Genomic DNA, 230686 nt, shown 5'->3' on the forward strand with positions numbered 1-230686 from the left:
TGTGGCCTGCGCGGTTTTGTTTGATTACATCGATTTTACCAGTTTCAGCAAGTTGCATACCGATGTGAAAACCAACAACTGTCAGATTTATTATGCCCGGTGGGTGGAGAAAGACCAGCAGCTGACGTTTACTATTAAAGCTGACCGGTTTTTGCGTAACATGGTTCGGGCTATTGTGGGAACCATGGTGGAAGTGGGACAGGGAAAGCTTGATATTCCCGGATTCCGACAGGTCATTGAAGCCAAAGATCGTGCTCTTGCCGGGGCATCTGCGCCGCCTCAGGGCTTGTTTTTAGCCAATATTGCTTATCCCGAAGATGTCTTTCAGCGTATGGAAGATTAATTGGTGCCGTTGGACCTGGAGGTGAGCAACAATTGATTTTATTTAAAATGCCTGTGTGTAGTTTCAATTTTCAAGTTGAAGTGTCGATTTTTGAAAATTTAGCAGCAAAATCTGTTTGTTGAGCGTCAGTTTTTATTTAAAACCTGACAATTTATATTGTTTCTTTGGTCTGTGCTGCTAATTTTGGACTTCGAAAAAAAGAACTAATAAATCGATACCATGCAGAAGCATTTGTTATTAGGAGTTGAAGCTGTCGGACAGGGAGCGATTGACGGTGGAATGTCAGGCGTTTATGCTTATCCGGGTACCCCTTCAACCGAAATTACTGAATATATCCAAGACAATGAGTTAGCCATTGAGCGTAAGCTCCATAGTAAATGGTCGGCGAACGAAAAAACAGCTTACGAAACCGCTTTAGGAATGAGCTATGCCGGTAAGCGAACGATGGCTTGTATGAAGCATGTAGGCTTGAATGTGGCTGCCGATGCCTTTATCAATTCGGCCATTACCGGTGTAAATGGCGGTTTTGTGTTGACTGTGGCCGATGACCCATCCATGCACTCTTCGCAAAACGAGCAGGATTCACGGTATTATGCCAAATTTGCCATGATTCCGGTTCTGGAGCCAAGCAATCAGCAGGAAGCTTACGATATGGCACGCGAAGGATTTGCACTTTCTGAAGAAGCAGGTGTTCCGGTGATGTTAAGGATTACAACCCGTTTGGCACACTCCAGAGCAGGAGTAGCCATGAAACCGGTTTTGGATGAAAACCAGCTGAGCATGCCTCAGGACTCCAAGCAATTTGTGTTGTTGCCGGCTATTGCCCGTCGTCGGTACAAATCGCTGCTTGAAAAACAGGCGGCTTTTGTTAAACTATCTGAAGAGTCAGTTTACAATCAATACATTGATGGCGACGAAAAAAGCCTGGGAATTATTTGCTGCGGGATTACCTACAACTACCTGATGGAGAATTACCAAGACGAGGCTTGTCCTTACCCGGTATTGAAAGTGTCACAATATCCGCTTCCTGAAAAACAGCTGAGAAAGCTGGAAGCCGAGTGTGATGAGATTTTGGTATTGGAAGAAGGTTATCCGTTGGTTGAAGAAGACCTGAAAGGTTACTTTGCGAATGGCACTCAAATAAAAGGACGTTTGGATGGTAGTTTGCCGCGTGATGGTGAGCTGAATCCGGATTTAGTTGGAAAAGCACTTGGTAAAGAAATCTACCAGGGAATTCCTGTTCCCCCGGTAGTGGCGAATCGTCCTCCGGCTTTGTGTCAGGGATGTGGTCACCAGGATGCCTATGAAGCGATGAACGAAGTGCTGGCCGACTATGGCAAAGGGCGTGTTTTTTCGGACATTGGCTGTTATACGTTAGGTGCTTTGCCTCCTTACGAAACCATCAATTCCTGTGTGGATATGGGCGCATCCATCACCATGGCGAAGGGCGCCGCTGATGCCGGTTTGGTTCCTGCTGTTGCGGTTATTGGAGACTCCACGTTTGCCCACTCTGGCATCACCGGTTTGTTGGATGCGGTGAATGAAAAATCGAACATTACGGTTGTCATTTCCGACAATGAGTCGGTTTCAATGACTGGTGGACAGGATTCATCAGCCCAGGGGAAAATTGAAAGTATTTGTGAAGGCCTCGGCGTTGATCCGGCACATATTCGTGTGATTGTGCCATTGAAAAAGAACCATGCCGAGTTGGTTAAGTTATTCCGCGAAGAGCTTGAATATGATGGTGTGTCGGTTATTATCCCACGTCGTGAATGTATCCAGCGTGCCAGCCGTCGCAAAAGAAATCAAAGTCGTCATGCCAACCATTAAAAATTGAAAACATGAAATCAAACATTATATTAGCCGGGGTAGGCGGACAGGGAATTTTATCGATTGCCGCTGCTTTGGGAACAGCTGCCCTTGAAAATAATTTACACATTAAACAGGCCGAAACGCACGGCATGAGCCAGCGTGGTGGTGCGGTAGTTTCGCACATGCGCATTTCAGATAAACCCATTGCATCGGACTTAATTCAGATGGGAACAGCCGATCTGATTCTTTCTGTTGAGCCGATGGAGGCTTTGCGGTATTTGCCGTTTTTATCTGAGCGGGGTTACCTGGTAACCAATACGACTCCTTTCATCAATATTCCCAACTATCCGGAGTATGAAAAGGTGATGGAAGAAATTCATCGCTTGCCGCGTTTTGTGGCCATCGATGCTGACGGAATTGCCAAAGAAGCCGGTAATGCCCGGGCTTCGAACATGGTGATGTTGGGAGCTGCCAGCCCGTTTATCGATATTGATTTTAGCAAGTTGGAAGACGGAATCCGGGAAGTTTTTGCCCGCAAAGGAGAGCAAATTGTTGAAGTTAATTTAAAAGCAATTCGTGCCGGACGTCAGTTTGCACAGGAAAACAAGTAACTCAAGCTTGAGCTTTAAGGTTATAAATGGAGGTTCAATCTTACCGATTGGGCCTTTGTTTTTAGTGGCTTTATGTGTTACCTTGGTCGCTTCATACGAACAAATACTACTCAAAATAATACAGTTATGAACCAATTCGTTTTAAGTGGTTTAGCAGCGCTTTCTGCGCTTACTGCCTGTCAGTCTGCGAAGCAAGGCAATGAAGAAAACAAGCCTGCAAAACCAAACATCGTTTACATTTTGGCAGATGATTTGGGCTACGGAGATTTAAGCTGTTACGGACAGCAGAAATTTCAGACTCCCAACATCGACCGATTGGCCAGCCAGGGGATGCTTTTTACCCAGCACTATTCGGGAACCACCGTGTGTGCGCCATCTCGTTCCTCTTTGCTTACCGGAATGGACACCGGGCATGCGCCTGTTCGAGGAAATCGGGAAGTCAATCCGGAAGGACAGTATCCCATTCCTGAAACCACCTTCACCTTGGCTAAAATGTTGCAGGAAGAAGGATACACCACAGGTGCTTTTGGTAAGTGGGGCTTAGGTTTTCCGGGATCAGAAGGCGATCCGAATAAGCAAGGATTTGATGTTTTTTATGGATACAACTGCCAACGATTGGGGCATCACTATTATCCGGATCATTTGTGGAGCAACCAGGAAAAAGTGGTGTTGGAGGAAAATGCCGGACAAGCCAGAGGCGTTTATGCGCCTAACTTGATTCATCAGGAAGCACTTCGCTTTTTAGAGGATAATAAAGAGCAACCTTTCTTTATGTATTATCCTTCGATCATTCCACATGCTGAGCTATTTGCTCCAGAAGAATACATGGCCAAATTCAGAGGTAAATTTGATCCGGAACGCAATTACAAAGGGGTTGATGGAGGCAAAGGCTTTCGGAAAGGACCTTATGGTTCTCAGCCCGAGTCGCATGCTGCTTTCGCCGCTATGGTAACTTTGCTTGATGATCAGGTGGGCGAAATCATGGCTAAGCTGGAAGAACTGGGGCTGGCAGATAACACGCTGGTTATTTTCACTTCAGACAATGGTCCGCATAAAGAAGGTGGAGCTGATCCGGATTATTTTAAAAGCAATGGCCCGTTAAAAGGGTACAAACGCGATTTATACGAAGGGGGTATTCGGGTGCCGATGATTGCCAGCTGGCCCGGAAAAATTCAGGCAGGCAGTCAGTCTGATCATGTTTCGGCATTTTGGGATATGCTGCCTACTTTTGCCGATATGGTAGGCCAAAAGGCTCCGGAAAACATTCAGGGAATTTCTCTTCTTCCAACCCTGCTGGGTGAAGATAGTCAGAAAGAGCACGATCATCTTTACTGGGAATTTCATGAAATGGGCGGACGACAAGCCATTCGCAAAGGCAACTGGAAGTATGTGACTTATCATGTATTTAATGCTGAAAAGCAGACGACTGAATTGTATGATCTGTCAACAGACCTTGGTGAAGAGGACAATGTTGCGGATCAGCACCCCGACATTGTTGCCGAAATGCAAGCTATTCTGGAGGAAGCACGCGTTCCTTCTGAAGCTTTTCCTTTCGGGCAAAACGAATAGTAAACAAAAGGGACCGTAGCCTTTCAAACATGTTTTTATCTTGAAAGTAGATGCTCCCAAAAATGATACAGTAAAGAGCGGTACTTTATAAAGCCGCTCTTTGCTTTCTTTGTTCCAAATAACAATAACGGTTTAAGCTAAAAAGGATGTTAAACAAGAAACAGCGCAAAACACTTCGAAATATGTTAATGGGTTTGTTGGTGGTTATTTTTCTGGCCTTGGTCATTGCTTTAACTAACCTGATTCCGGGCAACCCGCTTACGGAATACCGCCTGGTTTTAGGACTTAGCTTTATTGTTGTTGCAGCCTTGGCGCGCACCATATGTGTCAGTTGCAGAGAGGAATCAGCCCCGGAGCAATAGCCGGTTATTTTCCTTCATTTTGTGCTCCGATAAGCTGCTGTTCGAAGCATAATGGGCTTTAAATTCGCCCACCATTTGATCTTTCCCTTTTTTCTTCGCTTTGGCATAAAGCGCTCCGAAATTCATATTCCGGATTCTTCTAAAACAAATTGCCGTTAAATGCGGTATAAAGAAGTTGAATGAAGACATGCAACCTTTAATACGCGTCATATGCCAATTTTCATGGATCGCCACGATGTATCGGACGAGGTAACCGCTGAAGTTGTTGCCCGCTTACACCAGCAAGATTTAGCTATTCAGAAACAATATGGTTGCCGGGGGTTAACCTATTGGTTTGATGAGCATCGGAAAATGGCCTTTTGCCTGATTGAAGCTCCTTCTGAACAACACATCATTGATATGCATACCGAGGCGCATGGCGATGTCCCCAATCAGATTATAGAAGTAGATGCCGAAGTGGTAGAATCCTTTCTCGGGCGCATTAAAGATCCGGAGAAACCAAAGGATGCGGATTTAAACATTATTGCCGACCCGGCATTCCGGACGATCATGATCACCGGATTTGATGAAACGTTTATGGACGACAGCCTTTGGATTCATGAAGGGGGAAACCCCATAAACTGCCTGCATTCGTTTAAGGACATTTTTAGCCGTTTTGAAGGGAACATTGCCCGACAGGAGAGTAATCGGTTCATTGTTTCTTTTAAGTCGGTAGCGCAAGCTGTTTGGTGTGCCATTGAAGTGCAGAGCCAATTTGAAGCCTGGAGCGATACCGCGAATTGTCCGAAGGCCATGCTAAAAACAGGAATGAGCGTTGGTGTGCCACTAACTGAGGATAAACCCTTTTTTGAAAAAGCAGTTAAAGCTGCGGAACGGATGTTTTATATTTCCAATGGCCGGATTGTCGTGTCGCACGAGGTAAAGAAGCTGTACCGAAGCGAAAAGCTGAATGTCCCGGTTGATGTCACTTTATTTGAAGTGTTAAGCACGGCTGATGAAAAGTTCTTAACCCGGCTAATGAATTACATCGAGGAAACCTGGCAGAACCCGGATTTGCATGTGGATGACTTGGGACGACATTTGGGTTATAGTCGTTCACAACTGTATCGCCGAATGATCTCGCTGTCGGGCATGTCGCCCAATAATTTTGTTCGGGATTACCGGTTAAATAAGGCGCTGGGGCTCATCAACCAGCAGAGCGGAAACATCTCTGAAATTGCTTACGAAACCGGTTTCAACAGCCCTTCTTACTTTGCCAAGTGCTTCCACAAAAAGTATGGCCTTTCGCCATCCGACTACCAGCAACAGGTAGCAGATTAAAGCCCTTTTTTTATAAGAAAATAAAAAGACCTAAATGTATTTATATTTGGGTCAAATGTGATAGCCTCGTGGTACTAACCCGTTGTACCTTTGAATAAACAGGCCTGTCTGGTTAATGATATTCATTGCGCATGAGGCTGTTTTATACTGGTTTTGCTTTCGGAAAAGTTCTCCTGTGCAAGCCTAAATAGTAACGCAAATCAAAATAAGTTATGAGTAAAAGTTTGTTTGACCGATTGGGTGGAACCGAAGGAATCACCCGAATTGTTGATGATGCCGTGGAAGCACACATGCACAACCCGGCCATTGCTGCTCGTTTTCGCCCTTATCTGGAAACGCCCGGGAAACTGGCCGAGATTAAGAAACACAGTGTTCATTTTTTCAGCGAAGGGAGTGGGGGACCCGCTAAATACACGGGTCGCGATATGCCCACCGCGCACAAGGGTATGAATATTAGCCCGGCAGAATACATGCACACGGTGGATGATATTATGGATACGCTTAAAAAACACACCATTGATGAAGAAACTCAAAAAGATGTGTTAGCTGTACTTTGGTCATTGAAAGGCATGATCATAGCTCAATAGTTCTTCAGAAGGGCTATCGTTCGGGGTAATCAACTTCGGAATATAGGCAGAGCAGAAAGCAATTCTGGTTCGCTGCCACCCAGTAAGTAATTTATAAAAATGAATACATCATGGTACGTCATGTCAAAGATTTGGACCCGACCTTAATGGATGAATTTTCCGCCGGAATCAGAGGCGAAATTATTCATCCGGAAGATGAAGCCTACGATGAAACACGCAAGGTTTATAATGGAATGATTGATAAACGCCCGGCCCTTTTTGTAAAATGTGTAGATGTTGCTGATGTAATTTACACCGTTAACTTCTGCCGGGAAAACAACTTGTTGCTAGCCGTTCGGGGCGGAGGGCATAACGCCGGAGGCTTGGGGCTTTGCGACGATGGTGTTGTTCTGGATCTGTCGGGCATCAAATATGTTCGTGTAAATGTTGAAGACAACACCGTTCGTGTAGGCGGTGGCAACCTGTGGGGAGAAGTCGATCATGGGACCCATCCTTTTGGTTTGGCTGTTCCTGCCGGCATTATTTCCACCACGGGTGTTGGAGGATTGACACTGGGTGGTGGCGTTGGCCATTTATCCCGTAAATACGGACTTACGATTGATAACCTGCTGGAAGCTGATATGGTGTTGGCTGATGGCTCGTTTGTGACGGTGAATGAGAAGCAGCACGAAGACCTGTTTTGGGCCATTCGTGGAGGTGGCGGCAACTTCGGAATTGTTACCTCGTTCAAATTTCAGGGGCATCCGGTAAAAACAGTTTTTGGCGGCCCCACCTTGTGGCCTATTGAAAAGACCGATGAAATTATGACCTGGTATCACGAGTTTATTCACCAGGCTCCGGATGAGCTGAATGGGTTTGCAGCCACCATGATTATTCCGGGACCACCGTTTCCTGAGCATCTGCATGGAAAACAGTTTTGCGCGGTGGTTTGGTGCTATGTGGGCGATATGAGCAAGGCCAAAGCCGTATTTGAACCCGTATTAGCCCTAAATCCGCTTTTTGAGCATCTGGGTGAAATGCCTTATCCGGCCATTCAAACCATGTTTGACGGACTGCTGACGCCTGGCATGCAATGGTATTGGCGGGCTGATTTCTTTGACGAACTCGGACCTGAAGCACGAAGTCAGCACCTGAAATTTGGTTCGTCCATTCCCACACCGCTATCGCAAATGCACCTGTACCCCATTAGTGGTGCGGCTGGCCGGGTAGGCAAGGAGGCCACACCCTGGGCCTACCGAAATGCCAAGTATGCCGGCGTTATTGTGGGTATTGAAACCAATCCGGCCAATAACAATACCATCATCAAATGGTGCAAAGACTATTGGGAAGCCTTGCACCCGTATTCCCTGGGAGGCGCTTATTCCAACTTTATGATGGATGAAGGGCAGGAGCGAGTAAAAGCCAGCTACCGGTACAATTACGACAAGCTGACGAAGATTAAAAAGAAATACGACCCGACGAATTTCTTCCGGGTGAATCAGAACATACAGCCGGCCAGTTAAGGCAGGCACCCTAAGCTTGGTAAAAAGCCTTTCTTGGCTGGCTTGGGCTGGCGGGGAAAGGTTTTTTACGGGCTGTCTGCCTACCTACTTCCCAATCAGAACATGGTATGGCTGCGGAATTTCAACGCCATGCAAGCCGTTGGTCAATCCGTAAAGAATAATCATTGTGAGAATTATGCCACTTGCCAAAATAAATCCGGATTGTTGTTTTACGGAGAAGCCCAGGACCTCACGTTTCATCTTCTGGTAATGAATGGCAGCCAGGTGTCCAAAGAAGGATATGATTGCCAGTGCATAATAGGGGACGAAAAACAAGTTTGACGGAAAAGAATTCAGGCCGGCCACGCCAAAATAAAAGTTGGTATCAAGATTCAGGAGCGTGCGGCCGCTTAAAACGGCGCCAACATGAATCACCAGGAATAGGGCCAAATAAAGTCCGGTGCGGATTTGCAATTTCTCATAGAATCCGGCAACCGTTTTTCGTTTTGAAAAGAACAATTTCAGCCCTGAAATGATTTGAACGACAACGGCTGTCAGTAGCAGCGTTTCTCCCAAGGTGCTTCGGTAAATCAACCTGAATTTATCCATAAAAGCAATGTAGGTATCTATTCCAAAAACACTCAGGGAATGGTTGAGCAAGTGAATCCCGATAAAGCTGGTTATGATCAGACCGGAGATGTAATGTACCTGTTTCATCTTTTTTCCTGCAAAAGTCGGCTCATTTTCCGACCTGTCATTTGATCCAGATCAAATTCAGCTCTTCGGATTTCTGATTCTGCTCAAGGTTTCGAGGGTTATTCCTAAATAAGACGCGATGTGGGTTAAGGGGATTCGACGAGTAATATTCGGATATCTGGTTAAAATATGCGCATACCGCTGACTGGCCGTGTGAAAGAGGATCGATGAAATCCGCTCCCGTTGACGCAGCATGGTTTGCGTAACCACCACCCGAATCAGTCGTTCAAAGTCGTGGTATTGGTTCGATAAGCCATCAATGGTGTCTTTTGAAAGCGCGACCAATGTTGAATCTTCAAGCAGCTCAATATAATGCGGGCTGGGAGTGTCGGTGAAAAAGCTGATGATGGAGCTTATGAATTCATTTTCAAAAGCAAACCAATCCGAAATATCTTTCCCGTCTTTTAAGTAATAAGCGCGGGCGCATCCATCAATGAGGTAGAAGGTCTTGTCAGAATACTGTCCCTCTAGCACAAGGCAGGTGTGTTTGGGCAGCGACAAAATGGTCATTTTATCCATCAGTTCCTTCCGGCACTCAGCAGACAGGGGAGAATAAGTTTGGCTTAGTGTATGAACGATCTCGTTTTGGGTCATAGCGAATTGGGGGTCAGGTGTGGCTGTTGGTGTTTGGAGCAGCGATAATCGCGGTTTAGGTCAACACCGCACTTAAGTAATTCGCTAAGTGCGGCTTGAACGTTTAATTAGCGGCAGTTGTTTTTTAATTTTTTTATCTTAGCTTTAAGTTGTTCATTCTCCTGACGAAGCTTATTTGATTCCATTTGAATATCAAATTCGATCCAATTATTGTATTTGGCAATAGAATGGAAAAGATCAATTGATTGAATAATAAGTCCAATGTCGAGAGTATCAAAATGTCCAAATTTTCGATTTTGAATGAAATTTTCTTTCATCCTTCTTATCTTATTTTGTGGATCTGAAATAACAATATCGAAATCAATCCTACTACTGCTGACATAACTGATGTCTATCTCTTCAATAAGCCATTTATTGAATTCATATTTAAATTCCTTTTTGTCTGGTGTCAAGAAAATGTAGTTTGATATTCGCCAATTAAATCCGTTTCCAGGATTTTTAAAAAATCTGAATTCGTCTCGAATTAGAAACCATATGTCATTTTGAGACATTCTAGGACTATCGAAATTAATATACTCTACAATGTTTCGATCTTTAAAAATTGCGAAATATCTAATCTTCTTTATCGTTTCCATATTCATATTAAAATAACCGCTTGCGGTCACTTGCAAGTTGTCTTTGCGGATTTCGGAGAGCGTTCCTGTCCGAAGGACACGGAACTGCGATGCGAGAATCCGCAGTTGGCGTACCACCGAACCCCGCCTTGCAATATGTACATTGTTACCGCCATGTTGTTTTTAAAATTCAAATCTCCAATTGTTCTTTTCTGCTTTTTCTACCGCTTTGTTCAAGTCATGTTTTGCTAAATCCAATGCAGTCAGCATATTTATATTGGGTTCTTTATTTCTTTCTGTCATCTCAGAAATTCCAATTCTCAGATTATTCAAGTCACCACCTGCATGAAAATGACTCACTAGTTTGTCAAGTTGAACGGGATAAATTTTCCAAATCTCATGTGTTTCAATTAGAAATTCTTTTTTTACACAATGATTTTTGACTAAAAATTTTCCTTGTTTGAAATTAAGATTTAGTCCATTGCTACGACCTCTCAAAAGCGTTATGAAAATTGGGAAGAAGTAAACGCTTCCGAAAATCAGTCCGAAAAATAGAATCAATGCAAGTATTAAAAATATGTGGTCAATGGTCATTTTAATTATTTCATTTTAGCTTGCCAAGTTGCCTTTTCACAATTGGCGGTAACTATTTTTTCTGTAAGGTAAAACCTGATTATATACGCCAAATTGGTTTTTATTGTAAGGTTTTACCTGTTTATATTTTAAAGTCATCAAACGGCTTTTTAAGCCCCGGTCTCCCCCTTGTTTGAGCGTAGCGGTCACTAGGACGAGACATAGCAACCGTTGTTTCTCTTCTGTTTTGTACTTCGCATGAATGCCAACGTTCCAGTAATTTATCATCGTCATAGCGTGCTGTTAAATTAGTAATAATAATTGATATTACTAATCAGGTGTTTGGTCGAAAAACAAACGATGGATAGGATGGTATTGGAGGCTTGCGCGTGATGCGACTGATCAGATGACTTGGAGTCATCCGATCAGTAAGCTTTGCCCAAGCTTTGACTTGGCTAAGCCACAGCGGAACTTCGCTGGAATCAGTGACTTTCAGCACGTAATAGAATTGCGGGTCGCTGTAACTAGCTGATATTTGGGTCCCTGCAGCCGTGCAATAAGCCAGAAAATCTGTTGGCTCGCTTGTCGCAGTACTGCAGCAAGCAAAAAAATGTTCTGGCTCGCTTGCTGCAGCGCTGCAACAGGCTCGCAAACTTCTTGGCTCGCTTCCCGCACGGCTGCGGCAAGCAAAAAATAAATTGGCTCACGTCTCGCACAGCTGCGGCAAGGCAGCAAACTTATTTGCTTGGCTCCTGCAGCGCTGCAACAGGCCAAAAATTTTGGTGGCTGGGCTGCCGCAGGCTTGCGGCAAACACTCTGAACATCTGGCGATCACCTTTTAACCGCTAAGAACGCAAAGAAGTGAAAAGGTTAAAGAATCAAGTAGAAAGGTTAAAGGAGGAAGCCAATAAAACTTATTCTCATTGAACCATGCGCTGGTGGTTGGATTTCCTTCCATTCTCGAAGGGAAGGTGGCCCGGGAACCGGGACGGATGGGTTAGGAGAAAAGAGAGCAGATAAACCAGGCAGAAGGGAGAAGGCAGTAGGCACGAAGTCATGAACGCACGAACTCACGCACAATCTGATAACTGAAAACCGATAACTGAAGACTGACCATAGCCTACAGATTGTTTTGCTGCTCTCGCAATGTCGGAATTGGAATTTGAAGCTCTAAACAGATAACTGAGATCTCCATGCGCTTTGCGCCAAGATACTGATGAACTCAGGCACTGATAACTAAGAACTCCAAATAGAAGCAGGCCGGTGATTGAACCGTTTGATTAACGGATTCGATCCAGCACAAACACGCCACAAACAGCTTCGCTGTCGAAGGTCGATCCGACCATTTGGTTTTCGCTCATGCGCTGGATTTCGAAGGTATTGGGTAAATAGCTAATCGGAACGCCGTTTTGCAGGGCGGTAACCGCTACACTTTCCAGCAACAGGCTGCCATCAGTCATGGTGCCTTTTACTGTTTCCGTGACTTCAATGCGGTAGTTGTTTTCCACTTCTTCGGTAAACGAAAACAGGCCGCTAACCTCATTGCCGGTTTGGGTAAATTCCACCTGTCCTGTTGATTGGCCGTATTCAAAATCTTCGCGATAGGTCCAGTTTCCGCTAATATTCATGTTTCTTTATTTTTGACGGCAAACTTAGCAATTATTTTGGCACAACGGCTCAAGGGCTTGCCGGGCTAATTGTGCTCAGGGGATTCGAATTAAAAAATGGAGAGCTGCGATTTGGTGGTAAATTCCTCGAGAAACTTCATGCCTTTGTACGAGTTTCCTTTGCTGTTCAGCCGGGGGCTCCAAACGGCAATCACATAGTGTTTCGGATGAATGGCGACAATGCCTCCGCCAACGCCGCTTTTCCCTGGCAGGCCAACTTTAAATGAAAATTCTCCCGACTCGTCGTAGAACCCACAGGTTTGCATCAAGGCTTTTACCCTTTTGGATTGGCTTTGGCTGAGTACCCTGCTGCCCGATAAGGTGCAACCGTCATTGGCCAGAAACAAAAATAAGCCGGAAAGCTCCTGGCAATTGACTTCCAGCGAGCAGAGGTTGAAGTAAAAGTCGAGCACATCGGCCGGTTCGTTTTCAATGTTTCCAAACGATTTGATGAGGTTACACAAAGCCACATTCCGGTAGCCCACTTGCTTTTCCGAAGTGGCTATCCGGGACGAATAGTCAATCTTGCGGTTGTTGCTTAGTGAACGGATAAACGCCAGAAAATTTTCCTTGGGATGCTCCAAATGACTCAGCAGGATGTCGGAAATAACCAAGGCCCCGGCATTAATAAACGGGTTGCGCGGAATGCCATTTTCCACTTCAAGCTGAATCAATGAATTGAAAGCTGTTCCGGAGGGCTCTACGCCCAGACGTTCCCAGATTTTTTCGCCAAGAATACGATAGGCCAGGCTTAACGAAAGGACTTTGGCAATACTTTGAATCGAGAATGTTTCGTAGCAGTTGCCAATGCCAAAACCGGTGTTGTCGATGGTTGAAAGATAAACGCCAAACTTCTCCGGCTCAACTTTCTTGAGCTCCGGAATGTAAGAGGCAACCTGTCCTTTGGCTTCCAGTGAATTTACTTCATGAAAGACCTCTTGAATGATTTCGTTTAAATACACCTTTTTCAGTTTTTAATGAACGTTTGAACCTGAGCCTGTTTCGTAACTCGCAACAGCTTTCTAAAAATAGAAAAACCGGGATTACGATCGCAGCTTTCAACAGCACTTTAAAGATGATTTTTGCACATGTTTTCCCGCTACTTCCTGCAGGGGGGCTTGATAGCAGAGGGCAGAGGGCAGAGAGCAGAGAGCAGAGAGCATGGGGCAAAGGGGGAGGGAAGGAGAACACGAAGTCACGAACGTACGAAGGCACGCATCTCCGAAAAGCTGACCATTTGAGCACCAAGAAAATAGCTGCGACTAACAACCAATGACCACCATTGACAACGGAAAACTGACATCAATCTTTTTAACCACAGAGCGACACCGAACAAAAAAAAACCACCTTCCCGAAGGAAGATGGTCTTTTGATGTATAGTAAAACGGTTTTTTGCGTATTACTTTTCTTCAGCTGATTCCGGAGCGAAATCCATCGCAGCCAAACGCTTGTAAGAAGCGTGACGCCACTTGGCATTCTCTTCAGAAGCTTTAAACAGCTCAGCAGCTTGTTCCGGGAATGACTTTTTCAGTGAAGTATAACGAACTTCTCCGTTCAAGAAATCCTGGAATTTGCTCCAATCCGGTTCTTTTGAATCCAGCACGAATGGGTTTTTGCCTTCAGCTTCGTGCAGCGGGTTGTAGCGGTACAGTGACCAGTAACCTGCTTCAACTGCTTTTTTCTCTTCAGCCTGAGAAGCGCCCATGCTGGCACGCAATCCGTGGTTGATACATGGAGAATAAGCAATGATTAAGGATGGTCCTGGGTAAGCTTCCGCTTCGCGAAGTGCTTTCAGGTATTGAGCCTGGTTAGCGCCCATTGCAACTTGTGCCACGTAAACGTAACCGTATGACATGGCCATTACACCCAAGTCTTTTTTGCGGATTTTCTTACCTGAAGAAGCGAATTTAGCAACGGCACCAACCGGAGTTGATTTTGAAGCCTGACCACCAGTGTTTGAGTAAACTTCGGTATCCATTACCAATACGTTTACATCTTCACCTGAAGCCAATACGTGGTCTAAACCACCGTAACCGATGTCATAAGCCCATCCGTCACCACCAAATACCCAAACGGATTTTTTCACCAGGTATTTTTTCAGGCTAACGATGTCTTTGGCGTAATCGGCATCTTTACCTTCCAGTACAGCCAACACTTTTGCTGATGCTTCTTTTGAAGCTTCGGCATCGTTTTTACCTTCAATCCAGGCAGTGAAAGCTGCTTTTTCGTCTTCACTAATTCCGTTTTGAAGCGCCTCGCTCATGATGCTTTCAATGCGGTCGCGTTGAGCTGAAACACCTTCAGCCATACCGAAACCGTACTCGGCATTGTCTTCGAACAATGAGTTGGCCCAAGCTGGCCCTTGTTCGCTTTCTTTGTGTTTGCAGTATGGCGTGGCAGGAGCCGAACCACCGTAGATTGAAGAACATCCGGTAGCATTGGCAACCATCATACGCTCGCCATAAAGTTGCGTAATCAGTTTGATGTATGGTGTTTCACCACAACCAGCACAAGCTCCGGAGAACTCAAACAATGGTTGAGCAAACTGTGAGTTTTTAACTGATTTGTATTTGTCGACAACTTTTTCTTTGTAAGTGACTTTTTTGTCCATGTACTCCCAGCGGGCAACTTGGTCTTCTTGAGTTCCAAGAGGCTTCATTACCAGTGCTTTTTCTTTTGAAGGACAAACATCGGCACAGTTTCCACAACCCGTACAGTCAAGAACTGAAACCTGAATACGGAAGTTCAAGCCAGGGAATTGTTTGGTTGGAGTAGCTGTTTTTGTTGTTGTTCCTTCGGGAGCGTTGGCCATTTCCTCTTCAGTCATCAGGAATGGACGAATAGCAGCGTGAGGACAAACGTAAGCACATTGGTTACACTGAATACAGTTGTCATCTTGCCACTCAGGAACGTTAACAGCGATACCGCGTTTTTCGAATGCTGATGTTCCTTGCTCAAACGTACCGTCTTCATACCCTTTGAAGGTAGAAACAGGCAGGTCGTTTCCTTTTTGAGCGTTGATTACATCCACAAATTTGCTGATGTATTCCGGACGGTCAGTAGCAGCAGCTTCTTCTTCCAGTTTAATGTCAGCCCATTCAGTAGGAACTTCAACTTTGGTTACGTTTTGACCACCAGCTTCAACAGCGGCAAAGTTCATGTTAACGATTTTCTCACCTTTGGCACCGTATGATTTTACAATGGCTTTTTTCATTTCTTCAACCGCTTGGTCGTAAGGAATTACGCCAGTGATTTTGAAGAAAGCCGATTGCATGATGGTGTTGGTACGAGTTCCTAATCCCAATTCTTCACCCAGTTTAGTACCGTTGATGATGTAGAATTTGATTTCGTTTTCAGCCAGGTAACGCTTCATCGCGTTTGGCAAACGTTTTTTGGTTTCTTCCTCATCCCAAATAGAGTTCAATAGGAATGAACCACCTTTTTTCAAGCCTTTCAGTACATCGTACAAGTTGACATAGGCAGGAACGTGGCAGGCAACAAAGTCAGGCGTTGTTACCAGGTAAGTTGAACGGATTGGGCTATCCCCAAAGCGCAGGTGAGAACAAGTGAAACCACCTGATTTTTTTGAGTCATACTCAAAATATCCCTGGCAGAATTTGTCGGTTGCACTACCGATAATTTTGATGGAGTTTTTGTTGGCTCCAACCGTACCATCCGAACCTAAACCGTAGAATTTAGCTTCGTAGATTCCTTCAGGAGAAACTTTTACTTCTTCTTTTAAAGGAAGTGATTTGAAGGTAACATCATCTACGATACCCAAGGTAAAGCCGTTTTTAGGCTCTGCCATTTCCAGGTTTTCGTAAACAGCGATGATTTGTGAAGGAGTGGTATCTTTTGATCCCAATCCGTAACGTCCACCAACAATAACAGGCGCATTTTCTTTTCCGTAGAACAAGTCTTTAATATCCAGGTACAATGGCTCGCCATTTGCTCCCGGCTCTTTGCTGCGGTCAAGTACGGCAATACGCTTAACGCTTGCAGGCAATACGTTCATGAAATATTTTGCACTGAACGGACGGTACAGGTGAACAGACAACAAACCAACTTTTTTGCCTTGAGCAGCCAAGTGGTCGATTGTTTCTTTGATAGTCTCAGTAACTGATCCCATCGCAATGATGATATCTTCAGCATCTTCAGCACCGTAGTAAGTGAATGGGTGATACTGACGTCCGGTCAGTTTTGAAATTTCTTGCATGTACTCATTTACGATATCAGGAACGGCATCGTAGAATGGGTTTGAAGCTTCTTTAGCCTGGAAGAAAATATCCGGGTTTTGAGCTGTACCACGAGTCAATGGAGACTCAGGATTCAACGCACGGTCGCGGAATGCTTGCAGGGCATCGTAATCAATCAATGGGCGGATGTCTTCCTGATCGATCACTTCAATTTTTTGAATTTCGTGTGAAGTACGGAATCCGTCAAAGAATGACAGGAATGGAACGCGTGATTTTAGTGTTGCCAGGTGAGAGACACCAGCCAGGTCCATTTCTTCCTGAACAGAACCGGCAGCCAACATGGCAAATCCAGTTTGACGGGCAGCGTAAACGTCAGAGTGGTCTCCGAAGATTGACAACGCATGTCCGGCCAGGGCACGGGCACTAACATGGAAAACAGTCGGTAACAATTCACCAGCAATTTTATACATGTTAGGGATCATTAGCAACAATCCTTGAGAAGCCGTGTAAGTTGAAGTCAATGCACCTGATTGAAGTGCTCCGTGAACAGCACCAGCGGCACCACCTTCACTTTGCATTTCAGCCAAACGCACCGGACGGCCAAACAGGTTTTTCTTTCCTTTTGCAGCCCATTCATCCACATATTCAGCCATGGTTGATGATGGCGTAATGGGATAGATACAGGCAACTTCGCTAAACATGTAACTCATATGCGCTGCCGCATAGTTTCCGTCACATGTAATGAATTTTTTTTCTTTTGCCATTTTATTCAAGTTAAATTTCAGATGTATATTCTAATTCTAATTTCAAATTCCATGTTTCAAAACCCAATCAGAAACAAGCAACTCGCGGCTAGTATAAAAATCCGAACAGCCATAAGGGGATTTTATTCCCGCTGCCTTCTTCAATCATGTCGGCAGCTGCATAAGTTTCTTTTTCTGGTTCTGTATATTTCCCTCCCACGATAAAGTGGTAGTTGTCGTTGACTTTAAAATCGGCTTTGTCCGAGCTTTTTATGTCGTGCCGATAGCCCACCTGGTTGTAAAAAAAGGTGGTGCGCAGGTTTCGGTTTGTAATGTTATTGGGTTCTACGGCAAATAAAATGTTGGTGTTATGCGCGTAGACCAAATCCGGCTTTTTTAGTTGATCATCGCCCCCGTTGGAGAAAAGCATGTTGATTAGACGTGCATTCTTCAGGTAGCGCAAATAGTTCATCACCGTGGCGCGTGAGGTTTCCACATCGTTGCTGATTTTACTGATGTTGGGCGAAAATGGTACTTCGCTTACAATAATCTGCAACAACTTGCGAAGCTTGGGCAAGTACTTTAACTCAATTTGGTTGAGGTAAGTCACATCCAGCTCCAGTGCCAGGTTAACGTGCTTGAGCAGCGTTTCATTGTAAAACGGTTTGTTGTTCAGGAAATACGGATAAAAACCGATTTGAAGGTACTCTTCAAAATACGCCAGGGGTTTTACCTGGTTGGTTATTTCCTGGGCAATTTGCTGGTGGTTGGTGATGATCTCATCCAACGTATATTGTGGGAACTCAAATTTCCCGCGATAATTCAGGTATTCTCTGAAAGACAAACCTTCCAGATGATATACTTTAATAATGTTTTTAAGGTGAGTGTTGCCTTCAATAACCCGTAAAACAGGTGATGCCGAGAAAACAATTTTCAACTCGGGCATGTCGTCATAACAGGCGCGTAGTTCTTTTGACCACTCCGGGTATTTGTGAATTTGATCGAGGATAAGCACTTTGCCACCCTTCTTGTAGAATTCATCGGCAAAGTTGTAAATCTTTCTGCGGGTAAAATAGAAGTTGTTCAGGCTTACATACAGGCAGGATTTGTCCTCCAGGTATTTTTCCCTTACCAGGTTGTGCAAAAAGGTTGTTTTGCCCACACCACGGAATCCTTTAATACAAATAAGGCGGTGAGACCAGTCAATTTCATCGAGTAATTCACGTCGGATGGTCTTACGCGGTTGTTCAAATAGTGTCTGATGAATTTGTATGAGGTTTTCCACGGCTAAATCTTAATTTCTGCAAACAAAAGTAAGCAGTAAGTTTTATTTTTTGCAATCTGGAGATAACAATTTCATGTGGATTGTGTAATTTATAATTGGTAAAAATAAGCGCCTGAATAAGCTTCTGGACCATAAATTCTAGGGCTAGTAAAGATTATCCCTATTTTTGCACAAATTTGAAATTATCATGCATCAACCAAAACCTGAATTACTTTTACCGGCCGGAAACACGGAGGCTTTTTACGCTGCTTTAGAAGCTGGCGCTGATGCCATTTATCTTGGCATGCGGAATTTTAATGCACGAGGTCGTGCCACCAACTTCAGCGAAAGTCATTTGCTTGCTGCTTTGCAGGAGGCTAAAAAGCGAAAGGTGAAAATTTACGTGACGCTCAATACTGTTATCAAAAACAAGGAAATTGATGATTTGCTGGATGTGCTGACTTTTCTGGAGCGTGCCGGTGTTGATGCTATTATTATTCAGGATTGGGGTTTGTATTATATTGCGCGCTTGCGCTTCCCAAAGCTGGTGATTCATGCCAGTACGCAAATGGGGAATCACAACTCGCTGGGCGTTGATTTTTCGGAGCAAAAGAAAATTGCCCGGGTGATTTTGGCCCGTGAGCTGACAATGACCGAACTGACAAACATTGCCGGACGCTCGAAAACCGAGCTGGAACTGTTTGTGCACGGTGCTTTGTGCTATTCGTTTTCCGGACTCTGCTTTTTTAGCAGTTACCTGGGGGGGCGTGGCGCTAACCGGGGGCTGTGCGCCCAGCCATGTCGCCGCATTTACCAGGACAACCAGCAAAGTAAATTCTTATTCAACCTGAAAGATAACCAGCAGTTGCCCAACCTGGAAAAACTAAAAGAGCTGGGCATCCGTTCATTAAAGGTGGAAGGCCGTATGAAGTCGGCGGATTACGTTTTTCGGGTAGCCAAAGCCTATCGCATGGCGATTGATCATCCGGAAAAGAAGGCGGAAGCCGAAGAGCTGTTGAAGTTGGATTTTGGTCGTGAAAAGATAGCCTATTTCCTGGGGAAAGATGTGAAGGATGGCATTACCGATACTTCAAATACCGGAATTTCCATCGGATTTATCAAGGCATTAAGCAAGGACAAGGTGATGTTTGAATCGACAACCGAAATGAAGGAAGGCGACCGCATTCGTATTCGGAATGTGAAGGATGACAGCACAGTCAACGTCAAGTTACGCGACTTGAACCTTGATGATGATTGCTATTCATTTACCTTTACCGGTCAGGAAAAGCTTCATGTGGGAGATGAGTTGTTTTGGGTGGGGCGTCGCGAACAGCGTTTTCCCGGCAAATTTGCCAATCTGCCACATGCACGTATGAAAGCGCTTCCGTATGGCGAGAAAAAGAAGTTTCGTCAGCAGTTGCTCATCAAATCCCGGCCTTCGAAATCCCGCTTATTTATTCGGGTTGACCAGCCGGACTGGTTACGCAAGCTACGGATGGAAGAAGCTGATGGTGTGATTTTGTCTTTCACGCGTAAAGATCTGGAAAGCTTTGATTTTTCGCTCCGGTTCATTCAGCAAAACAAGCATAAATTGTACATTGAGTTGCCGAAATTTATTTCGGAAGAACACCTGGATATTTATCGAAAGTTGGTTCAACGGATTGAATCGCAAGGGATTCGTCAATTCTTTATCAGTCACCTGTCGCAAAAACTATTGTTGTCAAAGGACAGCCAGGTGAGCAGCAACGAAAATGTGTATGTGTATAATGATGCCGCAGCCAAAATGCTGAACGAAACCCGTATCCGTAACTTTTGTTATCCCATTGAAAATGACTTTGACAACCTGAAAACCATGCAAAATAAGCAGGGAATTGTGCTGCTTCATGCTTATCCGGAGTTGTTTTATTCGCGCATGCCAGTGCAGGTTGCCAATGATGACAACCAATTTGTGGATGATACCAACAAAACCTTTCAGAAAACAAACAAAGACGGGATTACGGTGGTAACACCCGATTTTCCTGTGAGTCTTTTGCAATACAAAAGTCAGTTGGTGAAGGAAGGATTTTCCAACTTTATGATTGATTTAAGCCACGAAAAACCGTCGAAACATATCATTAAAAAGATTTTGACAAAATACCGGTTTTCAGAGCAGTATCAGCCATCAACAACCTTCAATTTTAAAAAGGGTTTGCAGTAGGCAGTATTTATCGGTTTTTCATGTTTTGTAAAATATTGGGGCTGAAACTGGCTTTGCCATTAGGCAATTTTATATCTTAGTCAGCCAATTTACTGAGAGCACTAACTAAGACGATGAACTAAACATGAATAAATCGAAATTTTTAAGCCTGCTAATTGTTGGTCTTTTGTTGGGTTGCCCGGTTTTTGCTCAAATCAGCATGGAGCGGGTAGATGAGGGGATTCTATTTACCGATGGGAAAAAGAAAATTGCCTTTTACGTGAAAGAAGCTCCGGCGATGAATCTGGACAAAGGGCGTACCAACTATTTCCACCCTGTTTATTTGCCGGATGGGACGGTGCTGACGGAGAATTCTCCGAAAGACCATATTCATCATCGCGGAATTTTTTGGGCCTGGCATCAGATTTTGATCGAAGGCGAGTCCATTGCAGATCAATGGGAGTTGAAGGATTTTATTCATGATGTAAGATCGGTCGAATTTGTTCGTCCTTCGCCGGACTTGGGAACACTGAAAACCCGAGTGGAATGGAAATCTCCGAATTACAAGGAAGGAGCAACGGCTTTTGTGGAAGAAAGTACCAAAGTGCATTTTCATCAGCAGTCCAAAAACTACCGGATCATTCAGTTTGAAATTCAGTTAAAAGCCTTGACCGATGGGGTTGCGTTGGGGGGATCGGATGATGTGAAAGGCTATGGCGGATTTTCAACTCGTATCAAGCTTCCGGAAGATGTTACTTTTTCTTCGGAAAATGGAGCAGTGCAACCCCAAAAAGAAGCGGTTGAAGCCGGAAAACTGATGCATATAAAAGGTTCAATGGCTAAAAATGGCGGCCAGGGAGGAATGCTGATTTATTCTGAAAACGATTTTGAAACAGCCCAAAGCTGGATTTTACGTAGTCAAAGCAGCATGCAAAATGCCGTATGGCCGGGACGAATACCTGTCTCGATTTCAACGATTAATCCCACCGTGTTGCGTTATGCAGTTGTTCTTTATTCCGGAAAAATCAATGAAGGGCGTGTATTGAAAGCGCTTCAGAAATTACAATGGAACTAAGAGCTTACAGGAAGATTGTTCGTTTCTCTTCGTGGCTTTGCAGGCAATAATCCAGCAGTTGAATCACATCACGGCTTTCCTCTGGTTTTACAGCCAATTCTGCTCCGTTGGTTAACACATCGTATATGTTTTCATAGTAGGAGTTATAGTTGCCTGGCAGGGTTTCAATGGTACCTTTAATGTTTAGTCCGTTCCACTCCGTATTTAGTTGTCCCCAGTATGCTTTGGGCTCAGTGCCCCAATGTGCTTCATTGGGCAAATGCCCGGCTTTTAGCAGTTCTTCCTGCGGATCAATTCCCCATTTATGAAAGGAGCCAAGCATGCCGTGCAGACTGAAACGTGGCCCCGGCTCGCGAACCAAGTACGATGATTTGAGTATGGCTGCAAAATCGGGGTATTGCATGCGAATATCAAAATAGTCATTCACCTCTCCGCTGGTACGTAGGATGTCCAGATGAGCAGTAAGGGATTTAGGAAGGCCAAAAAGCTGAACAACCTGGTCAAGGAGGTGTGAGCCCAGGTTGAACAAGACGCCGTGGCGTTTATCGCCGGCCTCTTTCCAAGTTCCTTCCTGAATAAAATTGCGGTAGCGGTCAAAATGCGACTCGAATTCCACCAGGCGTCCAAGCATACCTTCGTTCAGTATTTTTTTCACTGTCAGAAAATCATTGTCCCAACGCCGGTTTTGATAAACTGACAGTAGGCGGTTGTGCTTTTGGGCCAGTTGAATCAATTCATTTGCCTGCTCAACGGTTTGGGTAAATGGTTTTTCAACAATGACATGCTTGCCCGCTTCCAGTGCCTGCTTGCACATTGGGTAATGAAACCGATCGGGTGTATTGATAATGACCAAATCAACTTCGGACTGATGGATTAACTCCTCAAAGCTTCTGACAATGCGAGCCTGGGGGTAATCTTTGATGGATTGATTCTTGGTTCGTTCTAAAATTGAATGAACGTTAAAGTTTGGATTTGCTTTCAGGCTTGGCCCGTGAAACACCATGCCTGACATCCCAAAAGAGGCGAGCGCTGTCTGGATTGTTTTTCCCATTCGAATAAGTTTTAGGCGAAAATACTAAAATGTTTCATGTTGTGTAGAGTAGTTGTAAAACATGAGCGAAATCAACTATTGTAGAGCAGGTTTTGAAACTTTTTTGAATTTCAGGTTGTAGCTTTAATTGTGTTTAAGGGCCACTTTAAAATTTTTGACTATGAAAAACTTTCTAAGTAACTATTTGGCAGCATCAACGGCTCAGGAAAAGAAAACGAAGTATCCCGGACCAGTGATTATGATCTCGCGCGAGTGTGGTTGCTCGGCCAAGCCAATTGCAATCAAGTTGGCCAAAATTCTCTCGGGGTACAGTTACCGGGCCGAAAACAGTACCAATGTGGAGTGGAAGTGGGTGAGCAAAGAGATTATTGAGGAAGCTGCAATGGAGCTGGAAATGGATCCGGGGCAGATAAAAAATGTCTTTTTATCGGAGGTGAAAACGCAATTACACGAAGTAACCACGGCGTTTTCGGTGGAGAAAATTTACGAGGCCGACGACCAGGCGGTTATTGATACGGTAAGAGATGTTATTTTGCGCATTGCCGAGGTTGGCAATTTTATTATTGTAGGAAGAGCTGCAAGTTCTATCGCTCGTGATGTTTCTCAGAAGTTGAGTATTCGGTTGCAGGCACCCCTGGATTGGCGGATCAACCGGATTATGCAGGTAAGTAACATGACCAAAAGCGATGCTCAGGAGTATGTGCTGGAAATTGACCGGCAGCGGGATTTATTTGTTGAACATGTGAATGGGCGAAAAATGAATAACTGCGATTTTGATTTGATTTTCAATTATGCCACCATGCAGGACGATTATATTGTGGACGCGGTTATTAATATCATGAAAAACAAACGGATGATTGTTAGTCACGAAAATGAGTGAGGTTTATAAGAAAAGGTTAGGTTTAAAAGAGAAAAGCCATCTTGCGACTGCAAGATGGCTTTTTATCTGTCTGTTTGAAAAAATGTGTCTGATGTGTGTGTAAAACTAGATTACTCTTCAGTAATTACTTCAAAGTCAAAATCAACAACAACTTCTTTGTGCAGTTTGATTTTGGCCGTGTATTTACCGATTTCTTTGATGCTGTCTTCAGCAATTTTGATTTGCTTCCGGTCAATTTCGAATCCTTTTTTGTTAATCGCTTCAGCTAACTGAATGGTATTAACAGAACCGAAGATTTTACCGGTTGCACTTGTTTTAGTTGCAATAACAACTTGCTTACCTTGCAGTTTTTCAGCAATAGCCAAAGCTTCATCTTTCAATTTAGCTTCTTTGTGAGCGCGTTGTTTGATGTTTTCAGCCAATACTTTTTTAGCTGATTCAGTGGCGACAATCGCCATTTTTTTAGGGATCAGGAAATTGCGACCGTAGCCATCTTTTACAGTTACTAAATCGTCTTTGCTCCCTAAATTCTGAATATCTTGTAATAAAATGATTTCCATTATCTTCAATCTTTAAATTATTTCAACATATCTGTTAAGTAGGGCAGCATTGCTAAATGACGAGCTCTTTTTACGGCTCTGGCCACTTTGCGTTGGTATTTCAACGAAGTACCAGTGATACGACGTGGAAGAATACGACCTTGCTCATTCAAGAATTTTTTCAAAAACTCAGGATCTTTGTAATCCACGTATTTGATTTTGTTCTTTTTAAAGCGGCAATACTTTTTCTTTTTAATTTCAACTGACGGGGGAGTCAGGTACCTGATTTCACTTTGATTGTTAGCCATAGCTTATTTCTCCTTTTCAGTTTTAGCTTTCAAGTTATTTCTTCTCTTCTCACTGTACTCAGCAGCATATTTATCCTGTCTGAAAGTCAGGAAACGAATGATACGCTCGTCGCGTCTGTACTGGGTTTCTAACTTCTCAATCAAAGAAGGCTCAGCCTTGAATTCGATCAAGTGATAAAAACCGGTGCTCTTTTTCTGAATGGGATAAGCTAATTTGCGTAATCCCCAGTCCTCTTCATTGACAATCTCGCCACCGTCTTGGGTGATGATGTCTCTGAACTTACTTACCGCTTCCTTTATCTGTACGTCAGATAAAACGGGAGTTGCAATGAAAACGGTTTCATACTGGTTTTTCATAAAACATCTAATTTATTAAACATTAAAATTCTATAATCCATAAAATATGGACGCGCAAAATTAGAAATTATTTGTGAGTATACAAAGCATTTTTGCGATTGATTTAATGGGGCTAGTTTCTTGTTGGCGAGCTGGTTTTAGATTGTTCGGACATCCTGAAAACTACCACTTTCCATTTTTCTTATTTTTTCAATCGCATCCGCAATTTTTTGAGCGGCTTTTTTGCCATCAGGCATTTGGTCGGTACCCTTGGCTTTTTTCAGTCGTTTTACAACCGGAAACGCCTCCTCATCGGGCAAGTTGTAGATGTAATCTTGCATGCCGGTATCAATTAAACCGGGAGCCAAAGCACAAAAGTGTGTGTCCGGAAACTCCTTGGAATAAAGGCTAATCAACATATTCAATGTTGCTTTTGACAGGGAGTAGGCATTCCAGCCACGTGCTCCGCTTACCGAAGCCCCAGAAGAAATGGCTACTACCTGCCTGACCTCAGCAACCTGGTCGGCTAATACATCAATTAAAACTTTGTTGGCCCACACGTTAACATCCATTACATGTTTAATTTCGTCCAGCCGGGTGTTGTGCAAGTCTTTGATTTCATTTAAGATTCCGGCATTTAGGATGACCAAGTCAAAGGTGTCGATCAATTCAATGAAGCCGGCTAATCGGTCTGGGGTTTCTTCCAGTTTTGATAAGTCATGGGCGAGAAAGTGAAACTGAGGATGAGCCTCCAGTTCGGGGTTGCCCTTACGGCTGATGCCATAGACTTGCCATCCTGCATTGAGGTAGTGTTTGGCTAAACCATCTCCCAATCCAGAACTTGTTCCGGTAATCAATACATTCATGTGCATTTATTTTTTTAGTTAAAAGAATTAACCGCCATCAAAGATAGTTGTTGCGGTGAAAACTGAAGACCTATTTAAACGAGGATTTTTGCTGCCAGGTCGATTGCCAGTAGCGACGTGCGTATAAAGTGAAATGAAGAGCTCGTGCCAGGGCGAATCCTTTCGATGTGCTTTCATGGTTTAATAATTGATTGTCTTACTGGAAGGAATCCGCAATTCCTATTCCTGAAAAGCCATTGACTTATTCGGTAGCGCTGAAACAGGCATAATCCCACGTTACCGATTAGAAGATAGAGATGAAGGACAGTCTGAAAATCTAGCCAGCCATGTGGAAGTTATCGGAAAACTGTGGAATAACGTCACACTTGAAGCAGAATGATTTTTTGAAATACGAATTAAAATACGACCTATGCGTAACATCAAGAGAGACCTTAAAGAAGCACTGAATAAGCCGAAGCAAATTGATGAGATTCTGAAAGAGCAGATTGAAATGGCTATGCATGAGCATAATCGATCCAGCCAGGATTTGTTTCTTTCGGCTATTTCTGCAGGATTAGACGTTGGTTTTAGTGTTTTTCTGATGGCTGTGGTTTACAGCTTGTTTCAGGGAGTTGTCCATCCATCGGTGTTGCATGTACTTTTGGCTTTTGCTTATCCGCTGGGGTTTATTTTTGTGGTGGTCGGCAAGTCTGAGTTGTTCACAGAGCATACTACGCTGGCCGTTATTCCTGTGTTGAATAACGACGTTTCCATAAAAAGCTTGATGCTTTTGTGGACGATTGTTTACGTTGGTAACCTTTTGGGCGGCTACGCTTTTAGTTCGATTTTATCGGTTTTGCCATCCGCTTTTGAGGTAATCAGTTTAAATGCCTTTGAAGCCTTGGCGCAAAAGCTCATTGACTTTCCTTGGTACATCATTTTGCTGAGTGGATTGTTAGCGGGCTGGCTTATGGGCTTATTGTCGTGGCTTGTTACATCATCGCAGGAAACCATTTCCAGAATAATGATTATCGTATTAATTACTTCCGTTATTGGAATGGGAGGTTTACATCACTCCATTGTTGGGTCGATTGAGGTTTTTACTGCCGTATTGACTAGTGAGTCAATCAGCCTGGCCGATTACGGCTGGGTTCAGCTATGGTCTACCTTGGGCAATATCGTCGGTGGGGTGGTGTTTGTTGCTTTCGTAAAATTTAGTCACGTCAACCCACGCAACAAGCATTTGGGCAGTAGCTGATTGTGTTTATCCCTACAGTTGAGTTTTACCTTAGTATATTTAGCGTTGTTATAAATAATAATGCTTGATTGGTTTTAAGTTCTCATCCAATTCATAAACCAAGGGTCTCCCGGTAGGAATTTCAAGGGAGGGGATCTCGTTATCCATGATGTTGTCCAAATGTTTGATGAGTGCCCTTAAACTGTTACCGTGAGCAGCAATTAATACGTTTTTGCCACTTTTTATTGCCGGGGCAATTTCGCGGTGCCAGTAGGGTAAAAAGCGGAGGTAAGTATCTTCCAGACTTTCACCCAGAGGCAGCTCGTTTTTAGGTACATTGCGGTAACGCCGGTGGTTGCAGGGCGAAATCGGGTCATTGCCATCAAGCAGCGGTGGCTTAGTTTTGTAACTGCGTCGCCACTGGTGGACTTGTTCGTCGCCATGTTTTAGGGCCATTTGTTTTTTATTGAGGCCTTGTAAAGCCCCATAGTGGCGCTCATTCAGCCGCCAGGATTTCTCCCATGGTATCCAAAGTTGATCCAGGGCTTCCAAAGTGTACCACAATGTTTGAATGGCTCTTTTTAAAAGGGAGGTGTAGGCCATGTCGAATTGAAAATGATTTACACTGAGTGTTATGCCTGCATTTTGAGCTTCGTAGATACCATGTTCAGACAACGAAACGTCTACCCACCCAGTAAATAAATTCTGTCTGCTCCACTCGCTTTCTCCGTGCCGTAATAAAACTAGTTTGTGCATGATTGATCTGATTTAGTATTCATTTTTCCTATTTATTGTTTTTGCAAGTCAGCAAAAATATTTGTGCTGGCGTTTTTTTACGTAGTCGGATCGCGTAACTCTGCAGGAATGAATTAGAAGTATTATGGCCACGATGAAAAAGCGAAGCGCCAGCAAGTTGCGTCTCTTTCAAATATACTGCATTTGATGGCTTAAAGTTTCCAAGCGCACGATAACACAGCATGCTCTGTTTTAATATTTGCTTGGGGCAGAATCGAAGCTTTCCTCTGTTTTGGGGGTATTGTCTGCATAGCGCTTGGATTCTTCATCGTCTTTGTCTCTTATTTTTCGTTCATGGCTTCAATCATCTCTTTGCTTACCAAGTCTTTTTTCTTGCTTGAGGGGCGTAATATCAATCGTATACCGCGGTCGTAGGTTAAGTAATTCCACGACCAGTTGGCAAACACAACGGCCTTACTTCTAAAGCCAATCAGGAACAGTAGGTGTACCAGCATCCAGATCATCCAGCCGATAATACCACTTAGTTTGATGTTCCCCGGAAGATCGGCTACTGCTTTGTTACGGCCAATGGTTGCCAGAGCCCCTTTGTTGGTGTATTGAAAGGCCTTAAATGGTTTGTTGTCTGAAAGGCGGTTTAAGTTTTCGGCAAGCTGTTCGCCTTGCTGAATGGCAACCTGAGCCAATCCGGGTAAGCCGGTGGGGTAATCCTCATGAAGCATGTGCATGACATCGCCAATAGCAAACAAATGGTTGTATGCTTCATTAGTGTCCTTGTCTTTTATGATATGGTTGGTCTCGTTTACCAGTAGCTGACCTTTGTGAATACTTTTTTCGTCAAAGCCGTCCACTAGGTTGCCTTTTACACCGGCAGCCCAGATGAGCGTTCCGGTTCGAATTTCTTGCCCATTGCTGAGTTTTACGACAATGCGGTCATAGTCATCGGTGAGTGTGTTTAAGCTGATGTTGACGCCCATTTTTTTCAGGTAGTTGTAAGCCCGCTTGCCCGACTGCTCCGACATGGCGGGAAGCACCCGATCCTGCCCCTCAATTAAGTGAATTTGCATGCTGCCCACATTGAGTTGAGGATAATCTTTGGGTAAAACATTGTTTTTTAGCTCGGCAAGAGCTCCGCACACTTCAACACCTGTGGGACCGGCACCTACAACCACAAAAGTCATCAGGCGCTCTTTGTCTTTGGGATTGGTTAGAATCTCGGACTTTTCAAATTGTTGAAAAATATGGCTTCGTAAATCCAGCGCATGAGTCACTTGCTTGAGCGGAAAGGCGTGCTTGGCAATGTTCTTATTGCCAAAATAGTTGATTTGTGCACCCGTTGCTACTACCAGGTAGTCAAAACTCAAATTTCCGGCAACGGTTTCTAAAACTTTATTTTCCGGGTCAATACGATTAACCTTCAGCATCCTAAAATAGGTGTCGGGTTTTTGCTTGATAACTTTTCGCAGCGGACCCGCGATCGAATCCGGCTCCAGTCCGGCAGTGGCAACCTGGTAAAGCAGCGGCTGAAAGGTATGGTAGTTATAGCGGTCAAGCAAAACCACCTGAAATTTGTCGGAGTTCAGCTTGCGCAATAGTCGAATACCTCCAAACCCGCCTCCAATGATGACTAAACGTGGTTTATTGCTATCCGGAATATTCACCGAGAATATATCATTCGTGTTTTTCATTGTTGTCTATTTACTATTAAGGAGAAGAGAAAAAATTGTTCCATTCTCAAACAACAAAATTTTCTCGTGTGGGTTTTAAAAGAAATAATAATTCAGATTGTTTTACACGGCCTCATTTTGGGCATCGTCAGAGAACGCTTAGGAGCAATCCCCTGAAAGTGCGGGTTTAAATAATTAAATAGTAGTGGATTGCTAGATATTGATTGGTATAACTTTCCCTATAGTTGACGAAAATTGAGGCTGCGTAATAATTGCCGGTTAGATGGATGTCGCTCTGAAAAGTTGCCTGGCAGCTGGCTTCTGTGTAGATTAGTTACACGCTTATCCCGGAAATCTCGCAATCATTTCTTTGCTTTAAAAAGACAATTTAATATTTTCTTATTCGTAGCTATCTGTCAGTAATCCCGGTAACGAATTGAGGGGTTGGTGGAGGTGGGAAGCAAAATTTTATTGTCTGAACAATCAAATAGTAATTTTTACAAATTATATTTGAGGCTTACTTTCTTCTTTGGAGATAGGAGAAGTTGAATTCAGTAAGAGAAATTAGAGATGGTTAGCAGCAACAGGATTCGGTTAAAGGGTGGTGAACGACTGGACGTTCAGGATTTCTTTTACGACACGTACGCTGGGTTTACTTCATTCGCATCAAAGTATATTGCAGATGTGGCTATTTGTGAAGACATTGTTCAGGATGTCTTTTTAGCTTTTTATGAGAAACCCCGAAGCTTTGAGAATTTATTTCAGGTTAAATCCTTTTTCTACACTTCCATACGCAATCATTGTTTGGATCACCTTAAGCATCAAAAAGTAAAAGACAAGTATAAAGAGTTTCAGCTCAAAGAGGACGTTGAGGTTGATTTCTTTTTTGCCGAAATTTTACGCGTTGAGGCTTTTAACTTAGTCTATAAGGAGGTTAATAAACTGCCCGATGCGATGAAACAAGTTCTGCTTTTGGCCCTGAAGGATTATTCGAACAGTGAGATTGCCGAACAGGTGGGAATTGCCGTTAGCACTGTCAAAACGCATAAAGCCCGGGCGTATAAAATACTTCGAAAAAATCTGGATAGCTTAATGCTGTTTTTTATCTCCTGGCTAAGAGGTAAATAGCCAATTCCGGAACTTCACACTTAATTTTTTTTACTTCTCTTGTAGTCCTTTTATTTTCCGATGTCGTTGTAGGTAGCGTAATCAGAATATTGAAGTTTAGTTTTATTCAGGTGTAAAAGCATGAAATTAAAGGACGCGATAAAAAAAGGCATTTTTCTGGGTAAATATATCACCGGAAAAGAGAGCAGGGAGGAAGAACTTGACCTGAAGAATTGGGTAGGAGAGGATCCTGCAAACAAACAGCTGTTTGATCAGCTAACCAGTCGGTCAGGTATTGCCAGTCAAGTTGAGGCATACGACAATGTTAATACGCCAAGAGCATGGAATAAGTATGCCGAAAGACTGCGACGCTATCAACTCGAGAAGAGCCTGGGTCGTTGGCGTATTGCTGCCATCCTGTTTTTCGTTATTGGGATTGGAGGACTGGTTGGTAATTCAATGGTTGATTTTATTTTTAAACAAACGCCTGAAAACTACACAACAATTACGGCCAGCAATGGTCAAAGCTCCATGATTACCTTGCCCGACCAATCTACGGTTTGGCTAAACGGAGGTACAACATTAACCTACAACACCGCATTTTTCTCTCAAAACCGGGAAGTCCGGCTGGATGGAGAAGCTTTCTTCCAGGTTACCAAACAGACTGCACATCCTTTTGTGGTGCAATGCAACGAGTTGAATGTTCGGGTCTTAGGAACTTCTTTTAATGTCCGAAGTTATGCTGAAGACGAAATGATAAGTGTAGTGCTGGAAGAAGGGGCGGTTGAACTTAATACGAAAAAGGGAAACTCGCGGAATTACCATCTAAAGCCCGGAGAAAAAGCTGATTACAGCAGAATAAAGAAGGAGTTGAGCATTCACGAAGTAGAAACTTCTCAGTATACATCGTGGAAAAAAGGATTACTCATTTTCAGCGATGCCACCATGAGTGAGGTGGTCAAAAAGCTGGAGCGTTGGTATAATGTCACCATTGAAGTCAAAAATCCACAAATCAACAACCTGTTATTCAATGCAACGATTCTGCATGAAGACATTGAGGATATCATGGAACTGATCAAATTCAGCTGCGCCATCAATTACGATATTGTTTTAAGTAACGACCCCGATACCCCAATTCAAATAACAATGTACTAATACTTAAATTAATTTGCTTATGTGAAAAAGAAGAGACAACAAAAAGGAGATGCGCCAACACCTCCTCTTGATTTCGTAGTGCCTTTAGCTTTTGAACGAACAAAAGGCATCACTCAATTTGAATTATTATTCCAAATCGTAACAAATTTATGAAAAAAAAAGAATTTTTACCGATCCCGGAAAGACGAAGTTTCTGGGCATCTAAACCGTGCAAGGTAATGAGAACAATGCTGATATTGCTTTTCATTTTTATTGGTCAAACATTTGCCATCGATTCGTTTTCACAAAACAATCGGTTAAGCCTCAAGATGGCTGATGTGTCCATTAGAAATGTGTTGAATGAAATTGAAAATCAAACGGACTACTACTTCATGTATGAAGCTAGTAAGGTGGATGTTAACAAGAAAACTCAGATTGCTGTCAATAACAGAACAATTGAAGAAGTCCTGGATGAGTTGTTTCTTGATTCAGACATTATTTACATCATCAATAACCGCCAAATAGCCCTAAGTACAGAAAAGGCCTGGTTATCTACTCAACAATCCAAAGAGATTTCAGGGGTTGTTACTGATGGAGCAGGCTTACCTTTACCCGGTGTAACGGTTATGGTGAAAGGAACGACTACCGGAACAATTACCAATGATGCCGGAGAGTATACGCTAAAAGAAGTAAGCCCTGGAGTAACTTTGATGTTTTCCTTTGTTGGGATGCGGAGTTACGAAACCATTGTTGGGTCAAACGCTGTTGTTAATGTCATTCTGGAAGAAGAAACCTTTGGAATTGAAGAGGTTATTGCCGTTGGTTATGGCGTGCAAAAGAAGGTAAATCTGACAGGTGCGGTGGAACAGGTTACCTCCGAAATATTGGAAGATCGTCCGGTGGCCAACGTTCAGCAAGCCATTCAAGGGGTTTTACCGAGTATGAACTTTTCAGTTGGTAGTACAGGAGGAGAGCCTGGCTCATCCATGGCTATGAATATTCGGGGAGTAGGTTCATTGGATGGAACCGATGCTCCTTATATTCTTGTTGATGGTGTTCCTGTTAACAGTATTAACGATATCAACCCCAATGATATTGAGAGTATTTCAGTACTTAAAGATGCTGCTTCGGCTGCTATTTATGGAGCACGTGCAGCGTACGGTGTGGTGTTGATTACTACCAAAGGAGGTAAGGAGGGAGTGCATGTAAGTTATTCAAATGTATTTACTTACTCTGCACCGCTCAAATTGCCTGAAATGATGAATTCGCTGGAATTTGCCAATTACTTTAATCAGGCCGGCTTGAATGACGGTGATTCTGCTCCTGTTTTTTCTGATGAAATTATGGGGCGTATTGAGCAATACATGAAAGATCCTACCAGTATTGATGGGACATTTCCTGAGCCAGGAAATCCGGACAGATGGGGGGCTTATATGACTGCCAATGCCAACACCAACTGGTTTGATGTATTTTATAAAGACTGGACACCGCGTCAGACACATACCGTTAGTGTTTCAGGAAAAAAAGACAAAGTTGACTATTACGTTTCAGGCGGTTTTTACGATGAGAAAGGCCTGTTGAAATACGGAGATGATGAGTATAAGCGTTACACGATGAACTCGAAAGTTTCAAGCGAGGTAAACAGTTACTTGTCGCTTCGGGCTAATGTTAAGTATACTCGCGGCGTTACAGATCGTCCTAGTTATGACCGATATTTATTCTATCATAATATTGCTCGCCGGTGGCCTACTAACCCTTTGTACACGCCTGATGGAGATTATCATCAAAGTTCGGAGATTCCTTACCTGTTGTCCGGAAGAAGCAACAGCACGTCGGACAACTTCCTGATTTCAACGGGAGCCATTCTGGAGCCGATCAAAGATTGGAAAATTAATTTTGACTATAACTGGACTGTTCAAAGCAATATTGGTAACAACCACTATGGATCTGTTATTTTGCATGGACCGGAAGGAGTTACTTATACGGAACGCCCTAATACCAGTTATTCTGCCAGCGCCAGTAAGAAAACGTATTCCTCTCCGAATATTTACAGTTCTTATGAAAAGGAATTTGACTCAGGACATACATTTAAAGTGTTGACTGGTTTTCAGCAGGAATTGGAACAGTACGAATGGTTGTATGCTTCAAAACAAGGGTTGATCACAGATGAAGTTCCTTCAATCAGCACAGCAACAAGCGAGCAGGATGATGTAGGTGACAGCAAATGGCATTGGGCAACCCGTGGATTTTTTGGCCGTTTGAATTATAACTTTGAAGAGAAATACCTGCTAGAGGTGAATGCGCGTTACGATGGTTCTTCAAAATTTCCGGGAGATGAGCGTTGGGGACTATTCCCATCGGTATCGGTAGGGTATAATCTGGCCCGTGAGGACTTCTTCAATGTTGAGCAAATTGATATATTAAAAATCCGCGGATCGTGGGGAGCTTTGGGTAATCAGCTTGGAAATAAGAATGAATACCTTTACCTGTATGTTCCCACAATTCCGGTTAGTACCAATAACTGGTGGATTATGGGAGATAGCAGACCAAACTATGCTTCTTTACCTGGATTGATCAGTCCGACACTTACTTGGGCAAAAGTGAAAACCAAAAACGTTGGAGTTGATTGGGGAATCTTTAACAACCAACTTACCGGTTCATTGGATGTTTTTGAGCGCTATACCAGCGACCTGCCTGGACCAGCAGAAGCCTTGCCTGGAGTTCTGGGAACAAGTGTTCCAAAAATTAATAATACTGAGTTGCAAACCAATGGATTTGAGTTGGTGATTGGCTGGGAAGATAAAATCAATGACTTCTCTTACCACGCTAAAGCCACACTTTCAAATGCCAAAACCAAAGTAGCGAAGTACCGCAATCCAACCGGAATTTTAACAACCTATTATGAAGGGCAGGAACTAGGCGAAATTTGGGGATATGTTACGGAAGGCATTGCTCAGGATGATGCCGCTTTTGATGATTGGTATGATCAGTCGAAGATTAGCGGACAGGAGTGGAGAGCTGGTGATATTATGTACCAGGATCTGAATGATGACGGAGTGATTGACTGGGGAGACAACACTGTCGAAAATCCGGGAGACAAGAAGATTATTGGAAACAGTACGCCTCAGTATCAGTTTGCTCTTTCAGCAGGAGGAAAATGGAAAGGAATTGATTTCTCCATGCTTTGGACAGGTGTTGCTAAACGTGACCTGGCGATTGGCGGTTCTTATTTCTGGGGCGGTACCGGAGGTGTCTGGCAATCGGCTGGGTTTAAGGCTCACCTGGATTACTGGTCTGAAGACAATCCTGATGCATATTATCCGCGTCCTTATTTGACCAATGGTGGTAAAAACCAGCAAGTTCAAACGCGTTACCTGCAAAATGGCGCTTATTTAAGATTGAAGAATGTTCAACTGGGCTATACATTGCCGGAAATGTTTGTGAAAAAGTTGCAGTTATCCAAAGTACGCTTCTATGTTACCGGAGAAAACCTGTTCGTTCTAACGGACTTGATTGATATTTTCGATCCGGAAACGACTGGTGGTTCCTGGGGAGCTGGTAAAATTTATCCGTTACAGAAAAGTTTTGCCTTTGGAATGAATGTATCCTTTTAATTTTGAAAAATCAGATTATTATGAGAAGAATTAGAATATATATATGTTTGGCTGTAGCGGTTATGGCACTCATGTCATCATGTAACGAAAATTATTTAGATCGTTATCCGCTGGATGAGATTGCCCCGCAAACATTCTGGAAAACACCCAACGATTTGAAATTGTATGCCAATAGCTTTTATGGTGCTTTTCCGGTTCACAGTGGTTGGAGTGGTGGAATCTTTTGGTTCGATAATAATAGTGACAACATGATTCCCGGAACTTATAACAGCCGTTTGGCTGGTAACTGGACCATCCCTTCATCAGGTGGTGGCTGGAGTTGGGGGAGCATTCGTTCGGTAAATTATTTCCTGAATAATTTGTCTACCGTTGAAGGCGATCAGACTTTAATTGACAACTACGCAGGTGAAGGATATTTTTTCAGAGCACTGCATTATTTTAACATGGTACAGACATTTGGAGATGTGCCTTTTTACAGCAAACCCTTATCGACTGATTCAGAGGAGCTTTATATGGCCCGCACTCCTCGTAAGGCTGTTGTTGATTCTATTATCAAGGATTTGGATGTTGCCATTACTAAACTTCCGGCTGTGGATAAAGCAGAAGCTTTCCGTGTTAACAAAGATGTTGCGCTGGCTCTGAAAGCACGTATTTGCCTTTTCGAAGGAACATGGGAAAAATACCATGCCGGAACAGCTTTCGAAGTGGCGGGATTTGATGGCAGTGAATACCTGGAGTTAGCTGCTCAGACTGCAAAACGGATTATCGATGAAGGCCATTATGCATTGTACAACAGTGGCGATGTGAACGATACGTACTACTCTCTGTTTAACCAGGTTGATTTGTCGGCCAATAGTGAGGTAATCTTCTGGAAAAAGTATGACGTTGATTTGGGCGTAACTCACAATGTTCATCGTTACATCCCCCGCATTGGTGGAAATACCGGCTTGTCAAAATCATTGATCGATAGCTACCTGGCTACTGACGGATTACCAATCTCACAAAGTGACTTATATGCTGGCGAAGGAAGTTTGGAAGATGTTGCTGCCAATCGTGACCCACGCCTGGCACAAACGCTTTACTTGCCCGGAGCTGCCAAAGAAATCAAAAATGGCGAGTTGACTGTTGTTTTTGAAAAACCTGACCTGGATTTAACCGGAAGTGCACGAAATACCAGTGGTTTTCAGTTGAGAAAAGGCGGGAGTCCAGACTTCGAACAGCAAAAGGCCGGAGGAATTGGAACCACAGCAGCAATCATCTATCGCTATGCTGAAATCCTTTTGATTTATGCGGAAGCCAAAGCTGAGCTGGGAACAATTACTCAGGCTGACCTGGATCTGACCGTGAATCAACTGCGTGATCGTGTAAACATGCCACACCTGCAATTGGCTAATATTGCTAATGATCCAAACTGGCAATTCCCGGCATTGAGTCCGATTATCAATGAAATCAGAAGAGAGCGGAGAGTTGAATTGGCCTGCGAAGGTTTCCGTTTTGACGACTTGATGCGTTGGCGTGCACACGAGCTTTTTGTTGGAAAACGCCTGAAAGGGTTCAAATTTATTGGAAGCGACTTGGAGAATGAATATAATATTGTGATTGGTGAAACCTTGCTGGTTGATGGCGATGGCTACATTGATCCTTATCTGAAAGTAATTCCTTCAGGTTATCAGTTTAAACCTGAGCGCGATTATCTTAACCCAATTCCTACTAACGAATTGACGCTTAATCCTGCACTGGAGCAAAACCCGGGCTGGGATAAGTAAATCTTCAAAGCTAAGGAGGGCTTTTAAGTCCTCTTTAGTTTATAGGTATTATTGCTTGATAGTAATTTAACCTGTATTGATGATTAGATAGGGGTGGAGTCAGTATTGTTTGGTTGAGCAAACGATACCGGAATTAAGGAGGAGCTCTTTAGACTCATCCTTTTGCTATGTTTAATAATCTATATTGAAATGGTTGATTAATTCTAAATAGATAAACAAATGTATCCTAAACAAAACAGGTCGATTATAGATTGCTTCTTGAAATTGCGAAAGCAGGCAATCAAAGGGATATTCTTGATTGGAAGTCTCTTTTTTAGCTCCTTCGCAATTCAGGGCCAGACTATTCTGCCCACCCCTTTTAAAGTTGAAAAAACGGCTGGTTCCTTTCGCATTGGAAATAAGCTAACAATAGCCTGTGCCAGCCAGCAGCAAGAGGAGGCCAATTATTTAATCCAACGGCTCCAAAACAATGTCCGGATAGAAAAAGCGAATGAAAGAAAAGCCGATATTCATTTGCAGGTTGCTGCGCTTCCCAACAACTTGGGTGATGAAGCTTACCAACTCTTGGTGTCCGGAAAACAAATTAAAGTAACTGCCAACACTTCCACCGGCCTTTTTTATGGCATTCAAAGCTTACTGCAACTTCTTCCGAAGGAAATACAGGCCGGAAAATCGATTACGTTGGCCGGCTATCGTATTCCCGGAATAAAAGTTACCGACTCACCCAAATATGCCTGGCGCAGTTTCATGCTCGACTCAGGCCGGCAGTACCAAAGGCCAGAATTTATCAAGCGTTACCTGGATCACATGGCCATGCTGAAAATGAATGTTTTTCATTGGCACCTGACTGAGGGACAAGGCTGGCGTGTTGAAATTAAGAAATATCCCAAGCTAACCGTGATTGGATCGAAGGTGGCTGAAGGAAAAGAACAGCAAGGGTTTTATACTCAGGAAGAAATTAAAGATATTGTTGCTTATGCCCGCAAGTTGCACATAACCGTTGTTCCTGAAATCGATGTTCCCGGGCACTCGGAGGCTGCCTTAACAGCCTACCCGGAACTGAGCTGCTTCGGTGAGGCTCCCAAAACAGTGATGGGTTTTTCAGACGTACTATATTGTGGGGGAAGGGAAGAAACCTACACTTTCCTTAAAAATGTGTTGGATGAAGTTTGTGAGTTGTTTCCATCGTCCTATATTCATTTGGGAGGGGACGAGGCTCCTAAGGGAAAGTGGAACAAATGTCCGGATTGTCAGGGGAAAATAGAAGAGGAAGGACTAAAGAACTCGCATGAACTACAAATGTATTTTTCATCCCGCCTGGCCAATTATATGAAAACAAAAAATAAAAAGGTTATCTTTTGGGGCGATGTAATTTACCAGGATGATTTTAAGTTACCGGACAACGTAATTGTTCATTGGTGGAACTGGCGGGGACATAAAGATTTGGCTTTAAAGAACGCTATTCGAAATGGACATCAGGTTATCGCCAATACCAATTATTACAGTTATTTAAATTTTCCGGTAAGCCCATGGTCAAACTACTTCGCTGACCGGACATTTGACATGCGCACGGTTTACGAAAATAATCCATCAGACATAAAAGAGCCTGATTCCTTGGTTTTAGGTATGGGATGTGCTTTATGGACGGACTGGTATGTGTGCGAACACATGGTTGATCGGCGGGTTTTCCCAAGGATATTTGCCTTGGCTGAACAAATGTGGAGCAGGGGAGAACGCATGCCATTTGATGCGTTCTATCGCGTTGTGAAAGAAAAGTATCCCGTGTTGAGGGAGAAGGGAATTGATATTGGTCCTGGCATGAAAGACGAAATTGAAGCTGATTTTAGCTGGGAATAACCAATAAAAAAGTTTTCCGGGGAAAGGCGCTGCTTTTTAGCGGTGATTTTCCTCGAACCATATAAAACAAAAAAAAAGTGAAATTAGGAAAAGCAAGTTCATACGGTTTATTGATGGTGCCTTTGGCCTTGGCTACAAGCTCTTGTGCTGAGCAGGAAAAGGTGCAGACTAAACCCAATATCATATTTATTTTAGCTGATGATTTAGGTTATGCCGAACTAGGGGCTTACGGTCAGCAAAAAATTAAAACACCCAATATTGACCAGCTGGCTTCTCAGGGAATTCGTTTCACTGACTTTTACTGCGGAAGCCCGGTTTGTGCACCATCACGAGGCGTTTTGCTTACCGGAAAACATACGGGGCATGCTTACGTGAGGAACAACGATGAGATGGGAGCCACAAAGAAGAACTGGGATTTCCGGGAAGTGATCAAGGATCCGGGGCTGGAAGGACAACGCCCAATTCCAGATACGATTGTGACGGTGGGAGAGTTAATGCAACAAGCTGGCTACCGCACGGCCTGCGTTGGAAAATGGGGATTGGGAGGCCCGCTAACTGAAGGACATCCGAATAAGCAGGGTTTTGACTTCTTCTATGGAGATATGTGTCAGCGGCAAGGGCATAATTATTACAACCTGCACTTATGGAAAAATGATCAACAAGTATTGTTAGATAATGAGTACACCCCGGTTTGGACTTCTTTAGACAAAGGGAGTGATCCGAATGATCCGGCCAGCTATAAAAAGTATACTTCCAAAGAATATGCTCCTGACCTGATGCTGGACGAATCACTACGGTTTATTGAGCAGAACAAAGCCAATCCGTTTTTCCTGTATTTTGCTCCAATCTTGCCACATGCACCACTGCAAGTGCCAGCTGATTCTGAATTCCTGAGCTACTACCAGGAGCAGTTTGATGACGAAGAACCTTACTTGGGGCAGAGAGGATACTTCCCGAACCGTACGCCGCACGCAACTTATGCAGCCATGGTTAGCTATTTGGATATGCAGGTTGGAAAACTGATTGACAAACTGAAGGAAGAGGGACTTTATGAAAATACAGTAATCATGTTTACCAGCGACAATGGCCCAACCTTCAACGGCGGAACAGACTCTCCGTTTTTCGATAGTGCTAAACCTTTTAAAAGCGAATGGGGTTGGGGAAAAGGCTTTCTGCGGGAAGGTGGAATCCGGGTTCCTTTAATTGTTTCATGGCCCGGAGTTGTTGCTCCCGGAACTCAAACAAAGCAGCCATTTGCCTTTTGGGATGTGATGCCCACATTAAATGAAATTGCCGGTCTCGAAACAACTGTGGAGACTGATGGTATCAGCTTTTTGCCTACACTAAAAGGAGAGGCACAAAGCGAAAAAGAATTTCTTTATTGGGAATTTCCGATGAAAGCCTATGGCGGACAACAAGCGGTACGAATGGGAGACTGGAAAGGCTATCGATCTCAAATGAATGATGGTAACTTAACGATTCAACTATTCAATCTGAAAGCAGATCCGCAGGAACAGCAGGACCTTGCTTCAGAGCACCCGGAAATTGTCGCACAGATTGAGAAGATTATGAAGCAGGAGCATGAGCGTTCTGAAGTTCATCCGTTTCCGGCAATTGACTAAGAATTGGTAATGCGATGAAACGAACCTAATAAAAAGCCCTTTCATACACAAAATTCTAACGATACGAGTTACATGAATTACCATCGAAACAAACAATTCTAAACGAATGAAAAAGAATTTTTTACTACTCATATTCTTCCTATTTCTGTTTTGCTTAAAAGGCAATACGCAGGATGTTGTCTCTTTGATAGATAAAAAGGATGCTGAGGTGGAATTTGAAGCCCGGTATTCTTCATCAGATCTTGAGGAAGCACAGGTTAAGCTCATTCCATATCCTGAAAAGGTTCGTTGGGGAGAAGGGGAAGCCCATCCTAAATCGTGGTATCCGGTTTTTCCAAAGGACTTCCCCAAAAATATTGTAGATGAGTTTTATGAGCTTTCCAATTTGCATTGGCTTGAAATCGACTGGACAAGTAATTTTTCGGTCCAGTTTGCTTATGATGAAAGCTTACAAAAGGAAGCCTATAAACTTGACGTTACTGATAATTTGGTACAAGTTGTAGCTTCAACAGAATCCGGGTTTTTTTATGCGCTGCAAACCTTGAGGCAGCTGATTCGGGAGAGTACGGATGAAGATGGGAAACTACTTCCATACTGCTCAATTGATGATCGCCCGGCGCACGCTGTGCGCGGTTTTATGCTTGATGTAGGACGTAATTTTCAAAGTTTATCCTCCTTGAAGGAGCTGATTGATGTCATGGCCTGGTACAAGTACAATACCTTTCATTGGCACTTGACGGATTATCCGGCCTGGCGTATTGAGAGTAAGCTTTATCCACAACTGACAGCAGCCGAAAATCATCGTCCAACGCGTGATCCGGGAATGTTTTATTCTTATGAGCAAATCCGCGAGTTAATCTGGTATGCCCGTAAAAAACAAATTCAGGTTATTCCCGAAATTGATATGCCCGGACATAGCACTTCTTTTACCAAGGCAATGGGTTTTAAAATGGAATCAGCAGAGGGAATGACTGCTTTGGAAGCGATTCTTCTTGAGTTTTTTGAAGAAATTCCTCAGGATATGGCTCCGGTCATTCATATTGGCTCTGATGAAATTCATATAAACAATCCCGAAGAGTTTATTAATCGCATGGTTGAGGTGGTTGAATCCAATAATCGACAGGCGATTGTTTGGAGCCCGGGCTTGGAAGGACCCAGAAGCGTGATTCGCCAAACCTGGGGGGGAGCTGTTCCGCCCAAAGGAGCCAACTTAAAAGAAATCGATTCCCGAAAGAGCTACATGAATGCAGGAGAGCCAATGTCGTTCATCCCAACTTTGTTTTTTCGGCCTTTGGGCAGAGGATCAGATAATGATATTTTAGGCGGAATTATTTGTCTTTGGCCCGATGTCAATTTACGATTCGAAAAAGACGCATTCTCCCAAAACCCGTTTTTTAGTGGCCTGCTAACTTACTCCTGGGCTTGCTGGACGGCTGATGTGAAAACAGCTCCGGAGAAATATATGCTTGTTTTGCCTCAGAAAGACACTGAAGCTTTCAAGTACTTTAAAGCTTTTGAGCGTTATTTACTCGATCATAAACAGCGCTATTTTCAGCATAAACCTTTCCCGTATTTGAAACAAACGGATAAATTCTGGAAGTTAGCTGGCCCCTTTGATGGCGATGAAGCTGACAAGGCATTTGCCGGAACAACGCAAAAGCTGGATAAATTTTTGAAACAAAAGCAGCTCAATTGGAAATTAGCCACAGGCAATACGCTTGTTCTGAAACAGCGGTGGTTGAAAGATGGTTATTTCCCTGAAGCGGAAGCCGGACAAACAGTGTATGCCCAAACTTACCTATACAGTGATCGCAATCAGGAAGTAGATACCTGGATCAATTTCGAAACACCTTTGCGGGCTAATCGTGTTTACTCTGGAATACCCCAAAATGGCTCATGGGATAATTGCGGTGGAAGCTTGTGGGTAAATGGAGTCGAGCTAAAGGGGCCGGAATGGGAGAATCCCGGGTGGCGTTCAAGTAAGCAAACGGGGTGGGGAACTCCTGATGAGCAAGAGATCCCGTGGGCTGATGAAGAGCTTTACTGGCTGCGTAAACCTGCAAAAGTGAACCTGAAACAAGGTTGGAATCGAATTGTGGTTAAGATTCCTTATAAAACGGATTTTCAGAACTGGATGTTTACATTTATTCCTTTGGATATGAAAGGGCTTAAGTTTTCTCCAGATCAATTGAAAGAATTTGAAAATTGAATGGAAGGAGTGGCTTTTCAAGATACTCATCCAAAAAGTACTTAATACTGAGGAAAAATAATAAGATAAGAATGACTAATTTAAAATCGATACAATAATGAAGAATCTATCTTTAATTGCCTTATTTTTTGTTTTGATTCTGGGGTGTTCAGCTCCCGGAAAAGTAGAGGCCCCCAAAACCTATGCGGAGGCGCCTGACCCTTCGGCCGATACCCTGACCGACTGGAGTGTGATTAAGCCGGGCTTGCATGCTACAATTGGTTCGATCGACAACCGGTACAATAAAAGTTTGATTCCGGACTTGGAGCCGAAAACCACTTGGAATGGATTTGCCTGGCGCAATGAAGTAATTTCGGCACAACTGGTTTTGTGGAATAATGAACCGGCAGGAATTGTGGAGTGCCAATTTTCTGATTTCAAATCAGCAGATGGGAAAACGTTGCCAGCAGAAATTGCTCAGGCCCGTTTTGTTCGTTACGTACTAACTGACGAGTTTGGCCCTGGATGTGGGTATCGCAAACCCGAAGATTTTATTGCCCTGACCAGGGCGGATGTACTTGACCCGCTTCCTGCTTTCGAAATGGAAGGCCAATCAACCCGGCCAGTTTGGCTTACGTTTGATGTTCCTGCCGATGCTACCCCCGGAACTTACACTTCCACCCTGCAAGTAAAGCTGGATGGTAAAAAACACAGTAAGTTCACATTTAAGCTTGAAGTGGGGGACCGCATTCTGCCAGAAGCGTCGGAATGGAAATTCCACCTGGATTTATGGCAAAACCCTTATGCTGTGGCTCGTGTGCATAATGTGGAACTGTGGTCTGCTGAGCACTGGGCTTTGCTAAAGCCACTGATGAAGATGCTGGCTGACGCCGGGCAGAAAGTGATTACAGCAACCTTAAATAACCGTCCGTGGGGAGGACAGACCGAAGACGCTTTTGGCTCCATGATTGCCTGGAATAAGCAGGCTGACGGAAGCTGGACTTACGACTACACCATCTTTGACCAGTGGGTACAATTCATGTTGGATCTGGGAATTGATAAGCAAATTAGCTGCTATTCAATGGTACCCTGGGGAAATGAGCTTTACTATTTTGATGTTGCCAGTGGGGAAGAAGTGAAAATTGTGGCTAAAGCCGGAACCAAAGAGTTTGAAGAAATATGGACTCCTTTCCTGAAAGATTTTCTCAATCACCTGGAACAAAAAGGATGGAAGGAAATTGCTTGTATGGCGATGGATGAACGGTCACCAGCCGAAATGAGCGCTACCATGAAGTTACTTAAAGAGCAAGCACCGGAGCTTGGTGTTGGCTTTGCAGACAATCATCATAATTACAAGAAATTCCCGGATCAACTGACCGATCTCAGCATTGCTTTTGGTGCCGAAATTGAACCAGAAATCAGGCAATACCGCAAAGATCAAGGGCATATTTCAACCTGGTATGTATGCTGTTCGGATGTTTTTCCAAATGTTTTTACTTTCTCAGAGCCTGCCGAAGCTGCATTTATTGGTTGGTACACCCTGGCTGCTGATTTCGATGGGTTCTTGCGTTGGGCCTATAACAGCTGGGTAAAAGACCCGTTGATTGACTCGCGTTTCCGGACCTGGCCTGCTGGCGATACTTACATTGTTTATCCTGATGCCCGTAGTTCAATCCGGTTCGAGCGTTTGCGTGAAGGTATTCAGGATGCTGAAAAAATCCGCTTGTTGCGCGAAGAATTTCAGAACAATTCATCGGCGGAGTCTCAAGACAAATTACGACGGTTGAATGAGCTGCTTTCACGCTGCAATGTTACCGCACGGCCTGCTGATTTTAACGAGTTGATGAAGGACGGTAAAGAAACATTGGAGAGCCTTTCTAAGTAGTTAGCTTTAGATAAACAGATGCTTGGATTGCCTGTTTTAAAATTGTTTCAAACTGACAATCTGAGCATCTGAATATGCCAGGTCTAATAACCAATAATCAGATCATGAAGAAACTTTCAGCAATAATTCTAACACTTTTATCGATCCTTTTGAGTGTATTCGTATCGAGGGCACAACTCAATGGGCGTGTGTTTGTCGATACGAATAACAATGGAAAAATGGATGCTGGTGAGCGTGGCGCAAAAGACTGTGTCGTGTCTGACGGACTCCATGTAGTAAAGACGGACAAGAAAGGGAATTTTAGTTTGCCCGGGTGGGAAAAACAACGTTTTGTGACCCTTTATCCCGCGGCCGATTTTACTTGTTTGCAGACCTATTTACCCGTAAAATCAGGTGTGCAGGACTATGTGTTTGCCATTAGCCCCCGCCAACGAAAGCAAGAAGCAAGTTTCGTCCATATTTCCGATACCGAAACCTTTGAATATCGGGATTGGGTGGATCAACTGAAGCAATATGCCCAGGTGCACCAGCCTGATTTTATCATTCATACTGGCGATATTTGCTACCAAAGTGGGATGGCCTGGCATGCAGAACATGTCAATCAGAAATCCTTTGGAGTGCCTGTTTATTATTGTTTGGGAAACCACGACATGATCAAAGGCGATTATGGTGAGCAATTTTTCGAACAGTGTTTTGGGCCGGCATGGTATGCTTTTGAAGAAGCAAACACCCTGTTCGTTGTCACACCGATGATGGGAGGAGACTACAAACCTTCCTTCAACCGGGAAGAAATTGGTACCTGGTTGAAAAACCTGCTGAAAGCTTATCCAGCAGAACAGTCCAAAATATTCTTCAACCACGATTTATTGACTAATGGTGAAACGTTTGACTTTAAAGTAAATGATCAGGAAGTAATCAGCCTGAATGAATCCAACCTGAAAGCTTGGCTGTATGGGCATTGGCATACCAACATGGCCAAAGAACACGGCACGTCAGGTGTGATGTCATATGGCACATCAACCTTGGCTGCCGGAGGTATCGATCATTCTCCATCAGGATTCCGGGTGGTTGATGTGGATGAGCAAGGAAACACCTCTTCGCATTTTAAGTGGACAAGCCTTAACCGGGAGATCAAAATAATCAGTCCACAAAAAGAAATTGCGGTTTTAACTGCTAATGGGCAGCTTCAGCTGGCTGCCAATATTTATCATACGGGTGTTGCGGTGGATAGTGTCCGCTATGCTATTTATGGTGATGAAGGTTTTAACTGGAACACATCGTTGGATGGAAGTCGGTGGAAACCAATGGCCCAAAAATCGGACTGGACCTGGGCGACAACATTAAAACCCGAAGAAAGCGACAACTATACCTTGGTGGTGAATGCTTTTTTGCATAGTGGCGAGATTCTCAATGCCAAGCATTCTTTTTCCGTATCAGATAAAAATGAGGAGGCCCGTGTGAATGGCCAATGGTTTAACCTGGCCGGAAATCCGGCTCACAGCCCAGTGGTTGATGAAGTGCATGGAATGCCTTACCAATTAAAGTGGACAACTAATATTGGAAGTAATATTTTCATGAGCTCTCCGGTTTTGTTTGAGGACGTTCTGGTTACTGCCAGCTTTGATGATGGCGATGCTCAAAATTGTTACCTGGTCGGAATGGATGCAACAACCGGAGTTGAGCGGTGGCGCTACCAGACTCAAAATAGTGTAAAAAATCAGCTAGTGGTGGCACAGGGAATTGCCATTGCTGTAGATATGTTGGGAGTAACTTACGCGGTTGATGTTTTAACCGGAAAACTTCGTTGGAAGCGTGATCTGAACCATAATCGCTTGCCGGGGATTGTCAACGGTATCGTGACCGATGGACAACTGGTTTATTCCGGTTTTGGGAAATCACTTTCTGCCTTAAACGTGTTGACGGGTAAGCCTCAATGGACAAATGAAGCATGGGGTGGTGGTAACGGAACAACGCCAACCATGACCATTGCTGACGATGTGTTGATTGCATCGAGCCAATGGGGGGCTATTTATGCCCACAACCGACACACGGGCGAATTACTTTGGAAACGAGGCGATGCAGGCTTGCGCTTTCGCGATGGCGTTTTGAGCTATAAAGATGGTTCGCTTTGGGTAAGCGGAAAGGGAACGGAGAAAGCGGTTCCTGGCATTTTGCACCAGTTGGAACTGAAAACCGGCAAAACAATTCAGACCTATGAAACAGGCATGCAACAAAGTGGAACATCAGCACCAATTATTTTGAAGGATCGTTTTATTATTGCTGGTTCTCATCCGGGAATTGCTGCTGTTAGCCGCGAAACAGGAGAACAGCTTTGGCGGTTCGAAGTCGAGTCGGCTTTGCTTTACACGCCTTCATATTATGCCGATCGTCAGCAGAGTATCGAATCGACGCCCTTGTTGATTGGCGATAAATTGGTTTTTGGCGCGATGGATGGTCGGGTTTATGCCTTGGATGCAACTAGCGGAAAACTATTGTGGAAAACGGAACTGGGAGCACCGGTGGTAACATCGGTAGCCGTGGATGGAAAAAGGTTTTATATCTGCGATTTTGCCGGAAATGTATATTGCTTCCAGGCAAACTAAAAAAGATAGAATGAGCTAACTAAAGTATATGTTTTTAATCTCTAGGATCTAATACCTTGATCTTCAAATCTAACTTAGAATGAAAAAGCTACTTTTTACAACGATTCTGTTTGCGGTAGGCTTATATTGTTCGGCTCAAACACGTTTTTACACTGGTTTTGAAGGCGATGCCGAAAAGTACTATCCTAAAGTTGAAAAGGAAGCGGCTGTATATGTCACCGAGTTGCAGCGACCAGCATGGGTTGCTGGTGTATCGGGCCGTGCACTCGATTTGTCAAAAAATGCAGTGCTCCGTCAGCCATTGGTTGTCGACAGTTTGGAGACACCGGACTATAGTACATCGGCCGATTTGTCTGTTTGTGTGTGGGTAAAGACTTTGCCCGGAGCTAAGCAGGGAGCAACGATTATCGGTAACAAGACAGATGGAGATTTGAAAGGAGTGGGGTGGAGCATTTTTACCCAGCCGACGGGAGCATGGGGTGCTGTAATTTCTGATGGAAAGAACAGCTACACTTATCAGCCCAATATTCCTCGCCAGGCTGTTAACGATGGCGAATGGCACCAACTGGCATTCAGCCTAAACCGGGAAAAAGGGGAGCTTTGGTTTTTTCTGGATGGGCAAAATGTGGCTATCTACAATACTCCGGAAATTGGAAGCCTGGAAAATACGAACAGAACTGTGGTTGGAGGAACCGATGAGCATTGGGAAGCTGGTTCCTTTGGCCAATGGACGGCTTTTAACGGACACTTGGATGAGGTGGTGATCGACAATGAATCGATGACTGTTGAAACAATTCAGACTGATTATAGTCGCTTTAAAACTTTAGAATGTCCAGAAAAAATCATCGCTCCAATTCGGGTGATGGTTTGGAATATTTGGCATGGCGGACGACGCTATGGTAAGCATGTTGGCTTGGAGCGGGTCATTGAAACAATAAAAGAGGCTCAACCCGATGTGGTTGGCTTGATTGAGACTTACGGGTCTGGGGAGGCGATTGCCGATTCGCTGGGGTATTATTTTTACCTGATTAGTTCTAACCTGAGCATCATGAGCCGGTTTCCGATCAAAGAAACGGTGAAAGCTTTTCGTCCATTTAATTTCGGGGGTGCCATCCTTCATCTTGGCGGTAACCGAGAGTTAGCTGTTCTGGATACCTGGCTGCATTATCTTCCCGATTATTGTGCCGATGTAGCTAAAATGGAGCTGTCTTCTCAAGCGTTAATTCAGGCTGAGGGGAAAACGCGGCATGCTGAAGTAAAAAGTATTCTGAAGGAAATTAAGCCAATATACGCTGAAGCATCAAAGCGGCCGGTGATCATGTTGGGCGATTTTAATAGTGGCTCTCATCTCGATTGGACTGAAGCCACTAAAAAGCTGCACTACGATTATACGGTTGAATGGCCGGTTAGTCAGGAAATGTTGAAAGCCGGATTTAAAGACAGTTACCGTGAACTTCACATTAACCCTTTGTTGGATCCTGGCTTTACGTGGACGCCACGTGCTGCCACATCCTCTGATCGATATGGTTTACGTGATCGTATCGACTACATCTATTATCAAGGTAATTTAAGCCCAGTTGAATCCAAAGTGATCGACTACCACCCAATCATGTTCCCTTCCGATCATGCAGCGGTGTTGACTGTCTTTGAGTTGGACTAGTTGGATGAATACTAATAAAAATTTGGGGTTGATTGATTGATGTACTAGTTATCAGATCTTTAAAATCCCAAAATCTAATGACTTATGAAAAGGAGAGAATTTATACGATATGGTTTTGGAGGAGCGGGTATTCTCATGCTGCCTCTTGGAGTAAATGCATTGACAAGTGGCTCTAAAAAGCGTGTTCGATTTGGTGTGTGTGCCGATGTTCACAAAGACATCATGCATGACGCAGCTGAGCGCTTGCAAACTTTTATTGATGAGGCATCCAACCAAAACCTGGATTTTATTATTCAGTTGGGTGATTTTTGCCGTCCTTATGAGCAAAACAAGGAGTTCCTTGGTATTTTTAATGAATACGATGGAGCAAAGTACCATGTAATTGGCAACCACGATATGGATGGCGGCTTTTCGCGTGAGCAGGTACTGGATTTTTGGGGTGCTGACTCCAAATATTATTCGTTTGATCAGAATGGTTATCATTTTATTGTACTGGATGGAAATGATCAAAATCCATCTCCTGATAAGGCGAAGGGCTATGCCCGTTTTGTGGGGAAAGAGCAACTTCAGTGGCTGGGAAATGATTTGAAAGCAACCAATTTGCCCTGTATCGTTTTATCTCATCAGAGTCTTGAGAACGAGGACTTGGGCATTGAAAATCAAGAGCAGGTTCGGGCTATTCTGGAAAAAGCTGATAAAGTGATTGCTTGCTTCAGTGGGCACCACCATACCGACTATGTATGCACCATCAATGGAATTTATTATATCCAGATAAACAGCATGTCATACAGCTGGTTGGGAGGCGATTATCAAACGATTCGCTACAGTCAGGAAATTGATGCAAAATATCCTTGGATAAAATATACGGCCCCATACGAGAAACCGTTGTTTGCTTTTGTTGAGCTTGACAAAAGGAAGATCCAAATTGAAGGTATTCAAAGCCAGTTTGTTGGTCCGACTCCTGAGGAACTTGGATTTCCCAAGCAGCCCCAAAACAGTCCGGTTGTACCGGTAATTTCTGATCGAAAAATCAAGTACTAAAACAATAAACTATTAATCAAATGCGCACGAAAACTTTTTTACTACTATTTGTCGGTATAGCAATACTGACTTCTTGCACGAAGCAGCCCGCAGCAAAGCGGGTGGTGATGATTGCGTTGGATGGTATTAGCATTGAGGGCTATCAAACAGCTAAACATCCGAATATTGACCGCTTAGCCAAAGAGGGGGTGTTGTCTCTATCAACACGTGCTGTTATGCCGTCGGTTACGCTTCCAAACTGGACCAGTCATTTAACGGGCAGTGGCCCTGAACAACATGGTGTTGTTGGAAACGACTGGACGCTGGATAATATTAAGCTTCCAGCAGTTGAGAAAGATAATTCCGGGTATTATCCTTCAATTTTTGAAGTTTTGAAAAAGCAACTTCCTGAAGCAAAAACTGCTTTCTACTATAACTGGGGGCCGCTGGTATTTCCCTATAATCAAGATTATATTGATGAAGTTAGCTTTTTAGAAAACGATGGTTATGTGGAGAACTATCAGAAAGCGTTGGATTTCATTGATGCCAATAAGGAGTTGCCAACCTGCGTGTTTTTATACTCAGTCCATACTGACCATGCCGGACATCGACATGGCTGGATGTCGCCTAAATACATTCAATCTATTGAAGAGGCAGATGTACATATTGGGGAATTTCTGGACGAGCTCAAAGCCAAAGGCTTGTATGAGGATACTCACTTCCTGTTTGTTTCTGATCACGGTGGTAGAGGAAATGGGCATGGTGGCGTAAGCCCGACAGAGATGGAAGTCCCTTGGTGTATTGCTGGTCCGGGAATCAAGCGAGGAGTAAAAATGACAGCTCCCAACAATACCGTGAATACTGCTGCAACAATCGCAAACTTGTTTCAATGTGAACTGCCAGCTGCCTGGATTGGGAAAGTTCCTTCTTTCATCTTTGAAAATTAAAAATAGAACAATAGTTTTATAGGCTAAATAAATTTTAACTACTCAATTAAAAAACTACTCAATGAAAAGAACCATTTCTCTTTTTCTATTAGCTGCGGTTTTGGGCTGTACAAAGCCCTCGGGGCTGATGATGAAGACAGCCAACACAATTGCAGTTGATGCTGATGATACCAAGGATTCAATTATCCTTAAAGCTGCTCATGTTGTCCCAACACCCAATCAAATGGATGCCTTAAGTGATGAATTCATTGCGTTTATCCATTTTGGTCCCAATACGTTTACCCGAATGGAGTGGGGGAATGGCATGGAAGATCCTAAGGTTTTTGACCTTCGGGAACTGGATACCGACCAGTGGTGCCAAGCGATGAAAGCAGCCGGAATGACCAAGGTGATTTTTACGGCCAAACACCATGACGGCTTTTGTTTGTGGCAAAGCCGCTATACCGAACATGGTATCATGTCTTCTCCGTTTAAAGATGGCAAAGGCGATGTGTTAAAAGATTTGGCCGAGTCATGCGAAAAATATGGTTTGAAGTTAGGTGTTTACCTTTCTCCGGCCGATTTATTTCAGATTGAAAACCCGGAAGGTTTGTATGGAAACCTGAGTAAAAAGACGGAGCGTGTCATTCCTCGTCCGGTTGAAGGACGTCCGTTCGACAACAAAACCACCTTTAAATTCACGGTCGACGATTACAATGAATATTTTCTGAACCAACTGTTTGAGCTGCTGACAGAGTATGGTCCGGTACATGAGGTTTGGTTTGACGGGGCACACCCAAAGCGCAAAGGCGGTCAAACCTACGATTATATGGCCTGGAAAGAGTTAATTCATAAACTGGCTCCTGATGCCGTTATTTTTGGTCGCGAAGATATTCGATGGTGTGGTAACGAAGCCGGACAAACACGTGATACCGAATGGAACGTAATTCCTTATGACGAAGATCCAAACGCGATGAGTCGTTTTGGTGATCTCACGGCAAAGTCATTGGGAAGTCGTGATGATTTACTTAAAGGTAAATTTTTACATTATCAACCAGCCGAAACCAATACGTCTATTCGCGAAGGTTGGTTCTATCGCGATGACACCAAGCAAAAAGTGCGTAGTGCCGATGATGTGTTTGACATGTACGAACGCTCGGTTGGTGGAAACTCCATTTTCCTACTCAATATTCCGCCGAATCGTCAAGGTCGTTTTTCAGACGAAGATGTTCAGGTTTTGGAAGAAGTTGGGAAACGCATCGAGCAAACTTATGGTGCTGATCTACTAAAAGGAGCGAAAGGTCCTGCCGAGGTGTTGGATAATGATCCAAACACATACGAATTGCTTGCCGGCGAAGAGCAGGTAATTGAAATTATCATGGCTTCGGAAGTGGAAGCCAACCGCTTTGTAATTCAGGAAGCCATTGCCAGCCATAGCGAGCGTATTGAGAAACACGCCTTGGATGCCTGGATTGATAACCAATGGCAAGAAGTTGCAGCAGCAACCAATGTGGGCTACAAACGTATTTTACGTTTCCCAACAGTGACTACGACCAAATGGCGCTTACGAATCTTGGAGTCGCGCGTGGCCCCAGCTATTGCCAAGGTTTCGGCTCATTATTATGAAAATCGCCCACCGCAACTTGCATTTTCTCGCAGCATTGATGGCCTGTTGACCATTGAACCTCAAAAACATGATTTTGGCTGGAAGCCTCACGGAGAGGATATTTCAAAAAATATCAATAACGATTTGGAGATTCGCTATACCCTGGATGGAAGTGAGCCAACCCCTGATTCAAAGTTGTATCATGTGCCATTCCTACATGAGGCCGGTCAGGTAAAGGCTCGTTCGTTTACTAAAGATCAAGCGGGAAGTGTTGCCGAAAAAACCTTCGGTATTATCAAGAAAGACTGGAAATTGGTTGGTACTGATCAGGAAGCTGACGGACATGTTGGAACAATGGCTTTCGATGAAAATAGCCAAACCTACTGGACTTCGACACGAAATGGAGCTCACTTTTTAGCCATTGACTTGGGACAGGAACAAACCCTGACAGGTTTCGTTTATACGCCTCAAACAGCGAATGCCGATGGCATGATTGAAGAGGGGATGATCAAAACAAGCGCGAATGGCAAAAGCTGGAAAACGCTTGAAACCTTTAAGTTTGGGAACTTGATTAACGACCCGACTCCCCGGACTCATTATTTTAATGCGCCGGTATCTGCCCGTTTTTTCCGGATTGAATCACGAGTTATCGCCGGAGGAAAATCAGGTGCTGCGATTGCTGAAATTGACTTCCTTACAAAGGAATAGTTGCAGCCATGTTTGAAAAATAGTTTTCTAATGAGAAGAGCAAATTTTACTTTTCATAGAACAATTCTTTTATTCCTGCTTGTTTTTGGCTTTGGATGTAGCCAAAGCAAGCAGGCTAGAGAACTGAAAGTCCTGCAATTCAATATTTGGCAGGAAGGAACGGTGGTCGAAAATGGTTACCCTGCCATTTTGGATGAAGTGATTCGACTGGATGCTGATCTGATTGCACTAAGTGAGGTGCGGAATTATGACGATATTAGTTTGGCAGGGCGGTTAGTCAAGGACTTGAAAGATCGTGGCTATATCTTTTATTCTCAGAGAAGCCAGGATACGGGTATTTTATCGCGCTATCCAATTGTTAAGCAAGAGGCTTTGTTTCCGGTTAAAAATGATCAAGGATCAGTAACCAAGGCAATCATTGATGTGGAAGGTACCGAAATTGCTTTTTACAGTGCCCATCTCGATTACAGGCATTGTAGCCTTTACCTTCCCCGTGGATATGATGGATCAACCTGGAAAAAGTTGGATTCAATTGTTACCGATACGGCGGTGATTGCTGAATACAACCTGAAATCAATGCGTGATGAAGCGATCCGGGCGGTCATTGAAGATGCTGAAAAGGAACAAAGAAATGGACGCCTGGCCATGTTGGGAGGCGATTTTAATGAACCTTCTCATCTCGACTGGACAGAAGCTACCAAAAACTTGTTTGACCATCATGGGGTGGTCATGGAATGGCACAATACCAAAGCTCTGGAACGGGCAGGATTTAAGGATGCCTATCGGGAAGTGTACCCCAATCCGGTGACGCATCCTGGATTTACCTTTCCGGCAGATAATCCGTTGGTGGACATTCGCAAATTGGCTTGGAGTCCGGATGCGGACGACCGGGATCGGATTGATTTTATCTTTTACAAACCGGATGCTAAGATTAGTTTGAAGGCGGTGACCATTGTGGGGCCGAAGGGATCAATTGAACGGAATCAACGGGTTCCTGAAAAAACAGAAGACCCAATATTGGAGCCAAAAGGCATTTGGCCAACGGATCATAAAGCAGTTTTAGCTACCTTTGAACTGAATTAAAACTCAAATAACTACTACTACAAGATGAAACTACTTAAAGCTTACTCGGGAGCGTGTTTGGCGGCAGTCTCTTTGCTGTCAGGCTGTTCCGAACCGGAAGTTCAACAGCCCAATATCATTTTATTCTTAGTTGACGACATGGGGTGGCAAGATACCTCAGTGCCTTTTTGGAAAGAAAAAACAGCGTTTAATGAACGTTATCATACGCCGGGAATGGAGCGTTTGGCATCGGAAGGAATGCTTTTCACACAAGCTTATGCTTCATCGGTGTGTTCGCCCACGCGCGTAAGTCTGATGAGTGGAATGAACGCTGCAAGGCACCGGGTAACCAATTGGACATTGCGCCGAAATGCCTCTGTTGATGCGCAACACAAGCTATTGGACTATCCCGAATGGAATGTCAACGGGGTGCAACCGGTTGATAGTATCGAAAATTCGGTTCAGGCAACCATGCTACCACAACTATTGCAGGATAATGGGTACTTTACCATTCATTGTGGGAAGGCACATTTTGGAGCTATGACAACACCATCAGCCAATCCGCTAACCTGTGGGTTTGATGTAAATATTGCCGGACATGCAGCTGGTGGCTTGGGAAGTTATTTAGGTGAGCAGAACTTTGGCAATAGAGAAAAAGGTGCACATACCGAGCCATGGGGAGTTCCCGGCTTGGAGAAATACCATGGCGATTCGATTTTTATAACCGAAGCTTTGACGATTGAAGCGAAGAAGGCAATGGATCAAGCTTTGGCTGCAGAAAAGCCCTTCTACCTTTATATGGCTCATTATGCAGTGCATATTCCGTTGAATGCTGATCAACGTTTTTATCAGAAATACCTGGATATGGGCTTGCCGGAGTCTGAGGCAAAGTACGCTTCCATGGTTGAAGCGATGGACAAGAGCTTGGTTGATTTAATGGACTATCTGGATGAAAAAGGGATTACCGATAATACGATCGTACTGTTTATGTCCGATAATGGCGGTTTTAGTCTTCGTCCACGAGCGGGAGAGTTGCACACGCACAACAGCCCTTTGCAAAGCGGTAAAGGCTCAGCTTACGAAGGTGGTATTCGGGAGCCAATGATTGTTAAATGGCCCGGAAAAGTGCAGCCAAAATCAAGGTGTAATGACTACCTGCTGATTGAAGATTTTTTCCCCTCTATTTTAGAAATGGCTGGAGTAAACGATTACCAAACAGTACAAACTGTTGATGGAAAAAGTTTTGTGCCCATGCTACTGAATGAGGGAACTACGGCAGATGGCCGCGATCTTTTCTGGCACTTCCCAAACAATTGGGGCCCAACTGGTCCGGGAATTGGAGCAACAAGTACCATTCGAAGTGGCGATTGGAAGTTGATTTATTACTATCGCGATCAGCATTTTGAACTGTTTAATATTCCTCAGGATATTGGTGAAAAGCAAAATCTAGCGGAATCAAAGCCTGAAAAAGTCAATGAACTGGCTCAAAAGTTGAGCGATTACCTAAGAAGTGTAGATGCTCAGCGTCCGACTCTGAGAGCTACCGGAAAATTAGTGCCATGGCCCGATGAGGCCAGAGCTCTTTAAGGTTTCGGGAGTACTGTTTTTTGATGTTGCCCGGCACTATTTGTCTGGCCAGCAATTCTATTTCAGAAAAGAATAAACACCATGCTAATCTTCAAAAACCTAAGTGTTTTATGCTTTGTGCTAAGTTTAATAGCTTACTCATCTTCAGGACTGGCACAGGAAAATACCATTGTTGACCCTTATCATCGAGATGCGGGTGGCTATGGATATTTAATTGAAAACAACGAGCAGTGTGCCGTTTGGTGGGCCGAAGGAGCTTATAAGGTAATGCGGGATACGCCTGTTCCGGAGCGAGAAGGGGACACCATTAAGATTTGGTCCGCTCAAAATGAGTATGAATCATTTTTAGTGGTTATTAAGCCTAATCAACGTTTAGAAAACTTTCGCTTGACCGTTTCTTCCTTAACAAATGAAGATGGAAGTCGGGTCGAGGCTGAGCAGGCTAGTATTCGAAAGGTGGACTATGTGAAGGTGACTAAGCCTACGGATGCTTACGGTTTCAAAGGATGGTGGCCCGACCCCTTACCTTTGGTTGATGGATCGGTAACTCTTTTTGGTGCCGAGAATCAGCCATTTTGGGTGACCGTCAAAACGCCGGCAGGAACCCCGGCAGGAACTTACCATGGAAATTTGAATCTAAGTGCTGAAGGTTGGAATCTGAGTATTCCTATTCAATTGAATGTATGGGATTTTGCACTGCCCAAAATAACAAGCATGCGTTCGGGCTTTGGCTTAAATATGAATACGGTTAACGAATATCATCAGTTGACTGACCCGGAGGATTCGAAAAAAGTATTTGATCTTTACATGCAGGAGTTTAAGAATTATAAAGTGGCTCCGTACAACCCCTTCGAATTTTCGCCAATTAAAGAAACCGTATCAGGAATTTTCTGGCAAGGTGGCTTTTTCGACAGTAAGGAAAAGCATGCCGGTAAGTATGCGCTAAAAGTTGAAGATGAAAGTCGCAGCGAAGATCCGGTTGCTGAATCGGACTTTATTGAAGTTAACCATGCAAAATATGAATTATCCTGGTGGGCAAAAACACAGGAAAAAGAGCAGCAGTTTTGCGTCAAGGTGGCGTGCTACAATGCCGAAAAGGAACTATTGGTTTACGAAAACCGGATGGAAGAATTTACCGGTGAGGATACCTGGAAAGCGTATTCGCTCAACTTGGGCAAAATGGCTGATGAAACACGGTCTTTGAAGGTTTTTCTGTACCCGGTTTTTCATTCCTATACGGGCGAATACATGGGCACATGCTGGTTTGATGATGTAAAATTGAATGACGGCAATGAGAAGAATCATTTGTTGGCCGGAAATTTTGAAGTTGATTTGGAAAAAATAAACATCGACCTGGACTTTACGGATTTTGATCAGGCAGGAGAACGCTACCTGGATGAATTGGGGTTTAATGGTTTTCGTTTAGCACTAAAAGGCATGGGGCGGGGGACTTATTACGACCGGACGCCGGGTGTTTTTGAAGGCTTTGAACAGGGAACTGTGGAATATGAAAAGCTTATGCAGCGTTACCTGGTTCAAATAGAGCAGCATCTCGAAGAAAAAGGTTGGTTGGGCAAAGAATACATTTATTGGTTTGATGAGCCCGATGTCAAAGATTACCCTTTTGTGAGGGAAGGCAACGAAATGATCAAAAAATATGCGCCCAAACTAACGACTTTTCTGACGGAACATGTGGCCGGACAGGACCTGTCGGATGTAACCGATATTAGCTGTACAATCTGGCATAAACTGGATCATGAAAAGGCTCGGAAGCTGAATGAACGTGGGTTAGAATATTGGACTTACCTGTGTTGCTGGCCCAAGTCGCCCTGGATTTCGGAATTTATTGACCATGACGCTGTCAACCTCAGAATGTGGGTTTGGGCTTCGTGGAAATTTCAATTTAAAGGAATCCTGATTTGGTCAACGAACTTTTGGAACTCCCTGTCGGCTTCGCCTAAAGGTTATTTGCAGAATCCATGGGAAGAACCGATGTCTTTTGTGACTGGTTACGGCTGGCCACAAGGAAAACAAACGATTTGGGGAAATGGTGACGGCCGCTTTTTTTATCCGCCAAACAAAGAACCAAATGTAAAAAGTAAAGACTGGATTGAAGGACCGGTTCCGTCTTTGCGTCTGGAAATCCTGCGGGATGGCCTGGAAGATTACGATTACCTGATTTTGTTGAAAAAGGCAATTGAACAGGCATCCGGAAAAAAGAAGAAGCTGGCTAATGAAGCAAAGCAACTGTTGGAACTTCCTGCCGGAATCATTTCCGACGAGAAGACGTATTCTAAAAATCCGCAAGATTTGTTGGAATACCGCAGGAAGTTGGCCCGGTACATTGAGCTGCTTCAGGAGGATTGAAGAGGCACTAAATGAGAAGGAGGACCTGAAAGCTGAAAAAGAACATTTTGTCAACCTAACACGATAAAACTACATGACTACTACACGACAATTTACGAAAGCGACACTAAGCGTTTTTACGCTTACCGCTATGGGTTTTTCGGCCGCGGCACAAACGCCGCCCAAGCCGAATATCATTCATATTGTAGCCGACGATGTCGGTTATGATGATCTGAGCTGCTTCGGCTCAAAAGACATCCACACGCCTAACCTGGATGCGTTGGCTGAAAGTGGCATTAAATTTACCAGTTTTTATGCACCGCATGGAACTTGTACGCCTTCGCGTGCTGCACTCCTAACAGGACGTTATGCGCCGCGCGTTAACAACAACACCGGCTTGTATGTACTTTTCCCTCATTCAAAACATGGTTTGGAAGATGAGTTGGAAGTTTCGATTACAGAGCTGTTGAAGGAGCAGGGCTACCGGACTGGCCTGTATGGAAAGTGGCACTTGGGGCATTTGCCTCAATACCTGCCTTGTGTGCATGGCTTTGATGAATTCCTTGGAATTCCTTACCCGAATGACCACGGGCCAGAACGTATTGGTAATTCCGGTTGGCGGCCAAATGGCATCAGCGATCCGGCGATTCCATTAATTGAACAGGCGCAGGTAATCAAACGATGCGATAACAATGATTTAGCTGAGCTACCGGCACTTTTTACGCGCGAAGCCTGTAAGTTTATCTACCGCTCGGTGAAGGAAGACCAACCGTTTTATCTGCAGTATGCAAATATTGAAACGCACACGCCTTGGTTTGTACCCAAAGGATTTGAAGGCAGGAGCAAGGCGGCTGCTTATGGCGATGCGGTTGAATACCTGGATACCTCCGTGGGGATCATTCTGAATACTTTGAAACGCTTGAAAATAGAGGACAATACCATTATTGTTTTTACTTCGGATAATGGCCCGTTGATCCATAAAGACGAAGAGCTGGAAAACTGCTACGGTCGCTTTGGATTTACGGATCCTGATCGGGAGCATGTGCTTCGTGAAGGAAAGTACCAAGAACGATTTGAGGGAGGGATTAAAGTTTCGTGTATCATGAAATGGCCGGGGCATATTCCGGCAGCCAGCGAGTCGGATGAGCCGATTACCGGAATGGACTTATTCACGACGTTTGCACACATTGCCGGGGCCGAAATCCCAACCGATCGGGTAATCGATGGAAAAGACATCCGGGATTTAATGTTTGGAGAAAAGGGAGCGAAATCGCCTCACAAAGCGGTATATGGTTTCACGGCAACAGGCCGATTGATGAGCGTCCGGTATGAAAACTGGAAATTAATTTTGGGCGGAAAACATTGGACAGGTAACTTTGATGCACCGCAACTGTATGATCTGAATACAGACATGGGAGAAAGCACCAATGTGGCTCCGGAACATCCGGATGTGGTGAAACAAATTTTAAAACTGGCAGAAGAAGCCAAAACAGCAATCGCAAATAATCAACCATTAATATAGAGATAATGAGCAATAACAGAAGAGAATTTTTAAAGAATATTGCCTTGGGTTCAGGGGCAGTAGCAGCTACGTCGCTGATGTCGGCAACGTCTCCTGCAGCGAAAGAAGAAGTAAAATACATTCGGAAATCAGCAGAGCGCGTGCCTGCCATGAAATTCAATATGTGTGGGTATGCAGCTCCAAAATTGGATAAAGTTCGCGTTGGCTTTGTTGGTATTGGAGACCGTGGTATCGGCGCTGTGGAGCGCATGACTTATATCGAAGGCGTTGAGATTACAGCTATCTGCGATACTCGTCAAGCTGCTTTGGATGGAGCTCAGGCCAAATTAGTAAAAGCAGGTTTGCCTAAAGCAAAGGAATTTACTGGTAGTGATACGGCTTTCAAAGACTTGTGTGAAAGTGGTTTGGTGGACTTAGTGTACACGGCGACTCCTTGGGAATGGCACGTACCTGTTGGATTGGCAGCCATGAATGGTGGAGCTCATACGGCCATTGAAGTGTCTACAGCTAAAACGATGGATGAATGCTGGGAGATGGTGGAAACTTCGGAACGTACACGTAAGCACTGTGTTATTTTGGAGAACTGCTGCTACGACTTTTTCGAACTGTTGACTTTGAACATGGTTCGTCAAGGGGCTTTTGGTGACTTGATTCATGGTGAAGGAGCCTACATTCACGATCTGGATTATTGGCATTTCAATAAGCCGAAAGATGATAAGCCAGGTGGTGATGGTGCTTACGATAAATTGTGGCGTTTGCACGAAAACACCCGTAAAGCCAACGTATATCCAACACACGGTTTAGGACCGATTTGTCAGGCAATGGACATCAACCGTGGTGACCGTTTGGACTACCTGACCGCTATGATGTCGGATGATTTCACTTTGGAAAGACGGATTAAAGAATTGGCTCCGGATCGTCCCGATTTAAAACAATTCCTTGGTAAGGAGATGCGTGGAAATATGGATATGCAGATGATTCGCACCGTGAAAGGGCGGACTATAATGATTCAGCACGACATTAGCTCTCCTCGTCCTTATTCGCGTATTCACATGCTAAGCGGAACCAAGTGTTTTGCTCAAAAATGGCCTTTACAACACATTGCATTCGGTCACAATGTAGCTGATGAAGCTAAAATGAAAGAACTTCAGGAAAAATACCAACCAGAAATCGTGCGTAGAGTAGGCGAAATGGCCAAACAAGTTGGTGGGCACGGTGGAATGGACTTTATGATGGACTGGCGTTTGATCGACTGTTTGCGTAATGGTCTGCCAATGGATATGGATGTATACGACGCTGCGGCTTGGAGCTGTATTACTCCATTGAGTGAATGGTCAATTGCCAATGGTTCGAAACCAATTGATATTCCTGACTTTACTCGCGGCGCTTGGAAAACGAACAAACCAATTGATATTACCTTGAATGGAGGTGGCACAACGGGAGTTCGCAACCTGAAAGACGCTGATTCAAAAGGACAGTTAAACGTTCATTAATGAATTTTCAGAAATCGTGAAATAACGATTAAGCCTTTTGTTCCGAAGAAGTCTCTGCTGGTTGCAATACCAGGGAAACTTCTTCGGAACATTTTTTTACTGAAGTACTACACTTCTTCCTATCTTGTACTACCTTATTATTAAAACAACTACTTCAATGCGACTAAACTTTCGTTTTCTCTCTTTTCTTTTTTTGATTGGTCTGGTGGCTTGCCAACCAAAAACACGAGACATTTACGTTTCTCCTCAAGGGAATGATGATCAGAATGGCTCAGCAGAACAGCCAATAAAGACCTTACAAAAAGCTAAAGACCTTGCGGCAAGCTATGCCGGGAAACAAGAAGTTAACATCATTTTGGAAGATGGGACTTACTACTTGAATGAAACATTGGTATTTAATTTCAAGGATTCCGGGACTGAGGAATTTCCCATAAACATTCGCGCGGCTCATGAAGGTGGTGCTGTTATAAGCGGAGGAAAAGAGCTAAGTCTGAACTGGAAACCCTATCAGAATGGAATATATCGAGCATCAGTTGATGGAGACGTCAATATCGACCAGCTTTACATCAATGGACAGCGTCAGCGGATGGCTCGTTTTCCCAATGCCATTGAGGGGAAGAATGTTTTTGATACCTGGGAATTGATTCACACCAAAGAACCTGATCCTGAAAACGATCCTTTAAATCCGGACCGTATTGCTTTGTGGAGCAATCCAGAGAGAGCTTATGTCCATGCGATGCATAGTGCTTTGTGGGGCGACATGCATTGGTTGGTCAACGGAAAGAATGAAGATGGTTCGCTTGACCTGGAAGGTGGCTGGCAAAACAACCGTCCCTCGCCAATGCATCCACGCTACCGGATGGTTGAAAATGTATTTGAGGAGCTGGATGTTCCGGGCGAGTGGTTTTTCAATCAAGCAGAAGGAACGCTTTATTACTATCCTTTAAAAGAAATAAATCTTGCTTCAGCAAAGGTTGAAATTGTTCGGCTAAAGCACTTGATTGAATTTCGTGGGACTAAAGAAAAGCCTGTACGCTTTATTAATCTGCAGGGGTTGGTATTTAAGCATGCTGCCCGTAGTTTCATGGAGAATAAAGAGCAGCTGCTACGAAGCGATTGGACTGTTTATCGTGGAGGAGCCATTGTCTATGATGGTGCTGAGGACTGTTCTGTGACGGATTGCGAGTTTGATCAATTGGGTGGGAACAGCATTTTCGTGAATAACTACAACCGCCGGCTTTCGTTTAAGTCTTGCTACATTCATCATGGAGGTGCTAACGGAATTGCATTTGTTGGAGATCCGGCTATGGTACGCAGTCCGTTGTTCCGCTATGGAAAGCAGGATTTTGAAAAGATTGATCGTACACCTGGACCAAAAGGTGACAACTATCCAGAAGATTGTCTGGTGGAAGATTGCCTGATAACCATGACCGGACGCGATGAAAAGCAAACATCACCCGTGCAAATTTCGATGGCACATAAAATTACCGTTCGCCATTGCTCTATTTATGATGTTCCGCGTGCCGGAATAAACATCAGCGAAGGTACTTTTGGTGGGCATGTTATTGAATACTGTGACGTGTTCAATACGGTGTTGGAAACCGGAGATCATGGAAGCTTTAACTCATGGGGGCGCGACCGTTTTTGGACACCGGATATCCGGGAAACTGATGCAGAAATGAAAAAGGATCCGAATCTTTTTAAGCTCGATATGCTTGCTCCAAATACGATCCGAAACAGTCGCTGGCGTTGTGATCATGGCTGGGATATTGACTTGGATGATGGCTCATCATGGTACACCATTTACAATAACTTGTTGTTGAATGGCGGCTTGAAAATGCGAGAAGGTTATCATCGCACAGCTACCAATAACATCATTATAAATAACAGTTTGCATCCTCATGTTTGGTATCCTGAAAGTGGCGATGTGTTTAAGCACAACATTGTTTTTGGCGCATACCGACCAGCAGTTATGCAGCGGGCAATTGCCGCTGATGGCAAATGGGGACAGGAATTGGATTACAACCTGTTTGCAACCAACCAGGAAGATCGGGAGAAGTTCCAGGTGAATGGATGTGATCAAAACTCCATGGTGGGCGATCCGATGTTTATTAACCCGAAAGAAGGAAACTTTACTGTGAAAGAGGATTCTCCGGCCTTGAAGATTGGATTTAAAAACTTCGATATGGACCAATTTGGGGTTGTTTCTGAAAAGCTGAGAAAAATTGCTAAAACGCCGAATATCCCAAAGGAAATCGTATCAGGGAATACCGTTACCGGCAAAGTTTACACTTGGTTAGGAGCTAAAGTGAAAAATGTTGAGACTCTTGGCGAGCAGTCGGCCAATGGACTTTCATCCATGAGTGGTGTCTTGTTGCTGGATGTTCCTGCCAATTCTGAGTTAGGCCAAAGAGGGTTTAATACCAGCGATGTGATTGTTGGGTTGAACAAACAGGAAGTGAAGACTTTCGAGCAATTGATGCAGTTACTTCAAGGACTACAATCCAAAAAGAACTGCACCATCAACATGATGCGTAATCAGCAAGCAAAAAATCTGATTACTGATTTTTAGCATAAATCATTGGTTCTAATTTCTCATGCCTTTGCCCTTAATCATATTTGAGGGAAGGCATGAGATTGAAAACGACACTTTTATTCCCTGTTTTTTCGAAAGGCCATGGGCGTGTATGAGGTCCATTGCTTAAATATGCGGCAAAAATAGGCCGATGTTTTGAATCCCGTTTGCGTGATGATTTCATCAAGAGGGTAGTCGGTTGTCAATAATAATAACTTAGCCTTCTCAATCCGTTTAAGAATGATAAATTCACTGGGGGGTAATCCCGTAATCGATTTGAATAAACGGGTAAAGTGATCTTTTGACAAGCAAGCTATTTCTGCCAATTTAATTACGGGGATCTCATTGGCTATATTTTCCTGTATGTACTTAAGAATAACCTGCATGTTGTGGTTTGTCAACTGACTGATGTCGGTATTTAGTTCGTCGCAGATAAAGCGGGAAAAGAGCTGCCTGATGATTCCGGTTGTCTCCAGGTAGTGTCCCATCGAATTAAAACGCATTTGCTTGTTTACCCACGGTTTACTTTGGTAAACATTTGGGTCGTGATGCGGTAACTCAGACCCCGGATTCAACTCAACGCAACGTTGAAATAACACTTCATCTAAAGCAGTTGCTTCAACCTGTTTCGATATCGAATACAAATTGTAAGGCGTAAGTCCGGAAGGCATTTCCATGCTAAAATGAATGTAGTAATGAGCAAGGTCTTTATGAAAGAAATAGGAGCAAGGGGCAAAGCTCGGAACCAAGTACATGTGCCCTGCTGTTAGTTCATATTTTTTACTATCCAAAACCAGCAGCCCTGTCCCCTTGGTAATAAGATACAACCGAGTAAACGGACTCACAATATTGTTATAGCGCGAATCTGCACTAAACTTCAATAATGCAATATTTCTTAGTTGAAAATTTATCGATCGCCCAATCTTTTCTATGTGCATTTCTTTTTAAAATAAAATAGTTATAGCCTCGAGTTTCAAAATTACAGAATTTACGTGGGATTGTGAAAGTCGTATTTGTGCAATAAAGCGACGGGTTAATGCAGTAATATCATTGTTTGCGTTCTTAATTTTATGAACTAAAGTCAAAAACCTTAGTTCCATGGAGCTGACTTCTTGCGAAAGTGTTCTTCTCGAAGCTTTTAATCACCCGTTTCGAAAGGAAACTAGCAATAGAATGAAGGAGTTCAAACCATGGAGCGAAGAAAAAACTTTAGTCAACTAACTAATTAAAACCAAACTTGATGAATATTAGCGTGGTATTTGGAATTTTGCTGATTGCTATCGGCGCTTTTTCATCTGGAAGCTTTGCCGTTCCGTTTAGCAAAATAAAAAGCTGGAACTGGGAAACTTATTGGATGATCTTCAGCTTCGGAGGGTATATTATCTTCCCTTGGATTGCCTGTTGCATTTTTGCACCGGGAATGTTTTCGGTATTTGCTAAAACCGGATCCGGAGTCTTACTTTCAGTCTTTCTATTAGGTGCTATTTACGGAGTTGGAAACCTGTCTTTTGGGTTGGCTTTGCGCTATCTGGGGCTTTCATTGGGTTATGCGCTTTCGCTCGGATTAATGCTGGCTATTGGAACCTTAATTCCTCCTCTTTTAGATGGCCGCTTACAGTTAATGCTTCAATCTTCGGGAGGCACTTTGCTTATCGCTGGTGTGGTGGTTGCTGTAGTGGGGATTATTTTTTCGGCCTGGGCCGGAATATTAAAAGACAGAACGGTGTCTGCCGAAAAGAAGCAGGAAACAATTGGAGAGTTTAACCTTGTAAAAGGAATCTTGTCAGCTTTGCTGGTTGGCTTTGCCGGTTCGGCTATGGCTCTTGGGTTTGAAGAAGGTATGCCAATCGCTATCATTGCTGAAGAATCTGGGGTTGATCCACTTTTTTCGATGATGCCCGTTTACGTTGTTTTTCTTGTTGGCACATTGATTACGACCCTTATTTGGTGTGTTTTTCTTGGCGTGAAAAATAAATCGCTCCAAAACTATGTAAGGCCTAAAAACAAACGAGTATTAACGCTAAACTATGCTTTTGGCCTACTCGCAGGATTTTTATGGTTCAGTCAATTCATATTTTTCAGTATGGGAAAGAGCAAGATGGGGCCGTTTACCTTCACCTCGTGGGGAATTTTAATGGCGCTTACAATTGCCTTTGCTACCGTTTGGGGGCTTATCCGAAAAGAATGGAAGGGAGCTTCAGTAAAAGTATATGTATTGATGGCCTGTTCGCTGCTAATCCTTATAGCAGCCTCATTTATGATCGGAATTAGTGGTTCAGAATAATAAAGCAAATAATATATGAACAATAAAAAATCAATGACATCAAGGGAAAGAGTGTTGGCAGCAATCAACCACCAAACTCCCGACAGGATTCCGGTGGACTTGGGGGCTACTCCCAGTTCTGGTATTTCTGCGATTGCGTACAGTAATCTGGTAAACCATATCGGAAATGCTGAACTGCCCGTACAGATATACGACGTAGTGCAACAGCTGGCGCAACCGGATAGGACGATTCTTGATCGGTTTGGTGTTGATGTTCTGGATATTGGCCGAACATTTAATGAAAAACAGACGGATTGGGAACCAACGATTTTGGCTAACGGAGCGCCTGCTTTTTACCCCAAATGGTTTAAGCCCGTAAAAAGGGAAGATGGTTCGTACGTAACGTTTGATGATGACGGTAAAACAATGCTTTCAAGAATGCCTGTGGGAGCTACCTTTTTTGATCAAACTTATTTTCCGTATGTCGACGGTTATCCGGATAGCTATGAGAACCTCGATGCTGAAATGGGACGGATCATGTGGGCGCGTGATGCTCATAGCCCCTGGGATCATGCAGGTGAAGATCGTTTTTGGGAACAACTGCGAGAGCGAACCTTGCGTTTACGCGAAACAACGGATAAAGCTTTGTTGGTGGTTTGCGGCTGCAACCTTTTTGAATGGGGAACTTTTCTTCGGCGTATGGATAACTTCCTGATGGATTTGCTGTGCGACCCGGCAAATGTTGAAAGATTGTTGGATGAATTATTGAAACGTCATTTAGCAACCTTAGAGAAAGTATGCAATGCCGTAGGAGATCTAGTGGATATCATCCGTTTTGGCGATGATTTGGGAATGACTTCCGGTCCGTTTATGGATGCTGATACTTATCGGTTGCTTTTTAAACCACGTCATAAAATATTGTGCGATTATGTGAAAGAACACAGCCAGATGCACACCTTCATTCATTCATGTGGTTCCATCTCATCGTTAATGCCGGATCTGATTGAGGCGGGAATCGAGATTTTTAACCCCGTACAAACCAATGCTTGGCAAATGGAGCCTGAATTTCTGAAAAAGGAATTTGGTAAAGACTGTACGTTTTGGGGTGGTGGAATTGAAACGGCTGGCGTGTTGAATGTTGGAGCACCGGAGAAAGTCAGGGAGCAGGTTCTTGAGCGATTGGAAACCTTCTCCAACGGAGGGGGCTTCGTATTTAATACGGTGCACAATATTTTACCCGATGTTCCACCGCAGAACATTGTTGCTATGTTTGATGCTATTCAAGAGTTTAACAACCGATAGCACGGAGAATAATTTTAGCATTGACAGTAGGATAAGTAGGACTTGCACAATGAAAATTTCGGAGAGTCGGTGATTGATAAATTTATAAATATTTAGAGATGAAACGTTTTGGACAAGTAATAGGAATAAAGCCCGAGCACTTCAAAAAATATTGTGAATACCATGCAGAGGTATGGCCCGAAGTGCTTGAAAAAATCAAAGAGTGTAATATTTCAAACTATTCTATTTTCTACAAGGATAATCAGCTGTTTGCCTACTTCGAATATACGGGCGATGATTTTGAAGCGGACATGAAGAAAATGGCTGCAGATGCAAAAACACAAGAATGGTGGGCCATCATGGAACCGATGCAGCAACCGGTAAAAAATCGCTCGGAGGGTGAATGGTGGGCCAATATGGAAGAGGTTTTTCATTTAGACTAATCGTTTACAGGCGATATCGTCTTTTTGAAAATCCAGATCATCTAAAATTTAACATCTAAATTGAATACCTAATGAAAGATGAACTATTGAAGAAACTATCGGCTTGTGTTGAGTTTGGAAAGACGAACAAGGCCGCGCTTTATCCACCGCAAATGAAAGGCGAGGATGGAGCGGATGAAATTACCAGCCAATTGCTTGATGAAGGCGTTGGCGCACAAGAGATATTAACGGGAGGCTTGATGCCAGGAATGGAGAAAGTTGGAATTAAGTTTCGGGAGAACAAAATTTTTGTACCTCAGGTATTGATGTCGGCAAAGGCCATGGGCATGTCGATGGTTCATTTAAAACCATTCTTCATATCAGGGGCAGCCAAGCAAAAAGGAACGTTTATTATTGGAACTGTTCAAGGCGATTTGCACGATATTGGCAAAAACCTGGTGGCCATGATGGTTGAAGGAAGTGGGTACAAAGTCATTGACCTGGGGACTGATTGTCTGGCCGAGAAATACATTGCTGCGATAAAGGAAAATCCGGGTGCTGCAGTTGGCCTATCAGCTTTGTTAACGACAACGATGGTAAACATGGAGCAGATAACAAAGGATATTAAGGCTGTCTTTCCGGAAACACTGGTAACCATTGGAGGAGCTCCTGTTAATGATGATTTCTGCTTGAAAATAGGAGCTGATAATTACTCGGCTGATCCTCAGGGAGTGGTCGATTTCTTGAACACTAAAATAGCATAGTTATCATGGAAGGATTTAAGTTGCTTGAGAAGGCATTTCATTTAGAAGAACTTGAGAGAGCGCCTTGGGTTCCTTTTGTGGGAGTTCACGGAGGCAAATTAATTGGGGTTGATGCAGAAAGCTATTTGAAGGATGCTGAAAAGCTTGTTGCTGGTATCAGTAAGGCCGTGGAATTGTATCATCCTGATGGCATTCCTGTTGCTTTCGACCTGCAAATTGAGGCAGAAGTATTGGGCTGCAAGTTAGTGTGGAGTAAAGATAACCCTCCAGCTGTGGTTTCTCATCCGTTAAGCGAAGGGGTGGAGCTTAGTTCACTTCAGCTGCCCAAAGAAACCGACGGACGCATTCCTGTTGTTTTGGATGCTGCTGTGACTTTGCGTAAAAAATTTCCGGATCTGGCATTATATGGCTTGATAACAGGCCCTTTTACCTTGGCTTTGCACTTGTTGGGGACCGACATATTCATGAAACTGTTTGAGGATCCGGAATACGTAAATGAGCTGATGGAATTTTGCAGCCAGGTTGGAATTAAACACGCTGAAATGTTGATGAATGCTGGTTGCGATGTAATTGCAGTTGTTGATCCGATGACCAGCCAAATCGATCCGTTATCATTTGAAACATTTGTAAGCCCGTTTGCAACGAAGATTTTTGAATTTGTTCGCTCTCAAAATAAGTACAGTTCTTTTTTCGTGTGTGGCCATGCTCAGCAGAACATCGAGGTGATGTGTGATTGCAAGCCAGATAATGTGTCGATCGATGAAAACATTCCTTTGGACTATGTCAAGAATGTGGCACTTGCTAAAGGCATCAGCTTTGGAGGCAATATGAAACTAACCAGTGTCCTTTTGCTGGGTAATGAAATGGATGCAAAAAAAGAAACGGTAGCCTGTCTTGAACAAGGGGGAAATAAAGGATTTGTACTGGCTCCGGGATGTGACCTGCCGATGGACACTCCGGTTGCAAACTTACAGGCGGTAGCCGAAATTGTTTATGATGACTATGCCCGTCAGGTGGCTAAAGAGGTGGATCATCAATCGACTTTAGAGCCAGCTGATTTGAATGGCCATTTTGAAACAGGCAAAGTGGTGATTGATATCATTACCCTGGATTCTGCCTCCTGTGCTCCTTGCCAGTACATGGTGGAGGCCGTAAAAAAGGCTTCGCAGAGTTTTGGCGATAGGGTGATGGTGAACGAACACAAAATAAAAGACGTAGATGGTATCAGGATGATGTTAGCCTTAGGCGTTCAAAATGTACCGACGACCTGTATCAATGGCAAAGTAAAGTTTATCAGCCAAATTCCGCCTAAAGTAGAAATTGAGGAGGCCATTAAGAACGAATTGACCGAATGAGTATTCCATTGCACCTGGTAACTGGTTTCCTAGGAAGTGGAAAAACGTCCTTTCTCAAGCATTTTCTTAAAAGCTTTGAAGGCAAAGGGAAAATTGCAGTGATTCAGAATGAATTTTCTGAAGTTAATGTGGATGGGGCGGAGCTCAGGGAAACAGCGTCTTACGATCTGTTGGAGATTAATAATGGTTCGGTGTTTTGTGTTTGCCTGCTGGGGGCATTTATCGATTCACTGGCTGATTTTATAAAGGAGAAACAGCCGGATCTTATCCTCATGGAGGCATCAGGACTCTCTGACCCTATTGGTGTAGGACAAATTTTTCAGGCGCAAAAGTTGAAAGGAACGGTTTTTCTGGAGCATGTTTGGTGTTTAGTTGATGCTTGTAACTATAACAGAATACCGGCCTTGAAACTCCGAATGAACCATCAGTTACGAACGGCCGATACGATCATTATTAATAAGGTTGATTTGGCTGAGCTTAAATTAGATGAGGTGATTGCTCAGGTACAAGAAATAAACCCTTTTGCTCGCCTATTACAGGGGGAATACGGTAAGGTAAGCTTAGACGGATTAAAAAAAGCCTTAAGCTTTTACCCTGCCGAGAATAAGGGTTTAGGACGTCCGGATATTGCTTCGGGCATTATCCGCAGTAGTCGGGAAATTAGCTTGGTTCGACTCAAACAGTTTTTACAGGAAATGAAAAACGATTGTATTCGAATAAAGGGCTTTGTAAAAATTGAGGGTGGAAAAATGGTATTTGTGCAGGGCGTTTTTGATGAATTAAGAATTGAAGAACATCGTCATTTTGCAGGTCCGGCGGAACTGGTGATGATCGGTAATTTTGACAGAACGAAAAATCTTCAAATTGTGTTTGATGAATATACTGGAATATGAAAGTTGAATTTACTTATCAGTTTGAGGAACTTGCCATTGACATGGATCGACTTCGGAAAGGCTTAGGGTATTCCGAAGAACCAATTCCAGAGCTTTTTATCGACTATTTGAAAAAAGTAAAGGAAGATTGCCGAGAGCTAACTGACATTTGTGGTGCTTTTCGCATTTGCGAAGAGCTTCAGTTTGCAGACAATAAACGTTCGTTTTTCGCAGACGGTGCAGAGTTTAAGGTTGGAAGAACAATAGCTCAGAAACTTCGGAAGGCTGATAAAATGGCTTTCTTTGTTTGCACGGCAGGAAAAACAATCAGTGAAAAAGCTTCCTCATTGCTAAAAGGCGAGGATCCGGTGTTTGGTTACGTTTATGATATTATGGGAAGCGCCATTGCTGAAGCGGTTGCTGACGAAGTTCAGCACCATATTGAACAACAAATGTTACCCCTGGGAGCGAAAATAACGAACCGATATAGCCCGGGATATTGTCATTGGAATGTAAGTGATCAGCATAAATTATTTTCACTGTTCGACGAGAACCCATGTGGTGTTTCGTTGACAGAGTCCGCCTTGATGAATCCGGTGAAATCGGTTAGTGGAGTAATTGGGATTGGTCAGGATGTTGAGTTTCAGGATTACCAATGTTCGTTATGTGCAATGAAAGACTGCGTTTACAGGTCAGATGAATGAAACAGAAAGTTCGTTGATTGACCTTTTTTAGGATAAAAATCCATTAGTTTGGTCGGTACCGGAGGTATCGTGAAGTAAATACGAATAGCTACAAAAATCTTTAAAAAATGAGAAAACGAAATATTTATACTTTGGCAATCGGTGCTTTAGCTGTTGCATGTAACACTGAAAAGGCACCAGATGCAGTTCAGGACCCCAATATTGTTATCATCCTGGCTGATGATCTCGGATATGGTGATGTTCAACATTACAATACGGAACGTGGAAAAATTCCAACACCGAATCTTGATCGGCTGGCAGCACAGGGAATGAGTTTTACAGATGCGCATTCGTCTTCGGCTGTTTGCTCTCCCTCACGTTACTCATTACTCACTGGTCGTTATCATTGGCGCTCACGGCTCCAGAAAGGAATTGTCGGGCTTTTTGATGATCCTCTGATTACGCCTGATCGACTTACGGTGGCCGGTTTAGTCAAGCAGCAGGGGTACCAAACGGCATGCATTGGAAAATGGCATCTTGGCTGGGACTGGCCAATTGATGAAGCGATGCGTCCGCTTTGGAAAGTGAATAAAACAGTCGAAGGCGAAGATGATGAGTCCTTTGTAGCCACAGACGAACAAAAAAAAGCTTGGCAGAGTGTATACGCTAACCCGATTGATGGTGGCCCTACAACCGTTGGGTTTGATCACTATTTTGGAACGGATGTTCCTAACTGGCCTCCTTACTGCTTTATCGAGGATGATCGAACCATTGGAATTCCGAGTGAGTTTCTTCCTAAAAAACTACTGGGAAATAATATGGCAAGCATGGCTGGACCCGCGGTTAGCGATTGGAAACTAGAAAATATTTTACCTGAATTATGTTCTCGTGCGGCGAAGTATATTACCGAATCCGCTCAAAAAGACGAGCCATTTTTGCTTTATCTACCCTTGACTTCTCCACATACGCCTTTGGCTGTAAATGAAGCTTGGGATGGTAAAAGCAAGCTGAACCGCTATGCTGATTTTGTAATGGAAACGGATGCTCATATTGGGCGAGTGTTGGATGCAATTGAGAAAAGCGGCGAAAGTAACAATACCCTGATTATTTTTACTAGCGACAACGGTTGCGCCCATTATATTGGAGCAAACGAATTGGAAGCTAAAGGCCATTTCCCCAGTGGCCCTTGGCGTGGATATAAGTCGGATGTGTGGGAAGGCGGACACCGCGTGCCATTTATTGTGAAATGGCCGGGCGTGGTGGAAGCAGGAAGCACTTGTGAACAGCTTGTGCAACAGGTCGACATTATGGCTACGCTGGCGGAGGTTATTGGTGCGAAATTACCGGATAATGCAGGCGAAGATAGTTTCAGTTTGATGTCTTTATTGAAAGGGAATGATCAGCCTGTAAGAGATAATGCAGTAAATAGCTCTATTCGTGGAGTGCCGTCAGTACGTCAGGGAGAATGGAAACTGATTCTGGATTCAGGCTCGGGTGGTTGGACCAAAGGTGAGAGTGATCAGGAAATCCAGCTTTATAATCTTACAACCGACCCCGGTGAAACAACCAACCTGGTATTGGAGTATCCAGAAAAGGCAGAGGAGATGAAAACGTTGTTGGAAGAGTTGATTGTACGCGGACGAAGTACACCCGGGGAAGTGCAGGATAACGATGTAGAAGTTGTGCGGTATCTTTAAAGGTCGGGAGTCATTAATTCGCTTGGATGCTACACAATACTGAAAAATAAGTTTAGGATAATAAAGAAAGATAATGATAAGAAAAATGTTTAACCCCTCGCTCTTTGCAGGTTTGATGCTAGTAATCGGAACGATGATCTTTAGTGATGCTAAATGTCAATCCGTCGAAGAGAAAACAAGTTTTGCAGATCGGCTGGAGTTTATCGGAACTGCGGTAGAAGAGCCAGGATATACCATTTGGGGCACTTCGCCTATTTGGGGTGATGACGGGAAAGTGCACCTTTTTGTAGCTCGCTGGCCCGGAGAACTAAAAGTAGACCCGGGATGGCGCACACACAGCGAAATTGCCCATTATGTTGGCGATTCGCCCGAAGGACCGTTTGTCTTTTCAGAAGTAGCGGTAAAAGGAGATATCAACGACAAGGCTCCTTGTAATCCCGCCATTCATAAAGTTTATGCACCGCATAATCCTGCCATTCATAAAGTCGACAGCTTGTATGCTTTGCTTTATATTGTTAACGATGGTATTGAAAAACATCCTTCGAACCAATACATATGCATGGCGACCTCAGAAAGTTTATTTGGCCCCTGGAAAAAAGCCGGTGATGACGGGGTGATTCTTAGGGCTTCAAAGAATCCTGATTACTGGACTTACAAGGCCAGCAATGGCGTTAATAATCCGGCATTTTTACAGCATCCCGATGGGGGATATTTTCTCTATTTCAAGTCAGAAAAAGCTCGTATGGGATTGGCAGTTTCCGAAAGCCTGGAGGGCCCTTATGTCCAACTTCCTTTTCCGGTAACCGCCAATGATCGGAATATTGAGGATGGCTATGCTTTTATGTATGAGGGAAAGTTTGCGCTGCTTACCACTGACAACCATGGAATGATTGAAGAAGGAGGGGGTATTTTGTGGACTTCGGAAAATGGTATTCGTTTTACGGAGTTTGAAAAAGGCTTTCATCACATCAATGATTATACAACGGTGGAGATGTCAAAAGTAAATCGAATCTATGGACCTGGGGGGCGGAACTATGCCAAGTTTGAACGGCCGCAAGTGCTGCTGAAAGACGGGAAGCCAGCTTATGTGTATCTGCCGTCAGGAACCAACATTTATGGCGATGATTGCACGGTTAGCTACGTCTTGAAGTATGTAGAATAGATTATTAAAGCATGAATTGGAAAAAGAACTATGAATAAATTACTCGCACTACTTCCTTTTGTTTTCTTTTGGCAGCCTGCCAGTAGTAAGAACAAACAGGAAAAGCCCAATATCATCTTCTTTTTAGTGGATGATATGGGATGGCAGGAAACTTCAGTGCCATTTTGGACTAAGAAGACCAAGCTGAATGATCGTTATCAGACACCAAATATGGAGCGTTTGGCTAGTCAGGGAATGAAATTTACGCAAGCTTATGCCTGCCCATTGTGTTCGCCATCGCGGGTAAGCCTAATGACCGGCATGAATGCTGCCAGGCATGGTGTTACGAACTGGACCTTGCGCAAAGGAAAATCACCCGATCAACAGCATGAGATTTTTGGAGTTCCGGATTGGAACTTAAATGGACTAAGTCCGGTTGAAGGAATCGAAAATACTTACGTTGCCAATACGCTGCCGAGCTTCTTACAGGAGGCTGGCTACCGAACCATCCATGTTGGGAAGGCCCATTGGGGAGCGATGGATACTCCCGGCGAAGATCCTTTGAAACTAGGGTTTGATGTAAATATTGCCGGGCATGCAGCCGGTGGTCCCGGGTCTTATCATGGAGAGAAGAATTATAGTGCCGTTTGGCGCAATGGAGCTCGTATTTGGGATGTGCCGGGACTCGAAAAATACCATGGAAAGGATATTAACCTCACCGAAGCATTGACTCGTGAAGCACTGACAGAGATGGAGGGCAGTGTCGCTAAAAATGAGCCATTCTATTTATACATGTCTCACTATGCGGTGCATGCCCCCTGGGAAAAGGACAAGCATTTTTATCAAAAGTATATCGATCAGGGACTGACCGATTTTGAGGCAACTTTAGCTTCCATGCTTGAGAGTATGGATCAATCGCTGGGAGATATTCTGAATAAAGTGGAACAGTTGGGAATTGAAGAGAACACCATTGTTATTTTCATGTCCGACAACGGCTCGCCTTCGCAGTGTCCGCAAAACCTGCCGTTGCGAGGGCACAAAGTAAGTCCGTATGAAGGGGGAATTCGTGATCCGATGATTGTGAGATGGCCGGGAACAGTGGAGCCGGGAAGTGCGACCAATGTCCCTGTTATCATTGAGGATTTTTTCCCTTCAATTTTGGAAATGGCTGGGGTGAAAAAGTATAAACAGACTGGTGGGAAAGTGGATGGAAAAAGTTTTGTACCTCTCCTGAAACAGAAAAATGTAAATGCAACGAAGCGTGATTTTGTATGGCATTTCCCACATAATTACGATTTTGAGCCATACAGTGTTATTCGCAGGGGCGATTGGAAACTCATTTATTGGTATAAAAATGGGAAGTCTGAATTGTACAATATCCCGGACGATATTGGAGAACAGAATAATCTGGCTGAAATTAAACCACAGATAACTGCCGATTTAAAACACAGGCTCGGAAAATATCTGAGAAAGGTAAAGGCCACGGTTCCTGTTGACAAAAGAACCAATAAGCATTTTAATTATCCTGGAGAAAGCTAAACAGCTAAGAAGAATGATATGAAACGAACTAAGTTGATTTTAATTTCACTATTAGTCGCTTGTTTAAGTGTTCCGTGTTTTTCGCAAGAGCAGGAGCGTTCTTGGGAAGAATTAAGGGATCAATATGAGTTTCCTAGCTGGTACACCGAAGCCCGATTTGGTATTTGGGTCCATTGGGGGGCACAAACGGAGCCTTTGAAAGGTGGAGGCTGGTATGCCCGCCACATGTATATGCAGGATGTTGGTCGCGAACAATGGGGCGATGCCGCCTATGAGTACCATTGCAAAACCTATGGGCATCCTTCTGAAATCGGATACAAAGATGTTCTCAACGAGTGGAAAGCCGAAAACCTGGATACTGATGCATTGGTGAAGTACTTTAAAAGTCTTGGTGCGAAGTATTTTGTAGCACTGGCGAATCATCATGACCACTTTGATAACTTCAATTCAACTTACCATCCATGGAATTCGGTTAATGTTGGTCCCAAGCGCGATATTATCAAAGAATTTGAGGTTTCCTGCAAGAAGTTTGACATTCCTTATGGTGTGAGTTCTCATGATGACCGGTTCCTTTCCTGGTGGCTCCCCGCATTTGGCGCGGATACATCAGGAGTCTATCAAGGCAAGCCCTACGATGGTAACATGACTGTTGAAGATGGAAAAGGAAAGTGGTGGGAAGGCCTGAATCCGGCTGATCTGTATGGATTGCCACCAACGCAAAGAACTCCGGAGTACCTTGAAAGTGTCAAACAAAACTGGGTGCTTCGTCACACTGAATTGGTAACCAAATACGATGTTGACATGCTTTGGTTTGATGGTTATGGATTCCCTTACAAAGAGTATGGCAAGCAGGTTTGCCAGAACTTCTTCAATCACAAGCTTCAGCAAAACGGAACAATTGATGCCGTTATTGCCGGAAAATTCTCGAACGAGCCTTCAACTGTTAAGGATATTGAGCGGGGAGGAGCCAGTGAGATTTTACCTTACCCCTGGCAGGGAATTACTACGCTTCGTACCTGGTTCTACAAAGAAGATGAGGGAAGAATGGAGTACAAGCAAAACGCCAGAACCATTATTGAATTGCTAGCTGACTACATGAGTAAAAACGGCAACTTGTTGCTTAATGTCGAACTCCTGGCGGATGGAATCATCCCCGCAGAACAAAAGACAATGCTGGATGATATCGGTAAATGGGTAAATTTAAACAGCGAAGCCATATACGCCAGTAAACCCTGGCTGATTTATGGCGATAACCTGGATTCATATCTGAAGCTTGCAGATGATGGCACCGATGAAACGGATCTAGCGGCTTTAAAAGAGCAGAAGAAAGCGGCGCATTTCAATGAAAGAACAATGGCTAGCCCAGCTTATGGACATGACGAAGTCCGATTTGTAACCAACAACAAGGCTTTGTATGTAATTGTGCTAAATCCTGCAAAGGGTGATATTGAGCTGCCATTATTAGGATTGAACTCGGAGCAGAAGCCCGGAAAGATAATTTCGATCAAGATGATTGGAGGAAAAGATTCGATTAAATTCCGACAGGGACAAGAAAAGCTTATACTTTCAGTTCCGGGTAAACGAGCAAATAAGTATGCAGCAGTGTTTAAATTGGAAGGAGTTTTATAGTTTAGCTGTTGATTAAGATAAAGACGGAGTTAGTCAATCTATTGGCTTGGATGCCCTGGGAGCAGCCATTAAACAACTTGGGTGATCCTGGTATCATTTCCTTGAAGAAATGAAACTTAAGCTGGCTGCCATCCCTGAACTTATGCGGTTCAGGGATGGCTTGGTTGTAGCTGCTAAACGGTATTAATTTCGGCAGGATATGATTCGTAGGTGTGTGGCAGATGATTTTTAGTTATATTTAGCCATCACTTTTTTTACGGTAGTTTGGATGGGAGTAATGTTTAAGCACTTCAGTTTTTTGGATAACAGGTTTACCCTTCTTGACCAAAAGTCAGATCGGTACCTTTTGATATTAGTCTGCTTGGTTTTTAGTGTTTTGTATATCAATGTATTTGTTCCTTTTAACATTAATCGTTGGTTTTCCGATTCGGGCTTCATTCAGTTCTTACGACTTTCAAGTTATGGCTTGGTGGTGTCGCTGGTGTTGCTATTTACCCAGTTTCCATTGCGGAAATTGTTTAAAGTAAAGGCCTTTAGTATCAAAAGTTATGCGCTTTGGCTGCTGATCGAAATCTTATTGATTAGCTTGGTGTATATTTTTCTGTACGGAAATCCGGTAGGCAACTTTAGCAATGATTTTATTTTCTCTTTAAAATACACCTTGTTGGGCATTTTGCTGCCTTACTTGTTCTCACTTTTCATTATTTACTATAAGAACCAACGGGCGGAAATAAGAACACTGAAAGACCAGCTTGGCAGTCCGGTTAAAAAGGAAATGTTGGTTTTCAAGGATGAATATGATCGGATTAAGTTTTCGCTGCGGACACAAGATGTTCTTTTCCTGGAATCGACCGATAATTACATTACGGTATACTATTTGGCTGAGGAAAAAATACAACGAAAGCTGCTTCGAAATTCGCTTAAGCGGGTTGAGGAAATGCTGGCTAAAAACCGGATTGTTCGTTGCCATCGTTCGTTTATTGTGAACTGGAACCAGATTGAAATGGTGCAGCTAAACGGGAAACGATTGCAGCTTAAGCTAAGCCATTATGATAAAATTATCCCGGTTTCGGAAAAATATTCACCCCTGTTTTTAGACCTTTTATCCCAACAGGAGGTGATTTAGCCCCAAATAAGGGGCTTGAACCCAAATTTTTTGATAAAAGAAAAATCCCAGTCACTTTTGTACCAGTTAATCTTTTAAATCAAATAAAATGAAAAAGTTATTGGTTATTATTTTTATGATTGGAATTATTCCTGTGTCAGGAAAAAGTCTAGGAACCGCCTCCGTTAAAGAAGTCATTGGCGAGTGGACTTTCGAGGTGCCATCAGCGCCTTATGGTTACGAAAAAGGAACCTTGGTTATTAGTGAAAAGGAAAGCGAATTGGCCGGGGAAGTTAAATTTGCTGATGGCTACAAAATTCAGCTGAAAGATTTAACTTTTACTGATGGTGTTTTTAAATGTGGCTTGTACGTCGATTATGAATATGTGAAGCTAACGGCAAAAATTAAAGACCAAAAGATGGCCGGAACAGTAAAAACCTCCGAAGGCGACATGGAGTTGGCCGCATCCAAAGTTAAAGCGAAAGAATAAGTCGGATTGAACGATCAACCAACTGCCCTATTTTTTATAAGAAATTCTTCTTAGTTACGACTGGGAAGAATTTTTTTTAGGGCCACTTCAGGGCTTGAATGCAGGCCAAAAGGATTCCCGTAAGTTGAACACTATTTCCTATTGCCACTTTATGATTGTTTGCTGTATTCCGGAAAATTTAACGACTATGGGGGTCATTAGAAACCTGTCAGGGGGAGGAAACCGTATTAGCAACTGAACCCAAGATTAAACGATAGCACCATGAACCACGAAGAATTGTATCACTTTTTCAAGCGCTTTGATGATCAGATGAAAGCCATGGAAGCGAATGGGCAGGCTTTTCATCAAAAGCTTCGGCATGATTTGTTCGACTTGGTTTTTGCGCACTGGCCGGAGCTGAAGACTTATCGTGAGGAAATGGAAAAGCCTTTGTTGGACTTGGCGACTCGCAGTGCCCATGAAGCGATGGAATGCCTGAATGTCGCTGAATATTATTGGCGTACAGGTGATCCGGTTCCTAAGGTACGTCCGGTTCCTAAGCCATTGACAGCGCAGGATGCGGAGGATCAGGTGCAGAAGTTTATTCGCGAATATCCGGATGTTGACCCGGAGGAATGGCGCCAGGTAGTATGGGAAGATTTTGAGTGGGAAATGAAGGCCAATCATTTTGTACACCGTATTCATCATGCAATGAAACAAGCGTTGACTGATTTTTACCTGGACAACTTGTTGAGGCTGGAAGCTGGTCAACTTCTGTTGCTGGATGAATATTTATATATGATTGGAGCTCATCAGTATGCTCAAGAGGTATATGAACTGGAAGAGGCCGTGAAGAAGTAAGTATTTTTAAAACCCGCCAGATAAAGAAGTTGTTGGCCACTTTTCTTTAGTCGGAAGGTTGTCAGTCTGTTTGATTTCAATAGCCAATATGCCCGGCGCAAAAAATAAGGGCCTCCGTTCTTTTATGTAGTGACAACCAGGGTATGATTAACTTTTAATCGCACCATGCTGGAGTTGAAATAGCACAACGTTGGCCCGTAAAGCTTCGCCCTGCATGCTTCAGTCATCAAAGTCCATGATGTATTGCTTAAGACTTTGCTCTTTACTTAGGTTTAATTTCTTTTTAAGTCGATATTTTTTTAAATCGACACTGCGAGTGGTGATTTTAAGAATAGGTGCCAGTTCTTTTGACGAAAGGTTCACTTTTAGGTATGCACAGAGTTTTAAATCCAAATCAGTAAGGTTTGGATGTTTTATTCGCAGCTTTTTAAAAAAGTTTGTGTGGGCTTCAGAAAAGGCAGCTTCAAATACCAGCCAGTCTTTCTTTTCATCAAAGTTCACTTTAATCATTTTGGAGAGCCGATCAATTTGGCGTCCGTCAACAAATCGGTGATTCTCACGGATGTGTTTTAACTCCCCGTTAATTTTATCAATTATCTCTTTCTTTTTGTTGTTCTGAATAAGGAGGTTGGCAAGCTTGTCTGATTTGCTGGTTACTTCCTCTTGCAACTGTTTAACTTCTTCGCCCAGCTGCTGTTGGGAGCTTAACATGCGCAAATCGTTTAAACGTTTTCGCTCCTTTTGAAGCCTTGAGTACGCTTTTTTCTTGTGTATTTGATTGAAGGTATATCGCAATACAATGCTCAGAATGATTATTAATACGGCGTAGGCTGCATAGGCCAGTTTCGAACGAAACGGTGGCGGCGCAATCGTAAAGGTAAGGCTGTTTATTAGAGAGCCGTCTCTTTCGCGCACCTTAAAGGTGTATGTGCCTTCGCGCAGGTTCTGAAATATGGCGTGGTTATCTTGCCGGCTTTGCCAGCTATTGTTGTAGCCTTCTAAAATGTACTCGTACGATGACTTAAGGCCATAGCTGAAGGCGGTAAAGGTAAATTGCAGGGTATTGTATTTGTAGGGTATCGCCTCATTAGCCCTAAAAGTACCTTCTTTACCTGTGCGGTCGTTGGTGCATTGGATGCGGGTTATCAATGGGGTAACACTGTTAATTTGTGCGTTTTTAAGTTTGTTAAGTTTCGTATAAGCAATGCGGTCCGATAAACATAGCATTATTTGTCCGTTTGCAGATTGCGTGATTCTTTCATATTTAAAAATCAGGTCATCTTCAATGTTATTCAGGTTATAGGCAAGTGGTACAATTGTATCGGTTTTCAGATTGTACAGAATTAAGTGCTTGTTCTTTCTAATAAATATGTGATCATCAATAACTTCGGAAATGTAACTTGCCTTGTCAAAAGCTGAGGGACAAGGGTGAGTTGTCTCATCAGCCGCATAATAAAAAGAGGTGTCGTTTGAGGTAATTAGCACTTGACCGTTAATGTCAAACGCACGCACCCAGGTTGTGTTGCGCATTTGCGGAAGCAAGCTTAAGTTTTTGAAGGTATATTTTCTTTTTTCATTGTCGGGCCAAATCTGAAACAGCGTATTGGCCGCTCCTGTGATAATGAGAGAGCCATCACTCAGTTCAATAGCATCCCTTGTGAGTTCATCAATATCGGTAATGGAGTAGTGTAGCTGCCATTGCTTGTTTGTTTTTTTATAAACAGCCACTCCAAAATACGATGTTTGGTAAACAATATCAGGATTAAACCGACTTTGAAGCATGGTGTATCCACCAGCTGCCTTTGATAGTTGTTTGAGTTGTGAGCCCTCAAGTAAGTAGGTACCATTGTTATGACCAACCCACAAGGTGTTGTCAATAACATCAAGGTTCCATATTTGTCCTTCTGATCCTTTGATTAGTTCGATATCAAAAACTGATGATTGATTTTTAAGAGGCGTTATTTCATAAAGCCCAAGGTTGGTGCCTGCATAATATTTATTGTTCAGCATCACGATATCGTAGAAAGACCCCAACTCAATGAACTGATTGTTGAAAAATAAGACTGGATTCTTCAGATCGATTAATGAAATGCCATTATTGGTGGCAATCCACAAAAAACGATCCTGCTGTTTGTAAATGGCATGTACCCGGTTGTTTGATAAACCATTCGAGCGGTTTAATACATAGGTTATTTGACCACTTAGATCTCCAATGATTACACCTCCATTCATTGTAGCAAAGGCATAATTGTCTTTGTCTATCCTGATTACCTTATTGAGTTTATTGGTTTTAATAAAATCATTGATGGGCGTGTTAAAGGGAGTCAGCTTGTTATTGGATAAAGTAAATAAGCCGTTTTCAAGTGTTCCAATCAAAAAAGTATCTGTACTCAATTGAGAAATGTACTTTACCAAAAACTTACCTATTTCAGGCGTATCGCAAATGACACGCTCATTGCCATTGGGGGTAATGGCCATCAGCTTGCCATAACTTATTTGATAGACAATTTTTTCACCAATAGGGTAGGTGAAGGTTGTATTACCGTGTTTAAATCGTTCAATGCCAACTAAACCATCTGAATTAACATGGTAAATTTTATCAAATGATTGAAAAATTATCAGTTCGTTAAGCCGGAATATTTTCCAAATGTCGTTCTCAATTTTTGTTAGTGGTTGGAAGCCTTTGTGTAGATCTTTTTCTAAGAAGTATCCCATTAGTCCATTACCACCAACATATATGGTGTCGTTGGAGCAGTATACGGCTCTCAAAATATTGGAGGTTTTATACAGGCTCCAGTTTTCTCCATCGTATCTGAGCAGACCTAGTGTATTGGCAAAATAGGTGGCTCCACTGCTTGAGCTTGAAACGTCCCAATTTTGCCTTTCACCATTGTAATCATCTTTTAAAAAACTATAAATTTCTGGTGCAAGCAAGGCTTTATTTTTGCTGCTTGTATTCGATGCAAAACTATTGATGCTTATCAGTAGTAATGCTAAAACTGGTAATATGATCTTATGCCGCCACATTCACTGGTAATTGAAATCCTTAAATTGTAAAAGATAGAAGAGTCTGCTTGCTTGCAGTTCGTGTAATTAGGTTAGTGCGGCAATATATTTATTTTTTCTTACACCGCAAAAATGATGTATAAAGGGTGATGTAATATGTGTTATCAAAGGTGAATGGGTGGGCGTGTTTCGAGATTAATGATGGTTGCGTAAAGTGCAGGAGATCAGGGCTGTGTGGATGTTGTTGGGCTGATGATGTGTGTTTGATGTATGGTAAAAAATAGCTCTTTGAGAGCAATTGTTCATTTTTACAGGCAAATGAATAGTTAATACAATGAAGAAGCTATTATTAACACTGTTTGTAATAAGTCAATTTGGATACGTTTATGCTCAGGTACTCCAAACATCTTTTAACGAAGGGTGGTTTTTTAAAAAAGAGGGTGCTACTAAGGATTCTATCCAGGTTGCACTGCCGCACCATTGGAATGATGATGCCTATGTAAGCAAAAACTATTATCGTGGAGTAGGTGAATATTCCAAGCGTTTTGTTATCTCTGAAAATGCTGAAAAGACTCAGCAATATCTGTACTTTGAAGGAGTGAACTCAAGAGTGGATGTAATAATAAATAACACCCATGTACTTACACACTCTGGCGGTTACACCGGGTTTTATGTACACCTTACACCACATTTAAAATACAATTCATCGAACGATATTCGCTTAATCGTCGATAATACGAATGATAATTTGGCTCCGCTAAGTGGTGATTTTACCATATTTGGTGGAGTGTATCGTCCGGTTTGGCTCATTGAAAAGAATGACATTAGTTTTGAGCTGGATAGTCTTGGTGGAAAGGGACTGCTTTTTTCTATCGATGAGGTATCTGATAAACAGGCCAAAGGGGAGTTGCAATTATCCATTAATAATACATCGCGTAATGAGGAGTTTGTAACGGTTGAGGTTCAGGGGTTTGATCCTAAGAAGCAAGCCGTGTTTGATTTATCAGTTCGGAAAAAAATAAAAAAGGGGAGTAACCAACTAAAGGTTACTTTACCTATGCTGAAGCGGCCCATGCTCTGGTCGCCCGAAAAACCAAATTTATATACGCTTGATGTTGTATTAAAAGACAACAAAGGTAAAGTTCTTGATCAACTGAAAGAAACGATTGGTTGGCGTTGGTTCGAAATAGGAGCTGACAATGCGCTTTATTTAAATGGTAAGCGAATCAAGCTGATGGGAGCCAGTCGTCACCAGGACCGCGAAGGGTATGGCATTGCTTTGTCTGATGTACAGCATGCGGATGATATAAAGGTATTGAAATCGATGGGCGCTAATTTTATCCGTTTAGCCCATTATCCGCAAGCAGAAGCAGTTCTTGATGCCTGTGATGAGTATGGCCTTTTGGTGTGGGAAGAAGTGCCTGTGGTTGATTTGGTTAATGATAATCAGGTGTTTTTCGATAATGCAGAACGACAACTACGAGAAATGGTACGCCAGCACTATAATCATCCCTCGGTGGTTATGTGGGGCTATATGAACGAGGCAATTATACAGGTGCCTCACCGCATAAAAGATAATAGTGAACGCCAGGAACGTTATGCAGCAACCGTGCGATTGGCAAAGCATCTGGAAAGGGTTTGTAAATCGATAGATCCTAATCGCCTAACTGTTATGGCTTACCATGGAACGACATTATACAATGAAATTGGTTTAGCCGGCATAGCTGATATTTCGGGTTGGAACCTCTACGATGGCTGGTATGGTGGCGGACTGGAAGGGTTTGAAACCTTTGTATCGAAACAGCACCAGGAGTATCCAGAACGTCCATTGATCATCTCTGAGTTTGGTGCCGGATCAGACAAGCGTATACACACTTTAAAGCCTCGGAAGTTTGATTTTTCTATCGAGTATCAGCAATTGTTTATGGAGCATTATTGGCCGGTTATTCGCGATTCCGCTTATATAATGGGAGGAGCCATGTGGAATTTGGTGGACTTTAGTTCAGCCTTGCGCAACGAATCCATGCCACGCATCAACAATAAAGGGCTCATGTACGGCAACCGTGAGTTGAAGGATGTATTCTTCTACCAAAAAGCATTTTTAAGCGATAATACGCCTGTACTGCATTTGGCCACAAGAGACTGGCAGCAACGGATGCTACTCGATTCGGATAGCAAGCAGGCGATCAAAGTGTACAGTAATCTTCAGGAAGTGGAGTTGCGAATCAATGACGTTAGTTTTGGTAAAAAAGAGACGAATAACTTCACTGCACAGTGGGAAGTAGAGCTCAACGAGGGAATTCATAAGCTTAGTGTACAAGGACTGTTTAATGGTGAAGAGGTCAACGATTTTACGACACTGGAGGTCAGCTATCTCCCAAGGCGTATTTCGGAAAATGGTATTGTAGATATTAGCATCAATGCGGGTAGCGACGCCTACTTCCATGCCGATGGTTCAAGTTTGGTTTTTGTGCCAGACATGCCTTATGAGAAAGGAAGCTGGGGATATATAAATGGGGAGGCAATGAAGCGGGGGGACCGCCCTGGAACAACTGCTGAGATTAAAGGGTCTCCCGACGATCCGCTGTTTCAAACTCGCCGCGAGGGCGAAATGACTTACCAGTTTGATGTAGAGCCAGGTACTTACGAGTTGACGCTTGGCTTTGCCGATCTGAATTACTATGGTCAGCCGCTCGCTTACGATTTAGGAAATAGCACGTCCAATGATCAACAAATTAGCGTGTTCAATATCGTTTTAAATGGGCAAGAGTTAGAACCCAACTTTTCACCAGCCCAAATTGTAGGAGGCAACCACGCGTTGCTCAAAACCTATGTAATAGCTACTGATCAGCCTTTTATAGAAGTGAATTTTACCCCTGTAAAGGGGCAACCATATGTTAACAGCTTAAGAATTAGAGCTAAATAACTTTAAAATCAATTTTCTATGATTAATCGACTACTTATTTTTTTCCTGTTGGTCAGCAATATTGCGCTGGCACAGGATGCTAAGAAGGTCTCGGGTGAAATTCGGGACAATCTTGGGTATGGACTGCCTGGTGCAACCATTCTGGTTAAAGGAACAATGAATGGAACCACATCGAACATGGATGGTCAGTTCGAACTGGACAATGTACAATCTACTGATGTGTTGGTGTTTTCATTTATTGGATTAAAAACACAAGAGTTAGTTGTTGGTGAAAAAACTTCTTTTGCCATTACGCTTGAGGATGAGACGAGTGACTTGGAAGAGGTTGTGGTAATAGGTTATGGTACAAGCAAATCGAAAGACTTAACCTCTCCAATTGCAAGCATTTCAGGTGATGAGCTTACTTCCGTAGCAACATCATCACCAATGGGTGCAATTCAAGGTAAAGTGGCAGGTGTTACCATTGTTAACTCAGGTGCTCCGGGTGCCGGACCTTCAGTTACTATCCGTGGTGTTGGAACCCTTCAGGGAACTAACCCATTGTATGTTGTTGACGGAATGTTCTTGGACGACATTAACTTTTTGAGTCCGAATGATATCGAAAGTATGTCCGTACTAAAGGATGCATCAGCTGCCGCCATTTATGGTGTGCGTGCTGCTAACGGGGTGGTTTTAATTACTACAAAAAGTGGTGTTAAGAACCGAAAAATGAATATTACCTATGATGGTTATTATGGTTTGCAATCTGTAACTCAGCGCCTGGAAATGGCTAACTCATCGCAGTATGCAGACTTTATGCGTGCTTCAGGTGTACAGGGCTATATCAACCAGGTAGATGCTGCCATTGAGCGATATGGCGGTGAAAACGGCGTACCATCTGTTTCTACCGATTGGTACGATGAGTTAATTCGAACGACCGCTCCTGTTCATAACCACAATGTATCGCTCACCGGTGGTAACGATAAGTCGGCTTATGCCTTTAGTTTAGGTTATTATGGTCAGGATGGAATAATGGATTCCGATGGCAACTATAACCGGATTAACTTAAGAGCAAAGGTGGATTATGACGTGTCCTCAAGTTTAAAGGTTGGTTTTGGTACCCTGTTAACTCAGGAGGATCGCATGATTGATACCAACCAAGCCTGGTTTCAGGCTTATGTGAGCAACCCAATGTTTCCGGTTTACGATGAATCGTTACCTGATGATGAGGGTTATCCGGTGAAGTTTGGTAACCCACATAACCTGGGCTACAGTACTTATTATAATAACCCGGTGGCAGTGGCTCACTATAATCGCGATAATGAGTCGGCTATTACGCGCTTTTTACCCAATATTTATGCTGAGCTAAGGCCTTGGGAAACGCGAGATATCGCTTTTCGATCGGCTTTTAACGCCGATTTTAGTTATGGAGCTGCTTCCCATTTTATTCCTGAGTACGCAGTTGGAAACAATGAGCAGACGATCAATGCATTGAGCAAAACAACCAACTGGAACTACGACTACATCTGGGATAATACAATTACAGCCAAAAACAATTGGGGCAAACACAATTTAACCTCCATGGTTGGTTTTTCTGTACGCGAAGAAAACTACCGTTGGATGAGAGGTACTGCTCAAGGCGTGATGAATGATGATTATTTAGATTCGGGTAATGAGGAAACAAGACGGGTATATGATGGCGGTTCCCGTTTTAGAGGAATGTCTGCTTTTGCCCGTTTCTCATACGACTTCAATTATAGATACCTGCTTTCGTTAACGATGCGTGCTGATGGTTCATCGAAGTATCAGGAGAAGTGGGGGTATTTCCCTTCAATTGGTGCAGGATGGGTCGTATCAGAAGAGAGCTTTGCAAGTGGATTAAAAAACTGGAAGTTTGATTACCTTAAAGTAAGAGCATCATGGGGTATACTTGGTAACGACCGGGTTCCTTCCAATGATGGTTTTGCTTCAATTGCAACTGGTGGCCTGGGTGATTCTGGAATTTTTGACAGCGTCCTTGTTCCCGGAATGATCAACAACTCACGTTTTAGCTACCTGAAATGGGAAGAAGTAAACGAAACAAATATTGGTATCGACACAAAACTGTTTGACTCCCGTTTAAGTGTTGAAGCTGACTACTACCGGCGCGATACAAAAAATGCAGTCGTGAGTCCACGTGCAGCCTTTGGTAACCCTTCGGTTTTGCAGAATATTGGAACTATTCGCAACTCAGGTTTTGAAGCCATGATTAATTGGTCGGATAATATTGGAAAAGATTTCCGCTATTCTGTAGGTGCTAACATTACAACTATCAATAACGAGGTTGTTGATTTAAATGGTAACCCTTATATCGAAACGGGCTCTGCAGAATTTCCACAACGCCATGTGGTAGGGCATGAAGTTTATTCATTCTACGGCTGGGAAGTTGCTGGAGTGTACCAAAATCAGGCTGAGATTGATGCCGATCCAATTGCAAAAGCCAATGGGTTAACTGCTGGCGATTTCAAATACGTAGACAGGAATGATGATGGTGTTATCGATGGGAATGACAGAACATTGTTAGGAAGTCCAAACCCTGACTTTACCTATGGCATCAACATCTCAGCCGGATACAAAGGATTCAACTTATCGGCTACTTTCCAAGGTGTTCAGGGTGCTACCATATTCAACCGCCGACGCGCAGATATTAATAAGCATGGAAGCAATAACCTGGATGCTAATTTAGTGGATGCGATTTGGACAGGCGAAGGTTCGACCAACAATACGCCTTCAGCAGCAGGTATGTTTAATCCATGGAATACAGGAAGACTGAATAGCTTTTTCCTGGAAGATGGCTCATATTTCCGTATTCAGAATGTGCGCTTGTCTTATGATTTGCCAAAAGCATGGATGGAAAGCGCACATATTGGTGCAGCGCAAGTATTTGTGAATGCCGATCGTCCTTACACTTTCTTTTCCAGCAATGGATTTACGCCAGAAGTGCCAGGAGGTATCGATCAGCAGGTATATCCAATACCGTCGGTTTTCACTGTAGGAGCGCGCGTAACATTTTAATTAATTTCCAATACTTAGCAGATGGCAAATGCTCGTTTTATTTTTGAGTAAATCTTGAGTTGGGCAGGCATAGGCTATACTGTTTTAGAAATAAACAATTATGAAGTACATGAATAAATATATCGTATTATTATTGGGAGTACTGATGTTAACTTCCTGCGAGGACTGGTTGCACATTGTTCAGGAAGGCACCATCCCAACAGAAGACATCGACTATACCGATTCTAGTCAAATGTATGCACCTGTATCTGGCGTATATGCGAATGCACGTCGCAAACTGGCTCAATGGGAAATATGGCCATTACTAAATGTGCGTAACGATGAGGTAACTAAAGGTGGTGGCTCTGTTGCCGACCAGGGTACTTATCTGGATATCGAGAACTTTAATTATGATGCAGTGAAAGGCTTCTGGGTCTTGAATAACACCTGGAATGCTTATTACCAGATCGTTATTGGAGCTTATAATAACATCGAATTATTGAATCGTTTTCGGGAGCACTTGACTACTGATGATCAATTAGTACTGGCCGATCAGTATGAGGCTGAGATCGTATTTCACCGCGCTTTAGCTTATTACATGATTTCGAACCTATGGGGTGATGTGCCTCTTATTGATGCGGAAGATGTAAACTTTGCTTTTCCTTACCGCAGCAGTCAGGCCAAAGTGCGTGCAGCGATTCACGAAGATTTGGACTTTTGCATTACCCACCTTCCCGAAAGTCAACCCGTAAATAAAGGGGCAGTTACCAAGTACACAGCAATGACATTAAAAGCTAAAGTCGCTTTGTTGGAAGGTAATTACGAGCTGGTGAAAACCTTGACTGATGAAATTATCGCTAATGGTGGATATCGCTTGTACGAAGATTACTACAATTTATTTAAGATTCCTGGAAAACTATGTTCAGAGTCAATTTATGAATTGCAGTTTACTGATTTTGGCAATGGAAGCGGTGACCAGGTTTATGGAGGAGCTTGGTTCCAGCACCAGGGGCCACGTAATAATAAAGCACCTATTTCCGGATGGGGTTTTATGTTATTGGAGCCTGAATTTATTCAGTTTATGAAAGACAGAGGTGAGACAAAACGTTGGGATGTAGCAGTTCTGGAATCAGATGCTGTAACGCCAGCCGGAGATAATATCAACTTATTTCAACCTGATTATATGGACATTAAAGCGCATTATAACGGTAAAGCCTATGTTCCTAAATCTCAAATCACCGAAGGACGGAACGATTATGGTTCGAACAACAACATTCGCATCTTGCGATATGCTGATGTGTTGCTGATGAATGCCGAAGCCAAAGTAAAAGTGGGGGGCGATGCAGCTACACCATTTAACGAGGTACGTTTGCGTGCTGGTTTAGAGCCAATCAGTAACCCGACTATTGAAGATATCCTTGATGAGCGTCGTGCGGAATTCTCAGTGGAGTGGGGCGAGCGTTTTAACGACCTGGTTCGCACCGGAAAAGCCGCTGATGTATTACCTGGTTTTGTTGCTGGTAAACACGAGTTTTTACCAATTCCAACCAGTCAGGAGGATTTGAACCCCAATTTGTTAGCTCCTGTTCAGGAATAATAATCAATCATTGTTAGTATAGGGTAGAGGGGGGTACTCCTCTACCTTTTTTAATACCAAATTTTAAATAAACGTTCGAGATAACATTAAACACAAATGAAGTCGCTATGTTAAATAAAATTATCTATAAAGGAACTCTTGCTGTTTCACTTCTGGCAGTAGTAGCTTGCTCGCAGCCCAAAGAGTATAAAACGATGTGGAAAAGCTACAGTGGTGATCCGGTAATTGAGCATAAAGTGGATTCAGTACTGTCACTGATGACCCTTGATGAGAAAATTGGCCAAATGAATCAGTATTCCGGAAACTTTGCGCCAACCGGAGAGGTAAGTGATAATAAATCAGGGGAGTACCTTAAAAAAGGGATGATTGGTAGTACCTTCAATGTGTTTGGTGCCGACTATGTGCGAATGCTGCAGGAGCAGAACATGAAGCACTCGCGCTTGAAGATCCCGATGCTATTTGCAGCGGATGTAATACACGGATTGGAAACAACCTTTCCTATTCCTTTGGCAGAGGCCTGTTCCTGGGATTTGGAGTTGATGGAAGCAACGGCCCGGGCAGCAGCTGAAGAAGCTACTGCTTCAGGCGTAGCCTGGAACTTCGCGCCTATGATTGATATTGCGCGCGATCCTCGTTGGGGGCGCGTTATGGAAGGTGCCGGGGAAGACGTTTATCTGGGGTCTTTAGTGGCTCAGGCCCGTGTAAGAGGTTTTCAGGGAATTGATAATTATACCGGGCTAGATAAAGGAAACACCATGATTGCTTGTGCCAAGCATTTTGTAGCTTATGGAGCTGCACAGGCAGGCCGCGATTATCACACCACGGATATCTCGGAGCACACATTGCATGAAACTTATTTCCCTCCTTTTCAAGCAGCCATCAACGAAGGCGTTGGTTCCTTTATGACCGCTTTTAACGATTTAAACGGCGTTCCATGCACCGGTAACAAATACTTATATACCGATATTTTACGCAAGCAATGGGATTTTAAAGGGTTGGTTGTAACCGACTATACAGCAATCATGGAGCTGATTGCCCATGGGTACGCACAAGATTTGAAACATGGAGCAGAACTGAGCTTAAATGCCGGCATTGACATGGATATGATTAGCGAGGCCTTTGTTGGGTATTTGCGTGAATTAGTGGAAGAAGGCAAAGTTTCAGAGGCGCAGATTGATGTTGCCGTTGCCCGTATTTTGGAGATGAAATTTTTACTGGGACTGTTCGATGACCCTTATCGTTATTGCGATGCACAGCGCGAGAAAGAAGAAATAATGAGCCAAGACAAGCTGGAGTTAGCGCATAAAGCTGCTCAAGGATCCATTGTCCTGTTGAAGAATGAGAACAATGTTCTTCCATTAGATAAAAAGTCAGCTAAACGTGTTGCTTTGATCGGACCGTTTGTTGATGAGCGTGAAAGCCTGAATGGAGAATGGGCCATGAAAGGCGACCGCAAAAAATCGGTAACCTTACGCGAAGGCTTAAATGCTAAATATGCTGGTTCCAACGTCAAATTTAACTATGCTGAAGGTACTAAATTGCCTTTACTCGATCGGAGAACACAAAAAATAACGCCTGTTAATAGTGCTGATAGAAGCGGTTTTGCCAAAGCTGTTCGAGTCGCTCGTAACAGCGATGTGATTTTGGTCGCAATGGGAGAAAACTTTCACTGGTCAGGAGAAGCAGCTAGTCGTACAGATATTACTTTACCCGGAAATCAGCGCGAACTGCTAAAAGAACTGAAAAAGACAGGTAAGCCAATTGTGCTGGTATTATTCAACGGACGTCCGTTGGATTTATCATGGGAAGCTGAAAATGTGGATGCTATTGTTGAAGCCTGGTTTCCTGGTATTATGGCCGGTCATGCCGTGGCGGATGTTATAGCGGGAGATTACAACCCATCAGCAAAATTGGTAATGACTTTCCCTCGTAACGTTGGTCAGATACCTATTTTCTACAATGCAAAAAATACGGGACGTCCATATAACTCAGAGCGTCCGGCAGATTATCGTTCATCATACATCGATGTGGAGAACACGCCATTGTATCCTTTTGGATATGGTTTATCCTATACAAGTTTTGAGTACAGTAACTTGAAGTTGGATAAAGACTCCTTCTCTAAAGGAGGATCGATTAAGGCCTCCGTGGAAGTTGCCAATACGGGTAATTTTGATGGAGAAGAAATTGTCCAGTTGTACATTCAGGATATCACAGCCTCGGTAACCCGTCCGGTTAAAGAGCTTAAAGATTTCCATAAAGTGGCCCTTAAAAAAGGCGAACGGAAAACCATTGAGTTTACCATCGATGAAAAGACCATTGAGTTCCTCGGTTTAGATCTTAAGCCGATTGCTGAATCCGGTGATTTTAATCTGTGGATTGGGGCAAGCTCAGCTGACGAATCAAATCATGCAAACTTCAAATACAATTAATTGAGGGAAGCCCCGCAAGGGGCTTTTTTTATATAAGATATTACCACGTAAAGCAAAAACATTATGCGATACTTTTCAAAAACAATACTTCTATCCTTCAATGTGGCTCTGCTAGCTTCATGCGGCATCACGTCGAAAGATAGAAAAAGTGCCAAGCCCAATATTCTTTATATTATATCGGATGATCACGCGCTGCAGGCAATAGGTGCTTATGGTCACCCAATTACCAAACTGGCGCCTACACCCAACATTGACCGCCTGGCCAACGAAGGTGCGTTGTTCACCGAGAATTACTGTGCCAACTCGATTTGTGGCCCCAGTCGGGCAACTATTCTTACCGGAAAACACTCGCACGCCAATGGTTTGATGCGAAATGACAATACCAAATTTAATGGGCATCAGCCAACGGTTGCCAATATTTTGCAAGCCAATGGGTACCAAACAGCTATTATTGGCAAGTGGCACCTGAATACGCGTCCGGTCGGATTCGATCACTATCAGATTCTGAATGATCAGGGCGAGTACAATAACCCTGATTTTGTGACTAAGGATACGGTGCAGCAGTTCATGGGATATGTAACCAACCTGATTACGGATTTCACTAAAAAGTGGCTCGATGAGCGCGACGAAAGCAAGCCGTTCTTTTTAATGATGCAGCATAAGGCTCCTCATCGGAACTGGATTCCTGATGAAAAATATTACCGCTTGTTTGAGAATACCGAATTTCCTGTGCCCGATAACTACTTCGATAATTACGAAGGTCGCGAAGCGGCTAAGGTTCAGGAAATGAATATTTACCAACATGCCTACGAAGGCCACGATCTGAAAATGGTTGATGGTGTGGGCAGTGATCAGTTACTTTACGACCGTTGGCCACAGGTTTTCTTTGGTCGGATGACCGATGAAGAGCGACAAACATTTCTAGAAGCTTATCGTGAACGCAATGATGATTTTTACCAGACCGAACGCACGGATAAAGAAAAGGCCATTTGGAAGTTGCAGCGTTATTTGCAGGATTACCTGGCTTGTGTTCGGTCAATTGACGATAGTGTGGGAGAGATTTATGACTATCTTGAAGAAAAAGGACTGCTGGAGAATACCATCGTCGTTTACACATCCGATCAGGGCTTTTATCTGGGAGAGCATGGTTGGTTTGACAAGCGATGGATGTATGAGGAATCCTTCCGTATGCCTTTAATTATCCGCGACCCATTTGCCCCCAAGCAAGGACAAAAAGTGGAAGCGATGACGCAAAATATTGATTTTGCACCCACATTTCTGGATATGGCTGGTGTGAATGCTCCGGAAGAAATGCAGGGACATTCATTGCTGCCATTAATTGATGGAACCCCAACGGCAGAACCCTGGCGGAAATCACTGTATTACCATTACTATGAGTACCCTGGTTTTCATAGTGTGAAAGCACATAACGGGGTGAAAATGGGCCATTATAAGCTCATTCATTTCTACAAGGATAATGTTTGGGAAATGTATGATTTAAAAGCCGATCCAACCGAAATGAACAACGTGTACGGATTAGCCGAATATAATGACATTCAGCTTGAATTACATGCCGAACTGGAAAAACTGATTCACCAATACCAGGTGCCTCAAAAATATTTGCAGTAAGCATATGTAAATTAAATCGATATGCAGAATAATAGTTTTTGGAAAATATCACTGGTAGTGGTGCTCTTACAGATGGGCATAACTCAGGTGGTTGCTAGAAATAAACCCAATATCCTATTACTTATAGCTGAAGACATTAATCCATATCTTGGCTGTTATGGCGACACAACAGCCAAGAGTCCAACCATTGATGGTTTGGCAGAGCAAGGCATTCGGTTTAGCAGTATGTATTCGCCTGTGGGAGTGTGTGCTCCCTCACGGGCTGCTCTGATGACGGGTATGTTTCCAACATCCATTGGAGCCAATCATATGCGCACCGGTGGTGGCCCCAAAGCACATCCTTTTCGGATGCCCGCCTACCAGGTTGTTTTACCTGAAGGGATGAAGGCGTTTACGGAATATTTGCGCGAAGCAGGCTATTTTTGCACCAATAATCGAAAAAAGGATTATCAGTTTGCTAATCAGCTTACTTTTTGGGATGAGTGTCATCATAATGCAACATGGGAACACCGGTCTAAGGGCCAACCCTTCTTCTCGGTCTTTACCTATCTGGAGTCACACGAGCAAAAGCTTTGGGAAAGCAAGGATGATACACTTTGGGTAACGGCCGACTGGGTTGCAGCACCTCCTTATTTGTTGAATGATTCTGTTGGAAAGAAAGATTTGGCTGTAATGTACAGCAACATCTACAGGATGGACCAACGCGTCAAGCAAGAACTATTGAAAATAAAGAAGGCTGGCCTGGACAAGAACACGATTATCATTTTTATGTCGGATAATGGTGGCCCAATGCCTCGACAAAAGCGTTCGGTATACGAGCGTGGGACGAGAATTCCATTCATTGTTGTTTTCCCTGATGGAAAAGATCGCGGGAGCGTGGATGAGCGGATGCTCAATATGGCCGATATCCCTCCAACGATATTATCACTGGCCGGTATTGAACCACCAGAGTATATGGATGGAAAAGCTTTTATGGGAGATTTTCAAACCAATACGGGACGGGATTTTGTATTTTCCATTCGTGAGCGTATGGATGCGCGATACGACAAACAACTAAGTGTGCGTGATAAACACTTTCGATATGTGCGTAATTACTTGCCACATCAGCCGGAATACCTGGATGTAGGTTTTCGTTATAACATACCTTCGATGCGCCGGATGCTGGGAAATAAAGATCAACTAACGCCCGCGCAAGCATCGTGGTTTATCTATCCTCGGCCTAAAGAAGAACTATACCATACGACTGAGGATGTGCATGAGATGCATAACCTGGGTACAGACTCAACTTATGCCGATCAGCTGCATAAAATGAGAAATCTGGCTGATCAGGTTGAGGAAAACTATTGGCCCTTCAAAGAACTAACCGAATATGAGTTGATCGATTCCATCGGTAATGTGAAAACTTTACGTGTGGATAAACCGGCGATTATTCGAAAGGGCAATACCATTCGGTTAAGCTGTTCAACGAAAGGTTCATCCATGGTTTATCAGGTGAATGGTGATGGTAATAAACTATCACATTGGAGGTATTATACCCATCCTGTTCAACTTAAGCACGGAGATACGCTTAGGGTAGTGGGGGCCAGAGCTGGGTATTTGGAAAGTGAGGCCTTAATATATCTGCATAATAAATAATTAAATTGAAACACATGAATTTAAAAATGATACTCAGTCTGGCATTGATCGCTTGTGTTATTCATGTTGAATCCGTGTTGGCTCAGGATTACGCTGCCTATAAAAAGAGGACTTTTATAGAAAACGGAGATACCTTAAATTACCGTATTCTGTATCCTCAGAATTACGACGAAAACAAGCAATACCCTGTTGTGTTGTTTCTGCACGGAGCAGGAGAGCGGGGAAGTGATAATGAGCGTCAGCTAAATTTAGGTGGCGATCTGTTTTTGAATGAAAAGCTTCGCAAAAAATACCCGGCCATTGTCATTTTTCCTCAGTGTCCGGTGGATACGATGTGGACAGCCCGTACGAAACATAAGGATGCGCAGCAAAATTGGGTATTTAATTTCCCCGTGAGTAAAGTGGCTCCGCGTCCGGCTGAAATGGTTAATTTACTGGTAGAAGAGTATATGGAGACCCCATCTGTCGATAAAAATCGGGTCTATATTATGGGCATCTCAATGGGAGGTATTGGTACCCTTGAATTTTTACACCGCTGGCCAGAAAAATATGCCGCAGCTGCCGTAATTTGTGGGGGACATGATTTTCGCATTACCGATAATTATAAGCACCTGCCAATTTGGTTCTTTCATGGTGAGGCCGACGATGTGGTGCCACATCACTACTCTTATGAGGTATACAAAACAGTGCGTAAAGGGAATAGACGAACTCGTTATACCAGTTACCCAAATACGAATCATAACAGTTGGGATAAGGCACTTGCGGAACCTAAACTATTAAAATGGATGTTTAATAATCAAAAAGAAAACTAATGAATAAATTGACATACGCTTTGATTGGGGCTTTAATGTTTGTTACGACCCTATTGAAGGCGCAAGAGGTTGTACCTCAAACGTATTGTAATCCGTTGGATATTGACTATACCTACATGGTTTACAATTCCAGCCGAAATATTTCTTACCGCTCAGGCGCCGATCCGGCCGTCGTTGAGTTTCGTGGAGAATATTACATGTTTGTAACCCGTTCATTCGGTTATTGGCATTCAACCGACCTGGTGAATTGGGAGTTCATAAAGCCTGCACAGTGGTTTTTTGAAGGCTGTAACGCACCTACCGCATTCAACTATAAGGATTCTGTATTGTATTTTGCAGGAGACCCCGCTGGTTACGGAAGTATACTGTATTCCGACGATCCGAAAAGTGGTACATGGACGCCTACGGCTTCAATTTCCAAGAATATCCAGGATTCGGAATTGTTTATCGACGATGATGGTAAAACCTATTTATACTGGGGCTCCTCAAACGTGCATCCTCTGCGTGTTAAGATGCTGAATAAAGATGATCGCATGCTTGAAACTGGTGTAACGAAAGATTTGATTAACCTGGTAGAGGAAGAGCATGGTTGGGAGCAGTTTGGCGAAAATAACTTTCACCCAACGTTAAAGGAGGGGTATATGGAAGGTGCTTCCATGACCAAACACAATGGTAAATACTACTTGCAATATGCGGCTCCTGGTACGCAGTTTAACGTATATGGGGATGGTGCATACGTGGGAGAAACACCTCTTGGTCCATTTAAATATATGAAGAATAATCCCATGTGCTTTAAACCGGGAGGATTTACCAACGGAGCTGGCCACGGCATCACCGTGAAGCAAACGAACAATCAATATTGGCACTTTGCCACCATGGCCTTGGCTTCTAATTCGCATTGGGAAAGACGTTTGTGTATGTTCCCAACCTACTTCGATGATGAAGACCTGATGTATTCCAATACCCACTATGGTGATTATCCACGGTATGCACCAAATCATCCAACCAAAGCTGGTGAGCATTGTGGTTGGATGTTGCTTTCATATAAAGGTAAAACAACGGTGTCATCCGCTATGATGCAAATTAAGAAAAGTACATCAACCGATGGCAATTATGATATTACGGAGATGCCAGTGGAGAAAACTGCCGAAGGACAGATTGTGTCAAATGTTTTAACTGACGAAAGTCCAAAGTCGTTTTGGGTGGCCAATGCGAATGACGATCAACAGTGGGTGCAAATTCAGATGCGTGCTCCGGGGAAAATTTATGCGTTTCAACTAAATTATCACGATCACGAGTCAGGTATTTATACACGTACCGAAGGCTTGCGTCATCAGTTTACCATAGAAGTATCCAACGATGGGAAAGAATGGCAAACTGTAGTAGATAGAAGCAATAGCTATAAAGATGCACCCAACGCATACATTGTATTGAACCAGCCTGTTGAAGCCCGATATGTACGTTACAATAACGTAAAAGTCCCTGGTAAAAACTTAGCCATATCTGAAATAAGGGTTTTTGGTAAAGGATTTGGTAAAAAGCCATCTGCTGTTAAGGGATTTACAGTTCAACGCGAAGAGGACAGAAGAAACATTACGCTCAAATGGTCGCCGGTAAAAGGGGCACAGGGCTATAACATCCGCTGGGGAGTTGCACCCGATAAGCTGTATCAATCTTGGCTAATCTATGAGGACACCGAGCATTTTATGCGTTGTTTAGACCGCGATACGGAATATTATTTTTCCATTGAAGCCTTTAGCGAGAATGGTGTTTCAAGTTACACCAAACCGATACAGGTTAAGTAATAGAGAGAAAAGGATAGTGTGATACGAGCCATGAGCAATAAACTCCCACACGAGTATGATTGGATTTGGCAAGTAGCATAGAACCATTGAAAAATAAATTATAGACAGATGAAAAAACTAATTCTGATACTTGTTGCGACAATGATGGTTTGGAGTGCAAAAGCTCAAAAAAACGATCAGGAAATTATAGAAGAACTATTGCATAACACCGTAAAGTTTTATCAAATGCTCCGCGCTGACAATGGACTGTACCATGATTTTGTGAGTACCCATGGCGAAACCAACCGCGGTTCGGCAGCCAATATTGGTATGGGGCTGGTTGCCCAATGCGTTGCAACCGAAATGGGATGGACAACATCGGCCGAAGAGGAGATCGTTGAAACACTAGAGTCGGTATTGGGCCATAATGATAAAAGAATCAAATTAGAACGGACTGCAGAGAACTGTTTTATTCATTTTTACGATATCGAAACAGGTAAGGCCATGGGACAAGACTGGAGTCCTATTGATACTGATTTGATGCTTGGAGGGGTATTGTTTGCCAAACGTTATTTTAACGCTAATGAGCAGATAGCAAAATATGCCGATGAACTATTTAATATGGTTAATCAGTCGTTGTTTGTGGGAGATTGGACCAAGGGGCAAATTTCGTTGAAAATGAAGACTGATGGTTCGCCGGCAGGAAATTGGACATTGCCTTACAATGAATATATGCTTGTAGCATGGATGGCTAAAAATCAGGCAAAAAGGAAAAATGATCCGGCAAATAAACTGTGGAACGAATGGTATGGAACGCCAGAAAACCTCCCGTATGCAACCTATACATCGCGCTCGGGAGACACATTTAAAGTGCCGACAGATCTAAAGGTGACACGTGAATTTACCTCGAATTTTACCTTCATGTTTAACTATATTTTTGTGCATGAATTTTCTACCAGTAAATGGTATCAGGAAGCCATGCGTCAGGCCGCCTTGGCCGATCGTGCCTGGTGGCACGACAGAACTGATTTGGATGACATGGGTAAACAGCCCTACGAATGGGGTACAACGGCAGGTGTTGGTCTACGTGAACGAGAAGGAAAGTTAGAGGAAGGCTATTGCGTGGATCGTATTTGTGCTCTCAAAGATGTGGGAACTAAGCGCGATAGAAATAAAGGAATGAACGTAGCCTTGAGTGCTCTGGCGGGGTATTCACCTGTATTGCCGGATTTAGTTCGTAAAGATCTGATAGCGATGTATCGCGATCCACGTGGATTAGGGAAAATGGCTTTGCCAGCTCGTGAAGGTATCTCCGATGGTGGTGATTATATCCTTTGGAAATACAGCTACAGCGATTTGAATTGGCGTCCTTCAAAAGTTGAAGGTGTTGATTATGCATGCATGTTGCTTGGTTTAGCAGCTTTGCCAGAAATGTTGGGTGTTGAGTTTTTTCAGGAATACAATGACTTCTTTAGTACTGAAAAGCCAAATTATCAGCGACGAAAATAGTTAATACCTGCTTTTGCAGGATTTTTGAGAAAGGTGCAGCGGAACACAGTTTCGTTGCACCTTTTTTTATGTTCGCTCAGCATGAGCGATAACTCTAGGGAACCTGCCTTGATGGAGGGAAGTGTTAGCCTGAGACAAGGGTGTCCATTGTGAAATGAAATTTGAAGGAAGTCGCCGGTAAATTCCATTTCACAATTGTATGCTTTACGCGCACAATTCATCAAGGACCGGAAAGGCTGCTGACGACTGAAAAAGGTCATTATTAGCGACCACATCAAAGCAGCCATGTGCATTGGGTATCTGTTGCCTAGAGCTTCTTTAAAACAATTAAAGTTGAACTGGTTTATCACCAAAGATTCTTTGATCAGGAACATGCTAAACTAATCTTGTTTTGCTGGACTGAAACCTGGTATAACAAAAGAAGTAGGCATTTGAGTTTAAGACACAAAATAATAAACGGATACAGGCAAGTGGCCGATAAGCAGAGGGCAGCGGTGTGCTTCTTAACTGGCCGTACAGTTTTTGTTGCATATCCAGGTCGGTGGTATTTCTTGTGGGGGCGATAAATCACCTATAACAATATTAAAGAATATTTCTTACACTAAGAGTACAACACCATTCAATTAAAAACAAATTGCGATCCGTCAAGCCAGTTTTAGGGCAGGGGATCACGCTCTCCACCTTGGGGGTGATGCTTACCGCTGGTTTTTTAGGGGTATTTGTTTGGGCGGTCACCGATTTCTCAATTTATGAAGGTCTGCTACTTGGTTCCATCGTTTCATCAACTGATTCGGCAGCTGTGTTTTCCATACTCCGATCTAAAAATCTGGCCCTGAAAGGAAACCTACGACCAACTTTGGAGCTGGAAAGTGGTAGTAACGACCCCATGGCTTATATTTTAACGATCGTTTTTACAGGCATTGTAGTTAACCAAGAGGCTAGTTTGTTGTCTATTTTCCCGATGCTTCTGCAGCAACTTTTGCTAGGTGGTATTTTGGGTTTAGTAATTGGTAAACTGGGGAGCATTGTGATTAACCGGATAGAGCTGGTTTACGAGGGCTTGTACATCGTTTTAGTTATTGCAATCATGTTTTTTAGTTTTTCGGCGACCAATTTTATTGGAGGGAACGGCTTTCTGGCTGTATACATCTCAGCTGTATTTCTTGGAAATCAAGAATTGATACATAAAAAGTCAATTCTAAAATCGTTTGACAGCTTTGCTTGGCTGATGCAGATTATTCTGTTCCTTACGCTCGGATTACTGGTCTTTCCAAAACAAATAATCCCTTTTGCAGGAATTGGTTTGGTAATTTCCATGGTCTTAATTTTTGTAGCTCGGCCACTTAGTGTTTTTATTAGTTTGATCCCATTCAAGATCCAAAAGCGAAGTCGTTGGTTTATCTCCTGGGTTGGGCTTAGAGGAGCCGTTCCAATTGTGTTGGCTACCTATCCGCTGATTTATGGAGCCGAAAAAGCGCATGCTATTTTCAATATCGTTTTCTTTATTTCAATTACTTCGGTTTTAATTCAGGGAACAACTCTTTTGGTTGTTGCCAAATGGTTGGGGCTAACTTTGCCCGAAAACTTAAAGCCCAGAACACAAACCGATTTGGAATTAAACGACAGCATCAAGTCCAAGTTGAGAGAGGTGGTAATCCCAGCAACAAGCTCGGTTGTTGGGAAGCAAATTGTCCAAATCGGGCTTCCCAAAACGTCCTTAATAGCAATTATTAAAAGAGAGGAGAACTACATTACACCGCATGGAGCGACCGTATTGAATGCCAATGACAAGTTATACCTATTGGCCGAAGACAACGATTCGGAAAACGAGGTACTAACTTGCCTCGATATTCCTCTTCTTAAGTCGGAAGATTAGTTACTATAGCTAGAATAGAGAAAGAAATTAATTGTATTTTCACTTGGCGAAAAACAGTGTTTTACAACATTAAACGGATGCATTTTTCGGTATAAATTTTAACTTTCTTTGTTGAGATGAATAAGAGAAATGGCTTCGTGCCATTTTTAAAACTAAAAAAGCCAAACCGATTTGGCAAATCTGTAAAATGAGAAAGATTTCAATACAAGATATAGCTGAAGAATTAAAATTGTCCAAGGCAACTGTTTCACTCGTGTTGAATGGGCGGGGAGATGAAAAAAGGATTCGTAAGGAAACTCAGGAGAAGATAAAGAACTATGCAAAGTTGCACAATTACCGTCCAAATCAGTTTGCCCGGGGACTTAGCCGGGGGAAAAGTGAAATGGTTGGTTTGATTATTCCGAATATCTCGGACAACTTTTACGCCCGTATTGCAAGCCGGATAGAGCAAAAGGCCAGGTTATCGGGCTACACGGTTGTGTACAGTAGCTCAGGAGAAAATCCGGATCGGGAAAAAGAACTTATTCAAACGATGTTGGATCGGCAAATCGATGGATTGATCATCGCTTCAACTCAGAAAAATCAAGAAGAGATTAAACGATTGAAGAAGATGAATTTTCCTTTTGTATTGATCGATAGGCATTATCCTGAGATTGAAACCAATTTTGTTATTGTGGACAATGCTGGCGGAGTTGTTAGCGCTGTCGATCAGCTCGTCAAACAGGGAAGAACGCGAATTGGCTATGTTTCTTTACAATCAGATTTGGAAGCTATCCATCAGCGAACAGAGGGATATTTACAAGCAATGAAAAAACATGGACTTCCTGTGGAGTCATCATTTATTCAGGAAGTTAGTCCGGAGTCCTATGAAGTGGAAATGAGCCAGGCAATTGCTCATTTGGTTGAGGCAGAGCCGAAAGTTGATGGGATTGTGTTTGCAACACACTATTTAACTGCAGCAGGACTGCGTAGTCTAAAAAAGAAAGGCTTGTCGGTACCTGCTGATGTTGCAGTAGTGAGCTACGATCAGATGAACGCATTCGACTTAATTGAACCGCCTATGACCTGTGTCATTCAGCCTGTTGATGAAATTGGAGATCGGGCTGTTAATATCTTGTTGGATACGATGAGAGAAAATGAAACAAACAAACAGCTTGTTCTTAAAACTGATTTTGTCGTTCGGAAATCCTGTGGAGGGTAGAATTTTTTTGACTAATTGCTAAATCGGTTTAGCAATAGAAGTGAAGAAAAAAAACGTCGAAATCTGAGAGCTGGAAAACATGGGAGAATGAGGTAAGACGTATTGTATTGGTTCTGATATTTTGATTCAAAACGTATAAAAAATGAAAACAATCTTTTTAAAGACATTTATGGTATTGCTGGTTGCTGTTAATGCCAGTCCATTAATTGCCCAAAATAAGACTGTGGTATTTAACTATCATAAACCTTATCAAACCAAGTATGCTGATGGTGTTCTGCTAGCTAAAGCCAGCGTTGAATCAGCATCAGTCAAAGGATATGACCAGTTGATTTTTGATCGTGGTTATCGTACTGGTTTCACTCAGCAGCATGATACAACCTGGCTTTGGTTGCCGGTAATTGGGCAGCCGGAAAAAATCCAGTTCACATCTGCATCGCAGAAAATGAGTCATCAACAACTATTTACTCCCTTAGTTTCCGATGATTGGGGGTATTTCAAAAATGGACGGATTCATGTTATTTGTTCTTCCCACCAGGATATTGCCTGGATGAATACGCCAGACTCGTGCCGGCATGAGCGCGTTCATGATATTGTGCTTCCTGCTCTTGACTTGATTGATGAACATCCCGAGTTTAAATTTGAGATGGAGCAGAGCCTTAATTTGATGGAAGCGATTGAAGATGCACCCAATGAACAGCAACGAATTATCAAGTCCTATCAATCGGGGAACTTTGAGTGGGGAGCAACTTTTACGCAGCCTTACGAAGGATTGGAGTCCGACGAGCAGTTGGTCAGACAAACTTATCTCGGACGCAAGTGGATCAAGGACAATTTGCCGGGGATGGATGCTAAAGTTGCCTACAACATTGATGTTCCTGGCCGATCGATTCAGGTACCACAAATACTAAGCAAAGCAGGCATTGATTATTTGTTCGTTTCCAGAATGAAAGAGGGTTTTTACAACTGGCACAGTCCGGATGGATCAAAAATTTTGACCTACAGCCCGGGTAATTATGGATGGTCTTTGCTTATTTATAAATACTTGGAAGAAGATGCGATTACTGCACTTCAGAAGTTAAATCAGGTGTTAAAGAACTGGAACGACTATTATCAGGAGCATCATTTGCCTCCTCATTATGCTCTGGTTATTAGTACTGATGCCGGTGGTCCCAAGTATTACGAGGAGGTCATTGGAGAATGGAACAAGATTGCCAGCAAGTCAAAAGCGGGTATTCCACAAATACAACATTCAACGGCCGATGAGTTTCTGAATGAGATCAACACACCCGAAGCTCGTTTTGATTCAATCTCTGGAGAACGCCCAAACCTTTGGGTGTATATTCATGGTGCAGCACATTACGAGGCTATTAAAGCAAAGAAACAAGCTGCGGTAAATGTGCCAGCTGCAGAAACGTTTAGCACAATTAATAGTTTATTAGAGAATAGCTTTGAGGAATATCCTCAGAAAGAATTGTTTGAAGCCTGGTATAAATCAATTTATCCGGATCACGGATGGGGAGGTAAAAACGGAGCAATTACCGACAGCATTTTTCAGGCTTCGTTGGAGCAAGGCAATGAAATAGGTCAAAAGATTCTTCGGACGGCATTGGAAAATATATCGGACAAAGTGAGCTTGCCCAATAAGTATAACGTAATTGTTTACAATGATTTGTCGTGGCCCCGGAATGGGACTGCCAAAGTGGATATTTCCGGATTAAAAGGAGATAATTGGGTTTTGGTAGCTCCTGATGGAGAAATTGTTCCTGCTCAAATCGTAGAAAATCAGGAACTGGTGTTTCAGGTCGAAAATGTTCCATCGATTGGCTATAAAACTTATCAGTTAAAACAGGAGAGGAAAAAGGCTGAAGTTTTGGAAGTTACATCCAACTATTGTGAAAATGATTTCTACAAGATCACTTTTGGAAATGGCGGAATAACAAGCTTGTATGACAAGCAATTGGAGAAGGAGATGATCAATTCAACTCGTTTTGCTGCGGGTGACTTACTTTACATGGGCTACGACGGCCATGGTGCTGGCGAATTTGTCCAGGTAACTGAACCAAACCTGACAGATTTTGAAGAGCTTCATCAGAAAAGTGTACAGTGGGAGCAGGTTGTAAATGGTGATATTTTCTCCGTTTTTCAAGCTTCTTACCAAATGGCAGATTTCAAAGTTATTCAAAAGATAACCGTCTATCATCAGAAAAAACAGATTGATTTTGAGTACAACATCCCCGATTGGAGTGGAAGGCATAATCGGCAAATTCGGGCTGCTTTCCCGCTGAATATGAAAGAAGATGCGCAGGTTTCCTATGATGTTCCTATGGGGATGATTCATGTTGGGAAGGATGAAATGACTCAGCGTCCGAAAGGATGGGCTTGGGGTGGAACTTATTGGCAGAAGCCGGCAGAAATACGTCCGAGGGAGATTCAAAACTTTATGACCGCAAGCGATTCGCAAGCTGGGGTCACTATATCAACCAATGTTGTGACTGCCGATTGGGTTGATCCGACGCGGGAAAAAGCGGACTATACCATCTTGAATTTCGTGCTGCTATCAACGCATAAAAGTTGTCATGGGCTGGGAAACTGGTATCATCAAACAGGAGCGCATCAGTTTAAGTTTTCTCTAAACTCACATGAGCCAGGTTGGAAAAACGGCTATCATTTTGGGGTTGAAGAAAATCACCCTTTTCATGTTGTGCAGCGGGAGGGCAAGCAGCAAGGAGCACTCCCAATTGAAAAAGGCTTTGTGACAACTTCTGATGCCTTGACGAAAATTACAGCACTAAAGAAAGCTGAAAATGACGATAACGTTGTGCTTCGAATCCTTGAAGTGGAGCGGCAAAATAAGGAGGTTTCAGTGACTACCAATTGGAATGCTGAAGCCGTTTATCAGACCAACTTAATTGAAGAAGCACCAACCTTGGTGCCTCACACAGCCAATGAATTTAAAGCTAAGTTGAAAGGAAGTGCGATTGAAACTTACAAGCTGGAATTAAAATAAAACTAAACGGAAAAAGATGACACGGAAACTGATTATTACGACGCTCACTGCATCATTTGGAGGTTTGCTTTTTGGATTTGAAACGGCAGTTATAAATGGAGCTCTTCCATTTATAACCCAGTTTTTTAGCCTGACAGATGCCATGAAAGGAGCAACTGTAAGTGCTGCTCTTGTTGGGTGTATTGTGGGAGCTTTGGCTGCTGGAAGACCAGCAGACCGCTTTGGACGGCGAACGCTTCTTCGTGTATTGGCTTTATTGTTTTTAATCTCGGCTATTGGTACAGGCTTTGCCGCAAACATTCAGGCGTTTATTATTTTTCGTTTTATTGGAGGAATTGCAGTTGGTGGTGCTTCCGTTATTTCTCCCATGTATATTTCCGAAATCTCTCCGGCTGAATACCGGGGGCGGCTAACTGTTTCTTTTCAGTTGGCAGTGGTTGTAGGAATTTTATTTGCATTCTTCACGGACTATTTGCTGATCAATACCGGCGAAAAGAATTGGCGCTACATGATGCTGTCCATGGGATTGCCAGCGATCGTTTTTTACGTGCTCCTCTTTTTCATCGATCGAAGTCCTCGTTGGCTAATAAAAGAAGGGAAACGAGAAGAAGCAATTGAAGTCTTTAAGCATTTAAATCCGGAAGCAGACAGCGAAAAATTGGTCGAGGAGATTCAAAAAACAATTGATAAAAAAGCTGTTCAAAAGTTTTCGGTTCTCTTTAAAAAGGACTACTCAAAATTGTTGATTATTGGGATTGCCGTTGGCATGTTCAACCAATTTACGGGGATTAATATCATCATGTATTATGCAACCGATATCTTTCGGTCGGCGGGCTTCTCGACAGATTCGGCAATCGGGCAGACGGTGCTTATTGGTTTGGTAAATCTCATCTTTACAATTTTGGCGATGCGGCTTATTGATAAGATTGGAAGGCGAAAGCTTTTACTCACCGGAACATTGGGCATGGCTTTCTTTTTAGGCTTGTTTGCCTATGCTTATTTATCTGATGCTTTTAGCTCCTGGATGTTGCTTGTCTCGTTAATCTGCTTTATTGCCTTTTTTGCTTCATCGCAGGGGGCAGTCATTTGGGTGATTCTTTCCGAGATTTTTCCAAACAACATTCGGGCACGAGGAGCTTCTGCCGGATCATTTTCTCATTGGTTTTTTAACGGACTAACCACCTTTCTGTTTCCAGTTGTTATTGGCTTGTTCTCCGGATCGAAAGGTGTTGGTTATGTATTTATCTTTTACTCAATTATGACCTTTCTAAGCTTTTTCGTTTTCAAGAAATACTTGATGGAAATGAAAGGAAAAACGCTGGAAAGTATGAAATAAGAATAGTGCTATGTTTAGAAATTCGTTTTTAATAAAAGTTAAGCTTTTGGTCGTGGCATTTTCCCTGTTTGGAATGAGTGGGAAAGCCCAGGAACATCAGGTTGTAAAAGTTACGAATGAAACCTTCAAGGTTTTGAAAGACGTTTCAAATTCTGCTCTTGCTGGAGGGGAAGTGCTTCTTTCGTTGACAACTCATCAGGATCTGGGGTGGATTGATGAAATTGAAAAATGTGTGGTTATGCGCGATACGCAGTGGATCACGCCCTTCCTTCAACGTTTAAGTGACGAAGCAGCCTTTGAGATGGACGTGGAGCAGGCTTCCATAATGCGTGAGTACATTACGCGTCATCCGGATAAGAAAGAAGAGATTGTTCAGCGGCTTAAAGAGGGGCGGATGCTCGTTGGAGCAACGCATAATCAGCCTTATGAGGAAATGTATTTCTCCGAATCACTTGCTAGACAGTTCTACCTGGGTAAGTTGTGGTTGAAAAATGAGTTTGAAGGCTACAATGCAACATCCTACTATAACTCGGACGTTCCGGGAAGGAGCTTGCAAATGCCACAATTGCTCGCTAAAGCAGGGGTGGAAAACATGTTTATCAGTCGGCATGGAAGAGGAGTGTTTGATTGGAAAAGCCCGGATGGATCAAGTGTCACTTCGTACTCTCCCGGACATTACATCGATTTTTACAATGTCCTGGGGAAGGAAGACGACGAGGCCATTAAGGAGTTGGGCAAGCAAGCTTTGTACTGGACAACAGAGTACGACTACATTCCGGGAGAAAAGGCCGTAATGCCGGCCGTTTTAAACTTCGAATTTATTTGGGATCCGAAACCGGTTCATAACCTGGATCCATTTATGAAGTTGTGGAACAACCTGGCAACCGTCGAGAATGAAGATGGGGAACGTCTGGAGGTGAGCATTCCGAAGATTAAATTTTCGACACTTGATAAGTTTTTCGACCAGATGCGCCAGGGAACAAAAGAACTCCCTTCGATTATGGGAGAACGGCCTAACGTTTGGGTTTATATTCATGGGCCTTCTCATCATTGGGCGCTGGATCATAGCCGAAAAGCTGATGTGCTCCTTCCGGCTGCTGAAAAATTTGCGATGGCCGATGTTTTAGTGTCGAAATCCTACGCCAACTATCCCGTTGATTTATTCGCTCAAGCTTGGGAATCTAAAATATATCCGGATCATGGTTGGGGCGGAAAAGGCGGGCAAAGTACCGATGATATTTTTCTGGCGCGCTTTGCCGATGCTCATGCCAAAGCTCAGTATCTGTTGGATAACTCCTTAAATTCATTGGCATCAAAAGTTGCAACCGATCAAGGAAAAGGAGTGCCGGTTGTGGTTTTTAACAGCCTTAGCTGGGAGCGAACCAGCCCGGTTCAAATAAGTATGCAATTCGATGCAGAAACTGCACGGTCCGTTCGGTTGTTCTCGAAAAGTGGAGCGGAAATTCCGGTGCAACTCAGTCAGGTTGTTCAACGTAAAGATGGCTATTTAAAGTCGGCAGAGCTTTGTTTTGTAGCTTCTAACGTGCCTTCTATCGGGTATGAAACCTATTATGCTCAATTTTCTGATGAGCCCCTAAATCAACCTGCATTGACGTTTAATCCCACTTTTGAAAATGACTTTTTTGAAGCCCAGTTGGCAGATGGCGGTTTGTCCAGCTTATTGGATAAACAGCTCAATAAGGAGTTGGTTGACGATCAGTTTTTTAAAGCCGGGGAGATCTTTACAACCAAGTCGGAAGGAAATGGTGCTGGTGAATTTTTTGAAGTACAGCAAGTCTCCATGGATGGTTTTGATAAAACCGGAAATTATCCGACAGCCTGGGAGCTTGTTGCTGATGGACCGGTATATACTTCATTTCGATACCGACAACCCATCCGAAATGCGGTGGCAGAGCTGCAGATAACCTTTTACAATAATGTGAAAAAGGTTGATTTTGATGTTGAACTGAAGAATTGGGATGGAACCATGTTCCGGGAATACCGGATGGCTCTTCCGCTAAAAATGGATGATGGTAAAGTGGCCTACGAAGTGCCTTTTGGTGTTGTTGAAGTGGGCAAGGATGAGATGACTGGCATTGCAGGGAATGGTTATGAAACACCTTGTAAAGAGCTGCATCCCCGTGGTATTGAAAACTGGATCAATGCATCAGGGACAGGGTTTGGCGTTACACTTTCTTCCAGCGTGGTAGGAATGGATTACGTTGATCCTACAGGAAAAAACTTGCCTGGAACGATTCTTCAGCCAATTCTACTGGCTTCGCGCAGAAGTTGTCATGGCGAGGGAAATGATTACCATCAAACAGGAGATCATCGATATTCATTCTCAATTACATCTCATCAACCCGGGTGGAAAAATGGATTTCGCTTTGGAAAAGAGAGCAACGAAGCACTGTTTGCCGTTGTAGCTCCCGAAAAATATCGACATGCACCACTTCCCGAAAGAGGATCTTTTTTGAGTATTGATCAGGATAACATCGTAGTTACAGCCATGAAAAAGGCTGAGAATGAGGATGGCATGGTTGTTCGGTGTTATAATCTTGATGGTCAGCAAACAACAGCTAAACTGAAACTTTGGGAAGCTTTTGATACCGTTTATGAAACCAATCTGATTGAGGAGAATAAGGCAAAACTGAAGGGTAATCGCTCAGGTGCGGTAAAACTGGACTTGGGCAAGTACGAAATAAAGACGATCAAGCTCAAGTAGGCTTATTTTCTGAAATTACTAAACGAAGGAATGATGATAGATCGATCGGAACTAATTAGTTACTTAGAAATTTTTGAGAAAGAGTTGCACGATGATATTCTGGCTTATTGGATGGCCTATGGCGTTGAAAAAAAAGGCCATGGTTTTTACGGGGCTGTTGATTTGGATAATAAGCCTGTTTTGTCAGCCAATAAAACGAGTGTATTGAATTCACGAATTTTGTGGACTTTCTCTGCGGCAGCAAAACAGTATCCAGAGAAAGCTTATGAGTCGCTGGCTCATCGTGCGTACCGAGTGATTCGTGAGGATTTTGCAGATAACGAGTTTGGTGGCTTTTTCATGGAGCTTTCGTCGTCAAATCAGGTCGAAAGCGATGTAAAGCATACCTATGCGCAGGCTTTTGTAATCTATTCACTCTGCAAGTACTACGAGTTTGCACCAAGTGAGGAATTGCTTAGCGAAATTCAAACGTTCTTCCTTTTGCTTGATGCGAAAACTAAAGATCCGGTAAATCCCGGTTACCTAGAGTCATTTACGAGGGGCTGGGAGCCAATAACCGAAAATCGGATGGCAGACAATAACGAGCCAAAGTCATTGAATACACACTTACATCTTTTAGAAGCTTATGCGGCGGTGTATAAGGTTTGGAAAAGTGAGCTGGTGAAGAGACGCTTAACTGAACTACTGGAGCTTTTTATTCATCGGATTATTCGACCTGATGGGCATTTGGGCGTGTTTTTTACAACGGAATTTGAAGAGACCGAAAGCTCGAAGGAAATATGCTCTTTCGGTCAAGAGATTGAAGGTTCCTGGATGATCTGGGAAGCTGCTGAGATTTTGGGGGATAAGGAAATACTCGCTTGCATCAAGCCTTTAATCCTAAAAATGGCCGATGCTGTTTTGCGAGTTGGTGTCGATAAAGATGGCGGCGTATTTCTGGAGTCAACTCGCTGGGGAAGTCATATCCGAACCAATAAGCACTGGTGGTTGCAGGCAGAAGCCTTGGTTGGCTTCATGAATTCATATCAATTAACAGGTGATTCAAGCTATTGGGAAACAGTGAAACTGACTTGGAGTTTTATCGATCAGTTTGTAATTGATCATGACCGCGGAGAGTGGTTTACGAAAGTGAGTCGACTTGGTGAAGCTTACGTGGTTGAGCCGGAAAATGATCCTTCTCCTTTCTATCGAAACGATTGGAAAATCGATCCCTGGAAGTGTCCGTATCATAATGGCAGGGCGATGCTTGAGTTAGTAAATCGAATTTCGGAACTGCTGGAAAATTCAGCGGATGCAAATAGCTTGTTGAAAACAAAAAATAAACAGAATGGATAGACGTAAATTTATAGTGAATACAGGAAAAGGAGCAGCCCTGCTATCATGTGGTGGATTTTGGGTTTCATGCGATAAAACAACAAAAATCAGCTACGAAGATCAGCTGAAAATAAGGTCTTTTGAAGCTTTTAACCGTTTTGCTGAGGTTTGGAATTTCAATGACTTTTGGAAACGGGGAAATACCTTTGATGCATGTTTGACTTTTGTTGATGCTGCTCAGCAGCGCTGGCCTGGGGAGCCAAAAGTGAAAGAGATGCAGCATGCGGTAAAAAGTATGTTGGAAGAAAATCTGGATTTCTTTGCTCGCTTCGATCCGGGAACACTTTGGGCCGATGATTTTGGATGGTGGGGACTTATGGCCCTTAATGCCAGAAAGCATCTGTTAAAGCTGAATGAAACCGATTTAGCAAACAAATACCTGAAGCTGTCAACGGACCTTTGCTGGGAATATAAAAAGCAAACAGCCTATGATAATACCTCGGATGCAAAACCGGTCCCACATGGTTGCCGCAATGGCGATGCAGCTGGTGAAAGCCGTGGTGTAAAAAATACGGTGACCAATGTGCTGCTGTTTCTGCTGTCTACGCGAATTTACCGGTTATCGCTTGATGAAAAGCTGGAAGATAACGAGAAGTACCTGGATATGGCTTATCGGCAGTGGAAATGGTTCGAAGCATGGTTTGAACTGGATGAGTATGAGTATTTAAAGTCAATCACTGCGGAAAGTGCTTTGGTGCAGGAAAGACCGATGGCCTTTTTTGAGGGCTCAGATTATAAGGAAAAGATTCATCCGCCATGGGCCGAAGGTTGGGTTTGGACAGGCGACCAAGGCATGCTGGTGATGGCTCTGGCCGACATGATTGCCATGAAAGATGAACTTGCAGCATGGTTGCAGAGGAACAAAATAGGTGAAGGTTTTGATGTTCGGGCTTTTGAAAAGAAAGCAGAAACCATCATTCATCGAATTTGTAAAGGAATTGAAACGACTTTGATCGGAGCACAGGATGGAATTATTCGTGAAGCTCCTTGTCTTTCCAGCTTTGGACCAAATCATGGCAATGATTATGTTGCCGGGCGTGGCATTATGATGCGATATGTCAGCCGACAAGAGATTGGCCATTTCGGAAAAATTGACTTTACCAAAAACATCAAGGCTACGGTTGAGGCCATATGGCAAACCCGCGATCAGGCAACCAATCAATTTCAACCTGAATTTACAAGCCGCGAGAATGATAAGCTTTACATCGAGCAGTTCCGAAAAAACTGGGGACTGGCGGATGAAGTGTATCAATGGGACTTAGCCAAAATGAAGGAGCAGAATAAGTGGGGTGTTTGTCAGGCGGTTGGTTTGGACATGCTGAGTGCGGCAATTCGATCATTGGAAAGTTAAACACATTTTAAAAAGAGACGAAAATGGCAATTTGGAAAGACGATAGTGAATTATTTAGCATTGCAAAAAAGGAATTATTTGTCGCTTTGGTAGGCGATATTTTAGATAAGCTCAACTTCAAACATCAATTCCTTTCACCAGGAATTAAACCGTTACGAGACGACTTCGTAGTGATTGGGAGAGCAATGCCTGTGCTTGAAGCCGATGTTTTTGAGGAGATTGTTTCGGTAACTAAAAATCCAATGATGCAAAAGCCTTTTGGATTGATGTTCGAAGCATTGGATAGCTTGCAAACAAATGAAGTTTATATCTGTACCGGTGCTTCGCCAAGGTACGCACTTTGGGGTGGACTGATGAGTACTCGTGCAATTAAACTTGGAGCAGCAGGAGCTGTTTTGCATGGTTATTCGAGAGATACCAACGAAATTCTTGAACTGAATTTTCCAACCTTCTCTTACGGCGGTTATGCACAAGATCAAGGTCCTCGGGGAAAGGTTGTTGACTACCGCGTACCAATCGAGTTGGAAGGAATAAAGGTTACTCCGGGCGATATTATTTATGGCGATCGGGATGGGGTACTTGTTGTTCCTCAGGAAGTTGCTGAGGAGGCTTTCTCGGGTGCGATTGAAAAAGCTCGTGGAGAGCAAGTGGTTAAGAAAGCACTACAAGAAGGCATGAGTACTGTTGAGGCGTTCCGCAAGTATGGCATTATGTAATAGCTAAGAGCATGAAGTATGGAAAAAATTGATTTATCAGGCAAAAGGGTGTTGGTTACTGGAGGCAGCCAAGGAATTGGCGCCGAGATATGCCGGGAACTGGCATCGTGTGGTGCCGATGTTTTGGTGAACTATTTCCGGAATAAGGAAAAAGCAGAAAAAGTTGTTGATGAAATAAAAGCAGCTTACTCGGTAAAGGCTTATCCTGTAAAAGCGGATGTGTCGGTTGCCTCTGAGGTTCAGGAAATGTTTAAGGTTCTGGATCAGCAGTTGGGAGGGATTGATATTTTGGTGAATAATGCAGGAAGTGAAAGTGTAATTCATGTCCTGGATATGCAAGAAGCAGAATGGGATCGTGTCATGAATATCAATCTTAAAGGGCCATTTCTCTGTGCACAGGAAGCCGGGAAACGGATGGAAAAGAGTGGAGGAGGTGTCATTATTAATATTTCATCGATCCATGACAGTGTACCTCGTAAAGGCTTGACTCATTATTGCTCAGCAAAGGCTGGATTGAAGATGCTTTCCAAATGTCTTTCACTGGAGTTGGCTGAAAGCAACGTCCGAGTTGTTTCGATCGCTCCGGGTGCTATTGAGACCGAAATGAATCGGGAAGAAATTGCACGTTTTGGCGTCGACAAATTTGAAAAATGGATTCCCCAAGGCCGTATCGGAAATGTAGGTGATGTTGCCAAGTCGGTGGCTTTTCTTGCAAGCGATTATGCAAGTTATATCAATGGGGCTGATTTGTATGTTGACGGTGCTTATATGAATCATACGATTCAATATGATCCTCGTCCTTCAAGAACTACATCAAAGTGATGAACTTATACATTGGAAGTTATACGCAAGACGGTTCCCCTGCTCCAAATCCTGTTGGGCAGGGAATCGGCTGTTTCGGTTTTGATGCGGAAACTGGTGAGCTGAGTCACAATAACTACATCCCATTGCGGAATCCAAGTTATCTGACGTTTTCTGAGGATGGAAAATATTTATATGCAGTCGAGGAGCTTTTGCATGCGTTGATGCCACATGTGTTTGCATATAAGGTTGGGATGCAGGGAGAATTGGTGCCGATTAACTCGCAGCAGTTGGACGGAGGCTATGCGTGCCACTTGGCGGTTGTAAAAGGTAGTCTAGTCGTTGCAAATTACATGTCGGGTGATTGCTTGGTATTTCCAATACAGAACGATGGCTCACTGACGCCTTGTCAACAACAAATTCAGCATCATGGGGCAAGTTTGAATCAGCAACGGCAGGAAGGTCCTCACATTCACATGGCTTATCCATTTGACGAGGATGGGCTCTTGCTAGTCGATCTGGGAATAGATCGGGTGAAAGTCTATCGGTATAATTCGTCCGACAGTTTGTGGAAAGAAAATCCGGAGTTGGATATAGTCCTTCCCGGAGGAACAGGGCCTAGACATTTGGTGAGCGATCAGCAGGCAAATTACTTTTACTTGTTGAGTGAGCTGTCGGGAGAAATTTTTGTTTTCCGGAAAAGCAAAAACAGCTTCGATTTGGTTCAGCAGGCCTCTGTTATACCGACAGATTACTCTGGGGAGTTTGGTGGGGCTGCCATTCGAATTCACCCCAATGGGCGGTTTTTATATGCTTCCAATCGGGGGGCAGATGTTATTGCCGTATTTGAAATTATTGAAGGGAATAAAAATCGACTTTCCTTGGTTGCTTTCCAAGTGTGCGGAGGGCAAACTCCTCGTGATTTTAATATTGATCCTTCGGGAAATTGGCTGTTGGTGGCCAACCAGGATTCTAACAAACTGGTTGTTTTTAAAATTGATTTGGAAAAAGGGGGATTGACAAGAACTTCAGAAATTGAATGTGGAACACCAACGACTATTTGCTGGTCACCTCATTGAAATATTGGAGTAAGCATGTTGGAGGATGACTTCGAGGCAACTCTGAAACAAGGATGATTGAACTGGGAAATAACTAAAAAAATTAAACAGATGAAACTAGGTTTTGGCTTGTATAAGCATATGCTCAATGAAACGCATTACAAATTTGCCAGACAATGCGGGGCGACACATATTGTTGTTCACATGGTTGATTATTTTGGGCATGAAAAAAACTCGAAAGAAAATACGAATCAGCCTGTTGGCGAAAAAGAAGGCTGGGGCAAGGCCGGTAATGCTTCTCAAATATGGTCTGTTGAGGAGTTATCCAAAATAAAACAAGAAATCAATAAGCATGGCATGGAGCTCGAAGCCATTGAAAATTTTGATCCGGCACATTGGTACGACGTTTTATTGGATGGGCCTAAAAAACAAGAACAAATAGAAGGCCTGAAACAACTTATTCGGAATGTTGGGGCAGCTGGCATTCCGGTGTTTGGATATAATTTTTCATTGGCAGGAGTTAGTTCCCGCGTGATGGGTGAGTTTGCCAGAGGGGGCGCTGTTTCTGTTGCGATGGAAAAAGAAGATGATACGCCAATTCCCAATGGAATGGTTTGGAACATGGTCTATGATCAGGATGCTCCTCCGGGAGTCATGCCACCAGCAACTCCGGAACAACTATGGAGCCGGGTTCAGTTCTTTTTAGATGAATTACTTCCAGTAGCTGAAGAAGCAGGAGTTCGTCTTGCAGCTCACCCGGATGATCCGCCGCTGCCATTTTTGAGAAAAACACCCAGGCTTGTGCATCAACCAGAGCTTTACCAAAAGCTAATTGACCTTAATCCAAGTCCGGCCAACACGCTGGAATTCTGCTTGGGATCAGTTGCTGAGATGACAGGAGGAGATGTGTATGAGGCTACGGATAAGTACAGTAAGCAAGGGCGAATTTCCTACATCCATTTTCGTAATGTTGTTGGAAAAGTTCCGAATTACAAAGAAGTATTCATTGACGAAGGGGATATCGATATGTTGATGATTCTCCGAATATTGAAAGCGAACAATTTTGATGGGGTATTGATTCCTGACCATACGCCACAAATGAGTTGCGATGCTCCTTGGCATTCGGGGATGGCTTATGCAATGGGATATATGAAAGCGGCAATTGCTTTTGTGTAGGGAATTTATTTTGCATAATCAAATTTCGGGGGCTTAGTTGGGAAAAAAATATTTTTAAAAGCAAAAGGATGTATGGTATTTCTAGCAGTGCAATTAATAGGTTATGGAAGTTCTGATTTAAAAATCAAATGATGGACTACTTTTTTTTACTTCGCAAACGGTTTTGCTAATTTTTAAAATGATTAAAACAAAATGAAGACCTTAACTATCTTTAAATTGCGAGCTGTATTTCGAATCTTGATATGCAATAAAACCTGAACGGCTAGTTGAGCATCATACTACTTTAAGGAAAAACTCAACGCCCTAATGATCGTATCTGTTTTAAAACTTCTGCCGATTGATGCGAAAATTTGAATTTTTGTCCGATTTAAACTGCTTGCTTCCTTCGATGAAAGAAACAAAAAATAAGAATCGAATTTATAACCTCAAAGACATAATTGCAGGTTAGTTGCTTAATATTTGTGATTTAGATGCTTGGGCGTGGATGGAGTAGGAGCGAAATTACTTTCTATGAATTAACTAAGGAATGTGAAATGTTTATTTTTAGTTTAATATTTCCATTTTTTTGGAAAATCCCGGAAGATAATAGTTATCTCCGGGATTTAACCATTGATATAAACATAGTAATTGAAATTTAATTTGTTAATGGGTTGGTTTTGGGAGGATCCAGAATATTAACACGATTAAATTTTCTACTATGGAGATGTATTGGGATATCATCATTGAACTGGAAACGGAGTTGTCAAAGATAGAGGCCGTCTCGAATAATACTATTGATCAGGTGGAGTATGCCATTGGTCATTGCAAGATTGCTTTGGAGAAATTGCGCAAATTGATTTTGGTAAAGGGATTTCCCGATCGCAAATCAGAGATTCTGTTTTTCAAGGAAATTAAGCCAGCGGCCTATGGGAGGTTACTGTATTATCAATTGGTTTTCGACATTGAAAGTAAACGCAGAAACGCCGATGTCATGTTAACCAAGCGGTACCTTCAGAACTGCCTTTACAAAATCAATGAGTTCATGGAGAAGCGTCATCTGAAAGTACAGTATTACCGTTGTGGCTATAAGCATTTGGATGAGCAGTACTTTCTTCGATCAAACGCTGAAATTCCCTGGAGTTGAAAGACAGCAGAGAGTTATTGGATGAAGCTTTTTTTACCTGGCACGACCATACCTTTTCGGTGATTATGGCCAACGAAATGCTGCTGGATTACCTCAGTAAAGAAATCGAGAAACTCGAAGACCCTGGCAATAATAATGTCAATGGGGCCAATTCAAGCTACCTGTGGTGTGGTAAAAAGATTGACCTGGCAGAGTTGATTTATGCGCTGCATTATGCTAAGATGGTTAATGGAGGAAAAACAACGATTCGGGAACTAGCGGGAATGTTCGGGCAGTTATTTGGGGTGGATCTGAGTAAGGATATTTACCGGTTCCATGCTGAAATCCAGCAACTAAAAATTGATAGTACCAAGTTTTTGGATTTTTTACGCTCGGTGCTTCAGCAACGCCTGGATGAGGATAACGAATAAATCAGAATATTAACTTTCAAAAAGCTAAATGCCATGTCAATCGAGACACCAAAAATTCGTAAAAATGTTGATTTGATTAATGCCTTTTCTGGCTGTCCCATGGGCAAACCCCTGGATGATTGTCCTTTTCGCGCTTACTTTGAGCTCAACAATGAGAGGGAGTAAATTCTTCAAATTGAAAGCCTTGGTTTACCGGCTGGAGGAATTTTCGACAAGGCCAGATCAAGCAGGGCGCAAGCGAAAGAATAAGATTGGAAGAAAGAAAGGAAAACGGCATTAGAACGCTAGTCAGCCGATTTATCCCTTAGTGGATTCTATATTTTAAAGCATATAATGATCACTTTTATTGTTGTGTTATATTTCTTTGCATATAATTAACTACCTTTGTCTGAGGTTATATCTAAATACATATAATGAAAAAACTTGCAGACTTTGTTAAAGAAAGGCGAAAGGAAGTGAATCTGACTCAGGAAGAGTTTGCCGAACGTGCAGGAGTTGCGCTGACTGTGATTCGAAAAATAGAGCAGGGGAAAACAAACTTGAATATGGATAAGGTTAACCTGGTACTCAGTATGTTTGGACATGAACTGGCTCCGGTTAACAGCAAAGAACTGAAAGCATGAGGCGTGGAAAGGTCTATTATAAAGAGTATCTGGCAGGAATGATAACCGAGACAGATGATGGAGACTATGTATTCCAATATGAAGCGGAATATGTGAAAACCCACCCGGATTTATTCATCACCTTTACGATGGCGGTAAGAGATGAGCCATATCGGGAGAACCGGCTTTTCCCGGTTTTTGAGGGGCTTATTCCGGAAGGATGGTTACTTGAAATAGCATCAGAAAGCTGGCGAATCAATAAAAATGATCGTATGGGGCTGCTGTTGGCATGTTGCCAAAATTGCATCGGAGCCGTAAGTGTTGTACCCGTAATAGAAGAAAATGAAGCATAGATGTTTGTATTGCTATCAGCCGCTTGAAGGGGAGCAGGATTTTCATCGTAAGTGTTCGATGGACTTTTTTGGAACTCCAACACCCCCGATCATTGACTATTCGCTGGATCAAATGAGTGAGCTGGCCAGGTCAGTGGTGGAACGGAGTATTGCAGTGCCCGGAGTTCAACCCAAATTATCAATGTCCTTGGTTAATGCCGTGAAAGGCAAAACAGATAGCCGATTAACTGTTGTCGGAGCTTTGGGAGGGCAATATATTTTTAAACCGCCATCCGATCGTTTTTCGGAGATGCCTGAAAACGAGCATGTAACTATGCGAATAGCCGAAGCATTTGGAATCAGAGTGGTTCCATCCTCTTTGGTTCGTCTGGCCTCCGGCGAATTATCCTACATTACCAAGCGGATTGATCGCAGTGATTCCGGCAAAAAAATACATATGTTGGATATGTTTCAAATCACGGAAGCTTTCGACAAGTATAAAGGTTCTTTGGAGCGGGTAGGTAAAGCCTTGGATCGTTATTCAGCGAATACCTTACTTGATAAAATCTTTTTCTTTGAGCTGGCCCTGTTCTCTTTTCTCACCGGAAATAATGATATGCACCTGAAGAACTTTTCGATGCTGAAACAGCCTTTTGGCTGGGGATTGGCTCCAGCTTATGATCTGCTGAATGTGTCTATTGTGCTTCCAGAGGATGAAGAAGAATCGGCCTTGACATTAAGTGGCAAAAAGAAGAAATTGAATCGTGAGCATTTTGAGCTTCTGGGCGAGGGGATGGGACTGACCGACCGGCAAATAAGTGGAAGCTTTAAACGGATGGCTAAAAACCATAATCAAGCACTGAAATGGATAAATGAATCCTTTCTTTCGGCGAAGATGAAACAAAACTACCAGGAAGTTCTGCAAGCCAAATACCAACAATTGAGGCTGATCATATAAACACAACTTTAGGAGAGGATTGGTTAGGGGATGAAAGCAGAATTGCTGTTGCTAGCTTAGAATCATTCTATAAAAACGCTCCTGTATAAATATTATCATAAAAATTAATAAATTGTAAGTTTGAAATTTAAAACAAGAAGTATTCAGTACAGTTTGGCTGAATCGAAAAAGATATACGATCGATGTCTTTGGAATTCAAACTTTTGAATCAATAAAATCATGGCGAAAAAGAATGGAAACGGAGCGAATGAGTCGCTTGAACAGAAATTGTGGAAAACGGCTGATAAACTGCGCAAGAATATAGATGCTGCCGAATATAAGCATGTGGTGTTGGGCTTAATCTTTTTGAAATACATCTCCGATTCATTCGAGGATTTATATGCCAAACTGAAGGCCGGAGAAGGTGAATATGCCGGAGCTGACCCTGAAGATAAAGATGAGTACGGAGCAGAAAATGTATTTTTTGTGCCGGAGAAGGCTCGTTGGTCTTATATTCAATCGCAGGCAAAGATGCCTAACATTGGTAAGCTGATTGATGATGCAATGGACTTGATTGAAGCGGACAATGCTACCCTAAAAGGGATTCTTCCTAAAACCTTTGGACGTTCTAACCTTGACCCTCAAACATTGGGTGGCTTAATTGATACCATTGGTACTATTGCCTTGGGTGATGAGAAAGCCAAAAGCCAGGATGTATTAGGTCGTGTTTATGAGTATTTCTTAGGTCAGTTTGCTTTGGCAGAAGGCCAGAAAGGAGGGCAGTTCTATACCCCGGAAAGCATTGTAAAATTGTTGGTTGAAATGTTGGAACCCTACAAAGGACGTGTTTATGACCCTTGTTGTGGTTCCGGTGGAATGTTTGTTCAATCAGAGAAGTTTATTGAAAGTCATCAGGGACGATTGGATGATATTTCGGTGTACGGACAGGAAAGTAACCAAACGACTTACCGCCTATGCCGTATGAATTTGGCTATACGTGGTATTGATGGTTCAAACATTAAATGGAATACAGAAGGTTCATTCCTGAATAATGCACATAAAGATTTAAAAGCCGATTATATAATTGCCAATCCACCATTTAATGTGAGTGATTGGAGTGGTGAATTATTACGTGATGATGCCCGTTGGCAATTTGGAGTACCACCAACAGGCAATGCCAACTTTGGTTGGGTGCAACACTTCTTGTATCACCTAAAACCTGATGGTGGACATGCCGGATTTGTTTTGGCTAACGGCTCATTAAGTTCCAATACAGGTGGCGAAGGTGACATACGCCAAAAGTTAGTAGAAAACGATTTGGTAGAGTGTATTGTAATGCTACCTAAAGCCCTGTTCTTTAATACAGGTATTCCGGCATGTTTGTGGTTTTTACGCAGAGGCAAAAAGAAACGCAATGGCGAAACCCTCTTTATTGATGCATCTGACTTGGGCGTTATGATTAACCGTAAAAACCGGGTGCTGGAAGCGGAGGACGTTAGTAAAGTTGCAGACACTTATCACAATTGGTTAAAACAAAGTGATGACTACGAAGATGTCTTAGGTTTCTGCAAATCAGCTACTATTGAGGATATACAAAAACACAAGTTTGTATTAACGCCCGGACGATATGTAGGTATTCCAGATGAAGAAGACGATGGTATTCCATTCCAAGAAAAGGTAGATGACATAACTGCTCGGTTACGAGAACAAATGAATCAAGCCCAAGAGCTTGACCAGGAAATTAAAACACAACTGGCTAAAATTGGGATTGAGTTATGAGTGAGTGGGAATATTATAATTGGGGAGATTTAGTAGAATTGAAGTATGGTAAATCCCTTAAAGACTATAGAGAAAAAACACAAGGATATCGTGTTTTTGGAACCAATGGACCAATAGGCTATAATGAGGAATTCTTATATAACAAACCATCCATAATAATTGGTAGAAAGGGTGCCTATCGAGGAGTAGAATTCTCAAAGGAACCTTTCTTTGTAATTGACACTGCATTTTATACAGTTAATAAAGTTGATTTTCTAGATGAAAAATTTGGCTACTATCAATTGTTAACAAAAAATATTAATGCTCTTGATAGTGGTTCTGCGATTCCTTCTACTTCAAGAGACGACTTTTACTCACTGGAAGCCTATTTACCCTCAAAGGAAGAGCAAATTGAAATCCGAAATATATTAGATACTCTCAATAAAAAAATCACCTTACTCCGTCAGCAAAACCAAAATTTAGAGGAATTAGCAAAAATATTATTTAAACGTTGGTTTGTGGAGTTTGAGTTTCCTAATGAGAATGGAGAGCCTTATAAAAGTTCTGGAGGTAAAATGATTGAGAGTGAGTTGGGTGAAATTCCGGAGGGGTGGCGAGTTGGCTGTTTGAATGATGAATTTACAATTCTCATGGGACAATCACCAGCAGGTTCTTCTTACAATGAGATTAAAGAAGGAAAAATATTCTATCAAGGCAGAACTGACTTTGGGTTTAGATTCCCAACTAATAGACTTTATACAACAGAACCCAAAAGAATCGCAGATAAATTTGATGTATTAGTTAGTGTTAGAGCTCCTGTTGGGGATGTAAATATGGCAAGTGAAGAATGTTGCATAGGACGTGGTTTAGGAGCTGTAAAGTCAGATTTAAAATCGTACTGTTTTAACAAAATTAAGAGCATGAAAAAAGCTTTTGATGTATTTGAAAATGAGGGAACTGTTTTTGGTTCTTTATCAAAGAATGATTTTAATAGTCTTGAGGTAATAATTCCGGAAAAGCATGTTGCAGAGCAATACGAGCAAGTCGCTTTTAAACTGGATTTGAAAATATTTGAGAATTCAAATGAAATACAAACCCTTACACTGCTCCGAGATACATTATTGCCAAAGTTAATGAGTGGGGAGATACGGGTAAAAATAGAATAAACAAGCATGACAAAAGAAGAAATCATAAATGAGTTAAGTGGATTAATCAACATAGCTGAAGAAATAAAACTTCAATATGGGAGACATGATAAACTATTTTCAAAATGGCAAAATGATGTAATTTCTTTTGTTGACAATATTTTGAAAAAACCTGAAGCTAAAATAACTGCCTTTAAGGGTGTCAATTATAATTTTTATGGTTTTGTTTATGATGGAGCATATAAAAATGCTTTTTGCGATGGAATAGATAAAGCCATTGGTATCATACAGTCATGGCAAACTGAAGTCGAAAAGTTCTGGGATAATGATATTCACAATAGGAATGAAGCCCAAAGGGAGTATACATATTCTTGTTTTATTGTTCATGGTCATAACAATGAAATTAAATTGGAAGTTAAAGACTTCATTGAAGATTTAGAATATGAAATTGATTGCACAATCCTTCATAAAAAAGCTAACCAAGGTAAGACTATTGTAGAAAAGTTTGAATCGCATGCAGAGGTCGATTTTGCTGTCTGCTTATGGACTAATGATGATGTTGGAAATGCAAAGGTAAATTATAAACTAAATCCAAGAGCACGTCAAAATGTAATACTTGAGACCGGATATTTCTGGGGTAAGTATGGTAGAGAAAGAACAATTATCCTTTATGAAGATGGTGTTGAGATTCCAAATGATTTTTCTGGTCTGGTCTATATCAGTTATAAAGATAATTGGAAAGATGAATTGCGTAAAGAAATTGAACACATTTATAAAAGTCCAAAATAATCACACTTTTACCAAATTGCGCGACACCTTGTTGCCAAAGTTAATGAGTGGGGAGTTGCGGGTAAACATGGACTAACAAGCTAACTCAAGATACAAGTATGAAAAAGTTATTTATTGCTCTTACCCTTGTAATTCTGGGAACCACTGCTTTTTCTCAATCATACAAAGCTTGGGATGAACATGATGTGGTTCGATTCTACGAAAAGGTTGAATTAGCGTCATACTCTTTAGATGAAGATGGTGAAGAAATTAACGAGGTTTATGTTCCTACTAAAGTAAAAGATGGTGTTTATGAAGTAGAGGTTCGAAAAATTTCGTCGAAACTATACCAAATCGTTGGAACAAGCATTTACATGTACTTCAGGTATTCACCCTACTTGCACACCTATGACGATGGAATTTTGGAGGTGTCGTATTCTTCCGGGACTTTTTACGAAAACCCGGATTAGACCTGTCTAGACCATCAAGAGAATCAGTAACTAAGAAGGACAGTCAAATTTAACAATTGAAGTAACGTAAATATGCTATACGCAGTTGAACACCATAAAGCTGGGCGGAATATCAACTCAGAAGAGATTTCCTGGCAACAGCTGTTTAAGACATCCGAAGACTCGTTGACTTCGTTTGTGTTCGAACGCTTGTTTTACCTTCCGGTGGAGCTCATGTGGACAATCCTGACCAAAGCGTGCTGCGGCAGCGAGCTTCCAAAGCAGGCAGGCAAAATGGTATCAACGGAGTTTTGGCCGCATTGGGATGCCGAACATACATCGAACTCGATTTTTATTGAACCGGATGTGTTTATTCGTTTCAGCGAGTTCGATCTAATTATTGAAGCCAAACGCTACGATAAAGACCAACAATACCAAGGGCAGTGGGAAAACCAAATTCAGGCCTACCGGAACGAGTTTTCCGATGAAAAACCGCTGTTCTATATTGCTTTGGGGGGATTATTCACACACGAAACCCAGACGGTAAACGGGATAAAAGTTGTAATGTGCCGTTGGAAGAGCTTGTTGGAACAAGTTAAGATGGCACACCAGTTACTGTCCGAATCGGAAGGGCTGCTGTATTCAAGCGATGCCATTCTTCGGATTTTATCCGATTTAAAGAAGGTTTTCCGGCTTCATGGATATGCCACCGGCCTGTGGTTTAGTAGTTTGCCTTTTCAGGATTACAGTATCAATAGTGATGGATTTAAACTTAGTTGTGAGCCAATCAGAAAAGACAAGGTAAAGGCTACCTCAATCCCAACAGACTATTCAATAAATTATCAAATAACCTCATACACCTTAATAAAATGGGATCTATAACAAAACAAGAACTTGATGCGGCATTTGTTGATGTCCGTAAGGCATATCGCTTACTATATCATTACCAGAAGAGAGTGCTTGATCTGATGCAGTTTATCAGTGACAGCCTTCCCTTTTCTTTTGAGGCTGGTCATTCACGATTTTCTAGTCCAACTCCCAAGGATAAAAGGGTTGATTTAGGCCGTTGGGCTTGGGATTGGTTGAACTTGTATTTATATGAGTTCCATTTCGGGACGACAAAAATAGATGGTAAGAAAATTTCTTTTTCAATTGTATTGCAAAGTGATACTGGCTTTTTTGATAAAGAAGCAACCGCAAAAACAAAGATTGATGTTTCGAAATTCGTAAAACCAGAAATTTCAAAGACATGCCTCATTTTTGTTGCTGGCTATAACCATTGGAACGAGGAAATCCTGGCTTGCCCAAACAAGTATCTATCAAAGGATAACACCTATGTCTTCAACGAGGTCAACGAGGCAATTGGAAAAGAAAAGGCAATGTTGCTTTGCGCTAAAAGCTACGATCTGTCCCTATTTGTAGATGAAGAGTCAACGCTAGCGCAAATTGACGACTTTAATCTCTTTTGCTCTGCCATTGGTTTAGCAATAAAGGATATGACAGTAGAAGTAGCGTCAAGCCGTTCGAATAATAATGATGGCCTATAGGAGCGTGTGAGTTCGATTGTGGACTTGTGACGCTGTGCCATGCAAAATGATAGACTTATGGATAGAAAGCAACAACATCAGGCATTTATACGAGAAAAAGGTCAATTCAAACTCGATTGTTCAGCAGTTATTTTTGCTGCTGATGAACTTGAGCTACTGCAGCAATGGGGACATTGGTTTCAAGCCTTACAGGAAGGTGTTTTGGAGCCCTTCACGGATTTACAGCATAACTTTGTAGTTATGTGCCGGGGTGAACGCGAGCCGGTGAGCCTTGAAGAAAAAACCTGGCACAAGTACATTAATCGTAAACGTATCGAGGCCAAATCGGGCGACAGTTTACGCCAGCATTATGAATACCGGGAGCAGGGTTTTTATACCCGAGACATGAAGAAGCAACTAACCCGAATGATGTATGCAGAAATGCACAGAAGCCATAAGCTATAAACAGAAAATCGCAAACTAATGGGAACCATTATTAGAAACAAAACCATCCGTCCATCTTCGCGATTGGAGAGCTCAAAAAGCTATGAAATCGACACCCTAAGGGTAAACATCGATCTCGAATCCGACTACTCTAGCATTAGAGAAAGGCGGATTCGTTTGGAATGACAATATGAAATCTTATGCAATAAACACTGAGTTTCTATTGGGAAAAAACGTTACATTTAAAAACTGATGACTAAACTAACCGAAAACGATATTGAATTATGGGCCATCGAAGAGCTTGAAGCTATTGGGTGGAATTATGTACATGGAACTACTATCGCACCTGATGGAGAAAAGCCTGAACGTAGTAGTTACGGTGATGTGATTTTGAAATCCCGTTTGCAGGAAGCTATTGCACGGAACAATTCGGATATTCCGTTTGAAGCCCAGCAGGAAGCTTTGAAAGTGGTTGAGCGTATTGCCTCGCCAGAGTTGATGGTTAATAACCTCCGGTTTCATGAGTTGCTCACCGAAGGCGTTCCGGTAGAGTATCGCAAAGATGGGATTCAGCGTGGAGATCGTGTTCAGCTAGTCAATTTCGAAAATCCCAGTCAAAACGATTTTCTGGTGGTCAACCAGTTTACCATCATTGAAAACAACAATAACAAACGCCCCGACCTGATTCTGTTTGTGAATGGTTTACCTCTGGTCATATTTGAATTAAAAAATGCTGTTGATGAAAATGCAACTTTGCATTCAGCATTTAAGCAAATTCAAACATATAAAGACGCCATACCAAGCCTGTTTACATTCAATACCTTTTGTGTGCTGTCTGATGGTGCTGATGCTAAAGCAGGTTCTTTATCGGCAGGTTATTCAAGGTTTTTAGCCTGGAAAACAAGTGATGGCGTTAAAGAAGCTTCTTTATTGACCAGTCAATTGGAAGTCTTGATTAAAGGCTTAATTAATCGAACTACTTTATTGGACTATATTCGTCATTTTATTGTTTTTGAAGAAGACAAACATATTGATGCAAAAGGAATAGCCACAATTAAGACTATAAAAAAAGTAGCTGCCTATCATCAATACTATGCCGTAAACAAAGCAATTGAATCTGTGAAAAAAGCCTCGGCTGATAATGGCGACCGAAAAGGAGGTGTAGTTTGGCATACACAAGGTAGTGGTAAGTCTCTCTCAATGGTGTTTTTTAGTGGTAAGTTGGTTTTACAGCTTAATAATCCAACCATTTTAGTAATTACCGACCGTAATGATTTAGACGACCAACTGTTTGATACTTTCGGTTCATCAAAACAACTGTTGCGTCAAGTTCCGATACAGGCAGAAAGCAGAGAACATCTAAAAGAGTTGTTGAAAGTAGCCTCCGGAGGGATTGTATTTGCTACCATTCAAAAATTCCAACCCGAAGATGGCTCAAATGTGTATGAGCAACTTTCTGACCGTACCAATATTGTAGTGGTTGCTGACGAAGCCCACCGTACACAATATGGATTTAAACCAAAGTCGATTGATGTAAAAGACGATAATGGCAATGTAGTTGGTCAGCGTTTAGTTTATGGTTTTGCTAAGTATATGCGTGATGCTTTACCCAATGCAACGTATCTGGGATTTACAGGGACTCCTGTTGAATCTACTGATGCAAATACCCCCGCCGTTTTTGGTAATTATGTTGATATTTACGATATAGCACAAGCTGTTGAAGATGGTGCTACCGTTCCTATTTACTACGAAAGCCGTTTGGTGAAAATCAATCTTTCGGAAGAAGGAAAACAGCTTATCGAGGAGCTTGATGAAGAACTGGCAAAGGATGAATTAACGGAAACCCAAAAAGCTAAAGCCAAGTGGACAAAGGTTGAAGCAATTATTGGTAGTGAAGCTCGATTAAAGAAGGTCGCTGAAGATATTGTTTTTCACTACGAGGAACGTACCAATAGCGGTATCGAAGGCAAAGCAATGATTGTTACCATGAGCCGACAAATCGCTGCTGACTTGTATAAGGAAATCATTAAAATACGCCCACATTGGCATGATGATGATTTGGATAAAGGTGTGCTAAAAGTAGTGATGACTGCTTCTTCATCAGATGGTCCAGAGCTAATGAAACATCATACATCAAAAGACCAACGCAGAGCATTAGCCGACCGAATGAAAGATACTTCTGACCCGATGAAATTGGTAATTGTTCGGGATATGTGGTTGACTGGATTTGATGCGCCTAGTATGCACACTTTGTATATCGACAAACCAATGAAAGGTCATAACCTGATGCAAGCAATAGCAAGGGTTAACCGGGTATATAAAGACAAGCCGGGCGGTTTGGTGGTTGATTATTTTGGTATTGCCTCTGATTTAAAAAAGGCACTATCCTTCTATTCTGATAGCGGTGGAAAAGGCGATCCGGCAGAAGCTCAGGAAAAGGCGGTTCAGTTGATGTTGGAAAAGCTGGAAGTTGTTTCTCAAATGTTCTCAGAGAACCCTACGACACAACATGCTGATTATTCAATGGCAGCAGAACCTAAAGTGCCTTACGGTGATGGCTTTGCTTATGAAAATTATTTTGATGCTCCAATAAAAGAGAAGTTAGAGTTAATAATTTCTGCGGTTGAGCATGTTCTTAGTTTGGATGATGGTAAAAACAGATATGTAAGAGAAGTAACTGCTCTCTCAAAAGCGTTTGCTATTGCCTTACCACATGATGAAGCAATGGATGCCAAAGATGAGATTGCATTCTTTCAGGCAGTCAAAGCCCGAATCCAAAAGCTTGATATGGGTGAAGTTTCAGGTGGCAAAACCGATTACGAAATTGAAACCGCCATTAAGCAAGTAATTGATGAAGCAATAGTTTCGGAACAGGTAGTTGATATTTTTGATGCAGCAGGAATTAAAAAGCCGGAATTATCGGTGTTGGATGATGATTTTCTTGAAGAAATGAAAGACATGAAGCATAAGAACCTTGCTTTGGAAGTACTCAAAAAACTACTTAACGATGAGATTAAAACACGCAGCAAGCACAACCTGGTTCAAAGTCGAACCCTAATGGAGATGCTGGAGTCATCCATTAAGCGCTACCAAAATAACCTGATTACTGCTGCCGAAATCATTCAGGAAATGATTGAACTGGCAAAAGAGATAAAGGAAGCTGATAAACGTGGCGAAAAAATGGGATTATCAAAAGATGAGCTTGCTTTTTACGATGCCGTATCATCAAACAACAGTGCCAAGGATATGTTGGGTGATGATGTGCTGCTTAAACTTGCCAGGGTATTGGTTGAGCGTGTTAAAGCCAATGCCACCATCGACTGGACGGTGAAGGAATCGGTAAAAAAGAAGCTGAAAGTAATCGTTAAGCGCACATTGCGACAGTATGGCTACCCTCCTGATTTGCAAAAACTGGCAACCGATACGGTATTGCAACAAGCCGAGGCCTTAGCTGAGTTTTGGAATAATTGAGGATGAATATTAAAATGGGCATTCTCAGTTATTTCTGGGTTGGGGGAGCCTGCCTTTGAATAAAAGAACGTCTACCAACAAATATTGCTACGTTCGCGATAGCATTAGATTTTTTCGAATGATTTTCACCCTACGCCATCTTATGTCCGAGCTTACTATTAACTTAGTGCTATTAATTAGTATTAAACCATGTCCGACCGCAAAACCGTCCTCCGCTATTTCCATATCCTAAACAGGCTGCGAAAATCACCAGCTTCGTTCAGGGAAATTGATGCATACCTTAGCCAGCAATCCGAATGGCAGGATGAAAACTTCAACGTTTCCAAGCGGCAATTCACAAGGATACGAAACGACATGAAATCCATTTTTGAGATAGACATTGATTACGATTCAAGCCGCGATGTGTATTTCATAAACAAAGAAACCGAATCCGACATCACCCAACGTCGTCTGGAAGCGTTGGATACCTTCCAGGCTCTTAAAATGGGGCATAATACCTTGCCCATCATTCATTTTGAGAAACGACAACCACAGGGCACCGAAAATATGTTCGGATTGATCCACGCCATCAAAAATACCCTTCGCATAACATTCACCTATCAAAAATTCTGGGAAGATAATGCCACCCAGCGATTGGTCGATCCTTATGCCTTGAAAGAATTCAAAAACCGTTGGTATCTGCTGGCTAAAGACGAAAAGGATGAAAAAATTAAAACCTTTGGCCTGGACCGCCTTTCCAATCTGCAATTAACCAGCTCAAAATTTGCGTCACCCGATGCATTCAGTATGGAGTCCTACTTTCAAAATTGTTTTGGTATTATCACGCCCAACCAAGGACAACCAGAAAACGTAATTCTGTCCTTCTCCCAATCTCAGGGCAAGTATATCAAAACAATGCCCTTACATGAATCACAAAAAGTACTGTTGGATACAAAAAACGAAATAAGAATTCAATTGAAAGTGCATCTAACCTACGATTTCCTCTTGGAAATCTTGTCGCATGGAGCCGCAGTTAAGGTAATTAGTCCTGAAAAACTGGTTAATCAAATTACAGGATCATATAAAACCGCGCTAAATCAATACAAATGAATAACACAGAACTATTAGAAGAGTACAGCAGAATTGAAAAACGTATCGCTCCAATCGCTGAATTCCTTGAGAAGCACAAGAATGAAAAAGCCTATGCAGGACTCTACAAAGGCATAATAACTTTAAATAGTCCCTTGGTTTATCAACCGGAAATATTATTTGTCGGAATTAATGCAGGGGAAGGAGCATACATTGTAGAAAATCAAAAAAAAGATGCAAACAATGAAACACCTTTGCGAATGCTTGGTGAAGATCAGCGCTGTTTCGAAGAATTAAATTGGTTTGAAGATGGAAATGCGCGAGGAGGGCCCGATCACAATCGGAAATGGCACAGTTATAAATGGTATCAACGGAACAAGAAAACCAATAATCCGTTCTCTAAGAACATGATAGATATGCTCTATGAGATTGCCAAACTGAAATATCCACTGGAATATCAAGCTCAAAGGTACGATAATGATAAACTACCGTTTTGGTTCGAAGGATTTGGAAAATCGATCATGTACACCAACTTATATCCAATTGCCACAAAAGATATAAAACATTTAAAGCAGGTTCACTCAAATCTATCCAGGGAAACAGAGCTGCAAGAACATTGGCTCCAAATCAGGAAAAACGACGAAAAGATCAACGAGTGGACGGTGAGAAGATTCTTTATCAGAAGAGTTTATGAGTTGATCGATTTAGTAAAACCTAAAATGATCGTTGTCATGGGCTTATCTGCCTACAACGATTTTCTATACAAAACAGACAAAGGGATAATACTCAACACAGAGCTAAAAAGAAATGATGCGAGAATTCCTGTCATTGCCTTCAATAGAAAGGGAAATTGGAGTGCGCGTATTCCTGATATCGTGGCAAAAATTGCTGAAATAGAATGTCTCACGACATGATAGAATTCAACATGCCAATAAAAAAGAAAAACACCTTGGTCATGGGGATTGGGAACCATGCCTGCGAGGCTGTTAGCGAGATATATTACGAAAATGAAAACCCGGCCATTGATTTCATTACCATAACCAGCAACAGGGAAGTTTTAAGAAGTTTTTTGATTCCGTCTGAAAACAAAATTTATCTGACTTCAGATCGCAAAAACAATAAGAAGCACGAAAGTCAATCGAACTCGAAGCACGAACCTGTCGGCGAAGGACTCGTTGCCTTGGAAAAATTACTCACTAAGAATTATCAATTAATTTTTATCCTTACAACATTGGATGGAGAAACCGGTACGGCCCTGTCGAAAATGATTGCAGAACGATCTGCACAAACTGATGCCCTCATTATCTCAATTATAGCTTATCCCTACTACCTAAAAGGCAAGCTGCATCATTTCAACGTAGAAAGTGGATTAAATGCTTTAAGCAACTTTTCGGATACCCTATTCTTATTTTCCAACGACAGGTCTTGTCTGTTTCAAGATCTTAAGGAAACTCAGAACATTCCGATCCCCACGCATTCCTTATTCATGCAGCCGGTTGAAGTGATCTTATCTATGATCTCATTGGACGGCTCCATCAATATTGACTTCAATGATATGGAAACAGCAATAAAAGGCACCAATAAACCAGCGGCAATACTAAACGGACTTGGGCAAGGCAAAGAGAGAATTGCCCAAATACTAACAGCAATGTATCAGTCTCCTTATCTGGCAGAAATTGAATGGAGCACCTTGAATACCATCATTATTTGTTTTGAATCGGGTTATGAAAACGAAATCCAGGTAAATGAAATAGCTCAAGTAATGGATTCTTTTCAAAATAAATTCTCGGCAAATCCGGAATTTATCTGGGGAAACTGCACAAACCCGAACTTATCCGGTGCTATACGCGTGAGTGCAGTGCTTACTCAACAACAAGCAGAATAACTTAAAAACAATCTAATCGTGAAAAGATTAACTGAAGCAGCTGACCAACTGAATGAACTACTCAATGCCAATAAACTGGATAGGCATAAATTAGAAAATATTGCTCGCGAGTTAGATCAAATAATAGGCTTGCGACTCAAACTCGTTGACTTCGAAAAGTACAACGAAAAAGAATTGGAGAAACTGACTACCGAGAAACAAATACAAATCAAAAAACAAAATTTCGAAGCTGCTGCCAACGCCCGGGAACAGGAAAAGGAATGCTTTAAATACGCCAATTTTCAAAAGTACTTCCAATTAAAAAACTCCTTCTTCTATCCCGAAGAGGGAAAGCTGTTTTATTTCCACCTGGGAACAGCAAAAAATGATGTGGCGATCAAAGACTACTTCTTCGGGAAAGAAGCCTAAAAATTTGTGATTTTCTATTGGGATAGTTAATAAAAATGCAAAATGATAAGTTTTGTTAACTCGATTCTAAAAGAAAAAACACCATGCCAGGAAGATGGTCAACGCAGAATATTTTGGAACAAAAATCTAAACTTTAAATATTAATTGATTATGCGAGTATATGCAAGGTATTTTTCAGAAGACAATTTAAATTTCCGAAGAACAACTTTAATTCAATTTGGCGATAGCTGGGAACTCATAGGCAGTGCTGTGCTGATAAATCCAGGTAGTGCGCATCCAATTTCCAACACACCCATTGATGGTTCAAAGATTCATGAGATTTCCGCTTTTTTAGGAACTGAGTGTAAAGATGATTGGTATGAGTTCCGGTCAGATCCTACAATGGGTTGGTTAAGGAAAATATTTGAAGGGGATTATGTTTCAGCAGACAAGAAGAGAAATTTGAAAGGAGTAATCCAGCTATTTAATCTATTCAACCTGAGGAATCAAAACCTGACAGAAGCGCTTAGTTGTTCGCAAGAAACTCGCAGTAGTCACCTCTTTTCGGTGGAAGAGGATAAACAATTATTTAGGGAAAAGCCGGTTTATTTGGGCTGGGGTAATACTGGAAAATACGATAGTCGCCTTAAGATTATAGCAGAAAATATCTTTGAATATGCTCGCTCAAATAATCATTACCTGCAACCAAACTTTGAAGACAACTCATTCTATCATCCTCGCTATCTGAACATGCAGTATAAAAAGCCGCGGGCAAGAGCTTTGTTGAACAACTTTTTTGAAAATGATATAACATATCAGCCTGCTGATTTCTTCGATAAGAGTTTCCCGCATAAAGTTAGAATTTCAAGAGGACAAATAGCTGAAGTCATAAAGGAGATTAGAAAAGATGAGTCTATTTTCAAAAAGTGCACTGATATCGAGTTGCTTGAAGAAGGAGAGAAAACCATTCGTTTCGAATTTGCTGGTTACGAAAATGACAAGCTTGAATTTACAGTTACAATGAATGAAAACGGATACATTGGAATACGTGGCAGTAAGCCATCAAATGGAAATGACAGAAACGAAAATCTCTCCTATAAAGAAAAATATGAAGGAGTTCTGAGCGAACTTGATTTTTTGACACCGAGAAAAACATGGTTAGGAACCAAGAACATCTCAGATATTGATTTTGAAAATAGGGATCTAGAATCGATAGTTACTTCAATATTCAAAGAACTTGAGAATTTTATCAGCTCGATGCAGTCTAACTAAGCTGGAGGAGCTAACTCAACTTTGAATCTGAAACATGAAACTGAAAACTGTGACTTCTTCACGTCCTCTGAAACTCCTTCCGGCCCTTTGCGTTAAAATAGACGTTTGATTCATTCATAAATCCCCAACCTGAAACTGACAACCGTATACTGATAACTGAACTAAGAAACATGGGACAAAAACTAAAACATCTGCTCGCTCAGCAAAATGAAACAGAAATACTTGAGTACGTAGACAAAACCCTTCTTAAAGCCTACAACCAAGGATGGAATGATTGTTTATGGGGAGATGATGCTCCAGCCTTGGATGCACAAAGCCTAAACGAAATTTTAAACCGGATTAAGAACGAACCACCGCACAACTCGCAAAAAAACAAATGGGAAAGAATCGATATGGAGCACACACCAGGCTTCCCTGTGGACCTTCAGAAAATATACCAAAACACAATTAAATTTGCTGGAGAAAAACATGCAGACCAAAAAATACCCGGCTCTCAGGCAAGCTATATCGTCCACATTTCAAACGTAGCCATGGAAATACTAATGGCCTATCAGGCAACCCCCAACTTTGATATCCAATTAGCAGTCCAAATAGCCCTCTTACACGATATCCTGGAGGATACCAACACCTCTTTACAGGAATTAGAAGAACACTTTGGTGCAAAAATAGCGGAGGCATGTCTTGCCCTATCAAAAAATAAAGCCATCACTGATAAATCAGAACGAATGAACGATAGCCTCAAACGCATTCGTTTATTGGATAAGGAAGTAGGCATGGTAAAACTCGCCGACCGAATTACAAATCTCCAACCACCCCCAAAACATTGGAGCATGGAAAAAGTACACAATTACAAAAATGAAGCACGTGTGATATTCGAAGCATTGAATCACTGCAATGAATATCTGGCATCCCGGCTAATATCAAGCATCAAAGCATACAACTCCTAATAACTAACTGACAACTGTTAACAGACAATTCTCAACAAACAAAAAGAGGAAAACGTTGAATACGATTTCCTCTTTGGGGAATAAATAGGTAAAAATTTCCTGCTCTTTCCTCTTTATACTCAATTTCCCGCTCCAGGTTCTAGATATCTTCGATAGAACAAGTAAAAAACTTCACCAATAGAAGCCAAACCTCTCAATTCTAGCGCCAGTTCATTTCTTCACATGCCAAGTAAAAATGGCAGCCGCAGTCGTGACGGAGGGGTTAATCCTCAGGTGCAACGGGTTCCGATCCGCTGTTTTTTTTCTGTTGGTTAAATAACATCAAAGACTTTGTCGCTTGCCGTCCGCCTTTCATTTTAGAACTCTGTAGCTTCATTTTATCCCATCTTATTTTTATAGCTTGCAGTTCCTTTTTGATGGCTTCTATTTGTCGATAGATTTGGTTATCAGGATTCTCATCCGGAATTTCATTGGAGATAAAATGGACAAATTTCCATGCCTCGCGGATTTCACTCACAGGCAGATCGTAGGCTTCATAATCCGGGTTCAGAGAAATCATGTGAAGGCTGCCTTTTTCGGTCAATTCATTGCGTACTTTTTTAAATACAATTCCCTCGTTTAGGGTAAGCACTACATACAGTTCATCATCCTTAATGTCGAACAAATCCTGCACAAATTCACCGGTCACCCAGCTTTTATCGGGTATTGGTAACATTGAATCGCCATCAATCTGAAAGGTACGGTATTTCTTCTCGCGGGATAAAAATGGCAGTTGAAACACGGGTAGACCTGCAATAAATTCTGAATCAAAATAACCCACGGTATATCCAGCCTTGGCCTTGATCGAAACCAACTCGATGTTGTCCTGATTTTGGGCATCCACCGTAGTAGCCAGCACCCGGATTTCATTGCCCCGTACAAAAACGTCTGAACCATGCTCAATCAGATACAATTGGCTTTCGCGTAAGCTCGAAAGATTCACCCGCAACAGGGTATCGACAGACAAATGAAATAAATCTGACAAGGCTAGTACCACCGGCAATGGAGGCATAGCAATTCCGTTTTCATAATTATTAATGCTCGACCGCTTGGTGTTCAGTGCATCTGCAACGTCCAACTGCGTGAGTCTGCGTCGCTTGCGCAAAAATTTAAGATTTTCGGATAGGTACATGTTGATTGTATAAAAATAACGACTATTTTATAATCCTTTAGTTTGATTATTTCGTAGTCAAATATACGAAGAATGTACGGATTCAGGCAAGATGCTTATTGCATTTTGCGTAAAGTGGTAGGAGAACGATAAAATGCAGTTACAGGACAGAACAATTGTACACATGGATCTGGATACTTTTTTTGTGTCTGTGGAGCGGTTGATGGATTCAGCATTGGAGGGGAAGCCTGTTATTATTGGAGGATTGTCTGACAGGGGAGTGGTAGCCAGTTGCAGTTATGAAGCGCGGCAATTTGGAGTACACGCGGCCATGCCTATGAAAATGGCACTCAACTTATGCCGTGATGCTGCTGTCATTCGGGGGGATATGGATTTGTACAGCAAATACTCACGGCTGGTTACTGAGGTAATTGCCGAAAAGGCTCCCTTATATGAAAAGGCTTCCATCGATGAGCATTACCTGGATATAACCGGGTTAGATCGCTTTTTCGGATCGTACCAGTGGACACACGAACTGCGGGAGCGTATTATCCGCGAAACCGGACTGCCCATCTCTTTTGGATTATCGGTAAACAAAACCGTCAGCAAGATTGCTACTGGTGAGGCAAAGCCCAACGGAGAAAAATACGTTGAACGCAACGGAGTAAAGCCCTTTTTAAATCCCTTGTCCATTCGAAAAATTCCGATGGTGGGACCAAAAACATACCAGTTGCTTAGGTCGATGGGCGTTTCCACAATTCAAACACTCAGCGCTATTCCACAGGAGATGATGATCAGCCTGCTTGGAAAGAATGGTATTGATATCTGGCGAAAGGCTCAGGGGATCGACTTTACCCCGGTTGTCCCTTACAGTGAAGAAAAATCGATCAGCACTGAACGTACCTTTGAAACTGACAGCATTGATGTGGCTATGCTCGAACAACTGCTTACAGCCATGACCGAGAAGCTATGTTTTAAACTACGAGAGAAAGAAAAGCTGGCTTCGGTAGTAACTGTAAAAATCCGCTATTCCAATTACGACACGCATACCCTGCAACGAAAAATTACTTACACTTCATACGATCATATCTTGATTAAAACTGCCCGTGAGTTATTTCACCGATTATATGAAAGGCGAATGCTTATCCGGTTAATTGGTGTGAAATTAGGAGGGTTGGTGCATGGGGCGCAGCAACTTAACCTTTTTGATAACAATGAAAAGCAGGTTCGTCTTTACCTGTCAATGGACCAAATCCGACTGCGTTATGGCGCCGGGGCTATCCAAAGAGCTTCCGGAATCATTTTCAAAGATTAGGACTATTTATCATTTAAGCATGTATCTTAATACCCATAGTTATTACAGTCTGCGTTATGGTACAATGACCATCGACCAATTGCTTCTTTGGGCTCAAAAATGCCGGGTAGAAGCATTGGCGCTTACCGATATCAACACCTCAATGGGAATCCCCGAGTTTGTAAAAAAGGCAGAAGAGCGAGGCATAAAACCGCTGGCAGGAATTGAGTTTCGAAACGGGGATGAGCTGCTCTTTACTGGTATTGCAAAAAACAATCGGGGTTTTAAGGAATTGAATGACTACCTGAGCTGGCACAACCTGAATAAGAGAAAATTCAGCTTGGATGGCTGGATATTTAGCCAGGTGTTGGTTGTGTATCCCTACGGTCAAAAAAATCCAACAGAGCTGACAGACTATGAGTACACGGGTATCCGCCCTACACAGGTAAACCAGTTGCTGACCTCCCGGTACCGAAAATATCAGAATAAGTTGCTGATTTGGCATCCGGTGTCTTTTCAGGACCAATCTGCCTGGTTTCTGCACAAAAGCTTGAGGGCTATCGATCACAATACACTGATCAGTAAACTTCGGCCGCATCAATTTGCCGGGAAGGATGAGCGAATGGCTCCTGTTTCACGCCTTCGTAAGGTATTCGAAAATTATCCGGGCATAATTCAAAATACCGAAAAAGTGATCAGGGAATGTTCCATCAGCTTCAACTACAAATCTGTAAAAAATAAGAAAACTTTCAGTCAATCGCTATATGATGATAAGCTGCTGCTCCAAAAACTGGCATTCGATGGAATGGAATATCGCTACGGTAAAAACAATCCATTAGCAAAAGAACGGATCTGCCGCGAGTTGGAAATTATTGATAAGCTCGGCTTTTCAGCCTACTTCCTGATTGCCTGGGACATGATCCGATACAGCCTCTCGCGCGGGTTCTATCATGTTGGACGTGGCAGTGGAGCGAACAGTATCGTAGCCTATTGTTTGAAAATCACTGATGTTGATCCCATTGAGCTGAACCTTTATTTCGAACGCTTTTTGAACCCTAAACGTACCAGTCCTCCCGATTTTGACATTGATTATTCTTGGAAAGACAGGGATGAAGTACAAGACTATATTTTCAAACGCTATGGGAAGGATCATACTGCACTCCTGGGAGCTACGTCAACGTTTAAAAATAAATCCATTTTCAGGGAATTGGGGAAAGTTTTCGGATTACCGAAGGAAGAGATTGACCTGTTGATTAAAGATCCGGGGAATGCTTTTAACAAACATGACACGGCCATGCTGATCACAACGCTAGGCAAAAAGATGGTTGATTTTCCCAACCTGCGCACCATTCATGCCGGAGGAATTCTGATCTCCGAAGAGCCGATAACTTGCTATACTGCGCTTGATCTGCCGCCCAAAGGGTTCCCAACAACCCAGTGGGATATGTATATGGCCGAAGAAATGGGCTTTGAAAAACTTGATATTCTGAGTCAGCGGGGAATTGGTCATATCAAAGAGGCGGTTGAAATTATTCACGAAAACCGGGGTGATCAAGTGGATGTGCACCGCGTGAATGACTTCTTGCTGGATGATAAAGTCCGAGAGCAACTGAAGAGGGGAGAAACCAATGGCTGTTTTTATATCGAAAGTCCAGCCATGCGTGGTTTGTTAAAAAAACTACGCTGTAACAACTACTTAACGCTGGTAGCCGCCAGCTCCATCATCCGCCCGGGAGTAGCAAAATCGGGCATGATGAGGCAATACATCCAGCGTTTTCATCATCCGGAAAAGATCAAATACCTACACCCGGTTATGAAGGAACAGCTGGAAGAAACTTACGGGGTAATGGTTTATCAGGAAGATGTGATCAAGGTAGCTCACCACTTTGCCGGGCTCGATCTGGCAGAGGCAGATGTGCTGCGCCGTGCCATGTCGGGTAAATACCGGTCAATTACCGAGTTTAAAAAGATTGAAGAGAGATACTTTCAAAATTGCCGGGAGAAAGGCTATGCCGAAGAAGTCAGTCGGGAGGTGTGGCGTCAAATTGAATCGTTTGCAGGTTATTCTTTCTCCAAAGCACATTCGGCCTCATATGCTGTAGAAAGCTTTCAAAGCCTTTATCTTAAAGCGCATTATCCGTTGGAGTTTCAAGTAGCAGTGATAAATAACTTCGGTGGTTTTTATCATTCCTGGGTATATTTTAATGAGGCACAGCGACAGGGCGGAACACTGGAACTGCCCTGTGTAAACCGTAGTCGCTATACTACATGTATTTATGGGAAAACAATCTTTATGGGCTTTGTTCATGTGCAGAACCTGGAAACGACAACGATTGAATTAATTATTGCGGAGCGTAAATGTAACGGCGAATACCAATCTTTGATCAACTTCATGGAGCGAGTTCCGATCACCAAAGAACAGTTAGTCCTTTTAATCCGGGTGGGGGCTTTTCGCTTTACCGCCAACCCGAAATCCTCCTTGCTTTGGGAAGCGCACCTCCATCTGAAACGTCCTGCCGGAAACCATACTGCTCCGACCATATTTCAGGCTCCGACCAAAACCTTTGAACTCCCTGTGCTGGAACATTCTTTTCTGGAAGATGCTTACGATGAAATTGAACTGCTGGGGTTTCCTGTTAGTGTGAATAATTTTGACATGCTGCAAACTTCCTTTAGGGGTGAAATACAAGCAAGCGATCTTTTATTGAATTTGGGAAGCAACGTGCGTATGGTGGGGCGACTGGTTACAATTAAATATGTACATACCGTTAAAAAGGAAGTCATGCACTTCGGAACTTTTATTGATTCAACCGGTGAGTTTTTTGATACTGTCCATTTTCCGGTCTCCCTAAAACAATATCCGTTTCGGGGAAGTGGCATTTACTTAATTCTTGGCAAAGTGGTGGAAGAGTTTGGATTTCCTTCACTGGAAGTGGAAAAAATGGCTAAATTGCCCTATCGGCCTAATCCTCGGTCCTGATTTTAAAACAGAGTCCCTTGTCGGTTTAGAGGGTCTTCTTTCCGTTTATTGCGCGGATCTGCTTCCTTTCGAAAGTGACAGATGAATATGCTGGAAGGGGAAATCTATTTTAGACTGACGGATTGGGATTGACCACTCCTTTTTTCGTTTCATTAGTTCTAGGGAGATCTGTATTGAGGATTCCTGTTACACTCAAATTTCTGACAAAGTTCTTAATCACTTCCCGGAAGGCAAAAATTGCCAGTTTGCGCTAGCGGAGGAAAACCAAAGATTATAAATACATAACCCAATTGTCTAACTATTCTAACCCAAAATAAAAGCTACCCCACAAGGAGCAGCTTTTAAGCGGAAAATCAACAATAGAAAGGAACAATCAGTCCTGCGTTGTATCTTTTTCAAATGACCAGCCAAAGGCCAGGCCAAACACATGATAAACCAAAACAAATACCCCGGCAGCAAAAATCGTATCTCCAATCACCCGTAACCATTTCAGCGTTGCCATAAAGGGCTGCTGCATAAACTCGGCCGAACGGGCATACCACAAACCAAACTTAACACTGGCCCAGGTTTGTGCCAATCCAACCGGCAGAACACTAATCAACACCATCAGCAAAAGGCCAATGTTAATAGCCCAAAAAGCAAACTTAATTGGCTTCTCTTTCCATTCGCTTTTCAGATTCATATCTCGCAACACAAACAACATCAAGCCAATTCCAAGAAAGCCATAAACCCCGAATAAAGCAGTATGACCATGAACCGGAGTGGTATTCAAGCCTTGCATGTAGTAAAGAGCAATGGGTGGATTGATCAAAAATCCAAAAATTCCGGCTCCCAGAAAATTCCAGAACGCAACAGCAATAAAACAATAGATCGGCCACTTGTAAGCTTTTACCCACTCACCCGAACGACTCAAAGTCAGGTTATGGTAGGCTTCGAAGCCCATTAATACCAGCGGAACAACTTCAAGCGCGCTGAATGTAGCCCCCAAGGCCAGCACCGCCGTGGGCGTTCCTGTAAAATATAAGTGATGGAAAGTTCCCAAAATACCTCCACTCAGAAAAATGATGGTGGAAAACAAAACCGTAGTGGTGGCTATCTTCGAACCAATCAGCTGCATTCGTACAAACAGGTAAGCAATAATCACCGTTGCAAATACTTCGAAGAATCCTTCCACCCAAAGGTGAACCACCCACCAGCGCCAATATTCGGCAATAGCCAGGTGTGTTTGCCGCCCCCACATCAGTCCGGCGCCATAAAACGAGGCAATGGCGATAGACGCAATCAGGAACATGATGAGCAGGTTACGGTTTTCTGATCGCTCGCGCAAAGCAGGCAACAGGGCTCGTCCCATCAAAAACAACCAAATAAATAAGCCAATAAACAGAAAGATTTGCCAAAAACGCCCCAGCTCAACGTACTCATAGCCTTGGTGTCCGAACCAGAAATTCTCAACCAATCCCAGTTTCTGCATCACCCCCAGCCATTGTCCGGCCAATGATCCGACAACAATAACCAGCAAGGCAAAAAACAACAGGTCAACTCCCAACTTCTGAAATTTGGGTTCTTTACCGGCAATGGCCGGAGCAAAAAACAAGCCGGTAGCCAGCCAGGAAGTAGCAATCCAGAAAATACCAATTTGAACATGCCAGGTTCTGGAAATGGAATAAGGCAACCATTGATCCAGCGGAATGCCATAAAAAGCACTGCCTTCAACCCCATAGTGAGCCGTAATAACTCCGGCAATAATCTGCACCAGCATCAGCAGAGAAACCACCCAAAAATACTTTAAGGTCGCTTTCATCGATGGAAACAATTTCATCCCACTAACCGGGTTCACTTCCGGCACGGGCTGATGTTCTTCATCACCTTTGGAAGAAGCATAGTACCACGATAACCATCCAATACCAGCCAGCAGAATAATTACACTGAAACCCGTCCACAAAATCAAAGCACTGGTCGGTCTATTGCCTACCAGTTCTTCCGGGGGCCAGTTGTTGGTGTACGATATTTCCTGTCCGGGACGCTCCGTTACCGTAGCCCATGTCGCCCAGAAGAAGAAAGCATTCATTTGATCCATTCGCTTCTGTTCCTTAATGGTATTCTCCGGAATAGCATAAGCTTCCCGCAGAGCAGCTTCCTCAGGGCCATCCTGAAACAAACCGGAATAGTGCTTACTAACCTCCCGGATAGCCAAAGCCCGAAGTTCTGAAATAACCAGATTTCCCGTTGACTCGTCGTAGGTGTTGGTTCGCATTTCCTTTTGAACCCGAGCCTCCAGAGCCGCTTTTTGCTCTTCATTCAACAGCTCATAAGCCTTTCCAAAATCTTTTTTACCCCAATAGTTCAACAAAAACATGGCCTCCCGGTGAAGCCAGTCTGCTGTCCAGTCTGGGGCCTGGTAAGCACCATGCCCCCATACCGTTCCTAACTGGTGTCCACCAATTGATTGCCATACATTCTGACCATCCTTAATGTCTTGCCCATTAAAAACAGTCTTCCCGGAACTTGTCACCACTTGATCAGGCATTGGCGGCGCTTGCCGGTAAATTTCGTAACCATAAAACAAAAGTACCGCGAAAGACAGCACCATTACTGCGGTAAATCCATACCATAACTTCTTCGTACTCATAAAATTTTAGTTTAGTAGATATTAATCTCCATTGATCTTCTATTGCAAATATAAAAAGATTGCGTTAGATTTGTAGATCAATGGATGTATTTATCCACATTTATTTTTTCAAAGTCTTTATCCCTAAAAATTAAACGTCATGATTAGCTTAGAAACACCCGTTGGCGAAATTGCCAAAAACCATTTTCAAACCGTTAAAGTGTTTGATGATTACCAGATTGACTTTTGCTGTGGAGGAAAAGAAAGTCTGGAAAGAGTCTGTCAAGAAAAATCGCTCAATTCTGGCGAGGTGATTAGCCGACTGGAAGAAGCCATTCAGCAACCGACCAATGCCCCTAACTTTGATTCGATGGAACTGGTCGACTTGATTCAGTACATTATTAATACCCATCATAGTTTTGTCCGGGAGACCATCCCGCTGCTTTCCCGGATGCTGGATAAAATCGAAGAAGTACATGGTGAACGCCATCCTGAGATTATTGAGGTAAATGCCCATTTCAAAGAGTCGGCAGGGCAATTGACGATGCATATGCAAAAAGAAGAAATTGTTTTGTTTCCTTTAATTGAGAAGTTAAGCCAGTTGAAGCGAGAAAACAAAACCATCACGATTTCCAACAATGCGTCGGTAAACAACCCCATCAATGCCATGATGCAGGAACATGAAAATGAAGGAGCCCGTTTCGAAGAAATAGCCAGTTTAACACAAAATTACACCATCCCACAGGATGCGTGCAATACTTATCGGGCAGCTTATGAAACCCTGCACTCTTTCGAAAAAGACCTGCACCGACATATACACCTGGAAAACAACATTCTTTTTCCAAAGGCAGCGCTACTCGAGCAAGAAGTTGTGAAAAAAAACTAAATTTGCGTTCAAACAAAAAAACATGCTTTCAAAATCTGCAGAATATGCTATTCGTGCACTGGTTTACATCCAAATGCAAAATTGGGAAGGGAAACGTCCGGGCTACCGGCAAGTTGCCCGGGAGATTGATTCTCCGGAACATTTTACAGCAAAGATTCTACAGATCATGACTCGTTTCAGTTTGATTTACAGCTTAAAAGGTCGCAATGGCGGTTTTGCCTTTGATGAGCAGGATGGCCCGTTAAAACTGTATCGGGTTATTGTCGCCATTGACGGTGAAAAAACCTTTACACGCTGTAGTTTTGGATTTAAAAATTGCGATGCGACCAACAAATGTCCGTTGCACGATGAATTTTCCAAAATCAGAGACAACTTTGCAGAGATGGTAAACCAAGAAACCATCCAATCGCTGGCCCAGCGCATCAAAGCCGGCGAAGCTGTTTTAACACAAAAAATTCATTAAAATAGAGTAGGAGGGAAATTAAATAGGTTTTCCTCCTTTTTTATTTCCTCTGGCTAGTGCTATTCGTTAGCGAGGCCCAGCTGTATTAAGCTTAAATTCTCTTATAAAAGTTCTTCTGGCTTTTTATATAATACTCAGGTGTAATTTAAGGCAATCATACCTTTACTTTCTGTCTGTTCAAATGTAGCAACTTCATAAATGGTGATGCCACCGTAAATGCCACCCGCATGAGAATAAATAAATGCCGGAAGCCCGATCGCTTCGACATAGTTGGTTGATGGTTTAAGGCGAAACCGCATACTGATAAGGTCAGGCTATTGATGAAGCAGCCGCGTCTGTTACCATGGCTGCTTTTCATTTTTGCTTGTCATTCTGCTTTTTTTCGTAAATTGCTTTACTGTTAAACCACTAAATAAAAACTTATGAAAAAATCGTTTGCCTTTGTTTTGCTAGTGATAGCATTGTTTGGGTGCAAAACTCTTGACATTAATATGATTCCCCGAACTGAACAATTTTCAGGAATTGACTTTCGTCCCTACACCCAAAAAGGATTTCTGATTACTCCTGAGAAATACCAAGGGGAATATGAATCAATAGGAATCGTCAGCTATCTAATTTTTCCAGAGTCTACGCGAGAAGGTATTAAAGAAGAAGGAACGATGCCTTACCAGCACGCAACGATTCGTTTCAAGTGGAACACAGAAGAAATTAATGTACAAAATGCGCTTGAAGGAATGTATAAAGAATGTTTGAATATGGGGGCAGATGCATTGGTCAATTTCGATGTAGCTTTGGAAGAAGAGCTGATTTCGTCGGTAAGTCCGCCAGTTATGCGTAAGGGCTACCGAGTCACTGGCTTTGCCATTCGAAGAAAATAATCAAAAACTTAGATAATCATGAGAACTCTTTTCATTTCACTAGTCCTATTACTGCCACTTTTTAGTGTAGCACAATCCCGCATTATAACGAATGAATCAGACACGATTTTGATAAAGAACTATACGGTCTGGGGAGAAGAGTTGAGCTATTTAAATATTAACACAGACAGGCAGGAATCCATTCAGATAGTAAATATCCAACAGTTTGATGGAGATCTTTTCAGAAGACAACAGAAGATTTTTAAAAAGGTCAACCCTGATCTTAAGATTAACGAAGGCCTAATGGATTTAGAGATGCACCGAATTAAGAAGTTTGATACCATGTATTCAGCAGGAGACCATTTGATGAAAGCTGGAAAATCATACCAAACAGCAACAGCTTTATATATACTTGGGGGAGGGACAGTTTTGTCTGGTGCTTTATTAGAGAATAATGGATTAGGGATTGCCGGTGGTGGTTTATGCTTAACTGGTTTGGTATTCCAGATTATAGGACATTCACATTTGGTAAAATCAGGCTATAAGTTGAACAAGCAAGGCTTGACACTTAAGGCCGCCGAGTCAGGAACTGGATTAGCTTTAGTTTTCTAGTTACAAAAGATCAGGACACCTGTACAAACCAAAATTACTTACTTGCCTGACCGGTATTCAGGGTGCCACAATTGATAACAGTGCTGCTTACATTAAAAGCTGGATCGGGAAATTTAAGGAGGATAAAAAGATGTTGCTTACAGCTTCGTCAATGGCTCAGAAAGCAGTGGATTACATTCTGGATCATCGGACTGCTCCGGACGGACTGGCAAGTTTGCAAAGGTTTGGAGAATTAGCGAAGGCCGATTAGCCTTCGGCTTTTTACTTTAGAAATTAAAGGAATGGCAATTAATCTTTGGGAGGACTGGTCTGGACTTGATTCAATTTCGATTCTAATAATTCCATATCCTCTGCTATTTTCTTATCCAATACTTTGGCATATATCTGAGTTGTTTTTAGCGAAGAGTGCCCCAGTAACTTTGATACGGTTTCAATAGGAACACCATTGCTGAGGGTGACTGTCGTTGCGAAAGTATGTCTGGCAATGTGCATGGTAATATTCTTATTGATATTGCAGATATCACCTAATTCTTTGAGGTAGCTGTTCATTTTCTGGTTCGTCAAAACCGGAAGGAGAATTGCTTTGCCGGATATTTTCGGATAATCTTCGTATTTCTTTAATATCTCCTTTGCTTTGGGGAGCAATGGTATCCGACACCGGTTATTTGTTTTCTTTCGGTCGATAATAATCCATTCCCTGCCATCATTTTTTTGTTGAATGTGAAAAGCACTGAGTTTGGCTATATCTGAGAATGAAAGTCCCGTATAGCAGGCGAAAACGAAAATATCACGAACAACAGCCAACCGTTCAATCTGGATTTGCTTTCCTTCAATCCTCTTCAACTCATCGCTTGACAGAATCTCGCGATGAGTTTCATCCAAGCGAACTTTAAATTTTGAATAGGGATTTTTATCGATGTAATCCAAAGAGATTGCCAGGTTTAAAACCCGTCTGAGGTGTTTGTGATAATTCCATGCCGTATTTTGGGAATTGTTGAAGTTCTTTTTGATGAAAACATCAAAGGCATTAAGGAATTTATAATCAATGGATAAAGCTGAGATGTCTGAACGTCTTAATTTCTTGGTAATAAACTCAGACAACCTTTTTCTGGACGATTTGTAATGTTTGTAGGTTTCCATTGAATAGCCCTTGTTTAGCTTTGCAAGGATGCTATCCAAATAATAATTAAAGACGTCCAAAATACCTTTGGAATCCTGAATTTTCAATAGTTTCTGCTTGATGGTATTTACATCAAACTCCTCATTAGAGGATCTGAGCTGGTTGAAAATATCTAGGATCTCAATTTTAATCCGGTCAAGGTTTTCATTCAGAATCTTTGATCCTTTGACTTTGCTATTAATCTTTTGCCTGGAAACATCCCAATGCTCCGGTAAAGCATATATGCCAGTTGAGAGTTCGGTTCGACTACCTCGGTATGTGTACCTTACACAGATTGATGATCGGCCATCTTCTGATTTTCTGCTTTTTCGTAATAAAAAGTTGATACTAATCTTCATGGTGCAACAATAAAAAAATCAAAAATTAAGTCCATTGGACTAATTAAAATACCTCATTTTGACTTTTTTAAAAAGCGGCAAAATGAGTCAATGTGAATCAAATAAAATGTTTTGAATCAATTTGTTGCGTGATTTGCCGCGACCAGAAGTTTTTTTGGGTGGCTTGGTCTCGATTTTGTCGCGTTTTATTTGTTTTCCGCGACCAATTTTTGATTTGGTCCCTTAAAACAAAAGCGCTTAAATCGTTGAATTTAAGCGCTTTTGTTTTAATTTGAATTTTTAAGTGTGCCCAGAACAAGACTCGAACTTGCACGACCAAAAGCGGTCACCAGCCCCTCAAGCTGGCGTGTCTACCAATTTCACCATCTGGGCAATAAATTCTGTACTCGAACCAATTTTTTGATTGCTTACAATAAACTATTTGCTGATTCGGCTTTTCGTTAAAAGCGATGCAAATATAAAAAAATTGTCTTTGTTTTGTCTGCTTTTAAGAGGAATTATTCGACTTACAGAGGCGAAAATTTGTCAATAGTTAAATTCGCATCATAGCTGGAGGCTATAAAGCGATGATATCAAAAGGGATATCGTTTGTTTATAAATTGATCTCTATTTTTGTTTAGCAGGCGATTATTTATAAGTTTTGCTGTTCAGAGTGAAAAATTCCAAAAGATCCTGCACAAACAGGAAAATGTGTGCGGGATCTTTTATAGTTTTGAATCATTATGAAGTTGCCAGATAAATTTTTACCAGAAACGTATCAGGAACATCCCAGACATTACGTGGCTGTGGACTGTGTCATCTTTGGTTATGATAAGGGAGAATTGAAACTGCTTTTATATCCGCGTAGTTTTGAACCATCAAAAGGGGATTGGTCACTTCCGGGTGGTTTTATTCAGGAAAATGAATCGTCTGACCAGGCGGCTGAGCGTATTTTAAAGAAAACAACCGGCTTGGATAATATCTTTATGGAGCAGGTTGCGGCTTTTACAAATCCCGACAGGGAAAAGGCAGCCAGAGTGATTAGCTTGGCTTATTATGCGCTTGTACAACTTGATCGGTACGATGAAAGCCGGCTGAAAGAGTATGGTGCGGCTTGGTATTCGTTGTCTGAAATGCCAAAACTGATTTTTGATCATTCCGAAATGGTGGAACAAGCTTTGAGCAAATTGCAGGTTAAGGCAGGGGCTCATTTGGTGGGGGCTGCGCTGTTGCCAGAGATGTTTACGCTTACTCAGTTGCGTCATTTATATGAAGCCATTTTTCAGCGTGAATTGGATCCGGGGAATTTCAGAAAGAAGATATTGTCGCTTGGAATCTTAAAACGATCGAATACGAAAGACACCAGTGAATCGAAAAAAGGAGCTTATTTGTATACCTGCCTGGAAAAAAGCAGCCAGGAAATGGCTATTGGACGCATTGTAAAGCTCTGATGACAGGAAAAGAAGGATAAGTTTACATCAAAATAAAAAGCGGGAGTTTTTAAAACAGACTCCCGTTTTTATTTGGCACTAGAGGAGGTTTTAAATTGGTTCCCAGCCGCTCGTTTAGCTTATGGATAAAGTAAGCAGAAAGCGTTGGCGATTCTTTTTCCAGGTTTTGATGCACAAAAAAGTAAATGTTTTGAAGTCCCTGGTCCACCCATTCTCCAAGCCGTGATACCCAGTCCTCCAATCGCTTGTATTCGCTGGCGGGATGATTGGCACCAACATAGCGCACAAAGGCGGTAGGAGTGGTTAATCGCATGTGCAGCAGATCGCGGCGGCCAGCCGTATCAACCAGAATATTGGTAACACCGTGTTTTTCCAATAAAGAAAAATAGTCATTGGCAATTTGGGGATTGCCAAACCATTCCGGATGGCGAACTTCTGTAGCCAAAGGAATCGCTTTGGGAAATTTTTCGAGGAAGGCTTGAAGCCTGTCAAAATTTTTGTACCCAAAGTTATTGTGCAACTGCAGAAAAACCATGCCGAGCTTTTCCTCTAACTGAATGATATTATCGCAATATTCTTCCGTCAGTTGTTCCACCTTGTTTAAGCGTCGCATGTGACTTATGGACTGCGTTACTTTCGGGAAAAACTTGAAATGAGGAGGTGTTTTGGCATACCAGGTTCTCATTTGGTCGGCTCCAAACATACGGTAGAAAGTGGCGTTCAGTTCAATGGAATTAAACTGGGTTGCATAGTAAGCCAGTTCATCTTTGGTTCCGCGCGGATAAAATTTCTTTAGATCCTGCCGGTTCCACTTGGCACAACCAACATAAATTTGCAGGTTTTTATTTCCCTTTTCCTTCTTCAGGGTGACGTGGGTATCCGGGTGATCTTGGGGAAGGGTGAAATCTACCTCATCGGGTTGGTCAACTTGTCCAAATTTCATTTTACGGTATGATGATTTTTGTTAGAAATTGAAAGTATCATTTGTTTTCAGGGAGACAGTCGTTTGAACTCCCATTGTCCTTGCTGCTGGCTGTAGTAGCGAATACGATCATGAAGTCTTCCGGGGCGTCCCTGCCAAAATTCAATTTCCCGGGCTTCAACCTGAAAGCCGCCCCAATGTTTGGGCTTGGGGATGACTTTCCCTTCAAACTGTGTTTCCAGCTTGTGGAAGTTTTGCTCCAACTCTTTGCGTCCGTTTACTGGTTGGCTTTGTGCTGATGCCCAGGCTCCCAACTGGCTCTCGCGTGGCCTGGATTGAAAATATGCTTCAGAAAGCGCTTCATCTACTTTGGAAACGACTCCTTTTACACGCACTTGTCGTTCCAGTTCGGGCCAAAAAAAGTTGAGGGCCACCTGAGGATTGGCCTTCATTTGGAGGGATTTGGAACTGCTGTAGTTGGTGAAGAAAATAAAGCGGTCGTCCAGCACTTCTTTTAGCAAAACAATGCGGGAATCTGGCATTCCGTCGGATACGGTGGATAAAGTCATAGCTGTCGGCTCATCAACCTCGCTCCTGATCGCCTCCTCCAGCCAACGCTTGAACAGCTCAAAGGGCTGGGCTGGCAAGTCGGTTTCCTCCAGTTTGTGTTTTTGATAATTATTGCGGATATCTCGTAGCATTTACATTTGTTTAAGCATATTTACAAACAAGTTGGAAAAAGGTTTTGTTATTCTTTCATAACCAATACAATTGTAGATATGAAAACCTTATTTTCGTTTATTTTGATTTTGTCGGGTTTTCTGGCTTTAGCAGGAGACTCCAAGTTACAGGTTGGCGATCGTGCCGAGCACACCTCCGTAAAGATGTTGGATGTGTCAGGCGAAAAACTATCGCTTGACGATGTCAGGGATGCCAATGGCCTGGTGGTTATTTTTTCGTCCAATACCTGTCCGTTTGTTAAAAAATGGGAAGGACGATACAATGGCTTAAAGCAATGGGCTGATGACCACGATGTGGGTTTAGTGGTCTTAAACTCCAATTACAACAATCGCAATGGGGTAGACTCCTATGAAGCGATGCAGCAACATGCCAAGGAACAAGCATACAATTTTCCTTACCTGGTTGATAAAAACAGTTTGCTGGCCAATGCCTTTGGAGGTCAAACCACGCCTCATGTTTTCCTATTTGATAAAGATTACAAATTGGTTTACAAAGGAGCCATTGATGATAACTACGATGATGCTTCGAGGGTTAAAAAGGCTTATCTGAAAGCAGCGATTCATAGTTTGGTTGCGGGGGAGGCGATTGCAGAATCAGAAACCAAGCCGGTTGGCTGCAGCATCAAACGAAAACTGGATTAAATACTGAAACCGGAGTAGCTTCTTTGGTTTTTTTATTGAATAAAAATTGAAGTCTTAAGAAAAGGAATGGATGGATGAGAAGGTAAGTTCGTTCTGTTGGGGAAGGGCAGAAGATGTTCCAGAATAGAACTTGGTGTGATACTCCGTTTTTTTGCTTATTTTTCAAAAAAAAGTTAATGGCTATGACCAGTATGAACGCTGATTTGTCCGGTAAAACGATTCTTGTTGTTGAAGATAATGAGGTTAGCGCCAGTTATTTCAAGGCAGCCTTACGCAAGCAAGGGGCTTTATCCATCATGGCCCGGAATGGGGAAGAGGCCATTCAGCTGTTTCGTGAAAACAAACAAATTGACTTGGTACTGATGGATTTGAATATGCCTGAGATGAATGGCTTTGAAGCAACTAAAATGATCAAATCGATTCGCCCCGAAGTGCCGGTTATTGCGCAAAGTGCCTACATTTTATCCGGAGAAGATTCCCGGAGCAAAGAAGCCGGCTGTGATGAGTTTTTGGCCAAACCAATTCGGTTGACGGCCTTGGTCGAGGTGCTGGAGCGCTACTTGGCAAAATGATATTTCTACTGTACGTATTTGCTCCCTCTTTTTAATCAAGTAGGAGGTAGGCTCCAAATTTACTGTCATCCCCGGGCGAACTGAGTGACACAAAGCCTTTTTGAAGACGAAGATCTGCCATTAGTGGCGGATTTTTTTTTGCCTGTTCTTCCACGAATTTTTTATAACTGATTTTAGGATGGAAATAGGTTTGATACATGCCCTGGCTTTCGGGATGAAGCTTTTGAGAAATTTTTTGACTTAGGATTCCCATATTGAATCGCGGATTAATTTCAAGACAGGCCTGCAATTTTATTTTACCTTCCGTTTCATAGATCAGCGCATCGATGCCTAGAAATCCTTGATATTGCTTATAAAAGTTGCTTTTTTTGAGCTGGTTCTTCAGCAGCTGAGCAACATCTGCAAAGGTTTCTTTTGAAAAATAACGATTGCTGATGCTGGACGAAGGATTGATATGATGACCCTGGTACTGCCCATTGCTATTGGTTTCAAAATAGCTGATACCGTGATAGACCAATTCACCGGAAGCTTTCAATTTAAATTGAAACGATAAGTCTGTTTTCTTCTGAAATAAAGGTTCGGCAACCAGGTAACCCTGCTGATCAAGCATGGTTTTTATCCAGCGTTTGTTGGATTCATTCAACTGTTGTTTCCGAATCACTTGCAGACCACGTCCACTCGAGCTTAGTGGCGTTTTAAGTACAATCTGTTTATGCTGATTCAGAAATACTTCAATCGCAGGTAAATCCTGAATTAGTCTTGGGCGCTTTTCTTCTTCCGGAAATATATCAAGAGGATGTTCTGCCATTAGTTCATGACAAAAACTAACCGCATGCTTACGCTCAAAAAGATTGCTATTGGCAAGATGGTGGGTCAGATCATCGCGTTCGGCCGGCTGTGTGTAAGCGGATAAATAGTTGCTTTCGGCCGGACTCCAGCCCCAAGGATGGAGGAGGACTGGTTCGTGCTGTACAATTTCCAACGATTCTTTCCGGGACACAATCGAGTTGGCAGGAAGTCCGAGTAAGTTCAGTTGGTTTTTAAAGTCTTCTGAAATCGGGTTTTCTTTCAACACATGGTCATTGGCTGTGGCAAAAAAAAGCATGATGGGAGCAAGCTCTTCCTCAAACTGGCGCAGCAAAGCCGGCGCCTGGTAATAGGGTGAGCCATTGACCAAAGCCAGTTCACAGGTCGGGTTGAAATGGAATATCTTTCGTAAGGTACTCAAAACGGTTTTTATTTTAGATGTCAAAAATAGACATATTCTGTCGTTTTAAACTTACTATTTGAGGATAGCTTTTTGATTGGTTGGGCAAACATTTGTTAAACTGATTTTTCGGTTTCAGTTTAAATTCCTCCAGGATTAATGGTATCTTCACCAATGTTTTGTGAAATAAAACTCTAAAAAGGCAGGCTGGTCGAGTTGCTTGCGATTCAGAACAACCGGTTATTAATTAACTTTTTGGTATGAAACTACTCAGCACAATCATGGCGCTGTTGCTGGCTTTAGGGCTGCAGGGACAGCAACTTTCAACAAGCAGCAAGAAAGCAAAAAAATATTTTGAGAGTGCCACCACCGCTTATCATCAGCAGGATAATCAGCAAGCTGTTGAAGAGCTGGAAAAAGCCTTGCATGCTGATGCCCAGTTTGTAGAGGCCCTGCTGCTTATGGCTGATATTTATGGCGAATTGAAGCAAGACAGTATGCAGGTTGTTGCCTTGGAAAGAGCACTTGTACTTGACTCCGACCAATCGGCTAAAATCAATTATGTGCTTGGAAATACCTGTTACCGGATGGGAAAATACCAACGGGCGCTGGAGGCTTTTCAGGCCTTTTTGTCGGAAGAATCTACTGACCATCCGTTTTATGCCAAAGCTTCGGAAAAAATACCGCTTTGTCGGTTTGCCCTCGACATGCGTGCCCAGGCGATTGAGATGGATGCGGTGAACCTTGGAGATAAAGTCAATTCGGAATACAATGACTATTGGCCCAGCCTTACTGTTGACGGCAAGACGATGGTATTTACGCGACTGATGCCGCCTCAAGGAGCCTCAGCAGCAAGCCGCCATTATCAGGAAGATTTTTACCTGTCGCATTTGAAGGAGGGAGAATGGCAGGAAGCCAAGCCAATGACCACAATCAATACCCGCAATAATGAAGGGGCACAAAGTATTTCTGCCGATGGAAAACTGTTGTTTTTTACGGCTTGTACACGAAATGATGGCTATGGAAGTTGCGATATTTATTATTCCAGAAACCATGGGGGAAGCTGGTCTGTTCCTCAAAATGCGGGCGAGCCGGTAAGCTCCGGAGCCTGGGAGTCGCAACCCTCAATTACAGCGAATGGCGAGTACTTGTACTTTGCCAGCAACCGCAAAGGAGGAAAAGGAGGGATGGATATCTGGCGATGCCGTTTAAACGGATTCAGTCCGACGGGGAGACCGCGCTGGAGTGAGGCTGAAAACCTGGGCGACTCCATTAACACATCGGGCAATGAAACTTCGCCTTTTATTCATGCGGATGGAAAAACCCTTTATTTTGCCTCAGATACGCATTTGGGCTTGGGAGGTTCCGATATTTTCTACGCCACCTTTGATGGAGATTCGGTGTGGCAAAAGCCGGAAAACCTGGGCTATCCAATCAACACCAACAAAGATGAGCAGGGACTGATTGTAAATGCAGCTGGAGAATATGCTTATTTTTCGTCTGACCGGCCCGGTTCTGCAGGGCTGGATATTTACCAGTTTGTGTTGCCGCCCAATATTCGTCCAACAGCGGTTTCCTATGTGCAGGGATTGGTGTATGATTCGTTTAGCCATCAGCCTTTGTGCGCCCAAATTGAGCTGATTGATGTGGATGCCAACCGGGTTGTTTCAACCACCGAATCGTGTTGGGAGAAAGGCGAGTTCTTGATGTGCCTGCCTTTGGGAAAAACCTATGCCTTTAATGTTTCCAAACCGGGCTATTTGTTCCATTCTGAGAATTTTGCCTTGAAACAAGTCCGTCAGGTTTCAGACCCGATCTTGCTGGATATTCCTTTGCAAGCCATTGAAATCGGAAATGTTACGGTGCTTCGAAATATCTTTTTTGAAACCGGAAAATACACCTTGTTGAGTCAGTCGAAAGCTGAACTGAATCAGTTAGCTGCTTTTTTGATCAATAATCCGAAAGTAAAGATTGAAATCGGCGGACATACGGATTCGGTTGGTGGAGAGAAGATGAATCAGGAACTGTCGGAAAACCGGGCTAAGGCGGTTTATAATTACTTGCTTGAGAACGGAGTGGAAAGTACTCGTTTAACTTATCGAGGCTATGGTTTTTCGGTACCGGTTGGCAGTAATGAAACAGAAGAAGGGCGGGCGAAAAACCGCCGGACTGAATTTAAGATTGTAGCGACGGAGTAAAATTATTCAGGTCAGACAAAATGTAACTTTAGCCGGTTGCAGAACCGTGAAGAAAAGTCAATTGTATCTGACCTGAAGAACAATTTCAGGTGCTTTCCCTGAGAGGAAGTGCTTGACTAAAGCGATTTCAGGATGGCCTGAATAATATTGTCAGCCCCATCAGCAATTTGATCGATGGTGGAATCCAGCATGTAGCAGGGGGTGCTGTAAACCTTGTATTTTGAATCGAAGATCACTTCACCATGGGTTGCGTTGGCATGTGTTCCGCCCATACGTTCGATGGCGCCAGCGGTACCCGAGTCATTTCCGATGGTTACTTTTACATCTTTTAGAATTCGGGCGATTACTGCCGGAGCAATGCACAGTGCTCCTATGGGTTTTCCGGCCTGAACAGTTTGCTCCACAGCTTTCTGAACATCCGGATTTACTTGGCAGTCCGGGCCTTCGAAAGCAAAAGTGCTGAGGTTTTTGGCCGCACCAAAGCCACCGGGAAATACCAGTGCGTCAAACGCATTGGCTTGGTAAGTACTTAAATCAGCTATTTTTCCACGTGCTATGCGGGCAGATTCAACCAAGACATTGCGGGTTTCGGGCATTTCCTCTCCCGTAAGGTGATTGATCACATGAGCCTGCTCAATATTGGGAGCAAAGATTTCGTAGCTGGCTCCCTGGCGGGCAATGGCCAGCATGGTTAAGGTTGCTTCATGAATTTCTGCTCCATCATAAACGCCGCTTCCGGAGAGAACGACGGCTATTTTTTTCTTTTCGGACATCGTATTTCATTTTTTAATTCGTTTAAAAATAATGAAATTTTAAGAACGATGAAAGGAGCGAAAAGTGCCTTAGCCAATATCGTCCAGGTTATAAGGCGTTTCCTGATAAACGTAATAGTTCAGCCAATTGGTGAACAGCAGGTTTGCTGCCGAGCGCCACTTCATTGATGGTTTTTCCGAGGGATCATCACCTGGAAAATAATTCTTTGGCACTTCGATCGGTAGATTTTTTTCGAGGTCGCGAAGGTACTCATTGCGCAAGGTGTTTCGCGAATATTCCGAGTGCCCGGTGATGAAAAACTGCCGGCCGTTTTTGGCCATAAGCATGTTGATCCCGGATTCTTCGGAAGAAGAAATAATTTCAAGTTCAGATACCCGGTCAATATCTTCTTTGCGGATTTCAGTATGTCGGGAATGGGGTACGTAATACTCATCATCAAAGCCCCTGAAGATAGGCAGTTTGTTATCTGACACCCGATGCTTGAAGACTCCAAACATTTTTTTATCCAGATCGTATTTCGGAATGCCATAAAAATGATAAAGACTGGCTTGTGAGCCCCAACAAATAAACATGGACGAAGTGACGTGATGCACGGACCAGTCCATGATTTCTTTCATTTCTTCCCAGTAAGTCACCTCTTCAAAGGGAATTTGTTCAACCGGAGCACCGGTAATAATCATGCCATCGTACTTGTTATTCCTGATCTTATCGAAGGTGGTATAAAACGTCTTCATGTGCTTGGCTGACGTATTTTTATGCTTGTGCCCTTTGATCTTCAGGAAATCAATTTCAACCTGAAGTGGGGTGTTTGAAAGCAAACGCAGCAAGTCGGTTTCCGTAGAAATTTTTAAGGGCATCAGATTTAAAATGACAATCTTCAACGGACGGATATCCTGATGAGAAGCTCTTGTTTTATCAATCACGAAAATGTTTTCTTCGCGAAGCAGCTCAATCGCGGGCAGTTGATCTGGAATATTTAATGGCATCTTTTCAAGTTATATAACTTCCCGGATGCGCTTGAAGCACCCGGGAAAGTGTTCATTTTATTTCAATTGACTGAAGGCTTGTTCAAAGTCTCCAATAATATCGTCAATGTGTTCAATTCCAACAGAAACACGCAATTGTGATGGTAAAACACCTGCTGCCAGCTGGGCTTCGGGCGATAGTTGCTGATGCGTGGTTGCCGCTGGCTGGATGATGAGTGTTTTAGTGTCTCCAACATTGGCCAGGTGACTGACTAGTTTCAGGCTGTCAACAACTTTTTTCGCATCTTCCACATCGCCTTTAACCACTAAGGAAAGCATGCTTCCCGGGCCTTTAGGCAAATATTTTTTAGCCAGTTCGTAATCCGGGCTGCTTTTTAAGCCTGGATAGTTTACTGCTTCAACTTTCGGATGTTTTTCCAACCACTCGGCCAGTGCCTGTGCATTGGCTACGTGTCTGTCAAGTCGCAAAGATAAGGTTTCCAATCCTTGCAGCAACAAAAAGGAGTTAAAAGGACTGATGGCCGGACCAAAATCACGCAAGCCTTCAACCCGTGCTTTTGTAATGAACGCGATGTTGCCAAAAGGACCATCAAAGTTAAAGATGTCCCAGTATTTCAGGCCATGGTAACCTGGTGAGGGCTCTGTGAATCCGGGGAATTTGCCATTGCCCCAGTTGTAATTTCCACCATCAACAATTACACCGCCAATGCTGGTTCCGTGTCCTCCAATCCATTTGGTGGCCGATTCAACCACAATGTTGGCGCCATGCTCAATGGGGCGGAACAAATAACCGGCTCCGGCAAAGGTGTTGTCAACAATGAATGGAATATCGTATTTTTTAGCCAAAGCAGCCAGTGCATCAAAATCGGGAATAGCAAAAGCCGGGTTTCCGATGGTTTCTACGTAAATGGCTTTGGTTTTTTCATCAATCAGTTTTTCAAACGACTCCGGCTGCAAGTCTTTAGCCAGTCGTGCGTCAATGCCCTGGCGCTTGAAAGATACGGTGAATTGATTGTAAGAACCACCGTAGAGATAGGGGGAGCTCACAAAGTTATCGCCCTGCTCAAGCAAGGTGTTGAAAACCAAAAATTGAGCAGCGTGTCCGGAGGCAACAGCCAAGGCTCCAACACCACCTTCGAGTGCCGCCATGCGCTGTTCAAATACATCCGAAGTGGGGTTCATGATGCGGGTGTAGATGTTACCAAACTCCTTAAGGGCAAAAAGGTTGGCTGCATGGTCAGCATCGTTAAATACGTAGGAAGTGGTTTGGTAAATCGGCACAGCTCTGGACCCGGTGGTTGGATCGGGCTGTTGCCCTGCGTGTTGTTGCAGGGTCTCAAATTTTAAATTTTCGGTAGTCATGTTACTAAACTTTTGAGTTAAATATTAAAAAATATCTTATGAATCTCCTGAATTGCCTTATGCTTGTCTGCATCATCCACAATCAGGTAGCTTACCAGGTCGGAAGCCCCCGAGCCGCTGAGCAAAACGTTGATTGCATGTTTGGCCACGGCTGAAAACAGTTGAGCGGAGATGCCATGGTTTGTTTGCATACCATGTCCAACAATGGCGATAAGGGAGATGTTCGAAACAAATTCAATTTGGTTCACTGAACTCAGGTCGAGCTGCTGACGAATTTTTTCTGCTTTGGCAATATCGTTTTTATTAATAATAATATTGATGCTGGTTTGGGCAGTAATTACTGAACGAATATTGATTTGATGCTGAGCAAAAGCAGTGGTAACAATGGAAAGGATTCCGGGTTTAAAACCAACTCCCGGGCCATTGAGTTTCAGGATGGCAATGTCGTCACTGTGTGCTACACTTTTAATGTTTTGGCTTCCCTGCTTTTGCGTGGAGTTGATGGTGGTTTTCAGGATCTTTTTGCCTTCGCTCAACTCAAATACCTGAATGGGAATGTGCTGTTCAATCAGCGGTTCTACAATGCGGGGATGAATGGAGGAGTGGTGAAAGTAAGCCAATTCAGAAGCTTCGGCATAGGTCAGGTTTTCAATGTACGCGGAATGAGGGATAATTTCATCATCGGCGGTTTTGAATGATTTACTGATTTCCCAAAGCTCCAGCTGATCAACTTCAAGGATGGAAGCCAATGCCGCTGCTGTATAGTCGGCTGCACGTTCGCCAACCCGTGCAATTTTTCCTTCCGAAGTGCGCCCAAATGAGCCTGGAATTAAAGTTATCCGATCCCAGTTGCGGTTGCGAATGTTCTCAATCGAGGGTGATCGTAGAATGCTGGCATTGCCATATTCTGCACTGACCACCAGCCCGATATCTTGAGGATACAATAAGCTTGTTTCCTGGTTATGGTGGTTTAAAATATCTTGAAGAAGGGCGGTGGTGATGATTTCAGCGTAGCTTAAAACCTGGTCGCGTAGGGCCAGCGAGTAATCACCGGTGTACTGAATTCCTTGCAGCAAGCGTTCCAGCGGGAGCAAGTTCTGTTCAAAAACCGGAAGGCTTTGAAGTTGGTTACTTTGCGCTACCTTCTGGGCTTCTTCACGCAACTGGTTGAGCAAACCACTGTACGTTTGGGAAGAGGCACATATAAGCTCCAGTCCGGAAACCAGGATTTGCTGGATATCTTCTGAAGCGGAGATAACAAGCAGGTGCTCCTGCTCAATTTCTTTCAAAATGACGAGTAAAGACTGGATAATTTCAGGCTGATTGATATTATTTCCACCAAGCCGAATGACATGCACAGGCATAATTTGAGTGTTAAGTTAAACGAAAAATAAAAGTAAATGAGTTAGAAAAATCGGGGGTCGCCTTCACGCAGTATACATACAATACCAGATGAAGGCTATTGCATACACATAGACATGGATGGCATAGACATGACAGCAGCGCTTAGGAAAAGCGTAGAAGAATTGTGCTGATATGTTACTTGAATGTCCATTTGTTGCCTTTAATGTTGATGCAAACCTAGATATTTTTTCTAAAAAACAAAAGTAGTTTCCGAAAAGTTTAAGTCAGGCAACAATTAATTTTATGCACGAACAGCTACTGAAATGGCCGTGGCTTAGATGTTGTGTTATTGTACTTGCTTGAAAGTCATCTCGATTTGCAGATCATCTACAGGCAAAAGCAACTTGATGAAACTGGCGCTGGGCAAGGCCTTAAAAAATACTTTCCCGTGCATGGAATAATTACTTTCAAGCGTGGTGCGTCGAATGGTGCTTGAGGCCCACTCTTCACGCAGCACATTTAAATTATCGGTTTCAATGGCGTTTTCAACCGCACCGGCTTGAACGGCCCCATACATATCGGTACGTAAATAGTCGTTGTGGGGATTATCATCACTGAGGGCAGCCACCCCGGTAGCAATATCTATACCGGCTGCGAGAATACTAATGCCCAGGTGATTCTTGGCGCGGGCCTTGTTGGAAGATAACTCCTGATCAATGACTAGCAATTCTTCTTCGGGATCAATGGCTTGCACCGGATTTGGTGTTTTAACGTTTAGTAACGAGTCGTAAGCCATGTAGGCAAAGTTTACCGGATCAATCAGGATTGGCATATTGGATCGATTGGTTATGTGGAAATCGAACCAGTATTGGTCATTAATAGTCCGGTTAAAACCTACTTCGTAGATTATTCCATAAAGCGAATCGACCACAAATGATTGACCAAAAAGCCATTTTACTTCTTCTCGCTCTGGTTGCAGTTTAATGATTGCTTGAGGAGTGGAGCAAGACTGGAAAAAGATAAGTGCGATAAATGCAATAGAGCTAAAGGCCAGTTTTGTTTTCATGACGGATGGTGTTTTTTGTGGCCTTCCCCCAAAACCAATGCCAAACACGTCTATTTTTCCAACAAATCACGAACAACAACGGAAGCGCAAAAACACCCAAATAAAGGGGGCATGTACGATATGGTACCCACCGCAGATTTTTTATTTTGTCCTTCTTCGGCCCGAACGCGTTTGGGATCAACTTCTTCCGGAGAAAAAATGACTTTAATTCCTTTGTGTACACCCAGTTTGTGAAGTCGTTTGCGGATAACCTTAGCCAACTTACAGTTGTAGCTTTTGGAGATATCGCTTTGCTGCACCATGGCCGGATCAAATTTTCCGCCGGCACCCATCGAGCTGACAATCGAATAGCCAGCTTTCACGCTGTGATAAATCAGAAATACCTTAGGTGACAGGGTGTCAATGGCATCTACCACGTAGTCATAGTCTGCTTCGTTCAAAAGCTCAATCATGCGTTCGTCTTTCAGGTATTCATTGACAATACGCAGCTTAATGTCGGGATTGATGTCTCTGAATCGTTCCCCCAGAATTTCTGCTTTGGGTTTTCCTTCATTGCTGATAAGGGCGGGAAGCTGACGGTTTCGGTTGGTTTGTTCTACCACGTCGCCATCAACAATGGTCATTTGCCCAATACCAGCCCGGCAAAGTTGCTCAGCTGCATAAGCACCAACTCCACCAAGTCCTACCACCAACACATGGAAGTTTTGCAGTTTCTCCAGGTTTTCATCACCCACCATCAATGCCGTACGTTCTTGCCATTTAGTCATTTCCGAAAATTCTTTGATAATTATTGAATACCAATTCTTGCAGCGCAGTGACTGTCAAACCAAGAATTTGGGCTGCAAAAATATAAATTGTTTCAATTTTTTCGGTGCTGTCGTCGGTTTCAAAGAAAAGTTTTTCCAAGGGGATCTGTCTGAGTGAGTTCTGCAGCTTTTGGGGCTTTCTCAGTAATTGGGTTCCAAATGAAAAGTAAAAATCGTGGGCTAGAAGTTGTTGAGTCGTTTGCTGATTGCCCTGATAAGCATGAAGAATCCATGGAATGGAGCTCTTCCGGCTTTTTTTGATGCGGATAATGTCGGGGTAGGATTTTACTACATGCAGAATTAAAGGTTTTTGATAGCGCTCGGCCAGTTCCACCTGTTGAATGAACAGTTCTTCCTGCAGCTGAAGTGGTGTTTCAATTGTTCGGTCCAAGCCACATTCGCCAATTGCCATGATTTGATTTTGAGCCGCCAGCAACTCGAGCTTTTCAAGCAGGGCATTGCTATCTGTGTCCCGAATATGCCAGGGATGCAAGCCGGATGAATAGCTTGCATCCGAATGCTCCGGAAAAGCATGTTGGAGCAGATGGTTGATCAGCTGGATGCTACCGCCGGGCTGCTGGTGGTGGGTATGTATATTGACCAATGGCATAAGCTAAAGGGTGGCCCATATGCGTGCGAGGGAATAACCCGGCGCATCAATTTTTAGATCCAGAAAATAGCCAAAGGGGGTTTGTGTGGTCTCAAAATCCGCATTCTGTAAGCGTATTTCAGCCTGATCAAAAAGGGCTTTGGTAAAGCCAACACTTGCTTTTGACTCAGAAAGATGTGCAAAGGAATGCAGAATGACCCGTTTGCAATTGTTTTTTCGGGCTGTCCACTTTAGGTGGTTGACCAACTTTTTTTCACGGCTTTTTACATCTTTTTCTTCATCTTCCTGCTCTACCTGCACAAAGGCCAGAATCGCATCAGTTATGGTATCTCCATGGTTGATGGTTTCTGCTTCCTCCAGGTTCTTTTCTGCAGGCTTATAACTGAACTCATGGACATACATCACTAAAACCTTCATTCGAATTTGTTTTTAGAATTAAACATTCGATGGTCAAAATTATCATCTTTCAGGTTAAAACCTTTAAATTAGAACAAGTGTTATTATATTTTCCTAATTTTGACTGAATTTGAACTACATGGCTGGTTATCGACTGATATTTTTTGCACTGCTGATATGGATTGCCAATTCCGCTCAAGGACAACTGTCGGATGGCGGAATGCCTTTGGATGTATCCTTTCCCACTTCACTGAAAAGTAGTTCAGTCGTTGCTTTACCGCTGCAGAACAACAACTTGCTTCTAAAAAACAGCCTGGCCCAGGCTGATTCGAACCAGTTAAAACCTTTTCGTTTTGCCGTGCCACTGCCGGTTTCTTTAAATCCTGAAAACTCGGGGCGTTGGATTGAGATGGAGGACTATCGTATTTGGCAGTTGGTTTTGGTGTCACCGGAGGCCAAGTCGTTAAACCTTTTGTTTGACCGTTATCACCTGCCTGATGGTGCTCGTTTGTTTTTATTTTCGGCCGATCAATCTGATTTACTCGGCGCTTTTACATCAAAAAACAATCAGCCGCATGGCGGTTTTGCCAGCTCGCCGGTACTTGGCGACCGGTTGGTGGTTCAGTATGAAGAACCGGTGAATGCTACTTTTCGGGGAGAATTGTCGATCAGCCAGGTGAATCATGATTTTGTTGGTGTGAAAGCCTTGAAGTATGGGCGGCGTCCGTTGGGACACATGGCCGGATCGTGCAACATTAACGTGAACTGCGATTGGGTAAATGCTTACCAAGATGAAAAAAATGCCATATGTCGGATTATTGTGAGTGGCATCGATCTTTGTACCGGAGCTTTGGTCAACAATACTCAAAATGACGGAACTCCTTATGTCTATACGGCAGGACATTGCATTTCCACTAACAAAGAAGCCAATGAGTCGGTTTTCCTGTTCAACTACGAATCGCCCTACTGCGGTGAGATCGATGGTGATGCAAGCCACTCGCTCAGTGGGAGTGCTTTGCGGGCTATGTCTGATAGCCTTGACTTTAGTCTGGTTGAATTAGGAACAAAGCCACCAGCCGAGTATCGTCCTTATTATTTAGGGTGGGAGCGAAGCCTGCAAGTGCCAGACTCCAGTGCTACGATTCATCATCCTCAGGGCGATGTGAAAAAGATTTCAATTGACCAACATGCTCCGAGCATCAGAACCTACAGTTATGACTACATTAAGGATGCCTTTTTTTACATTGGAAACTGGGAAGAAGGCACTACAGAAGGAGGATCGTCCGGTGCTCCGCTGCTGAATCCGGATAAATTATTGATTGGCTCTCTGACCGGTGGGGCAGCAACCTGTGAACGCCCTTATGGAGACTATTTTGCCCGGCTGGCAATTGCCTGGGATTACTTTCCGTTGGAAAGTAAACAGCTTAAACGGTGGCTGGACCCAACCAATATCAATGTGCCATCGATAACCGGTTTTACACCTTACGAACACGAATTGCAGTGTGGGGCTTATACCAATTTTCGGGATGAAGATTCGCATGCCAAGCTTGAAATTGTAGAGGGAGGCGTTTCAAAAGGTTATTGGAGTGGGAATAATACTTATGGCTATATGGAGTTTGCCGAACGATTTGAAAAAACGGCCAGCTCTGAAATCATTGGCGTATCGATGGGCGTTGGCGAACTGTCTTTGGGACGACTAAATTCTGATGGCATGATTACGGTTAAGGTTTATTCGGGAGAATGGCTCCCGGACACCTTGTTGTACGCGCAGGACTTTAGCCTGCAAAACTTGGATGAAGGGGTAATGAATTATCTTGCCTTTGATCAGAAAGTGAAAACCAAAGGGCCATTTTATATCGCTTACTCGCTGGAGTTGCTTGAAGAGGAGGATGTGTTTTCCGTCTTTTTGGCTGATCGGAAAATGGATCCATTGAATTCCTTTCTAATAAAAGACGAGAGTGAATGGTATACCTATCCGGAAAAAACTGCAAGTAGAGGAGGTTCTGCTTTATTGATGGAAGTGGTTCTTTGCAACATTGATGCTTTACCGTCCGAGGATGACCTGAAAAATACAGAGTTGGATTTTGACGTTTTTCCTAATCCATTTCGTAGCGGACAAGATTTGTTTTTTAAGTTTCAGCAAACCATCGATCCTCACTTGGTTCAGGTGGTGGACCTCATGGGGCGCCAGGTGAGTGTGTCATATCGCAAGTTGGGAGATAATTGGCTTCGTTTTGATTTTGCCGGTTTGGTGCCTGGCAACTACATTATCAATATTCTGGAGGCCGATCCGAAGAGGCGTTACACGAGTAAAGTAATCTACTTGGGGGATTACTAGCTTACCTTGTTTTTAGCCACTTTTATGTTGTTGCTGCCGGTTCGACGGCTATGGCGTATTCAGCAACTGTTTCAAAATTATTTTTAAAGTTTCCACTGTTAGCTTTTTGGCGACGATTTTTTTATCCCGGTCCAGCAGGTAAATCATGGGTGTGGTTCGAATGTTGTAATTAACCTGCATGTTGCTTAACCGATCAGGATCCCATAAATTCAACCAGCCATTAAGCTCATGTTCTGCGATGAAATGTTGCCATTCTTCCTGATTATCCTGCGTGTAAATGGCCAAGATAGCTAGCTTTGAAGGATCTGTCTGGAGGAAAACTTCCTCGAACAGTGCCGGGATTTGTTGCTTGCAATGGCCGCACTCGGGTTCCCAGAAGACAACAACCGTAAAGGCGGTGCTTTGCTGATGTAAACTATGGTATTGCCCTTCTTCGTCGGGCAGAAACAGTTCGGCAGCGGTGCTTCCCACCAGGTTGTTTTTCCGGAAGTACACTTCGCGGCGAATGGTTTCCAGTGTTTTGGTACTGGCCCAGAACGCTTGCCCACTCAGATAGTATCTTTCGGCCAAAGCCACAAACACATTTTCCATTCCCAGGTATTCAGACTGCACGCTGTTATTCAGAAGAAAAGAAACAAGGTTTTGAAAGATTTCCGGCTGTGTTTTGCTGGCTTCAATCATCTCAACAGCTACCGGTAACACCGAATCCGGATGCTGAATCAATACCTTGTTGAAGTAGTTTTCCAGTTTGGAATGAATGGTTGGTGTGCGCCACATTCGGGTGTCCAGCCAGTCAAAATAATCCCAATAGTGGTTTTTATTGAATTGATAAGAGTACACGAACATCAAGCTATCGTTGGCTTGCACTTCTGCGGGAAAATCCGCTTTGTTGAGGACTTTTTGGCGGTTAGCAGCCATAAATTTGCCGTAAAACAAACCGGCTCCTTTTTCGGCTTCGCTTTGCCATTTTTGCTGCATCTCTGCATCCAGTTGGACCAAGCGCTTTCTGATTGGTTCCTGCAACTCCGTTTGCTCTCCGGATTCGGCTAGCTGCTGGCGCAGGCGTGAAGCTTCCTGCTGCTTTGTCTTCAGAAAAGTAACATAAGCCTGAAACCACTCGCTTTCACTTGCACCTTCGAGTTTGGTGTGCCCATGTTGCTGGCTGATTTGCAAATGTTGATCCTCGCCAAGCAGCAAATCGACTTGTTGTTTCTGCCCCAAAATAAGGGTGTAAATTCCCTGTGGATACGACTTACTCTTCAGCAAGCTGGCCTGCCCGTGCTGATCCAGCTGCAGACTGTCGTTGGCATAAAGCTTTCCGTTGTAATAATGGGCTAACACCACAGTGTCGTTGGGCTGATCCGGGAAACTGAGCTGAAGGGAGAAGGGCTGGCTGTAGCCAGCTGTAGCCAGGCCAAGGAGAACAAATAAACTAAATAAGTGCGTAAATTTTTTGAGCATTCTTTTCATTCGAAAATTGGTTTTCCAGAACTTCTTTGCGTTGGTTAATCTCTTCGGTGGTGATTTCTTCTTCAAACTTTTGTTGAATTAACTGAATCATATCCACAATATTGTCTGCAAGATAGCAAAGATGACTTAATCCGGTGTTTGAAACCATGGGGGAGTTGGTGATACAGTGTCGCCCAAGAAACAGCGAGGCCAACAATTTCAGTTTTAAGCCTGTTGACTGAAAGGTTGGAATCAGGTTGATTTGGGCATGCTGAATGAGGTGATTCATCACTTCCATGTCGGGGTTGCTGATAAGCGTGACGTGTGGAATCTCCGCAGCCTTTTGGATTAACCATTCTGGTGGGTTCTTTCCGGCAATCATCACCGGCAAGGTAATTTCTGTAAAAATCCGGTCGAGCAAATAACGCACAGCCTGTTGGTTTTCATTGACACTCAAATTCCCGTGAAAAAGAATGTACTCACCCAGGCCTTTTCGGGTTTCTACCTTGTCGAAAGGGTGAAATGCCGGAATGAAATCGCCCATCTGATAGTGAGTTTTAAAGTAGCGGGTATCATCAGGCGAAATACTCAGAATGGCGGAGGCTCTTTTTAATCGCTTTTCAAAGCAGCGTAATTTGAGCGCCTCCTGCTTGTAATAGTATTTGTAAAACAGATTTTGTTCTGAAAGAGCCAAATGATGGTAATAATCGTGTTCGACGTTATGGGTGCGCACAATTTTTTTGAACGCGCCCAGCAGGGGATGATTGAGGTAATAACAGGTATGGAGCCCTTCAAACAGAATGGGAACAATTTCTTGCTGTAAATTTTCGAGCAACTGCTTTGATCGCCTTGTATTCACGATGTAGGGAGAGGTGGAAAGCAGGTAGAGAAGTCCTTTCTTGCGTGGATAGTAATGCACCTGATGGCATAGTTTTTCCAGTTCCGAAGAAGTGTCTCTTCCGTACTGAAAGCAATGCAGGATGATGTCGATATTGGCTTGTGCCAGCGATCTGATTTTATAATACACATCAATAATGCCGCCATAATTGGGAGGGTCGGGGACATTAAAACTAACTATGTGCAATTTTTTCGTCATGTGAAGAATAAAAGTAAAAAAAAACCGCAAGTTTTAAACTTACGGTCATTTATTTTGTGCTTCAAAAGGCTTAATAAAGCTTTATTCCTCCGTAGCGGCTTTTAATCTGTACTCTTTTGCTGGTTTGTTCGCCAATGGTGCCTTGCACATAAAAGCTGTGGTTTTTTTCTTCGCGGTTGCCCACAAATTCATCTTCCGGATATTTCACATCACAATAGTCGCAAGACACGTCAATAGCGTAATCCTGGTCGTCAAGGCCAATTTCCAGACCGCCGTAGCTGTTGATAATTTCAATGCTTTCAAAGTCGTTTGAAACTTCATTAATTCGCACAGAGCCATACTGCGTATCCAGTACAACCAGTTGTTTGAGTTCCTCGATATCGTAGTTGGTATATTTGGAGTTGGCCTGAAGACTGCCAAGTTCTTCAACATTGATCCCATCGTATTTTGATTCCAGAACCAGTTGCCCTAATTCTTCGACATTCAAACCCGAATATTTCGAATCAGCACGGATGGACTGAGCCTGCCCAATGAATAATTTGGAATAGCGAAGTTCAGTTTGCAGGTTATTAACCGATTCAATATCGGCTTTACCATAAGCTAGTTCAAGGCTGACCGGACTGTTTTCCGGGGCTTCTAAATAGCCGGCTGTCATATTGCCGTAACTGATGTTGAATACCCCTTTAGCCGATAGGTTGTTAAGAATAAGATTGCCAAATTTATTGGTCACCTCCAGGTCCCGGTCGGCCGGAATATTGATCGTGTAGTCGATGGAGAAATTTCCTTTGGTTTTAAAGTCATCCTTGATGAGGGTTTCCAGAGTTAAAACCTGTCCTACGCGGCGCATGCTAATCTCAATTTGATCGAGCAGGTAGTTTGCTTTTTTCTCATTGGCGTTTTCCACAGTAATCAGCACATCAACCACTACCGAGTCACCGCCAAAATCGTTGATGGTAATGGAGCCAAACTTGTTGGTCACATCCAGCGCCTGAATTTGTGATCTCAGGTAGGAGGTATGTTCTTGCTTGGTGTAATCTGCTGCCTGAGCAGCCATCATTCCAAATGCCACAAGCAGCATCAGGAGGTTAAATTTGAGTTTCATTATGTGTCAATTTTTGTTGTTTTACTTCTTTTAACTTGTCAATAATCAGGGTAATCACACTGAGTTTTGCCTGGTAATATTCCAGCATGGCATTAATCACCCGTTCGTCATCAGGATTGGCTTCCAACTCTTTTTGAAGCTGGGCCTGCATCTGGTCAAACTCTTCCATTTCTCGTGTCATCATCCGTTGGTCTGCTTCGCTGATGAACCCGTCTTTGCTGAGTTGCTCCCATTCTTTCAGCCCCTGATTGATGGATGAGGTAAAATAATACTCCACCTCACCATATTCTTCCGACACCGATGCCAGTGTAACAGGTTCTGCCTGATTGCTGGCTAAGTGCATGCGTACCTGGTTGCCGAGCAATAAGACAAAAAGCAGGGAGGCTGCCAGTTGCAGGTAGAACTTGCGGTTGAAGCGGCTGCGATGCTTAAACTCTTTGTCCAGTTTCTGTTCAAAACGCTCAAAGTGTCCCTGGGGCGCGTCCTCTTCAAAGGCATCTTTGTTTTCCCGAATTATCTTCTCCAATAAATCATTCATAGCATCCGGTATTAGTTAATTGAAAAAACTTCATCTTTTAATAAATACTCTCTAAGCTTCTTTTTGGCCCTTAGCAGTTGTGACCGCGATGAGGAATTGCTAATGTTTAGTATTTCCGAAATTTCATCATGGTCGTAACCCTCCAGCAAGTAGAGGCTAAGTACCACCCGGTAGCCTTCCGGTAGCTTAAAAATGGCTTTTTTAATTTTTTGCACATCCACCCCCTGGGGCTCCATCATTGGCGCTTCCGTTTCGTCAGCCAGGCGTTCATCCAGTTCTTCAAACTGCACTCTGCGCTTTTTTAAGTAATCCAATGAACGGTTCACCACTATTTTTTTGAGCCAGGCTCCAAAACTTACTTGGCCAGCGTAAGTTTCTATTTTCTTGAATGCACTTAAAAAAGCTTCCTGCATCACATCTTCAGCCTCTGTTGAATTGCCAACAATGCGCAAGCTGGTGTTGTACATCGACTGATAATAGATTTTGTACAACTGAAACTGAGCCTCGCGTTCTCCCGCCCGACAGCGGTCAATCACATCTTGATGAATATTTTTATAAAGTGCTTCCAAGAGTGTTGGTGTTTCTGATTGAAAGACGATTGGTGCTTTTAAATTGTTGCATCAGTTGATCCTGTTTCTGATAAAATTTATGATTTGAAGACGGATTTCAATGATAATGATTTGACACCCTTGCTTTTATTGCTTTTTTGTGTTGGTTGAAAAAGGACAAAAATACAGCCTGCATCGCACAAAGACAATGCAGGCTGTACTTTTCAGGCTGTTTTTCCTAAAGCGTGTTCACATAAGCGATCACTTTTTGAAGGTCATCTTCCCTTTTTACATTCATTTTGTGTTGATCAATATAGGATTCTAAAGCTTCCTTTTGGGATTTCAGGGCCTTCAGCAAATCTTTTTCCTTACTAATTTGGATAAGCTCTCCATTCGAGAGGGAAAGATAAAAATTGGCTGGGCGGGCTTTGAAACTAGCCGGTTTTGGATCGCTGAAGGGTTTGGCTGGCTGAGATTCCAGAAGGCTAATGCTTTCTTTTTTGAGCAGGTTCACGGTTCCTTCCTCCAGCAGTTGAAAAAATCCTTGTTCTTCAGACTTGCTTCCCGGAGCTTTCCGATAGATGTAGGTTTTGTCCTGAAGAATAAATTTCTGGTACTGCTCCGGATTGGTCACGTACAGCACCAGATCCGACTTAGACAAAAACTCCATCCGGTCATCAAAGGCATTGTATCGTAAAGGAACTCCCTCATAGGAAGTGCTATCTTTTTGTATACTCCCTTTCACAAATTCTTCCGTAAGATAAGGAGAGCCATCAATAGCATCGTAAGTTTGTTCATTATGCTTGGAGGCATCTGGCATGCCAATTTCATTGTAGAAATCAAATAAATCACGGGTGTAAAATTTCTGGCCAAAGGCGAAGTCACATGTTAAGCTTAGGGGGATAAGAAAAAGAAGAATGGCTGATTTTTTCATTTTTTAGTTTTTATTCAGGTGTTACTGTTAATCAAATATAAGAAAATAAACTTTCCTATGAGCGATTTGTTAGGGAGCAATATGGAACATCAACAGGCACATAACCGTTTGGGTATAACCATTGTCCTGAATGTGGTGATTACGCTGGCCCAGGTTGTTGGTGGATTAATTTCCGGTAGTCTGGCTTTAATTTCAGATGCGCTGCATAACCTTAGTGACAGCCTGGCTGTGGTGCTGGCCTACGTGGCCAACCGACTAACCTCTCGTGAAAAAACGGTGAAAAGCACCTTTGGCTTTCAGCGGGCTGAAATTCTTGCCGCTTTTATCAACGCGTTGGTGCTGGTCGGAATCTCCTTTTACCTGATGATTGAAGCGGTTCAGCGCTACTTTAATCCGGCGATTGTCGATTTCCGATGGATGTTGTGGTTGGGCTTGCTGGGCATTGTTGCCAATGGCTTTTCGGTCTTTCTGCTTCACGAACACAAGCATCAGAACCTGAACATAAAAGCTGCCTACTTGCACCTGATGGGCGATGCGCTGACTTCGGTCGCCGTGGTGCTGGGAGCAGTGTGCATCTGGTTGTGGGACTGGTACTGGATTGACCCCACGGTGACCTTGCTGATTAGCATTTACCTGTTGTTTCATACCTATAAACTGTTAAAGGAATCGACAGAAATTTTGATGCAGTTTGCGCCGGATCACCTCTTGCCTGAAGAGATTGCTGCCCGGCTTGCCGAGCTGGAGCAGGTAGAGCGGGCCTACCACATTCATATATGGCGCCTGACTGATAAAACCATTCATTTTGAAGGGCATGTGGTGATTAATCGCGACCTGAAGTTGTCGGAAACCGAATCCATCAATCAGGAGCTTACCCACATCCTGAAAGATGAATTTGGAATTCAGCACATCACCTTGCAGCTTGAATGCAACGACACACAAGGTCATTCAGGGCCGGTGAGCCATTAGTAGATAACTATGCTATCTATGATTTACTGTATAAAAAGACCGGCTTTTGACCGGTCTTTTGCGGGTTGATCAAATACTTTCGCTGTTGTCCAGCCTCTGCTGTCCCCATCGCCCGCGAGGTGTTGACCTCAGATTTATCCGAAAGTATTGACTTCAAAATATCCCTGTTGAAAGTCTTGCTTGTTTTACATCAAACCACAACCTTACAAGAACCCACAAAAAGACTTTTTTGGTTGAAAGTCTTACTTGTTTTACATCAAACCACAACAAGTAGCTTCAAGTATTACCAACGTAACAGTTGAAAGTCTTACTTGTTTTACATCTTATCACAATAAGGCTATATGCCGAAGGAAAACATTCCTATACTCCCGCTTCGGTGGGAGTTTTTATTTACAGCCTCTTTAAAGTTTCGGTAAACTATTGTGCGCAAAGCAATTCCTGACAATTGTTTGAATTGCCCTGATACTTGTTTTTGACCATACAAATGCAGAGGGAATGGATAAGAAGTCGCACGCATTATTTTCATTCGAAGCAAAGGTTAAGGAGTTGATCTGATGAATTTAGCATATCGTAATCGAACTTCCCAGCAAACCTATGATTATTTCATGAACGAACCATTTTAAGCCCTAAACAGCTGCTCTGGCTACATGAACGAACATTTTGGTTTAATGCAAAAGGGGTATTTTAGGCCTTCGGGCGGTATTTTTTCTACTTTTGCTGGCAGCAATTGAGCGGCTTGTAAGGATGAACACACCACTACGCAAAATAATACATGTTGATATGGATGCCTTTTTTGCATCGGTTGAGCAGCGCGATGATCCGAACCTGCGTGGTAAGCCGGTGGCTGTTGGCGGAGATCATACGCGTGGGGTAGTGGCTGCAGCCAGTTACGAAGCCCGTCGCTATGGCGTCCGGTCGGCTATGCCCTCGGTAGTGGCCAAGCGTAAATGTCCGGATTTAATTTTTGTGCGGGGCAACTTTGAAAAGTACAAGGCCGTGAGCCAGCAAATTCGAGAGATCTTTTTTGAGTACACCGACCTGGTGGAACCGCTTTCGCTGGACGAGGCCTTTCTGGATGTGACCTTTGCCCGTAAAGGGAAGCCTTCGGCCACGCTAATTGCCCGCGAGATTAAGCAACGGATAAAAGAGACCACGGGATTAACTGCTTCGGCAGGTGTTTCGTACTGCAAGTTTCTGGCTAAAATTGCTTCGGATGAGAAAAAGCCCGATGGCTTGTTTGTGATAACCCCGGAGGAGGCTCAGGCTTTTATTGAGCGGCTGGAGGTGCGCAAATTTTTTGGAATCGGGAAAGTTACCGCAGAAAAACTCAACAAGCAGGGCATTTACTTTGGAGCTGATTTGAAGCAAATGGGGCAGCAGGAACTGATTCGTCAGTTTGGGAAGTCGGGCCAATATTACTACAACATTGTGCGGGGAGTGGATGAACGCCCCGTGGTGCCATCGCGCGAACGCAAATCGCTGGGGGCTGAGCATACCTTTGGAACGGATTATTATTTACTGGCTGACCTCAAGGAGCAGATGCAGAAAATTGAGGAGGAACTTTGGCAGCGCTTGCAACGGGCGCAAAAGTTTGGACGCACCCTGACTTTAAAAGTAAAATTTGCCGACTTTGAGCAAATTACCCGTAGCAAAACCTTGTTGCATAAAATTGAATCGGCACAGGTATTGCACCAAACGGCGCTGCAGCTGCTTCAGGCCGAGGAACCTTATGTGAAGGGCGTGCGTCTGTTGGGTTTAACGGTCTCCAATTTTGATGATCCGCGCCTGGAAGCCGTGCAGTTAACCCTCGATTTTTGAACCACCCGGTTAGTTGATTTCTTCAGTCTTATGACTCCTGCACATTATAACCTGCCTCTTCCTGTAACCGGATGGATGAAAGAGATCATATAAACTGGAGATATCCTGTTCATCCATCCGGAGTTTGATTCAGCCTGGTAGGCTGCCTATTTGATGCGAATCTGAATTTAGAGCTGAAAGGCTTGCAAACGCGCCATGGTTTGGTAATAGCTTTTTTCTATTTCCAAATAAGCATCCATGGTTTCGTAATAAAAAGCCAATTCATTGAAATACTCAATCACGGACATTTGTCCCAGAGCAAGTGCTTTGTCCAGGAAACCAACATTGGCAGATTCTTTCAGCGTTTGCTGGTATTCATCGCGTATGGTGGCATATTCCTTCACCTGCTGATACAAGTTGGTGGTTTCGTTCAGAATGGCCGCAATTCTCGCATTGTAGCGGTTGGTTTCATACAGTGCTTGGGCTTTGGCATGCTGCACCTTGTTTTTATCCTTCCACAGAGGGATGGCCACTCCGGCTTTCAATCCGCGATAGGTTCCGTCCGGGGCACGCTCGCCTTCATAGGATATTTCAAGGTTGGGCAGCCAGTTGTTTCTGGCCAGTTTAACATTCATATCCGCTATCTTTTGGGCTTGTTTCAGGTAGCGAAGCTCCGGTTGTTGGCCCTGAATTTCGTCCAGTATATTGCCCAGCGGCGGAAGTTCTTGGTCGTCCAGCAAAGGCAACTCTTGTGGTGTCAGTTCTTTGCCGGCCAATAGTTCCAGCTCCTTAAGCGTGCTTTCAATGGATTGCAGCAGCAACTGGTAATTGCTTTTGATCATTAAATTCTGAATGCGGGCCTTATTGACATCCAGCACCGAAGTATTTCCCTGGTCAAACCGGGCCTGATACGACTGGTAAATTCGGGTAGAATGCTCCAAGCGATTTTCATACTCTGCCTTTTGCTTCAATAAAAAGGCATAGTCGTAGAATTTGAGCTTGGCTTCCAAAAGTTTATCCTGACGGAAGACCTGATACTCCATATCGCTGAGTTCGCCGCGATTGTTTGCCAGTTTTTTGCGAATGCCGTAAACCGTCGGGAAATCAAACGACTGGCTGATGCCATAAATGGTTTTTGTGCCCATGGCATCGTTGCTTCCCGGAAACCGACCATATTCTACGGTCGGGTTATCGGGGGTGAGCTCGGTCTGAAATCCAGCTTTTTCGGCCTCCGACAGTTTTCGTGCAGCCTGCAATTCCTGGTTATTTTCTTCCACTAACTGCAAAAAATTGTCCAGCCCGGGTTGGGCCGAAGCAGCCAGTGTAATGAAACTTAATAGTAATAGGATGAGGGTCTTCATGATTCTGATTTTACGTCCTGTTTTTTCTGAAATAAGTAATAAATAATGGGCACGATGTAGCTATTCAACAAGGTTGAACTTAACAAGCCACCCAGAATAACAATGGCCATAGGGCTTTGAATCTCATTGCCCGGTTTATCTCCGGCAAGGGCCAGGGGAATTAATGCCAGGGCTGCAGTTAAAGCCGTCATCAAAATCGGATTGAGCCGGTCGGCCGATCCTTCAATGATGCGCTCTTTCAGACTTACAAGCTGGCCGGAAAGCGACTGGTAGCGCGAAATCAGCAAGATGCCGTTTCGGGTGGCAATTCCAAACAGGGTAATAAAACCGATGATGGATGGAATGCTGATCACGCCGGAAGTAAACCAGATGGCTATCACCCCTCCAATCAAGGCAAGCGGGAGGTTAATCAGAATAATCAGAGCCAGCTGTGTATTTTTAAATTCCACATAAAGTAAGATGAAAATAATCAGCAAGGCTCCGAGCGAGGCAATAAGCAAAATACGGGATGCCGAAGCTTCACTTTCAAACTGACCACCATATTCAATGTGGTAATTCTCCGGTAGGGCAATGTTTGCATCAACACGATCCTGAATGTCGTTCACTACGCTGCGTACATCACGATTGGCGACATTGACGGCAACCACAATTTTGCGCATCACATTTTCGCGGCCAATGGTGTTGGGCCCAAAAGTCGATTGAATGTCGGCTACATACGAAAGGGGCACTTTTTGTCCATTAGGAGTGTCGATTAAACCATTCTGAATGGCTTCAATCTGGTCGCGGTATTCATCATCAAAGCGAAGGACAAGATTGAACGCTTTTTCATTCTCAAAAACATCCGATATCTTTTTTCCGGCGTAGGCGTAGTCCACAAACTCCAAAAGCTCATTGACCGAGATGCCGTAGCGCGCCAGCATTTCCCGGCGGGGCTTTATTTGCAACTGCGGAATTTCAATCTGTTGCTCCACGCTCAAGTCTCCAATGCCTTCGATGTCTTGAATCTCATCGCGAATTTGATTGGCCAGGCGAAACAGATCATTCAGGTCCGTTCCGAAAAGCTTGATGGCAATGTTGGTTTTTGAGCCCGAAAGCATCGCATCAATCCGGTGACTGATGGGCTGGCCAACTTCAATGGAGATGCCATCGATGCTGTTGAGTTTTTCCCGAACTTCGTGAAGAAATTCTTCGCGCGAGCGGTCTTCCAGTTGGTAAGGAGCATCAATCTCTGAAACATTTACCCCAAATGAATGTTCGGCCATTTCGGCCCGCCCGGTACGCCGGGCAACGCTGCTAATCTCCGGAATAGTGAGCAGAAGTTTTTCGGCCTGAGTGCCTATTTTATTGCTTTCTTCCAGGTTAATGCCGGGCATGGTGGTTGTGTTAATGGTTAACGATCCTTCGTTAAACGGAGGAAGGAAGCTTCGTCCAAAACCGGTAAGCAGCAACATCGTAAGTACAAAGGCCGCGATGGAAACACCCAGTACCGTTTTGCGGTAGCGCAAGGCTTTGTCCAGCGTGGAGGTATAATGGTGTCTCAAAAAACGCTCAACACGGCTGCCCCGGGCTTGCTTTTGCAAACGTTTTTCATCGGTGAGCAAATAGCTGGAGAGCACAGGAATCACCGTCAGTGCCACAAAAAGCGAGGCAAAAAGCGAAACAATGTAGGCGATTCCCAGCGGTTTAAGCATGCGTCCTTCCATGCCTGACAGGAAAAACAAAGGAACAAAAGCGACAATGATAATGAGAGTGGCATTGAGAATCGAGGCACGGATTTCAACGGAAGCCTTGTAAATTACCTTAAACACGGAGTGCTGATCTGCCTTAGGGAGCAAACTGTTTTCGCGCAAGCGTTTAAAGACGTTTTCCACATCAATGATGGCATCGTCTACCAGCGATCCGATGGCAATGGTCATTCCACCCAAAGTCATGGTATTGATGGAAATTCCCATCCATTTCATGGCCAGAATGGCAACCAGCAAGGACAGGGGAATGGCCAGTACCGAAATAAGCGTGGTCCGGAAGTTCATCAGGAAAACAAACAGAATAATGACCACAAAGATACCGCCTTCGATGAGGGCTTTCTGAACATTGTTGACCGATGTTTGAATGAACTTGGCCTGTTCGAAAATGTCGGTGTGAATGCCAACATCAGCCGGAAGCGTTTTTTGCAAGTCGCTCAATGACTCATGGATTTTCTCGGTTAGCTCCAGCGTATTGACATTGGGTTGCTTGGTGATGGTCATAATGATGGCATCTTCAGCTCGATAGGCGCCATCACCAATTTTAGGTGCTGCTCCGATTTTAACGGTCGCCACATCGCTGACTTTCACCGGCATTCCATCATTCATTTTTACGAGGTTGTTCCCAATCTCATCGGTGCTGTTGCTGCGTGCAATGCCCCGAACGAGGTATTCCTGGCCGTGCTCATTCAAAAAACCACCGGAAACATTTTCGTTGGAAAACTGGCAGGCTTCAATCAGTTCTGAAAAAGATACTTTATGGAAAGCCATTTTTAACGGATCGGCCAGCACTTGAAACTCTTTCAGTTCGCCGCCAATAATGGCCACCTGAGCCACTCCTCCTACCGAAAGCAGGCGTGGACGAATATTCCATTCGGCCAGGGTACGTAAGTCCATGGGAGAGGTTTCGTCGGCCGTAAGGGCAATCATCATGATTTCACCCATGATGGAAGACTGGGGTGCCAGGGTGGGGGAACCCACACCGGTTGGCATTTGGTCGGCAATGGTAGCCAACTTTTCGCTTACAATTTGACGGGCATTGTAAATGTCCATGTTCCAGTCAAATTCAACCCAAACAATGGAGAAACCCATGGCTGAGGAGCTCCTGACACGACGTATGTTGGTTGCGCCGTTCACCGCCGTTTCAATCGGGAAGGTTACCAGGCGTTCTACTTCTTCGGGGGCCATGCCATTGGCTTCGGTTAGCACCACAACCGTTGGGGCATTCAAGTCCGGAAAGACATCGACCTCCATTTCGGTGCTCACAAAAATTCCAGCGCCAAGAATAAGGGTGGTCATAATCAGCACGACCAACCTGTTCTTCAGCGAATAGTCTATAATTTTATTCAGCATAATTAATCAGTTGAATGTTAGTGTTGGTGACTGTGTGCCGGCAGCGCATTCGACATGGATGCCAGTTTGATCTGGTAAGGGTTTTTGGTGGCCACATGATCGCCAACTTCCAGCCCGTCTACAATGTGATAGTTTTCGCCGTCGTTACAGTCGATGGTCAGGTAATGTTTCTGGAACTCTTCACCTTCTTCGGCAAAAACATAATACCTACCGGCTTCTTCCAGCAGAGCAGACTTGGGAATGACAATCGCATTGGGGATTGCCGCTGTCTTCAAATAGATTTCTACAAAGGAGCCGGCCAGCAAATTACCCACATTGTCAACTTCAAAATAGACGGGAGTAAACAGGGAGTTATCACCGGTTGTTTTGCCGTAGGAAATCAGTTTGCCGTTCAACGCTTCGGTTTTATGCAATTGCTGGTCGTAGACAGTAATGAAGTTGGCTGATTGAATTTGGGGCAGCATGCTGAAATAGCGCTGCGGAACATCAGCTTGAATCACCAGCCGTTTGTTTTTGGTGATTTTGACCAAGGCTTGCCCTCTGCTTACGTATTGTCCTTCGGTAACCAGGATGTCTTTTATAAAACCGCTGGTTGAGGCTGTTATGTTTTGACCAGCTGCCGTGTAGTTTTTACGTACAATGTCGTAATTATTTTGGGCTATTTCATAGGTCATTTTGATGTCAGCTAACTCTTTATCCGAAGTAATTTTGTCTTCATTCAGCGCTTGTGCCCGTTCATAATTGGCTTTAGCTGTTTCGTAGCTGGTTTTCAATTCAATGAAGGTGGTTTCAATGTTGTCATTGATCATGCCTTTGCCCGAGATGGTAACCAGCTTTTGCCCGCTACGCACAGCCTTGCCCGGAAACAGTGCTTTGTCTCCAAAAACGACGATGCCATCGTGGGTGGCTGTCAGGGTAATTTCATCGCCTTGTGCAGCCATAATTTTACCACTGCAGTGAATCACCTCCTGAAAGTCCTGCGGCTTAATTTCAATGATTCCGTAGGCATCGTCATCTTCATGAGCATGGGCCTCTTCACTGTGGTCATGTGCATGATCTCCTTCACAGTCGCTGTGATCATGTTCCTCGGCTTCATGGTCATGTCCTTCATGCTCATCTGCCGGGCTTTCATGGTCGTGATCATGCCCCTCATGATCTGCATGGTCATGTGCTGTTGATTCTTCCTGGTGATTGTGTCCTTCGGTGTTATGGGTGCACGCTGACGCCCAAAGTAAATAACCCATTATTAATAAGGGGAATACTAATTTCTTCATGATTAGGATATTAAATCGTTTTTTCAGTTACTTACTGAAAAATGAATTGGATGTAAATAAAATTGATGTAGGGGTGGAGTTATCCTAACATGGGAGGACCACGGGAAGCTGCGCGGGAAAGAAAACAGTATGAATAGTGGTTCGACCACGAATCATAGTGGGTAAGCTGGTCTTGCGGAAAAAGGTAAATACGCAGGATCGAACTGACCAGGTAGCTGTAGTTCAGTACCAATTTGGAAATGGATGTCGTTGCAACAGTAGTGAAGTTACAACCTTGGCAATCTTCATGTTGATGCTCTGCCTGGCATAAGCTTAATGCCAGCGAATGATCCACAAACAGGGCTTTATTACCCGAAGGAACCTTAGGGCTGTGGCTGCATTCCTGCTCACAACTAAGCTCCTCGGCATGATGATGGTGCGGAATGACGCTATGCCCGATGATTACCAGCATCGCCATCCACATAAACAAGGCTCCTATATGTCTGTTTTTCTGAACCATTTACTTAAACTGCTTCACAAAAATACATTTTTCATTTAAATAGAAAAGGATTTTGCCGGTTTCCTCAAGAAGGGGTGCCAACGTGTTCATCCATTTTTGTCCGGTCGTTTCAGTTTGAGAACACGAAAGCAAGGCGGAGATTTTAAAATGTAACGTTAGCGCTGTGTTAATTTTTAAATTGACATGCAAAAAGGTTGATGTCTAGTGTTTTGTGAGTTTGTTTTCAATTTTATTGAGAAAAATACTTGCAAATCTTTTATTTTTAAAAAACATGTAACTACTTTTGAACCGAATTAGAACGCAAGAATAGCGCAAATGAAATTCCAGACTTCTGTATATAAAATGATGATGACAGCATGTGCCATGATGATGTGTATGTATTGCAATCTTTTTATGCAGAAGGGGGAAAAGATATGATTTGACTATACGTTAAAATAACAATCGTAGGAAAGGCCCTTCTGTACAAACAGAAGGGCCTTTTTTTATGTTCAAAATTAACATCCAAGGAGTATGAGAGAGAAAGCTTATCGCAGTGTGGTTAAGACGATTTCATGGAGAACGGTGGGGACCATTGACACCATCCTGATAGCCTGGCTGGTGATCGGGCGGCTGGAATTTGCCGTGACTATTGGCGGAATTGAATTGTTTACCAAAATGGTGTTGTACTATTTCCACGAACGAACCTGGAACAAAATCAAGTTTGGACGGCTGGATGATTCAGACATCGAATACCAAATCTAAGAAACCATGGAAAAGAACTTTTTACCCATCGCACTGAATATTTCTGGAGAGAAGATCTTAATCATCGGAGGAGGGCAGTCGGCCTGGAGCAAGATTCAGATTCTGCAACGCTTTGATGCTGATCTGGAAGTTGTAGCCCTGCAGGTTTGCCCGGAAATCCAAAACAGTGGCATCCCTTTCAAGATTAAGGCCTACGAGAAGGCTGACCTGGATGGTTATTTGATGTTTTATTCGTGCACCAACAATCCCGAACTGGACGCCCGGATTGCTCAGGATGGCAAGGAAGCCGGAGTGTTGGTTAATATTCACGATAATCCGGCTCTTTGCCAGTTTGTTTCGCCCGCAATCTATCAAAACGAGAGCGTGCGTGTGGCTGTCAGCTCCAATGCCAAAGATGTTTATGCGTCTATTCGTGTTCGCAATGAAATAAAAGAATTTTTAGAATCCCAAACAGATAAAGACCAGAACAATGAGTATTAAATTATCCCCATTAAACGATGTTCAACTGAAAGCACTGGAGCAGCTCACCCAAGGAATTCAGCCTGAACAGGCCATTTGGCTGAATGGCTATTTTCAGGGATTGGCCGGAGGCTTAACTACGGCAAAATCGGCGGTTCAACTTCCGCAGGATGATGAGGCCACCGGCACTGTTGAGAAACTTCCCCTGACCATTTTGTATGGCACGCACACCGGACGAAGCGAGGCATTGGCCAAGGCTCTTTGTGAGCAGGCCCGTGCACAAAATATAACTTGCCTTTTAAAACCGATGGACGATTATAAACCCAAGCAACTGAAGGAAGAGAAAAACCTGCTGGTGATTGTAAGCACCCACGGCGAGGGCGAACCTCCTGAAATGGCGGAAGACTTTTACGAGTTTATTACCGGTAAGCGGGTGCCTAAACTGGATGGGTTGAATTATGCCGTATTGGCTTTGGGCGATAAGAGCTACAAGCTGTTTTGCCAAACCGGGATTGAAATAGACCAGGCCCTGCAAAAAGCCGGTGCCCGGACGTTGGTGCCTCTGGTAAAATGCGATGTTGATTATGAATCGGATGCTGCCCGATGGACTCAGGATGTACTAGCTGAATTGGGCAAATTGCAGCCTCAGGCACCGGTTGTCGCAGCAGTACCGGCAACAGCTAAAGGGGGAGAGGAGTATTCTAAAAAGAACCCGTTTAAGGCATCCGTGTTGGATAAAGTGCGTATTACCGGTCGCGATTCGGATAAGGAAGTTTATCATTTGGAATTTGGGCTGGAAGGTTCCGGCATTACCTACGAACCGGGTGATGCGCTTGGAGTGATTGCTCAAAACCCACCTCAGCTGGTGAAGGAAATTATCAAAAGCCTGGGGGTAATTGATACGGAAGTGGTTGAAACCCGCATTGGAAAGCTGCCTTTTAAGGAGGCCTTGGAACACCATTATGAAATCACCTTGTTAACGCGTGATCTTATTCAGAAATATGCTGAAAAGACCAAAGACAAAAAGGTGAAAGCCATTGCGGAATCTGACGAAAAGCTGGATCAGTACCTATACGGACATGATGTGCTCGACCTCCTTCAGGAGTTTCCGGCCAGGCTGACCGCTACCGAATTTTTGGAGCTGCTGCGTCCGCTGCCACCACGCCTGTACAGCATTTCGTCGAGCCAAATGGCCGTGGAAGATGAAGTACACATCACGGTGTCACGTGTTCGTTACGAAAACAAAGGGCGTCAGCGTTACGGCGCTTGTTCCACCTTCCTGGCTGATCGGCTGGAAGTGGATGACCAGGTGCTCATCTACATCGATAAGAATCCGAATTTCCGCCTGGCTGAAAATGGGAAGCCAATTATCATGGTTGGTGCCGGAACAGGCATTGCTCCTTACCGGGCTTTCTTGCAGGAACGCGAATCGGGCAACCAGAAAGGAAAAAGCTGGCTGTTTTTTGGAGAACGACGTTTCTCGTCCGACTTTCTGTATCAGCTTGAATGGCAAAAATACCTGCAAAAGGGTTACCTCGAAAAAATTGATTTGGCTTTCTCGCGCGATCAGAAGGAGAAGGTTTACGTTCAGCATAAGCTAAAAGAACAGCAAGAGGAATTGTTTCGCTGGCTGGAAGATGGTGCTAGTTTTTACTTGTGTGGCGACATGAAATACATGGCTAAAGATGTGCAGATTACGCTGTTGGATATCATCAAAACACAAGGAGGGATGACCGATAAGAAGGCCCGTGCCTATTTCAAAAAACTGAAGAAGGAAAAGCGATTTATGGCCGATGTGTATTAAGAAGACGAACCCCATCAACGAAGTTTACTGAAACAGAATCAGGACGAAAGCATAAACACAAAACTAAAGACAGACGATTATGAGCGATACTATAGATTGGAGCAAACTGGCAGAAGTGGAACGCATAAAATACGAGAGCAACTACCTTAGAGGAACTTTGGAGGAGAGTTTGGCCGACGAAGTTACCGGCGCTATTGCGGCCGATGATACGCAGTTGTCGAAATTCCACGGCATTTATCAGCAACACGACCGTGATTTGGAAAAGGAACGTAAACGCCAAAAACTGGAGCCGGCCTTTTCATTTTTGATTCGGGTGCGCTTGCCGGGAGGCGTGGCCAGCCCTGCGCAGTGGTTACAAATGGATCAGTTGGCAGATACCCACGCCAACGGAACATTGAAACTGACGACCCGTCAGGCTTTTCAATTGCACGGGGTGATCAAGAAAAATCTGAAACCAACCATCCGTGGAATTAATGAGGCCTTGATGGACACCATTGCCGCTTGTGGCGATGTGAATCGAAATGTGATGTCGCATGCTAACCCCGCTGAATCGGAATTGCACGCGGCTGTTTATAAACTGGCTGGCGATATTTCTGCTCACCTGACCCCTCAAACGTCAGCTTATCACGAAATTTGGCTGGATAAGCAGAAAGTAGCCGACAGCAAAACCGAAGTGGAGCCCATTTATGGCAATCGCTATTTGCCACGAAAATTTAAGATTGGTGTCGCCATTCCTCCCTACAACGATGTGGATATTTTCTCGCAGGATTTGGGCTTTATAGCCATTGAAGAGGATGGGAAACTGCTTGGTTACAATGTTACTGCCGGTGGTGGGTTGGGCTCAACCTTTGGAATTCCCGAAGCTTATCCGCGGCTGGCCGATGTTATTGGTTTTTGCACGCCCGAGCAGGCGGTAGATTTAGCCGAGAAAATCGTGCTGGTGCAAAAAGACCATGGAGACCGAACCAACCGCAAGCAGGCTCGCTTGAAATACACCATCGACCGCAAAGGGCTTAATTGGTTTAAAGCAGAAGTGAACAAGTACTTAGGCTATGAACTGCAGCCGGCCAAACCGTTCAAATTCATCCGCAATGGCGATCGTTACGGTTGGAAGCAAGGTGCCGATGGAAAATGGAGTTTGAACCTGTTTGTTGAGGGCGGCCGGGTAAAAGATACCGACACGCTTCAGTTGAAGACAGCTCTGCGCGAAGTGGCTGAACAAGTGAAAGATGCCCAGTTTATTCTTACCGGAAACCAAAACCTGATCATTGCCGGAACCAGCGATAAAGACGCAGTGAACCGGATTATGAGCAAGTATGGGGTTTGGCCCATGCCTTTGTCTGGTCTTCGCCAAAACACCATTGCCTGTGTGGCTCTGAATACCTGTGGACTGGCTTTTGCCGAAGCCGAGCGCTACCTGCCAAGCCTGGTTGGAAAGATTGAAACCATTTTGGAAGAATACGATTTGCTGAAACAGGAAATTGTGATTCGCATGACGGGTTGCCCCAATGGCTGCGGACGTCCATACCTGGCCGAGATTGGTTTCATTGGGAAATCACTGGGGCATTACAACCTCTATTTGGGAGGGAATTTCAACGGTACACGCTTGAATACCCTCTACAAGGAAACTCTTTCCGAAGAAGAAATATTGGCTGAGCTACGGCCCATTATTGCCGATTATGCCACCAGCAGAGAAGAAGGCGAAAGCTTTGGTGATTTTGTAATTCGAAAGGGATACGTCAAGGAAACCAAACAAGGAAAAGATTTTAAACATTGAAACGGAGGGAATCATGGAATTACCGGCAATATTTATAGGTAGAAAATTATCAGCATTGACCCGAAAATGGCTGGTCAGCGAGCAGATTCGCTTTATTGAGCAGCCGCTGATTCGGATTACATATCGTAAACCGGATGTCGCCTTATTTAACTCCTGGCAAGGCAGCAGTAAAAAATGGGTGGTAACCAGTTCGTATGCGGCCCACTGGCTGTTGCGCTTTGCGGATCGTATTGGCTTTGAAAAAGGAGAGCAGGTGTATTGCCTTTCAGAAAAGCAGGAAGGAATTTTAACCCGCTGTGGGGTGAAGGTCCTACGGCCTGCATCGCCCAATGCCTATGCTTTGGCCGAGCTGCTGCTGAAGGAGGATAAGCATAAAAAGATTGTTTACCTGCGCGGAAATAAATCGCTTAATCCTTTGGAGGAAATGTTGGATCAATACCAGCAGGATTGGCAGGCTGTTGAAGTCTACAAAAATACCTCCATCGAAATTTTGATGAATGAGGTGTTTGACGGCTACCTGTTTTTTAGCGAGAGCGCCATTAAAAGCTACAAGGCGTCGGGTAATTTCCCGCCACCCAAGGCGCCGGTTTTAGCCAATGGCAACCGGACGGCGCAGGCTGCCTGGGCCGAATTCCCTAACTTAGTTCTCGAATCGCATGAGCAGGAAGAGCTTTCGTTTGTTAAATATGCGATTCGGCGGATTACCGAGAAATTGAATGAGCCGGAACCCAAGCACCGAATCATCATTGAATAAAGGTGTCACAGGCTGTTTGCCGGAAACTAGAAAGAAATAAATGGTTTAAAAGAAAGGTAATAATGAAACGAATTTCCATATTAGGTTGTGGCTGGCTGGGCTTTCCCCTGGCCGGGCAATTGCTTGCCAAGGGTTTTGAGGTAAAAGGGTCGGTGACCAGCCGATCGAAGTTGAAAACGCTGAAGGCCGCCGGAATAAAGCCCTACCGCCTGGTGCTTGACGTCGATAAAGTTCAGCTGAAAGATCAGTCGTTTTTTGATACGGACTTGGTTATTGTGGCTATTCCTCCCAAACGCGATACGTATATCGAAACCATTTTTCCGGAGCAAATCAAGCAGTTGGTGAAGTTGCTGGAAAAATTTCAGGTGCCACGGGTACTGTTTATCTCCTCCACCTCGGTTTACAATGAGCTGGACGGAGTGGTTCGCGAGGACGATGTTTTGCTGCCCGAAAAATCATCGGGGAAAGCGCTGGTGCTGGCGGAATACCTGTTGACCAGTAATTCGCATTTTAAAACAACCGTGCTTCGCTTTGGCGGTTTGATTGGAGCCGACCGGAATCCGGCGCGCTTTCTGAGTCGTAAAACAACAGCCATCAGTGGCTCCAAGCCGGTGAATCTGATTCATTTGGAGGATTGCCTGCAGATTATTCAACGCATCATCGACAAGCAGCTTTGGGGCGAAACCCTGAATGCCTGCTGTCCGGCTCATCCATCGCGTCAGGAGTTTTACGAGAAAGCCGCAGCGGTTTCCGGTGTGCCGGCACCTGCCTTTCATGATGAACCAGAGCCTTACAAATTGGTGGACAGCAGCAAGCTGATGCATCTGCTCGATTACCAGTTCATTTATCCAAGTCCGATAGATTAACTGGAACAAGTTGTGCGTAGCGAGTAGAAAGTAGTTAGGAGGAAAAAGTATCCATGTCAAGAACTAAAACAGAGCACTCAAACGAGGAGGCACGAAGCCCAAAGAACCACTTGATTTCCATTGTGGGCGCAGGGCCGGGAGATCCGGAATTGCTTACCATTCGGGCTCTTCGCCGGCTGGAACAGGCGGATGTGATCCTGTACGATGCCTTGCATGGCACCGGGATTTTGGAGCTGGCAAAACCGTCAGCCCTGAAAATTTATGCCGGCAAACATTACCAGGATGGTCAGCACCAAACCGAGCGGCAGGACAACATACACCGCCAGTTGAAACAATTTGCTGGGGAAGGCAAGCGGGTGGTGCGCTTGAAAGCAGGCGATCCCTTTATTTTTGGGCGGGGCGCCGAAGAACTGGCCTTTTGTTTTCAGGAAAAACTAAATGTGGAAGTCGTGCCGGGCATTACAGCCGGACTGGCTGCGGCCAGCTGTTTTCACATTCCGGTAACGCTGAGAAATGTCAATAGCATGGCCCTGTTTTATACGGGGCATAAACGCAACGGCGGTTTTGAAAACATGGATGAAGTAGCTGCGGTAATCAAAGCCAAAGCTCCGGTTATGGTTTACATGGGCCTGAAAAACCTGCAGCTGCTGGCCAGCGAATTGCAGCGCCGGGAAGTTTCGGGCGATGTACCGCTCCAAATCGTTAGTCGGGTAGGGCACCCCGATCAGCAGTTGTTCACCTCTTCCCTGGCACAAATTGAATCGGATTTAACTCGAATCGATCCTCCGATGCCATCGGTTATCCTCATTGGTAGCCATGCCCATCAGGTTACCGCAACCACCGTAGTTTAATCCAGCTTAAACACTTTAAGAGTCAACTTTATTCTTCTCCTTAGGAGAATTACTTCCCAATAAGGATGAAATGGTCTTAATTTCGAAACATTAAAAATGTTTTCAAGGTATATTCTTGTAAACGTTTTTAAATCTTAAAGTTATGCGAAAGTTTACTGTGTTTCTTTTTGTTCTTGGGCTTCTGATTACAACATCTTGTGAAAGAGCAGATTTTCAGGATGGTTTTTCAGAGGAAGTCGCGTTAAAAAGTGCTGAAATGAAAATGACCCGGAATTTCAGGGCTCATCTCTCTTCCGATCAGGAGGTCGCTGCTGTTCCGGTAGAATCCATGGCTACGGGGCAGGCAATTTTCCAGCTAAGCAAAGATGGAATGAGTTTGCACTATAAGTTGATTGTTGCAAATCTGGAAGATGTTTTGATGGCGCATATCCACATGGCACCTGCCGGTGCTAATGGAGGTGTTGTGGCCTGGCTGTATCCATCAGGTCCTCCTCCGGCGCTTCTGGCTGGAACAACAAACGGAATACTGGCTGAAGGAACGATTATGGCAGACCATTTGGTTGGCGACTTAGCCGGAATGACACTGCATGATTTGGTTAAGGAGATGAAGAAGGGTGGAACTTATGTCAATGTGCATACCAGCGCGTATCCTGCGGGTGAAATACGGGGCCAAATTAGTGGAGAGTAAGATTTGTTTTATGTTTTTTTTAAGCCTCTCACGCGCGTTGAGGGGCTTTTGTTTTTTTGTTTTCAGCCACATAGCCTGTCCGAATAAAAACACGGGAGGATTTAATCGTTATTTACTTGCATTTTTTGGTGAACTGTTACTTTATTTAAGCTGTTTAAGTGCTGGAAGATTTTAAAAAATAACCATGGATTCAGTATTTATTCAAGTACAACAAGCCTTGGGAAAACCGTATAGAGATCTGAATTTTTTGCTGAAGTGCTTTGCCGAAGTTTTAACGGAAAGCAACAAGCAGGAATTAGTGACTTATATTCCCTGGATCAGCCCTTCAGTAGAACCCCCTCAGCATTTATTACTTAGCAACGACTATATTCACATGCAATCCATGTGTTTTCAGCTACTCAACCTGGTGGAAGTGAATGGAGCCGTGCAAAGCCGGCGAACCAAAGAGGAGGAGGACATGAGTCATGTGAATGGCTTGTGGGCCATCAACTTCAAAATGCTGAAGGAGAAAGGGATTACCGAGCAGCAAATTCTGGAGGTTTTGCCTCAGGTGTTGGTTGAGCCCGTGCTTACCGCGCATCCTACCGAAGCCAAGCGCTCGGTGGTGCTGCAGGAGTATCGCAAATTGTATTTGCTGCTGCTTAAGCGCGAAAACCAGATGTATACCCGGATTGAGCAGGACGATATCCGGGACGAGATTAAGCAAATTCTTCACCGCCTGTGGAATATTGGTGAAATATATATTGAAAAGCCCCGGCTGGAGTCGGAGCTGGACAACATTCTGCATTACCTTACCGAGGTGTTTCCGGATGTGGTTGTTTTACTGGACAAGCGCCTGAGGCAAGCCTGGAAAGAGTCTGACTTTGACCTTTCGCTGCTGAACGACTGCGATTTGTTTCCGGGGCTGGCCTTTGGAAACTGGGTGGGCGGCGACCGCGACGGACATCCGCTGGTAAGTCCGGAGATTACCCGCATGACCTTGACCAAGCTTCGGACGCATGCGTTTATCATTGTGAAAAAAGAGTTGCTGGCCCTGGCGCAAAAACTAAGCATTTACCTCGATATTGAGGAGGTAAGCGATGCCTTTGCCTGGCGTGTTCGGCAATTGGCCGAGGAGCTGGAAGGCCCCGGACAAAAGATTCTTCAGGAACATAACAAGGAAATTTTTAAGGCTTATGTGATGCTTTTGCTTCACAAAATACCGATTGATTTAAGCCAGGAATACAACATGAAGCTGGATGACCGGCCCAACAGTTACCAAAATTCCGACCAGCTGATTGAAGACCTGAATGAGTTGGGCAGGGAAATGGTGCACTACGGCATTCCGGAAGTGGCTCAGGTGGATGTGGGGCGCTGCAAACGCTTGCTGAAAGTGTTTGGCTTTCATTTGGCGCAGCTGGATATCCGTCAGAACAGCCAGTACCACGAAAAAGCCCTTTCGCAGCTGGTGGTGGCTTCGCTGGGCGAAAACAAAGACAGCCGGATGGGCGCGTCACTTGAGGGAAAGCGGGCCTTTCTGGACACCGAACTGAAAACCAACCGGCCGTTTCTGGTGAACCATACCGACATTGGAGCGGAAGCCCGCAATGTGATTGAAAGTTTGCAGGTGGTGAGTGACCACGTCAACAAATACAGCTCCCGGTCCATCGGGAAGCTCATTATCAGCATGACCCGGAACACCGAAGATTTGCTGACCGTTTACCTCTTTATGCGCGAAGTTGGTTTGGCTTTGAAACACGGGCAATGGCTGGCGGCCAAGCTGCCGGTGGTTCCGCTGTTTGAAACCATTGAGGATTTACAGGCCAGTCCGGCCATTCTGGACGATTTCCTGAGTCATCCGGTGGTGAAAAACAGCCTGAAGTACCAGCAGGAACTGCGTCAATCCGAGCAGCTTTACCAGGATGTGATGATTGGGTACAGCGACAGCAATAAAGACGGCGGAATTCTGGCGAGCAGCTGGTTTTTGCACGAAGCGCAGCAGCAATTGACTGAGGTAGGCCGGAAACATGGCGTCATCATCCGGTTTTTCCATGGTACCGGTGGAAGCATCAGCCGTGGATCGGGGCCTTCGCACTGGTTCATTAAAACCCTGCCGCTGGGCTCCATCAACGGAAACCTGCGGGTTACCGAACAGGGCGAAACCATCGAACGCAAATATGCGCACAAGGTGAATGCGGCCTATAACCTGGAGCTGATGCTGGCCAGCGTGACGGCCCAGTCGCTCTTGCACAAGCACTTTCCGGAGGAAAATGAAGAGGTGGCGGGCTTGTTTCATCAGCTGGGCGAACGGGGACGCACTTTTTACCGCGAACTGATTGGCGATCCCGACTTCATTCGGTTTTTTGCCGAGGCCACGCCCATCGATGTCATTGAGTCGAGCAAAATTGGCTCGCGGCCTGCCCGGCGAACGGGTAAACGCTCGATGGACGATTTGCGGGCCATTCCGTGGGTGTTTAGCTGGTCGCAGTCGCGCTTCAACATTACGAGTTGGTACGGCGTGGGTTCGACCCTGAAAGAACTTCAAACCCAAAAATCAGAAGAATACGACAAACTGTGCCGGCTGGTGGCCTATGATCCGTTTGTGCGCTACGTCATTACCAACCTCGATTCGAGCCTGGCATCGACCGACGAAAAAATTATGGATAAGTATGCCAGTTTGGTTGAAGATGCCGCCATTCGCGAACGCCTGATGGGACGCATCAAGCAGGAATTGAGCTTAACGCGCGAAATGTTGAGTGATTTACTGCAAAAACCAATTTACGAAAGACGAAAAAATCATTATTTTTCAACCCTGTTGCGGGCCGAAGCTCTAAATAATTTGCATGAAGCCCAAATCCAACTGCTCCGCAAGTGGCGGACAAGCAGAAGCAAGCAATTACCAGAGGAAAAAGATCATCTTTTTGCTTTGCTCCAATGTGTGAATGCGATTGCCAACGCACTGGGTTCAACCGGATAAAAACGATTGAGAATGAATAGTACGATTGACAAGCGCATCAAAGCGCTTTTCCCGAATGCCTTGCCGCATGAGCAGGTAATTAATGAATATTACTACCGGATGATTACGGAATTTGGCATGGAAATGGATAAAACCATTGCCGCCGTTTCGCTTTGTCCCGACGAGCTGAACAACGTAGTCATTGAAAAAATTCGAAGTTATTTTGGCAATGTGTTTCACCTGGGAGGCCTGGCCGGCTATCCGTTTTCGGGCGAAACCGGTTTTAACGCTTTCGGCGATCACATTCCCGACAATGGAACTGCCTTTATCTTTTTCGGACCGCACCTGGCCATCGATGAAAAAAGCCTCGGCTTTGTGCACCGCATCGGGCAGGCGCGTGGCACCCTTTCCTGCGGCGCGGCCTTTGGAGCTTACCGCATGTTGCTGGAGCAACCCGGCGAGCCGGTGGTTTTAAACCCCGACGATTATCAGCAAGGCCGCATCCGGCAAATGCTGGCGCCCAAGCTCGATCTTATTCCCACGCTGCAGCCCGAACCCAAGGTGATGGATATTCTGTTTGACGAAAGCCATGAGTTTATTGTCCGCCAATCGCAACGCATCAAGGAACGCTTTAAAGCCGAAAAGGTGGTATTGATGGGCGCTTTTGTGGTAAACACCCCCTTGCACATGCCCGACTACCTGCAGGTGAAATACTTCGAACAACTGTAGATTGTTTGTATCATACTGCTGATCGGATGACTCGAAGTTCATCCGGTCAGTCAATAACAGCGGCAAGAGATGTCGCTGTTCCGTGCGTGTCGGTTTAGTCACGGCCTCCCCAATCAAAAAGTGAATGCATGACGATTTAGTCACGGCTTCTCCAACCAAAAAGTGAATGCATGACGATTTAGTCATGGGCTCCCCAGCCGAAAAGGAATGCGTGACGGTTTAGTCATAGGCTCCCCAGCCGAAAAGGAATGCGTGACGGTTTAGTTACGACCTCCCCAATTAAAAAGTAAGAGCATGTTGGTTTTCTTATTTGCTTAGCAAAAATCATTCAGACAGATGTTTAACTCATGCCGTTTCAAAACAAAGCCTGGAGATGAATTCGCCGATTAATATGTTGAAGAAAACATTTTGGCAGTAAAATAATTAAACTATTTTATTGTAAATGGTTGTACAATTAATTAATCAGTCGCTTTTTTATTTGATTTTTAGCTTGATTAAGAGACTGATAATCATACATCACTTAAAAGAAACGAATATGATTCCAAAAGTAATTACAGTTAGTCGCGCTACCGAAATTAATGATGTTGGATCACGTATCGTTGATGCCTATAATAATACCAGCTTAAGCAGCGATGCCTATTTGGCCGGTCTGATGACCGAGCTGGGGAATATGTTGGCTTTATTAATTGCGGCCATCAAGCGAATTAAAATCGCGTCGGAACTGGAAGAACAAGATGAGTTGAGAGATGATGCCATGCGGGCGCTGTACTACCTGATCCTGGGTTTTTTACACCATCCTGACACAGCAGTCAAACAGGCTGCCGAACGCGTGTTTAAAGTTATTGAGCATTATGGTTTATCGATGGTCGATGAAAGCTATAGCTCCGAGTCCTCACTGATTGATTCCCTGCTTCTGGATTTGGAAGGACCTAATTTACAGGCTGACATTGCCGCTTTGTCGGGCTGTGCCGAACTGATTGCCGCCCTGAAAACCGCCGAAGACAATTTTGAAGCCACTCGTTTGGCCTACGAAGAAGGCAAAGCAGCGGAAGCCACCCTGCAAAATGCCACCGCCCTGAAGCGGAAGGTGGCAGGGGTAATTAATAAAAAGCTGGTGATTTATTTACGGGCAATGGTGCAAGTGGATACCGAAACCTATGGCTCGTTTGGCGGAACCGTGGCCGAAATTATTGCCAGCAACAACGAAAACGTCAAAAGACGGAGCAAAACAGTAAAACTAGTGGAGTAACTGGAATCTGATTTTTAGGTTTATAGGGATAAAAGGGGTAGCGTCAATCCGTTGGCAATACCCCTTTTTTTGCTGAAGTTTTGGCTGCTGATCGGATGACTTAAAGTTCATCCGATCAGTACCAGTGAGGATTTGTTTTACTTATATTTCGTCAGTTAATACTCCTATTTCAAATTGTATATCTACATCAAAATCCATAGGGGCCTTATTTGTCGTTCCGGTTACGGTAATCGTTAATTGCTTTTCAGATAATAATACATTGTGAATCACTGCATAACCTATTTCATCATTGGTGCGGCGGGTGCCGTAATCATCTTTGGTTACATTTTCAAAAGCTTCAAACTTGTTCTTATCTTCGACTGAAAACACGATATCCTTAATAACCTCGCCATCTTCCAGTCCGGTTATTTCTATTGAATATCCTTTGTGGTCAATATATTTCATATTGTCCAGATAATCTTTAACATCCTTATTGTCACTCAAATGGTAGCATTGTGAAGCTGTAAATGAATATTCGGTTTGACCTGACTCTTGATCGTTTATAGCAGGTTCTGGTACCTCGACAGCAATTGTAATTGGAAGACTGGTTCTAACTTCAATGGGATCATCCTCGTTACAGGAAATAAGCAGGACAGCGATAATGGAAAGAAAAAAAATGATTCGTTTCATGTCTAAATTGTTTTAAAGATTTTGATTGCAAAGTAGCCTGCTTGAGGTATTTATACAAGATAATATTTGTTAATTAACTATAATCATCCTTAATGTCACAAGGCTAGCATACGTATCTTTATTGCATGGAAACAACCTTCTTAACTTGAAATTACACGCTGCGTTAAAAGTTAATGGATAAGCCGATTAGCGGTTTTAATCTTAGTTCTTCATTCAGATCGCTTGCCAATTCAAGACCGATGGATAGGGAAATATTCTCATTAAAAATATTTGTTTTTTCTAACTCCACGGGCAGCACGCAGTAGCTTTCAAAAAGGTCAGAATAACTATAACCAAGTCCCCAGGAAAGAGAGAGTTCTTTAACCGGGATATCGTTGCGCAGCAGAATGGCATATCGGGCATCCTGAAACTCGAGGTGATTGCTTTCAATCTGAATTTCGGGGTAAAACTTACTGGCAGTAAAGAGGCTTAACGATAAACGATCACCGTTATAAAAACTTAGTTGTGTCTGCTTTTCCTGACCAAATACGTTTAGGACTAGTAGGGAAACCAGCATTAGTAAAAAATACTTTTTCTTCATGTTTAAATGTTTAATTGTGATTCTATAATCATACTTATTTATTATGAAAAAATGAAAGTAGTATTTTTATCTTAAATAAACTACAGGTAAATGGGTGAAGAAAAGCTTCTTATTTTCGACTGAAGTTTTTAGACCTTATCAGATAGGACAAAGTTCATCCGATCAGTAGTTTCCTCCGGTTTCCTTCCTCCATTCTGCGGTTTTTTCCTCCGACTCCCTACTGCCTTCTGCCTGTCCTGCTTCTAGAATCTAAGGTCTAAAGTCTATTGTCTGTTATCAGTTATCTGACTGCCTACTGCCTGTCTCCTTTCGCCGGATCAACCTTCACCCGAAAGCTGGGGGTCTGGTAATCTTTGGGCAGGTAATCGGCCGGAATAGTCGATTGGTTGCCGTCGCGTGCAGCCCGGTAGTGTGGCGACATAATTTCAATTCCTTTTTCATTACACACATCCTGAATGTTTTGGTGCAGGTTGGAATAAATTAGGGCCTGCTTGGTGGGCACCTGTGTATAGGCATTGATTTGGTACGACACAAAAAAGTCGTCGAGACTGGTTTGCAGCACAAAGGGGCTGGGCTCGTGCAGCAAGTGCTCGGTACGCAAGGCCGCATCAATCAAGGCCTGGTGCACTTCCTTCCAGGGCACATCGTAGCCAATGGTAATGGTGGAATGAATAATCAAACCGGTTTCAACGGCTTCGCTGCTGTAGTTGATGGTATTGCCCGAAAGAATGGTTGAATTGGGAATAGTGATGATTTCATTCTTAATGGTTTTGAGGCGGGTAACCAGCAAGGTCTTTTCGACCACATCGCCAAAGATTTCGCCAATTTTAATGCGGTCGCCAATTTTAAACGGACGCATGTAGGTAATCACCAGTCCGGCAATCATGTTGGCAATGGCCGAGGATGATCCCAGCGAAAACAACACCCCGATAAAGACCGAAACGCCTTTGAAAATGTTGGAGTCGGAACCGGGCAGGTAAGGAAATATCAACACAAACATAAAGGCATACAGCAAAAAGCGAACGATGCTGTAGGTGGGCATGGCCCAGTCGGCATGAAAGCCGGATATTTTAAGCTTCTCCGATTCAATTTCAGCAAAAATGTACCGCACAAACCGGATGAAGTATTTCATGACAAAATAAATGACCAGGATGCTGAATAAGTTGGGCAGATAGTCCCAAACCGCAATGAATATGGCTTTAAAGGGCGACCAAACCAACTTAAACAGCTGGTCGGCCCAGCCACGGGTGAACGGAAAAATGCTGAACACCAGGGGTAGGGTAATGTACAGCATCAGAACGTACAGGAACCAGCGCACAATTTTCAATAAAAAGAGGATGGCCTGCATTTCCTGCTCAATGGACAGGAAGGTGTAATCGCGGTACGACAGGCTTTTTAGCCAGGTTCCCTTTTTTTGGTGAATGAGTCTCAGGGCGCGTCGGTAGCCCCGGCCAATGAGCCATATAATCAGCCGCGCAATGATAAAAACGAGAATGACCAGCCCCACCCGGATCAGGATTTTGATCAGGCTGTTTTCCTTTTTGGCATGAGACAAGGCTTGTTTGATGGTGTCGGTGTGACTAAGTGCCAGGTCATGCGTGGTTTGGTTGGTCCAAAACGCATCGGTTTCGGTGACACTCATAACAATGGTTTCGCCATACACAATTTCGTAGCTGTTTTCGGAAGCCACAACGGAAATTGAATCCAGCTTCAGAAAGTCGTCGTTGTACAGTTGCCGGATGCGCTTGCTGATGTTTTCGGCCCGCTCGGCTGGTGTAAAGGCTCCGATTTTGGAGTAGATGTGAAACAAGGTGTCGTGCAATACGCCTATCACCGGCGCTCCAATGGCTGAATTGCGAAGCGCATCAATCCGGGCTCTCTTGTTGTTGATACGTTGTATTTCGGCTTCTTCAATTTGCTGAAGTTGCAGCTGCAGTTCTTCTTTCTTGAGATTGTCGGTCGTTTTTAGGGAATTCAGTTCCTTTTCAAGCTCTACTTTCCGGATGGAGTCGGCCAAACGCAGTTGTTCAATCTCCAAAAGCTTTTGGTTAAAGTCCTGTAATAACACTGAATTAACAGAATCGTTGTGCTGTGTGATACTGTCTTGTTGGGCATAACTTGAGTTGCCAAGCAGTATGAAAACGAAAACAATCAATAAGCGGTTTAGCCTTTTCATCTTTGTCAATTAAGGAATCAATGAAAACGAAATCATCGTAATAGAAACGCTTTGTTTCTCAATATGTTTGCGTTTTCCGATAATTGGGAATAAATAAGGATCGATTATTCCCGGGCTATTTCCGATTTGCGGAGGGGAAGTTGGGCGTGGACCAATTCAGGCATAAAAAAATCCGGCACGTCTAGTGCCGGATTTCTCAATGTTGTATTTAATGCGTTTGGCTGGCTTATTTGGACCAGTTGGTAGACTTAATCCAGTCGACCACAAACTTGGCATTTTCGTAAGGGATGTCTGGCAAAAAACCATGTCCCAGGTTAAAAATCCATTTGTCGTTCTTTTGGAAGAATGGTATGAATTTTTCCAGTTCCCGGGCAATTTCCTCTTGCGGGGCATACAGTTGCCGAGGATCCAGGTTCCCTTGCAAACCAACTTCGGGATGAACCATTTCGCGGGCATCCTCAATGGGCATTTGCCAGTCGATACTCACAAAATCGGCAATCTCAGGCGTCACATATTTTAAGCCGGTGCCAATTCCTTTCGGGAAAAAGATAAACGGTGTACCGGTCTCCCGAACAGCCCGACTGATTTGTTTGACGGCAGGCATAAACAATTCGTTATACAATTCAACCGGGATAAGGTTGGCGTGCGTTTCAAACAGTTGGAAGGCATTGATGCCATGCTCAATTTGTTTTTTCGCGTAAATCACCGACAGGTCGGCAATGGCATCGATCAGCCGTTTGGCTTCTTTTTTGTGCTGGAACAAGAACTTGATCGCCTCCGGGAAATTCGGGTTCGAGCTGATTCCCTGAATCATGTAGCACAAGGTGGTTAGCGGCGCTCCGCAAAACCCGATCAAAGGAATGTTGGCCGGACGCTGACGGATGATTTCATCAATGGCACCATAGATGTATTCCAGTTTGGAGGGATCCGGATTCAGATGATCGGCCGGGTTGGTAAGGCCTTTCAAAGGCTTGTTAAACACCGGCCCGTGATCGGTAAACTCCAGCTCCATGCCCATGGCGTTGGGAATAACCAGAATATCGGAGAACAGAATGGCGGCATCCACTCCCAAATCGTAAATAGGCATCAGGGTTACTTCGGCAGTCAGCTTGGCATCGTCCATCAACTCGCGGAAGGTGTATTTTTCTTTCAACTGGTTGTAGTTGGGCAACACACGTCCGGCCTGGCGCATAAACCATACCGGAGGCCTTTCGGTCTTCTTTCCCTGAAGTGTATCTAGAAATAGTGATTGCATCATTTGATTGTCATTAGTGATTAATACTTGTTTGTGGCGGAACACAGCCTGGCGGGTATTTACAGGCTTTTCAGGGCCTGTTCGTTGGCTTCAATTACCCGTGCAATATCCTCATCGGTGTGTGCATCGGTAATGAATAAACACTCAAACTGCGAAGGAGCCAGGTAAATACCGCTTTCCAGCGATTTTTTGAAATAGGCCGCATAGCGCGCGGTATCCGATGTCATGGCATCGTCAAAGCTTTTGACGGCTTGGTTTTCAGTGAAAAACATCGTCATCATTGCTCCAATCCGGTTGATCACAGCGGGGATGCCTGTTTTCTCCAGGTTGGCTTTCAAACCTGCTTCCAGCAGGGCTGCTTTTCGCTCCAGTTCATCGTAAATGGAAGGATTGTTTTTCAGGGTGCTGAGCATCACACAACCAGCAGCCATGGCCAACGGATTGCCCGAGAGCGTTCCGGCCTGGTAAACGGGCCCGTCGGGAGCCAGCTTGTCCATAATTTCCTTGCGGCCACCATAAGCGCCAACAGGAAGTCCGCCACCAATAATTTTCCCCATGGTTGTGAGGTCCGGCTCAACGCCAAAACGTTGTTGTGCTCCTCCGGCAGCCAGGCGGAAGCCGGTAATCACCTCATCAAAGATGAGCAGTGCGCCATATTCCTGGGTAATTTTCTTCAAGCCTTTTAAAAAGCCTTCTTCAGGCAACACCACGCCCATGTTTCCGGCCACCGGTTCCAAAATAATGGCTGCAATGTTGTCGCCATGTTGTTTGAACAGTTCTTCAACCGACTCCAGGTTGTTGTAATCGGCTGTCAGCGTATCTTTGGCTGACGCTTTGGTTACGCCGGGGCTGTCGGGCAAGCTGAGGGTAATTGCTCCAGAGCCGGCTTTAATTAAAAAGCTGTCGGCATGACCGTGGTAACAGCCAGCAAATTTGACTACCAAATCGCGGCCGGTAAATCCACGAGCCAGGCGCAAGGCGCTCATGGTTGCTTCGGTTCCGGAGTTGACCATCCGTACTTTTTCTACGGAAGGCACCATGCTGGTAATTAGCTCAGCCATCTCATTTTCAATGAGGGTGGGGGCACCATAGCTGGTTCCCAGCTCCGCGGCTTGCTTAACTGCTTGCACAATTTCTTCGCACGCATGTCCCAAAATCATTGGGCCCCAGGAAGCCACAAAGTCCAGGTATTCGTTTCCATCGATGTCCCAGATTTTAGCTCCTTTGGCTTTGGCAATAAATACCGGATCGGCATCTACGCTTTTAAAGGCACGCACAGGCGAGTTAACCCCACCGGGAATCAGTTGTTTTGCTTTATCAAATGCTTGTATGCTTTTGTGTAGTTCCATATTTCAGTTTCAAATTTCAGGTTCCAAATTCCGTTCTCAGAGGCTTCAATTTTTTAGACCCGGTTGCCTTTTTCAAGTTCACTTAAAACAAATTCTTTGGCGTGATAGGTGATAATCACATCGGCTCCGGCCCGTTTCAGGGAAGTCAGAATTTCCTTGATCAAGCGTTGCTCATCAATCCAGCCATTGGCTGCAGCTGCTTTTACCATCGAGAATTCGCCACTTACATTGTAGGCAACCACAGGTACATTGTAGGTTGATTTTACCCGGTTGATGATGTCCATGTAGCTTAAAGCCGGTTTTACCATCACCATGTCAGCCCCTTCTTCCAAGTCGGTTTCCACCTCACGTAAGGCTTCATCGCCATTGGCCGGATCCATCTGGTAAGTGCTGCGGTCTCCAAATTGAGGAGCACTTTCGGCCGCATCTCGGAAAGGACCGTAGAATCCGGAGGCATATTTGGCTGAGTAAGCCATAATTGGCGTGTTTGAAAATCCGTTGGCATCCAGTGCTTCGCGAATAGCAGCAACCCGGCCATCCATCATGTCGCTGGGAGCAATAATGTCGGCACCAGATTTGGCTAAGGTCACCGATTGAGCAGCCAGTGTTGCCAAGGTGCTGTCGTTATCCACGTCGCCATCAACAATGGTTCCGCAATGCCCGTGAGTGGTGTATTCGCAGTTGCATACATCAGCTACAATCATAACTTGCGGCACTTCAGCTTTAATGGCACGAATGGCCTGAGGCACAATGGCATCGTGTTGACAGGCAACTTCACCGGTTTCATCTTTTTCGGCAGGAATACCGAAAAGCAAAATTTTATCGATCCCTGTGCGATCCACCAGGTCTTTGACTTCCTTTACCAATAAATCGATCGACAGCTGAAAGTTGCCGGGCATGGATTTGATGGGGTTGCAGATATTCTCTCCAGGAAGAACAAAATAGGGCATGATTAAATCATCACGGTTCACTTCTGTTTCGCGTACCATATTGCGAATGGTAGCCGATTTTCTTAGTCTTCTTAGTCGTGTTATTGGAAAGCTCATATTTTTTAGTTTTTAATTTTTGCCTGATAATAGTCGATTATTGTTTGAGCCATGCCTTCGTAGCTTGGCTCTTCTGAAGTTGCCACAGGCTCACCTCCATACTTGCGAATGGCCGCTGTTGTTGTGGTTCCGATGCTGACAAAGCGTAGTTGATCTGCAGACTTGCTGACCTTCTCCAAAATTGCCCTAACCGATGAAGGGCTGGTTACCAACAGAAGATCGTAACGATCATGTTCCACCCATTCCATAAATCTTGGGTCCAGCTGCTCGCTGGAGCAGGTTTGATAAGCATTGATCCGGTCAATGGAGGCTTTCGATCCCAATTGCTGCTTTAGTGTATCGGGGGCTAAATTGCCCAAAACCAGCAAGATATTTTCATTGGCTTGTACCACATCAATAAACTGAGTTGCAAAGTCAACGGCTGATTTTCCGGAGCCAATGAATGCCGGATCCACCTTGTATTTTCGGAGGTGGATCGCTGTTTTTTCCCCAAGCGCTGCTACTTTGCACGAAATAGAAGGATACCGATTGGTGAACGGTTCTACCGCATTTTTGCTGGTGAAAATCAGCCAGTCGTAATCGCTTAAATCTGTTTGTAGCTGAAAGGGGAGAGGTGAAATTTCAATTACTGGCATGGAGAATACGCTTGCTCCTTGAGCAGTCAGCATTTCAGCCAATTCATCCTGTCCGGTTTTGGGATAGGTACAAATAATCACCTTGCCTTGTAATATGTTTGTATTTTGTTTCACACGCTTCTTGAAATGATTCATGAATTCGTGCTATTGGGGTGCATGGTTCAGGACGAGCCGATCATTGGTATTCTATTTTCGGGAGCCTTTGTTGCACTTTAATAGCATGGATTGCCGTTTGGTAAAATTTGAGACCAAGCCGCACTAAGCTTCGGATGTGGGACGGATACTGTCCAGAATTTCCTTGCCACCATCGTCCAGAATGGCCTGGGCCAATTCGATGGCTTTTTCTGATGCCTCTTCCAGACTTGCCTCAATCGATTTCCGGATGCGTTTGGCTCCGTTCAGACTGGCTACCATGCCGGTTAGCTTGATTTGATCGCCTTTCACTTCCGAAAAACAGCCAACCGGAACCTGACAACCTCCTTCAAGTTCGCGCAAGAGTGAGCGTTCGGCCAGGGTAGTAGCCCGGGTTGGTTCATCGGTAATGGCATCCAACAGAAGCTGAGTGCGTTCATCATCTTCGCGAATTTCAATGGCGATGGCTCCCTGGCTGATGGCAGGAAGCATGATTTCTGTATCCAGCATTTCTGTAATTACATCCTCGTAACCCAAACGCAAGATTCCGGCTGCAGCCATAATCAGTGCATCGCAATGGCCGTCGTTCATCTTTTTCAGGCGGGTCTCCACATTCCCACGAATATCTACAATCTGCAGGTCGGGGTTAAAATGCAGCAACTGAGACTGACGTCGCAGGCTTGAGGTTGCAATTTTATCTTTGGCTGTGAAGTCTGCTAATTTTCGGCCATCTTTTGAGATGAAAACATCCCGCACTTCGGCCCGTTTCAGCATGCCGCCAATGATGAGGTTTTCGGGCAGCTCAGTAGGCAAATCTTTTAAACTGTGTACCGCCAAATCAATGGTGTTGTCGTAAAGTGCCTGTTCAATTTCTTTGGTAAACAACCCTTTGTCGCCAATCTTGGAGAGGGCAACATCTAATATTTTATCCCCTTTGGTTTTGATAATTTCCAATTCGAATTGGAGGTTGGGGTGTGCTTTTTCGAGTTCGCTTTTTACGGTTTCAGCCTGCCATAGGGCAAGCTTGCTGCCACGCGTTCCTATTTTAATGGTGTTTTTATTCATGAGTTTGAGAGAAAAGGTCGTTGATTACTTTAATATATTCGGTTTTTCGGCCATTGTCACTGATGTTTTTCAGGTTCCGAATCATGGATTTAACTAGTTTTTCGGCGATATGTTTGCCATATTTTTCCATGTTGTGGTATTCCTCTTCATTGTGGAATCGTTTGAAGACGGCCAGCTCGGATGCATTGATTTCATTGACACCCGAAATGATATTCTGAATGGCTGGTGACAAGTTCTGAATACTTAACCAGTCGGAGAATTCATTCAGCTTTTTGGAAATTATTTTTTCAGCAGTGACAATGTAGCTTTTCTTTTTTTCCATGTTCTGGGCAACCACTTCTTCCAGGTCATCCACATTGTACAGACTAACGGATTCCTGTTCGGTAATTTTTGGGTCGATGTTACGTGGAACACCCAAATCAATAAATACGGTTTGTTTTTGTGTGTTTTCTTTGCTGAGAACTTGCGGGGTGATTAAAGGCTTTTTACAAGAGATGGAACTAACCACAATGTCAGCCTCCTGAATGCCTTCTTGCATGGCTTTAAAATCGACCACCTGGCCACCATAGCGCTTGGCTAGTTCTTCGGCTTTGGCAGTGGTCCGGTTGGTTACCAGAATGTTTTGACAGCCTTTTTTATACAGGTTTTTGATGACTAGTTCTCCTGTTTCGCCGGCACCAATCAGCAGAATTTTTTTGTCGGGAAGTTGATCAAAAATGCTGTTGCACTTTTCTACTGCGGCATAGCTTACCGAAAAAGCTCCGGTGCTCATAGCTGTTTTGGTGCGCACTTGCTTGCCGGTTTCCAAAGCTTTATGGAACAAGCGGGTTAGCAATTTCCCGGCTGAACCAATTTCTTCGGCATGGCTGATTGCTTCTTTAATTTGAGCTACAATTTGATATTCGCCCAAAACCATTGACTCCAATCCGGACACCACACGAAACAAATGGCTGGCAGCCGATTTACCTTCGTACTGATAAAAGTGGGATTCGATGCCGTCTTCTTCCTGAATGTGTTTTTTTAGATAATGAAATAAGATATGGAATGCGCCCGGAGAGCAACATTCATCAGCGGCGAAATACAATTCGGTGCGATTGCAGGTCGAAATGATTACGAGTTCTCCAATATTCTTATTTTTCAAAATGGTCTGTGACAAATCGGTGTACTCTTCTTTATTAAGAGCAAACTTTTCACGTATATGTACGGGTGCCGATTTATGACTTAAGCCTACTACTCCAATCATGCGCGTTGAAAATAAATGAAAGGTTGGTTATTGATTTCTTTTATGAATGTACTAAGAAACCAATACCGGAGGCGACAGGCCACAGTAGGTGTGGTGTGATTTGAAGGAATAAGTATGATGTACTAAACTAAAGATCGTTTTCCCACGAGGCTCATAGATTATGAAGTCCGTTTTTTGGAAAAAAGCAGCTGCAGAAGCAAGTTGGGTACTTGGGCTATCTTCATTGGTCTGGTGAAAGTGACAACAGTTTTCGGTGTTGAATTCCTGCTTGTCGGACTGCTGGTACTCGATTGTCTTTTCTGCAATGACCTCGGCGTCATCATCACCCCTCAGGTTTATCCCCAAGGTGAGGACAAACAATGCACCCATTAACAACAGGTAAGGCATAAATGGACCAACTAATCCCAGAAAAAACATAGTTCTCAATTATAATTCAGAAACAAAATTAACAATGTCTATCGAAAAACGACTATAAACGGATTGATATTAATCAATGATTTGACATGTTTAACAATCATGTTTATGCTTTTTGATATCAGCCTTTGCAGACTTTGTTGTCCTCTATTTGTGTTTCCAATGATTCTTTATTTCCTTATTCAGCTAACACAACAACCCAAAGGAGCTTAAGTTTCTGTAAGAAGTGTTTTTCTTTGGGAAACGTTTTTTCCCCTGACTTAGAATTCATGGAACGTTGACTGACCTTTCAGATCTGCAGTTAAAATGGCCTGCAGAGCTTAGAAAATGAAGTCGTATGAGCTGAACCAGTTGTATTATTTTTGCGGAACTTTATACCATTTATTGACTGGGGCAGGTGGTGCGTAGTTCAGTAAATAGTTAATGGCTTCTTCACTGTCCTTGGCAACAAAGTAAAGATCGCGGTAGCTGGCTTTGGCAAAGTTCTCGTTAAAAGATCGTTCGAACTGTTGAAAGAGGTGATCGTAAAAACCATTGGTGTTGACAAAAACAATGGCTTTTTTATGGTAATCGAGTTGCTTGAGGGTAATGACTTCAAGAATTTCTTCTAAGGTACCAAAACCGCCAGGCAAGGCAATAAAGGCATCCGAAAGTTCGCGCATAAGCGATTTGCGTTCCATCATGTCTTTCGAAATGATCAATTCCTGAGCATATTCGGAGGCCAGCTTATGGCCGTTCAGTTTTTCGGGAAGAATGCCAATGGTTTTCCCTCCGGAAGTAACAACTTCTTTTAACACTGTTTCCATGAGGCCTACGTTGGCTCCGCCATTCACCAAGGTCATTTTTTTCTGGCCAATGAGGTGCGACAACTTAACGGCTTCATGAATGTAAACCGGGTCGATTGCATTGCTGGAGGAAGAGAAAACACAAACTTTCATGAAAGGGATTTATTGGGTTGAAAAAAAAGAATGCCATCACAGCGAATGGCATTCTTTAAGTCATTTATTAATTAAGCATCAATGTTGGCATAGATCGCATGGTCTTCGATGAATTTCCGGCGTGGAGGAACTTCATCACCCATGAGCATACTGAAAACGTGATCAGCTTCTGCTGCATTTTCAATCGTCACCTGGCGAAGTGTCCGGCGCTCCGGATCCATGGTTGTTGACCACAGTTGTTCTGCGTTCATCTCTCCAAGACCTTTATAACGTTGGGTGTGTACTTGTGATTCTTTTCCGTCAGCCCACTCGTTAATCAGCTGTAAGCGTTGCTGCTCGCTCCATGCGTATGATTCGCGTTTACCCTTTTTAACCAAGTATAAAGGTGGAGTCGCAATGTACAGGTAACCTTCTTTAATCAGGTCTCTCATAAAGCGGAAGAAGAAAGTCATAATCAAGGTGGCAATGTGGCTTCCGTCCACGTCGGCATCCGTCATGATGATGATCTTGTGGTAACGAATTTTGCTCATGTTCAGTGCTTTGCTGTCTTCCTCGGTTCCGATAGACACCCCAAGTGCAGTGAAGATATTGCGAATCTCTTCGCTTTCAAACACTTTATGCTGCATGGCTTTTTCCACGTTCAGAATCTTTCCTCTCAAGGGAAGGATTGCCTGGAAGCGACGGTTACGTCCTTGCTTGGCTGTTCCACCTGCCGAGTCTCCCTCGACCAGGTAAATCTCGCATTGTGACGGGTCTTTGTCCGAACAGTCGGCCAGTTTTCCGGGTAGTCCGCCGCCAGTCATCACGTTTTTACGCTGAACCAGTTCGCGGGCTTTACGTGCCGCATGACGCGCTTGTGCAGCAAGAATAACTTTGTTTACAATGGCGCGCGCTGCTTTAGGGTTTTCTTCCAGATAGTTGGCGAGCATTTCACTTACCGCCTGATCTACAGGAAGACTGATTTCGGAGTTTCCTAATTTGGTTTTAGTCTGTCCTTCAAACTGTGGCTCTTGTACTTTTACTGAAACAACAGCCGTCAGCCCTTCGCGGAAGTCATCACCACTAATGTCAAATTTCAATTTTGAAAGCATGCCTGAAGTTTCGGCGTATCCTTTCAAGGTGCGAGTCAACCCACGACGAAATCCGGTGAGGTGTGTTCCTCCTTCAATGGTGTTGATGTTGTTGACATACGAATGGATGTTTTCTGAGAAGGATGTGTTGTAATGCAAGGCAATTTCAACAGGAACTCCGGCTTTTTCAGAGGAAATATGAATCGTTTCCTCAATCAGCCTTTCCCGGGTATGATCCAGAAATTCAACAAACTCTTTCAACCCTTCTTCCGAATAGAAGTTGTCCATTTTGTAGTTTCCTTCTTCATCCTGTTCCCGCTTGTCGATCAATATCAGCCGGATTCCAGCATTCAAGAATGCCAGTTCGCGCAGACGCGCAGATAAAATTTCGTATTTGTAAGTGGTAGTCAGGAAAATGGAATCATCGGGCTTGAATGTTACGATGGTTCCTGATTTTTCCGTTTGTCCAATTTCTTTAACATCGTACTGAGGAATTCCTTTGCGGTATTCCTGTTGGTAGACTTTTCCATTGCGGTGCACTTCGGCAATCAATTGTGTTGAAAGCGCGTTCACACAGGAAACACCCACTCCGTGCAATCCCCCGGATACCTTATAACTGTCTTTGTCGAATTTACCTCCGGCGTGAAGCACGGTCATTACGATTTCAAGGGCAGACTTATTTTCTTTGGTATGGTTTTCCGTGGGAATACCACGACCGTCATCGGTAACGGTGATTGAATTATCTTCGTTGATAATAACCTCAATGTTGTTACAATACCCTGCAAGGGCTTCGTCGATGGAGTTGTCAATAACTTCATAGACCAAGTGGTGAAGTCCTTTTTCGTTTACATCTCCAATGTACATCGCCGGACGCTTGCGTACTGCCTCCAAACCCTCCAGTACCTGAATACTGTCTGCAGAATAACTTCCGTTGTCTCTATTCTGCTTGTTTTCTAATTCACTCATCTATTGTATGTTTATTTTTATCAAAAAATACCTCATTCATCTTGTGTGAATGATGAATAATTGGTTGGCTTCAGGTTAATTAGCCTGTTGCCATTTGGTTGTTGATCAAATTGGGCTGATATGAGAAAAAGTGTCTAATTTACAGTTGATTAAAAGTTGTCTTTTGTCTCAAAATCACAACTCACAAATATAAGAAAAATATGCTTAAAACCGACTGAAAAAGCCCGTAGAAAAAGGCATTTTTTTCTACGGGCTTTTTGCGTGTAATTGCCAGTTTATGAGTGGTTTAATCTGGTTTTTGTTTGGGGGTGATATTTATCACCTCCATTTTATCAGAGTCTTGCTCTAGTTAAAATGAAAAACTGGCGCCAATTAGTAAATTGAGGCCTTGTTGTGAGTAGCCAAGCCAGTTTTCATATTTCTGGAACGCAACATTGTTCATGCGTCCCCAGAAGCTAAGATTGGGGCTGTATTGGTACTCAACGCCTACGTTTAGGTCAACATAGGAGCCAAGCGTATGGATGGTTCTGTTTACCTCTTGAGGACCAACGGTTGATTCCATTGGGAAGTAGAGCTCGTTTTGCTCAAGTGCTTTCCGTTCCCCCTTAAAGAAAATGTCGGCGTTAAACTTCAAGGGTCCTTCCGGGTTGATAATTGTTGATAGCGTCAGCTCAAAATCGGGTTTGTTATAGGCTTCTTCCAGCGAATCCAAGGTATAGGAAAAGTAGTTGGCTTGTAAATGAAAGTTGACCAATTCAGATGCTGTGTAATAAAACTCAGCGCCTAAAGTTACCTGCTTCAGGTCGTCGTAAAGAACATCAAACGTGTTTGAACGGGTAACAGTTGGCAGATCAATTACCGGTGATACCGGCGGAATGATCGTTTTCGTGTTGATCAGGTAAAAGTGTTCGTCTTTAATGTTGGCATATTCGGCCTGAAAGCGGTAGTTGAGCTTTGGTGTGAACTTTCCTTTAATACCTCCGGAAAGGATGTAACGGTACTCGGTGTTGCGAATATCCTGCGTTGGGGTGACAAACCGGTTCTCCGCAGCGATAACCGAATAGTGGTTCTGCTCTAGGCGTCCGTCAATGGCAGCAAACAGGGTCATTGTATTTTCGATGGGTGACCAGTCAGCCTTGATGTTCGGCGTCACCAGTATGCGTGCATCATCATCGTCATCTAAAAGAGTGAAAGCGTTTAAGCCCAATTGTAATTTTGCCAGGTCAGCTTGCAGCAAAAAGGCTGGGCTCAAATCAATTCGGATTTGTTGCTTGTCGCCATAATCTTCTGTAATTTCTTTAATAACTCCATCGGTTTTCAGGAAGGACACGGAGGCATCCAGAAGTCCTTGGTAGCTGTCGTAATCTTTTTGGCGTGACGTTCCCAGTTTGATGTAGTTCTCGGTCTGGTCGGTTTTGGTTCCGAAGTGATGGAAGTATAAATCTACGCCATAGTTCATGTCTGCACGCGAGTCTTCATCGTTGTTCAGGTTAAGCTGAATCCCGCCTTTCGAAAAGGCCTGATCTTCATTCCAGTAAGGGAAAAGCAGCTCTTTGTCTGCATCTGGAAGTGCTTCTCCGGTGTAACCGTAATAGCGATGTGCATGCCGATTGAAAAACAGCTTGGTGTTCAGGCTTGACCGTTTGAAAAAGTGCTTGGTGAATAGTTCAACGCCATTTTCGCTGTGCGGAGCATCCACTTTGTCGTCATTCTCCAGCTTGACCGAACCATGTGAGGAAAGGTGCTTAAAATGCATGCCTAAAATGGCGTTTTTCCCGGCTTGGGTGTTAAAAAACAATTCGCCGTAAGGAGTCATGTAATTTCCAAATCCGGCTTTTAGCAATCCTTTGCCAAGCTCTGCCTGAGGTTCGCCCACCATTTCCGCAGCAGGTACGGGTTCTACTTCAAAAGTGCTGAAAACAGGCTGTGCGTTGATTTGATAATTAAATACCGGCTTGTCGCGTTTTTCGTCCTGAACTTTAGGGATGTCATTGATTTTAAAAACATCTGAAACGCTTGGTTGGTATGCTTTTACTACCTCTACTTCTTGGGTTAGTGTGGTGTCCTGTTGTGCTGTTGCCAGGTTGCAGCTCAACACGGTTAATAGAAAAGCAGGGATATAATTAAGATATGATTGGCTCATCATGCTTGTTTTTACTGTTCGTTAATGTTGATTTTCATTGGGCTTTTGCCATCTTGCTCTTGCTGTGCTTCCAGGTTTTCCAGATGCTGCAGCTTAGCATGGGCTGTTTCAATGATGCCGTCATCGGTTTCGGGGTAGTTTTCAATAATGCTCTTGATGGTGTGCCGGGCCTGAAAATGGTCGCCTTGGCTCAGGTAAATGTCAGAAAGCAAAATGAAGCTTTTGGCTAGCCAATATTGATGAGGCGTGTTTTTCGAGATAAAGTCCATCACTTGCTCTTCGGCTTCCGGTAGTTTATTTTTTGCAACCAGAATCTCCGCTAACAGGTATTTGGCTTCTGCTCCTTCTTCTGACTTGGTGTCTTCGGCCAGGTTGCCTAGTACCGGAAGTGCTTCGTCCAGTTGCTTGGTTTGGTAGTACGACTTAGCCAGTTTGTATTGGGCTTCCCGCTTTAATATGTCGGTTAACTTTTCTGAACTTAAAAGCATTTTGGCTGCTTCGATGCAGGCCGGATAGTTGGCCAGTTTATACTGGCAACGCATTCTACCGGCACGAGCCCGAAGCAGGTTCCATTGCGTGTTGGAAATCTGCTCCAGCTGTTCGTAGTAGCTCAGGGCTTGTTCGAAGTTTGAGGCATTGAATTGTAGTTCTGACGCTTTTTCGAGGGCTGGTTCTGTGAAAATATTATCGCCTTGACCGAGCACATATTCATAGTTTTTTAGTGCCAGTGCATATTCCTTGTCTGCATAGCGCTTTTCGCCCAGGTAGAACTGCGCGTTTACGCTGAAGCTTCCCTTGGGATATTGACGCAGATACCTCTCCAGTTGCTGTTTGGCATTTTCGTCGCGGGCCATATACAGTTTTTCTGCTGCCAAATAGGTCAGCGAGTCTTGTTCCGAAACTGAAACCTGGGCGCCTGAACCGAGGCGTTGGGTGTAGGCAAAATAAGCATCAATATTATTCAGCTCAACGTAGTTGTTTTTGATGCCAATTAAAGCTGACTGGGCTTCCGGGCTGTTCGGGTATTCTTCAACCACTTGCTTATAGGCTTCAAGAGATTGGTTGAACTCCGACTGGTTGTACAGCACCAGACCAAGTTGCAGAATTGCTTTGGTTCGGTAGCTGCTCTGCGGGTAATCGTTAATGATGTCGCGGTAATAGCCTTCAGCAACCTTGAGTTGGCCTGTTCGGTCGTAGGTCCGGCCCAGTTCATACATGGCGTCATCAACCAGCGATGAATTTGGGAAGGTTTGAATCAAGGTGCGCAGGTTGCTGATTTTTTGATTTTGCTCACGCTGAATGCCCAAACAAATGGCTTTTTGAAACAGCGCGTAATCCGGATCGTATTGTTTCAACCGGTAAGCTTGCTCGTAATTCTTGATGGCCTTGCCATAATCACGACTGACAAAATACGAATCTCCCAAACGATTGAATGCATCAGCCACTTTCTGGCCTTCTTCTTCACTGGTCGAATTCAGGAATGTTTGAAAAGACTGGCTGGCGTTGCTGTAATTCTTTTCCTTGAAATAGGCGTAGCCCAAGTTGTAATATACGTTCTGAAACTCAGATCGAGCCTTGGCTCCCGGCGTTTTTAAAAACTGATTGAAGCCACTGATTGCCTGCTGGTAATTCTCCAGCCGGTAATTAGCCTCCGCTTTCCAGAATAACGCTCCGGCTTTGATGTCGGAGCTGGCAGCTGCATTTTCAAGCGATTGGTCGAACAATGCAATTGCAGGTTTATAGCGCAGGTTGTTGAACAGCTCCAGTCCTCGGAAAAAGGTAACGCGCTGGTAGGCTTTTTTTACCGCCGGGCTTTTTACTTGAATTTTTTCAATCGATTCAATGGCTTCCTTGTAATTGTTGGTACTCATGTAAACATTGACCAAGTAATCATAGGCGGCGTCATTGCGCTCCGAATTGGCATAAAGCGAAATGTATTTGTCAAAAGCCTTGATGGTTTCATTGAAAGGAGAGTACGAAAGTTCGTATGTTATTTTAGCGTAGTTAAACAACGCATCTTCTTTTATTTCAGGGTTGAAATCTAGCTCGGAAGCCGACTCGAAAGCAATTCGGGCTTTGTCTTTTTGGTTGGTTCTGATGTAGCTGTCAGCCAAATGGTAATAGGCGTTTTGTGCTAACTCGTCTTTGCCACGTGAAGCGTTTTCAAGCGGGGAAATGGATTTTTCATACTGACGGGTTTGGTAATAGCAATAGCCAAGCATGTAGCTTTCTTCGCGCAGCTTACTTTCGGTAAATTCAAAGTAGGCTTCGAAATACGGAATGGCCTTGTCGAAGTTCTTCAGGTGAAAATAGCTGTTTGCAATAATTTTGGCCAGCTCTGGTTTTTTATCTTCGGAAACTTCGTCCAACAAAGGGATCGTAAACTCAATCACCTTTTCGTATTGCGCACGCTTGTAATAAATCTGGCTCATGTAAAACGGAATTACTTCCGCAAAAGCCGGATTGTCTTTCAGCTTGTTAAACTCCGAAAGGGCTGCATCGTAGTCTTCTTTTAAATACTGAATGTGTGCCCAGTAGTATTTGGCAGGCCCTGCATACAGGTTGTTGGTATCCTTGATTTTTTCAAACTCATTTTCGGCTAGTTGGTGCTTTTCGGTTTGAAAAAAAGCATAGCCTTTTTGGTAGTGAACCTTGATTTGATCTTCCGAACTCAGGGTTTTGCCCTGAATGTTTTGGTAAGAACGAAGCATCTGGGCGTATTTCCCCTTGTTAAACTGACTGCTTCCAAGTTCGAACCAAGCCTTGTTGGCGTAGGGACTGACCGGGTTTTCGGCAATGAAACTTTCGATCAGTTCTTCGCCATTTTTAGCATTCAGGCGCAGCGCGCTGAGTGCCATGTAGAATTTGGCTTCAGACTGGATCTCGGAACCAGCCTCTGCTTGTTCGGCAATGGATGCAAATTGCTGCTGGGCAACAATGAATTTATCTTTTTCGAAAAGCTCTTTAGCTTGATGGATCTCGGCTTCGAGAGAAGGATAATAAGCTGTTTCTTGCGCTAAGGCGGTAACAATGAGGGTGCTCCACAATAGTGTGAACAGCAAAATTCTTGTTCTCATAGACTTTGTTTTATTTTTTGCATAAAAATAGCGATTCTGTTTGCTTTTCAAGCGGAATAATGCATTGATTTCTTAACAAAAAACTGTTTATTCCCGGGCTTTATTATTTGGTTGTTTAAAAAAAATTAGTTTTGTACTGAGTAACCAAAATCAGCTCTATGAACTCCGAATCTATTATTTCACTACAGGGTGTCGATGTTTTTCAGCAGGACCAGTTGATCTTAAGTCAAGTTAATCTGGATGTTAAAGCGGGAGAATTTGTGTATTTAATTGGCAAGGTAGGCAGTGGAAAATCGAGCTTGATTAAGCTTTTGAATGCAGAACTGGACCTGTATACCGGCCAGGCGCAGGTAGCAGGCTTTAATTTGGGTAAGCTGAAGCGGTCCGAAGTTCCGTTTTTAAGACGGAAGTTGGGAGTTATTTTCCAGGATTTCCGGTTGCTGACTGATCGAAATGTTCACGATAACCTGTCGTTTGTGTTGAAAGCAACTGGCTGGAAAGTAGAACGAGCCATTGAAAATCGTATCAATGAAGTGATGGAACGGGTGGGGATGAAGTCGAAACTGAAAAGCATGCCCCATCAACTTTCCGGAGGAGAGCAGCAACGCATTGTTATTGCACGGGCTATTCTGAACGATCCTGACATCATTCTGGCCGATGAGCCTACGGGCAATTTGGATCCGGAAACCTCGGATGAACTGATGAGTATTTTTAAAGAAATCAATGAGCAGGGCAAGACCATCCTGGTGGCTACCCATGATTACCATATTTTAAATCGTTATCCGGCACGTACCTTGGTTTGCGGTGAGCAAAAGGTAAGCGACTCTTCAAAAACTGAAAGCGAAGTTGATTTTTCAGAATTGCTGGAGGACTAAGCGGATCGCAAGGCATCTTCCGGCTTATTTTGCAACTTATGTTGCATAATTGGGCGGGCTTTCAGCTGCTTCATTCAAGGTGAATTTTATACATTAGCTACACACTAATTGGAGATTTCCAGTTGGAGGAACAGACGTTTCTCAAAACTGCAAAATCCGAAATTAGGAGAAGGTGAATTCCTCTTTCTGAATCACGTTTCATTGTTTAATAATCAGCCGTGCCTTTTGGGCACGTTAATGTCTAGTACCATGAATTACCTTGATTCTTATCAAAAGCTTAGGGCTGTTTTAGCATTGGAGAGCAACCGGATTGAATTTGAAAACCTGGATATTTACAAGCAGGATTTCCACTCAAAATCACAGCGATTGCTTCCAGGCGAAGAGCATTATTCCTGTAAAGAACACGATGAAGAATTCTATACGCCACAAACTTTTTTCAATGATTTGGGAACCATTGATGGCCAGATTTACAGGCATGATGTGGATATTCAGGAAAATGAGCGGTTTTTTTACCGGGTATTTATGCCGAAAGGAATGAAGCGTGCAAAATGCGCCATTTTCCTTTTTCATGGGTTCAACGAAAAAAATTGGGACAAATACTTGCCCTGGGCCCATTTTCTGGCAGAGCAAACCCAGTGTGCTGTCATTTTATTCCCCATCGCTTTTCACATGAACCGGACGTTGTCGGTTTGGAGCGATAAACGAAAGATGTTTTTATTGAGCGAAAAACGGAAGGAAATGTTTCCCAACGTGGTGAACTCATCGCTTTCCAATGTGGCCATCAGCCTGCGTTTGCATGCCCGCCCGCAACGGTTCATCTGGTCAGGCTTACAAACCTACTACGATGTGATTCAGTTGATGGAAGAGTGCAAGCGGGGAGATCATCCACTGATTGCACCCGATGCGCGTTTTCATATTGTGGCTTACTCCATTGGCTGTTTACTGGCCGAAATTCTGAAGCTGAGCAATTACAACAATTACTTTGAAAAATCGAAGTTGTGCTTGTTCTGCGGAGGGGCTGTTTTTAACCGGTTGTCGCCCGTTTCAAAATACATATTGGACAGCGAGGCCAACATTGCTTTGTACACATACATGGTGGAGCATATCGAAAAACATATGGAGCACAACCCGCATCTAAAACATTATTTAAATGGACCGCACCTGGAAGGTCAGGTGTTTTATTCAATGCTTGACTATAAAGTGAAGCGGGCTTATCGTGAAGAATTATTTCAAAACGTGAGTTCCGATTTGATGGCGATTTCCTTAAAGCAAGATACGATTATCCCATCCTACGAAATTGTAAACACTTTACAAGGGGCTGCGCGCGATATCCCGATTCCGGTTGAGATTCTTGATTTTCCATTTGATTACGATCATGTAAGTCCTTTCCCATTTACCGAAAAAAACAAGGAATTGATTGACGTGGAATTTAAGCGTGTTTTTGGAAAGATTGCCAGTTTCATCAATCGCTAAAGGTGTATCAGCGAAGGTCACGAAAGATATCTTCGAGTATTTTTTCTTCGTGTTCCCAGCACAAATCGCGGGCAGCCAGTGGAAGATTTTCAATCCATTGTTCGCGGAGGTCGCGGTTAAACAAGGCCTCCTGAAGCTGTTTGGCTAAAACTTCAGGATCATGTTTCTCCAGAATCATCCCGATCTGGTAAGCTTCCACAATGGCTCTCATCTCCGGCAGGTTGCTTACCAAAACGGGCACCTGCTGCTGGATGTAGTCGAACAACTTGTTGGGGAGTGCATAGCGGTAATTCAGCCCCAAGTCTTCCTCGATGGATAAGCCCAGGTGTGCTTGTGCTGTGAGGTATTTGAGTTCCTGCAAAGGGATTTTGCCCATAAAGCTAACCCGGTCAGCCAGCTTTAGGTCGGCAACCAGCTTTTTCAATGGCAGGGTAATGTCGCCATCTCCGACAATCAACAAACGAGCGCCTTTGAGGTGTTGCATGGCTTTGATTGCATATTCAAGCCCGCGCCCAATGTTTAAAGCGCCTTGATAGAGAATCAGTTTTCGCTCATCTGCAGTCAGGCTTTTTTCTGGCGGAACCATTAATAGTTCTTCGCGGTGGGGCAGGTTGCGAACCACCCGAAAAGGGGTGCCATACTTTTTTTGATACAAGCGGGCAATGGACTCAGATACCGTGTAGGCTTTTGAAATTTTAGGAAGAATGAGTCTTTCAATGGCCCGCCAAAAGGCTTTTTTCCCAGGGCGGTTAAGCAACTCCGGCACTTCTGTAAATAGCTCGTGACTGTCGTAAACCAGGGGCTTTCCTTTTAGTTTTGAAATCAGGAAATTGGCCGGTAAGGTATCCAGGTCATTGGCTAAAAAGACATCTCCTTTCCGAAGGCGTAAAAACCAAAAGAGCCGGATGTTGTATTCGGCATAAAAAAGCGGGCCTTTTTTGAAGAAAAGCTTGAGACGTTTGGTTTTATAGGGACGATGACCCAACTTGGAGCTACCGGGAAGTTTGCGTCCAACCAGCACCACCTTAAAATTCATCTTCAGGAGGGTAAGAGCTACTTTATGCACCCGGCTATCGGTAACTAAATCATTCGTAACAGAAAGAATAACTTTTTTCAACGGGCTTTTTACTTTTTTACAAAATAAACGAAATTGAAACAGCTTCTATTATCTTTGCCCAAAAAATTCTATGATCCGCTTTTTTGAAGACTTTTCCTTAAAAAACTACAATACATTTGGCATTGATGCCAAAGCCCGTTTCTTTTTTGAGTTCACTGAATTAGACGATTTGACTGAGTTTCTGGAACAAAATACCAGCTGGCGGGAAGAGCAGCTTTTGTTACTTGGTGGAGGAAGCAACCTGCTTTTAGTGCATGATTTCGATGGCTTGGTTATTCATCCTAATGTGCCGGGGGTGCAAGTGGTGCGTGAAACCCGAAACCAGGTGTGGTTGGAGGTTGGCGCCGGTGAAGATTGGGATCGTTTTGTGGATTATTGTGTGAAGTCTGAATTTTATGGACTGGAAAACTTATCGCTGATTCCGGGAACTGTGGGAGCAGCACCTGTCCAGAATATTGGGGCTTATGGAGTAGAAGTGAAAGACTACATTGATACAGTGAATGGCTTTGATCTGGAAACCATGACCAGCTATTCCATTCCGGCCGAAGAGTGTCGGTTTGCTTATCGGAACAGTATTTTCAAGAATGAATTGAAAAACCGCTTCATCGTTTCTTCTGTTGTTTTTCGCCTGGAGAAATTTCCGGAATTTAAGCTGGATTATGGCAGCCTGAAAGCTGAAGTGGAAAAACGCGGCGAACTGCATCCTTTGCACGTTCGTGAGGCAGTGGTTGCTATTCGTCAGTCCAAACTTCCGGATCCGATGGAATTGGGCAATGCCGGAAGTTTTTTTAAGAATCCGGTGGTAGATGCCGAACTGGCTGAAAAGCTGAAGGCAGATTACCCGGGAATGCCTGCTTATCCGGCAGAAGACGGAAAGGTTAAACTGGCCGCTGGATGGTTGATTGAGCAGTGTGGATGGAAAGGCTTTCGGGAGGGCGATGCCGGCGTGCATGAGCATCAGGCGCTGGTGTTGGTGAATTACGGTTCGGCCACGGGAGAGGAGTTGTTTCAGCTTGCTGAACGAATCAAAAGTTCCGTAGCCGATCGGTTTGGGGTTGAGCTTGAGCCCGAGGCCAACATTTTGTAACCGGTTAAAGATCGGTTAAACGGAGAATTGGACTGTTTAACGACATGCTGTCTTCTCTTTTGCCAACGAAATTGTATCTTTCGATTGTAAACCAACTATAGAAATCATGATGAGAAATTTTTTCACACTGCTTTTCTTGGGTTTGTCTGCATCCCTGTTTGCACAAACTGGAAAAGTATTCGACAAGCTTTCTTTAAAAAGTGAGATCCTGAATATGGATCGCAACTACGCCATTTATCTGCCACCTGATTATGAAACTTCGGAGCGCAGCTATCCGGTTTTGTATTTGCTTCATGGAGCAGGTGATGATCAGACGGGCTGGGTTCAGTTTGGCGAAGTGTTGCGTATTGCTGATGAAGCCATTCTGAACGGTTCGGCCACAGCGATGATTATTGTTATGCCGGATGCCAATACGGGGCAGCGTGGTTATTTTAACAACATCAAAGGAGACTGGCGTTACGAAGATTTCTTTTTCAGTGAGTTGATGCCTCATGTAGAAAAGAAATACCGGATTAAAAGTGAAAAGCGCTACCGGGCCATTGCCGGACTCTCCATGGGTGGTGGCGGTACTTTCATGTACGCCATGCATCATCCTGAGTTATTTTCGTCGGCTTGTCCGTTGAGTGCAGCCATGGGGCCGGTAACTAAAGCAGATGCCCGGAAATACTATGAGCGCTGGGGTGAAACGGGCGCTACGGATGAGGAAATCGAAGCTTACTATCAAAAGTACAGTGCCTTGGCTTTAATTGAGAGCATGCCGGAAGATCAAAAAAACGCGGTGCGCTGGTTTATTGATTGCGGCGATGATGATTTTCTGTTTGAAGGAAATTCACTGGTGCACATTGCCATGCGTAAAAAAGGAATTCCGCATGAATTTCGCATTCGGCAAGGAGGTCACACCTGGACTTACTGGCGCGAGTCATTGCCAGTAGTCCTGTCATTTATATCAGACGCTTTTCATCAATATTAAAATTGAAGATTGGCAAACGAAGCTTTACGCATGTTAAATGAAAAAAGCGGAATTGTATCTACAATTCCGCTTTTTTCGTCTTAGGAAAGCTTGTTTGCGCGGGCATTTCCCGTTGCCAAACTATGCCTGAAAGTTATTTCCATATTTTCTTTGCATTCAAGGCTTGCTGGTAACGACGGGCATTCTTGTTGTGTTCCCGAAGCGTGCGTGCAAAGTTATGGTATCCGTTAAATTCGTCGCTGGCGCACATGTACAAGTAGCTGTGACTTTCCGCATTCAGCACGGCTTCTATGCTTGATATTTCCGGAAAGTTGATGGGACCCGGAGGTAGTCCTGCATGCTTGTAGGTGTTGTAGGGCGAATCGACCTCAAGGTGTTTGTTCAGCACGCGCTTGATGCTGAAATCACCCACAGCAAACTTAATGGTTGGGTCGGCTTGCAAAAGCATGCCCCGCTTAATACGATTCAGGTAGAGGCCAGCCACTCGGGGCTTTTCATCGGCTTTAATGGTTTCTTCCTGAACAATGGAGGCTACGGTTGAAACTTGGACCGGAGTTAGGCCCAGGGCTTCAGCCTTGGCCAAACGATCCTTGTTCCAGAAACGCTGGTATTCCGAGTGCATGCGTTCAACGAATTGTTCCGGAGTTGTGGTCCAGTAAAATTCATAGGTGTTTGGGATAAACATGGCGTGAAACGAGTAGCGGTCAAACCCATTTGCTGCAATAACATTGCTGTCGTTCAGGTAAGTCAGAAACTCAATGGAATCCGGCTCCAGGCGCTGAGCAATTGAACCGGCCAGCTCATCTATAAAACGCAGGTTGTTGAAGGTAACGGTTACCGGTTTCTGATTGCCTGCCCGCAACATGTTCACAATCTGATTGGTGTTCATGCCCCGGTTGAAAACATATTTCCCTTTTTTGATGGAGGCAGGGTAGTTCTTCTTCTTAGCCACCCATCGAAAGGCCTTCTCATTTTCTAAAATTTGATGTGCATTCAGCGAATCCAGCACATCCTGGAAGGTCGCTTCCTTGGGAATGGTAATGCTTCCGGGCTGTTTCACGTTTTCAGCAAAAATGTATTGGAAAAGCTGGTAGCCACGCAGTCCGGCAACGATAAACGCGGCCGCAAAAAAAATAAGCACCCATTTGTTGAGCTTTGGAAAAAGGTGTAAACGATTAGTCGATTTCAAATCCATTATATCTTCTCTAATTTCGTTGTTAGGCTACAAAAATAATCTTTTCTGGGACTTTTCGGCAGTGTGAGTTTTACCTTAATTTTTGAAGAATTGAAAGCCCGGAGGTTCAGTTCTGAGCTAAATTCGTTATTTTCGTGACCCGAAGAATGACTTTAAAAAAATAGATAATTATGCATCAGGTTAAGCTTGCTGAAAATATTTACTACTTAGGTTATAACGACCGAAGAACGACCTTGTTTGAAAACATCTGGCCAATTCCTCACGGCGTTTCGTACAACTCGTATTTAATTGTTGATGAGAAAATCGCTTTGGTTGATACGGTAGAGCGTCAGTTCATTGATGATTACCTGGATCAGATTGAAACATTGATTGGTGACCGTCAGGTTGATTATTTGATCATCAATCACATGGAACCGGATCACTCAGGAGCCATCAAAGCCGTAAAAACCAAGTATCCGAATATTACGCTGATTGGAAATAAAAAGACATTCGGTTTTGTGGAAAGTTTTTACTTCAAACCTGAAAATACGTTGGAGGTAAACGACGGATCAACTCTGGATCTTGGAAAAGTGAAGCTTCAATTTCAAACCATTCCGATGGTGCACTGGCCCGAAACGATGGTGACTTATGATGAAACCAACAAAATTCTGTTTTCGGGTGATGCCTTTGGTAGCTACGGAACTTTGGATGGTGGTGTTTTTGACGATGAAATTAACCTGGATTTTTATGAGGTTGAAATCATGCGTTACTTCACCAACATTGTCGGTAAATACTGCCCACATACGCAGCGCGCCATCAAAAAACTGGCTCCTTTGGATATCCAGATGATTGCGGCTACACACGGACCAATCTGGCGTACGGATTTGGATTGGGTGCTGAGCCGTTACAACAAATGGAGCACCTACGATACTGAAAAAGGGGTGGTGATTGTGTATGGCTCGATGTATGGAAATACGCAAAAAATGGCTGAGGTAATTGCTCGTCAGCTAAGTGAGCGTGGAATTAAAAACATTCGTGTTTACGATTCATCTAAAACGCACGATTCATACATCATCAACGATATTTTTAAATACAAAGGGTTTATTGTTGGAAGCTGTGCCTACAACAATGCCATGTTCCCCAATGTGCAAACCTTGCTGACAACCATTGAACATATGGGAGTTAAAGATCATTACCTGGGCGTGTTTGGTAACTTTGCCTGGAATGGTGGTGGTGTGAAAAACCTGATGAAGTTTGCTGAAAAAATTAACTGGGATTTGGTATACCAACCCGTAGAAGAAAAAGGCGCTTTGAAAAAAGATAAGTACCAGGAATGCATTGAAATGGCCAATGCGATGGCTGATAAATTGTTAGCCGAGTAATTGAGCATCTGTCAGGTCCATTTTTTCTCTTTCAGGAAAAGAGGGGAGTGGCTGAACATTGGAGTAATGCCTGTTAAAGTAATTTAGCAGGCATTATTTTTTGTCATTAAGTAGGGGCAGCTATATAAAACAAAATCCCTCCGGCACTCCGAAGGGATTTTTACTACTACTACTCAATTACTACTAACTACCCCTACCCGAGGGGATATTTTAATCTTTTACAGGGTTATTCCGGTTTTAAAGATAGCAATTTCTTTGAACCCGCTAAGCTCATGTTTTAATTTTTTACCTTCTGCGACGAAAATTATTTCGTTAAATAATTCGTTGGTCAATTCTTCCATGGAACAACCTTCAAGAAGTTTTCCTGCATTAAAGTCAATCCAGTTTGTTTTCTTCTCGTAAAGTGCTGTGTTCGTGGCTATTTTCATGGTTGGAGCAAAGCTACCGAAAGGGGTGCCACGTCCGGTGGTGAACAGTACCAACTGGCATCCGCTGAAGCCAAGTGCAGAGGCGGCAACCAAATCGTTACCCGGTGACGAAAGCAGGTTTAACCCATTTTTGCGCAGTGGTTCAGCATAGCCCAGCACATCAACAATGGTTGCTGTTCCTCCTTTTTGGGTACATCCCAGCGATTTATCTTCGAGTGTGGTAATACCTCCCTGCTTATTCCCCGGTGATGGGTTTTCGTATACCGGAAGCTTGTGTCTCAGGTAATATTCTTTAAAGTCATTAATCAGATGAACTGTTTTGTCAAAGACTTCCTTGTTGGCCGAGCGCTCCATCAGCAAGTGTTCGGCTCCAAACATTTCCGGTACTTCCGTCAGAATGGTGGTACCTCCGCGGGCGATCAGGAAGTCGGAAAGCGACCCAACCAGCGGGTTAGCTGTAATTCCGGACAAGCCATCAGACCCCCCACATTTCAGACCAATTTTTAAGGCTGAAACCGGACAATCAGTGCGTTGATCGTAACGCATAACCTCGTACAACTCTTCCAAAAGCTGCAGCCCTTTTTCCACTTCATCTTCAACTTCCTGAGCTACCAAAAACTTGATACGCTGCTCATCGTAATCACCAATAAACTTTTTGAGATGGCTGATTTGATTGTTTTCACATCCTAAGCCCATCACCAGCACACCGCCGGCATTGGGATGGTTGATGAGGTTGGCCAGAGCCTTCTGGGTGTTTTCATGGTCATCACCCAATTGAGAACAGCCATAACTGTGTCGGAATACCTGCACATTATCAATGTCGTTTGCCGGATGGCTGGCCTTAAACTGGCTAATGACCTGATCGGCCTGCCCATTTACACAGCCCACGGTTGGTACAATCCACAGCTCGTTGCGGATACCAACCTGACCATTGCTTCGTTGGAAACCTTTAAAGCTTCGCTCTTCTTCCACAGCTTGCAGGGAATTCAATTTTTGATTGAACTTATACTCCATTGTTCCTGACAAGTTGGTTTTTGTGTTGTGCACATGAACGTGGTCACCGGCCTGAATCGCTTCGGTGGCATGTCCAATGGGGACACCATATTTCATGATGTTGTCTCCCTCTGTGATGGGTTCCAGTGCAATTTTATGTCCTCGTGGAACATCCGTTTTTAAGGTGATTTTCTGATCTTCCAGTTCGATGAACTCTCCGGCAGAAAAGTCTTTTAATGCGATGACAACGTTGTCCTGCGCATTTATTTTAATGGTATTTGCCATGTTTTCCTAATTAATTGTAGCCTCAGCTTCTTTGGCTTTTCCTTCGATGGTCATTTCCATCAGCGGGTTATTTTCGCTCAGCACAGCTTTTACAGCTTTTTTCATGCCTACCTGCTGAATCAGGAAAAGGTAGTGACTAACGGTGATTGTTAAGTTTGGAATTTCATTCAGGTTTTGTTTCCAGACTTTGTCCAGAGCCAGCACTTTTTCAACTAACTGGTAAATTGAAATTGGACGGCCATCGCAGGCTTCCCAAGCTTCTTTGTAAAAATCCAGAATCCACTGATCTTCCTGAATAGGGTAGCTCTTACCTTCAGCTTCGCCTTTGAAATAGGCAATCATAGCAGCCAGCGAGAATACCAGCTTTTGTGGCAGCATGTTATGAAGCTTCACAAAATTGCGTAAAGAGGGGAGGTTACGTGTTTCCCATTTCGACATGGCATTCAGAGCAATACTTTGCCATTGGTGACGAATGTAAGGGTTTGAAAAGCGCTCCAGAATTTTACCGGCAAAGTTTTTCAATTCTTTTTCAGAACCATCCAGAACCGTCAAAACTTCATCGTAAACCAATTCTTTCATGAAACTTCCTGTCTCCAGATTCTCATAAGCTTCGCGCACCGTTTCAATACCACTTAAATACGATACCGCATAGCTTCCGGTGTGGCAGCCGTTGAGTACCTGAACTTTTTGTTCGCGGAAACGGGTCATATCTTTTACAAATTTTACATCAAGACCAGCTTTGGCAGCAGGAAATTCATCGGCAACCCACTCGGGCGCCTCAATCACCCACAGGTGAAAATATTCGCCCACAACAACCAAGTTGTCTTCGTAGCCCAGCTCGGCTTGAATTTCTTTGATATCATCTTTCGGGAATCCGGGTACAATGCGGTCGACCAACGTGTTGCAAAATGCACAGGCTGTGTCCACCCATTGCTTGAATGTATTGCCCAGCTGCCAGTTGTCGGCATGTTGCAACACATATTTTTTCAGCATATCACCATTGCGGTCAATCAATTCGCAGGTGAAGAAAATGAGTCCTTTGTCCTGAGCACCTTCAAAAGCCTTAAAGCGCTCGTAAAGCAGAGCCGTTACTTTAGCAGGGAAAGATTTTTGGGGCTTCATGTCCAATGTGTCAGTTGGATCATAAGCAATACCGGCCTCCGTGGTATTCGAAATCACAAAGCGTAAATCCGGATTAACAACGGATTCGCGATACGTTTCGAATTCGGTGTATGGATTGATCCCTTTATTCAAACATTGAATAAATTCATATTCCTTAACCGGTTTCCCGTTTTTAATTCCTTTCAGGTAAACATGATACAGACCGTCTTGCTGGTTCAGCAAATCCACCATGCCACCGGGAAGGGGTTGAACGACATCAATTCCGGCGTTAAACCCGATTTCATTATTCATTTTTTGTACCATCCAATCGGCAAAGGCTCTTAAGAAATTACCTTCTCCAAACTGAAGAATTCGGGTAGGATATTGAGCTGCATTTTTTACGTTTGGTCTATTAAGCTTCATTTTATTGTTTTTGAGTTATTTAAAAAGAACCGTGTTCGCACACGAAATTGACGCATAAAAAAACCGTGTTCGCACACGATTCGGTCGACGAAAGTATACTATTTTTTGAAATTCCCCTAATTTGTATCTGGATTTTGACGTTAAATTATCTTTAAACAGCTTTCCATCGTCTAACATAAAAAGATAGTTGTTGACTTCATCGCACCTTGCATAGGGGATTAAGCAAATTCGGTGTTCTGTAGTGAAAAATTGACTGCGGTAAAATTATAACAGGATTTATGGCTGAATATTTTACGATGAAATAAAATTCTTCCTGATGCAATTTCTGTTGTCATTTATCGACTGTTCTATTTACTCTTTTAAAGAAAATCTTGTTTCACAAGGGACGTTGGATATTTAAAAAATCTAAAGAATATTTTTATTAACGATCAAGCTGTAAGTTCAGAGTCAGTAAACTTATTTCTTCTAAATAGTATTGCTATTCCTTTGATTTTTTTGATTAACAATCAGTTAGTTAGAATGATTCTAAATTTCAGTTTACTCTTGACTTATTTCAGGAAGAGTTATAAATTGTTTTGTAAAACAAACTTTAACTGCCATGAAATCAATTAATCAGAAGTCCATTTACGCGATAGTAGTTGTCACCATTTGTCTTTTAACAAGCGCTTGCCGTAACAATGAACCCTTACCTGAAGAGATTACCGGAAAACTAAAACTTAAAGTGGGCTTGTCTTTAGTCATAAAAGAAGTCAACAATCCTTTGAAATCAGTATCTACAGGTAATTTTGGTGTGGAAATATTCAGTATTGGGAGTACTGAACCTGTTATGACCTTTGGTAGTGTGCTTGATATTCCGGAGGTGCTTGAACTATCCACAGGTGAATACTATGCAACTGCCTTCTCGCAGGACAATCCAGTTGCTGCATTTGACGCTCCTTATTATTATGGTGAATCTGAGTCATTTACTATAATGGAGGGAGAAACAACGCAAGTAGATATTGCCTGTTCGTTGGCAAATATCATGGTGACTGTTTTATATTCCGACCAGGTGATTAGTTCTTTTACCGATTACAGCACTACAGTGAGCAATGCAGGCGGAAGCCTAATATTCTCCAAAGGGGAGGAAAGAGCTGGCTATTTCAATGCTGGACCTTTAAACATTGAATCAGAACTTAGGTCTGGAGATGGAGTAACCAGTCAACCCAAAACAATTAGCGGTACAATTACCAGTCCTCAGTTGGGTAAACATTATGAAATTCATATAGATGCATCGGTGGATGATGGTCGTGCTCTTTTCAATATTTCACAATCAGACATGGTGGAGACTAAAATAGTTACCTTTTCAGATGGGGCAAATGGAGGTAGTAGAGAATTAGCTCTTGGTGATTTGCTGATTACGGAGATCATGTATAATCCTGGAGCTATAGCAGATTCTGAAGGAGAATGGATTGAGGTGTTTAATAATTCAGCTGAAGAAATTAATTTGAAAGACCTTGTACTTAGACGAGGTTCAACCAATGCATTTCATCAAATAGCAACAGATCTGATTTTGCCTCCTGAAGCTTATGCTGTTCTGGGGAGAACTACATTAGCAGCAGACCGTGTTGATTATGTGTATGGCAATAGTATAGGCTTGGTAAACGGAGGAGATGAACTTTTACTAAATACGTATGGGACTGATGGAACAGATGGACTTGTCATATGCTCTGTAGACTATGGGGCTGGAAGTTTTGTGCCTGATAGAGAAGGGAAGTCTATTCAGCTTGATCCGGTAGTTCGTGATGCAGTGGCCGCTCAGGATGGTTTGAGCTGGTGTTCATCGACACTTGCCTATTCAACCGGCGATTTCGGTACGCCTGGAACAGTTAATTCTTCGTGCGAATGATTTTTTTTAGTTTATCGAAGATTCAGTTATAACACGTAGCAAGGGGCGGGATGGGCCTTTGCTGACTGCGGGATTTCTGATCAACTGGCATTTGCGCGCTATCGGAGATTTCAAAATCCAAAGTTTCTGGTTGACAATGCTAAAAAATATCGTTATTTTCTGGTGTTTTTTTTGATGCCCCCTGGAAAGATATTTACAGCAAGGTTAGGATTTGAACGGAGTCCTTTGAGGAGGCATGCCAAATTCACAAATTAATTGAAAAGACATACCAGGAGCTAGGCTAGCGGTTGGTTGAAGCACCCAAAGTCCCGGTTCCAGAACGGGTCGGGTTTATTCAAAAATATCTAACGCAACTAAATTATGAGTTTATCAAGAAGAAAATTTTTTAAACGCTCTGCTGTTCAGGCGGCCGGAATTGCCAGCATTCCAATGATTTTGTCGGCCACCGTACCTGAAAAGAAAAAGAAAAAAAAGGATCAGTTTGCAATCTTGCCTCAAGATGGGACTGTTCTTTTTCAGGGCGATTCGATTACTGATGCCGGAAGAAACCGGGAAAGGCAGCTCCCCAATGACGCCAGTTCTTTTGGAAATGGATATGCCCTGATGGCGGGAGCGAGTTTATTGACCAAGCAGGCTGAGAAGAACCTGACGATTTATAACCGAGGAATTAGTGGAAATAAAGTGTATCAGCTGCATGACCGTTGGTATGAAGACTGCCTGGATCTGAAACCAGACGTTTTAAGTATTCTGATTGGTGTGAATGACTATTGGCACAAACGTAACGGAAACTACGAAGGAACGGTGCAGGTGTACGAAAACGATTTCCGGGCTTTGCTGAAACGCACGAAAGAGGCCCTGCCTGAAGTGACTTTGGTGATTTGTGAGCCGTTCTCTGTTCCTGGCGGATCAGCCATTGGCGAAAACTGGATGGAGGAATTTAGACCTTACCAGCAAGTTGCCAAAAAATTGGCTGACGAATACAAAACCTTGTTTGTTCCTTATCAAAAGATTTTCGAAAAGGCCATGAACTATGCGCCGGCAACCTACTGGAGTGGGGACGGAGTTCATCCTTCGATGGCCGGAGCTCAGCTGATGGCCAGCGCTTGGTTAAAAGTGGTAAAATAAGCAACAGATAAATCAAAACGGAAATAGACGACAGCTTGATTTTGCTTAGCTTTCGTTTCTGCTATCGAAGATATAGGAAGGTCGGGAAAAATCCCGGCCTTTTTTCGTGTGTTGTACTGATGATTATTTGCCCCAGGCAGGCTTCTTTTTTTACTCAAAATAAATCAGCCTATTATTTTGAATTAATTTAGATAAGGCGTAACTTGATTCCTCATTTGCAAAACTATGGGGCTGATTGATAGTCCGTTCTCTCTCAAACTCACTGCCTGTCTTAAACTGTATGATTCGCCAAAAATCGCTTCTCTTTATTCGTTGAATGAAGTGTTCATTCGTACTGCTATTGCTTTAGCTGGACTCGGAAATGCATGAAAGAGTTCGATTGTGCAATGGAAAAGACCAGCGGCTGCAAGATTAAGCAGATTGAGAAATCAGGGGTAATGGAAACAAATTTTAAATGGGTAACATGGGTAATTTAGAGATTTTAAAAAAGGGCTACCAGGATTTTGCGTCTGGTAACATTAAAGGAGTTCTTTCTTCTTGGCATAAAGATATTGTTTGGGAAGAATGTATCGGTTTTCCATATGTAAACGATGATGGTCGCTATGTAGGCGCACAAACTGTTGTAGATGAGGTTTTGGCACTCATTCCGGAGTATTATGAAAACTTTAAAATTGAAGTTTTTGACTTCGTTGATGGCGGAGATAAAATTGTGATGGTTGGTCATTACACGGGAACCTGGAAAGCTACAGGGAAAAAGTTCAAGGCCAATGCCACACATACCTGGACTTTTAAAGATGGAAAAGCAATTCATTTTTTTCAGGCGGCTGATTCGGCAGCGATCATTAAGCCGTAACTCAAACGATTCTTAGCGAGCAGGAATCCCTTATTGGTTTTTGTTCGCCAGGATTTTCGCACCAGGCCATGCCGAGGATTTTATTCATATAAATACCTCAAGTTGTCGGTTGTCCGCATTTTATCAACTCCTTTTGACAGTGGCTTAATGCTCACTCCCGATTATTAATAATAAACGACAGATATTATGAGAACAGTAAATGCCTATGCAGCGAATGAGCCAGGAGGAAAGCTCGTTCCTTTTTCTTACGAATTGCCGGATATCGGTTCGGATCAGGTCGATATTAAAGTTCATTACTGCGGAATTTGCCATTCGGATTTAAGTATGCTTAACAACGAATGGGGAATGACGCAATACCCGTTTGTTCCCGGGCACGAAGTGATTGGAGAAGTGGTGAGTGTTGGACAGGAGGTTAAAAATATTAAGGAAGGAGATCGTGTTGGACTAGGCTGGAACTCGGGGTCATGTATGCATTGCGACCAATGTATGAGTGGCAGCCATAACTTGTGTTCTACTGTTGAAGGCACCATTGTGGGGCGTCATGGCGGGTTTGCGGATTATGTGAGGTGCCACTGGTCGTGGGCCATTGCTATTCCTGATGGAGTGGATAGTCAAAAAGCCGGTCCGCTGCTATGTGGAGGCATAACCGTTTTTAATCCGATTGTGCATTGGGGAATAGAGCCAACTGATAAAGTGGGGGTGATTGGAATTGGAGGGCTTGGTCATATGGCTTTAAAATTTCTGAATAAATGGGGTTGTGAAGTGGTGGCATTCAGTTCCAATCCGGACAAGGAAGCGCAAATTAAAGCCATGGGAGCAACTAAAGTTATTAATTCGCGCGATCCGAAGCAGTTGGAGAGTATTGCCGGAACGCTTGATTTCATTTTAAACACAACCAATGTAACGCTTGACTGGAATGCCTATTTGTCAACTCTGGCTCCGAAAGGTAAATTTCATACGGTAGGAGCGGTACTGGAGCCCATGGCTATTCCGGCTTTCTCATTGATCATCGGGGAAAAATCGGTTGGTGGAAGTCCGCTGGGCAGTCCTGCTTTGACACGCACTATGCTTGATTTCTGTAAGCGTCATGCCATTTACCCAATGATCGAAGAATTTCCGATGGACCAGGTGAATGAAGCCCTCGAGCATCTTGAAAAGGGAAACGCCCGTTACCGTATTGTGTTAAAACGATAGGATTTAATGGTCCATCTTTAAAACTCAGGACTGTAGTAAGAAACAAAAAAAGGCCGGTTATTCCGGCCTTTTCTGATGTATTGTGGTGTGATTAAGCTAACAGCTTTTTCACTTGATTGTAAACGTTTTGTGCGTTGAATCCTAATTTCTCATCCAGCACCGTGTAAGGGGCTGAGAATCCAAACGAATCCAATCCGAAAACAGTTCCATCAGCGCCAACCAACCCTTCAAGGTTAACAGGCAAGCCAGCAGTCAAACCAAATTTTTTCACGCCTGCTGGCAGTACTTCATTTTGGTATTCAGGTGTTTGGCTTCTGAATAGTCCTTCGGAAGGAACTGAAACAATGCGGCATTTGATGTTTTCTTTTTCCAGTAATTCAGCTCCGGCAACCAATGTGGCAACTTCAGATCCACTGGCCAGCAAAATAACATCCGGTGTTCCTTCAGAATCAGTAACGATGTAAGCACCTTTTTCCGATTTTAACGCATCGGCATAACGATTTTCACCCGGAAGGTTCGGAATGTTCTGACGCGACAGGATTAATGCTGTTGGCGTTTTTGTGTTCTCCAAAGCCAGTTTCCAGGCTACTGTTGTTTCTTCTGCATCAGCCGGACGCAATACCAAGGTTGAATTTTCACCTTTGTGGTTTTTCAATTTCTCCATCAGACGAATTTGAGCCTCTTGCTCAACAGGCTGGTGGGTAGGACCATCTTCTCCTACGCGGAAAGCATCGTGTGTCCATACGTATTTTACAGGCAATTCCATCAAGGCAGCCATTCGGATAGCTGGTTTTTGGTAATCGCTGAAAACAAAGAAAGTACCGCACACCGGAATTACACCGCCGTGCAGGGCCATACCATTCATGATGGAGGCCATGGTTAACTCACAAACACCAGCTTGAAGGAAAGCTCCAGTGAAGTCACCTTTGCTGAAAGCAGTTGTTTTCTTCAGGAAACCATCGGTTTTGTCTGAGTTTGACAAGTCAGCTGAAGATACGATCATATTTTCAACCTCTTCAGCAAAAGCGGCCAATACGGTTGCCGAAGCAGCACGAGTGGCTGTTCCCGCTTTTTGTTGGATTTTGCTAAAGTCAAATTCAGGCGCTTCTTGTGAGTAGAATTTCCCCAGTTTTTGGGCCAGTTCCGGATTGGCTTTTGCCCATTCGGCTTGCTCGGCTTTCTTCACAGCTGCTGCTGCAATTAGCTCTTCGTTGCGCTTTTTGAATAAGTCTTCCACTTCAGGGAAGATTTGGAACGGGTTTTTAGGATCGCCGCCCAAGTTGGCAATTGTTTTGTCTAATGATGCTCCTGCAGCTCCCAGAGGCTGCCCGTGTGTTGAAACTTTGCGTTCGAAACTTTCGCCAGTTTCTGTCATCGCACCTTTACCCATAATGGTTTTACCAATAATCAGGGTTGGCTTTTCAGTTTCTGCGTTAGCTGTTTTCAGGGCCTCACGAAGAGCATCGTGGTTGTTGCCATCAATTGTGAGGACATTCCATCCCCAGGCTTCGTATTTTTTAGCAGTATCTTCAGTTGATACCTCGTCTGTTTCTGTTGAAAGCTGGATATCGTTTGAATCATAGAACATGACCAGGTTGCTCAATCCCAAAAATCCGGCAATTCGTCCGGCTCCCTGCGAAATTTCTTCCTGAATACCACCGTCTGAAATGAAAGCGTAGGTTTTATGAGCCATCCATTCGCCAAAACGAGCTACCATAAAGCGCTCAACAATGGCTGCACCAACGGCCATGGTGTGTCCTTGTCCCAGCGGACCAGACGTATTTTCAACGCCGCGCTCAACATCCACCTCGGGATGCCCGGGGGTAACGCTTCCCCACTGGCGGAAGTTTGCCAGGTCTTCCATACTGTATTTGCCTGTTAAAGACAAAATGGAATACAACATGGGCGACATGTGTCCCGGATCCAAAAAGAAGCGGTCACGATTAGCCCAGCTCATGTCTGAAGGGTCGTAGTTCAAAAACTCAGAATACAATACGCTTACAAAATCAGCTCCGCCCATGGCACCACCAGGATGGCCGGATTTTGCTTTTTCAACCATTGCGGCAGAAAGAATGCGAACATTATCTGCAGCTTTTTCGATCAACTTGTTACTCATGATTCTATTTTTTGCCAGAATTAAAATTATCCAGTTCTAGTGCGTTTTTTCAAACGCTTGCAAAATTAAGATTATTTACGAAGTGAGAAGAATAAAAAGAAAGATACCGGCTGAATAAAGCAAAAAGCTTAAGGCGAGCCGGTATCTGTTTGTGTTGTAAGATCCTTATTGAATGATTCTTACCATGATGACTCCATCGATTGCTCCAATTTTGTCAATTAAGGAAAGATCAGCTTCTTTTCGGTCAACATCAATGATGTTGTAAGCAATGTCTGCTTTGTTGCGGTTAAGCATGTTGGCAATGTTGTAGCCCTCGCCAGCTAATAAGGTCGAGATTTGGCTAACCATATTGGGGACGTTTTTGTTAGCCACTACAATACGTGCTCCTCCTGTGCGCTCCATTTCAGCTGCAGGAAAATTTACCGAGTTAATGATATTGCCGTTTTCCAGGAATTCTCTGATTTCATCAACAGCCATCACAGCGCAGTTGGTTTCCGATTCAGCCGTTGAAGCTCCCAGGTGAGGAATGGAAATTACCTTGTCCATTTTCAGGGTTTCTTCATCGGGGAAATCCGTGATGTAGCGTGCAACTTTACCTGCCTCAATAGCAGCGGCCAAATCCTGGTTGTTCACCAGACCTCCACGCGCGAAGTTGAGCACCCGAACGCCGTCTTTCATCATCTTGAATTTATCCTTGTTGATAAAACCTTTGGTTTCCGGAGTTAACGGGATTTGCAGGGTTACGTAGTCTGCATTAGCAAGCAACGATTCCATGCCTTCGGCTTGTTTTACATTGCGGCTTAGTTTCCAGGCATGTTTTACCGAAATAAACGGGTCATATCCTAAAACATTCATGCCAAGAGCTTGTGCGGCGTTGGCCACTAAAACACCAATAGCACCCAGTCCGATAACAGCTAGCGTCTTTCCACGAATCTCTTGTCCGGCAAAGTTTTTCTTGCCTGCTTCAAT

At 43.5% G+C, this 230686-nt stretch carries 182 protein-coding genes and 1 tRNA gene (2 of these 183 only partly in view); 119 read left to right on the forward strand and 64 right to left on the reverse strand.

What is annotated here, in order from left to right:
- From truA to Q1A18_RS03180, 5 genes are all read left to right on the forward strand, one after another.
- Positions 1 to 343, forward strand: partial view of a tRNA pseudouridine(38-40) synthase TruA gene (truA, locus tag Q1A18_RS03160; protein ID WP_299577271.1) — the final stretch only. The gene continues 422 nt to the left of window position 1, outside the view; only the last 343 of its 765 coding nucleotides appear in the window; its start codon lies beyond the left edge, outside the window; its stop codon occupies positions 341 to 343.
- Between the two features lie 219 nt (positions 344 to 562).
- Positions 563 to 2173, forward strand: a complete 1611-nt coding sequence (locus Q1A18_RS03165) for a thiamine pyrophosphate-dependent enzyme (protein ID WP_299577273.1) — start codon at positions 563 to 565, stop codon at positions 2171 to 2173.
- A gap of 11 nt (positions 2174 to 2184) precedes the next feature.
- Positions 2185 to 2766, forward strand: coding sequence for an indolepyruvate oxidoreductase subunit beta (locus Q1A18_RS03170; protein WP_299577275.1), 582 nt, complete (start codon positions 2185 to 2187; stop codon positions 2764 to 2766).
- Between the two features lie 126 nt (positions 2767 to 2892).
- The gene (locus Q1A18_RS03175) at positions 2893 to 4335 is read left to right on the forward strand and encodes an arylsulfatase (RefSeq protein ID WP_299577277.1); all 1443 of its coding nucleotides are present in this window, start codon (positions 2893 to 2895) and stop codon (positions 4333 to 4335) included.
- A gap of 146 nt (positions 4336 to 4481) precedes the next feature.
- A complete protein-coding gene (locus Q1A18_RS03180; RefSeq protein ID WP_299577279.1) occupies positions 4482 to 4697 on the forward strand; it encodes a hypothetical protein in 216 nt (71 codons plus the stop codon).
- Here the strand turns inward: Q1A18_RS03180 and Q1A18_RS03185 are convergent.
- A complete protein-coding gene (locus Q1A18_RS03185) occupies positions 4680 to 4907 on the reverse strand; it encodes a hypothetical protein (RefSeq protein WP_299577281.1) in 228 nt (75 codons plus the stop codon). The genes Q1A18_RS03180 and Q1A18_RS03185 overlap by 18 nt on opposite strands.
- Between Q1A18_RS03185 and Q1A18_RS03190 the strand changes: the two genes are divergently transcribed.
- From Q1A18_RS03190 to Q1A18_RS03200, 3 genes are all read left to right on the forward strand, one after another.
- On the forward strand, positions 4908 to 6017 hold the full coding sequence (locus Q1A18_RS03190; protein WP_299577283.1) for a nickel-binding protein: 1110 nt from the start codon (positions 4908 to 4910) through the stop codon (positions 6015 to 6017).
- A gap of 212 nt (positions 6018 to 6229) precedes the next feature.
- On the forward strand, positions 6230 to 6604 hold the full coding sequence (locus Q1A18_RS03195) for a group 1 truncated hemoglobin (protein ID WP_299577285.1): 375 nt from the start codon (positions 6230 to 6232) through the stop codon (positions 6602 to 6604).
- Between the two features lie 110 nt (positions 6605 to 6714).
- Entirely contained in the window at positions 6715 to 8106 is a 1392-nt protein-coding gene (locus Q1A18_RS03200) for an FAD-binding oxidoreductase (RefSeq protein ID WP_299577287.1), read from the forward strand.
- Between the two features lie 84 nt (positions 8107 to 8190).
- On the opposite strand, the gene Q1A18_RS03205 is transcribed toward Q1A18_RS03200, so the two are convergent.
- The 8 genes from Q1A18_RS03205 to Q1A18_RS03240 form a co-directional block, all read right to left on the reverse strand.
- Positions 8191 to 8802, reverse strand: a complete 612-nt coding sequence (locus Q1A18_RS03205; RefSeq protein ID WP_299577289.1) for a hypothetical protein — start codon at positions 8800 to 8802, stop codon at positions 8191 to 8193.
- Positions 8803 to 8859: 57 nt separating this feature from the next.
- Positions 8860 to 9435 (reverse strand): Crp/Fnr family transcriptional regulator, encoded by a 576-nt coding sequence (locus Q1A18_RS03210; RefSeq protein ID WP_299577291.1) that lies wholly within the window; start codon positions 9433 to 9435, stop codon positions 8860 to 8862.
- Positions 9436 to 9542: 107 nt separating this feature from the next.
- Complete coding sequence (locus Q1A18_RS03215) at positions 9543 to 9887, reverse strand: hypothetical protein (protein WP_299577293.1); 345 nt, start codon at positions 9885 to 9887, stop codon at positions 9543 to 9545.
- 345 nt (positions 9888 to 10232) lie between these two features.
- Entirely contained in the window at positions 10233 to 10643 is a 411-nt protein-coding gene (locus Q1A18_RS03220; protein ID WP_299577295.1) for a hypothetical protein, read from the reverse strand.
- 1259 nt (positions 10644 to 11902) lie between these two features.
- Positions 11903 to 12250 (reverse strand): hypothetical protein, encoded by a 348-nt coding sequence (locus tag Q1A18_RS03225; RefSeq protein ID WP_299577297.1) that lies wholly within the window; start codon positions 12248 to 12250, stop codon positions 11903 to 11905.
- A gap of 89 nt (positions 12251 to 12339) precedes the next feature.
- Positions 12340 to 13251: a glutaminase gene (locus Q1A18_RS03230; RefSeq protein ID WP_299577300.1), complete on the reverse strand. Its 912-nt coding sequence runs from the start codon at positions 13249 to 13251 to the stop codon at positions 12340 to 12342.
- A gap of 437 nt (positions 13252 to 13688) precedes the next feature.
- Positions 13689 to 17249: a pyruvate:ferredoxin (flavodoxin) oxidoreductase gene (gene nifJ / locus Q1A18_RS03235; protein ID WP_299577302.1), complete on the reverse strand. Its 3561-nt coding sequence runs from the start codon at positions 17247 to 17249 to the stop codon at positions 13689 to 13691.
- A gap of 88 nt (positions 17250 to 17337) precedes the next feature.
- Positions 17338 to 18513, reverse strand: coding sequence for an AAA family ATPase (locus Q1A18_RS03240; RefSeq protein WP_299577304.1), 1176 nt, complete (start codon positions 18511 to 18513; stop codon positions 17338 to 17340).
- Positions 18514 to 18700: 187 nt separating this feature from the next.
- Here Q1A18_RS03240 and Q1A18_RS03245 point away from each other — a divergent pair, with 187 nt between their 5' ends.
- Together Q1A18_RS03245 and Q1A18_RS03250 are read left to right on the forward strand one after the other, a co-directional pair.
- Positions 18701 to 20689 (forward strand): peptidase U32 family protein, encoded by a 1989-nt coding sequence (locus Q1A18_RS03245; RefSeq protein WP_299577325.1) that lies wholly within the window; start codon positions 18701 to 18703, stop codon positions 20687 to 20689.
- Positions 20690 to 20813: 124 nt separating this feature from the next.
- The gene (locus Q1A18_RS03250; protein ID WP_299577327.1) at positions 20814 to 21743 is read left to right on the forward strand and encodes a DUF6807 family protein; all 930 of its coding nucleotides are present in this window, start codon (positions 20814 to 20816) and stop codon (positions 21741 to 21743) included.
- A gap of 4 nt (positions 21744 to 21747) precedes the next feature.
- Here the strand turns inward: Q1A18_RS03250 and Q1A18_RS03255 are convergent, their stop codons facing one another.
- Entirely contained in the window at positions 21748 to 22794 is a 1047-nt protein-coding gene (locus Q1A18_RS03255; protein ID WP_299577329.1) for a Gfo/Idh/MocA family oxidoreductase, read from the reverse strand.
- Positions 22795 to 22954: 160 nt separating this feature from the next.
- Between Q1A18_RS03255 and Q1A18_RS03260 the strand changes: the two genes are divergently transcribed.
- Positions 22955 to 23674: a cytidylate kinase-like family protein gene (locus Q1A18_RS03260; RefSeq protein WP_299577331.1), complete on the forward strand. Its 720-nt coding sequence runs from the start codon at positions 22955 to 22957 to the stop codon at positions 23672 to 23674.
- 110 nt (positions 23675 to 23784) lie between these two features.
- Here Q1A18_RS03260 and rplI read toward each other — a convergent pair whose 3' ends face one another.
- The 4 genes from rplI to Q1A18_RS03280 form a co-directional block, all read right to left on the reverse strand.
- Positions 23785 to 24234, reverse strand: coding sequence for a 50S ribosomal protein L9 (rplI, locus tag Q1A18_RS03265; RefSeq protein ID WP_299577333.1), 450 nt, complete (start codon positions 24232 to 24234; stop codon positions 23785 to 23787).
- Positions 24235 to 24251: 17 nt separating this feature from the next.
- Complete coding sequence (gene rpsR, locus Q1A18_RS03270) at positions 24252 to 24521, reverse strand: 30S ribosomal protein S18 (RefSeq protein WP_299577335.1); 270 nt, start codon at positions 24519 to 24521, stop codon at positions 24252 to 24254.
- 3 nt (positions 24522 to 24524) lie between these two features.
- Entirely contained in the window at positions 24525 to 24878 is a 354-nt protein-coding gene (gene rpsF, locus Q1A18_RS03275) for a 30S ribosomal protein S6 (protein ID WP_299577337.1), read from the reverse strand.
- A 137-nt stretch (positions 24879 to 25015) separates the two neighbouring features.
- Complete coding sequence (locus Q1A18_RS03280) at positions 25016 to 25723, reverse strand: SDR family NAD(P)-dependent oxidoreductase (protein ID WP_299577339.1); 708 nt, start codon at positions 25721 to 25723, stop codon at positions 25016 to 25018.
- A gap of 409 nt (positions 25724 to 26132) precedes the next feature.
- Between Q1A18_RS03280 and Q1A18_RS03285 the strand changes: the two genes are divergently transcribed.
- On the forward strand, positions 26133 to 26960 hold the full coding sequence (locus tag Q1A18_RS03285) for a formate/nitrite transporter family protein (protein ID WP_299577341.1): 828 nt from the start codon (positions 26133 to 26135) through the stop codon (positions 26958 to 26960).
- A gap of 48 nt (positions 26961 to 27008) precedes the next feature.
- Here Q1A18_RS03285 and gpmA read toward each other — a convergent pair whose 3' ends face one another.
- Together gpmA and Q1A18_RS03295 are read right to left on the reverse strand one after the other, a co-directional pair.
- On the reverse strand, positions 27009 to 27695 hold the full coding sequence (gene gpmA / locus Q1A18_RS03290) for a 2,3-diphosphoglycerate-dependent phosphoglycerate mutase (RefSeq protein ID WP_299577344.1): 687 nt from the start codon (positions 27693 to 27695) through the stop codon (positions 27009 to 27011).
- A 320-nt stretch (positions 27696 to 28015) separates the two neighbouring features.
- Complete coding sequence (locus tag Q1A18_RS03295) at positions 28016 to 29380, reverse strand: NAD(P)/FAD-dependent oxidoreductase (RefSeq protein ID WP_299577346.1); 1365 nt, start codon at positions 29378 to 29380, stop codon at positions 28016 to 28018.
- A gap of 549 nt (positions 29381 to 29929) precedes the next feature.
- Here Q1A18_RS03295 and Q1A18_RS03300 point away from each other — a divergent pair.
- The 20 genes from Q1A18_RS03300 to Q1A18_RS03395 all read left to right on the forward strand — a co-directional run bounded on the left by Q1A18_RS03300 (position 29930) and on the right by Q1A18_RS03395 (position 63637).
- Positions 29930 to 30487, forward strand: a complete 558-nt coding sequence (locus Q1A18_RS03300) for a sigma-70 family RNA polymerase sigma factor (protein ID WP_299577348.1) — start codon at positions 29930 to 29932, stop codon at positions 30485 to 30487.
- A 120-nt stretch (positions 30488 to 30607) separates the two neighbouring features.
- A complete protein-coding gene (locus Q1A18_RS03305; RefSeq protein ID WP_299577350.1) occupies positions 30608 to 31621 on the forward strand; it encodes a FecR family protein in 1014 nt (337 codons plus the stop codon).
- A 21-nt stretch (positions 31622 to 31642) separates the two neighbouring features.
- Complete coding sequence (locus tag Q1A18_RS03310) at positions 31643 to 31774, forward strand: hypothetical protein (RefSeq protein ID WP_299577352.1); 132 nt, start codon at positions 31643 to 31645, stop codon at positions 31772 to 31774.
- A gap of 65 nt (positions 31775 to 31839) precedes the next feature.
- Complete coding sequence (locus Q1A18_RS03315) at positions 31840 to 35214, forward strand: TonB-dependent receptor (RefSeq protein WP_299577354.1); 3375 nt, start codon at positions 31840 to 31842, stop codon at positions 35212 to 35214.
- Between the two features lie 20 nt (positions 35215 to 35234).
- Positions 35235 to 36980 (forward strand): RagB/SusD family nutrient uptake outer membrane protein, encoded by a 1746-nt coding sequence (locus Q1A18_RS03320; protein ID WP_299577356.1) that lies wholly within the window; start codon positions 35235 to 35237, stop codon positions 36978 to 36980.
- 294 nt (positions 36981 to 37274) lie between these two features.
- Positions 37275 to 38837, forward strand: coding sequence for a beta-N-acetylhexosaminidase (locus tag Q1A18_RS03325; protein ID WP_299577358.1), 1563 nt, complete (start codon positions 37275 to 37277; stop codon positions 38835 to 38837).
- A gap of 77 nt (positions 38838 to 38914) precedes the next feature.
- Positions 38915 to 40459, forward strand: a complete 1545-nt coding sequence (locus Q1A18_RS03330; protein WP_299577360.1) for an arylsulfatase — start codon at positions 38915 to 38917, stop codon at positions 40457 to 40459.
- Positions 40460 to 40565: 106 nt separating this feature from the next.
- Positions 40566 to 42668 carry a family 20 glycosylhydrolase gene (locus Q1A18_RS03335; RefSeq protein ID WP_299577362.1) on the forward strand — a complete coding sequence of 701 codons (2103 nt, stop codon included), beginning with the start codon at positions 40566 to 40568 and terminating at the stop codon, positions 42666 to 42668.
- 97 nt (positions 42669 to 42765) lie between these two features.
- A complete protein-coding gene (locus Q1A18_RS03340) occupies positions 42766 to 44532 on the forward strand; it encodes a glycoside hydrolase domain-containing protein (protein ID WP_299577364.1) in 1767 nt (588 codons plus the stop codon).
- A 104-nt stretch (positions 44533 to 44636) separates the two neighbouring features.
- Positions 44637 to 47135 carry a PQQ-binding-like beta-propeller repeat protein gene (locus Q1A18_RS03345; RefSeq protein ID WP_299577366.1) on the forward strand — a complete coding sequence of 833 codons (2499 nt, stop codon included), beginning with the start codon at positions 44637 to 44639 and terminating at the stop codon, positions 47133 to 47135.
- Positions 47136 to 47214: 79 nt separating this feature from the next.
- Positions 47215 to 48795, forward strand: a complete 1581-nt coding sequence (locus Q1A18_RS03350) for an endonuclease/exonuclease/phosphatase family protein (protein WP_299577368.1) — start codon at positions 47215 to 47217, stop codon at positions 48793 to 48795.
- 84 nt (positions 48796 to 48879) lie between these two features.
- Complete coding sequence (locus tag Q1A18_RS03355; RefSeq protein WP_299577370.1) at positions 48880 to 49836, forward strand: metallophosphoesterase; 957 nt, start codon at positions 48880 to 48882, stop codon at positions 49834 to 49836.
- 20 nt (positions 49837 to 49856) lie between these two features.
- Entirely contained in the window at positions 49857 to 50762 is a 906-nt protein-coding gene (locus Q1A18_RS03360) for an alkaline phosphatase family protein (protein ID WP_299577372.1), read from the forward strand.
- A 61-nt stretch (positions 50763 to 50823) separates the two neighbouring features.
- Positions 50824 to 53055 (forward strand): alpha-L-fucosidase, encoded by a 2232-nt coding sequence (locus Q1A18_RS03365; protein WP_299577374.1) that lies wholly within the window; start codon positions 50824 to 50826, stop codon positions 53053 to 53055.
- A 30-nt stretch (positions 53056 to 53085) separates the two neighbouring features.
- Positions 53086 to 54138 (forward strand): endonuclease/exonuclease/phosphatase family protein, encoded by a 1053-nt coding sequence (locus tag Q1A18_RS03370; RefSeq protein ID WP_299577376.1) that lies wholly within the window; start codon positions 53086 to 53088, stop codon positions 54136 to 54138.
- Between the two features lie 24 nt (positions 54139 to 54162).
- Complete coding sequence (locus Q1A18_RS03375) at positions 54163 to 55704, forward strand: sulfatase (RefSeq protein WP_299577379.1); 1542 nt, start codon at positions 54163 to 54165, stop codon at positions 55702 to 55704.
- A gap of 81 nt (positions 55705 to 55785) precedes the next feature.
- Positions 55786 to 58071 (forward strand): glycoside hydrolase domain-containing protein, encoded by a 2286-nt coding sequence (locus Q1A18_RS03380; protein WP_299577381.1) that lies wholly within the window; start codon positions 55786 to 55788, stop codon positions 58069 to 58071.
- A 73-nt stretch (positions 58072 to 58144) separates the two neighbouring features.
- Entirely contained in the window at positions 58145 to 59572 is a 1428-nt protein-coding gene (locus tag Q1A18_RS03385) for a sulfatase (protein WP_299577383.1), read from the forward strand.
- Positions 59573 to 59577: 5 nt separating this feature from the next.
- Positions 59578 to 61065 (forward strand): Gfo/Idh/MocA family oxidoreductase, encoded by a 1488-nt coding sequence (locus Q1A18_RS03390; protein WP_299577385.1) that lies wholly within the window; start codon positions 59578 to 59580, stop codon positions 61063 to 61065.
- Between the two features lie 157 nt (positions 61066 to 61222).
- Positions 61223 to 63637 (forward strand): right-handed parallel beta-helix repeat-containing protein, encoded by a 2415-nt coding sequence (locus tag Q1A18_RS03395; protein WP_299577387.1) that lies wholly within the window; start codon positions 61223 to 61225, stop codon positions 63635 to 63637.
- A gap of 80 nt (positions 63638 to 63717) precedes the next feature.
- Here Q1A18_RS03395 and Q1A18_RS03400 read toward each other — a convergent pair whose 3' ends face one another.
- Complete coding sequence (locus Q1A18_RS03400; RefSeq protein WP_299577389.1) at positions 63718 to 64521, reverse strand: AraC family transcriptional regulator; 804 nt, start codon at positions 64519 to 64521, stop codon at positions 63718 to 63720.
- Positions 64522 to 64880: 359 nt separating this feature from the next.
- Between Q1A18_RS03400 and Q1A18_RS03405 the strand changes: the two genes are divergently transcribed.
- The 14 genes from Q1A18_RS03405 to Q1A18_RS03470 all read left to right on the forward strand — a co-directional run bounded on the left by Q1A18_RS03405 (position 64881) and on the right by Q1A18_RS03470 (position 79721).
- The gene (locus tag Q1A18_RS03405; RefSeq protein WP_299577391.1) at positions 64881 to 65924 is read left to right on the forward strand and encodes an L-rhamnose/proton symporter RhaT; all 1044 of its coding nucleotides are present in this window, start codon (positions 64881 to 64883) and stop codon (positions 65922 to 65924) included.
- 15 nt (positions 65925 to 65939) lie between these two features.
- Complete coding sequence (locus tag Q1A18_RS03410) at positions 65940 to 67205, forward strand: uroporphyrinogen decarboxylase family protein (protein WP_299577393.1); 1266 nt, start codon at positions 65940 to 65942, stop codon at positions 67203 to 67205.
- A gap of 98 nt (positions 67206 to 67303) precedes the next feature.
- Positions 67304 to 67627: an L-rhamnose mutarotase gene (locus Q1A18_RS03415; protein ID WP_299577395.1), complete on the forward strand. Its 324-nt coding sequence runs from the start codon at positions 67304 to 67306 to the stop codon at positions 67625 to 67627.
- A gap of 71 nt (positions 67628 to 67698) precedes the next feature.
- Positions 67699 to 68370, forward strand: a complete 672-nt coding sequence (locus tag Q1A18_RS03420) for a cobalamin-dependent protein (RefSeq protein ID WP_299577397.1) — start codon at positions 67699 to 67701, stop codon at positions 68368 to 68370.
- Between the two features lie 5 nt (positions 68371 to 68375).
- Complete coding sequence (locus Q1A18_RS03425) at positions 68376 to 69725, forward strand: uroporphyrinogen decarboxylase family protein (protein ID WP_299577399.1); 1350 nt, start codon at positions 68376 to 68378, stop codon at positions 69723 to 69725.
- Positions 69722 to 70618 (forward strand): CobW family GTP-binding protein, encoded by an 897-nt coding sequence (locus tag Q1A18_RS03430; RefSeq protein WP_299577401.1) that lies wholly within the window; start codon positions 69722 to 69724, stop codon positions 70616 to 70618. The genes Q1A18_RS03425 and Q1A18_RS03430 overlap by 4 nt, the downstream gene beginning before the upstream one ends.
- The gene (locus Q1A18_RS03435) at positions 70615 to 71301 is read left to right on the forward strand and encodes a vitamin B12 dependent-methionine synthase activation domain-containing protein (RefSeq protein ID WP_299577403.1); all 687 of its coding nucleotides are present in this window, start codon (positions 70615 to 70617) and stop codon (positions 71299 to 71301) included. Before Q1A18_RS03430 ends, Q1A18_RS03435 begins: the two co-directional genes overlap by 4 nt.
- 107 nt (positions 71302 to 71408) lie before the next feature.
- Positions 71409 to 72977 (forward strand): arylsulfatase, encoded by a 1569-nt coding sequence (locus Q1A18_RS03440; protein WP_299577405.1) that lies wholly within the window; start codon positions 71409 to 71411, stop codon positions 72975 to 72977.
- Positions 72978 to 73050: 73 nt separating this feature from the next.
- Positions 73051 to 74139, forward strand: a complete 1089-nt coding sequence (locus Q1A18_RS03445; RefSeq protein WP_299577407.1) for a glycoside hydrolase family protein — start codon at positions 73051 to 73053, stop codon at positions 74137 to 74139.
- 30 nt (positions 74140 to 74169) lie between these two features.
- The gene (locus tag Q1A18_RS03450; protein ID WP_299577409.1) at positions 74170 to 75657 is read left to right on the forward strand and encodes a sulfatase; all 1488 of its coding nucleotides are present in this window, start codon (positions 74170 to 74172) and stop codon (positions 75655 to 75657) included.
- Positions 75658 to 75675: 18 nt separating this feature from the next.
- Complete coding sequence (locus Q1A18_RS03455) at positions 75676 to 77286, forward strand: alpha-L-fucosidase (protein ID WP_299577411.1); 1611 nt, start codon at positions 75676 to 75678, stop codon at positions 77284 to 77286.
- 346 nt (positions 77287 to 77632) lie between these two features.
- Positions 77633 to 78412: a LytTR family DNA-binding domain-containing protein gene (locus tag Q1A18_RS03460; protein WP_299577413.1), complete on the forward strand. Its 780-nt coding sequence runs from the start codon at positions 77633 to 77635 to the stop codon at positions 78410 to 78412.
- A gap of 88 nt (positions 78413 to 78500) precedes the next feature.
- Positions 78501 to 78881 (forward strand): hypothetical protein, encoded by a 381-nt coding sequence (locus Q1A18_RS03465; protein ID WP_299577414.1) that lies wholly within the window; start codon positions 78501 to 78503, stop codon positions 78879 to 78881.
- 261 nt (positions 78882 to 79142) lie between these two features.
- Positions 79143 to 79721 carry a hypothetical protein gene (locus Q1A18_RS03470; RefSeq protein ID WP_299577415.1) on the forward strand — a complete coding sequence of 193 codons (579 nt, stop codon included), beginning with the start codon at positions 79143 to 79145 and terminating at the stop codon, positions 79719 to 79721.
- 219 nt (positions 79722 to 79940) lie between these two features.
- On the opposite strand, the gene Q1A18_RS03475 is transcribed toward Q1A18_RS03470, so the two are convergent.
- A complete protein-coding gene (locus tag Q1A18_RS03475; protein ID WP_299577417.1) occupies positions 79941 to 82655 on the reverse strand; it encodes a triple tyrosine motif-containing protein in 2715 nt (904 codons plus the stop codon).
- A gap of 406 nt (positions 82656 to 83061) precedes the next feature.
- On the opposite strand from Q1A18_RS03475, the gene Q1A18_RS03480 reads away from it, so the two are divergent.
- The 40 genes from Q1A18_RS03480 to Q1A18_RS03675 all read left to right on the forward strand — a co-directional run bounded on the left by Q1A18_RS03480 (position 83062) and on the right by Q1A18_RS03675 (position 135205).
- Positions 83062 to 85653, forward strand: coding sequence for a glycoside hydrolase family 2 TIM barrel-domain containing protein (locus Q1A18_RS03480; RefSeq protein ID WP_299577419.1), 2592 nt, complete (start codon positions 83062 to 83064; stop codon positions 85651 to 85653).
- Between the two features lie 18 nt (positions 85654 to 85671).
- Positions 85672 to 88686 carry a TonB-dependent receptor gene (locus Q1A18_RS03485; RefSeq protein ID WP_299577421.1) on the forward strand — a complete coding sequence of 1005 codons (3015 nt, stop codon included), beginning with the start codon at positions 85672 to 85674 and terminating at the stop codon, positions 88684 to 88686.
- 109 nt (positions 88687 to 88795) lie between these two features.
- Complete coding sequence (locus Q1A18_RS03490) at positions 88796 to 90262, forward strand: RagB/SusD family nutrient uptake outer membrane protein (protein ID WP_299577423.1); 1467 nt, start codon at positions 88796 to 88798, stop codon at positions 90260 to 90262.
- A gap of 107 nt (positions 90263 to 90369) precedes the next feature.
- On the forward strand, positions 90370 to 92691 hold the full coding sequence (bglX, locus tag Q1A18_RS03495; protein WP_299577425.1) for a beta-glucosidase BglX: 2322 nt from the start codon (positions 90370 to 90372) through the stop codon (positions 92689 to 92691).
- Positions 92692 to 92754: 63 nt separating this feature from the next.
- Positions 92755 to 94320 carry a sulfatase gene (locus tag Q1A18_RS03500; RefSeq protein ID WP_299577427.1) on the forward strand — a complete coding sequence of 522 codons (1566 nt, stop codon included), beginning with the start codon at positions 92755 to 92757 and terminating at the stop codon, positions 94318 to 94320.
- Positions 94321 to 94341: 21 nt separating this feature from the next.
- Positions 94342 to 95955, forward strand: a complete 1614-nt coding sequence (locus Q1A18_RS03505; protein ID WP_299577429.1) for a sulfatase — start codon at positions 94342 to 94344, stop codon at positions 95953 to 95955.
- 14 nt (positions 95956 to 95969) lie between these two features.
- Positions 95970 to 96767 (forward strand): prolyl oligopeptidase family serine peptidase, encoded by a 798-nt coding sequence (locus Q1A18_RS03510; protein ID WP_299577431.1) that lies wholly within the window; start codon positions 95970 to 95972, stop codon positions 96765 to 96767.
- Positions 96767 to 98572, forward strand: coding sequence for a family 43 glycosylhydrolase (locus tag Q1A18_RS03515; protein ID WP_299577433.1), 1806 nt, complete (start codon positions 96767 to 96769; stop codon positions 98570 to 98572). The genes Q1A18_RS03510 and Q1A18_RS03515 overlap by 1 nt, the downstream gene beginning before the upstream one ends.
- Before the next feature lie 108 nt (positions 98573 to 98680).
- A complete protein-coding gene (locus Q1A18_RS03520; protein WP_299577435.1) occupies positions 98681 to 100060 on the forward strand; it encodes a hypothetical protein in 1380 nt (459 codons plus the stop codon).
- A 634-nt stretch (positions 100061 to 100694) separates the two neighbouring features.
- Complete coding sequence (locus Q1A18_RS03525; RefSeq protein WP_299577437.1) at positions 100695 to 101936, forward strand: potassium/proton antiporter; 1242 nt, start codon at positions 100695 to 100697, stop codon at positions 101934 to 101936.
- Between the two features lie 187 nt (positions 101937 to 102123).
- A complete protein-coding gene (locus Q1A18_RS03530; protein ID WP_299577439.1) occupies positions 102124 to 103137 on the forward strand; it encodes a LacI family DNA-binding transcriptional regulator in 1014 nt (337 codons plus the stop codon).
- A gap of 142 nt (positions 103138 to 103279) precedes the next feature.
- Entirely contained in the window at positions 103280 to 106144 is a 2865-nt protein-coding gene (locus tag Q1A18_RS03535; RefSeq protein ID WP_299577441.1) for a glycoside hydrolase family 38 C-terminal domain-containing protein, read from the forward strand.
- A gap of 16 nt (positions 106145 to 106160) precedes the next feature.
- Positions 106161 to 107480 carry a sugar porter family MFS transporter gene (locus tag Q1A18_RS03540; protein ID WP_299577443.1) on the forward strand — a complete coding sequence of 440 codons (1320 nt, stop codon included), beginning with the start codon at positions 106161 to 106163 and terminating at the stop codon, positions 107478 to 107480.
- Positions 107481 to 107532: 52 nt separating this feature from the next.
- Complete coding sequence (locus tag Q1A18_RS03545) at positions 107533 to 110205, forward strand: glycosyl hydrolase-related protein (RefSeq protein WP_299577861.1); 2673 nt, start codon at positions 107533 to 107535, stop codon at positions 110203 to 110205.
- A gap of 30 nt (positions 110206 to 110235) precedes the next feature.
- Positions 110236 to 111540 carry an AGE family epimerase/isomerase gene (locus tag Q1A18_RS03550; protein WP_299577445.1) on the forward strand — a complete coding sequence of 435 codons (1305 nt, stop codon included), beginning with the start codon at positions 110236 to 110238 and terminating at the stop codon, positions 111538 to 111540.
- A complete protein-coding gene (locus Q1A18_RS03555; RefSeq protein ID WP_299577447.1) occupies positions 111533 to 112930 on the forward strand; it encodes a glycoside hydrolase family 76 protein in 1398 nt (465 codons plus the stop codon). Before Q1A18_RS03550 ends, Q1A18_RS03555 begins: the two co-directional genes overlap by 8 nt.
- A 23-nt stretch (positions 112931 to 112953) precedes the next feature.
- A complete protein-coding gene (locus Q1A18_RS03560) occupies positions 112954 to 113646 on the forward strand; it encodes an RraA family protein (RefSeq protein ID WP_299577449.1) in 693 nt (230 codons plus the stop codon).
- A gap of 18 nt (positions 113647 to 113664) precedes the next feature.
- Positions 113665 to 114468, forward strand: a complete 804-nt coding sequence (locus Q1A18_RS03565) for a glucose 1-dehydrogenase (protein ID WP_299577451.1) — start codon at positions 113665 to 113667, stop codon at positions 114466 to 114468.
- Entirely contained in the window at positions 114468 to 115526 is a 1059-nt protein-coding gene (locus tag Q1A18_RS03570) for a lactonase family protein (protein WP_299577453.1), read from the forward strand. The genes Q1A18_RS03565 and Q1A18_RS03570 overlap by 1 nt, the downstream gene beginning before the upstream one ends.
- Before the next feature lie 90 nt (positions 115527 to 115616).
- Positions 115617 to 116681, forward strand: coding sequence for a mannonate dehydratase (locus Q1A18_RS03575; protein ID WP_299577455.1), 1065 nt, complete (start codon positions 115617 to 115619; stop codon positions 116679 to 116681).
- 697 nt (positions 116682 to 117378) lie between these two features.
- Entirely contained in the window at positions 117379 to 117804 is a 426-nt protein-coding gene (locus Q1A18_RS03580) for an RteC domain-containing protein (RefSeq protein WP_299577457.1), read from the forward strand.
- Positions 117801 to 118214: an RteC domain-containing protein gene (locus Q1A18_RS03585; RefSeq protein ID WP_299577459.1), complete on the forward strand. Its 414-nt coding sequence runs from the start codon at positions 117801 to 117803 to the stop codon at positions 118212 to 118214. The genes Q1A18_RS03580 and Q1A18_RS03585 overlap by 4 nt, the downstream gene beginning before the upstream one ends.
- 33 nt (positions 118215 to 118247) lie before the next feature.
- On the forward strand, positions 118248 to 118379 hold the full coding sequence (locus tag Q1A18_RS03590; protein WP_299577461.1) for a hypothetical protein: 132 nt from the start codon (positions 118248 to 118250) through the stop codon (positions 118377 to 118379).
- Between the two features lie 248 nt (positions 118380 to 118627).
- Positions 118628 to 118837 carry a type II toxin-antitoxin system Y4mF family antitoxin gene (locus Q1A18_RS03595; protein ID WP_299577463.1) on the forward strand — a complete coding sequence of 70 codons (210 nt, stop codon included), beginning with the start codon at positions 118628 to 118630 and terminating at the stop codon, positions 118835 to 118837.
- The gene (locus tag Q1A18_RS03600; RefSeq protein WP_299577465.1) at positions 118834 to 119169 is read left to right on the forward strand and encodes a HipA N-terminal domain-containing protein; all 336 of its coding nucleotides are present in this window, start codon (positions 118834 to 118836) and stop codon (positions 119167 to 119169) included. Before Q1A18_RS03595 ends, Q1A18_RS03600 begins: the two co-directional genes overlap by 4 nt.
- A complete protein-coding gene (locus Q1A18_RS03605; RefSeq protein WP_299577467.1) occupies positions 119159 to 120106 on the forward strand; it encodes a HipA domain-containing protein in 948 nt (315 codons plus the stop codon). Before Q1A18_RS03600 ends, Q1A18_RS03605 begins: the two co-directional genes overlap by 11 nt.
- A 219-nt stretch (positions 120107 to 120325) precedes the next feature.
- Positions 120326 to 121864, forward strand: a complete 1539-nt coding sequence (locus Q1A18_RS03610; RefSeq protein ID WP_299577469.1) for a class I SAM-dependent DNA methyltransferase — start codon at positions 120326 to 120328, stop codon at positions 121862 to 121864.
- The gene (locus Q1A18_RS03615; RefSeq protein WP_299577471.1) at positions 121861 to 123009 is read left to right on the forward strand and encodes a restriction endonuclease subunit S; all 1149 of its coding nucleotides are present in this window, start codon (positions 121861 to 121863) and stop codon (positions 123007 to 123009) included. The genes Q1A18_RS03610 and Q1A18_RS03615 overlap by 4 nt, the downstream gene beginning before the upstream one ends.
- A gap of 6 nt (positions 123010 to 123015) precedes the next feature.
- Positions 123016 to 123777, forward strand: a complete 762-nt coding sequence (locus tag Q1A18_RS03620) for a nucleotide-binding protein (RefSeq protein ID WP_299577473.1) — start codon at positions 123016 to 123018, stop codon at positions 123775 to 123777.
- A 98-nt stretch (positions 123778 to 123875) separates the two neighbouring features.
- Complete coding sequence (locus Q1A18_RS03625; protein WP_299577475.1) at positions 123876 to 124226, forward strand: hypothetical protein; 351 nt, start codon at positions 123876 to 123878, stop codon at positions 124224 to 124226.
- 72 nt (positions 124227 to 124298) lie between these two features.
- On the forward strand, positions 124299 to 125087 hold the full coding sequence (locus Q1A18_RS03630) for a hypothetical protein (protein WP_299577477.1): 789 nt from the start codon (positions 124299 to 124301) through the stop codon (positions 125085 to 125087).
- Positions 125075 to 125752 (forward strand): hypothetical protein, encoded by a 678-nt coding sequence (locus tag Q1A18_RS03635; RefSeq protein ID WP_299577479.1) that lies wholly within the window; start codon positions 125075 to 125077, stop codon positions 125750 to 125752. The genes Q1A18_RS03630 and Q1A18_RS03635 overlap by 13 nt, the downstream gene beginning before the upstream one ends.
- A 57-nt stretch (positions 125753 to 125809) precedes the next feature.
- Positions 125810 to 126196: a DUF413 domain-containing protein gene (gene maoP / locus Q1A18_RS03640; RefSeq protein WP_299577481.1), complete on the forward strand. Its 387-nt coding sequence runs from the start codon at positions 125810 to 125812 to the stop codon at positions 126194 to 126196.
- A 231-nt stretch (positions 126197 to 126427) separates the two neighbouring features.
- The gene (locus Q1A18_RS03645) at positions 126428 to 129646 is read left to right on the forward strand and encodes a type I restriction endonuclease subunit R (protein WP_299577483.1); all 3219 of its coding nucleotides are present in this window, start codon (positions 126428 to 126430) and stop codon (positions 129644 to 129646) included.
- A gap of 189 nt (positions 129647 to 129835) precedes the next feature.
- Entirely contained in the window at positions 129836 to 130735 is a 900-nt protein-coding gene (locus Q1A18_RS03650) for a WYL domain-containing protein (protein WP_299577485.1), read from the forward strand.
- Positions 130732 to 131628, forward strand: a complete 897-nt coding sequence (locus Q1A18_RS03655) for a hypothetical protein (protein ID WP_299577487.1) — start codon at positions 130732 to 130734, stop codon at positions 131626 to 131628. Before Q1A18_RS03650 ends, Q1A18_RS03655 begins: the two co-directional genes overlap by 4 nt.
- Before the next feature lie 41 nt (positions 131629 to 131669).
- Complete coding sequence (locus tag Q1A18_RS03660) at positions 131670 to 132599, forward strand: hypothetical protein (protein WP_299577862.1); 930 nt, start codon at positions 131670 to 131672, stop codon at positions 132597 to 132599.
- Positions 132600 to 132617: 18 nt separating this feature from the next.
- Positions 132618 to 133007 (forward strand): hypothetical protein, encoded by a 390-nt coding sequence (locus tag Q1A18_RS03665; protein ID WP_299577489.1) that lies wholly within the window; start codon positions 132618 to 132620, stop codon positions 133005 to 133007.
- A gap of 150 nt (positions 133008 to 133157) precedes the next feature.
- The gene (locus tag Q1A18_RS03670) at positions 133158 to 134258 is read left to right on the forward strand and encodes a hypothetical protein (protein WP_299577491.1); all 1101 of its coding nucleotides are present in this window, start codon (positions 133158 to 133160) and stop codon (positions 134256 to 134258) included.
- A gap of 170 nt (positions 134259 to 134428) precedes the next feature.
- Positions 134429 to 135205, forward strand: coding sequence for an HD domain-containing protein (locus Q1A18_RS03675; RefSeq protein ID WP_299577493.1), 777 nt, complete (start codon positions 134429 to 134431; stop codon positions 135203 to 135205).
- A 262-nt stretch (positions 135206 to 135467) separates the two neighbouring features.
- Here Q1A18_RS03675 and Q1A18_RS03680 read toward each other — a convergent pair whose 3' ends face one another.
- Positions 135468 to 136376, reverse strand: a complete 909-nt coding sequence (locus Q1A18_RS03680; protein WP_299577495.1) for a LexA family transcriptional regulator — start codon at positions 136374 to 136376, stop codon at positions 135468 to 135470.
- Between the two features lie 133 nt (positions 136377 to 136509).
- Here Q1A18_RS03680 and dinB (Q1A18_RS03685) point away from each other — a divergent pair, with 133 nt between their 5' ends.
- Entirely contained in the window at positions 136510 to 137670 is a 1161-nt protein-coding gene (gene dinB, locus Q1A18_RS03685; RefSeq protein WP_299577497.1) for a DNA polymerase IV, read from the forward strand.
- A 19-nt stretch (positions 137671 to 137689) separates the two neighbouring features.
- Entirely contained in the window at positions 137690 to 140629 is a 2940-nt protein-coding gene (gene dnaE / locus Q1A18_RS03690; RefSeq protein ID WP_299577499.1) for a DNA polymerase III subunit alpha, read from the forward strand.
- 373 nt (positions 140630 to 141002) lie between these two features.
- On the opposite strand, the gene Q1A18_RS03695 is transcribed toward dnaE, so the two are convergent.
- The gene (locus tag Q1A18_RS03695; protein ID WP_299577501.1) at positions 141003 to 143258 is read right to left on the reverse strand and encodes a nitric-oxide reductase large subunit; all 2256 of its coding nucleotides are present in this window, start codon (positions 143256 to 143258) and stop codon (positions 141003 to 141005) included.
- A 139-nt stretch (positions 143259 to 143397) separates the two neighbouring features.
- On the opposite strand from Q1A18_RS03695, the gene ric reads away from it, so the two are divergent.
- Both ric and Q1A18_RS03705 read left to right on the forward strand, forming a co-directional pair.
- Positions 143398 to 144123 (forward strand): iron-sulfur cluster repair di-iron protein, encoded by a 726-nt coding sequence (gene ric, locus Q1A18_RS03700; RefSeq protein ID WP_299577503.1) that lies wholly within the window; start codon positions 143398 to 143400, stop codon positions 144121 to 144123.
- 22 nt (positions 144124 to 144145) lie between these two features.
- The gene (locus tag Q1A18_RS03705; RefSeq protein ID WP_299577505.1) at positions 144146 to 144586 is read left to right on the forward strand and encodes an Rrf2 family transcriptional regulator; all 441 of its coding nucleotides are present in this window, start codon (positions 144146 to 144148) and stop codon (positions 144584 to 144586) included.
- A gap of 134 nt (positions 144587 to 144720) precedes the next feature.
- On the opposite strand, the gene Q1A18_RS03710 is transcribed toward Q1A18_RS03705, so the two are convergent.
- On the reverse strand, positions 144721 to 144885 hold the full coding sequence (locus tag Q1A18_RS03710) for a hypothetical protein (protein ID WP_299577507.1): 165 nt from the start codon (positions 144883 to 144885) through the stop codon (positions 144721 to 144723).
- Positions 144886 to 145008: 123 nt separating this feature from the next.
- Between Q1A18_RS03710 and Q1A18_RS03715 the strand changes: the two genes are divergently transcribed.
- Together Q1A18_RS03715 and Q1A18_RS03720 are read left to right on the forward strand one after the other, a co-directional pair.
- Complete coding sequence (locus tag Q1A18_RS03715; protein WP_299577509.1) at positions 145009 to 145464, forward strand: hypothetical protein; 456 nt, start codon at positions 145009 to 145011, stop codon at positions 145462 to 145464.
- Positions 145465 to 145482: 18 nt separating this feature from the next.
- A complete protein-coding gene (locus Q1A18_RS03720) occupies positions 145483 to 146055 on the forward strand; it encodes a hypothetical protein (protein WP_299577511.1) in 573 nt (190 codons plus the stop codon).
- Between the two features lie 288 nt (positions 146056 to 146343).
- On the opposite strand, the gene Q1A18_RS03725 is transcribed toward Q1A18_RS03720, so the two are convergent.
- A complete protein-coding gene (locus tag Q1A18_RS03725; RefSeq protein ID WP_299577513.1) occupies positions 146344 to 147573 on the reverse strand; it encodes a site-specific integrase in 1230 nt (409 codons plus the stop codon).
- Between the two features lie 286 nt (positions 147574 to 147859).
- Positions 147860 to 147945, reverse strand: a tRNA-Leu gene (locus Q1A18_RS03730).
- Between the two features lie 356 nt (positions 147946 to 148301).
- On the opposite strand from Q1A18_RS03730, the gene Q1A18_RS03735 reads away from it, so the two are divergent.
- Entirely contained in the window at positions 148302 to 149003 is a 702-nt protein-coding gene (locus tag Q1A18_RS03735; protein WP_299577515.1) for an NUDIX domain-containing protein, read from the forward strand.
- Positions 149004 to 149052: 49 nt separating this feature from the next.
- Here Q1A18_RS03735 and Q1A18_RS03740 read toward each other — a convergent pair whose 3' ends face one another.
- Positions 149053 to 149946, reverse strand: a complete 894-nt coding sequence (locus Q1A18_RS03740; protein WP_299577517.1) for a DUF72 domain-containing protein — start codon at positions 149944 to 149946, stop codon at positions 149053 to 149055.
- 47 nt (positions 149947 to 149993) lie between these two features.
- Positions 149994 to 150626, reverse strand: a complete 633-nt coding sequence (gene pdxH / locus Q1A18_RS03745) for a pyridoxamine 5'-phosphate oxidase (protein ID WP_299577519.1) — start codon at positions 150624 to 150626, stop codon at positions 149994 to 149996.
- 78 nt (positions 150627 to 150704) lie between these two features.
- On the opposite strand from pdxH, the gene Q1A18_RS03750 reads away from it, so the two are divergent.
- Entirely contained in the window at positions 150705 to 151307 is a 603-nt protein-coding gene (locus tag Q1A18_RS03750; protein WP_299577521.1) for a thioredoxin family protein, read from the forward strand.
- A gap of 182 nt (positions 151308 to 151489) precedes the next feature.
- On the forward strand, positions 151490 to 151879 hold the full coding sequence (locus Q1A18_RS03755; RefSeq protein WP_299577523.1) for a response regulator: 390 nt from the start codon (positions 151490 to 151492) through the stop codon (positions 151877 to 151879).
- Positions 151880 to 151910: 31 nt separating this feature from the next.
- On the opposite strand, the gene Q1A18_RS03760 is transcribed toward Q1A18_RS03755, so the two are convergent.
- Complete coding sequence (locus tag Q1A18_RS03760) at positions 151911 to 153107, reverse strand: hypothetical protein (RefSeq protein ID WP_299577525.1); 1197 nt, start codon at positions 153105 to 153107, stop codon at positions 151911 to 151913.
- A gap of 239 nt (positions 153108 to 153346) precedes the next feature.
- Here Q1A18_RS03760 and Q1A18_RS03765 point away from each other — a divergent pair, with 239 nt between their 5' ends.
- Positions 153347 to 155284 carry an OmpA family protein gene (locus tag Q1A18_RS03765; protein WP_299577527.1) on the forward strand — a complete coding sequence of 646 codons (1938 nt, stop codon included), beginning with the start codon at positions 153347 to 153349 and terminating at the stop codon, positions 155282 to 155284.
- A 116-nt stretch (positions 155285 to 155400) separates the two neighbouring features.
- On the opposite strand, the gene elbB is transcribed toward Q1A18_RS03765, so the two are convergent.
- The 8 genes from elbB to Q1A18_RS03805 form a co-directional block, all read right to left on the reverse strand.
- Complete coding sequence (gene elbB / locus Q1A18_RS03770; protein ID WP_299577529.1) at positions 155401 to 156057, reverse strand: isoprenoid biosynthesis glyoxalase ElbB; 657 nt, start codon at positions 156055 to 156057, stop codon at positions 155401 to 155403.
- Between the two features lie 69 nt (positions 156058 to 156126).
- The gene (gene metA, locus Q1A18_RS03775; protein WP_299577531.1) at positions 156127 to 157044 is read right to left on the reverse strand and encodes a homoserine O-succinyltransferase; all 918 of its coding nucleotides are present in this window, start codon (positions 157042 to 157044) and stop codon (positions 156127 to 156129) included.
- A 57-nt stretch (positions 157045 to 157101) separates the two neighbouring features.
- A complete protein-coding gene (locus Q1A18_RS03780) occupies positions 157102 to 158406 on the reverse strand; it encodes an O-acetylhomoserine aminocarboxypropyltransferase/cysteine synthase (protein ID WP_299577533.1) in 1305 nt (434 codons plus the stop codon).
- 17 nt (positions 158407 to 158423) lie between these two features.
- Positions 158424 to 159770 carry a hypothetical protein gene (locus tag Q1A18_RS03785; protein ID WP_299577535.1) on the reverse strand — a complete coding sequence of 449 codons (1347 nt, stop codon included), beginning with the start codon at positions 159768 to 159770 and terminating at the stop codon, positions 158424 to 158426.
- A 326-nt stretch (positions 159771 to 160096) separates the two neighbouring features.
- Entirely contained in the window at positions 160097 to 160816 is a 720-nt protein-coding gene (locus Q1A18_RS03790) for a hypothetical protein (RefSeq protein WP_299577538.1), read from the reverse strand.
- A 50-nt stretch (positions 160817 to 160866) separates the two neighbouring features.
- Entirely contained in the window at positions 160867 to 161583 is a 717-nt protein-coding gene (locus tag Q1A18_RS03795; protein WP_299577540.1) for a tRNA threonylcarbamoyladenosine dehydratase, read from the reverse strand.
- On the reverse strand, positions 161576 to 162226 hold the full coding sequence (locus tag Q1A18_RS03800; RefSeq protein WP_299577542.1) for a TatD family hydrolase: 651 nt from the start codon (positions 162224 to 162226) through the stop codon (positions 161576 to 161578). The genes Q1A18_RS03795 and Q1A18_RS03800 overlap by 8 nt, the downstream gene beginning before the upstream one ends.
- Before the next feature lie 9 nt (positions 162227 to 162235).
- Positions 162236 to 162649 carry a threonyl-tRNA synthetase editing domain-containing protein gene (locus tag Q1A18_RS03805; RefSeq protein WP_299577544.1) on the reverse strand — a complete coding sequence of 138 codons (414 nt, stop codon included), beginning with the start codon at positions 162647 to 162649 and terminating at the stop codon, positions 162236 to 162238.
- A 118-nt stretch (positions 162650 to 162767) separates the two neighbouring features.
- Here Q1A18_RS03805 and Q1A18_RS03810 point away from each other — a divergent pair, with 118 nt between their 5' ends.
- Complete coding sequence (locus Q1A18_RS03810) at positions 162768 to 164966, forward strand: trypsin-like peptidase domain-containing protein (RefSeq protein WP_299577546.1); 2199 nt, start codon at positions 162768 to 162770, stop codon at positions 164964 to 164966.
- 48 nt (positions 164967 to 165014) lie between these two features.
- Here Q1A18_RS03810 and Q1A18_RS03815 read toward each other — a convergent pair whose 3' ends face one another.
- The 6 genes from Q1A18_RS03815 to Q1A18_RS03840 all read right to left on the reverse strand — a co-directional run bounded on the left by Q1A18_RS03815 (position 165015) and on the right by Q1A18_RS03840 (position 170633).
- Positions 165015 to 166436, reverse strand: coding sequence for a TlpA disulfide reductase family protein (locus tag Q1A18_RS03815; RefSeq protein ID WP_299577548.1), 1422 nt, complete (start codon positions 166434 to 166436; stop codon positions 165015 to 165017).
- Entirely contained in the window at positions 166399 to 167511 is a 1113-nt protein-coding gene (locus tag Q1A18_RS03820) for a glycosyltransferase (RefSeq protein WP_299577550.1), read from the reverse strand. Before Q1A18_RS03820 ends, Q1A18_RS03815 begins: the two co-directional genes overlap by 38 nt.
- 70 nt (positions 167512 to 167581) lie before the next feature.
- Positions 167582 to 168613 (reverse strand): hypothetical protein, encoded by a 1032-nt coding sequence (locus Q1A18_RS03825; RefSeq protein ID WP_299577552.1) that lies wholly within the window; start codon positions 168611 to 168613, stop codon positions 167582 to 167584.
- On the reverse strand, positions 168597 to 169151 hold the full coding sequence (locus tag Q1A18_RS03830; protein WP_299577554.1) for a hypothetical protein: 555 nt from the start codon (positions 169149 to 169151) through the stop codon (positions 168597 to 168599). Before Q1A18_RS03830 ends, Q1A18_RS03825 begins: the two co-directional genes overlap by 17 nt.
- A gap of 11 nt (positions 169152 to 169162) precedes the next feature.
- Positions 169163 to 169720 carry a sigma-70 family RNA polymerase sigma factor gene (locus tag Q1A18_RS03835; RefSeq protein WP_299577556.1) on the reverse strand — a complete coding sequence of 186 codons (558 nt, stop codon included), beginning with the start codon at positions 169718 to 169720 and terminating at the stop codon, positions 169163 to 169165.
- A gap of 217 nt (positions 169721 to 169937) precedes the next feature.
- Positions 169938 to 170633, reverse strand: coding sequence for a hypothetical protein (locus Q1A18_RS03840; protein WP_299577558.1), 696 nt, complete (start codon positions 170631 to 170633; stop codon positions 169938 to 169940).
- 57 nt (positions 170634 to 170690) lie between these two features.
- On the opposite strand from Q1A18_RS03840, the gene Q1A18_RS03845 reads away from it, so the two are divergent.
- Positions 170691 to 171599, forward strand: a complete 909-nt coding sequence (locus Q1A18_RS03845) for a cation diffusion facilitator family transporter (RefSeq protein WP_299577560.1) — start codon at positions 170691 to 170693, stop codon at positions 171597 to 171599.
- Between the two features lie 744 nt (positions 171600 to 172343).
- Complete coding sequence (gene dinB / locus Q1A18_RS03850; protein WP_299577562.1) at positions 172344 to 173417, forward strand: DNA polymerase IV; 1074 nt, start codon at positions 172344 to 172346, stop codon at positions 173415 to 173417.
- 167 nt (positions 173418 to 173584) lie between these two features.
- Here dinB (Q1A18_RS03850) and Q1A18_RS03855 read toward each other — a convergent pair whose 3' ends face one another.
- The 4 genes from Q1A18_RS03855 to Q1A18_RS03870 all read right to left on the reverse strand — a co-directional run bounded on the left by Q1A18_RS03855 (position 173585) and on the right by Q1A18_RS03870 (position 179625).
- The gene (locus Q1A18_RS03855) at positions 173585 to 174757 is read right to left on the reverse strand and encodes a TolC family protein (protein WP_299577564.1); all 1173 of its coding nucleotides are present in this window, start codon (positions 174755 to 174757) and stop codon (positions 173585 to 173587) included.
- A complete protein-coding gene (locus tag Q1A18_RS03860; protein ID WP_299577566.1) occupies positions 174754 to 177852 on the reverse strand; it encodes an efflux RND transporter permease subunit in 3099 nt (1032 codons plus the stop codon). Before Q1A18_RS03860 ends, Q1A18_RS03855 begins: the two co-directional genes overlap by 4 nt.
- A 17-nt stretch (positions 177853 to 177869) precedes the next feature.
- Positions 177870 to 179126 carry an efflux RND transporter periplasmic adaptor subunit gene (locus tag Q1A18_RS03865; RefSeq protein ID WP_299577568.1) on the reverse strand — a complete coding sequence of 419 codons (1257 nt, stop codon included), beginning with the start codon at positions 179124 to 179126 and terminating at the stop codon, positions 177870 to 177872.
- 79 nt (positions 179127 to 179205) lie between these two features.
- Complete coding sequence (locus Q1A18_RS03870) at positions 179206 to 179625, reverse strand: hypothetical protein (protein ID WP_299577570.1); 420 nt, start codon at positions 179623 to 179625, stop codon at positions 179206 to 179208.
- A gap of 510 nt (positions 179626 to 180135) precedes the next feature.
- Here Q1A18_RS03870 and Q1A18_RS03875 point away from each other — a divergent pair.
- The 11 genes from Q1A18_RS03875 to Q1A18_RS03925 all read left to right on the forward strand — a co-directional run bounded on the left by Q1A18_RS03875 (position 180136) and on the right by Q1A18_RS03925 (position 192478).
- Positions 180136 to 180366: a DUF2061 domain-containing protein gene (locus tag Q1A18_RS03875; RefSeq protein WP_299577572.1), complete on the forward strand. Its 231-nt coding sequence runs from the start codon at positions 180136 to 180138 to the stop codon at positions 180364 to 180366.
- A 6-nt stretch (positions 180367 to 180372) separates the two neighbouring features.
- Complete coding sequence (locus tag Q1A18_RS03880; protein WP_299577574.1) at positions 180373 to 180846, forward strand: bifunctional precorrin-2 dehydrogenase/sirohydrochlorin ferrochelatase; 474 nt, start codon at positions 180373 to 180375, stop codon at positions 180844 to 180846.
- Entirely contained in the window at positions 180836 to 182629 is a 1794-nt protein-coding gene (locus tag Q1A18_RS03885) for an assimilatory sulfite reductase (NADPH) flavoprotein subunit (RefSeq protein WP_299577576.1), read from the forward strand. The genes Q1A18_RS03880 and Q1A18_RS03885 overlap by 11 nt, the downstream gene beginning before the upstream one ends.
- A gap of 79 nt (positions 182630 to 182708) precedes the next feature.
- Positions 182709 to 184406: an NADPH-dependent assimilatory sulfite reductase hemoprotein subunit gene (locus tag Q1A18_RS03890; protein WP_299577578.1), complete on the forward strand. Its 1698-nt coding sequence runs from the start codon at positions 182709 to 182711 to the stop codon at positions 184404 to 184406.
- A 13-nt stretch (positions 184407 to 184419) separates the two neighbouring features.
- Complete coding sequence (locus Q1A18_RS03895) at positions 184420 to 185160, forward strand: uroporphyrinogen-III synthase (RefSeq protein WP_299577580.1); 741 nt, start codon at positions 184420 to 184422, stop codon at positions 185158 to 185160.
- A gap of 62 nt (positions 185161 to 185222) precedes the next feature.
- Positions 185223 to 186026 carry an SDR family oxidoreductase gene (locus tag Q1A18_RS03900; RefSeq protein WP_299577582.1) on the forward strand — a complete coding sequence of 268 codons (804 nt, stop codon included), beginning with the start codon at positions 185223 to 185225 and terminating at the stop codon, positions 186024 to 186026.
- A 53-nt stretch (positions 186027 to 186079) separates the two neighbouring features.
- Positions 186080 to 186877, forward strand: coding sequence for a uroporphyrinogen-III C-methyltransferase (gene cobA, locus Q1A18_RS03905; RefSeq protein ID WP_299577584.1), 798 nt, complete (start codon positions 186080 to 186082; stop codon positions 186875 to 186877).
- A 142-nt stretch (positions 186878 to 187019) separates the two neighbouring features.
- The gene (locus Q1A18_RS03910) at positions 187020 to 187565 is read left to right on the forward strand and encodes a CHRD domain-containing protein (RefSeq protein WP_299577586.1); all 546 of its coding nucleotides are present in this window, start codon (positions 187020 to 187022) and stop codon (positions 187563 to 187565) included.
- A gap of 184 nt (positions 187566 to 187749) precedes the next feature.
- Positions 187750 to 190521: a phosphoenolpyruvate carboxylase gene (locus Q1A18_RS03915; RefSeq protein WP_299577588.1), complete on the forward strand. Its 2772-nt coding sequence runs from the start codon at positions 187750 to 187752 to the stop codon at positions 190519 to 190521.
- 12 nt (positions 190522 to 190533) lie between these two features.
- A complete protein-coding gene (locus Q1A18_RS03920) occupies positions 190534 to 191229 on the forward strand; it encodes a hypothetical protein (RefSeq protein ID WP_299577590.1) in 696 nt (231 codons plus the stop codon).
- Positions 191230 to 191764: 535 nt separating this feature from the next.
- Positions 191765 to 192478, forward strand: coding sequence for a DUF6261 family protein (locus Q1A18_RS03925; protein WP_299577592.1), 714 nt, complete (start codon positions 191765 to 191767; stop codon positions 192476 to 192478).
- Positions 192479 to 192619: 141 nt separating this feature from the next.
- On the opposite strand, the gene Q1A18_RS03930 is transcribed toward Q1A18_RS03925, so the two are convergent.
- From Q1A18_RS03930 to Q1A18_RS03995, 14 genes are all read right to left on the reverse strand, one after another.
- Complete coding sequence (locus Q1A18_RS03930; protein ID WP_299577594.1) at positions 192620 to 193147, reverse strand: hypothetical protein; 528 nt, start codon at positions 193145 to 193147, stop codon at positions 192620 to 192622.
- Positions 193148 to 193310: 163 nt separating this feature from the next.
- The gene (locus Q1A18_RS03935) at positions 193311 to 193727 is read right to left on the reverse strand and encodes a hypothetical protein (RefSeq protein WP_299577596.1); all 417 of its coding nucleotides are present in this window, start codon (positions 193725 to 193727) and stop codon (positions 193311 to 193313) included.
- 292 nt (positions 193728 to 194019) lie between these two features.
- A complete protein-coding gene (locus tag Q1A18_RS03940; RefSeq protein ID WP_299577598.1) occupies positions 194020 to 195903 on the reverse strand; it encodes a mechanosensitive ion channel domain-containing protein in 1884 nt (627 codons plus the stop codon).
- A gap of 226 nt (positions 195904 to 196129) precedes the next feature.
- Positions 196130 to 197161, reverse strand: a complete 1032-nt coding sequence (gene hemE, locus Q1A18_RS03945; RefSeq protein ID WP_299577600.1) for a uroporphyrinogen decarboxylase — start codon at positions 197159 to 197161, stop codon at positions 196130 to 196132.
- Between the two features lie 56 nt (positions 197162 to 197217).
- Positions 197218 to 198507 carry a glutamate-1-semialdehyde 2,1-aminomutase gene (hemL, locus tag Q1A18_RS03950; protein ID WP_299577602.1) on the reverse strand — a complete coding sequence of 430 codons (1290 nt, stop codon included), beginning with the start codon at positions 198505 to 198507 and terminating at the stop codon, positions 197218 to 197220.
- Positions 198508 to 198560: 53 nt separating this feature from the next.
- Entirely contained in the window at positions 198561 to 199553 is a 993-nt protein-coding gene (hemB, locus tag Q1A18_RS03955) for a porphobilinogen synthase (protein WP_299577604.1), read from the reverse strand.
- A gap of 5 nt (positions 199554 to 199558) precedes the next feature.
- The gene (locus tag Q1A18_RS03960) at positions 199559 to 200323 is read right to left on the reverse strand and encodes a uroporphyrinogen-III synthase (RefSeq protein ID WP_299577606.1); all 765 of its coding nucleotides are present in this window, start codon (positions 200321 to 200323) and stop codon (positions 199559 to 199561) included.
- Positions 200324 to 200446: 123 nt separating this feature from the next.
- On the reverse strand, positions 200447 to 201385 hold the full coding sequence (hemC, locus tag Q1A18_RS03965; RefSeq protein WP_299577608.1) for a hydroxymethylbilane synthase: 939 nt from the start codon (positions 201383 to 201385) through the stop codon (positions 200447 to 200449).
- Positions 201378 to 202628 (reverse strand): glutamyl-tRNA reductase, encoded by a 1251-nt coding sequence (gene hemA / locus Q1A18_RS03970; protein WP_299577610.1) that lies wholly within the window; start codon positions 202626 to 202628, stop codon positions 201378 to 201380. Before hemA ends, hemC begins: the two co-directional genes overlap by 8 nt.
- A gap of 51 nt (positions 202629 to 202679) precedes the next feature.
- A complete protein-coding gene (locus Q1A18_RS03975; RefSeq protein WP_299577612.1) occupies positions 202680 to 203045 on the reverse strand; it encodes a hypothetical protein in 366 nt (121 codons plus the stop codon).
- Positions 203046 to 203398: 353 nt separating this feature from the next.
- Positions 203399 to 203980, reverse strand: coding sequence for a TIGR00730 family Rossman fold protein (locus Q1A18_RS03980; RefSeq protein WP_299577614.1), 582 nt, complete (start codon positions 203978 to 203980; stop codon positions 203399 to 203401).
- 71 nt (positions 203981 to 204051) lie between these two features.
- A complete protein-coding gene (gene gyrB, locus Q1A18_RS03985) occupies positions 204052 to 206016 on the reverse strand; it encodes a DNA topoisomerase (ATP-hydrolyzing) subunit B (protein WP_299577616.1) in 1965 nt (654 codons plus the stop codon).
- 349 nt (positions 206017 to 206365) lie between these two features.
- A complete protein-coding gene (locus Q1A18_RS03990) occupies positions 206366 to 208162 on the reverse strand; it encodes a hypothetical protein (RefSeq protein WP_299577618.1) in 1797 nt (598 codons plus the stop codon).
- 8 nt (positions 208163 to 208170) lie between these two features.
- The gene (locus tag Q1A18_RS03995) at positions 208171 to 211236 is read right to left on the reverse strand and encodes a tetratricopeptide repeat protein (protein WP_299577620.1); all 3066 of its coding nucleotides are present in this window, start codon (positions 211234 to 211236) and stop codon (positions 208171 to 208173) included.
- 158 nt (positions 211237 to 211394) lie between these two features.
- On the opposite strand from Q1A18_RS03995, the gene Q1A18_RS04000 reads away from it, so the two are divergent.
- Positions 211395 to 212111 carry an ATP-binding cassette domain-containing protein gene (locus Q1A18_RS04000; protein WP_299577622.1) on the forward strand — a complete coding sequence of 239 codons (717 nt, stop codon included), beginning with the start codon at positions 211395 to 211397 and terminating at the stop codon, positions 212109 to 212111.
- Between the two features lie 249 nt (positions 212112 to 212360).
- Complete coding sequence (locus tag Q1A18_RS04005) at positions 212361 to 213584, forward strand: DUF6051 family protein (protein ID WP_299577624.1); 1224 nt, start codon at positions 212361 to 212363, stop codon at positions 213582 to 213584.
- A gap of 7 nt (positions 213585 to 213591) precedes the next feature.
- Here the strand turns inward: Q1A18_RS04005 and Q1A18_RS04010 are convergent, their stop codons facing one another.
- Positions 213592 to 214701, reverse strand: a complete 1110-nt coding sequence (locus tag Q1A18_RS04010) for a glycosyltransferase (RefSeq protein WP_299577626.1) — start codon at positions 214699 to 214701, stop codon at positions 213592 to 213594.
- Between the two features lie 70 nt (positions 214702 to 214771).
- Here Q1A18_RS04010 and murB point away from each other — a divergent pair, with 70 nt between their 5' ends.
- Both murB and Q1A18_RS04020 read left to right on the forward strand, forming a co-directional pair.
- On the forward strand, positions 214772 to 215788 hold the full coding sequence (murB, locus tag Q1A18_RS04015; protein WP_299577628.1) for a UDP-N-acetylmuramate dehydrogenase: 1017 nt from the start codon (positions 214772 to 214774) through the stop codon (positions 215786 to 215788).
- Positions 215789 to 215894: 106 nt separating this feature from the next.
- Positions 215895 to 216758 (forward strand): alpha/beta hydrolase family protein, encoded by an 864-nt coding sequence (locus Q1A18_RS04020; protein ID WP_299577630.1) that lies wholly within the window; start codon positions 215895 to 215897, stop codon positions 216756 to 216758.
- 133 nt (positions 216759 to 216891) lie between these two features.
- Here the strand turns inward: Q1A18_RS04020 and mltG are convergent, their stop codons facing one another.
- Positions 216892 to 217953 (reverse strand): endolytic transglycosylase MltG, encoded by a 1062-nt coding sequence (mltG, locus tag Q1A18_RS04025; protein ID WP_299577632.1) that lies wholly within the window; start codon positions 217951 to 217953, stop codon positions 216892 to 216894.
- 170 nt (positions 217954 to 218123) lie between these two features.
- Between mltG and Q1A18_RS04030 the strand changes: the two genes are divergently transcribed.
- A complete protein-coding gene (locus Q1A18_RS04030) occupies positions 218124 to 219314 on the forward strand; it encodes an FprA family A-type flavoprotein (RefSeq protein ID WP_299577634.1) in 1191 nt (396 codons plus the stop codon).
- Between the two features lie 218 nt (positions 219315 to 219532).
- Here Q1A18_RS04030 and Q1A18_RS04035 read toward each other — a convergent pair whose 3' ends face one another.
- Together Q1A18_RS04035 and Q1A18_RS04040 are read right to left on the reverse strand one after the other, a co-directional pair.
- A complete protein-coding gene (locus Q1A18_RS04035) occupies positions 219533 to 221020 on the reverse strand; it encodes an altronate dehydratase family protein (protein WP_299577635.1) in 1488 nt (495 codons plus the stop codon).
- 6 nt (positions 221021 to 221026) lie between these two features.
- Complete coding sequence (locus tag Q1A18_RS04040) at positions 221027 to 222544, reverse strand: tagaturonate reductase (RefSeq protein WP_299577636.1); 1518 nt, start codon at positions 222542 to 222544, stop codon at positions 221027 to 221029.
- Between the two features lie 598 nt (positions 222545 to 223142).
- Between Q1A18_RS04040 and Q1A18_RS04045 the strand changes: the two genes are divergently transcribed.
- The 4 genes from Q1A18_RS04045 to Q1A18_RS04060 all read left to right on the forward strand — a co-directional run bounded on the left by Q1A18_RS04045 (position 223143) and on the right by Q1A18_RS04060 (position 227601).
- Positions 223143 to 224429, forward strand: coding sequence for a DUF4493 domain-containing protein (locus Q1A18_RS04045; RefSeq protein ID WP_299577638.1), 1287 nt, complete (start codon positions 223143 to 223145; stop codon positions 224427 to 224429).
- Between the two features lie 360 nt (positions 224430 to 224789).
- Entirely contained in the window at positions 224790 to 225554 is a 765-nt protein-coding gene (locus Q1A18_RS04050) for an SGNH/GDSL hydrolase family protein (RefSeq protein ID WP_299577640.1), read from the forward strand.
- 463 nt (positions 225555 to 226017) lie between these two features.
- Positions 226018 to 226407, forward strand: coding sequence for a nuclear transport factor 2 family protein (locus Q1A18_RS04055; RefSeq protein ID WP_299577642.1), 390 nt, complete (start codon positions 226018 to 226020; stop codon positions 226405 to 226407).
- 186 nt (positions 226408 to 226593) lie between these two features.
- Positions 226594 to 227601 (forward strand): NAD(P)-dependent alcohol dehydrogenase, encoded by a 1008-nt coding sequence (locus Q1A18_RS04060; protein ID WP_299577643.1) that lies wholly within the window; start codon positions 226594 to 226596, stop codon positions 227599 to 227601.
- A 91-nt stretch (positions 227602 to 227692) separates the two neighbouring features.
- Here the strand turns inward: Q1A18_RS04060 and Q1A18_RS04065 are convergent, their stop codons facing one another.
- Positions 227693 to 229717, reverse strand: coding sequence for a transketolase (locus Q1A18_RS04065; RefSeq protein WP_299577644.1), 2025 nt, complete (start codon positions 229715 to 229717; stop codon positions 227693 to 227695).
- 165 nt (positions 229718 to 229882) lie between these two features.
- Positions 229883 to 230686, reverse strand: partial view of a phosphoglycerate dehydrogenase gene (locus Q1A18_RS04070; RefSeq protein WP_299577645.1) — the 3' portion only. It continues 366 nt past the right edge of the window; 804 of the gene's 1170 nt are visible here — the last part of the coding sequence; its start codon lies beyond the right edge, outside the window — the gene reads right to left on this strand; the stop codon is at positions 229883 to 229885.

Source organism: uncultured Sunxiuqinia sp., assembly GCF_947495665.1.
GTDB lineage: Bacteria > Bacteroidota > Bacteroidia > Bacteroidales > Prolixibacteraceae > Sunxiuqinia > Sunxiuqinia rutila.

What these genes read in the sequence shown, in the direction of transcription:
- Q1A18_RS03165 (WP_299577273.1), top strand. Translation starts at nt 563, where the DNA reads ATGCAGAAGCATTTGTTATTAGGAGTTGAAGCTGTCGGACAGGGAGCG.
- Q1A18_RS03170 (WP_299577275.1), top strand. Translation starts at nt 2,185, where the DNA reads ATGAAATCAAACATTATATTAGCCGGGGTAGGCGGACAGGGAATTTTA.
- Q1A18_RS03175 (WP_299577277.1), top strand. Translation starts at nt 2,893, where the DNA reads ATGAACCAATTCGTTTTAAGTGGTTTAGCAGCGCTTTCTGCGCTTACT.
- Q1A18_RS03180 (WP_299577279.1), top strand. Translation starts at nt 4,482, where the DNA reads ATGTTAAACAAGAAACAGCGCAAAACACTTCGAAATATGTTAATGGGT.
- Q1A18_RS03185 (WP_299577281.1), bottom strand. Translation starts at nt 4,907, where the DNA reads ATGACGCGTATTAAAGGTTGCATGTCTTCATTCAACTTCTTTATACCG.
- Q1A18_RS03190 (WP_299577283.1), top strand. Translation starts at nt 4,908, where the DNA reads ATGCCAATTTTCATGGATCGCCACGATGTATCGGACGAGGTAACCGCT.
- Q1A18_RS03195 (WP_299577285.1), top strand. Translation starts at nt 6,230, where the DNA reads ATGAGTAAAAGTTTGTTTGACCGATTGGGTGGAACCGAAGGAATCACC.
- Q1A18_RS03200 (WP_299577287.1), top strand. Translation starts at nt 6,715, where the DNA reads ATGGTACGTCATGTCAAAGATTTGGACCCGACCTTAATGGATGAATTT.
- Q1A18_RS03205 (WP_299577289.1), bottom strand. Translation starts at nt 8,802, where the DNA reads ATGAAACAGGTACATTACATCTCCGGTCTGATCATAACCAGCTTTATC.
- Q1A18_RS03210 (WP_299577291.1), bottom strand. Translation starts at nt 9,435, where the DNA reads ATGACCCAAAACGAGATCGTTCATACACTAAGCCAAACTTATTCTCCC.
- Q1A18_RS03220 (WP_299577295.1), bottom strand. Translation starts at nt 10,643, where the DNA reads ATGACCATTGACCACATATTTTTAATACTTGCATTGATTCTATTTTTC.
- Q1A18_RS03225 (WP_299577297.1), bottom strand. Translation starts at nt 12,250, where the DNA reads ATGAATATTAGCGGAAACTGGACCTATCGCGAAGATTTTGAATACGGC.
- nifJ (WP_299577302.1), bottom strand. Translation starts at nt 17,249, where the DNA reads ATGGCAAAAGAAAAAAAATTCATTACATGTGACGGAAACTATGCGGCA.
- Q1A18_RS03245 (WP_299577325.1), top strand. Translation starts at nt 18,701, where the DNA reads ATGCATCAACCAAAACCTGAATTACTTTTACCGGCCGGAAACACGGAG.
- Q1A18_RS03250 (WP_299577327.1), top strand. Translation starts at nt 20,814, where the DNA reads ATGAATAAATCGAAATTTTTAAGCCTGCTAATTGTTGGTCTTTTGTTG.
- Q1A18_RS03255 (WP_299577329.1), bottom strand. Translation starts at nt 22,794, where the DNA reads ATGGGAAAAACAATCCAGACAGCGCTCGCCTCTTTTGGGATGTCAGGC.
- Q1A18_RS03260 (WP_299577331.1), top strand. Translation starts at nt 22,955, where the DNA reads ATGAAAAACTTTCTAAGTAACTATTTGGCAGCATCAACGGCTCAGGAA.
- rplI (WP_299577333.1), bottom strand. Translation starts at nt 24,234, where the DNA reads ATGGAAATCATTTTATTACAAGATATTCAGAATTTAGGGAGCAAAGAC.
- rpsR (WP_299577335.1), bottom strand. Translation starts at nt 24,521, where the DNA reads ATGGCTAACAATCAAAGTGAAATCAGGTACCTGACTCCCCCGTCAGTT.
- rpsF (WP_299577337.1), bottom strand. Translation starts at nt 24,878, where the DNA reads ATGAAAAACCAGTATGAAACCGTTTTCATTGCAACTCCCGTTTTATCT.
- Q1A18_RS03280 (WP_299577339.1), bottom strand. Translation starts at nt 25,723, where the DNA reads ATGAATGTATTGATTACCGGAACAAGTTCTGGATTGGGAGATGGTTTA.
- Q1A18_RS03285 (WP_299577341.1), top strand. Translation starts at nt 26,133, where the DNA reads ATGCGTAACATCAAGAGAGACCTTAAAGAAGCACTGAATAAGCCGAAG.
- gpmA (WP_299577344.1), bottom strand. Translation starts at nt 27,695, where the DNA reads ATGCACAAACTAGTTTTATTACGGCACGGAGAAAGCGAGTGGAGCAGA.
- Q1A18_RS03295 (WP_299577346.1), bottom strand. Translation starts at nt 29,380, where the DNA reads ATGAAAAACACGAATGATATATTCTCGGTGAATATTCCGGATAGCAAT.
- Q1A18_RS03300 (WP_299577348.1), top strand. Translation starts at nt 29,930, where the DNA reads ATGGTTAGCAGCAACAGGATTCGGTTAAAGGGTGGTGAACGACTGGAC.
- Q1A18_RS03305 (WP_299577350.1), top strand. Translation starts at nt 30,608, where the DNA reads ATGAAATTAAAGGACGCGATAAAAAAAGGCATTTTTCTGGGTAAATAT.
- Q1A18_RS03315 (WP_299577354.1), top strand. Translation starts at nt 31,840, where the DNA reads ATGAGAACAATGCTGATATTGCTTTTCATTTTTATTGGTCAAACATTT.
- Q1A18_RS03320 (WP_299577356.1), top strand. Translation starts at nt 35,235, where the DNA reads ATGAGAAGAATTAGAATATATATATGTTTGGCTGTAGCGGTTATGGCA.
- Q1A18_RS03335 (WP_299577362.1), top strand. Translation starts at nt 40,566, where the DNA reads ATGAAAAAGAATTTTTTACTACTCATATTCTTCCTATTTCTGTTTTGC.
- Q1A18_RS03340 (WP_299577364.1), top strand. Translation starts at nt 42,766, where the DNA reads ATGAAGAATCTATCTTTAATTGCCTTATTTTTTGTTTTGATTCTGGGG.
- Q1A18_RS03345 (WP_299577366.1), top strand. Translation starts at nt 44,637, where the DNA reads ATGAAGAAACTTTCAGCAATAATTCTAACACTTTTATCGATCCTTTTG.
- Q1A18_RS03350 (WP_299577368.1), top strand. Translation starts at nt 47,215, where the DNA reads ATGAAAAAGCTACTTTTTACAACGATTCTGTTTGCGGTAGGCTTATAT.
- Q1A18_RS03355 (WP_299577370.1), top strand. Translation starts at nt 48,880, where the DNA reads ATGAAAAGGAGAGAATTTATACGATATGGTTTTGGAGGAGCGGGTATT.
- Q1A18_RS03360 (WP_299577372.1), top strand. Translation starts at nt 49,857, where the DNA reads ATGCGCACGAAAACTTTTTTACTACTATTTGTCGGTATAGCAATACTG.
- Q1A18_RS03365 (WP_299577374.1), top strand. Translation starts at nt 50,824, where the DNA reads ATGAAAAGAACCATTTCTCTTTTTCTATTAGCTGCGGTTTTGGGCTGT.
- Q1A18_RS03370 (WP_299577376.1), top strand. Translation starts at nt 53,086, where the DNA reads ATGAGAAGAGCAAATTTTACTTTTCATAGAACAATTCTTTTATTCCTG.
- Q1A18_RS03375 (WP_299577379.1), top strand. Translation starts at nt 54,163, where the DNA reads ATGAAACTACTTAAAGCTTACTCGGGAGCGTGTTTGGCGGCAGTCTCT.
- Q1A18_RS03380 (WP_299577381.1), top strand. Translation starts at nt 55,786, where the DNA reads ATGCTAATCTTCAAAAACCTAAGTGTTTTATGCTTTGTGCTAAGTTTA.
- Q1A18_RS03385 (WP_299577383.1), top strand. Translation starts at nt 58,145, where the DNA reads ATGACTACTACACGACAATTTACGAAAGCGACACTAAGCGTTTTTACG.
- Q1A18_RS03390 (WP_299577385.1), top strand. Translation starts at nt 59,578, where the DNA reads ATGAGCAATAACAGAAGAGAATTTTTAAAGAATATTGCCTTGGGTTCA.
- Q1A18_RS03395 (WP_299577387.1), top strand. Translation starts at nt 61,223, where the DNA reads ATGCGACTAAACTTTCGTTTTCTCTCTTTTCTTTTTTTGATTGGTCTG.
- Q1A18_RS03405 (WP_299577391.1), top strand. Translation starts at nt 64,881, where the DNA reads ATGAATATTAGCGTGGTATTTGGAATTTTGCTGATTGCTATCGGCGCT.
- Q1A18_RS03410 (WP_299577393.1), top strand. Translation starts at nt 65,940, where the DNA reads ATGAACAATAAAAAATCAATGACATCAAGGGAAAGAGTGTTGGCAGCA.
- Q1A18_RS03415 (WP_299577395.1), top strand. Translation starts at nt 67,304, where the DNA reads ATGAAACGTTTTGGACAAGTAATAGGAATAAAGCCCGAGCACTTCAAA.
- Q1A18_RS03420 (WP_299577397.1), top strand. Translation starts at nt 67,699, where the DNA reads ATGAAAGATGAACTATTGAAGAAACTATCGGCTTGTGTTGAGTTTGGA.
- Q1A18_RS03425 (WP_299577399.1), top strand. Translation starts at nt 68,376, where the DNA reads ATGGAAGGATTTAAGTTGCTTGAGAAGGCATTTCATTTAGAAGAACTT.
- Q1A18_RS03430 (WP_299577401.1), top strand. Translation starts at nt 69,722, where the DNA reads ATGAGTATTCCATTGCACCTGGTAACTGGTTTCCTAGGAAGTGGAAAA.
- Q1A18_RS03435 (WP_299577403.1), top strand. Translation starts at nt 70,615, where the DNA reads ATGAAAGTTGAATTTACTTATCAGTTTGAGGAACTTGCCATTGACATG.
- Q1A18_RS03440 (WP_299577405.1), top strand. Translation starts at nt 71,409, where the DNA reads ATGAGAAAACGAAATATTTATACTTTGGCAATCGGTGCTTTAGCTGTT.
- Q1A18_RS03445 (WP_299577407.1), top strand. Translation starts at nt 73,051, where the DNA reads ATGATAAGAAAAATGTTTAACCCCTCGCTCTTTGCAGGTTTGATGCTA.
- Q1A18_RS03450 (WP_299577409.1), top strand. Translation starts at nt 74,170, where the DNA reads ATGAATAAATTACTCGCACTACTTCCTTTTGTTTTCTTTTGGCAGCCT.
- Q1A18_RS03455 (WP_299577411.1), top strand. Translation starts at nt 75,676, where the DNA reads ATGAAACGAACTAAGTTGATTTTAATTTCACTATTAGTCGCTTGTTTA.
- Q1A18_RS03465 (WP_299577414.1), top strand. Translation starts at nt 78,501, where the DNA reads ATGAAAAAGTTATTGGTTATTATTTTTATGATTGGAATTATTCCTGTG.
- Q1A18_RS03470 (WP_299577415.1), top strand. Translation starts at nt 79,143, where the DNA reads ATGAACCACGAAGAATTGTATCACTTTTTCAAGCGCTTTGATGATCAG.
- Q1A18_RS03480 (WP_299577419.1), top strand. Translation starts at nt 83,062, where the DNA reads ATGAAGAAGCTATTATTAACACTGTTTGTAATAAGTCAATTTGGATAC.
- Q1A18_RS03485 (WP_299577421.1), top strand. Translation starts at nt 85,672, where the DNA reads ATGATTAATCGACTACTTATTTTTTTCCTGTTGGTCAGCAATATTGCG.
- Q1A18_RS03490 (WP_299577423.1), top strand. Translation starts at nt 88,796, where the DNA reads ATGAATAAATATATCGTATTATTATTGGGAGTACTGATGTTAACTTCC.
- bglX (WP_299577425.1), top strand. Translation starts at nt 90,370, where the DNA reads ATGTTAAATAAAATTATCTATAAAGGAACTCTTGCTGTTTCACTTCTG.
- Q1A18_RS03500 (WP_299577427.1), top strand. Translation starts at nt 92,755, where the DNA reads ATGCGATACTTTTCAAAAACAATACTTCTATCCTTCAATGTGGCTCTG.
- Q1A18_RS03505 (WP_299577429.1), top strand. Translation starts at nt 94,342, where the DNA reads ATGCAGAATAATAGTTTTTGGAAAATATCACTGGTAGTGGTGCTCTTA.
- Q1A18_RS03510 (WP_299577431.1), top strand. Translation starts at nt 95,970, where the DNA reads ATGAATTTAAAAATGATACTCAGTCTGGCATTGATCGCTTGTGTTATT.
- Q1A18_RS03515 (WP_299577433.1), top strand. Translation starts at nt 96,767, where the DNA reads ATGAATAAATTGACATACGCTTTGATTGGGGCTTTAATGTTTGTTACG.
- Q1A18_RS03520 (WP_299577435.1), top strand. Translation starts at nt 98,681, where the DNA reads ATGAAAAAACTAATTCTGATACTTGTTGCGACAATGATGGTTTGGAGT.
- Q1A18_RS03530 (WP_299577439.1), top strand. Translation starts at nt 102,124, where the DNA reads ATGAGAAAGATTTCAATACAAGATATAGCTGAAGAATTAAAATTGTCC.
- Q1A18_RS03535 (WP_299577441.1), top strand. Translation starts at nt 103,280, where the DNA reads ATGAAAACAATCTTTTTAAAGACATTTATGGTATTGCTGGTTGCTGTT.
- Q1A18_RS03540 (WP_299577443.1), top strand. Translation starts at nt 106,161, where the DNA reads ATGACACGGAAACTGATTATTACGACGCTCACTGCATCATTTGGAGGT.
- Q1A18_RS03550 (WP_299577445.1), top strand. Translation starts at nt 110,236, where the DNA reads ATGATGATAGATCGATCGGAACTAATTAGTTACTTAGAAATTTTTGAG.
- Q1A18_RS03555 (WP_299577447.1), top strand. Translation starts at nt 111,533, where the DNA reads ATGGATAGACGTAAATTTATAGTGAATACAGGAAAAGGAGCAGCCCTG.
- Q1A18_RS03560 (WP_299577449.1), top strand. Translation starts at nt 112,954, where the DNA reads ATGGCAATTTGGAAAGACGATAGTGAATTATTTAGCATTGCAAAAAAG.
- Q1A18_RS03565 (WP_299577451.1), top strand. Translation starts at nt 113,665, where the DNA reads ATGGAAAAAATTGATTTATCAGGCAAAAGGGTGTTGGTTACTGGAGGC.
- Q1A18_RS03570 (WP_299577453.1), top strand. Translation starts at nt 114,468, where the DNA reads ATGAACTTATACATTGGAAGTTATACGCAAGACGGTTCCCCTGCTCCA.
- Q1A18_RS03575 (WP_299577455.1), top strand. Translation starts at nt 115,617, where the DNA reads ATGAAACTAGGTTTTGGCTTGTATAAGCATATGCTCAATGAAACGCAT.
- Q1A18_RS03580 (WP_299577457.1), top strand. Translation starts at nt 117,379, where the DNA reads ATGGAGATGTATTGGGATATCATCATTGAACTGGAAACGGAGTTGTCA.
- Q1A18_RS03590 (WP_299577461.1), top strand. Translation starts at nt 118,248, where the DNA reads ATGTCAATCGAGACACCAAAAATTCGTAAAAATGTTGATTTGATTAAT.
- Q1A18_RS03595 (WP_299577463.1), top strand. Translation starts at nt 118,628, where the DNA reads ATGAAAAAACTTGCAGACTTTGTTAAAGAAAGGCGAAAGGAAGTGAAT.
- Q1A18_RS03600 (WP_299577465.1), top strand. Translation starts at nt 118,834, where the DNA reads ATGAGGCGTGGAAAGGTCTATTATAAAGAGTATCTGGCAGGAATGATA.
- Q1A18_RS03605 (WP_299577467.1), top strand. Translation starts at nt 119,159, where the DNA reads ATGAAGCATAGATGTTTGTATTGCTATCAGCCGCTTGAAGGGGAGCAG.
- Q1A18_RS03610 (WP_299577469.1), top strand. Translation starts at nt 120,326, where the DNA reads ATGGCGAAAAAGAATGGAAACGGAGCGAATGAGTCGCTTGAACAGAAA.
- Q1A18_RS03615 (WP_299577471.1), top strand. Translation starts at nt 121,861, where the DNA reads ATGAGTGAGTGGGAATATTATAATTGGGGAGATTTAGTAGAATTGAAG.
- Q1A18_RS03620 (WP_299577473.1), top strand. Translation starts at nt 123,016, where the DNA reads ATGACAAAAGAAGAAATCATAAATGAGTTAAGTGGATTAATCAACATA.
- Q1A18_RS03625 (WP_299577475.1), top strand. Translation starts at nt 123,876, where the DNA reads ATGAAAAAGTTATTTATTGCTCTTACCCTTGTAATTCTGGGAACCACT.
- Q1A18_RS03630 (WP_299577477.1), top strand. Translation starts at nt 124,299, where the DNA reads ATGCTATACGCAGTTGAACACCATAAAGCTGGGCGGAATATCAACTCA.
- Q1A18_RS03635 (WP_299577479.1), top strand. Translation starts at nt 125,075, where the DNA reads ATGGGATCTATAACAAAACAAGAACTTGATGCGGCATTTGTTGATGTC.
- maoP (WP_299577481.1), top strand. Translation starts at nt 125,810, where the DNA reads ATGGATAGAAAGCAACAACATCAGGCATTTATACGAGAAAAAGGTCAA.
- Q1A18_RS03645 (WP_299577483.1), top strand. Translation starts at nt 126,428, where the DNA reads ATGACTAAACTAACCGAAAACGATATTGAATTATGGGCCATCGAAGAG.
- Q1A18_RS03650 (WP_299577485.1), top strand. Translation starts at nt 129,836, where the DNA reads ATGTCCGACCGCAAAACCGTCCTCCGCTATTTCCATATCCTAAACAGG.
- Q1A18_RS03655 (WP_299577487.1), top strand. Translation starts at nt 130,732, where the DNA reads ATGAATAACACAGAACTATTAGAAGAGTACAGCAGAATTGAAAAACGT.
- Q1A18_RS03660 (WP_299577862.1), top strand. Translation starts at nt 131,670, where the DNA reads ATGGGGATTGGGAACCATGCCTGCGAGGCTGTTAGCGAGATATATTAC.
- Q1A18_RS03670 (WP_299577491.1), top strand. Translation starts at nt 133,158, where the DNA reads ATGCGAGTATATGCAAGGTATTTTTCAGAAGACAATTTAAATTTCCGA.
- Q1A18_RS03675 (WP_299577493.1), top strand. Translation starts at nt 134,429, where the DNA reads ATGGGACAAAAACTAAAACATCTGCTCGCTCAGCAAAATGAAACAGAA.
- Q1A18_RS03680 (WP_299577495.1), bottom strand. Translation starts at nt 136,376, where the DNA reads ATGTACCTATCCGAAAATCTTAAATTTTTGCGCAAGCGACGCAGACTC.
- dinB (WP_299577497.1), top strand. Translation starts at nt 136,510, where the DNA reads ATGCAGTTACAGGACAGAACAATTGTACACATGGATCTGGATACTTTT.
- dnaE (WP_299577499.1), top strand. Translation starts at nt 137,690, where the DNA reads ATGTATCTTAATACCCATAGTTATTACAGTCTGCGTTATGGTACAATG.
- Q1A18_RS03695 (WP_299577501.1), bottom strand. Translation starts at nt 143,258, where the DNA reads ATGAGTACGAAGAAGTTATGGTATGGATTTACCGCAGTAATGGTGCTG.
- ric (WP_299577503.1), top strand. Translation starts at nt 143,398, where the DNA reads ATGATTAGCTTAGAAACACCCGTTGGCGAAATTGCCAAAAACCATTTT.
- Q1A18_RS03705 (WP_299577505.1), top strand. Translation starts at nt 144,146, where the DNA reads ATGCTTTCAAAATCTGCAGAATATGCTATTCGTGCACTGGTTTACATC.
- Q1A18_RS03710 (WP_299577507.1), bottom strand. Translation starts at nt 144,885, where the DNA reads ATGCGGTTTCGCCTTAAACCATCAACCAACTATGTCGAAGCGATCGGG.
- Q1A18_RS03715 (WP_299577509.1), top strand. Translation starts at nt 145,009, where the DNA reads ATGAAAAAATCGTTTGCCTTTGTTTTGCTAGTGATAGCATTGTTTGGG.
- Q1A18_RS03720 (WP_299577511.1), top strand. Translation starts at nt 145,483, where the DNA reads ATGAGAACTCTTTTCATTTCACTAGTCCTATTACTGCCACTTTTTAGT.
- Q1A18_RS03725 (WP_299577513.1), bottom strand. Translation starts at nt 147,573, where the DNA reads ATGAAGATTAGTATCAACTTTTTATTACGAAAAAGCAGAAAATCAGAA.
- Q1A18_RS03740 (WP_299577517.1), bottom strand. Translation starts at nt 149,946, where the DNA reads ATGAAATTTGGACAAGTTGACCAACCCGATGAGGTAGATTTCACCCTT.
- pdxH (WP_299577519.1), bottom strand. Translation starts at nt 150,626, where the DNA reads ATGCTACGAGATATCCGCAATAATTATCAAAAACACAAACTGGAGGAA.
- Q1A18_RS03750 (WP_299577521.1), top strand. Translation starts at nt 150,705, where the DNA reads ATGAAAACCTTATTTTCGTTTATTTTGATTTTGTCGGGTTTTCTGGCT.
- Q1A18_RS03755 (WP_299577523.1), top strand. Translation starts at nt 151,490, where the DNA reads ATGACCAGTATGAACGCTGATTTGTCCGGTAAAACGATTCTTGTTGTT.
- Q1A18_RS03765 (WP_299577527.1), top strand. Translation starts at nt 153,347, where the DNA reads ATGAAACTACTCAGCACAATCATGGCGCTGTTGCTGGCTTTAGGGCTG.
- elbB (WP_299577529.1), bottom strand. Translation starts at nt 156,057, where the DNA reads ATGTCCGAAAAGAAAAAAATAGCCGTCGTTCTCTCCGGAAGCGGCGTT.
- metA (WP_299577531.1), bottom strand. Translation starts at nt 157,044, where the DNA reads ATGCCATTAAATATTCCAGATCAACTGCCCGCGATTGAGCTGCTTCGC.
- Q1A18_RS03780 (WP_299577533.1), bottom strand. Translation starts at nt 158,406, where the DNA reads ATGACTACCGAAAATTTAAAATTTGAGACCCTGCAACAACACGCAGGG.
- Q1A18_RS03785 (WP_299577535.1), bottom strand. Translation starts at nt 159,770, where the DNA reads ATGCCTGTGCATGTCATTCGGCTTGGTGGAAATAATATCAATCAGCCT.
- Q1A18_RS03790 (WP_299577538.1), bottom strand. Translation starts at nt 160,816, where the DNA reads ATGAAAACAAAACTGGCCTTTAGCTCTATTGCATTTATCGCACTTATC.
- Q1A18_RS03795 (WP_299577540.1), bottom strand. Translation starts at nt 161,583, where the DNA reads ATGACTAAATGGCAAGAACGTACGGCATTGATGGTGGGTGATGAAAAC.
- Q1A18_RS03805 (WP_299577544.1), bottom strand. Translation starts at nt 162,649, where the DNA reads ATGAAGGTTTTAGTGATGTATGTCCATGAGTTCAGTTATAAGCCTGCA.
- Q1A18_RS03810 (WP_299577546.1), top strand. Translation starts at nt 162,768, where the DNA reads ATGGCTGGTTATCGACTGATATTTTTTGCACTGCTGATATGGATTGCC.
- Q1A18_RS03815 (WP_299577548.1), bottom strand. Translation starts at nt 166,436, where the DNA reads ATGAAAAGAATGCTCAAAAAATTTACGCACTTATTTAGTTTATTTGTT.
- Q1A18_RS03820 (WP_299577550.1), bottom strand. Translation starts at nt 167,511, where the DNA reads ATGACGAAAAAATTGCACATAGTTAGTTTTAATGTCCCCGACCCTCCC.
- Q1A18_RS03825 (WP_299577552.1), bottom strand. Translation starts at nt 168,613, where the DNA reads ATGAAACTCAAATTTAACCTCCTGATGCTGCTTGTGGCATTTGGAATG.
- Q1A18_RS03830 (WP_299577554.1), bottom strand. Translation starts at nt 169,151, where the DNA reads ATGAATGATTTATTGGAGAAGATAATTCGGGAAAACAAAGATGCCTTT.
- Q1A18_RS03840 (WP_299577558.1), bottom strand. Translation starts at nt 170,633, where the DNA reads ATGAAAAAATCAGCCATTCTTCTTTTTCTTATCCCCCTAAGCTTAACA.
- Q1A18_RS03845 (WP_299577560.1), top strand. Translation starts at nt 170,691, where the DNA reads ATGAGCGATTTGTTAGGGAGCAATATGGAACATCAACAGGCACATAAC.
- dinB (WP_299577562.1), top strand. Translation starts at nt 172,344, where the DNA reads ATGAACACACCACTACGCAAAATAATACATGTTGATATGGATGCCTTT.
- Q1A18_RS03855 (WP_299577564.1), bottom strand. Translation starts at nt 174,757, where the DNA reads ATGAAGACCCTCATCCTATTACTATTAAGTTTCATTACACTGGCTGCT.
- Q1A18_RS03860 (WP_299577566.1), bottom strand. Translation starts at nt 177,852, where the DNA reads ATGCTGAATAAAATTATAGACTATTCGCTGAAGAACAGGTTGGTCGTG.
- Q1A18_RS03865 (WP_299577568.1), bottom strand. Translation starts at nt 179,126, where the DNA reads ATGAAGAAATTAGTATTCCCCTTATTAATAATGGGTTATTTACTTTGG.
- Q1A18_RS03870 (WP_299577570.1), bottom strand. Translation starts at nt 179,625, where the DNA reads ATGGTTCAGAAAAACAGACATATAGGAGCCTTGTTTATGTGGATGGCG.
- Q1A18_RS03875 (WP_299577572.1), top strand. Translation starts at nt 180,136, where the DNA reads ATGAGAGAGAAAGCTTATCGCAGTGTGGTTAAGACGATTTCATGGAGA.
- Q1A18_RS03880 (WP_299577574.1), top strand. Translation starts at nt 180,373, where the DNA reads ATGGAAAAGAACTTTTTACCCATCGCACTGAATATTTCTGGAGAGAAG.
- Q1A18_RS03885 (WP_299577576.1), top strand. Translation starts at nt 180,836, where the DNA reads ATGAGTATTAAATTATCCCCATTAAACGATGTTCAACTGAAAGCACTG.
- Q1A18_RS03890 (WP_299577578.1), top strand. Translation starts at nt 182,709, where the DNA reads ATGAGCGATACTATAGATTGGAGCAAACTGGCAGAAGTGGAACGCATA.
- Q1A18_RS03895 (WP_299577580.1), top strand. Translation starts at nt 184,420, where the DNA reads ATGGAATTACCGGCAATATTTATAGGTAGAAAATTATCAGCATTGACC.
- Q1A18_RS03900 (WP_299577582.1), top strand. Translation starts at nt 185,223, where the DNA reads ATGAAACGAATTTCCATATTAGGTTGTGGCTGGCTGGGCTTTCCCCTG.
- cobA (WP_299577584.1), top strand. Translation starts at nt 186,080, where the DNA reads ATGTCAAGAACTAAAACAGAGCACTCAAACGAGGAGGCACGAAGCCCA.
- Q1A18_RS03910 (WP_299577586.1), top strand. Translation starts at nt 187,020, where the DNA reads ATGCGAAAGTTTACTGTGTTTCTTTTTGTTCTTGGGCTTCTGATTACA.
- Q1A18_RS03915 (WP_299577588.1), top strand. Translation starts at nt 187,750, where the DNA reads ATGGATTCAGTATTTATTCAAGTACAACAAGCCTTGGGAAAACCGTAT.
- Q1A18_RS03920 (WP_299577590.1), top strand. Translation starts at nt 190,534, where the DNA reads ATGAATAGTACGATTGACAAGCGCATCAAAGCGCTTTTCCCGAATGCC.
- Q1A18_RS03925 (WP_299577592.1), top strand. Translation starts at nt 191,765, where the DNA reads ATGATTCCAAAAGTAATTACAGTTAGTCGCGCTACCGAAATTAATGAT.
- Q1A18_RS03930 (WP_299577594.1), bottom strand. Translation starts at nt 193,147, where the DNA reads ATGAAACGAATCATTTTTTTTCTTTCCATTATCGCTGTCCTGCTTATT.
- Q1A18_RS03935 (WP_299577596.1), bottom strand. Translation starts at nt 193,727, where the DNA reads ATGAAGAAAAAGTATTTTTTACTAATGCTGGTTTCCCTACTAGTCCTA.
- Q1A18_RS03940 (WP_299577598.1), bottom strand. Translation starts at nt 195,903, where the DNA reads ATGAAAAGGCTAAACCGCTTATTGATTGTTTTCGTTTTCATACTGCTT.
- hemE (WP_299577600.1), bottom strand. Translation starts at nt 197,161, where the DNA reads ATGATGCAATCACTATTTCTAGATACACTTCAGGGAAAGAAGACCGAA.
- hemL (WP_299577602.1), bottom strand. Translation starts at nt 198,507, where the DNA reads ATGGAACTACACAAAAGCATACAAGCATTTGATAAAGCAAAACAACTG.
- hemB (WP_299577604.1), bottom strand. Translation starts at nt 199,553, where the DNA reads ATGAGCTTTCCAATAACACGACTAAGAAGACTAAGAAAATCGGCTACC.
- Q1A18_RS03960 (WP_299577606.1), bottom strand. Translation starts at nt 200,323, where the DNA reads ATGAATCATTTCAAGAAGCGTGTGAAACAAAATACAAACATATTACAA.
- hemC (WP_299577608.1), bottom strand. Translation starts at nt 201,385, where the DNA reads ATGAATAAAAACACCATTAAAATAGGAACGCGTGGCAGCAAGCTTGCC.
- hemA (WP_299577610.1), bottom strand. Translation starts at nt 202,628, where the DNA reads ATGATTGGAGTAGTAGGCTTAAGTCATAAATCGGCACCCGTACATATA.
- Q1A18_RS03975 (WP_299577612.1), bottom strand. Translation starts at nt 203,045, where the DNA reads ATGTTTTTTCTGGGATTAGTTGGTCCATTTATGCCTTACCTGTTGTTA.
- Q1A18_RS03980 (WP_299577614.1), bottom strand. Translation starts at nt 203,980, where the DNA reads ATGAAAGTTTGTGTTTTCTCTTCCTCCAGCAATGCAATCGACCCGGTT.
- gyrB (WP_299577616.1), bottom strand. Translation starts at nt 206,016, where the DNA reads ATGAGTGAATTAGAAAACAAGCAGAATAGAGACAACGGAAGTTATTCT.
- Q1A18_RS03990 (WP_299577618.1), bottom strand. Translation starts at nt 208,162, where the DNA reads ATGATGAGCCAATCATATCTTAATTATATCCCTGCTTTTCTATTAACC.
- Q1A18_RS03995 (WP_299577620.1), bottom strand. Translation starts at nt 211,236, where the DNA reads ATGAGAACAAGAATTTTGCTGTTCACACTATTGTGGAGCACCCTCATT.
- Q1A18_RS04000 (WP_299577622.1), top strand. Translation starts at nt 211,395, where the DNA reads ATGAACTCCGAATCTATTATTTCACTACAGGGTGTCGATGTTTTTCAG.
- Q1A18_RS04005 (WP_299577624.1), top strand. Translation starts at nt 212,361, where the DNA reads ATGAATTACCTTGATTCTTATCAAAAGCTTAGGGCTGTTTTAGCATTG.
- murB (WP_299577628.1), top strand. Translation starts at nt 214,772, where the DNA reads ATGATCCGCTTTTTTGAAGACTTTTCCTTAAAAAACTACAATACATTT.
- Q1A18_RS04020 (WP_299577630.1), top strand. Translation starts at nt 215,895, where the DNA reads ATGATGAGAAATTTTTTCACACTGCTTTTCTTGGGTTTGTCTGCATCC.
- mltG (WP_299577632.1), bottom strand. Translation starts at nt 217,953, where the DNA reads ATGGATTTGAAATCGACTAATCGTTTACACCTTTTTCCAAAGCTCAAC.
- Q1A18_RS04030 (WP_299577634.1), top strand. Translation starts at nt 218,124, where the DNA reads ATGCATCAGGTTAAGCTTGCTGAAAATATTTACTACTTAGGTTATAAC.
- Q1A18_RS04035 (WP_299577635.1), bottom strand. Translation starts at nt 221,020, where the DNA reads ATGGCAAATACCATTAAAATAAATGCGCAGGACAACGTTGTCATCGCA.
- Q1A18_RS04040 (WP_299577636.1), bottom strand. Translation starts at nt 222,544, where the DNA reads ATGAAGCTTAATAGACCAAACGTAAAAAATGCAGCTCAATATCCTACC.
- Q1A18_RS04045 (WP_299577638.1), top strand. Translation starts at nt 223,143, where the DNA reads ATGAAATCAATTAATCAGAAGTCCATTTACGCGATAGTAGTTGTCACC.
- Q1A18_RS04050 (WP_299577640.1), top strand. Translation starts at nt 224,790, where the DNA reads ATGAGTTTATCAAGAAGAAAATTTTTTAAACGCTCTGCTGTTCAGGCG.
- Q1A18_RS04055 (WP_299577642.1), top strand. Translation starts at nt 226,018, where the DNA reads ATGGGTAATTTAGAGATTTTAAAAAAGGGCTACCAGGATTTTGCGTCT.
- Q1A18_RS04060 (WP_299577643.1), top strand. Translation starts at nt 226,594, where the DNA reads ATGAGAACAGTAAATGCCTATGCAGCGAATGAGCCAGGAGGAAAGCTC.
- Q1A18_RS04065 (WP_299577644.1), bottom strand. Translation starts at nt 229,717, where the DNA reads ATGAGTAACAAGTTGATCGAAAAAGCTGCAGATAATGTTCGCATTCTT.